We start from the raw sequence: 230,686 nt of genomic DNA, 5'->3' as shown, positions 1-230,686 counted from the left end.
ACCTAGATCTTGGTAAGTAGCAATTAGAGCTCTGGGTTTATAATTGAGATTCAATACATCTTGCCCGAAGAATTTTGATTGATAATTAAAATTTAAAAGACCAAAAACGGTAGGCATTATATCTATCTGCGACATCAGTTTGTTATACTGCTGCGGCAGAATAAATCCAGGACTGTATATCATGGCAGGAATACGGTATTTGTCTAATGGTAGTTCTATTTTTCCAGCGCTTGATGCACAATGATCTGCTAATATTACGAAGACAGTATTAGTGAACCAAGGCTGTTCTTTTGCCATTTCAAAGAATTTTTTCAAAGCATAGTCCGTGTACTTTACACCACCATCCCTTGATTTTGCATCTCCCGGTATATCTATTTTATCATTTGGATATGTAAAAGGTCTGTGGTTACTTACAGTCATTATATGATTAAAGAATGGCTTATTTTCTTTTGCTTCAGCGTTCATAACCTTTATAGCTTTATTATACATATCCTCATCACAAACTCCCCAAACATTTGAAAATGTAATTTCATCGGGGGTGAATGTTTTTTTGTCGACAATATCATAGCCGTTTCTAGAGAAAAAGTCTTCCATATTATCAAAGAAGGCATCACCCCCATATAGATATTTAACATTATAATCCTTTTGCTTAAATACGCTAGCAGTCGTAAATTTATTTTTATTGTCTTTCCTTTTTACAACACTTTCACCCGCAGTAGGAGGCAAGCATAGAGTCACTGCCTCTAGACCTCTTACAGTTCGATTCCCGGAAGCATAAAAGTTTGTAAATAACAGACTTTCCTTTGCTAAGCTATCGATAAATGGTGTGAGCTTTTTATCATTTCCATAAATTTCCAAAAAGTCAGCACTATAGCTTTCGATAGTTATTAAAATTACATTTTTATGTAATTCGACATTAGCTCCTTTAATATCTCTTGAAGTAGATTGAGTTGCAATACCAGGAATTTGTTGCTTTAGTTGAGCATATGCTTGTTTTTCTGGCAGTGTTTTGTAGAATTTGAAGTAATCCAATTCACTATTCATGAAAGCTGAATAAAACTTATAGAGTCCATTTGACTGCAATTCATTGACAAAAATATTACCCGAATTTTCGACCTTCGCTAGCGTGGGAACTGCGATTAATGAAAGCCCAATCAAGACAATGTATACTGTCGATATTTTAATTTTTTCTTTAAAGTTGGGGATACTTTCAATATAATTTCTAGAAAATTTCACTAAGAAATAAGTTACTATTCCCGCAACTAAAAAGAGAGCTGTAAAAAGTGGAATTACAGGATAGGATTCCATTATATTACCTATCACCTCGTTTGTGTAAACCAAATAATTTACCGCTATAAAGTTGTATCTAACTCCAAATTCATTCCAGAAAAAATATTCACTTATAGCATTCTGAAAAATGAAGAGTACATATAGGAACATGACAAAACTAAACAACGCTAATCTGATCCTATCTCGGTGCTTTGGAAAAAAAAGCAGTAATCCAAAGAATAATATTTTTAGGCCAACAAAGATTAATCCTATTTGAGGTAACGCTCCACCATATTCGTGAAGTATAGAAGTACCAGAAAGAATATATAAAAATATTGCGACAAGAATTGCTAATATAATGTGACCGTATGGTTTTAAATATTTTGTATTCGAAATAAAAATTAAATACAGCCATAATATACTGCCTGCTATCAAAAACACTGCAATATCTGAAAGTAACCCAAAAATAAAAATGTTAAATAAATTACTTGCTCGAAATGACAATTGTGTAATGGGGTGAAAAAGCAATACTACTCTTGAAATGAAACTAACCAAAATATAAAAAATGGTAAGATTATAAAACGGTGATAACTTTTTTATTAATGTCATATCAATATAATTTTAAGCAAAAATATGTTATTACGATAAGTAATAGCGTATTCTCTCTCTATAGTATTCTTAATTTTGGCTTAAGAAGAGTTTATCTCAAGAATATAAATTTGATTTTTGAGTTAAGTTTACAATGAATTAATCTCCCGATTTTTCCGATCTAAAATTTTGTTGCGCTAATGCTATTAAATAATAAAATGATATGAAAAAAGAATTGTTACTGTTTTTACTTTTAATTGGTAGTATAAGTTACTCTCAAAATTGGAAAACCAATTTTAATGAAGCGAAACAAGAAGCTATCGTACAAAAAAAACAAATATTGTTAGTCTTTTCAGGTTCAGATTGGTGCGCTCCATGTATCAAGTTAGATAAAAGTATTTGGCAATCTGAAGAATTTAAACAGTATGCTTCAGAGGAGTTAATATTGGAGCGTGCTGATTTTCCAAAGAAAAAGCAAAATGAGCTAGAGCCTGTTGTAAAAAAGCAAAATCAAGAACTTGCTGATAAGTATAACAGAGATGGAATATTTCCTTTGGTCATATTAATGGATAGTAACGGCAAAGTTTTAGGTAAAACTAGTTATAAAAGTATAATGCCTGCTGAGTATGTTGATCTCTTAAAATCATTTGTAAAATAATCATAATGAAACAGTCAGTACTCTTTTGCCTATTGTTATACGCTATATCAACTTCAGGTCAAGTAACGCATAAAAGAACTTTATCTATGTTAGGGAGTCCTTTTGAAATGATTATAGTAGCTAAAGATATTCCCGAGGCTGATCGTTATATCGATATGGCTGTTGCTGAAGTATTGAGAATTGAAAATTTAATTTCTGACTGGATTCCTACTACGCCTATTTCTATTGTTAACCAAAATGCTGGAATTAAGCCTATAAAAGTTTCGCAGGAAGTATTTGACTTAGTAGTAAGAGCAAATAAAATATCTGAATTGACTTCTGGAGCATTTGATATTAGTTATGCTTCAATGGATAAAATTTGGAAGTTTGACGGAAGTATGACAAAAATGCCAACATCTGGAGAAATTAGAGCCTCAGTGGCATTGGTGGACTACAGAAATATCATCTTGGACTCTGAAAATAGCACTTTGTTTTTGAAAAATAAGGGAATGAAAATTGGTTTAGGAGGTATTGGTCAAGGTTACATAGCAGATAAAATAAAAACCATGCTTTTAGCAAAAGGTGTTGTTGCCGGAATTGTGAATATTTCTGGTGATATCAATACTTGGGGCAAGCAAATGGATGGTAAACAATGGAAAGTGGCTATAAAAAATCCATTAAATAAAGATAAAATATTTGCAACTTTCCCTCTAGAAGATAGTGCTGTTGAAACCTCGGGTAGCTATGAAAAATACGTCACCTTCAACGGAAAGCGATATTCACATATTATAGACACTCGTACAGGTTATCCAGCGTCAGGTGTGATTAGTGTCTCAGTTTTTGCAAGTTCAACAGAACTAGCTGATGCGCTCGCTACTGGTATTTTTGTTCTTGGTGTCGATGTAGGTATTAATTTAATAAATCAAATTCCGGGAGTGGGTTGTATTTATGTAGAAGATAATGGTACTATAACCGCCTCAAAAAATATAGATTTAAAAAAATATTCAAATGAATAAAATAGTGTTTTTAATAGTAATGGCTCTTATGACGCAGTCTTGTACAGTTGTAAAAGAGTACGATAAGCAGTATATCAATGATCCAGATATGAAATTAGCAGCAAAATCTGCTGAACGTTTTGAAACTACTTTTCAAGTTTATAGAGAAGCGGCAGCAGGAGCAAATGGAGGAAAAACAGGTGGTGGATGTGGATGTAATTAACAATTGAAAATGAAAAATTTATTTTTAACAGCTACTATTATATTTAATCTTGTTGTTTATGCTCAAGAGAAAGATACAACTGCTGTATTTAAAAAGCGTGTTTTAGAAAATACCGAAGTTGATTTTTTGCTCAGTTATTACAGTCAGGATGGTATTCATTCGGCTGTAGGTGGAGGGGTAGGATCTGAAAAATTATCAGATATTGCTACAAATATTGTTGTTGCTTTACCCGCAAATGCTGATGATGTCTTAACATTTGATGTTGGTATTTCGGCATATACTTCAGCGTCCTCTAGTAATATAAATCCATTAGACAAATCAGATGGCAAACCAACGCCTTGGCAAACATCGTCGGGAGCATCAGAGAGTGATCAATTGATGAGTCTAAATACCAGTTATAGTCATAGCTCCGATGATCGTAATACAATTTGGAACGGAAATGTTTCGTTTTCTAATGAGTACGACTACACCTCTGTTGGTTTTGGTGGTGGAATTAGTAAGTTGTTTAACGAAAAAAACACCGAATTTACAATCAAAGGAAATGTATATTTGGATAAGTGGAGACCTATTTATCCTAAAGAGTTAGTTAGCAATGTAAATTCGACTAGTCTTCAAGGATATAGCATATATGATCAAAATGGTACTGTAAGTACACTATATAACACAAGTTTGTTTACTCAATATAGCAAATCCAATCGCAATTCGTATTCGCTTTCTTTGTCATTTTCCCAAATCTTGACCAAAAAAATACAGATGTCCGTATTCATGGATATTCTTAGTCAAGATGGATTATTAGCTACCCCTTACCAACGTGTATATTTTGCAGATAAAGCCAACTATTACGTCGGAGATCCTAAGTATATAGCCAATTATACGAATACTTCTAATCAGGGAACTTTTCAATTAGCTGATAGTAATGAAAAGTTGCCAAACACACGATTTAAGGTACCGATTGGTGCACGTATTAACATCTATATTAATGAGTATGTTGTAGCTAGGACCTATTATCGCTATTATCAGGATAATTGGGGAATCAGTGCGCATACGGCCTCATTAGAGTTGCCCATCAAAATTAACTCCAAATTTACAGCTTATCCTATGTATCGTTATTATACGCAAACGGCTTCGGATTATTTTGCTCCTTATGAAAAACATCTATCAACTGAACAATATTATACATCAGATTATGATTTATCAAAATTTGTAAATAATCAATATGGACTAGGATTCACCTATACAGATATATTTGCAAGAGCTAAAATTTTTATTTTAGGTTTAAAATCTATAGACTTACGTCTAAACCATTATCAAAGAAGCGATGGATTAAATGCAAATATAGCTACTGTCGGCTTTAAATTTGAAATGCAATAATGAATTTTAAGGCTGACGAATTTCGTTTAACTAAGAATCAATTAAGGGGATTTTAAGCCTATCTTAAGCTGATTTACTTACGATTATTTTATTTTTGAACTATAAAATAAATGAAAATGCTTGAGAAAATTATTGCTATTAGTTTAAAAAACAAACTCATTGTTCTTCTTTTTACGTTGGGGATTTTTGGATTTGGAATTTTTTCTGTTTTCCAATTATCAATAGGAGCAGTGCCCGATGTCACTAATAATCAGGTACAAGTGATCACCACTTCTAGAAATTTATCTACTCAGGATATTGAGCAGTATATTACGTATCCCGTTGAAATCGAAATGGCAAATCTGCCTGGAGTAAAAGAAATTCGCTCAGTTTCAAAATTTGGTTTATCAGTTGTTACCATTGTTTTTGATGATGACTTAGGAACCTATTTGCCAAGGCAATTAATTGCGGAGAAAATTAACTCGGCTTCTGAAAAAATTCCAGCAGGTTTTGGAACTCCTGCAATGGGGCCTATCACTACAGGTCTAGGCGAAATATACCAATACACATTAGAAGTTACACCTGAATTTAGAGACAATTACTCCGTTACCGACTTGCGTACCATTCAAGATTGGATTGTAAAACGTCAACTATCCGGAATAGAAGGTGTTGTCGAAATAAATACTTGGGGCGGCTACTTAAAGCAATATGAAATAGCAATCAATCCCGCACAACTCAAAGCAATGAATATTGCTACTACAGATGTGTTTACTGCACTTGAAAAAAACAACAGTATTGCAGGTGGTGCTTATATCGAAAAAGTAAATCAAAGTTATTTTATTCGTGCCGAGGGTAAAGTGAATGACCTTGAAGATATTGAAAATATCGTTGTTAAAAACAGCAATGGTTTTCCTATTTATATTAAAGATGTGGCTAACGTTCGTTTTGGTCACGCCAATCGTTTTGGAGCCATAACAGGAAATGGCGAAGGCGAAAAAGTCCTAGGTCAAGTGATGATGTTAAAAGGTGCTAACTCTAAACAAGTCATTAATGATGTTAAAGCTCGAATTGCTATTATCGAAAAGTCATTACCGGAAGGAGTCTACATCAATGGCTTTCTAGAACGAAGTGAATTAGTTGCCAAAACCACTTTTACTGTGGCCGAAAACCTTATTCTGGGCTGTTTAATTGTAATATTTGTAGTCGTTTTGTTATTAGGGAATTGGCGCTCTGGATTGGTGGTGGCTTCGGTTATACCGCTTTGTCTGCTGTTTGCTATTTCACTAATGAATATTTTTGGCATTGATGCTAATTTAATGAGTTTAGGAGCTATTGATTTCGGAATCATTATTGACGGTGCAGTAATCATTGTCGAATTTATTGCTTTTCAAATTGCTAGTAAAGCCGCACAATTAGGACCGCTTTCTAAAGAAGATCGACAAAATGAAATAGACCAAATCACTTATAAAAGTGCCTCAAAAATGATGAATTCGGCTATTTTTGGTCAGTTGATTATCTTGATCGTTTTTATTCCTATTCTTTCACTTTCAGGTATAGAAGGTAAAATGTTTAAACCTATGGCCATGACGTTCAGTTTTGCCTTAGTTGGGGCAATGATTTTCTGTTTTACATATGTGCCTGTTGTTTCTTCATTATTTTTAAAACCGACTATCGAAAATCCAAAATCGATTTCGAGTAGATTGATCCGCAAATTAAATTCATGGTATTTGCCTATGATTACTTGGGCACTGGTGAATACTAAAAAAGTATTATATGGCGCAGGAAGTCTTTTAGTGATGGCGATCGTTTTATTTATAACAATGGGAGGAGAGTTTATTCCAACCTTAGACGAGGGTGATTTTGTAATTCAACCCGTGCTTAAAACCGGAACTACATTAACCAAAACGATTGCAACCACAACTAAAATCGAAAAAATTATCCTTAAAAACTTCCCCGAAGTGGATCAAGTGGTAAGCCGTATTGGTGCTGCCGAAGTTCCTACAGATCCAATGAGTATGGAGGAAAGTGATGTAATCGTAAAGTTAAAACCAAAATCTGAATGGGTTTCAGCTAAAACTAAAGATGAACTAGCAGACAAAATAAAAGCAAAAATCGAAGAACAAATTCCTAACATGGAAATTGAATTTACGCAGCCGATCGAAATGCGTTTTAATGAACTAATTTCAGGGACACGATCTGATGTTGCTGTTAAGATTTTTGGCGAAGACTTAAATATTTTGGCTCGAAAAGCAGATGAAATCAAGAAAGCGATTGCCAAAGTCGATGGAGCATCAGATATCATTATCGAAAAAACCGAAGGCTTACCGCAAATGACCGTGAGATATGATCGCTCTAAAATAGCGCGATACGGTTTAAATATTTCTGATTTGAATGAAGTGATTGCCCTTGGGTTTGCTGGTAAAACGGTAGGAAATGTATTTGAAGGAGAAAAACGTTTTGACATGGTTATCCGACTGGATGCATCCAATAGAGAAAGTATCAACGATTTGAAAGAGCTGTTTATTACAACAGCAACGGGAGAACAAGTGCCATTAGAACAACTTGCATCAATTGAATATACGCAAGGTCCTGCCAAAATTTCGAGAGACAATACCAATAGAAGAATTGTAGTGGGAATTAATGTTCGCAACAGAGATTTGCAATCTGTAGTTGCGGATATTCAAAAAATTGTAGACACACAAGTTAAGTTACCTACGGGTTATTATGTGCAATATGGCGGACAATTTGAAAATCTGCAATCTGCGAAAGCAAGGTTAATGATCGCTGTTCCTATTGCCTTATTTTTAATATTTATCCTGTTGTATTTTGCCTTTGGATCTGTTAAAGATGCTTTAATGGTATACTCTGCTATTCCTTTATCTGCAGTGGGTGGCGTATTATTCCTTTGGATACGTGATCTTCCTTTTAGTATTTCGGCAGGAGTAGGCTTCATTGCATTATTCGGAATCGCAGTGCTAAACGGAATCGTATTAATCGAGCATTTTAAAGAATTGAAACATCAAGGAATGAAAAATATAGATGAACTTATTTTAAAAGGAACCACAGATCGTTTGCGTCCCGTATTATTAACTGCAGCAGCAGCAGCACTGGGTTTTTTACCCATGGCTATTTCGTCATCTGCAGGGGCAGAGGTACAACGACCGTTAGCAACCGTTGTCATTGGTGGTTTGTTTACAGCAACTATTTTAACGATGATCGTATTACCAATTTTATATAAATTATTTGACGAGAAAGAATTTAAAAAACCTAAAATGAATACAAATCAAAGTACTATTATTATACTCTTTTTACTATTGAGCAGTACTTTGAGTTTTGCACAAAACCCTCCAAACGAATTAGATACTTTGATTGTTAAAGGAATCAATAATAACAAAGGTTTGAAAGGGTATCAATTACAGGTTGCGAAATACGAAGCGAATATAAACAGCGCATTTACATTCGATAAAACCAATATTTATTACAATTATGACCAGAATAATATTGCCTATAACAATGAGCCGATAAAGGTATTTGGAGTGCAACAACGATTTGAATTCCCTACGGTTTATGGTGCTAGAAAAAAAACCAATACAACAGAATTTGAAAAAGAGAAAGCCAGTTTTGAAATTCAGAAAAACAAATTGTCATACGAAATCGCCAAAACATATCACCAAATAGTATTTTTACAACATCAAGAAAAACTGTATCATTATCTGGATAGTTTGTATCATAATTTCTCAACAGCGAGCAATAGAAGATTCGAATTGGGCGAAACCAATTATTTAGAAAAAATTACTGCTGAAGCAAAATTTAGACAAATAAAAACCAAGCTTGCACAAATAGCAAGCGAAAAGAATGCAGCCTATATCACACTGCAAAATTGGGTACAAACGGAAGATGAAATATTGATAAAAAGCAGTACAATTAGTCCTTTAAATACATTAAGTAATGAATCAAATAAAAGCACTTATCAATTATATTTAGAAACTATTAGTAAAAATTATGAAAGTCAATTAAAACTGCAAAAACAAAACTGGTTACCTGATTTACACTTTGATGTTTTTAGAGGTTCGAATAAGGGGATTTCCCAATCTTTAAATGGATTCCAAGTGGGAATTTCAGTGCCCATTTTGTATGGAGGCAATGTATCTAAATCTAAGGTGGCAAAATTAGAACTAGAAAGTTGGGAACAACAAAAGGAAAACGAAATGCTTAAGATCGACAGCTATTTAAGTCAGAAGCAGCAAGAGTTAGCCAAATATCAAGAGGCGATAAACTACTACAACCACTTCGGAAAAAAATTATCAGATGAGATTATAAAGGTTGGAAATATGAGTTATAAACACGGTGAAATTGATTTTTTCCAATACATTCAAAGCTTAGAAAACGCAACAATCATACAAGTGGATTATTTAGATAATGTCCTTCGATACAATCAAACACAATTAGAGATTCAGTACCTAAATTACTAAAATATTTATAATGAAAAACATACTATATATACTATCATTTTGCCTGCTTACTGTTTCATGCAAAGAAACTAAAACGGAAGAAGCGCCAGAGAAAAATGACAATTTGATTCGAGTTACTGCCGCGCAATTTCAGTCAGGGAACATGCAAATCGCTTCAGCGGCTGAACAAGATTTTGATGTAACCGTAAAAACTTCAGGAAAGATTGATGTACCGCCGCAAAATAGAGCACAAATAACTTCTTTTATAGGAGGTTATGTGAAGTCAACAACACTTTTGGTTGGAGATAAAGTGAAGAAAGGCCAAGCATTACTGACTTTAGAAAACACAGAATTTTTAGATATTCAAAAAGAATATTTAGACGTAGCCGAGCAAATTAATTATTTAAAATCCGAATACGAGCGCCAGAAAACCTTATTCGATGAAAAAATAACTTCTCAAAAGAATTATTTAAAAGCCGAGAGTGAGTATCGCAGGGCCAAAGGAATGTATCAAAGTTTAAGAGCAAAGTTAATTATGCTTAATATTAGCCCTACGAAAGTTGAAAAAGGAAAATTAACCTCTGTTATTACTATTTATTCACCTATATCGGGTGATATTGTAGTGATGAATGCTAATGTAGGCATGCATGTTTCCCCTGCAGACGTGATACTTGATATTATTCAAACATCACATTTACATTTAGAATTAAATGTTTATGAAAAAGACATTTTGAAAGTAAAAGAAGGACAAAAGATTAAATTTACGGTTCCCGAATCTTCCAAAGAAACATTTAATGCCGAAGTACATTTAGTGGGTAAGTCTATCGAAGGAAATGAGCGCACGATTAATGTTCATGGACATTTAGACGAGAAAATGACCCAAAAACTAATCACAGGGATGTTTGTTGAAGCAGGGATTGTTGTTGATTCTAAGAAAGGATTGGCTATTCCTGTGGAGGCTCTTATCACTGAAAACAATAAAAACTTCGTACTTTTATTGAAAGATGATAGAAACAATAGCTACGCTTTTCAAAAAACAGCAGTTAGTGTAGGAGAACATAGTGATAATTATGTTGAAATTATACCAAATAATAAAATCAATGCTTCATCTAAGATTTTGATTAAAGGCGTTTTTGATATATCTAATTAATCACTACTATGGATTTAAAAAAACTTAAAGGACAATTACAAATAGAAGTAGATACAGCGTTTTTGTATGAAAGTATTGCCGTTGCTCAGTCGGATGAGAATTTGATAAGAGTTTTAGAAAGTTTAGGTCAAATAGAAAAAGGACATGCCGCGCAGATGCTTGAAAAAGTAGTAGGTATTGAACCCAGTTATAAAATGCCTTCGCCCTCCTTGAGAGCCAAATTGCAGTTAAAACTAGGTAAAATATTCGGATACGGATCTATTATCAGTAGTTTATCTAATATTGAAAAACAATTTGCAGTCAATGCAATAAAAAACAAATTGAAATCTGGCGAAAAGCCCAATGGTTTTGAACATAATCATCTCAAAATTATAGAAGCGGTAAACGATAATGCAGCTTTAAATGTATCAGGAGGTTTATTATCCAAGTTCGAAAGTCGCCACAAGTCTGTAGGTGGGAATGCATTGCGTGCGGCAGTTTTAGGCTCAAATGATGGTTTAGTTTCGAATATGAGCTTAGTGATGGGAGTTGCAGGTGCGGCCGTTTCTAACAACACCATTTTATTAACTGGATCCGCAGGTTTACTGGCTGGAGCTATTTCGATGGCTCTTGGAGAATGGTTATCTGTTCAAAGTTCTAGAGAACTAAACCAACGCCAAATAGATTTGGAAACTGAAGAGTTAGCCGCTTCACCCGAGGAAGAAAAGAAAGAGCTCGTTTTATTGTATCAAGCCAAAGGAATGAATAAGGAAGAGGCGCAAAAATTAGCAGAAAAAGCATTTGAGAATCCGCAATCTGCTATCGAGGCCATTATTACTGAAGAATTAGGAATTGATAAAAAAGAATTAGGAGGATCGGCATGGGAAGCAGCAATAGCCTCTTTTATATTGTTTTCAATTGGAGCAATCATCCCCTTGTATCCATTTATAATTTTAGATGGAAAAAATGCTATATATTTGAGTGTCGGCAGCAGTTTTGTAGGCTTATTTGGTATAGGAGCAGCTATAACGTTATTAACAGGTAAGAGCGCTTTATTCTCAGGTATAAGGCAAGTTTCATTTGGTTTAGCAGCTGCGGCAATAACCTATGGCATAGGATCATTAATTGGAGTCTCTCTAGCAGGATAAATAATAGTAATTTGATAAATATGAACGATGCACATTTGCACTTAATGGTCAATCATTTTCCAATTGTTGGATTGATTTTTGGATTTGGAATCTTAATCTCAGGTCTTTATTTTCGAAATAACGGAATTAAAAATACCGCTTATTCGATATTCATTGTAGCGGCGATAGCGGCTTTTTTAAGTATGTATACTGGTGAAGGAGCAGAAGAATTGGTAGAAGATATGCCTAATATTGGTCAACAAATAGTACATACTCATGAAGAATTTGCAGAGAAGCTTGCAATACTGTTATATATTACAAGTGTTTTATCCATCTATGGTTTTTACCTCAATGTTAAAATTCATTCTAGGGCGCGGTTGATTTCGATCATAGTTCTGGTAATCGCTGCCATTGCTTTGGTTTTTGCTTTAAAGACGGGAGAATCAGGAGGAGATATAAGACATACAGAAATTCGATCATCTGCTGTAAGAGCAACTCCAATTAAGTATAGCGAAGAGGAATGATTTAACAATATCTTGTTTATAAGTGTAATAAAAATTGCGTCATATTTAAAATAAAAAGTATATTTGCAATGGAAACAAAAAAAATAGTTCAACATTAATCGTATGTTATCAAATCAATTGCATCATCATCATTCTCATTATTGCTCTCAAGCGATGTGTTAATGGTATGCATGTAAATCATCATATTAAAAAACCCGTTTGAGCACATCAAACGGGTTTTTCATTGTGTGTTAAGTCCTTTGTGCTCAAACACATTCAATAAATCATAAAAAAATAAAAAAATGAGTACGTTAAAAATTGCAATTCAAAAATCAGGTAGATTAAACGAAGAAAGTATTCAAATCCTTAAAGATGCTGGTATTTCTATCAACAATGGTATTGATCAGTTGAAAGCGGAAGCTTCAAATTTTCCTTTGGAAGTTTTGTATTTAAGAAATTCAGATATTCCTCAATATTTGATTGATGGTGTAGTAGATATCGCCATCGTCGGAGATAATTTATTAGTTGAAAAAGGAAAAAATATAGAAGTAATCCAGAAATTAGGGTTTTCAAAATGTAAAGTTTCAATCGCTGTACCTAAAGCTTTTGAATACAATTCAATTCAAGATTTGAATGGATTGCGTGTTGCCACTTCGTATCCAAATACAGTGATCGATTTTTGTAAATCAAAAGGAGTTACTGTTGATATTCACCAAATTTCTGGTTCTGTTGAAATCGCACCAAATATTGGTCTTGCCGATGCCATTGTAGACATTGTTTCAAGTGGAAGTACGTTGTTTAAAAACAATTTGAAAGAAGTAGAAGTAATCTTTAAAAGTGAAGCAGTTTTAGCGGTTTCTCCAAAAGTATCTCCGGAAGCTCAAAAAATCATAGATACATTAAAATTCAGAATCGAATCTGTTTTAAGAGCGCGTAAATCAAAATACATTTTGATGAACGTACCAAATGATAAAATTGAGGCGATTAGTAATATTCTTCCTGTTTTGAAAAGTGCTACGGTTATGCCATTAGCGCAAGCAGGTTGGAGCAGTGTACACACAGTAATTGATAAAGATACTTTCTGGGAAGTTATTGATCAATTGAAAGAAGCAGGTGCCGAAGGAATTTTGGTTTGCCCAATTGAGAAAATGGTTTTGTAAAGCTATTAGCTTGTAGCAGATAGCTATTGGCAATAGAACGTGAAATAAGTGCTAAAAGGCATAGGCCCATAGCCAAAAGCTAAAAAAAAATGAATAAAATATACAATCCAACTCCAGATTCTTGGACTTCTATTTTAGAAAGGCCAACGAAAACGGTTAATGATATTGAAGGTACGGTAAAAGAGATTTTCGCTGCTGTTCAAAAAGATGGTGATTTGGCTGTAGCCAAATATACAAGCCAATTTGACGGTGTGAGTTTTGAAAATATTGAAGTAACGACAGCTGAAATTGAAACAGCAGTCGCTAGCTTATCGAATGATTTGAAAGAGGCAATTGCGTTGGCAAAAGCCAATATCGAAACCTTCCATCAAGCTCAAAAAACAACTCGCGTTTCGGTAGAAACCGCAGTTGGTGTTCAATGCTGGCAAGAAAAACGACCAATTCAAAAAGTTGGTTTGTATATTCCAGGCGGAACAGCACCTTTGTTTTCAACAGTTTTAATGTTGGCTGTACCTGCTAAAATTGCGGGTTGTAACGAGATTGTTCTATGTTCACCACCAGATAAAAACGGAAATATTAATCCTGCGATTTTGTATGCTGCTCATTTATGTGGTGTTACTAAGATCATCAAAGTAGGAGGGATTCAAGCCATTGCCGGAATGACTTTTGGAACGAAAGCGATTCCAAAAGTGTATAAAATTTTCGGACCTGGAAATCAATATGTGACAGTAGCCAAACAATTAGCCACTCAGTTTGGTGTAGCAATTGATATGCCAGCTGGACCATCAGAGTTATTAGTTGTGGCAGATGATACTGCTGTGCCTGCTTTTGTAGCTTCAGATTTGCTTTCTCAAGCTGAGCATGGTGTTGATAGTCAAGTAATTTTGGTAGCTACATCTAAAGCGTTGATTGATGCTGTTGAAAAAGAAATCGAATTGCAATTGGAGCAATTACCCCGCAAAGAAATAGCTGAAAAAGCAATTGCAAATTCTAAATTGATTTATGTCGAAAATGACAAAATTGCTTTGGATTTAATTGATGAATATGGTCCTGAACACTTTATTATTTGCGTGAAAGATGAAGATTTTTATGTAGACAATATCGGAAATGCAGGTTCTGTTTTTATCGGGAATTACACACCTGAAAGTGCTGGTGACTATGCTTCGGGTACCAATCATACCTTACCTACCAATGGCTATGCAAAAAATTACAGCGGTGTCAACCTCGATAGTTTTATGAAGTCAATGACGTTCCAGAAAATATCTGCTATTGGAATTCAGAATATCGGTACAGCTATTGAATTGATGGCAGAAGCTGAAGGGTTACAAGCACACAAAAATGCAGTTACATTAAGATTAGCATCCTGCGAGGTTTCAAAAACCTTGTAGGTATTTACAATAATCAGACCTACAAGGTTTTATAAACTTTGCAGGAATATAATTAGAAATATGAAAAATTTCGACATAAATAATTTAGTTCGTGTGAATGTGAAGGTATTGAAGCCGTATTCCTCAGCACGTGATGAGTTTGAAGATTTTGATACTGCCAACATGATTTTCTTGGATGCCAATGAAAATCCGTATGAAAATGGTGTGAATCGCTATCCTGATCCCCAACAAAGCAGTGTGAAAGCAGTTTTGGCAAAAAACAAAGGATTGAATACCAATCAAATTTTGTTAGGAAACGGAAGTGATGAAGTGTTGGATTTATTGTTTAGAGCTTTTTGCGAGCCTAAAGAAGACAATGTAATCAGTTTGCCACCTACCTACGGTATGTATGGTGTTTTGGCAAATATCAATAATGTAGAACATAAAGAAATTGTACTTTCAGAGGCTTTTCAGCCAAAAGTAGAAGCGATTGTAGAAGCGGTTACGCCGAATACGAAAATTATCTTTTTGTGTTCGCCAAACAATCCAACAGGAAATTCATTTACAACAGAAAGTGTAACTACGATCTTAGAAAGCTTTAATGGTTTTGTAGTTATTGACGAAGCGTATATTGACTTTTCTGATAAAGCGAGTTGGTTGGCAAAACTAGACCAGTATCCGAATTTAATCATAACACAAACGCTTTCTAAAGCGTATGGTTTAGCAGGAATTCGTTTAGGTATTTGTTATGGTTCGCCTGAAGTTATTGCAGTTTTGAATAAGATCAAACCTCCTTATAACGTAAATGAACTAACGCAACAAAGAGCTTTAGAACGTTTGCAAAACCAAACTAAAATTGATAATGAAATCACTTCAATTATAGCGCAAAGAGAATCTTTACTTCAAGTATTGAATGAAGTATCTTTTGTGAAGAAAATTTATCCTAGCGAAGCTAATTTCATCTTAGCTAAAGTAGATAATGCCAACAAACGTTATGATGAATTGATTGCTAAAGGAATTGTGATTCGCAATAGAACGACACAGCCATTATGCGAAAACTGTTTGCGTTTTACAATTGGAACGGAAGAGGAGAATAAGAAGTTGATGGAGGCTTTGAAAAGTATTTAATACAACCCTATCAGGGTTTCAAACCCTGATAGGGTTACTTGTAATAGAGTTAATATATATTAATTTGTAATTTTATAAAATGGAAGTAAAGCAACCGATAGAATATGGTAATTATTATCATATTTACAACAGAGGTAATAACGGAATTGATGTTTTTTTATCAATTGAAAATTACAACCATTTTTTAAAGTTATATGCTAAATATATTGAGCCTATTGCCGAAACTTTTGCTTGGTGTTTATTGAAAAATCATTTTCATATTTTGGTAAGAATCAAAGAGCAAAGTGAAATTGTAAATGAAGAATTGAGTTATACAACAACTGAAAAGCCGAAAGTAATTAATCCGTCAAGGCAGTTTTCACATTTATTTAATGCTTATACACAAGCTGTAAATAAAAGACATAATAGAACTGGTAGTTTATTTGAAGCTTCATTTGAAAGAAAGCTCGTTTCATCAGAGCGGTATTTTAAACAATTAATTTTTTATATTCACAACAATCCTGTTCATCACGGTTTTGTAACGAGTATGAATTTATATCCTTGGTCGTCTTACGAGACCATTATTTCAGATAAGCCTACAAAACTTAAAAGAAAAGAAACGATTGAAGTTTATGGTGATGTAGAAGATTTTATTCGATATCATAGTGAAAAACAAAATTTGAACGAGATTACTGATTTGATTATTGAATAATGACCACGTACTCACCCTGTCAGGGTTGAAAATAAAGATTTCATTTTGCGTGAGGGATAGAAGTGGAGCTCTTTTTTATTTGCATTTTTTTGCAAATAAAAAAAGCGGGAACGGATAGCCCGACCCGAAGGGGCACGCCCAAATAAATGTATTTATTCAAATAGGATAAATTAAAACAAATAACACAACTAGCTAAAGGCCAAAAGCTAACAGCTAAAAGCTTATATAAAATGAAAAAAGTACTTTTTATCGATCGTGATGGAACGATTGTTTTGGAACCAGAAGGATACCAATTGGACAGCTTGGATAAATTAGAGTTTTATCCAAAATCCTTTCAGTATTTGGCTAAAATTGCCAACGAATTGGATTTTGAATTGGTAATGGTAACCAATCAAGACGGTTTAGGAACGGATAGTTTTCCTGAAGACACGTTTTGGCCAACCCAAAATTTCATTTTGAGAGCTTTTCAGAATGAAGGAGTATTGTTTGATGATATTTTTGTAGATCGTTCGTTTCCTGAGGACAATGCGCCCACGCGTAAGCCACGCACAGGAATGTTGACGAAATACATTGACAACCCAAATTACGATTTAGCAAACTCGTTTGTATTAGGAGATCGTTTGACAGATGTAGAATTGGCTAAGAATCTAGGTACGAAAGCAATTTTCATGAACGATTCTGATGGTGCTGGTAGCGAAGAAATCAGTGCTAAAAGAGAAGAGTTAGACGAAACTATTGTTTTGCAGTCTATGGATTGGAAAAAGATATATGAGTTCTTAAAATTGGAAGAACGTACAGCTTCGATCACGAGAAAAACACACGAAACAGATATTTACATCAAATTGAACTTAGATGGAACAGGTCAAAGTAAGATTGATACCGGAATCGCTTTTTTTGACCATATGTTAGACCAAATTTCGCGTCACGGACAAATGGATTTAGAAATTAAAGTGGTTGGTGATCTTGAAGTCGATGAGCATCATACTATTGAAGACACTGCAATTGCGCTAGGCGAAGTGTATGCCAAAGCACTTGGAAATAAATTAGGAATTGAGCGTTACGGTTTTTGTTTGCCAATGGATGATTGCTTGGCACAAGTAGCCATTGATTTTGGGGGTAGAAACTGGTTGATTTGGGAAACCGAATTCAAACGTGAAATGGTAGGAAAGATGCCAACAGAGATGTTTTTCCACTTTTTTAAATCATTCTCAGATGGTGCAAAAGCAAATATTAACATCAAAGCCGAAGGTGATAATGAACATCATAAAATTGAAGCGATCTTTAAAGCGTTTGCTAAAGCAATAAAAGTAGCGGTGAAACGTGATACAGAGAAAATGATATTGCCATCAACGAAAGGGATGTTGTAATGGCCGCGGGCATTCAGCTATGGGCAACCAGCTCACAGCCGAAAGCGCTGAGCCGAAAACTAAATAAATGAAAATAGTTATTATAAATTACGGAGCAGGAAACATTCAAAGCATTATGTTTGCCATCGAAAGATTAGGTTTTCATGCTGTTTTGAGTAATGATCCAGCCGAAATCAAAGCGGCAGACAAAGTGATTTTTCCAGGCGTAGGAGAGGCGAGTTACGCCATGAATATGTTACGCAAAAGCGGCTTGGACAGTTTGATTCCGACCTTGACGCAACCTGTTTTGGGAATTTGTTTGGGTATGCAGTTGATGTGTCATCATTCTGAAGAAGGAGATACGACTGGTTTGGGAATTTTTGATGTCAACGTTTATAAATATACCGATAAAGTAAAAGTGCCGCAAATGGGATGGAACACGATCTATAATTTAAAATCGGGTTTATTTAAAGATATTGCCGAAAACGAGTACATGTATTTGGTACACAGTTTTTACGCGCCACTTTGTAAAGAAACGATTGCTACGACTAATTATGAAGTCGAATATTCTTCGGCTTTGGAAAGTGATAATTTCTTTGGAACACAATTTCACCCTGAAAAAAGTGGTGATGTGGGAGAAAAAATTCTTAAAAACTTTCTAGAATTATAAAGTATTTCAACTACGAGAATTTATTTGAATATAATAATTTAGCGGAATGAGATTGCTTCGTTCCTCGCAATGACAATAAAAAAATGAGAATCATACCAGCTATAGACATCATCGACGGAAAATGCGTTCGCTTATCCAAAGGAGATTACAATACCAAAATTATTTACAACGAAAATCCGTTGGAAGTAGCCAAAGAATTTGAGGCACACGGAATCGAATATTTGCATTTAGTTGATCTCGACGGTGCGAAATCAAGTCGTATTATCAATCATAAAATTTTGGAGCAAATTGCAACACAAACCAACTTAAAAATTGACTTTGGTGGTGGACTAAAATCGGATGAAGATTTGAAAATTGCTTTTGAGAGTGGTGCCAATCAAATTACAGGAGGAAGCATCGCGGTTAAAAATCGTGAAATTTTCGAAAAATGGATTGCCAAATTTGGCGCAGACAAAATTATTTTGGGAGCTGATGCGAATAATGAAAAAGTAGCTGTTTCTGGATGGTTGGAAGAATCGGATCAAGAGTTGGTGCCGTTTATTCAAGGATATCAGTCAAAAGGAATAGAGTATGTTATTTGTACGGATATTGCCAAAGACGGAATGCTAGAAGGTCCTAGTTTTGATTTGTATAAGAAACTTATTAATCAATGCACTGTCACTTCGAGCGGAGTCGAGAAGTTGGCGCAAGCCGAAGGGTTAAAATTAATCGCTTCAGGTGGAATTTCCACTTTTGATGAATTGCCAAAATTAGCCGAATTAGGTTGCGAAGGAACGATTATTGGTAAAGCGATTTACGAAGGAAGAATCTCGTTGAAACAACTTGAAAATTTTATAATACGATAGAATATTTCACAAAGATGCGCAAAGAAATCACAGAGATTATTAAAGAATCTTAGTGCATCTCTGCTAGAGCTTTGTGAATCTCTGTGTAATAACAATATTAAAGATGCTTACAAAAAGAATAATACCCTGTTTAGATATAAAAAATGGTCGAACGGTAAAAGGCGTAAATTTCGTAGATTTGCGTGATGCTGGTGATCCTGTGGAATTGGCTAAAATTTATTCAGATGAAGGGGCGGATGAATTGGTTTTTCTAGACATATCGGCAACCGAAGAAAGAAGACGTACTTTGTTTGATTTGGTGCGAAAAGTAGCGGCTACGATCAATATTCCGTTTACGGTTGGAGGTGGAATTTCGGCTGTGGAAGATGTGGAAGAATTGTTGCAAAATGGTGCTGATAAAGTATCAATCAATTCATCAGCGGTTAAAAATCCGCAACTGATAAACGATTTGGCTCAGAAATTTGGTAGCCAATGTGTAGTCGTTGCGATTGATGCCAAGCAAATTGATGGTCAATGGATCGTACATTTGGTGGGTGGAAAAGTACCGACTGAACTAAATTTGTTCGATTGGGCTAAAGAAGTAGAGCAACGAGGTGCAGGAGAAATCCTTTTTACTTCAATGAATAATGATGGAACCAAAAGCGGATTTGCAAATGAAGCCTTGGCCAAATTGTCAAGTTTAGTTAATATTCCGATTATTGCTTCGGGTGGTGCTGGAAATGTACAACACTTTGTAGATACTTTTGTAGATGGAAAAGCAGATGCAGCTCTAGCAGCTAGTGTTTTTCACTTTAAAGAAATCGAAATAAAAGCATTGAAACAAGAATTAAAAAATAATAACATTGAGGTAAGAATTTAAAGGGACGAGCATTGAAGCTTTTATACTTCAGCTCCATAACTTCTAATTTCTAACTTCGAATCTCAAAAATTAAGTAATGGAAATAGATTTTTCTAAAAGCGCACACGGGTTAATTCCAGCAATTATTCAAGATAGTGAAACAAAAAACGTTTTGATGTTAGGATATATGAATGCCGAAGCCTATCAAAAAACAGTTGAAACAGGGAAAGTAACATTCTTCAGCCGTTCCAAACAAAGACTTTGGACGAAGGGAGAAGAAAGTGGAAATTTCTTGAACTTGGTAGATATTAAAAACGACTGTGATGGCGATACATTATTGATTCAGGCGCAACCCGTCGGACCTACTTGTCATACAGGTGCTGATACCTGCTGGCAAACGCCCAACGATGCTTCTTATGGCTTTATATCGAAATTAGAAGATACTATTCAAACTCGAAAAGAAAATGCTGACTCTGAAAAAAGTTACGTAGCTTCCTTATTTAAATTGGGAATGAATAAAATCATTCAAAAAGTAGGTGAAGAAGCAGTTGAAGTGGTTATTGAAGCCAAAGACAATAATGATGATTTGTTCTTAGGCGAGAGTGCTGATTTATTATTTCATTATTTAATTTTATTACAAGCCAAAGGATTTAAATTAGACGATATTGTAAATGTTTTGAAAAGCCGTCAGAAGTAAACTAGACTTCATTATATAGTAAAGCTCAGATTTTTATAATCTGGGCTTTTTTTTTGTCTTTTAAAAATTGTTATAATTTTAATTTCATAACTGTTTACTTCCAATTGATTGATTTAAAAATTGAAGTTAGTAAAGCGCTCTTTATTTTGGTCACTTTTTATTTGGAAAGATAGCTCTTAAAAGTACCGTTTGTGTAGAATACTACAATCTTCTCTACAATCAGTTCAGACGTTAAAATAGGGGTCATGTTTTCTTCAGATCTTATTTCTTTTACTTCTTGTGTAGCGCCAGTTTTTTGTTCCGTAAATAGATCTGTTGATGGTTTTGTATTATTAACTGATGGAGCAGGAGAATCTTCATCTGACTGTTCGATCTTCGGAAAACTTCCTTTTCCATTTAACATCCAATACAAATCAACCTCTGGAAATTCTTCTAATATTTTAAGTATAAAATCTAAACTTGGTTTATTTCTACCCGAGAGTAAGTGCGACAAGCTAGATCGTTGCACACCAATTTTATCTGCAAATGCAGAAGCGTTTAAATTATAATACTCTAAAATAATTTCCAACCTTTTAATGAATTCTTCGGTGTTTACCATTGTGAAATCGCTTATCGTGATATGTAATTACAAATGTAATCAATTAAAGGATGCTATTCAAAATTACAGATGTAAATAGCCGAAATAAGTTTAAAATATTAAAATAAAAAGTTTAATTGATGCTGTTTAAATTACTGAAATATATATAATTAAGTGCTTAAAATAAAATTATACACAATTGTCAATTATTAGTAATTCTTATGGACTTTTGTGTAGATTAAAATTGTTTACAATTATAATTATTTTTCAATTTTCACAATTTACAATTGTAAAAATAAAGTTGTTTACTTTTGTAAATCAAATTATATGACATGAATTTAGAACAATTGTTCCTAGAAAATAAAGAGCAATCAATAGCGGGAAGGTATCTTACTTTAGATAAAATCAAACCATTATTAGATCGTCTAAATGCTAATAACGAATTAACAGTTGTTGGTAGATCGGTAATGAATGAGCCTATTTACAAATACCAAATTGGTAGTGGAAAAATTAAAATTTTTCTATGGTCTCAAATGCACGGAAATGAAAGTACAACTACAAAAGGGTTATTTGATTTCTTTAATGTATTGAAATCAGGATCGGATTTAGCTACTCAATTATTAACTGATTTCACTTTTTGTGCACTTCCAATGTTGAATCCTGATGGGGCACGATTATATACACGTGAGAATGCAAATAAAGTGGATTTAAACAGGGATTCTCAAGATTTAACGCAGCCAGAAAGTAAGGTGCTTAGAGCAGTTTTCGAAGATTTTAAACCTGACTACTGTTATAATCTACATGATCAACGAACGATTTTTGGTGTTGATAATTCAGGAAAGCCAGCTACGATGTCGTTTTTAGCTCCTTCTTATAACGAGGAACGTGATGTGAATGATTCTCGATTAAAAGCAATTACACTTATTGCGGGTATCAATAATGTATTGCAGTGCTACATACCGGGGCAAGTAGGACGTTTTGATGACTCTTTTAATATTAACTGTATTGGTGATACTTTTCAATATCTAGGAGTGCCTACATTGCTATTTGAAGCTGGTCATTTTCCAGGAGATTATGAGCGCGAAGAAACACGAAAATATGTTTTTATGTCGTTGGTGAGTAGCTTTAAGATACTTAGCGAAAACGATATAGTTTCTAGTGGAATTGATAATTATTTAAATATTCCTCAAAATAAACAGTCTTTTTATGATTTTATATATAAAAACATAAAAATAAATTATGATAGTAATGAAAAAAAAACGAATTTTGCTGCACAGTATAAGGAGGAGTTGATTGATGGTAAAATTCAATTTAACGCTTATATTATAGAGATTGGGGAATTGGAAAATCGTTTTGGTCATCATGTATATGATCTAGGTGGAGTTGCACTGAACGATGCAGAAGGAGAGAGTCTCGAATTAAACAAAAAAGCTGATTTCTGTTTGAAAAATAACACGAAATTTGTTAATGGATTGATAAAAAAGTAATATTTTGCATCTTTTATTAGTTTTTATGTATATTTATAAAGTACGTAAAAATCGATAATTAAAATTAATTTTAAGATATATGAGTAAGTTCCGTTTAGATGAAGTAGATCATCAGATTTTAGACATGTTAATAGATAACACAAGAGTACCTTTTACAGATATTGCCAAGAAATTATTGATTTCTGCTGGTACAGTTCACGTAAGGGTTAAGAAAATGGAGGATGCAGGAATTATCATGGGTTCGTCTTTGGTATTGGACTATGATAAATTAGGGTATTCTTTTATCGCTTATGTTGGTGTTTTTCTAAATAATACTTCTCAAACTAAATTTGTTTTGGAACGTATTAATGAAATTCCGTTTGTTACTGTAGCTTCAGTAACTACTGGGAAATTTAATATTTTCTGTAAAATTAGAGCTAAAGATACTAAGCATGCTAAAGATGTTATCTTTATGATTGATGATATTGATGGTGTTTACAGAACCGAAACTATGATTTCTCTTGAGGAAAGCATTAACGATAAAAAGCGTTTGATGCATACCATCTTCAAAAACATGTAATTGACTTATAATGCTATATTTTTAATATAACCTTAAGTTAATTCTTGAGGTTATTTTTTTATAAACCCATCAATAAACAAATAATAAATATGTACATAAACCCAAAAATTGAACGATTTAATGAACATGTTCTTTCGAAATATAATATTTATAACAGTGTTTTTATAACGTTACCATTTGATTCTATTGACAATACAGGTGTGATGCTTCCTCTATTCACAGATGTATGTGAGTCAGGTTTTAAAAAGCAACAAACTCCTAAAGAGATTATGGAGTTTTTCTCAAGTAAGTATTTGACTTCTAATAGTGAGAAAGACAAATTAGATTTAATGTTTCGTTTTATTCAGTACATTGAACGTCAGATCGTATTGTTTGACGCAGTGGAGGATGCTGCCTTTTCTACCGTCAATAATATGGAGGGTAGAGGCTCTTTGAGAGATATAAAAGAAAAAACAGATGCAAAAGGGAAGCAAGAGGAATTAATTGAATTTTTTAAAGGATTTAATATTAGAACTGTACTTACTGCACATCCAACTCAGTTTTATCCAGGTTCTGTGTTAGGGATTATTAATGATTTAACAGATGCTATTAGAGAGAACAACTTATTAAGAATCAAACAACTTCTTGCTCAATTAGGTAAAACACCTTTTATCAAAAATGAGAAGCCTAATCCTTATGATGAAGCAGTTAGTTTAATTTGGTACTTAGAAAATGTATTTTATCCTACTTCTAGTGATATGATTCATTATTTACAAAAAAATGTTTTCCCTGGACAAACTATAGATAATCCAATCGTAAAATTAGGTTTTTGGCCAGGTGGTGACCGTGATGGTAATCCATTTGTTACAACAGAAATTACATTGAAAGTTGCTGATAGTTTGAGAACTTCCATCTTAAAATGTTATTACATCGAAGTGCGTAAATTGAAGAGAAAATTAACTTTCTTCAATGTAGATGTATTAATTGCTGAGTTAGAAAATAAATTATATCGTTCTGTTTTTTATTCGAAAGGAGATATTTTTATCACCTTAGATGAGTTAAAAGGGCAATTGAGCAAAATTAGAAGCATTGTTGTTGAACAACATGAATCGCTATATTTGGATGAATTAGAAGCATTGATTATCAATGTTAATTTGTTCGGTTTCTATTTTGCTACTTTAGATATTCGTCAAAACAGTAGAATTCACGATGCAGTTTTTAGAGATGTATTTGATTTCTACCAAAGTAATGATGCTTCAGTTTTCCCTACAAATTATTATGATTTGTCTGAGCAAGAGAAATTTGATGTATTATCATCTGTTAAAGGGAATTTAGAGTCAAAAGACTTTGAAAATGAAATGACCCGTGCGACAATTGAATCAATTCAAGCAATCAAAGTAATTCAAGCTAAAAATGGTGAAGAAGGTGCAAACCGTTATATAATTAGTAATAACGAGAGTGCGTTGAATGTAATGGAAACATTGGCTATGATTCATTTGACAGATTGGGAAAAACCAACTGTAGATGTTGTGCCATTGTTTGAATCTGTTGATGATTTATTAGATGCACACAATATCATGGAGAAGTTATATACGAATCCTATGTATGCTGCACACTTGAAGAGTAGAAAGAATATCCAAACAATTATGCTAGGTTTTTCTGACGGTACTAAGGATGGTGGATACTTGATGGCCAACTGGAGTATTTATCAGGCAAAAGAAGCTTTGACTGCTATCTCTAGAAAATATGATGTCGAAGTTATATTTTTTGATGGTCGTGGTGGACCACCTGCTCGTGGTGGAGGTAAAACACATAAATTCTATGCGTCCCTAGGGCCTGCAATCGAAAATAAAGAAATACAAATTACAGTACAAGGACAAACGATTAGTTCTAATTTTGGTACTTTGGATTCTTGTCGTTACAACTTAGAAAATTTACTAAGTGCTGGTGTTACTAACCAAGTGTTTAATAAAGACAAAAATATATTAGCTCCAGAGGATAAAATCGTAATGGACAAATTGTCTAATTTAGGATATGAGAAGTATTTGAATTTTAAAAATCATCCTCAGTTCATACCTTACTTAGAGCAAATGAGTACCTTAAAGTACTATGCAAAAACAAATATCGGAAGTCGTCCTTCAAAGAGAAGTAAGTCTGCTGAATTGGATTTCAAAGATTTAAGAGCGATTCCATTTGTAGGTTCATGGAGTCAATTGAAGCAAAATGTTCCTGGTTTTTATGGAGTAGGTGCCGCATTGAAACATTATGAAGAAGCAGGCGAATGGGATAAAGTTCAGGCGTTATATGATAATTCAATGTTCTTTAGAACCTTGCTAGAAAACAGTATGATGTCATTGGCTAAATCATTTTTCCCATTAACAGCTTACATGAAAAGTGATCCTGTTTTTGGAGAATTTTGGCAAATGATTTACGATGAATTTTTGGATACGAAACGTTTATTATTAAAAATTGCAGGTCATACAGAATTAATGGAGAATTACCCTGATGGTAAAGCTTCTATTGAGATTAGAGAGCGTATCGTGTTACCTTTGTTGACAATACAGCAATATGCGTTATTGCGAATTAATGAGTTGAACAAATCTGATAAGCCAGATGACGCTTTGATTAAAGTATATGAAAAACTTGTTATGCGTTCCCTTTTTGGTAATACAAATGCAAGTAGAAATTCTGCATAAACAATTTTAAAATGAAAGTAAGCGATTTGAATACTACGGAGTATAGTGCCTACTATTCGACTTATATAAATATATTAGAGGAAGAAGATTTGATTGAAGACTTAGAAATAAGTCTTCATCAATTCATCAAGTTTGTTCAAAACATTCCAATGGATAAATTTGATTTTCGATATGAGGAAGGGAAGTGGACAATTAAAGACATTATTCAGCACTTGATTGATTGCGAAAGAGTATTTGCTTATCGTGCCTTAAGAATTTCTAGAAATGACAGCACTGCTTTACCTGGATTTGATGAGAATCAATATGTAGCTAGCACTGATGCTAACTCTAGAGGTATTCAAAATATGTTGGCCGAATTATCAGCTGTACGATTTTCAACATTATACCTGTTTAAAAGTTTTAATAACCACCAATTAGAAAATGTAGGAACAGCATCTGACTGTCAGGTTTCTGTTAGAGCATTAGGTTTTTTGATAATTGGACATCAAAAACACCATCAAAAGATTTTTAAAGAACGGTATCTGTAAGTGCCTCTTGTATAAAGTTTAAAGCCACGAATTCTGAATTCGTGGCTTTTTTTATATATTTTCTTTTTTTGCTATTATTGATAAACTTAATCGGATTTTATCATATGAAATTTCCTCTTCAAAATAATCGAAGTAAGGTTTTAATGCAGTTGGGCTTTCTAAGAAAATCTTAGCTTTTGCAATTCTCTGAACTTCTTTCGTACTTACAAAATTGCTTAAATCAATATCGGCTCCATCTTCATATAATTTTGCAATATGCGACATAACTGTGCTTATTCCTAAATTACGCTGTAATGCAATTTCCTCTACACTTAATCCATTTTCAAGCATTTTAAAAGTTTCCTTGTAAGTAGTCGATGCTTTTTTTTGCTTTACAATTTTTGCTTTTTGGAATTCAATTACAGCATCAATAAATACGTCACCATATTTTTCTAATTTAGCTTTTCCGACACCATCAATTGCTATTAACTCTTCTTCACTCATAGGACGATGTGATTCTATTTCGCGTAGAACAGCATCACTAAAAATTACGTAGGCAGGAACTTTGTCTCTTTTCGAAATCTCATAACGCAGAGTTCGAAGTTTCTCGAATAAAGAATCTTTTTTAGGTTTAATTGCTTTAGATTCTTTACCATTTGCCTTATCGGGAATTTCTTTTTGAATAGTGGTCAGTTGTACTTTTTCACCATTAAATAAAACTTCATGTGCTAAAGGGGTCAATTTTATTTGGTTTTTTAGATGAAAAGCAATTTCACAATAACCTTGATTAATCAGCTGAATAACGTACTGGTTCCAATCGTACCAAGAAACATCGGTTCCAACTCCATATGTTTTTAAATTTTCATATCCCTTTTCAAGAATATAAGCATTTCTAGATCCTCGTAAAAAATCAACAATAACAGGTAAAGCTTCTGATTCCTTTAATCGAATAATGGCAGAAAGTGCTTTTTGTGCTAGAATGGTGCCATCAAAAAATGCTGGTGGATTTTTGCATACATCACAATTGCCACAATTTTCAGTAACAATTTCGCCAAAATACGATAACAGTATTTTTCTACGGCAACTTACTGCGTCGGCGTACTGTTTCATACGTTCCAGCTTGGAAAGCTGAACTTCAGAATTTAAACCTTGAGCAGCAAATTTTTGTAGCTGAATTACATCGCCATAACTTTCGAATAAAACAGTTTCCGACGGTAAACCATCTCTTCCTGCGCGACCAATTTCTTGGTAATAGCCTTCAATATTTTTAGGTAAGTTGTAATGTATAACCCAGCGGACGTTTGATTTGTCAATTCCCATTCCAAATGCAATTGTAGCGCACACAACTTGGCAATCGTCATTAATAAATTCATCCTGGGTTTTGGCTCTCGTATTATTATCCAATCCTGCGTGATAAGCTTTCGCACTAATTCCTCTTTTTTGTAATTTATCTGCAAGCTCTTCGGTTGTCTTTCGACTCAAGCAATAAACGATACCACAATCATTTGGCTTGTGCTCGATAAAATCGATAATTTGTTGCACTCTGTCGAGAGCAGGTCGTACTTCTAAGCTTAAGTTTTTTCTATCAAATGATGAGATTGAAATTACAGGATTGGTTAAATTTAGTTGCTGACTAATATCTTGACGAGTTGCTTTATCGGCTGTTGCTGTAAGGGCCAAAATAGGAGTAGAGGGAAAACGTTTTTTTAAATACCCTAGGTTTGTATATGCCGGTCGAAAGTCATGACCCCATGAAGAAATACAATGTGCCTCATCGATTGCAATCAAACTTATAGTTACTTGATTGAATGTATTTTCTAAATACGACAAACTTTCTGGTGCCACATAAACAAGTTTGTTTTTATGACTTATGATGTTTTCAATATGTTCTTGCTGCTCACTGCTTGATTGACTGCTGTTGATGTAACATGCTTCGATTCCATTGGCTTTCAAACTATCTACTTGATCTTTCATCAAAGCAATTAATGGTGAAATAACAATTGTTAAACCTGGTAGTAGCAATGCTGGTAATTGAAAACAAATAGATTTTCCTCCACCAGTTGGCATTATTGCTAAAGCATCTTTTCCTGTTAAAATAGAATTGATAATTTTTTCTTGATTAGGTCTAAATTTTTCAAAACCAAAATTATCTTTAAGCGTTTCGTGAAGTAGTTCGGAAGTTATCATCTGTAAAGGTAAAGGAGTAAGAAATACAAGTAAAAAAAAAGGAACTCATTGTGGAGTTCCTTTTATATAATTAATTAGAAGAAATTAATCTTCGTCTTCGTCATCTTCGTCATCTGAGCTACGACTGTCGTCAGAATCTTCATCATCATCATCCAAATCTGGCTTGTCAAGATTATCGTCATCATCGTCATCATCATCCATGTCGTCATCAAGATCAACACCTTTGATAGGTGTGATTGGTTCGATTACATCATCAATTTCATCATCTTCATCATAATTCTCAATTCTATCAGCTAGTTTCATACTTACTTTTACTAAATAAATAGTGTCTTCTGTACGTACTTCAACTGCTTCAATCAATTCATTTTTAGCATTTCTAAAACGAATGATATCAGAATCATCGTATCCATCAGGGAAACGTTCAACCAAAAGGTTTAAAATTTCGTTTGTAAGTTTTGCGTAATCAACAATTACTCTTTTCATAATGATAATCTATAAGTCTAATAAATAAGCAAAAATTAATGGTGCTACAATTGTAGCATCAGATTCAATAATAAACTTAGGTGTTTTGATGTCTAATTTACCCCAAGTAATTTTTTCGTTAGGTACTGCTCCAGAATAAGAACCGTAACTCGTCGTTGAGTCAGAAATTTGACAGAAATAGCTCCAGAAAGGAATGTCATGCATTTCCATATCTTGGTATAACATTGGAACCACACAAATTGGAAAATCTCCAGCAATACCACCACCAATTTGGAAAAATCCAATTCCGTTTGCGCTATTTTTAGGGTACCAATCAGATAGGTAAACCATATATTCAATTCCAGACTTCATTGTTGACGCTTTTAGATCGCCTTTGATTACATAGGAAGCAAAGATATTTCCCATCGTACTATCTTCCCAACCTGGAACGATAATAGGTAGGTTTTTCTCTGCGGCTGCATACATCCAACTATCTTTTAAGTCAATTTCATAATATTCTTCAAGAACACCAGAAAGTAACATTTTATACATGAATTCATGTGGAAAGTAACGTTCTCCTTTATCATCAGCATCTTTCCATATTTTGTAAATATGTTTTTGCAAACGACGGAAAGCTTCGTGTTCTGGGATACAAGTATCAGTAACTCTGTTTAATCCACGTTCTAGTAAATCCCATTCATCTTGAGGAGTTAAATCACGGTAGTTAGGAACTCTTTCATAATGTGAGTGAGCTACCAAGTTCATAATGTCTTCTTCAAGATTTGCACCTGTACAAGAAATGATTTGAACTTTATCTTGACGAATAATTTCGGCAAATATTTTACCAATTTCGGCTGTACTCATTGCTCCAGCCATACTTACCATCATTTTAGCTCCATTGGCTAATTGTTGTTCGTATGCTTTTGCTGCATCTACTAATGATGCTGAATTGAAATGCAGATAATGCTTTTCTATAAATTGGCTAATAGGTCCCTTGCTCATTTTATTTTTTTTAAAGATATTTTGAATCCATTTTTTTGAAACAGATTACAGTTTCAAAAGTAAAGATTTTTTTAAATTAACTATTATTTATTTGAATTATTTTGCGGTGTAACCCAAAATTTTTAGAACGTCCTCAGAAGTTTGTTGTTCAGAGAAAACTTCGGTCGCTATAATGCCGTTCTCATCTCTATCTATCAGAATATGTTTAGGTTGCGGAATCAAACAGTGGTGCAACCCACCATAACCACCAATTGTTTCTTGGTAAGCTCCTGTATTAAAAAAACCAATATATAAAGGTTTTTCCTTGTTGTATTTAGGCAAATAAATAGCATTCATATTTTGCTCTGAGTTGTAATAATCATCACTATCACAAGTCATTCCTCCCAATAACACTCGCTCGTAGGTTTCATTCCAGCGATTTACTGCTAGCATGATAAAACGCTTGTTTATTGCCCATGTATCTGGCAAAGTTGTGATAAAAGAAGAGTCAATCATGTTCCACTTCTCTCTATCATTTTGTTGCTTTTGGTACAGTACTTGGTAAATTGCTCCACCACTTTCTCCTACTGTAAAAGATCCAAATTCTGTAAAGATATTAGGGACATCTACTTCAGCTTCATCACAAGCGATTTTAATTTGATTGATTATTTCGTCAATCATATATTGGTAATCGTATTCAAAAGCCAATGAGTTTTTGATGGGAAATCCTCCACCAATATTCAAACCATCTAAAGTTGGACACTCTTTTTTTAATGCAATATATACTTTGATACATTTCACTAACTCATTCCAGTAATAGGCAGTATCATTGATACCTGTATTAATGAAAAAGTGCAACATTTTCAATTCTAACTTATCGTTTTCTTGAATCTGTTTTTTGTAGAACTGCACAATATTTTTGTATCCAATTCCTAGTCTAGAAGTATAAAATTCAAATTTTGGTTCCTCTTCTGCAGCAATACGAATTCCGATTTTGAACTTACCTTTTATTTCGGCTTGCAACAGATCTAGCTCTTCATAATTGTCAATAATAGGAATAGTATTTTTATGACCATTATTGATCAAACGAGCAATATTATCAATGTATTGATCTCTTTTGAAACCGTTACATATTACATAAGTGCTTTTATTTATTTTACCATTTTGCAACAGATTCTCTACGATATTAATGTCAAATGCAGAGGAAGTTTCAATGTGAATGTTATTCTTGAAAGCTTCGTTCATAATGTATTCAAAATGAGAACTTTTGGTGCAATAGCAATAATAATACTTTGCCTCATATTTGTTTTTCTCCATCGACTTACGAAACCAGTTTTTGGCTTTGTTAATATTGTTGGAAATTTGAGGTAAATAAGTGAATTTTAACGGTGTTCCATACTGTTCCACTAATTTCATCAAATCGATATTATGAAACTGAAGATTGTCTTTATTTAATGTAAATTCTTCTTGTGGGAAATAGTATGTTTGATTTATTAAGTCAGAATATTTAGTATTCATTTTAGTTTTTTTGTTTTAGGAATGATTTAATTATTGTCATTTAAATTATTCTAAAATTCAAACTCTAATGTTAGCGTAAATAATCTGAAGCTTTTCATTCTCTGTTTTTAAAAATGGAAATATATCAAAAATGAAATTACTGCTGCTAGGATAAAAGCGCTTCAAAAGATTCAAAAAGGATCTGTTTTTTGAGCGGTTACTAGAAGTGTTTTTTCTTTGTTTTTGATTCGTTTTCATTGTCGCAAATGTAAAAAATAATATAGACGTAATCCAATCCTTTTTGCTAAAAAAAAATTAAGATTGATAATCATTAAATGCTTTAAGAATCAATTCATTTTCAACTGTTTGGTTGATGATTATTTTTCCTATTCCGTCAATTAAAGCAAACTGAATCGTTCCGTATTCATTTTTTTTGTCATGAATCAATAATTCAAGGATTGGTTCAATATCATTTTCTTCAAAAGTTATGTTTTGATAGATTGATTTTAGGGTTGATTTTATCTGCGTAAATTCTTCCATATTAATCAAGTTCTTATTCAAAGAAATATAACTTTCTAGAATCATACCTACGGCAATTGCTTCACCGTGAAGTAAGGTAGTTTTGTTTTCGTTTTCTAAGAAATAACTTTCGATAGCATGTCCTAATGTGTGACCAAAATTTAATGCTTTTCGAATATTTTTCTCAGTCGGATCTTGCGTTACAATTTCATTTTTAATTTCGACAGAACGAAAAATCAATTCATCTAATTGAGAGAAGTTGATTGAACGGATGTTTAAAAATTGTTCCCAGTAATTTTTGTCATAAATTAATCCGTGTTTTAACATCTCTGCCAATCCTGAACGCATTTCATTTTGAGGTACTGTCTCTAGATATTCAGTATCAACGATTACCATCTTTGGTAAATTGAAAACACCAATTTGGTTTTTAAGATTCCCAAGATCAACTCCATTTTTCCCACCTACAGATGCATCTACCATAGATAATAAGGTTGTAGGGATGTTAATAAAATCGACACCTCTTTTAAATGTTGAAGCGACAAAGCCTCCTAAATCTGTCACTACGCCACCACCAAGGTTGATAACTAACGTTTTTCTATCTCCACCTAAGTCCGTTAATACGTTCCAGATTTGTACACAAGTTTCAATATTTTTATTAACCTCTCCAGCTTCAAATTCTACAATTTCGATTGTCAAGTCCGTTTCTAGAAGAGGAAGAAATTTTGGTAAACAATGTTCATTAGTATTGGCATCAACGATAATAAATAAATTAGAATACTTATTTTCTTTTAAGTGCAAATTTAAAGCTTCATAACCTTTTGAATTAAAATGAATAGGATGGTCAACAGCTTGTATGGTATAAGATTGTAAAGACATAATTATTTTATGATTTTCAAAATGAATTTGATTTTATTTCGATTTTTCGAAAAATAGAAAGAAGTATTTCAACTCTTCAGAAAGTTTTGCAAATCTACATTTTTTTTGATTTTATTCGGGTAATTTTTTCTCTAAAAACAAATAAGTTATTCTAGTATAAAGCCCAGGATATTGTTCTAATTCCTTATTTTAGTATAAAAAATTTTAGTCAATGGAAGACATTTTTAAAAATACGCAGGTTGCATTTGCTTTGAAAAGTGATACGGAATTGGAGAGAGCATACTTTTTATTTAAAATGATAGCGAATGAGCCACTCGTACGCATAGGAACCGCAGTTACTAATTTTGCATTAAAAGCTCATTTGCCAGTTGAAGGGTTGATAAGAGCAACAGTTTTTGATCATTTTTGTGGTGGTGTAAACGAGCAAGATTGTCTTAAAGTTGTCGATAAAATGTTTACCAAAGGCGTTTCATCTGTCTTGGATTTTTCTGTCGAAGGGAAAGAAGAGGAGGAACAATTTGAAGCTGCGACGAGTATGATTATTAAAACAATCACATTTGGTAAGGAAAAAGAAGCTATTCCGTTTGCCGTATTTAAACCAACAGGAGTGGGGCGCTTTATATTATTCGAAAAAATAAGTGCGGCAGAAACTTTGACAGATGGAGAACAGAAAGAGTGGAATAGGGTAGAAGCTCGTTTTGATTTGATCTGCAAGGCCGCTTATGATGCTGACGTCTCCTTATTAATTGATGCAGAAGAAAGCTGGATGCAGAAAGCAGCTGATGACTTGGTTCTAAAAATGATGCGAAAGTATAATCATGTGAAAGCAATCGTTTTTAATACTTTGCAAATGTACCGTTGGGATCGTTATGAGTATCTAAAAGTCATAAGGGAGATTGCAAATGATGAGGGTTTCTATATTGGTATAAAATTGGTGAGAGGTGCATACTTAGAGAAAGAGAATAAGCGCGCTCTAAAACATAATTATCGATCTCCTATTTGTAAAAGCAAAGAAGAAACTGATGAAAATTTTAATACAACAGCTGCTTACCTTTTTGAAAATAGAGAGAATATTGCAGCATTTTTTGGAACACACAATGAACAAAGTTGTTTGTTGCTAGTGGCTCTTATGAAACAAAAAGCAATATCGGCAAATGATAGTAGTGTGTGGTTTGGACAATTGTATGGAATGAGTGATAATATAAGTTATAACTTGGCTGAGCAGGGTTATAATGTTGCAAAATATTTACCTTTTGGACCTGTGAAAGACGTGATGCCTTATTTGATTCGTCGTGCTGAAGAGAATACTTCTGTAGCTGGGCAAACGAGCAGAGAACTCCAATTAATAAATCAAGAAAGAGAAAGAAGAAAAAGATAAGACAAAAAAAGCGCTACCAATTGTGATTAGTAGCGCTTATCTATAAATAAAAAAAAATTAAGAATTGCTAAATTGTAGGTTACTTAAATTTTTGTAAATACCATTTTCAAGATTTATTAAATCCTGGTGTGTTCCTTGTTCAGCTATTATTCCGTTGTCAAGAACTAAAATTTGATCAGCAGAACGAATAGTGGATAATCTATGAGCAATAATAATACTAGTTCTTCCTTGCATCAAGATTTCAAGGGCTTCTTGTACTAATTTTTCGCTCTCACTATCGAGAGAAGAAGTAGCTTCGTCTAAAATTAAAATACTTGGATTCTTTAAAAGTGCACGAGCGATTGCGATACGCTGCCTTTGACCACCCGATAGTTTATTTCCTCTTTCTCCAACGATAGTTTCGAATTTTTCAGGAAAACCTTCGATAAAATTAAATGCATTGGCTTGTTGGGCAGCAGCCATAATCTCCTCATTGGTTGCTGTTGGTTTTCCGTAAGCGATGTTTTCTCTAATGGTTCCTCCAAAAAGGATTACATCTTGTGGAACGATACTCATATTTCCTCTTAGCTCTTCTAGATTGTAATCGTAAATGTTTTTTCCGTCGATTATAATCTCTCCACTTTCAATATCGTAAAAACGTAATAATAGTGAAGCTATAGTTGACTTTCCGGCACCACTAGGGCCGACAACTGCAATTTTTTGTCCAAATTCGGCATTGAAGTTTACATTCTTTAATACCTTAATTTCTTTACGAGAAGGGTAACTAAAAGCTACATTTTTAAAGCTTACCGTTCCTTTAATTTTTTGAACTAAATTTACATTCGGAGTGGTATTTATGGCTTCTGGTACCTCATCTAATAATTCAAAAACACGCTCTGTAGCACCTACAGCTTTTTGAATTTGTGCATACATTTCGGCAATTCCTCCAAAAGAAGCTCCGATAAAAGTAGTATATAGGATGAATGATATTAAATCACCCACTCCTTCAACTTCTCCTTTTATGGTCAGTGTAATTCCGTACCATACTACAGCTACAACGCACCCAAACAAACATAATATAATGAAAGAGGCAAAATACCCTCTGTATTGCCCACCTTTGATGGCAATGGCAACAATTTCTTTTATTTTGTTTTTATAACGTTCTAGTTCGTACCATTCGTTTGCAAAAGACTTGACATTTGTTATTCCTTGCAAGGTCTCTTCAACAATGACTTGACTCTCGGCCACTTTATCTTGAGTCATTTTTCCATATTTTCGAATGAAACGACCAAAAATTACAGCTGCCACAGCTACAACAGGAACTATGCAAAGCATCATGATGGTTAGGTTTGGACTTATACTTCCTAAAATTATAAAACCACCAATGATTAAAATAAATTGTCTTAGAAATTCGGCTATAGTAGTTGTCAGCGTATCTTGTAATTGAGAGATATCTGCACTGATGCGGCTGTTTAATTCTCCCACACGCTTTTGTGAGAAGAACGACATGGGTAATTTTATCAAATTTTCATACAATGCAAATCGGATATTTGATAAAGTGTTCTCTGTGAAATTAACAAATAGTGAGATTCTGAAAAATGAGAATATAGCTTGAAGCACTAATATACCTAATAATCCCAATGCGATCTCGTTGGCTTTATTCAGATCTTTACTAGTAACACAATCGACCAACATTCCCATTAACTTAGGAAAAGCTAATGCTGTAGCACTTGTTAGTAGTAGAAAGACCAATCCTAGGAAAAATTTCCATTTCTGATTTTTAGAGTATTTAAATATTCGTAATGCTTTTTGAAGAGAACTAGTATTTAGTTTTGCTTTGGGTAAATCATTTTCTTTAAAACGAGCCATTGATTATATTTTTGTACAAATGTACTATATATAGTTAGTAGAAAAAAAAACTATTCTTGTAACAATAACTTAATTGGTTGTTATTGAGGAGTAAAGAAAAAAAGGTTAATTTTTTATTCATTTTTTTTGAAAAAGTGCTTGTAAATACAAAATCTCGTCTTATATTTGCACACGCAATCACACGATAGCAGCCTAGTAAAATAGGGCGATTAGCTCAGCTGGTTCAGAGCACCTCGTTTACACCGAGGGGGTCGGGGGTTCGAACCCCTCATCGCCCACAAAACTTCAACAGAAATGTTGGAGTTTTTTTTTGCTCTTTATTTTTCTGCAATCAAGTGCAAAATTTGGGATCTAAGCAAAAGGTTGGATAATCTGAATAAGAAAAAATCAATTTTCTGAACTCCTCTGAATTGATTCACGAACTTTTTTATTTGGATCAGGAACAAAAATTCTCACGAAGTTTTGATCCTGATCCAATTTATATACTATTAAGGATATATCATTAGAAATATAAAAGCAAATAGATTAACCAAAAGTACCACACCATATACAACATTTGATTTCCCTTTGCTCAAGGACAACATAACTGTAAACACAGATAGCCCTAGTAAAACGATCGATTTAATATCGAGGCCCAAAATAATTGGCATATCCATTATGATACAAACTGCTGCAACGCTTGGAATTGTTAAACCTATACTTGCTAGGGCCGAACCCAAAGCTAGATTCAAACTCGTCTGAAGTCTGTTTTTTCTTGCTGCTATAATAGCTGCAATTGCTTCTGGGAGTAAAATTATGGCTGCAATAACAACTCCTACTAAACTTTTTGGGAGACTGTAACCCACAATAATACTTTCGATAGTAGGGGATAACGTTTTTGCAAGTAGGACTACAATTCCCAAACTTATTATAAGAAAGATAAGACTTGTGTAGAACGTCTTATTATTAATTTCGATAGGTTTCACTAGTGCTTCATTTTCATCGTCTCCAATAGTTAGAAAATATTGCCTGTACCTTGTTGTTTGAGCAAATAGAAAAGTACCATAAATTACAAGACAGGCTCCTGATGCAAATATAAGTTGTGGAATAGAATAGTAAGAGCCTTTGACGCTTTCAGTAAAAGTAGGAAACACTAATGTAAAGACGATAATGGATACTAGCGACACTAATGCTATAGTTACAGAAGAGGTGGAGAAATTTTGTTCATAATGTTTTAAACCTCCAATTAATAGGCAAAGTCCAATAATACCATTTATAATTAGCATTGTAGCAGCGTATACAGTATCTCTTGCCAATGAAGCTGCTTCAGTACCATCTGAAAGCATTAATGATACAATTATGGATACCTCGATTACAGTTATGGAAATAGCTAAGATAATGGTACCGTAAGGTTCTCCAACTCTTTCTGCTATTATTTCTGAATGATGTACAGCGGTCATAACACTAATGACCAATAATATACTGGCTGCAACTTGAAAAAAGCTGGAAGTATTTATGAGCCCGCTAAAGAATAGCGCCCAAGCTAATAAGGGTATAATAATCGTCCATTGTAAAATTTTTTTCATGTTTTTTTTTTATTTAAATACTAATTTCTTACTCGTGTGTATCACCAAAATCAAAATAATCTTTAATTTTTTCTAATTTAAAATTTTTATTTCTATTGAAGTCATCAAATACATGACTTTAAGTTTAATTTAATAAAATTTCGACGCCATAGGTAAAAAATTATTTAGACAAAGCTAAATAGATTTGTAGTTTGCTTACGATTAATGCAGGCGAAGAAGTGTTTTAGTGGAAGCAGTCGGGTAGAGGTTGTTGTTTATCTTTCTGTAGCTATAGAATTTATAAAAATCTACTTTTTTAATTTACTAGGCAGATATCCCATTATTTTCTTGAAGGCAACTGTAAAATGTTGTGGATTTTTATAGTCTAATTCTTCTGCAACTTGAGCAATAGAAAAACCTTCATCGGCAATTAACTGTTTTGCATAATCCATCCTAATTGCTGCTAAATAATTAAAAACAGTTTTATTAAAAACAATTTTAAAGTTCTTTTTTACCTTATAATCATTAAGACCAACCTCTGATGCAATGCTGGCAAGCGAGTGTTTTTCCTTAAATCTGGTCTTTAAAATTGCTTCTACTTCTAGAATTTTTAGATAGTCACACTGGCTGAGTTCTTCGCTAATTATACTATTTTCTTCTTCATTAATTACAGTAAACAGATAAGCTAATATTTCTACAACTTTCGATTCTAAAAAAGCTTTCTTGATCGCTCCTGAATAAGTACACTGCAGAATATCTTCGATTAAAAAATGTAATTTGGGACAAATGGTTTTACTCTTCTGCCACATTTTATAGGCTTTGTGCTGGGAGATAGCTTCTGCTAGTAGAGGAATTGTTTTATTTAAGTTGGGATAAAACAACTGTTGTAAATAGGATTCGGTAAATGTAATCTCTAATGTTTTACGTTTGGATGTATTATAGTGTAAATGGCCATTAATCACTGGTAAATAAAATAAATTATAATGTCCTTGTGGAATATAGATTCCTATTTCATCCTTATTTTTCGGACAGTATTCATTGTTACCTTCTATTTCGAAATGCAGTTTTACAAATGAAAAAGAGTGTTCTACTTCAATGGTATAATAATCATTTTTAATAGTAAGGTCCCGCATAATAAGGTGAATACCATTAAGCATTATATCATTGATTGTACCAACTACTCCTTTTTGATTAACATCGATTTTCTTATCCACGATCTGTTCGTTATTAAATTGAATAGGATCATTTATAATTATAGTTTCATTCTCAAATATCTCACTTTTCATGATCGTCTTCATATAATCCGTTTTACGTTTATTAAAATACCTATTGCGTTAGCCTCCTTTTTAGATACCTACTAGTTTTGCGTAAAATTATTAATTTTAATTAATCTAAATAAGAATAAAATGTTTTTTATCACAACAAAGTCTAAAAAGGAATATTTGAAAGCCTTTCTCATAACCGTACTCGTGCTAAGTTTGAGTACAACTTCAGTTTTTGCACAAAATAATAGAGGGAGTATAAGGGGGAAGATCACGACTTCTGATCAAAAAGCGGGAGAGGCGGTGACCGTTCATCTTCCTGCATTGGCTAAATCTGTTATTTCAGACGAAAGTGGAATTTTCTTTTTTAACAATATTCCTTCAGGTACCTACGATTTGCAAATTAGTATGGACGGATATAAACCTATCTCTAAGAACGTGCTGGTAAATTCGGGCCAAACATCTGCAGTTTCGATACAGTTAGATTCTTCTCTAAAAGAATTAGAGGAAGTGGTCGTTGTGTCGGGAGCTAAGAAATTTGCAGAGAAGAAAAGTGAATACGTTTCACGACTCCCACTGAGCAATCTTGAAAACCCACAGGTATACACTATAGTTCCAAAAGAACTTTTTCAAGAACAAATTGCTGTCGATTTTAGAAGTACTCTAAATACAGCGCCTGGAATTAGTAATGTTGCACAAAGTGTTGGCTCTGGAGGAGTAGGTTTAAGTGTGCGTATTCGTGGATTTAGCGGAAATGGTAGTTCAGTACGTAACGGAATGAATACCAATTGGGTAACAATGAGTGATCCTTCTAATGTTGAAAGTTTGGAAGTTATTAAGGGACCTTCGGCAACTTTGTTTGGTTCTACCTTGACAACATACGGTGGATTAGTAAATAGAGTTACCAAAAAACCATTTAAAACTACAAAAGGAGAAGTAAGTTACACTACAGGAAGTTGGGCTTTGAGTCGTACAACAATTGATTATAATACAGCATTAAACGATGATAAAACGATGCTATTTAGAGTAAATGCTGCTCTGGATGATCAGAAAACATGGCAGGATTATGGTAAGAGCAAAACTTTTTTTGTAGCACCTTCATTTACCTATTTGGCAAACGATCGCCTAACATTTGATTTTGATGCTGAAATATACAGTGGGAGTAGAAACAGTAGTTATATTGGTCTTGGAAATTTCACACCTTCATCAACGATTAACAGTATCAACGACTTAAATTTCGACTTTAAAAAATCGTATACTTCTGATGATTTACAATCTGAAGCTAAGACGACAAATATTTTTGCTAGAGCTACTTATAAATTGTCAGATCAATGGGTTTCTCAAACTAACTTTTCTAACGCTTACACAGATAACAATGCTAATTATTTATTCCTACTCATAAATAATAACCCTGATGCAACTGCTGCACCTTTGCTACAACGTAGGCTGATGACTATTAACAGTACGTTTAAAACTAGTCAGATTCAGCAAAATTTTACAGGAACATTTAATATAGGAAGTATGAAAAACCGTCTGTTATTAGGATTGGATTATACATACTTAGGAACAAATGATATTAGATTTCTAGTTAATTCATATGATCTTACTGCTGGAAATGATTTAACACCTATAAATGGAGAAGCACCTTTAATCAATATTGAAAAATACCATCAGATGATTGCGGATATGGATGCACCATATCTAGTTAACACTAGGGATTTGAGGACGACAAGTGCTTATGTGTCAAACGTAATTAATTTTACAGATAAATTATTAGCGATGGCAAGTGTTCGTTTTGACCATTATGAAGATCGATCTACTGGTCAAAATCAAAATTTCTTTTCACCAAAAATGGGGGTAGTGTATCAAGTTGTAAAAGACAAAGTATCTCTTTTTGGAAATTATATGAATGGTTTTGCAAATACGGGTGCCGGAGAAGTTCCAGGTGGTGTTATAGTCGAATTTAAACCTGAACAAGCTAATCAGCTAGAAGGTGGAGTAAAAGTAGAATTGTTGGGCGGGAAGTTAAATGGAACTTTAAGTTATTACGACATTAAAGTAAAAGATAAAGTACGTTACGACAACGGATTCCAAATTCAAGATGGTACGCAAAGTAGTAAAGGTTTTGAAGCAGATTTGATCGCAAACCCTTTTAGAGGTTTGCATGTAATCATGGGGTATGGTTATAATGAAAGTGTATATACTTCGGGGGCCGTAAATGGAAATACGCCTTATGGGGCACCTAAAAACGTAGCCAATCTTTGGATGAGTTATAAAATATTGGATGGTAGTGCCAAGGGAATTGGTTTTGGATTTGGTGGTAATACGCAAAGTGATTGTTTTGCCAATGACAATAATAATTTTACCGTTAATGGCTATACAGTTATGGATGCTACAGTTTTTTATGAAAAACCGAAATTTAGAATCGGTCTGAAATTAAACAACATTGCAAATAAGGAATATTGGACCAATGGGTTTTGGTCAACGATGATGCCTACTAGACAGTTGGTAGCCAATGTTACATTTAAGTTTTAAGTTTTAGTTTTTTTTTGCCAAGCGAACAACAGCTTATTGCTTTGTTTGCTTGGTTTTTTTATTTAATAGAATTAAGAATAATGATACCATGAAAATGTTAGAAAAGAAAAAAAAACAAAAAAGTAGTTGGCGTAAAATAAATTCGTGGCTTCATCTGTGGTTAGGATTGTCCTCTGGAATAATTGTATTCATAGTATCTTTATCGGGTGTGTTATTTATTTTTTGCGATGATATTATTGATGGTTTGGCCTATAAATCATTATATGTAGAAAATGTAGAAAAGCAGAAAATGGCTCCAGAAGAAATTTTGAAGTCCTATAAAAAAGAATTTCCAGAAAGAAAAGCTATTTACTTCATAGCATATCGTGATTCTTCACGAACCATCAAACTGGCGTCCTCTACAAAAGAGCGCGATTTGCAATTTTCATGGATAGATCCATATACCGGCAAAGTGTTAGATTCGGGCAAAGCTTATGATTATTTTTACATACTTGCTCATATACATAGCGGAATGATGCCTTTTGGAAAAGCAGGTAATTTGATTGTTGAAATTTCTATATGGATATTTCTTATTGAGTTGATTACTGGTGTAATCCTTTGGTGGCCAAAAAAATGGAATAAAGGTACCAAGAAGCAAAATTTTACTATAAAATGGAAAGCTAGCTTTAAGCGTCTTAATTACGATTTACATAATGTTCCAGGATTTTATAATTTGTTACCTGCATTATTAATAACTATTACGGGACTAATAATTGTAAACAAACCTTTAAATCGTACCACTCAAATGTTATTTGATGGGATGCCAAAAGCTTACAAACATTTACGTGAAATCAAACCAGAATACGATGCCACGAAAACCTTTACACCATTAGGACATGTTGTAGATGATCTATTTTCTAAGAACAAATCAATTAAGCAGGTAAAAATTTCTGTTCCATCAAAAGATAGTATAACTTCTCTTCTTGCTGTTGCGGCTCAAGATATAGGTTTAAAAGGCGTACAAAATGGAAGAAGTTATATCATCAATCGCTATACAGGAAAAGAAATGGAAATTCCAGTGAAGGTGATGAATGGTCTGGCAGTTGATAGTTGGGCAATGAATCTACATATCGGATTTTGGGCAGGTTGGCTAGGAAAATTATTTACTTTATTGGTGGGACTTATATGTACTGCATTGCCTGTCACAGGATTTCTAATTTGGTACGGACGTACTTACAAAAATAAAAATGTGCAACTTAAATAATTAAGGTTCGCAATTGAACAAAAAATATTATTTTACATTAAAATCAAACAGATTGAAAAAAATAGCCCTATTACTCTATACTTTATTTTTTAGCACTGCTGTTCTTTCACAAGGGAATATATCTATTGGTAAGGAACATAAAATTTTTTCGAAAGCATTGAATGAAGAACGTACCGTTTGGGTTTACCTACCGAAAGATTACAATAATGAGAAATTTTCTCCAGCAAAATATCCAGTAGTTTATCTACTAGATGCGGAGAATAGTTTTCATTCTTTCACCGGAATGCAACAGTCATTGGAGCGGGGTCCCTATGCATCGATTCCGCAAATGATTGTGGTCGGCATTACCAATACCAATAGAACAAGAGATTTAACACCTACAAAAGTAGGTATTGCGGACTCCCAAGACAAAAGACAAGATATGTTTCAAGATAGTGGAGGTAATACAAATTTTATACAGTTTTTGGAAAAGGAGCTACGTCCTTACATCGATTCGAATTACAGTAGCTCAGGTTATTCGATTTTGAATGGACACTCTTTTGGAGGACTAACTGCAACTAACATTTTACTGAATCATCCTGATTTGTTTAATGCATATATCATCATAGATCCAAGTCTATGGTGGGACAATGAACTGATGAGTAAACAAGCAGAAGCTTTACAGCCACATAAAGATTTTAAGAACCGAACAGTTTATATGGCAATGGCAAATGAGAGAAAGGCATCAAAAGATGGTTCTACAAGTATGATGAAAAGTATTAGAAAATTTGACTCAATATTAGATTATAAAAAGCCAAAAAACCTGCGGTTGAAACTTCAATTGTATGAAAATGAAAATCATGGAACTATTCCGATTCCCGCAGCGTATGATGGATTGCGATTCATTTTTAGGGAACATCTTATTAATGTTAAGGAAGCGACTCAAAATCCTAGTGTAGTCGAAGAACAATTTAAAAAATTAAGTAAAGACATAGGATTTAATATGTTTCCAACAGAGAATTACCTGAGCTGGATGGCAAATTACTGCATTAGGACAAATCATGTGGATCAGGGAATTACTTTTTTTAAAATTGCTGCAAAACTGTATCCCGAAAGTAATCAGGTAAAAGAAGCACTAGCAAGGGCAATTCATCAAAAAGAAAACTAAATATAATATCAACTATATCAAACTTGGTAGTTCTTTAAACTATAATAAGAGGCAAATTGGACAAAATCTAATTTGTCTCTTTTTTGCTTTGCACAAATAAATAATTCGATTAATAATTTCTCTTAAGATTTTATATTTCAAAAAAAAAAGGAAATATTTCTGTTGATTAAAATTGAAGAAATCCTTTTTTTTCATCTTTCGAAAGTTTTAATGCTCCCTGTGTAGATAATCCCTGAAAATTGATGAAGCCGCTCATATCAATCATTTGCACCGCTCATTTTGCAAAATAGGTTATAAATGATACCTATTGCATAATAATTTATAGTAACTAGATTTAAAATTGAATAACATTGTTATAATATTTTTTTGCATCAGCTCTATCCATATTTTACTTTTAAACATAGTGCATAATGCAGATACAATCTTTTTTAATAAAGCATTCAAAATTTAGTTCTATGAAACGTCTTTTTCAACTATCATTTATTCTATTATCATTTCTCTTTCAAGTAAGTTGCAACTCAGCGCAAAAAGTTACTAATTCTTCAGATGATGCCGATGTTATCATTTATGGAGGAACTTCGGGTGCAATTGCTACTGCAGTTCAATTAGTAAGAATGGGTAAAACAGTGCTAATCGTATGTCCAGAAAAACACATTGGCGGATTGTCTGCAAGCGGATTAGGCTTTACCGATCTTGGAAATAAAAGTGTCATTGGTGGAATCTCAAAAGAGTTTTATCAAGAGGTATACAAACATTATCAAAACGAAAAAGCTTGGAATTGGCAAGCGAGATCTGAATATGGTAATGAAGGTCAAGGTACAACTGCCATTGATGATCAATTAAAAACGATGTGGACATTTGAACCCCATGTAGCAGAAGCTATTTTTGAAAAATGGGTTGCCGAGAATAAAATAAAAATCATAAGAGATTCCTGGCTTGACAGAGAAAAAGGGGTGAAGATCAAAGATGGTAAAATCAGTTCGATAAAGATGCTAAACGGTAAAACCTATACCGGAAAAATCTTTGTTGATGGTACTTATGAAGGTGATTTAATGGCTGCAGCCAATGTAAAATACCATGTAGGGCGCGAGGCAAATAGTGTATACAATGAAACATGGAATGGTGTCCAAAAAGAAAAATTTCATCATTCTCATAATTTTGGAGATAGAAAAATTAGTCCTTATGTAGTAGAAGGTGATCCAACAAGTGGCGTACTTCCTAGAATATCTACCGAAGATCCAGGCGAACAAGGCTCTGGAGACAAACGAGTTCAAGCCTATAATTACCGACTGTGTACAACTAATGCTGTTGGAAATGTAGTTCCTTTTGAAAAACCAGCTGATTACGATCCTAAACAGTATGAATTACTGAGAAGATTGTTCAGAGGGGGTTGGACCGGAATGTTTGGCGGCGGAAAAATTCCAAATAATAAAAGAGATGTAAACAATGTTGGGCCTTTTAGTTCGGACAATATCGGAATGAATTATGAATATCCAGAAGCTTCATATGAAAAGAGAAACGAAATTCTAAAAGAACATATTAGTTACCATAAAGGGCTGCTTTATTTTTGGGGGCATGACGAGAGCGTTCCAGAAAGATTAAGAACAAGTATTAGTAAATGGGGACTTTCTAAAGATGAATTTGCAGACAATGGGCACTGGCCTTATCAAATTTATGTGCGTGAAGGACGTCGTATGATTGGCGAATTTGTAATGACCGAAAATGAAATTCAAGGAAACTCAAAAGTGTCTCAATCAATAGGTATGGGATCTTATACTATGGATTCACACAATGCACAGCGCTATATTACCAAAGATGGTTATGTACAAAACGAAGGCGATTTGGGAGTAGATGCCAAACAGCCGTATCAAATTCATTTAGGAACTATACTTCCTAAAAAACAAGAATGTAGTAATCTAATTGTACCAATGGCGGTCTCAAGCTCGCATATTGCATTCGGATCCATCCGTATGGAACCAGTTTTTATGATTTTAGGTCAAAGTGCAGGAACTTTAGCAGCATTAGCACTAGATGCAAATAAAGGAATATATGATATTTCATATAGTGATTTAAGTAAAAAATTGGTTCAATATGGACAAGTTTTAGAATTCAAACAGCAGTAAAACCAACAGCAAAATGAAGTGTTTTATTCGAAAGTTACTATTACTAATTTTTTTCTTGGCTGTAGCCAAAGTAAATGCGCAAGTACTCAATTCAGGAGTAAGCGGTAATGCTACAACCAATTTATTAGGGCGATTAGAAACCGATGTCATCCAGCAAAAACCAGATTTGGTTGTCATGATGATTGGTACAAATGATATGCTCAATTCCAAAAAGATGTTAACGTATAAAGAGTATGAAAATAATCTAGTAAAAATCATTCAAAGGATTAAAGATACTGGAGCCAAAGTCGTTCTAATGTCATCTCCTCCTGTTGACAGTATTTATCTTTTCGAAAGACATGATCGAAAGTTATTCAAAGAAACGCCCAATGTAAAAATGGATTCTGTTCGAAAGATACAACAGCGATTAGCACAAAAAATGCAATTGCATTCGATTAATTTATATCAAAAATTTGTAGATATGAATTTACCGAAACACGATGAAGATCTTTTTTTTAAAAGCATAATAAATAGCAAAGCTAGAGATGGTGTTCATTTAACTTCTTTGGGGTATCACTTTATCGGTCAAACCGTGTTTCAATACTTAAATGTGAATAAATTATTATCTAAAGACCAAAAAATAATTTGTTTTGGTGATTCGATAACCTTTGGTGCAGGAGTAAAAACGGGAGGTAGTGTAAACGGGGAAAGTTATCCTGCTATTTTGAATAAATTAAAAAATGAATTGTTTTCTCCAAAAGAGTAATTTATAAATTGGTATGGAATTATTTAAAAGTTAGTTAGAGCTGATTTTTTAATCTAAGTATAGTATCATAATCATTTTTTCTTTGTCAGGCTGAGCTTGTCGAAGCCCAATTTAAATAAAATTTTTGATAAAATTTTTGCCTTAATAAAATATGAAAAGATTCAACACTTTTAGAAGAACTATATTACTTACAGGCTTATCTTTTGTGATGACCAATAGTATTACTGCGCAGGTTAACACTGACGGTACCATTGATACAGGTGACAAATATGCTGATAGTAGATTAAAATCTGAAGAATCTCCAGAAGTAATTGCCAAACGACTAGAGTGGTGGAACGATGCCCGTTTTGGTCTGTTTATTCATTGGGGAATATATGCCCAGGATGGCTGTTTTTGGAATGGTAAGGATGGTCGCTCTGAACATATGATGCGAAATTTACAAATTCCGATTACAGAATATCAAAAAATTGCTGCCAAATTCAATCCCGTTCAATTTAATGCTGATGAATGGGCCAAAACTGCAAAAGATGCTGGAATGAAATATATGGTCATCACGGCAAAACACCATGATGGTTTCGCCATGTTTGATAGCCCAAGTAATGATTATAATATTGTGAAACAAACGCCTTGGAAACGAGATCCGATTAAGGAATTGGCTGCTGCTTGCACTAAAGAAGATTTGAAATTTGGCGTCTATTATTCCTTAGGGCGCGATTGGCACGATCCCGATTGTAATTCAAAAGACGGATGGCGTAGTAATGTCTGGGATTTTCCTGAGGAGGCAAAAAAGGATTATTCAAAATATTTTGAGCGCAAAGTAAAGTCACAGATAAAAGAGTTGATGAAACAGTACCACCCTGCAATTCTTTGGTTTGATACTCCTGAATTAATTACATTAGACCAAAGTCGTGAGCTTTTGGCATTGATTCATTCTATTGATCCTAAGTGTATTGTTAACCAAAGAATTGGAAATCGATTAGGAGATTATGCTGTAAAAGAGCAAAAAATCCCTGGAAATGGCGAGCCTGATCCTTGGGAAACTTGTATGACTTTGAATGGAGCATGGGGCTACCATAAAACAGATACAAACTGGAAATCTTCGGATTCATTGGTACACAGTTTAATAGATATTGCTAGTAAAGGAGGGAATTTGTTACTAAATGTTGGGCCAACGGGCGAAGGAATAATTCCAGCACTTTCTGTTAGTCGATTGGGAGAAGTGGGCGATTGGCTTAAAGTAAATGGAGAGGCAATATATGGAACTACATCTAGTCCTTTTGGAAAAATGGATTGGGGACGATGTACTAAAAAGGAGGAAAACGGCAATACCATTCTTTATTTTTCTGTTTTCGAAAGACCTGTTAATGGTAAAATAGTACTTCCGAAATTTTCTAATGAGATTAAGAAAGTTTCGCTCCTTGCCAATGGTAAAGTATTGAAGAAAGAATCAAAAAAAGAAGGAGTTGTTGTTGAAATACCTCCAATAAATAGTGATGAAATAGTCGCTATTGTAAAACTGGAATTAAAGGGGATTTTGAAATTATAAACAAATAACAAGAATAAAGTATCTTATTTATTATAACTGAATTTAAGTATGAAAGAGTATATACGTCACATTTTAGTAAGTACAATTTGTATGCTGTTGGCTATAGGATATAATCCAAGCTATGCTCAAAAAAAGAAATCGATTAATGATGTAACCAAAAAGGATATTTGTATTTATGGCGGAACGGCAGCGGGAGTGATTGCAGCAGTTCAAGCCGCCCGATTGGGGAAAAGTGTAGTGATCATTGAACCAAGTAAATATATTGGCGGAATGACATCCAGTGGATTAGGAAATACTGATGTGGGTAAGCAAGCAACCATTGGCGGAGTAGCTAGAGAATTTTATCAGTCGATACATCAATGGTATGAAAATCCAGCGCATTGGAAATACGAAACGAAAGAAAAATTTCTTTCCAAAGCCAAAGAGGGGCGTATTAGTTCAGATGCTTTATTTGTATTTGAGCCCCATGTGGCAGAGTTAAAATTGAATGAAATGATTACCAAGGAAGGGATTCCTGTGGTTTATGGCGAAAGATTGGATTTGAAAAATGGTGTTACCAAAAAAGGAACTAAAATCGTATCCATTCGTATGGAGTCAGGACGTGTATTCGAAGCAAAAGTTTTTATTGACTGTAGCTATGAAGGTGATTTAATGGCCAATTCTGGGGTTTCATATACTGTAGGTCGTGAGCCAAACTCCCAATATGACGAAAAAATCAATGGGGTTCAAACTAAGGAGCCTAAAAGAAAAGGAGAAAGACCACTTGATCCGTTCATAATTCCAGGTGATTCTACAAGTGGTGTAATCAAAGGACTGATGCCGAATGTTGTTGGTAATGAAGGAGACGGAGACAAAAGAGTACAGGCTTACAATTATCGACTATGTCTTACTAGTCAACCTGAAAACTTAGTGCCTTTTGATAAACCACAAGGTTATGATGAGTCTGAGTATGAATTATTGTTTCGTTGGTTAGAAGCGGGGAATACTAAAGGATTGCCTCTAGGTTCCAATCCAATTCCTAATGAAAAAACAGATACCAATAAGGCGGGATGGGTTTCGACCGATTATATGGGACATGCTGACGATTATCCAGATGCAGATTATTCAAAACGAGAAAAAATTGTTAATGACCATTATGTATATACCAAAGGATTATTATGGACATTAGCTAATCATCCTCGAGTACCAGAAAATGTTCGTTTTAGAGCTTCAAAAATAGGTTACGCAAAAGATGAATTTACTGATACGGGACATTTTCCTTTTCAATTGTACGTTCGCGAGGGCAGAAGAATGTTGGGAGAATTGATTATGACAGAGCACCAATTGAAAGGATCTAAAAAAGTGACAGATCCTGTAGCTCTAGGATCTTACGGCATGGACTCGCATCCCACCCAAATTTGGGTAGATAAAGAGGGAGCACTCAATGCTGATACACCAAAATGGACAGGAGTTCCAATCTACGGTATAAGTTATAAATCAATTACTCCAAAAGCGGAAGAATGTTCGAATATTATAGTTCCGATATGTATTTCGGCTTCGCATAGCGCTTATGGCTCCATACGCATGGAACCAGTTTATATAATGTTGGGTCAAGCGGCGGCAACAGCAGCTTCATTGGCTATTGACAAGAATGTTAGTATTCAAGAAGTTCCTTATGATAAATTAAAGACTAGATTGTTGGTCGATGGACAAATTTTGGATGCCAAAGCAAGTATAAAATAAGGAGCAGAATCATGTTGTAGATTTGACAATATGCTAGTTAGGTGAGAAATAATATAGAATAATAGAAAATGAGAAAAACATTAACAGTAATAGCATTGGTTTCTTTTGGACTAGGAGCTCAAGCACAGATTCCACTTCCGCAAAATTTAGAGCAGGGATATCCGCGTATTTACATTACTCAAAAGGGGAAAAAAGACCTTCAAAAAACAATAAAACAAGAAGCTTGGGCGCAAGAAGTTCTCAAAGGATTGCATAAATACGTAGACAAACATGTGGAACGCCATGTAACAGACAAAGAATGGATTGTATCACGATTACAAATGTTCTGGAAAACAAAAGCTACAAACATTTACGTAAATGGAATCAATTATTCTCACGCTGATGGAGAAGCACCAGTGCCAACAGTGAAGTTTGTAGGTTCACGTGATTACACTAGCGCTTACGGCAAACCGAAGCTAGAAGATGTGATGCCCTACATGGATGATCCTCGTGGTATGTATTTGCCTAACAAAAGTAAAAAAGGAGCTCCCTTTGAGTGGGCTGAGATTGCCTTAACGGGAAGAGCTATTTACTCTATCAATGAGGAGATTATAGGTTTAGCAAAAGATGCTTCATTCCTGTACTGGCTAGAAAACGATGACCGTTTTGCTAAATTCTCTAATGATATCTTTCATACTTACATGGAAGGAATGTCGTATCGATCTGAACCAATCGATTTAATGAATGGGCATATTCAGACTTTGGTCGGTTTTACTAATTTTCAAGTAATTCATGAAGGAGTACTGATTGATATCGCTGAACTTTACGATTTTTTACATCCATATATTGAAGCAAATCATCCTAAGGATATTGCGATGTATGATGCTACTATCAAACGTTGGATTGACCAAATAATTAAAAATGGTGTACCGCAAAATAATTGGAATTTGCACCAAGCAAAAACGATCTTGAAAGCAGCTATGGTCTTGCAAGACAATAAAAATTACAAGGATAAAAAAGGACGTGAATATTATATCGATTATATTCTAAATGTGACTTCGGCTCGACAATGGTCATTGACTAAGTTTATTGATTATGGCTATGATACGAATAATGGGGTTTGGGCAGAATGTCCTGGATATTCACAAGGTGTTACCAAAGATTTGACAAATTTTATTAGAGATTTTAATACGACCTTCGATGAAAATATTTTACCCTATACGCCTGTTATTCCAAAGGCGGTAAAAATGCTTCCCCAGTATTTATTTCCGAATGGCGAAACTGTAGCATTTGGAGATTCAAATTATGGTCCCATTAGTACAGAACCTATGAGTGATATGATTCGCATTGCTCAAAAAAATAAAGATACTAAGACTGAGCAAGAGTTTACAGGAATGTACAGATTGTTTGCAAAAGATTCAGACAAATCAGGACATGGTGCAAAACCCAAAGCAGATATCGCTTCATTTTTTGCAAGTAAACCATTAGAATTAAATCCGAAGTTTAAAGTTGGAAACATACAAGACTACATCACTCAAACATTCTATGCACCTAATGTAAGTTGGCACGTGCAACGCATGGGAACTGGTACCGATGGAATGATGGTTTCTTTAAACGGTTCTCTTGGAAACCACATGCATGCCAACGGAATTAATATGGAATTGTACGGAAAAGGTTTTGTGCAAGGGGGAGATCCTGGTAAAGGTGCTAGCTACCTACAACCGGTTTATTTAGAATATTATTCTCAATTTCCAGCGCATAATACGGTTATGGTAGATGGAGTTTCATCTTATACTGAAATGTTGAGTTATCATGATTTTGACTTGATGGGGCAGTACCCAAAATCAGAACAAAAAGAAGGGTTTTACAAAGATATCACTTATTCTGATGTCTACTTTTTAGAGCCAGAAACACGTAGCGATCAAACGCGTACCGTAAGTATTGTGAAAACAGGAGCGACCGCAGGTTATTACGTAGATATTTTTCGATCTAAAAAACAACGCAAAGGGGATAAATTTCACGATTATTTTTACCATAATCTAGGTCAAAGTATGCAACTAAAAGATGCAAAAGGAAATCCACTTGTGCTTACTCCAAGCGAAGAAATGGGCTTTGCAGGCGGACATTTGTATGCTTTTGATTATATGTGGGACAAAAAATCGATCCGTACAGATAATGATTATCAAGCCGAGTGGAAAATAGATATGCCAGATGGTAAAGAAGATGTTTTTATGAATCTATGGATGAAAGGTACTGAGGGACGCGAAGTATTTACTATCAAGTCACCACCTAACAAAGCATATCATGGTGGAGGTGGAGGTTTACCCTATGATGTGGAAAAAGCTTCTTACTTGACCTTGGCAGCAAGACAACATGGTGAGGCATGGGAGCACCCATTTGTATCAATTTACGAACCTTTTACTAATAGCAAAGGCAAAAGTATTGCTGCTATCACTGGTTTTGAAGATGAAAATAAAAGTAAGGATTTTGCTGGCGTAAAGGTTGTCAATAAATCAGGAAGAGAAGATTTTGTTTTCTCTTCGACAAACAATCAAATGGCAAAGTATGGTACAATGTCAACTAATGCCTCATACGCTTTGATTGCTAACGAAAAGAATGGAGATTTTGTTTTATTTATGGGAAATGGAACAGAATTGAGGACAAAAGATTTCGCCATTTCAGCTACTGAGAAAGGAAATGTAGTTCTCGAGAGAAAAGAAGGTAAGTTGTACATTCATAATGAGGTGCCTGTCACTATCACCGCTGGTAAAGATAGTAAGCATTTTGATGTAGGTGGATATAGATTATTTAAATAAAACCAGTTAAGACTAAGAAAATGGTGCCAAGAAATAATTTTTTTAGGCACTATTTTACATTTATGCACAAGTCAAATTAAAAAGTAATTTTTGAAAAATAATATGATATCATTTTCTAAAATAATAGGCTTATTATTGTTCACTTTGTTTTGCCAACAGGCAACTTCACAATCCTTGGATAGTTATAAATGGGAAACTATGAATTGCACAGGGGAGCCTGTAGCACGACACGAAGCAGCATTTATTGAAGTGGGTGGTAAATTTTATCTCATGGGTGGTCGCCGAATTCAAGAAGTTTCCATATTTAATCCTGCAACAAATACTTGGACATCTGGAGCCAAGCCACCAATAGAATTGCATCATTTTCAAGGATTTTCATATAAAAGAAAAATTTATATTATAGGTGCTCATACGGGGCCATACCCACATGAAACACCAGTAGGAGAAGCCTATATTTACGATCCCGTGAAAGACAGTTGGGAGAAAGGTTTTTCGATGCCGGAGAACAGACTAAGAGCCTCTACCACAGCAAATATTTTTAAAAACAAACTCTATATTTCGGGTGGGATTATAGACGGACATTGGGATGGTCATGTGAATTGGTTAGATGTTTATGATTTCAAAACAGGTAAATGGGAAGTGCTGCAAGATGCTCCACGACCTAGGGATCATGCAACGTCAGTAATTTGTAAGGATAAATTATACGTACTCGGAGGAAGAGTGTCATCTGGAAAAATAAAGAAAGTTTTTGAGCTGACAATTCCAGAGGTTGATGTTTATGATTTTAAAACAGGAAAGTGGAGCACATTAGAAAAACCTGTTCCTACTCAACGAGCTGGTTGTACCTCAATTTGCATTGGCGATAAAATTCTTTTTACAGGTGGAGAAAATGTAGATCAGCTAAACGCACACAATGAAGTAGAAGTTTTGGATACAAAAACGGGAACGTGGAGCACATTGCCCTCTCTAATTCAAGGACGCCACGGAACGCAACTTATTTGGTACAAAAAGAAATTATACATCGCTTCTGGTTGTGGACAACGAGGAGGTAATCCCGAATTAAAATCCATTGAGCGCTTTAGCAGCTCACTACAGAAATAAACACTTCATTACTAATCAAACCATTTCTATATGAAACCCTACTTTTATTTATCGGTCCTCTTTTTTGCATTTACAACCATCCTTCCGCAGTCTTTGAACGCGCAAAATAAAAAGGAAAAAGCAACAACTGTTAGTATTCAGGGCGAAAAATTCTTGATTAATGGTATTCCTACCTATAAAGACCGCAGCTGGAACGGATTCTCAATTGAGGGTTTATTGATGAATTCAAGAATGGTTCAAGGAATTTTTGATGACCTTAATCCTCAAACTGCTGTAAAATGGAAATATGAGGATACGCAACAATGGGATGCTGATCGCAATACAAATGAATTTATTGCTGCCATGGAATCTTGGCATAAAAAAGGTTTACTGGCCTTTACCATCAATCTTCAGGGAGGTAGCCCCTTAGGTTATGGGAACAAAGGTTGGATCAATTCGGCCATAGACAACAAGGGAGCATTGCGTCCTGAATACATGAAGCGTTTAGAAAAAATAATGACTAAGGCCAATGATTTGGGTATGGCTGCCATTATAGGAATATACTATTTTGGACAGGAATATCAATTAGAAAATGAAACAGCGGTAATTAATGGCGTGGATAATACCATCAACTGGCTTTTTCAAAAAAAATATAAAAATGTTTTAATCGAAATTAATAATGAGTGCGACATCAAGTACACCAATGCTATTCTTAAGCCTGAGCGTGTACATGAATTGATAGAAAGAGTAAAGTCAAATAAACAAAATGGGTACCGCTATCTCGTGGGTACAAGTTTTAGCGGTGGCAAAATTCCAAATGAGAACGTGGTTACCGCTGCTGATTTTATATTGCTACACGGAAATGGCGTTCATAATCCAGACGGCATTACGGATATGGTTGCTAAAACCAAAAATGTAAAAGGTTATAAACCAAAGCCCATTCTGTTTAACGAGGACGATCATTTTAATTTTGAAGACCCTTCTAATAATTTTGTGAATGCAGTAAAATCTTTTGCTTCTTGGGGGTATTTTGATTTTCGTATGAAAGGCGAAAACTTTGAAAATGGATTCCAATCCATACCCGTAAATTGGGAAATTAGCTCTCCTCGAAAGATAGGTTTCTTTTCCAAATTAGAGGAAATTACGGGAGGTTTGAAATAGTTATAATTCCTGTAAAAATTGTGAAGAACTGTAATTTAATAGTAAGCCTTTTTACACCTGTGATTTATTCTTCAACAGTTTAGCTACTGGTCATCAATGGATTTATATAATTCGGCTATAATTTATATACACTGAACAATAATTTATATATGAAGATACTTTAATAAAATATATTGCGGTATATATCAAAGAACTTCCAAAGATGTTAAAAAACAAGAGCCGCCGTATTTTATGTATTAGTTTTTTACTAATTTTTTTTGTGGCCATTGGCCAAAATAATAAGTCATTTGATATGGGTGCTTATTTAAAAGAAGCCGATGCCGAAACAATTTACCCGTCGGCAAGACAAATCGAAATGTTAAATAAAGCGATTCCCGAGCAAACTTTTCAACCGGCACCCAATAGTAATGATCGCGTGTATTGGAATACAATTGCAGCGACTAAAACGGGTAAGGAATATCTGGATGAATCAATCGCATTGATCGATAAAAAACCAGAAGTTCCAATTACTGATGAAATTTATAGAAAAGCAAATTTAGAAGGAAATCGCGGAATTTATAAACCACGCTATTACCGATCAATGGAAAATTTGGAACATTTTGTTTTGGCAGAATGTATCGAAAATAAAGGACGATTCATACCTCAAATTAACAACTATCTACAGGCAATTATGGCTATGAAATCCTGGTTGCATCCGAACCATGATGACAAAAATAATGGTGTGCTTGAAGGGAAGAGAGTTTCAATTGATTTGGGTGCTCGAAAATTTGGTGGTGTTTTAGCGTTGGCCAATGTACTTTTGGACCAAAAATTAAGTCCTGACATAAAGAAAAAAATCTCAGCGCAATTACAATGGCGTATAACAGATAATTATTTAAAAAGTAGTAAAGAGCCTGACGAAAACAATCTGTGGCTGAAAAGCACAAGTAATTGGAATTCCGTTTGTTCCAGTGGTGCAGTTTTGACAACTATTATTAATTCCACTAAGAGAGAAGAGCGTATTGCAACAATTGGATCTGCTTTGAATAGTATGAAATATTATTTAAGTGGCTTTGGTGCCGATGGTTATTGTACGGAAGGTCTTGGATATTGGGGATATGGTTTCGGCCATTATTTGTACTTAGCTCAAATTTTATCTGATTATACAGAGGGCAAAATTAATTTATTCGAAGCAGACAACGCAGATAAATTGAAAAATATAGGTAATTTTCCTGAAAGATTTGAAATTCAAAATACAAGATGCGCTCCTTTTGCTGATGGTGTATCAACAATTTCAAAAAGTGGTAGCAATTTTGCCGATGTTTTATCAGCAAAACATTACGATGCAATAATGCCGTCAGAAATAAGAATGGAAGAAGCTGCAGAACAATTGATTGCGTGGCAACAACCAGAGGTATTTACACCAAACAAAAATAAAACCAAAAACATTTTACCAGACCACGCTTATTTTGATGATTTAGGTATGGTCATTTCCCGTGGAAAGCAAAAAACACCATTTTCAATAGCGATAAAAGCAGGTCATAATGCCGAGAACCACAACCACAGTGATGTTGGTACTTACACATTAGTTCTAGGAAATGATATTATGTCAGGAGACATTGGTGCACCTTCTTATACAGCAGGATCATTTTCGCCAGACAACAAAGCTCGTAGTTCTTGGGGACATCCGGTTCCATTGATTAATAACACATTACAATCAAACGGAATCCAGTTTAAAGGGATCATTACCGCAACCGACTTTGAAGAAAAAATAGATAAAGTAACCATGGACATTAAACCTGCGTACGAAATTCCAGTCTTACAATCTTTAGAGAGAATAATGACCAATGATAAATCGGGTTCAGGGACTATCACAGTCGAAGATCATTTTACAGCCTCAAAACCAGTGTCTTTTGGTACTGCAATTATGACATATTCAAAGTATGAAATTGTCGATAATCATACTGTGATTCTTATTACAAAAAACCAGAAACTAAAAGCGGAAGTGACCAGTAAAGGCGGATCGTTAAAAATTACCGATGAGCAAGTTCCTGTAAAAGCATTAAGAGAAGGAGGCACGGCCTATCGAATTGGCGTTAACTTTATAAATGCTGTCAAAGAAGGAACAATTACAATCAAATACACACCGATAAATTAGGTTATTAAAAATTACTAATTATGAATATAAAAAAATTAATATACCTTATTGCGTTCAGTATAACGTCTTTACTATCTGCACAAAATAAAGTCTCGATAGAATCGCTATTAAATGAAATGGTAGATAGAGATGCCATTAGTCGTTTTCCGGATAATAATTTCCGATTAAAACAAGCTAGCAGCTACAATAGAGCATCAAAAACGCCTGCAGATACAGTGGGTTGGTTTACAAATCATGATTTTAACAAAGGGGAACTGGATCTTAATTATATTCGAATAGAAGAAAATCATGGCGAAAAAGAATGGGTAATGATGGAAGATACGGGTCCAGGTGCCATCGTACGTGTTTGGTCTCCATGGCTTAATCAATTAGAACCTGGTAGTGATATAATCATGCGCGTTTATTTAGACGGCAATCCTAATCCAGTATTAGAGGGAAACATGGTAAGTCTATTTGACGGTACAGGTGTGTTTCCTTATCCATTTGCACATCAATCCCTGCGTTCAGGAGTTTCTTTTTTTCCAATTCCATATGCCAAAAGCTGTAAAATAACAGCTTTGAAGCAACCTTACTTTTTTCAGTATACCTATAGAAAATACAATAAGGAAGCTATTGTAAAAACTTTTACAATGAAAGATTTTAATAATGCAAAACCGCTTATCGAAAAAATTGGAAAAGAACTTTCTAATCCTGAAAACACTAAGGAAGGAAAAAAAATAGCGTTAAAAGAAACATTAAAAACCAATAAGGAAGCATCAATCCATTTACCAAATGGTGAGGGAGCAGTGCGGTCATTAGTGCTTAAAATAGGAGATTACAAAGACCCAGCAGTTACCCGTTCTGTAGTTTTAAAAATGGAATTTGATGGTCAACAAACGGTTTGGACACCTATCGGTGATTTTTTTGGAACCGGTATTGGGTTAAATCCAGTTCAAGGATGGTATCAAACAGTTGAAACAGATGGTACCATGTCCTGCCGCTGGGTGATGCCTTATAAAAAATCAGGTAAAATCACAGTGTTAAACTTAGGAAAAGAATCGGTGAATGTACAGTTAGAGGCTGTCATTGGGAATTATAAGTGGGATGCTCAAACAATGTATTTTAATGCAGCATGGAGAGGACAATATCCTGTGCCAACGCGCCCGTTTTCTGACTGGAATTATGTTAGCTTGAAAGGACGCGGAGTTTACGTTGGCGATGCCTTAACTATTATGAATCCTGTAGCGAGATGGTGGGGTGAAGGTGACGAAAAAATTTGGATTGACGGCGAAGATTTTCCATCAATATTTGGAACTGGAACAGAAGATTACTATGCTTATTCTTGGGGAGGAAGAAGTACTGAATTCTATGAACATCCTTTTCATGCACAACCTCGTTCTTTTGTTTACAGTAAATTGAATCCGAAGACGACTAACGAAAAGAATACATCGGGCTATTCTACTGAAACCCGAAATCGTGCTTTGGATGTTATGCCCTTTGAAAGCTCATTAATATTGGATATGGAAGTGTGGAGCGGCACCAAATGTGATATGGGGTATGGAGTAGGTATTTATTGGTATGGAGATGCAAATACAAAATCAAATCGAACTCCAGATCCGAAAGGCGTATTAAATCTACCTCCCTTACCAGAAGGATTTCCAAACATAGAGAAAAAGTAAAATAAAAATACATTTATAAATTTTAACTTAAAAACTAAACAAAATGGATAGAAGGAAACTATTCTTATATTCTCTAAACCTTTTTATTATGCTGTTAGTGGTAGGGTGTTCAAAAGAAGAGACAGGACAATTTGCTTCTGATTTATCATTTCTAAAACAACACACGGATATTATCGTATTAAAAAACGGTAAGTCGGCTATCGCATTGGCGCCCGATTATCAAGGACGTGTGATGACCAGTACTTTTGACGACGCTTCAGGTCCAAGTTTTGGATGGATAAATAGACCCGTGATCGAAAAAGGAATTTTGCCTTCTGAGGCTACAAAAGGTAAGTTAGAAGAACATATTTATATTTTTGGCGGAGAAGAACGTTTTTGGTTAGGGCCAGAAGGCGGTCAATACAGTTTGTATTTTAAACCTGGTGATAAATTTGAATTTTCAGATTGGAAAACACCTGCTGTAATTGACACTGAAGCTTTTAAAGTGGTTGAAAAAACTACTGATAAAGCTGTTTTTCATCGTGATTGCGAATTGATGAATTATAGTGGTACCGTTTTTAAAATGGGTATTAACAGAACCGTAAGATTACTCAATGACAAAGAGGTATCACAAGTATTGAATTTATCCATTCCAAAATCAGTACAATTTGTTGCTTTTGAAAGTGATAATAAATTAACAAATAATGGACAAAATGCATGGAAATCAGAAACAGGTTTGCCTTCCATTTGGTTGCTTGGAATGTTAAGTCCATCTCCTAATACGACCGTTGTTATTCCATTCAAATCAGGAGAGGACTCACAACTAGGACAGAAGGTTAATGATGCCTATTTTGGAAAAGTACCAACTGAATACATAAAAGTCGAAGACGATATTCTGTTTTTCAAAGGGGATGGTACCAGAAGAGGGAAAATAGGGGTGAATGCATTACGTTCTAAAGGAGTTTCAGGAAGCTATGATGCTGATGGAAAAGTTTTGACAGTCGTAACATATAATGTGCAAGCAGCGCCTAATGGATTTGTTAATTCGATGTGGGAATTCCAAAAAGAACCTTATAGTGGTGATGTGATTAACTCCTATAATGATGGTTCACCTGCACCTGGTGAGGCACCATTGGGACCATTTTACGAATTAGAAACCTCTTCACCTGCGGCAGCACTAAAACCAGGGGAAACGATGACTCACATTCAAAAGACGATGCATTTTTATGGTTCAGAAGCAGATTTAGATATTATTTCGAAAAAAATGTTTGGTGTTGGAATTGAAAAAATTAAGCAAGGATTCAAATAGAAAAAAATAACATTAGAAATACAAAATCATATTATGAGATTGCAAAAAAAATAGTACAGATGCAAACAAAAAGTAAGAAATAATATTTCACCCATTATAAAGGAGACGTATAAGATCATTATACCTATTAAAGATACTTTAAGTGATTTTGTAGATAAAGTAATAAGGAACAAAAACTTCTATTGAACTAACAAAGAAAAATGAAAAAGAAATTACAAACAACAATGGTGACTTTGCTGCTTTTTATTGCGCTAAGCAGTATGGCTCAGGAAAACAAGGATTTAAAATTGTGGTATAACGCTGCTGCTGCCGATTGGAATGAAGCACTTCCTATAGGGAATGGTCGTTTGGGAGCAATGGTTTTTGGTATACCCGAACAAGAAAATATTCAGCTCAACGAGAATACGCTTTGGGCTGGAAGTCCACATCGTAATGATAATCCAGATGGGAAAGAAGCACTATCAGAAATCAGAAAACTACTTTTTGATCAAAAATATAGTGAGGCGCATCGTTTGGCTGAGAATGCATTTATTTCAAAAACTTCTCACGGAATGCCTTACGAAACGGTTGGAAACTTGAGATTGAACTTTAATGGTCACAAAAATGTTTCTAATTATTACCGCGAATTAGATATTGAAAAAGCAGTAAATACAACGAGCTATACAGTTGACGGAGTAAATTACAAACGAGAAATTTTTACTTCTTTTTCAGATCAGGTCATTGTAATGAAGTTATCGGCTAGTAAAGACGGGAAAATAAGTTTTTCGGCTGCAATGGATCGTCCAGCTCCGGCAAAGGTTGTCATTACTTTCGAAAATAATAATGTTTTAAAAATGACCGGTTTTGGAAGCGATAATATCAGTAATCGCATAAAGAACGGAAGTCCAATACCAGGAAAGGTAGAATTTGAGTCAAGATTGAAAATTGTTCAAGATGGTGGTACGATCAAAACAAATGATAAAAAGCTAATCGTCGCAAATGCAAATAGTGTAACGATGTACATTTCGATAGCAACCAATTTTATAAACTATAAGGATATCAGTGGCGACCCACACCAAAAAGCGGCAAACTACATCGCACAGGCAGAAAAGAAGAGTTATAAGCAATTACTGGAAGATCATACTAATCTGTACCAAAAATATTTTAAACGTGTCTCATTAAAATTAGGTAAGCTCGCAACTCCAAACAAAACTACAGATAGTAGAATTAAAGATTTTAGTACGACAAATGATCCCGCACTAGCGGCACTTTACTTCCAGTTTGGAAGATATTTGCTTATTTCCGCTTCTCAACCTGGCGGCCAACCTGCCAACCTGCAAGGATTGTGGTGTAACGAACTGACACCTCCATGGAAGAGCGCTTATACCGTAAATATTAATACGCAAATGAATTACTGGCCAGCTGAGGTTACCAATTTATCTGAGATGCATGATCCCTTGATTCAAATGGTACAAGATTTATCGATGACGGGTAAAGAAACTGCGGCAGTAATGTATGGAGCCAAAGGTTGGGTCACTCATCACAATACCGACATATGGCGAATTACGGGTCCAGTTGACGGTGCAACATGGGGAATGTGGCCAACAGGAGGTACGTGGCTGAGTCAGCATTTGTGGGAAAAATTTATGTTTAATGGGGACTTAAAGTATTTGAAGGAAGTTTACCCAGCAATGAAGGGTGCTTCTGAGTTTTGTTTGAGTACTTTAACTGAAGATCCAAAGAGCAAGTGGTTGATTATATCTCCTTCATTGTCACCGGAGCATGCACCGCAAGGACGTCCAAAACTGGTCAATATTGAGTCGGGTACAACAATGGATAATCAGCTGGTATATGACATTTTAACCAAAACTATTAGTGCTGCTAAATTATTGAGAGTGGATCCTGATTTGATTCAGAAAATGGAACTAACGCTTTCAAAATTACCTCCTATGCAAATAGGGCAATACGGCCAGCTGCAAGAATGGATGCAGGACTGGGATGACCCAAAAGACACGCACCGACATGTATCGCATTTATATGGCTTGTATCCGTCTAATCAGATTTCACCTTATAAAAATCCACAATTATTTCAAGCTGCTAAAAATACTTTAATTCAAAGAGGCGATCCGTCAACAGGATGGTCGATGAATTGGAAAATAAATCTCTGGGCTCGATTATTAGATGGAAATCATGCCTACAAATTAATGGGTGATCAAATTAAATTAGTCGGTCGTCCTGACTCTCCGAATGGTGGGGGTACTTATGCCAATATGCTAGATGCACATCCACCATTTCAAATCGATGGTAATTTTGGCTTCACTTCAGGCCTTACCGAGATGTTGATACAAAGTTATGATGGTGCAATTCAACTAATTCCTGCGCTTCCGGATGTATGGAAAGACGGAAATGTAACAGGTTTAAGAGCCAGAGGTGGATTCGAACTTAGTGAATTGCTTTGGGCTGACGGTGCTGTAGAAAAAGTGGTGCTAAAGTCTACTATCGGTGGTATTTGTCGCATTCGATCGTATACTGAACTAGTTTTCGAAAATAAAAAGAATATCAAACTTGCTACAGGAGTCAATAGTAATGAATTTTATCAAACACCTATAATCAAAAAAGCATTAGTAAATCAAAAATCTAATTTGGAGACATTAGATTTAAAGCCTACTTATCTGTATGACATTCCTACAGTTGCAGGACAGAAAGTGGTGCTCGTTAAGAAATAGTAGGCAACAGCAGCTAGGACAAATAAGTGGTCTGCTAATAATCTTTGTGCAGTTGTTATTGGTCGAATTTATAGCTAACAATGCATATTAATTTTTAGGTTTGATTAGCAATCCAATTTTAATAACAGTAATTAATTGTACTAAAAAGAAATAAGTAGATGAACAAGAGAACCGCATTTTTTTTTATTTTTTCTGTGATGTTACATTTATCTACAGCATATGGTCAAGCCAATGGTGAGATAAAATCAGTATGGAAAAGTTTTGAGTGCATCAGTTTTAAATTTGAAGGTCGAGATGCACAAATTACCCTCCCAAAGAAAGCGCTTGCAGGTAACCCTTGGGTATGGCGTGCGCGTTTCCCTGATTACCATGCCGAAATTGATAGTATGCTTCTGGAAAAAGGTTTTCACGTGGCTTATGTAGATACAAACAATCAATTTGGGAGCCCAAAAGCCGTTGCTGTTTGGAATAAATTTTACAGTTATCTGAGGTCAACTTATAAATTGCAAGATAAAGTTGCTCTGCACGGACATAGTAGAGGTGGACTATTTATTTACAATTGGGCAAAAGAGAATTCCGAGAAAGTAGCTTGTATTTATGGAGACGCTGTCGTTTGCGACTTTAAAAGCTGGCCAGCAGGTTTTACTGCAAGTGCCGGAAGTAAAAAAGAGTGGGAAGTGCTAAAGTCAGAATATGGTTTTAAGACTGATAAAGAGGCTATTGCCTACAAAAACAATCCGATTGATAACCTAGATGCACTAGTAAAAGCTGGTGTACCATTATTAAATACTATAAGCCTTAAAGATCAAGTTGTTCCTCCAGAAGAAAATTCTTTGCAACTTGTTAATAATTATATCCGTTTGGGGGGTACAGCAACTGTATCGCCTTGTAAATCTGGAATTCAAAAATCAAAAGGACATCACTACGATATTGACGATCCCCAAATGGTGGTCGATTTTATAGTCAAAAACAGCACCAAAAACAGTCCGTTGAATTCAGCAGCGTATTACAAAATGCGAAGTGGTTTACAAAACAGCCTCATACAATTCAAAAAAAATAAAAAAGGTCGTGTTGCCTTCCTTGGAGGATCAATTACACACAATGGGGGGTGGAGAGATAGTATCTATAAATACTTAAAAATTAAATTTCCTGAAACAGAATTTGAATTTATAGCAGCGGGGATTCCATCTATGGGGAGTACTCCAGCGGCTTTTAGATTAGAGAGAGACGTTTTATCAAAAGGAAAAATTGATTTACTGTTTGAAGAAGCTGCTGTAAATGATGCTGCCAATAGCATTAAACCAATCGAAAGAATGAGAGCTATGGAAGGAATTGTTAGGCATGTTCGAAAATCAAATCCTTCAGTTGATATTGTCATGATGCATTTTGTTGACCCTAGTAAAATAGAAGATTATCAAAATGGAATAGTGCCAGAAGTAATTCAGAACCACGATAAGGTGGCAGAGTACTATTCGATTCCGACTATTAATCTTGCAGAAGAAGTTAGTGATAGAATTGAACATAAAGAATTTACTTGGAAAGACGATTTCAAAAATCTGCATCCATCACCTTTCGGACAAGGAGTTTATGCTCATACGATGATACAATTTTTAGATGAGGTTTATTCAGCACCTATAGATAATGATGATAAAATTGTAGATCGATCTTTACCAGACCCCTTGGATAGTGCAAATTATGATAAAGGATTTCTGGTCGATATTTCTAAAATAAAATTGAGCAAAGGATGGGCAATAGACTCAAACTGGAATCCTAAAGATGGTAAAGGTACTCGCCCTAATTATGTAGATGTACCTATGTTGATAAGCAATAGTCCGGGAAGCACAATTAAATATGCATTTAATGGTAATGCTTTTGGAATTGTAGTGGCCGCAGGACCTGATGCTGGTATGATCGAATATCGTGTTGATAAAGGAGAATGGCAGAAATTCAATCTTTATACATCCTGGAGCGGAGCATTACACCTACCATGGTATTGTACTTTGGCTAGCGGATTGTCGAATAAAAAGCATCAAATAGAACTGAAAATATCAGATGATAAAGATGATCGTAGTAAAGGCTACGCTTCCAGAATACGCTACTTATACATAAACCAATAGCGTTTTACTATTGAATTAATGTGTCTGTTTTTTTATAAAATTAGATTGAGATAACTAACCAATTAACCACTAAAAATAGAAATTATGAATACCGCAACTACATATTTTTTTAAGAATTTTTTAATTCTATTTGCTTTAATGTCAATAAGTTCTGTGGCACAATCTAATCAAAAAGATAAAGATGGATTCGTTAAGATTTTTAATGGTGAAGATTTTGAAGGTTGGCATCTGAAGTTAAGAAACAATGACGATGAGATGGCAAAAAATATTTATGCTATCGAAGACGGAATGATTCATGTCTTTAAAAATGCAAAAGATAGTTTAGAACTCAACACAGGGAAAAATGATACGCACGGTCTTTTTTACACAAATAAGAAATACAGTAAGTACATCTTAAAATTTGAGTACAAATGGGGAAAGAAGATAGCCAATAATTTTGAAAGGTGGCAATATGATGCTGGATGTTATTACCATGTATATGATGATGCTATCTGGCCAAAAGGCATTGAGTATCAAATAAGATACAATCATGTTACCAATCGCAATCATACAGGAGATTTCTGGGGTGCAGGTGTTACTCTAGATTGGTATTCACAGGATGGGAAAACATTTTTAGCACCCAAAGATGGCGGTCTAAAAATGGAGCAGAAAAAAAATGAATTATTAGGATATCTAAATACCAAGTATAATGCGCTAAACAATCAATGGAACAGTTGTGAAATAATTGTCATGGGAAATGAATATACGATTCACAAACTGAATGGGATAGTTGTCAATATGGCGACCAATCTTTCGGTGGGTGAAGGAATAATTGGTTTCCAATCTGAAACCGCTGAGATTTATTATAGAGATATAAAAATTAAAGAGTTTGATAAAATTATTCCGATGAAGAAATTTCTTAAATAAGCGGTTGCTACCATTTCTTTATAGTAATATCAATTAACTTAAAACTGAAATCATTCTCTAGGAGTGCAGTCAATTGCACAGGGCTAGGTTTCGCTGCAAGCTTTTGGTACATAATTCATACCATATGAATCATAATTTACATCAATATTCGCCTTGATACGATATTTTTATACTATCCATTTCAAGTCGTTTCAAACTTGTGATGTAATCTAGTATGACTTCTAAAAATTAAAAATAAAAAATGATGATCCAAATTGAAAAAGTAGAAAAAAAATCCAATTTCAATCTAAAAATGACAAAACGAAAAATTACTAAAACACTGTTCTTTGCTGGTTTAGTTACGCTAAGTTTATCGGCATGCAGCCAGACAAAGGGATTGTTGAAAGTTAGTGATGGATCTACTTTTGAATCGAAAGAATATTTTCCAAAATTTAGTTGGGAAAGCACGCCAATGTATTATCATTTTGGCGATATTGATCGCGTTCTAGAAGCAAATGAAGTTCAGTTTATTGCCGATAGAACCGATTTTATTTGCATCGAGAAGTCACATGCTTTTAATCAGCTTGGAGATGTTGTATTAGGAACAAAACAGGAAGTGGAAGCTTTTCACAAAGTTAAACCAGAAGCGAAAGTCTTGTTTTATTATAATTCATACGTGGCGTGGCCTTTTGCTAAATCGAATCATGAGTTGACTCCTGAAGGCATTGCTAAAAACCCAGAATGGACAAAATTTTTAGCACGTGATCCAAAAACGGGTAAACTTTTAGAAAAAACCAAGCCTACTTTTTCATATTATTTTGACGCCTTAAATCCTGAATTTCGAAAATGGTGGGTACAGTCAGCTGTCGAAGGAGTAAAAGTTTCAGGTGCCCACGGAATTTTCATTGACCGTATGAATGTAGATGAAAATGCTGATTATCCAAAAGATAAGCTAGCAGAAATTGCGAAAGCCAAAGGGGAAATGATGGCCGAACTAAAAAAGAAAATGGGTTCAAATAAAATATTAATTGGTAATAATGCCGCCAATACCAAGGAAGTTTTTCCTTCTTGTGACGGATTTATGTTCGAACATTATAATGATGATGTGATGAGTAAAGAAAGTTTACTCAAAGATTGGCAGGACATGGAACGTATAGCCAAGGCAGGAAAAATGTCTATTTATCGTTTTGGAGCAAAAGGAAAAGGTAAAACGGACATCACTATTGGAGCAACAGATACAGACGGAATAGAAAAAAAATCTAAAGATCAATTAGAGTTTTACCATGCTTGCTACCTCATAGGAGCGCAGCCATACTCTTACTTTCAGTGGAACTGGGGATGGAATCTACCTGATGGTAATCTTGTAGATTATCCTGAATTGCAAAGACCACTAGGACAGCCAAAAGGAGCTTTTGTACGTGAATCTGCAAAATCATGGGTATTTACGCGCGAGTTTGAACATGCTAGTGTGTGGCTGGATACAGATGCAAGAAAAGCAAAAATAACTTGGAAGTAACGGTTTATTTAAGTCCCCTTTAAAAATACAATTCAATACAATAGAAATGAAATTTAATAGTATCACTAAAATATTGTTGTTTACTCCATTTGTACTAGGTGTGCATGTGGTAACTGCGCAAACTGCAAAAAAACCAAACGTAATTATCGTCATAACTGACGATCAAGGTTATGGAGATTTGGGCTGTACGGGCAATCCGATTGTTCAAACTCCGAATATTGATAAGTTCTACAAAAAATCGGTGCGATTGACCGATTTTCATGTAGGGCCTACTTGTGCACCATCTCGTTCAGGTTTAATGACCGGGAGATATGCCAATAGAGTTGGAGTCTGGCATACTATCGGTGGTGTATCGATACTGCGTGAAAAAGAAGTAACGATGGCAAATGTTTTTCAAAACAATGGTTACGAGACGGGAATGTTTGGTAAATGGCATCTGGGTGATAGTTATCCTTCGCGCCCACAAGACAAAGGTTTTAAATATGTATTGTCTCACGGTGGTGGTGGTGTAGGGCAAACTCCTGATTACTGGAACAATGATTATTTTGATGATACTTATTTGGAAAATGGAGTGCCAAAAAAAGTAAATGGTTATTGCACAGATGTTTGGTTTGGTGAAGCAATGAATTATATCGAGCAAAATAAGGACAAGCCATTTTTTTGTTATATCGCCGCCAATGCACCTCATCTACCATTTAACGTGCCTGCAGAATACTACAATAAGTATAAAAATGAAGCGATTCCAGAGGAAATGAAAAAGTTTTATGCAATGATTACCAATGTAGACGACAATTTCAAACGCCTACAAGAGAAATTGAAACAATTAAAAATAGATGATAATACCATTGTTATCTTCATGACAGATAATGGAACAGCGAGTGGATACAAAGAAACCGATGGTAAAATGTATGGTTACAATGCGAACATGAAGGGTATCAAGAATAGTGAGTATGAAGGAGGTCATAGAGTTCCATTTTTTATTTCCTATCCTGCGGGTAAAATTTCTGGAGGAAGAGATGTCGATGCCATGCTAGCGCATTTGGACATTTTACCCTCTTTGGCTACGATTTGTAAGTTAGAAATGCCACCATTAGAGTTAGACGGTAGTGATATTTCGTCTTTACTTTCGAATAAGGATGCAGTTTTTAAAAGAGATTATTTAATTACCGATTCGCAACGTGTACAAGAACCCATAAAATGGCGCAAGAGTGCTGTAATGTCAGACAAAATGAGATTGGTTAATGGTACAGAGTTGTATGATATTCTGACAGATCCCGGTCAAGAAAAAGATTTAGCGACACAAATGCCTGAAGTTGTGACTAAAATGCGTGGTTATTATGAAGAATGGTGGAGTTCTGTGTCTACTGAATTCAATCAATTTCCAGAAATCATTGTAGGTTCAGATAAACAAAATCCCGTAGAGTTTACTTGCCACGATGAGCATGTTCATGATTCAAAAATTCCTTGGAATCAGGACTACATTAGAGAAGCTACACTAAACCCGATAGGTGGAGAGTTTACAATTAATTTTGATCGCGATGGCGTTTATGAAATCGAACTAAGCCGTTGGCCGTTTGAATCAGGGTTGAAGATTAATGAAGGAGTTGCCGGTAGAAAAGCAACCACCTACATTGATGCAGTGTCAGAAGGTAGAGCAATGAACTTTAATAAAGCGATAGTGAAAATTGGTGCTTGGAAGGAAGAAAAAGTTGTAGAATCGGATGCTAAATCGGTAGTTTTCAAAGGAAATTTCACCAAAGGAAAGACAGCCTTAAGTTCATGGTTTATCGACAATGAGGGTAAGGAAATTGGGACGTTTTATTTAAAGCTAACACGCATCAGTGCTTTTAATTAAAATAAGATGTATAAAGCTTTCATTCAAATAAAAAAAAGGATCACAATTAATTTATTTCAATTTTAAAATGATACAAAAAAGAACTTTAAAAACATTTGTAGCAGTATGCTTCATTTCGGTAAATATAAGTGCAATTGGTCAGCAATCACAAGCACTATTCACAAGCGAAGGAGCTGTTGTTGAATCGAAAGCATTTTTCCCGAAATTTAGCTGGGTTACTACACCAATGTATTATCATTTTGGAGATATTGACCGAGTATTAACTCCTAATGAAGTACAATTTATTGCAAAAAAAACCGATTTTATTAGTATTGAGAAATCGCATGCATACAACGCTCTAGGTGACGCCGTGCTTGGTACAAAGCAGGAGGTAGCGGCATTTCATAAAGTAAAGCCTAGCATCAAGGTATTATTTTATTTTAATTCGTTTGTAGCATGGCCCTTTACGCGTTTTAATAAAGACCTTACTCCAGAAGGTGTTGCAAAAAAAAGTCCTACCACCAAATTTTTGGTCAACAATCCCAAGACTGGTAAACTGATGGAGAAAACCAATGGTCCAGCATTTACATATTATTTTGATTATTTAAATGCTGATTTCCGGAAATGGTGGGTTCAAAAAGTTCTCGAAGGAGTACAAATTTCTGGTGCAGATGGTGTGTTTATTGATCGAATGAATGCAAGCGGTCAATCTGGATATTTTCCTGATAAAGATCCTGAAATTCTGAAGGCTAAAGCTGAAATGATGTCACAATTAAAAGAGAAGTTAGGACCCCACAAAATACTAATTGGTAATAATGCTGCCGATAATCCTGCTGTTTTTCCTTTTTGTGATGCTTTCATGTTTGAACATGCAAATGCAGAAACTCTTAGCAAAGAAAATTTGCTTAAGGAATGGGATGATATGCTTCGCGTTGCGGCAGCAGGCAAAATATCAGTATTTCGATTTGGAGCAAAAGGCAAGGGTAAAACGGATATTACAATAGGAGAAACGAACACCCAAGGAATGGAAAAAAGATCAAAAGATCAAATTGAATATTTTCTATCATGTTACCTCATCGGTGCCCAACCTTATTCCTATTTTCAATACAATTGGGGTTGGAATTTACCTGACGGTAACCTCATAGATTATCCTGAGTTAAATAAACCCTTAGGAAGTCCAAAAAGTGCTTATACAAGAGTATCGCAAAAGGGATGGGAATTTACCCGAGAGTTTGAACACGCAAGTGTGTGGTTAAATACCGAAACAAGAAAAGCAAAAATTACTTGGCATTAAATAGTTCATTTTATGTTTACTAAATACTAATTCATTCATAATATGAAAAAACAAATGTTGAAAATTATAACTATTACAAGTTTGTTTGGTTTTATTAGTTGTACTGCCCAAGTGCAAACGCAGCAGAATGTTAATGAGCCTAAAAAAGAAACTTCAGATAATAAAAAAGTAGTCTATGATTCTCTGGTTCCCGCACCCACATTACAACATGTAAGTTATGGAGCTCATAGTAGAAATGTGCTTGACTTTTGGAGAGCACCATCAAACAAACCAACACCCGTAGTTATTTTTATACATGGTGGAGGCTGGAATGGCGGTAGTAAAGAGCAGCTTGGCGATTTTGTTAATGTTCGTGCATTATTAGACGCTGGTATATCTGTGGCTGCTATAAGTTATCGATTCATAAAGAATTCCAAGGATTTGGATCCTTATGTAAAAGGGCCCATGAGCGATGGGGCGCGTGCTGTACAATTTGTACGTAGCATGTCAAGTGAATGGAATATTGATAAAACTAGGATAGCTGCTACTGGTGGTTCTGCGGGAGCATGCACTAGTCTTTGGTTAGCGTACCATGATGATATTGCAGATCCTAATAGTTTGGATAAAGTAGCTAGGGAATCTAGTAGACTGAGTTGTGTAGCAGCTGTACGTGTACAGTCGACCCTCGATCCAAAGCAAATGAAAGAATGGATTCCAAATAGCAAATATGGTGCTCATGCATTTGGGTTAGATAGTTTTGATCAGTTCTTGGCCGCCCGCGATTCACTGTTGCCAGTGATTAATGAATACTCTCCTTATGCACTTTTGACAAATGACGATCCCGATACTTATCTATTTTATCCTATCGTTCCACAGTTAGGGAAAAATGAAAAAGACCCTACACATTCAGCAGTTTTTGGAGTTAAATTGCAGGAACGTTGTAATCAAATTGGTGTTTCCTGCGAGCTAGTATATCCAGGTGCTCCAAATGTTAGGCATGAAACAGCAACGGACTATCTTATTGACCGTCTTTTAAAGTAATAGGAGTGAGCTATTTCTTGAAATGTTAATGGTTAAAAATCATTTCTCTATAAAAATCGGACTATTAGAGGATATAAAATTGATAATAATTTATAAATAGGAAGACCATGAAATATAATTATTTAAGCTTATTTATACTGACATTTTTATCTGTTAATAGTCAACCTAATAGCAAAGAAGCAGCTATTTCGAATGTAAAGCCAAATATCATTTTTTTAATGACAGATGATCAGCGTTGGGATAATATGGGATGCTACGGTCGGCCCGAATTTAATACACCCAATATTGATGAACTAGCAGCTCAAGGAGTTGTATTTGATAAAGCTTACTACGCAGTTGCTATATGCATGCCTAGTCGCGTAACGATGTTAACGGGACGCTATCTTTCAAATCATAAAGTTGGTTTTGTAGCTCCTGAAGATTATACTTTATCTCGAGCTGATTTCGCTAAAAGTTATCCTGCAATTCTCAAAAATGCAGGTTATCGTACGGGCTTTATCGGTAAGGTAGGCTTTACAGTAACGCCTCAGTCTACGCGACCTAGTAGTCCAAAAGAACATTATTACGAAGAGAATATGAAACCAGTATTTGATTTCTTTGCAGGTAGTGAAACTTACGATAGAAAGGACTTTGTTATTTGGCCAAAAGACGATATAGCATTACATGAAATTTATCAAGAGGGAAGAGAAAACTCCGGAAGAACTCAAAGAACAGGAGAAGCCATGTTACATTTTATAAACAGCCAACCTAAGGACCAACCCTTTTGCTTATCCGTGAGCTTTTATGCTGTAAAGCATGATAACAATAAGGATATGTATATGCCACATTTTGATCAATTCAAAGACAAAGAGTTTTCTGTACCAAACAATTGGAGAGAAGGAGCTAATGAAGAATTACCTAAAGTATTAAAAGAAAATGCACGTGGGGTGAAACTGCATGCAGAACGTTCCTCCACACCCGATTTATATCAAAATCTTGTACGCCGATTTGCGACCCAAGGTTACAGTGTAGATGACCAGGTTGGATTATTGATAAAAAAGTTAAAGGATAAAGGATTATTAGAAAATACGATCATAATTTATACTAGTGATAATGGACGTTTTCAAGGATCTCACGGATTATTTGATAAATGCATTCTCTATGAAGAATCGGTAAAGGCACCGCTTATCGTGTATGATGGTCGTGTTCCTGCAGATAAGAGACAGAGACGCGAGGATGCTCTCATTTCCTCTGTAGATATGGCCTCAACTATTGTTTCCTTGGCAGGTTTAAAAATACCAGCAAGTATGCAGGGGCTTGATATCACTAAGGTACTGAATCAAACTCAAGACCAATCTAAATGGCGTGATGCAGTTTTTATGGAAGACTTATTTCTTGCCGATATGTATGGTGCTAGATATAAAGAGAACGTAGACGAAATCAATAAGGAATTAATTATAGCTAATAAGTCTTACCGTAGTCGCGGTATTCGAACTGATCGTTGGAAATATATTGTTTACTATGAGCATACACCAAGAATAGAAGAGTTATACGATGTGGATGCTGATCCTTTGGAGCAAAATAATTTAGTTACTAATACAAATAACCAGAAAATTTTGAAAAAGTTGAGAAAGCAGACAGAAATAATGTACCAAAATGCCCTTAAAAAAAATTAAGTGACATAGATTTATTCTTAACGCATATCCATTTTATTACAATCAAAATATGAAAGTAACCAAATCAATTTCCAGTATAAGCTTCTTACTATTTGTTATTTTAACTGCTACAGGGCAGTCAAAATACAAATACAAGATTCAAAAAAACGATAACGGTATTACTATTTTAAAAGATAATCAAACTATTCAAATTGAAATAATAAATCCGGATATTATCCACATTACAAAAGCAGTAGCTAATACTAAACCATCATCTATTCCAGACTACGTAACTATTTTAAAACCACAAAATGTAAAATGGAAACTAAAAGAAAGTAAAGACCAAATACGAATCAGTACAGCAAATGTAACGGTAGTGGTAGATAAGGAAGGAAATATAAATTATGAGAATAAGGACAGCAAAAAATTGGTATCAGAAACGAATGACAGGACCTACATAAATTCTAGTAGCACCAAAGGAAATGCTGTATCGCAATCATTTTCTGCAGGAGATGAAGGTTTATATGGACTGGGACAATATCAAAGTGGAATCATGAATTGGAAAAATGTACCGATGCGGTTGCAACAGTACAATCAGGAAATCGCCATACCCTTTTTGGTATCTACAAAAGGCTATGGAATTTATTGGCACAATTACAGCTTAACTGATTTTAACGAACCACAAAACGAGATAATATTTACTACCGTAGGCAAACGCAATAGTTTAGGCAGTAGTGAAGAACAGGTTGCTAAAGGTGAAAAAGAAAATGTGGCTGCTTATATTTCGAAAGAGAATTTAGATAAAAATATTCGTGAAACATTCTTCATACCAACAAAGACAGGCAAATATTCATTTTTAGCATTAAGCGATAATAATGGACGTATGCGTGGTGCAATTAAAGTGAGTATTGACGGCGATGCAATTATTGATTACTCGACGATCTGGATGCCTAGAAGGTACAGCGGTAAGAAATTTTTAGAAGCAGGTAAAAAATATAAAATTGTGTTTCATAATACGGGAGCGAAAATTCCTGGTCAATTATTTTATAATGAGCCTGATTATAATAAAACTGTTTTTAGTAGTACAAAGGGAAGCTCAATCGACTATTACTTAATAGCAGGAAACGATCCAGCATCGGTGATTGCAAACTACCAAAAATTAACGGGTAAGGCACCAATGTTTGCTAAAAGTGCTTACGGTTTCTGGCAATGTCGTGAACGTTATCATAATCAAGATGAGTTATTAGAAAATGCTCGTGAGATGAGAAAACGTCAAATTCCCTTTGATAACATCGTGCAAGATTGGTTTTATTGGCCAGAAGGTACCAAAGGGCCAGAGTGGGATAAAATAACATATCCGAATAGCAAGGCGATGGTAGAAGAATTAAAAGATTTAAATCTAAATTTAATGGTATCGGTTTGGCCGGAGGTTAAAAATGAAAAATTAGAAAAAAAATACAACCTTACCAAAATAGAAGGCAGTAACAATATTGACATTTATGATAAAGGAGTAAGCGAGCGCTTTTACCAAATGATAAATGATTCAATGTTCAAACTGGGTGTAAAGTCCATTTGGTTAGACGGAACCGAACCAGAAGGTGTTAGTAAAATAGACATTAATACTGCTGTAGGTCCTTATGAGGAAGTTCAAAACCCGTATTCACTTGAAGTTACTAGAGCGTTATATGAAGGAAGGAGGGCAGATTACCCTGATGAGCGGGTATTCAATTTGACGCGTTCGGCATATTCTGGTCAACAGCGTTACGGTGTGGCTTCTTGGTCTGGTGATGTTGAAGCTTCATGGCGACAATTTTCAGAACAAATTGCCGCGGGACTTAACTTTACCATGGCAGGTATACCTTATTGGACACACGATATTGGTGGTTTCTTTAGGGATTCAAAATCAATTAATCCAGAGTTTGATAGTCAATATACCAATCCAGAATATATTGAGTTATTGACACGTTGGTTTCAATTTGGAACATTTAGCCCAATTTTCCGTATTCATGGGTATGTTTCTGAAACAGAAATTTGGAGATACAATCCTGCTTTTGAAAGTACAGCGCGCAAATTTATCGATTTAAGATACCAGTTAATGCCTTATATCTACTCGCAAGCATGGCAAATTACCAACAACAGCCGCCAATTGATGAGTCCGTTAGCATATCACTATCCAAATGACAAAAAGACTTGGGGAATCAAAGATCAGTTATTTTTTGGAGAATCGATTATGGTCGGTTTTGTAACAGAATACCAAAAACGCGAAAAAGAAATGTATTTCCCAGAAGGAGACTGGTACAACTACTGGACGAATGAAAAAATTGAAGGCGGAAAAAATAGCTCTGTTAAGGCTGAATTGGATGAAACGCCACTATTTATAAAGGCCGGAACTATTTTACCGATAGGACCAAAAGTGCAGTATGCTACTCAAAAATCAACAGAACCATTGCAAATAAAAGTGTATCCAGGTAAAGATGCTCAATTTACGCTGTATTTGGATGATAATGAATCCTACGAATACGAAAAAGGATCTTATTCTGAAATTGCATTTTCTTACTCAGATCAAGATAAAACGATAAAAGTGAAAAATGGAAAGGGAAATTACATTGATTTTGCTCAAAAACCGATGGATCTTGTGATAGAGTTAATTGGTAATAACACAAATCAAAAAGCTATATTTAATGGTAAAGCATTAACAGTAAATTTATAAAATAAATTTTGTTACCATCAAAAAGTGGAGAAGAAGGCCTATCAGGTCTTTTTCTCCATCATCATTTTATAAAGGTTTAAATTGATAGGATTTGAATCATAGTTTATATCGAAATGTTATGCTATTAAGTATTTTTGGTATGAAGATAAATTGAAAAATTTAAAAAGATGCCAACTCAAATAAGTCAAATCAACTTGTATGAACTTAAAACTTAAAATTAAATAAAGAGATGAATAAATATACGCTTACACTACTTTCTATTGTATTCTTGCTTTGTTCCTGCGGTGTACTAAGTAAAGAAAATCAGAAAAAAAATATCGAGGTAAATACGCTAACCGAATTCAAGAAATACTTGGATCAGGATAATGTTAATGTAAGATTGAAAGCAGGGAATTATCAAATTGATGCCGCTACACACACAAGATTTATAGTGATTACAGCTAATAATTCCTATTATGATTTGAGAGGTGTTCGGTTTATGGTAGACACAAAGTTATTCAGTCGTGACGATTTAATTAAAAGTAACGATGGAAATGGGATGTATTGCGCCATAGAAATATCTGGGAAGCAAACTACTCTAGAAGGTCTGTACATAGAGACTTATGGTGACACAGCAGGTAGGCAGAGTAAAAACAAAATTTTTAATATTGTAGGTCAAGAAATAACTCTTAAAGACGTTGAAGTAAGAACCACTGGCTCAAGCCCGTGGGGTTATGGCTATTTATACGGCTTAGGTGGTAATGATGTTCGTAAAATGAATGGAATTCGCGTAGGTTATCCTGCAAAAGATGTCAAACTATTGGGATGTAAAGTACACATGAGGGCAATGGGGCATGCTATTTTCTTGCAAGGCTCTGAAAATACTTTAATTGAAGATTGCCAGGTAGATGGATTGCTTCGTACTACCGATGCAATGCTTGCAGAAACATCAGGATACGGTTTTAATAAAAAGTTCTACGCGGCTAAAGGAAATTATATCGAAGGAACTATTGTTGCCGCCGATGGGAAAATTTTACCAGGCGAAGTGATATCGCTTAGCGAAGATGGTATTCGAATGTACCCAGACTACAATGGCCACAAAACTAAAAACACCACTGTAAAAAGCTGCACAGTTACTCAAATGCGTAGAGGTATATGTACAGGCTTAGCTACAGGAGGTGATAAGATTATCGACTGCGTGGTGCGGGATTGTGTAACAACGGGTTACAACATAGGTAACGAAGATGTGGTTATCAACTGTAGCGCAGATGCTAAATACGGTGAAGCTTTTTGTATTCCTTACACTAATGCAAAAAATGCTCAAGTAGAGATGAATATTCTGGATAGTAGAAATGGGATGGCTAATAACCTGCTTGCAAAAATTAACGGTACAGGACATCAAGTGGTTATCAAAACGGACTCTCCACAAAATATTCCTAGCGAAATGGCTATTAAATTATCAGTATGGGAAGGTTACGGTAATTTCGATGAAAAAGCAAAGATGCATGCAACCAATATTACATTAGATAATAAAACATCAGCAGAGGTGGTGAAATTTAAAGGCACAGAGAATTTGAAAGTTAACAGTATTTCAAAAGTACGTGATGCTAGCGGGTCGGAAAATGAGGTAAATAATAGTAATCGTACCAAACGTTAATCAGAAAAAGCGTTTGCAATTTTGAATCATAAGTTTAAACGTTTCCCATAAAATTGAATACTTTAAAAATAAATAATTTGTAAATGAAATCAATTGTTAGAGTCTTACTATTAAGCATACTCTGTAGCCCAATCGTAAGTGCTGCCGAAATAAAAATTAACTTGATAAAGGAATTAGCAAAATATGCAAAAGATAGCGGTAACACCATTATTATGGAGCCAGGTTTTTATCGATTAACAGATTATCTAATTAAGGATTCTATCAGCGCTCGTCGTGTTCGTAAAGAGTTTCAATACATCACCTTTAGCGGAAGCAATAACATTTTTAATTTAAAAGGGGTCGAGATCGAAGTGGATACTGAGATTAGAACTTTATTAAGTCCACCAATACATTCTGATGAATTTTTAGTTACAGGGTCAAGTAATACTTTTCTAGGTCTTACTATAAAATGTATTGGACAAGGGATATCTCCTGGAGGTACTGTACTACAAGTTGCAGGAGAAGGCAATGTACTTGAGGATGTTGTCCTACATGTGAAAGGTTCATTTCCATACGGTTATGGAGATTTATTCGGAAAAGGGAAACAAGCTGAAACAACAATTAAACATCAAAAGCACAGCGGTCTTTTGGTAACCGGCAACAATACTAAACTGTACAGATGCAAAGTCTATAGCCGTTCCTTTGGTCACTGCTTTTTTATTCAGCAAAATCCCAAAAATGTATATTTTGAGGATTGTTATGCAGAAGGAGAAGTACGATCTACGGATGCTGTACTGAATGAAAAATCAGGTCCAGCATTTGATGTTAAGTTTAAAACTTGGACCCAAAATAGAGATAATCAATATATAGTAACTCCTGGATATATGAAATCACTTTGTGAAGACGGATTTCGCACCTATGGAAAATGTGAAAATATTTCATTTAATAACTGTACAGCAAAAAATACTCGCGCTGGATTTGAATTGCGCTTTAATAGTGCACGTCTAGAAAACTGTACAACCATAGGAACAGAGCGCGCCTATTGGATTGGAGATAATACCGTAATTGTCAATAGTAAGGGAGATGCAAATTATGGTCCATTGCTCTTTGTCGAAGGAAATAATGTCGATGTCGATTTAACACTTGTACCAACTGAATCGGACAGAATTGTTCACTCCTTAATAACAGTTTTTGGAGAGAATAATAAAGTTTTGCTGCAAGCAGAAGCTGGTATTAGTAGAAAGCAAAAATTACCAATCCTGCTAGGGTATACGCCGCCATTACATGGTGAATCTATGTCACCTTACAGTGAAGAAAAAGTGATAGGTCTCCACCTGACAAATAAAACTAAAATGCCAATAACGATTGGAAAAATGGCAGAAAACAGTTTCATTGAAACCAATGGAGAGGTTTTAGAAAATAAAGGAAAAAACATTCAAATACGATTGCAGTAGATCGTTTGAACTATTTCTTAAGTAAGGTGACAAATAAATATATAATAAAAAAAGATGAACAGACACCTATTTTCACTACTTGTAATAATTCTTATATCTAATGTAATAACTGCAGCAGAAATAAGAATAAGCTCCCTGAAAGAGCTAGTTAAATACGCTTCGAAAAATGGTAATACGATTATCATGCAACCTGGAATTTACTCCATGAAAGACTACTTAACTACTGATGTTATAAAACAAACTGTCCCAGATAAAATAGGTAGGTATGCAATGATTCACTTCAGCGGCAGTGATAATGTTTTTGATCTTACAGGAGTTACTATAGAGGTTGATACAAAATTACTAGCAGTATTTAAAGCACGAGTGAGTGAATTATATTTGTCTGGTAAAAATGTTCATATCAAAGGATTGACAGTTACCGACCTAGGAACTCATCCTACTGCCAAAGGAGGACATAGTTTTACTCTCGCGGGAGATAACGCCAAAATAGAAAAGGTAACATTAAATGTTAGCGGATCTTCTCCCTATGGCTACGGAGATTTACTTGGAAAAGGGGATTCAAATTTGGCTCCTTTACAAAAACATAGCGGAATGTGTATAGAAGGAACCAATGATACAATCATTGATTGCGCTATCTATTCTAAATCCTATGGTCATCTTTTTTTCATACAAGGGGGCAGAAATGTTTATTTCGAAAATTGTTACGCTGAAGGTGTAATGAGAACTACTGACGAAATGCTTGCTGAAACTTCTGGATTGGCTTATGATGTAGGTTTTGCAGCTGTTTATAAAAATTATAAAGGAAAAAAAGTGATCACGCCAGGATATACAAAATCTTTAAACGAATGTGGTTTCCGCATGTACGGAGGTGGAGGAGTAGACGAGAGAAAAACAGGAGCAGTCACCGCAATAAACTGCAAGGCTAAAAATACACGAATAGGTTTCGCTTTTGGACGCGTTGCTGATGATGTACTAATCAAGAATTGTGAAACTATAGGGTGTGAAGTAGGTTATAATATTACTGGAGTAAAAGTAGAAAATAGTCGAGGTGACTTGGTAAATGGTCCCTTACTATATGTAACAAAGGGAGATGCTGCAGATGTAGACTTAACTTTAACTTCAAATGATTCTAAAACTACAGTTCATGCACTTGCTTGTATTGCGGGAAACAACCACAAAATAACAATTAAAAAAGAAGGTGATCTGAGCAAAGGAAAAATACTTCCTATCAAAATAGGTACGACCGCTCCAACAGCCAATAATGGATTCTCGCCATTGGGATCAGCTCCTACTTCTGGTATTGTTTTAAATAACTCAACCGGTATGCCAGTCGAACTCAATTCTATGTCAAGCTTTTGTAAAATTGCAACTGATGGTGAGGTATATGACAAAGGGAAAGGCAATCAAATTAGTAAAAAGTAAGGTTTATATTTTTAGTTTAGAAACGGACTGAAAAATGCAAATTAGTCTAATGTATCGGATGATACAGATAGTAACTACGGCTTCTCATTGGTTAGTAGGGTGATTGATAAAGCTGTAATCTATTACCCAATTGAAAAGTTTAAAATTAAGAGAGCCACAAATAATTTATAAAAGTAATGATGTTGGTTTTAAATATTAATTAAGAGCTTAATTTCCTTATCTAATACGAACTAATATGTCAATAAAATAGTTCATGGTTTATTATAAATGAACTATAAGTTAAACGAATTTATTTTATGTAGTAATAAATTTGGTAAAACAAAGTGAGTGATAACAATCGCTTAAATCACATCCTTTTATCTAACCAAATAAACTATTGAAATGAAAAGAACAACATTATTACTTTTTAGTTGCATAGTAACTATTGGAATGTTTACTAATTTAAAAGCACAAATAGTTGTTAATAATTTATCCGATTTTCGTACGGCAGTTTTAAATAGTAATCAACAAATAACTTTGACTGCTGGAATATATCACTTGGAAGATTTACCTACCACATCAAGAGTTATTAATTGTGCAGGCTCAAATAATACAATAAACTTGACCGGTGTTCGTATTAAATCTTTAGTTGGCTCGATTCGTGAAGTTTATTTTATTATTTCAGGGAATAATAATCAAGTTATAAATGGCGCAATCGAGGATTATTATCAAAGTGGTCTAGAAGTTGTTACTGATTTTAGTGCCTACAACCATGATCGAAGCAATTTGGCATACGGACTTAGAGGAGATCCTGTAATGTCTATTACGGGAAATAGTAATGTGGTTTCAGGTCTTGAAATGATTGTCAAAGGTTCTTTTCCTTACGGATACGGAAGTCAATATGGTATTGGTTCCACTAATACTTTTGGCCTCAATAAGCGTTGTGGAATTCTTGTAACTGGAATAGATGGAGGTGGAGTAGGAAACACATTAGACGGAATTACTATGTATCATTATGCTTTTGGACATGGTATTTTCATGCAAAGTAATGCTACAGAAACTTTGATTAAGAATTGCTACATAGAAGGGCGCATGCGCCTCAGTGATGAAATGTACGATGATACAGAAACTTACGACCTACCTTATTTAACGAATTATACATTTCCTTCAGGATCTGATTTTAGAACACTTCCATTCAAGGAATCATATCCAATTCCTTATAATGTAATGTACCCATTATCAGAAGATGGTATTCGTTCTTATACCGGTTCGGGATCTGTGGTCGTTGAGAATTGTACAGTTAAACAAATGCGAGGCGGAATTCGTCTTTATTTAGCAACGAGTGCTACTGTTAGCTACAGTACAGCAATAGATTGCGGAGAAACTAATTTTAATATGCCCAACGGCGGCACTGTTACAGGTTCGAGCGGGAACTTCTCTTTTGCACCATTAAATGATTTTCGTTTAAGTCGTTCAAATCAAGATATTGAATTGACAATATTGCCCTCTCCTAATGCGGTAGGTTCTCATAATATAGCAAATGTGCAAGGTAATAATCATAAAATTACATTTCATCGCGCGGATGGGCCTTTAGATACAAATGAGACACGTTCAATTGTAGTAACAGGAAGCAATTCCACAATTATAAATGAAACTGAATATGCAATTATTTTAGAATCCACAGCGAGTGGTAATAAAATTATTAGCTGCGGTGGAGGGTTTGTTACTGATAATGGTACTAATAACACAGTAACTGTAAACGACAATTGCGAAAATAGTAGTCCCACTATTGAATGCCCAAAAACTGCTGAAATGATGGTAGGGCAGTGCTACGATGAAATGTTTGGAGTAGAAACAGAAACGAGTTCTGAAGGAGGATTAAATCTTAGTTTTATAACCAATAGTGATTGGGTAAAATTTAATAATATCGACCTAACGGCTAAGCAGTCAATAAGTGCTAGAACAGCCAGTAAATATGATGGAGGGTCTATCGAAGTTCGGTTAGATAATTTAAATGGTACTGTAATAGCAACTCTTCCAGTGACAAATAGAGGAGGTTGGCAAAATTGGGGTACCGATTCTATAACTATTCAAAATCAAGTAGAAGGAGTTCATGATATTTATTTTGTTTTTAAAAGTGCAAGATCTGGTTCTATTTTTAATGTAAACTGGTTTAGTTTTGAATCTCAGTTATTATCAAAAAACGACAGTAACTTCGACAATAAAATCGGTATATATCCTAATCCAGCTACCAACAAATTAATTATCTCACTTTTGAAATCAAAACTTCAAAGTACAGTTACCGAAGTGCAATTATACACCCTAAAAGGGGAGAAGGTTCGTGAAATAAGTACTAAAAACGAGCATGATATAACGCTTGATTTGTCGAATTTACAAAGAGGAATCTACCTTTTAAAAGTCACCAATGGGTCGGAAGTTATTACAAAAAAGGTAGTTAAAAATTGATTTTGTAGCACATCAAAGTTTGATTTTTCCTCCATCAAAATTAGAATTAGAATTTTAAAAAAATATGAAAAAAACAATATCTCTGGTTGCAATCTTATGTCTTGTATCATCTTTCCTATTGCATGCAAATGAACTTCACGTTGCTAAGACAGGTAATGATTTTAATAATGGTTCGAAAGAAACACCATTTAAAACGATTTCTAAAGCCGCCAAAACGGCACAAGCTGGAGACGTTATAACGGTGCACAAAGGTGTCTATCGCGAATGGGTAAATCCATCTTTTGCTGGCATGAATAATAATAATCGAGTAGTGTATCAAGCTGCAGAAAATGAAGAGGTATGGATTAAAGGATCAGAGGTAATTAATACCTGGAAAAAACATAAAGGAACTGTTTGGAAGGTAGTTATTGATAACACTCTTTTTGGAGATTTTAATCCGTATCAAGAAATTTTATTCGGTGATTGGATTACTAAAACCTACGGTAGAGACCATCATTTGGGTGAAGTCTATGTAAACGGAAAAGCACTTTATGAGATTGATGCATTATCGAAAGTTTTTGAAGAAACGGCACTAGAGAGAGCCAAAGACACCGAGGGATCAAAGTACAAATGGTATTGTGAAGGTAATCAGGAGACTACCACTATCTATGCCAATTTTAGAGGTAAAAATCCAAATGAGGAGTTGGTTGAAATCAATGTACGACCAACCGTGTTTTTCCCTAAGAAAACTGGTATCGATTACATCACGGTTCGTGGATTTAAAATGTGTCATGCCGCTACACAGTGGGCGCCTCCTACAGCAGAACAAGAAGGATTAATAGGGCCAAATTGGAGCAAAGGCTGGATTATTGAAAATAATCTAATAGCTGACTCAAAATGCTCTGGAATCGTAATTGGAAAAGAAAGAGCATCTGGACAAAACTTATGGAGTCATGACAAAAAGAAACATGGAACACAACGAGAGCGCGAAGTAGTTTTTAAAGCTTTGCAATTGGGTTGGTCTAAGGAAACGGTAGGTTCACATATCATTAGAAACAATACAATTAAGGATTGTGAGCAAGGAGGTATTATCGGACATCTAGGTTGCGTATTTAGCGAAATATCGAACAATCATATTTACAATATCAATGTAAAAAAGCAATATGAAGGATGGGAAATAGCAGGTATAAAACTTCATGCTGCTGTTGACGTGATCATCAAAGACAATTTTATTCATGATAATCATAGAGGAATTTGGTTAGATTGGCAAGCACAAGGTGCGCGTATCAAAGGCAACCTTTTGAACAACAACGAGGACCAAGACATATTTATAGAGGTAAATCATGGGCCAATGATAATTGATAATAATATTTTATTATCAGAAAGAGGTATATTAAATGCATCTCAAGGAACCGCTTTTACCAATAATTTGATAGCAGGAATTGTACAAATGCGTGCGGCTGCCAATCGATTTACGCATTACCACTTTCCTCATTCTACAGAAGTATTGGGTATGATGACTATCATCATGGGTGATGACCGATTTTACAACAATATTTTTGCTGCCAACAATGAGACTTTAGAAAAAGAACAATTTTATGGTCTTAATGGATATGACATTTTCCCATCAGCGACTTATAAATGGAAATCACCTGGAGGAATGGATGCCTATAACAAACAAAAATTTCCTGTTTTTATAGATGCAAATCTATATTTAAACAAAGCATTACCCTCTAAAATAGAAACTAATTTTATCGAAAATAGAACTTTGCAACCAGAGATAAGTTTGATTCAAGAAAACGATGATTATTATTTAAATGTCACTGTTGATGAGAGTTTCGATAAAGTAAAAACTCAAGAGGTGACAACAGTATTATTAGGTTTTTCTTTTCAATCAGAAGCACCATTTGAGAATAATGATGGTTCTCCTATTACAATAAATGAAGACTATTTTGGTATCAAAAGAACAACAGCTGCACCTGTTGTCGGACCTTTGGATAATTTAAAAATAGGAAAGAATAAAATCAAAGTGTGGCCAAAGAACCAAAAATAACAGTTGATCATAATAATAGAGTATATGAAACGTAAAGAATTTATCCAAATGTTAGGTCTTAGTATAGCGAGTTGTGCTATAGTACCTAATTTGTTTGCAAACAAAATAGAAACACCTTGCGATGAGGAAATTTGCAATGCCGCATGGACAAAATTATGCGGGAACAGTCCAGTGGTTTACAAGAATGATGCTTTTAACTATGTTCATCCCGTAGATACAAAGCTGAATGTGCTACTATATGGCGATTCTATTTCTATAGCGTACACCCCCGAAGTTAGAGAGCGATTAAAGGACAATGCATCTGTATTCCGTCTACATACTAATGGGGGTTCGAGTCGAGATTTTATTTCTAATATGCTTAAAATGGAAGAAACTATGTTTCAGCCAAATTTGGTTAAAGGTTGGGATTTCAAGTGGGATATAATTCATTTTAATGTAGGCTTACATGATTTAAAGTATCTGAAAGGAAAAAATCTTAATAAGAAAGAGGGTGTACAAGTTTCTTCTATTACTGACTATAAAACTAACTTGGATGAAATTTGTAAATTCTTGAAAACTAAATTTCCAAAGGCAAAACTTATATTTGCCACAACGACTCCTGTACCTGCAAATGAAAAGGGTAGGTTTGAAGGTGATAGCATTAAGTACAATAAGGCGGCAATGGATATTCTGGTGAATCATCCAGATATCACAATTAACGATTTGTATTCATTTTCTAAGCCCCATTTTAATGAATGGACGCAAGGTCCAGGAAATGTACATTATAACGAAATAGGGTATACAAAGCAGGGAGATAGGGTAGCAAAAATAATTTTCGATAACTTATAAAATGTTCAAGAAAGCGATACTGCAATTTCTTAAATCTGTATAAATAGAAATGAAGGAATGTTCAAACCTTATTTACCAGCATTCGTCGAAAAAATTATTCTATCACTAGTGTAAAGAATAATTTTAGATAGAAACAATAGATTTGATTCAATCAACTGCTATGAAGGTTAAGCGAATTTAAAATTTAATTAAAAACACAATAATTAATAGAAAGATTATGAATATAAAAAAAATGAAATTTAGTGCGATAACGGTTGCGTTATTTACTTGTTGTAATCTTTCGATATCAGCACAAAATAAAAAATCAAATCCAAATATTGTTATAATTTATACAGATGACCAAGGTATTGGTGATGTGAGTGCACTTAATCCAAATGCTAAATTTAAAACCCCAAATATGGATCGGTTGGTTAATGAAGGAATGTCTTTCATGGACGGTCACAGTAGCGATGCCGTTTGTACACCTTCCAGATATGGACTATTAACAGGGAGATATAGCTGGAGAACACTATTAAAAGAAAATGTATTACATGCCGATGGTCCTTGTCTAATTGAAAAAGACAGAATGACTATTGCATCTATGTTAAAAGACAAAGGATATGCTACAGCAATGATAGGCAAATGGCACTTGCAAATGGAGTTTGTTGGAGATGTCAAAACAGGCGGTCGCGATTGGTCAAAACCATTTACTGACGGACCAATAGAAAAAGGTTTTGATTATTTCTTTGGAATTCCGGCATCTATGAACTACGGAATTTTAACTTATTTAGAAAACGACCGTGTCTTGGAGCCACCTACATTATTTACCAAAAAGAAATTGGATGTAACGCCACGTACCTACAGAATGACACCTCCTTATGAAACAGAAAAGCAAAAAGGCTATGTTGAGGTGGCGCCGTCATTTAATGATGAGCTAGTATTAGAAACACTCACAAATAGGGCAGTAGAATATATTGGTGCAGCTTCAAAAAAAGTAGAACCTTTCTTTTTATACTTGCCGCTTACAAGCCCTCACTTGCCACATTGTACGCATCCAGATTTTCAAGGTAAGAGTGATTGCGGTAATTATGGAGATTTTATGCAAGAAACTGATTATCGTTTAGGGCAAGTTCTAGATGCGCTAAAAGCAAATGGATTAGAAGAAAATACACTGGTACTATTTACATCAGATAATGGTGCAGAGACCAATTACGAATACCAGAAGAAAACTTATGATCATTACAGCTCCATGAATTTTAAAGGAGGTAAACGCGATATTTATGAAGGGGGACATCGAGTGCCATTTCTAATGCGTTGGCCTAAAGTGATTAAAGCAGGAACTGTAGTAAACGAACCTGTGTGTCAAACAGATTATTTAGCAACCATTGCTGAAATTGTAGGAGTCAAATTACCAGATACTGCTGCTGAAGATAGTTATAGCTTGTATTCGATGATGAAAGATCCAAAAACTAAAATCGAAGATAAAATAATGGTAAATCACTCTTTTACAGGGCATTTTGCTATAAGAGAAGGAAAATGGAAATTAAATATGCTAAGAGGATCTGGAGGATCTTTGGAGCCAACGATGATTGTCCCTAGACAAGGGGAGGCATTATATGAATTGTACGATTTAGACAAAGATCCAGGTGAAGTAAAAAATCTTTATTTTGAATATCCTGAAGTAGTGAATAGATTAAAAGAAAAGATTACAGCTGTAATAAAAAATGGTCGCTCGACCAAAGGACCACAGCAACCTTTTGTAAAAGACAATTGGGAACAATTAACTTGGATGAAGTTGAATTAATAGTACTGAATAAAAGATAAGATTAGGCTTCGATATAGATCGAAGCCTTTTTTATTGCTCTTAACTTAGTAAATAGTAGAAATTATTAAAGTTATTCGAACCTACTTTACGGTTCATTTTCAACAATCTACAAAAAATATTCAATTTCAAATACTGACAAATAGATTCCACTTTTAATTTATTCTCACTGTTATTTATTAAAATTTAAATAAAAAGTGTATATCTGCCCAAATGACTTATAAGTTATGGCATAAGGACAATAATTTATACTTGATTTTATTCTGTATTTGTAATATTACAATTTAAATAAAAAATTACTTCTTTTTAATTTGTTGATTATTAGGTAACTAATATAAATAAGCAAAAAAGGGGTATAACTAAATTATTACTAACCAAACCTATAAGAAATGAAAAAAAACAGTACTTTAACAAGAGGTATTTCCTCTATTTTTACTACTAAATCGTCTGGATTACTTGTTGCCATGCTTGCAGTTGCATGCACCGCGCAAGCTCAATTTGTCCATCCGGGCATATCTCATAAAAAGTCAGACTTAGAACGAATGAAGTATATGGTCGAAGCACAAGTAGAACCGTATAGCACTTCTTACCAGAATATGGTAGACGATACCAAGTCTAGTTACAATTATGTTGTGCAGGGAGATTTGAGCATGACCGAATTAGGGAGGGATTCTGGTGTCAATTACGGCGCTTGGAATAGCGATATAAGAGCAGCTTATTACAATGCAGTTCGATGGACAATTACCGGTGATACTCGTCATGCTGATAAGGCTATTGAAATTTTTAATGCTTGGTCTAATCTTACATCAGTAACGAGTGGAGGTACAGAATCATTAAGTGGAGGTGTAGGATACATAATGATCGAAGCGGCCGAAATAATTAAAAATACTTATTCTGGTTGGAATGCTTCAGATGTTGATCGTTTTAAGGCAATGCTTGTTTATCCTGGCTATTCGACTACAGTTGCACCTACTGGAGATGCTACTTTTTATTGGAAATCGTATCAAGGAGACGCAGGGCGTCACGGTAACCAAGGCTTATCTGGTTGGCGTACTGTGATGGCAATGGGCGTCTTCTTGGATAATGAGATTATGTACGACCGAGCTCTTAACTATATTAAAGGATTACCACATCGTTCAGATGATTTACCTTATCCTTCTGGTCCAAATACGAGTGTAGCAATAACCGCTTCTACAGATCATGCAGATACTTACAGTATAAGTAAAGGTAGTTCTATAGAAGATTATGGATTTAACGAATTAATGACCAATTATATTTATCCCAATGGACAATGTCAAGAATCTTCTAGAGATCAAGATCATGTACACTTCGGTCTAGGATTATTAGGTTCAATGGCTGAAATGGCATGGAACCAAGGTGATGATTTATATACTCATGCCAATGATCGATTGTTAACAGGTTTAGAATTCAATTTAAAATACAATGTATCTGCTGTAGCAACTTATCCCGATCAAACAACAGCATGGGAACCTGCCGATTTTATACAAGGTTTTGATAGAACTGGTAGATGGTATTCAAAATCAATGAGTCCTGATGGAAGAGGAAATTTTACAGCTAATCGTCCAAATTGGGAACTAGTAACGGCTCATTATATTGGCAGAGGATTTAAAACGGAGTCAGAAGCACTGTGGACAAAAAGAGCTCGTGACAAGTCAATAGAATTAAGCGGTTATGAAAAAGGGGGTTGGTCAAATGATGCAATAGGATGGGGAGGCCTTACGTTTCGAAGACCAGACGGTTGTTTTGGAGATCCTATAAATGGTTTCGAATCAAATGGCTTGCCTGCCTACGCAATGAATGTCTTACCAGGAACTGTGGAAGCTGAAAATTTTGATTATGATTCGATGAAAAATGGTGAGGGACGAGTTTACCATGATCTGAATGCAACCAATACAGGCGGCGCTTATCGTATGATGGATGGCGTAGATATAGAAGCAATAGTAGGAGGAGGAAATAATCTTACTTCTATCGAATCAGGAGAATGGCTCACCTATACTGTTTCAGTTCCTGAAACGGCTGTATATAGTATTAAGCTTCGCTACGCAGCATCTCAAGCGGGAAGTACTATTAAATTTAGTGCAGGTGGAGAAGACGTTACCACAGCTCTTGATATTCCTTTTGGCGCACCCAATTCTACAGGAAATACTGACTGGAAAGAATATACGATCTCTACAGATGTTGTTTTAAACAAAGGAGTTCAAAGTTTAAAAATATCTTTTGGCGGCGTTTCACAAGCTTTTAAATTAGATAATTTTACACTTGCTAAGTCAGGTATTGTAAAGCAAGATCAAAGTATAAAATTTTTTACTCTTCCTAATAAGGTAGTAGGAGCAGTAGATTATGATCCTAGTGCAAAAGCAAGTTCTGAGTTAAGTGTAAGTTACACAAGTTCAAATACAGATGTGGCAACAATTGTTGATGGTAAAATTCATCTTGTAGGTGTAGGACAAACTACCATTACAGCAAATCAAATAGGAGATATGAATTTTAATGCTGCTCCAGCAGTTTCTCAGGAATTAAATGTAGTTGCGGCGATTACCGGCAGTGAAACTTTGAGTGCCGTTGCAGATTCTTATGTGCACGGAGGGTCTACTGGATCAAATTATGGTACAGCAACTTCGCTTGTTACCAAAGCAGCAGCAACAAGTAGATATGCGTATTACAAATTTGATTTAAGCGCAATTCCTGGCGAAATTGTTTCGGCGAAATTAAGATTATACCAAAGGACGTCAAATGCAGAAATACGTAATGTATATGATGTAGCTGATGATAGCTGGTCTGAATCGACATTAAACTGGAATAATAAACCGGCTTATGATAATGAGCGAGCGAGTATCATCACAAACAAATCCACTTGGAACGAATGGGATGTTTCCTCATACGTAGCACAAGAATATGCAAATGATAAGTTGGTTACTATGGTGGTCAACGACCCTAAAAGCGTTAGTGTATATGGAATTGATTTTTATTCAAAAGAATTTGGATCGTATTCACCTGAGCTTGTTGTAGAGTATTCTAAGACTACTTTAAAAGTGGATTCAGCTACTATTCCAGTAACGATTTATCCTAACCCTGTACAGAACGAACTTGTAATATTTTTAAGTTCCGCTAATTTAGATCCAGAAAGTACTGCTATTACAATCAATACTATGAGTGGTCAACAAGTTATGCAGTCAACAGCTAACTCGGCTGAGGTACGTTTAAACTTATCAGAGTTGAGTACCGGCGTATACATATTAACATTACAAGATAAATCAAATAAAATAACACGAAAAATAATGAAACTCTAGTATTTAAATAGGCTAGAAATTTATTTTTACATTTAAAATAATAGCGATTTGTCATTCTATAATTCAAGTAGAATGGCCAGTCGCTTTATAATTTAATATATGTTCTACAATTATTGTACTATTTGGCTTATAATTGATATTCAAAAAAGTATAAATAATACTGAAATCTTCCTAAAAGCTATAAAATTGTAAAGATTATGGCTCTCTAATTTTATCCCATAAAACTACTATTAATATGTTCAACTTCAATCAACTTCGTTATATTCCTATTCTCTTTTTAATTGCTGTTTCCACTTTTGCTCAAAAAGGTTCGTTTGCTTACAATAAAGTTATAGTAGAAGAAGAAGTAAAGACAATCATGACATCAAAATGGAACAATGATTTTCAGCAAGTACTATATCCCAAGCAATATTTAGACAAAGTTATTACAGTAAAAGTTGGAGAATCAATTCAGGCTGCCGTCGACGCTGTAAATAAAGCGGGTGGAGGAGTTGTATTTTTAAAAAAAGGAACTCATATTCTAAACACTTCAATTACTTTGAAAAGTAATGTGACATTGATAGGCGAAGGTAAAAAGGAAACTATTTTATTGCAGGGTAAAACTCTTGATGGCGCTGGAATTAATGCTGAAGACTCGCCACAATTAACAGATGTTGTTATTAAAGATTTAACCTTAAAAGGGACAAGATCTGGCAAAGTTAACGGAATTTTAATTAGAGGTAAAAATGAAGCTAGACATACGCGAGTGCTGCTACAAAATATGGATGTCACCGATTGGTCTTATCAAGGAGTGCATATGAAGAGAACCAACAACATAATTATGGATAAATGCAATTTCCAATTCAACGGTTCGGGAGGAAGTTTATTTCATAATGTTTACTTTTTATACAATAAATTTATACTGCAGTCAGATTGCGATATGTCTTTTCCGGTACTGGGAAAGGGAAACAAATATACCTCATGTGAGTATGTACTGGCACAGCGATGCACGATCAAGCAATGTTTAGGCAATGGTATTCAAGCAGACCATGAAGAGGCGGGCTATTTATTCTTTCATAAATACAAATTTTCTGAATGTGGAAAAGTAGCACTTTGGTTTCCATGTGAAAACTATTATGATAAATACATATATACAGAAAACCCAAAATATGCTCCTCAAAATGTAATTTTAAACAGATGTGAAATAGTAAATAATACGTGGGGTGCAATGTGGCGAGCTGTTTCTAATTCCTATATAATTAATTGCATTTTCGATAATAATAAAGAACTAGATATGGGCTTGTTAAAAGGAGATGTGAAAATAGAAAACAGCACCTTTAAAACAGGAAATGAATTCTATACAGATATTAATCAATGGCCTGCTGAGGTTAGATTTCTATGGTAATAGTAGCTCGAAAATTCTAAAATTTTTATTTTCATAATTATTTTATACGCTATCTTTGGTAATTGATCATAAATCAAATTTCATTACATCAGCTATTACAGCTGAGTAACTAATTTTTTTTTTTCGAAAAATAAAATGACACTTTTATAGGAGTCTTTCTCAATAAAGAAAGTTTAATTGCAATTTAAATTATATTCCCATGCCAATATATGGAACGAGCATTCTATCATTTATTCCAAACTGGACCGCCGAGGGTGGTTGTTATGCGATAGAGAAAACAGCACAATATGGTTTTGATATGCTCGAAATTTGTCTTCCAGATAATTTAGATTTTGATGCTAAAAATACTCAGAAACAATTAGATCAATTCGGAATTAAAGGGCGTTTGAGTCTAAATATTCCTGCAGATTGCCACATTCCATTTTATCCTGAGAAAGCTCTTGCACTCATCTCTCAAGCGATCGATAAAGTGGGAGAGATGAAAGGGGATTTTCTGGGCGGAGTGCTTCATTCTGCTATTGGAACTTTTACAGGCCAACCCTGTACAAGCGATGAAAAACTAATCATTAAGCAGGTATTCGAAGAGCTTGGGAACTATGCGAGTAAACAAAATATTACCATAGCAGTTGAGCCAATAAATCGATATGAAAGTTATGTAATTACTGCAGCTCACGAACTCCTAGAACTTATTGATAATTTAAATACAGATAATATTGGTTTGCATCTGGATACTTTTCACATGAACATAGAAGAACGAAATTTCTATGATCCCATTATCGCTGCTGGTGACAAGCTAAAACATGTACACATAACTGAAAGTGATCGAGGAATGACGGGTGAGGGTAATGTACATTGGGACGATTTCTTTAAAGCATTATCTGTTATTAATTATCAAGGGCCGCTTGTACTAGAAAACTTTTCCTCAGAAATCAAAGCACTTGTAGGACCAACCTCATTATGGAGACCTTCTAAATATAATTCTGAAGAATTGGCAAAAGGGAGTTTAACTTTCATGAAAGAAATGGTTGCAAAGTGGTACTAGATAGTAGCTATTGAAAAAGCTGTGGCTTTTAATAGTGTACTAAAATTAGTAATTCAGTAACTACCGATGAGGTAGCTTATAAAATGGATTTTTTTTCAAAACTACTATTCTTTACCACTTACTGGAAAGTTCTAATTTTGAAAATATTAATTATTATTGAAATTGAACCTATAAGAACTTAATTATTTGAAGGTAATTCATTGTAAAGTTGCTGAATTACTTCTTTGCCATACACACGTTCTAACTTTCGGACAATAAAATGACCCTTGGCCATATCTTGAAAGTGATCAATAAATATAGTATTAATTATGGCGCCACCAGCAGCACCTACAAATGGTAAGGCTTGGGCAGCAGCTTTTTCTGTGATTTGAATACTGAAGCGTTCCGCAACTTTGGTTAATAATCGTAATAAAATAGGTAGTCCTTCTTCGGCAAGTCCTTTAGCAGCGATATATTCAGCAGATTCAGACATCGTTTTAGCTAGCAAGGTACGCACCACAAAATAACCACTTTCGGTTCCATCATCTTTTATAGTCCGACCTCCTAATGCGAAGACCTCCAAACATGCTAATTTAGCATCTTGATTCTCCAGTGATTCACCCTGTGAGCGGGCTATTTCGGCAATAGATCGCAACATAATTGTAGTAGAGATCGGCAACTCAATGGCTAGAGCTGGAAGTCCCAAAAATCCTCCTAAACCTCCCGTAACGGCTACTCCAAATTTATGCCATCTATTTGAAGCTGCTGTGCCAGGAACATTAGCAATTGTAAAAATAGCAGCGTCTGATGCTTTCATAAGCGCTTTTTCTGTAATAGAGCCAATTTTAGTAGTCCAGTCTTTGGGGAGTTTTTCTAATCCTGCTTCAATTGGTTTTCCTATATAATTGGTAATCTTGGCCGCCATCCCAGGATTCTCTAATAAATTTTTGGCAAGTAATAATTCAGATTGATCTTTTTGAGTTAAGGTCATAATTTCTATATTTTAAATGCTTCAATCAAATTTGATTGTCAGCTTAATGCAGTTACAAACACGTACACAAAATACGAGCCACACTTTTATTACTTTATAAATGTAAAGAAAACATTTAAAAAATAGCTTACAGGAAAAACATAAATGTTGTTAAAAATATCGGAGCTTGTCAAAAATCTTTTAAAAAATTTTTCGACAAGCTCCGATAATATAAATTGTAAAGGTAATTTTTACTTTCTCACAAAAGGAGGTAATAATTGAGAACATAATTCGCCAAAGCCAATGCGCACTTGACTGTTTTTACAAAAACCTTTCATAATTACAGTGTCATAGTCATTGATAAATTTTCGTTCGGTACCATCATTTAATTTGATAGGGTTTTTTCCTCCCCAAGTTAATTCCAGCATAGAACCATAATTCTCTTTATTAGCACCCGAAATTGCTCCAGAACCCATCATATCGCCAGAGTTTATTCTACATCCGCTAGAAGCGTGGTGTGTTAACTGCTGGTTCATGGTCCAATACAAATGTTTAAAATTAGATTTGCTTACTACATTTTCAGTTCCGTTTTCTGGCTGTATAGCAGCTTCTAAATGAATGTCGAAGGAATGCTTTCCTTTTTGCTGTAAATAGGGTAGTGGACTAGGTACTTGTTTTGGCCCTGGTACTTTAAAAGGTTCCAAGGCATCCATCGTAACAATCCAGGGCGAAATTGATGTAGCAAAGTTTTTAGACAAAAATGGTCCTAATGGTAAATATTCCCATTTCAAAATATCCCTAGACGTCCAATCATTCAACATAACCATACCAAAGATATAATCTTCTGCCTCACTAATCGGAATCATTTCTCCCATAATATTGGCGTCTGTTGTGATAAAAGCAGTTTCTAGTTCGAAGTCGATAGAACGTGATGGACCTATCACTGGAGTTTCTTCGCCATGTGGCAATGATTGTCCTAGAGGTCTGTGAACCGGAATTCCAGACGGGATAATAGTAGAACTTCTACCATGGTAAGCAATAGGCATATGTGACCAGTTTGGTAACAAAGCGTTTTCTTCGGTACGGAACATTTTACCCATATTAATGGCGTGTTCTTTACTCGAATAAAAATCGGTATAATCACCTATTAACACAGGCAATTGCATTTCGACATCATCAATATTAAAAATTATAATGTCTTTATGTTTGTCGTTATCTCTTAATTGTGGGTTTTGTTCATCAAAAATGTCTGCAATTCGATTGCGAACCAATCTCCATGTTTTTTTTCCATCCGAAATAAAGTCGTTTAGTGTATCCTGCATGAACATATCATCTGTCAGTTCTATACCTGAGAAATAATTCATTTGCTGCAAAGCCCCTAGATCTATAGCATAATCACCAATACGGGTCCCTACTGTAACTATATTTTCTTTGGTTAGGAAAACACCGAAAGGGATATTTTGAATTGGAAAATCACTGTTTTCAGGAACTGATAACCAGGATTTTCTTTTGGTATCATTGGCAGATATAGGCATAAAGTATCTTTTTTTGTTGAAAATTTTATATCAAATATATCATAATCTAGCTATTGAACAAACGTTTTTTTGTATTTTTGCCTGAAATTAACTAAATTAATAGAAATGCAACGCGACAAACAAATTTTTGACCTTATTCTTGAAGAACAAGATAGACAAGTACACGGATTAGAACTTATTGCCTCTGAGAACTTTGTTAGTGATGAAGTAATGGAAGCTGCTGGTTCAGCTTTGACAAATAAATATGCTGAAGGGTATCCAGGAAAAAGATATTATGGTGGTTGCGAAGTAGTTGATATTGTAGAGCAAATCGCTATTGATAGAGCCAAAGAATTATTTGGTGCTACTTATGCAAATGTGCAACCTCACTCAGGATCTCAAGCTAATGCTTCTGTATTTCATGCTTGTTTACAACCAGGTGATAAAATTTTAGGTTTTGACTTATCTCACGGTGGTCACTTAACGCATGGATCTCCAGTTAACTTTTCGGGACGTGTTTACAACCCAACTTTTTATGGTGTTGAAAAAGAAACAGGTCGTTTGAACTACGATAAAATTCAAGAAATTGCAACAAAAGAACAACCAAAATTAATTATCGCAGGTGCATCGGCATATTCTCGTGATATGGATTTTGAACGTTTTAGAGTAATCGCTGATAGCGTTGGAGCGATATTGATGGCAGACATCTCACACCCTGCAGGATTAATTGCAAAAGGTTTGATGAATGACCCAATTCCTCACTGTCACATTGTTACTACAACTACACATAAAACATTACGTGGACCAAGAGGTGGTTTGATCTTAATGGGTAAAGATTTTGAAAACCCATGGGGATTAAAAACTCCAAAAGGAGAAATCAGAATGATGTCTTCATTATTAGACTTAGCTGTTTTCCCTGGTAATCAAGGTGGACCATTAATGCACATTATCGCTGCAAAAGCTATTGCTTTTGGTGAAGCTTTGCAAGATGAGTTTTTTACTTACGCACGTCAATTGCAAAAGAATGCTAATGCAATGGCAGATGCTTTTGTAAAAAGAGGATACGATATCATATCTGGCGGTACTGATAATCACATGATGTTAATTGACCTTAGAAACAAAGGAATTTCTGGTAAAGATGCTGAAAATGCATTAGTAAAAGCCGAAATTACTGTTAACAAAAATATGGTTCCTTTTGATGACAAATCTCCATTTGTTACTTCTGGTATTCGTGTAGGTACAGCAGCAATCACAACTCGCGGATTGGTTGAAGCAGATATGGAAACTATCGTTGCTTTAATTGACAAAGTATTGACAAATCATACTGACGAAGCAGTTATCGAAGCAGTTGCTGACGAAGTTAACGATATGATGAGCGAAAGAGCTATTTTCGTTTTCTAAATAAAAACTTTTATATAAAAGTATTAGATTTAAAGTTTAAAGTTTTGTGATTGCCGAAAGTCATTGCAAAACTTTAAACTTTTTTTTTAGAAATACTTTAAACTTGAAACATTTTTAAAATACAAAAAAAATTATGGGTGTATTACGATTACAATTGCCTACCGATCCAAGATGGGTTAATATTGTCGAAAAAAATATTGAAGAGATTTTGACAGATCATGCTTGGTGCGAACAAAAAGCAGCTACCAATGCTATTACCATAATAACACATAACTCGGAACACCAAGATTTGGTTAAGGATTTATTGGCTTTGGCCAAAGAAGAAATTGATCATTTTGAGCAAGTGCACAACATTATCATTAAGCGTGGTCTCAAATTGGGTCGCGAGCGAAAAGATGATTATGTAAATGAATTGTATTTGTACATGAAAAAATCAATTGATGGGAGTAGGGTTTCTGCCTTGGTAGAACGTTTATTATTTTCTGCTATGATCGAAGCTAGAAGTTGCGAACGTTTTAAGGTGTTATCTGAAAATATTAAGGACGAAGAATTGTCTGTTTTCTATAGAGACTTGATGGAAAGCGAAGCAGGACATTACACAACATTCATTACCTATGCTCGTAAATACGGAAAAGGTATTGATGTTGAAAAACGATGGAGAGAATGGTTAGTATTTGAAGAAGCAGTAATCTCTAATTATGGAAAAGGAGAAACAATTCACGGGTAAATTTACACTTACCCGTGAGTTTTAATCTTAAACCATATCTTCTGGTTTGACCCATTCATCAAAATCATCGGCCGTTACATATCCTAGTCTAACGGCTTCCTCTTTTAAGGTAGTCCCATTCTTGTGTGCCGTTTGAGCAATTTCTGCCGCTTTGTAATAGCCTATTTTTGTATTCAGTGCGGTAACCAGCATCAATGAGTTGCTTACCAACTCATTAATTCGTTTGTAGTTTGGCGTTATTCCTTGTGCACAATGCTCATCAAAAGAAGCACATGCATCTCCTAATAGTTGTGCTGATTGTAAAAAATTATACGCTAACATGGGTTTGAAAACATTTAATTCGTATTGACCTTGCATGCCGCCCACAGTGATTGCAACATCATTTCCCATTACTTGTGCACAAACCATAGTTAAGGCTTCACATTGAGTAGGGTTAACTTTTCCGGGCATGATTGATGACCCTGGTTCATTTTCAGGAAGCAATAATTCACCAATACCCGATCTTGGTCCCGAGGCCAACATTCTTATATCGTTCCCAATTTTATTTAAAGAAACGGCCAATTGTTTTAGAGCACCATGACTTTCTACGATAGCATCGTGCGCAGCTAGAGCTTCAAATTTATTTTCGGCAGTTGTAAACCTATGTCCCGTAAAGTCAGAAATGTATTTTGCGACAAGCACATCATATCCTTTAGGTGTATTTAAACCTGTACCCACAGCCGTTCCTCCTAGAGCAATTTCAGACAAATGTGGTAGTGTATTTTTAAGAGCTTTCAATCCATGGTTGAGTTGCGATACATAACCTGAAATTTCTTGACCTAGAGTCAATGGTGTAGCATCCATAAGATGTGTACGACCAATTTTAATAACATCTTTAAACGCTATAGCTTTTGACTCAAGGGTATTTTTAAGATTTTCAATTGCCGGTATTGTCACTTCAATTAACATTTTATAGCTCGCAATATGCATGGCAGTAGGGAAGGTGTCGTTGGATGATTGTGACTTGTTGACATCGTCATTGGCCTTGATGAAAGCATCGTCTTCACCTATACACAAACCTTTAATAATTTGAGCGCGATTGGCAACAACTTCATTAACATTCATATTACTTTGTGTCCCCGAGCCAGTTTGCCATATTACAAGCGGAAAGTGATCAACAAGTTCTCCTTTTAAAATTTCGTCACAAACTGTAGCGATAGCATCTCTTTTTTCAGATGCAAGAATTCCTAATTCGCAGTTTGTATATGCGGCTGCCTTTTTTAAATACGCAAATCCCATAATAATTTCTGCAGGCATAGAAGCTGCAGGCCCTATTTTAAAATTTGTTTTAGATCGTTCTGTTTGAGCACCCCAATATTTATCTACAGGAACAGCTACTTCTCCCAATGTATCTTTTTCTATTCTGTGTTTCATGTTTTTTATCTTTAATGCAGATTAAAATTCTTTTCTATTTCATAAAAGTACAAAATTGTAATTTTGTGAAGTAATTTGAGCCGTTTTTATTGTTGTTAAAAGATATAAAACCTATATTTGTGGCTACATTCAAAAATTCCGGAAAACATGTTTGAATTTTCACAGTATTTAGGCTTTTTACTTTTCTTAACCGTATTAACTATAGGTTTTTGGTTAATGTTTTTTCTTGTAGGTTTCGTTCAATATTGGATTGGCGGATCTTTATATGAATTATACAAAGAAAAGAAAGCAAAGAAACAACAGTCAATTTAATTATAAATTGATTTGAAGTATAAAGGACTCGTTAGCGAGTCCTTTTTTTATGCCTTAAAAAAACGAAAAAAGGAGACAGAAATGAATTCTGTCTCCTTTTTATATAAAGTGAATTAATAAAATTACGATGAGATATAGATATCATCATTGTATCTGATTTAAACTCCAAAATCACCTTCTCCGTTATCATTGGTAGGTCTTCCAGTTTTCTCGCCTTCACCTTTCTTTTTGTTAAAGCGGTAAGTAAAGGATAAATTTACTTGTCGTACTCTAAATTGCAATTCCGAATAAGATTCTATTTCACCTGGGATATACGTTTCGAACCTTCTTTTTCCAGAGTTGAAAAGATCACTTACATTTAATGATACTGTAGCTTTCTCTTTTAAAACATCTTTGCTAAATGCAAGGTTTACTACTGCCATACTCAAATACTTTCCTTGAATACTTTTTTGAGCGGCAAAATACATTCCATTCGTTTGCCAATCAATCTTGTAAGGTAAACTTACTTTGGATGTAAGTCTTGTAAACCATCCAATCGTATTTCTATCAAAATTTTGTTCCACAACCAAATCATTTATATCAGTATAGCTATAATTTCCTCTAAGTTGACTGTTATATATATTGAAATTGTTATTCAATTTCCACCATTTAAAAGGAGCATAATTCAAATTAAATTCGAAACCAAAACGGTCTTCATCAGCAAGGTTAATTGGAGTTGTAAGGATAACTGGTGTAACAGTAATTTGTCCGTCTACCTCTGTTTCAACAGTATCTCCGTTTGGTCTACGTATAAATTGAAATACTGATGTACTTTTATTATAGTAGATAGAAGAAGTTAAGGTCGCTTTTCCTATTTTAGTTAAATATGCTACCTCATACACATCTGTAAAGGAAGGATTGATATCTGGATTACCTTGGAATATATTTACATTACTAGAATAACGTGCTGACGGATTGATATATCGTGAACTCGGTCTTGAAATTCTTTTACTGTAATTAACAGAGATACTATTTTGATCTGTAAGTTGGTAAGTAAAAAATGCACTTGGAAAGAAGTTATTATACTTTTTAGTATTAAAATCATTTGAAGAAAGTAAATTGATATCAATGTTTGAATCCTCATAACGTACTCCTAACAAATAAGAAAGTTTATCGACCTTTGATCCAAATTGAGTGTAAACAGCATTGATGTTTTCTTTGTATTCCAGTATATTACTGTAATTAGCATTTGGAACAAAATTGTTAGCACTATCAACATTACCAATTTCATAATCAGTCGTTATAGTTTTAAACTGACCTTTATATCCTGCTTCAAATTGACTGTTTTCACCAATTGGCAAAACATAATCGCCTTGAAATATATTGGTAATGTCTTTTGCACTTGTATTGTTATATTCAGTTGTAAGGCTACTAGGTGTCCCTATGATCTGATCTTCAATAAGAGTTTTGTCTCTGTCTCTACTAGATGCAGTAGAAAAATCAAGAGTTAATTTGTGACCATCCTTTTCAAATTTCTTTGTAAAGTTGGAAGAGTATTGAAAATCTTCATCTGTAGAGATTTGACTATTGTACCTGTTTCTCAAGAAGAAAGTATCGTCTTCATAATTAAATAAATTAACGTCTTCTGGATTATCACTATCTTGATTTCTATATTTAATAGCATTTGTCCAAGTGATAGAAGGTGTTAAAAATAGATCGATTCCAAAAGATGTATTAATTCCATTTCTGCTTCGTTCACGATTATTTACCTCATTGATAATTTTATTCAATGATCCGTCTTCATTTAAATAATTGGTATTTGTTTCTGTTCTACCTGGAGATTTACTATCGTTGTAACCAAAATTTGAAAAGAAGTTGAAACTGTTTGTTTTATAATTTAGATTTCCACTAAAATCTAAATTTTTAGGATCACCTACAGCAACTACAACAGAGCCGTTTACTCCGTTATTTTTTCCTTTTTTAAGAACGATGTTAATGATACCAGCTCCACCTTCTGCATCATATCTAGCAGAAGGGTTTGTAATCACTTCAACTTTATCTAAAGCATCTGATGATATCGAACGTAAAGCATCGCTTATATTTGTGGCGTTTGAAGGTCTCCCGTCAATAAGAATACGCACGTTATCGTTCCCTCTTAAACTTACCGTTCCATCAGTGTCTACAGTTACTGATGGCACATTATTAAGTACATCGCTGGCGGTACCACCTTTTACGGTCATGTCTTGCCCAACATTATAAATTTTCTTATCTAATTTAATTTCTACTGATGATTTTTCTGTTGTAATAACCACTTCATTTAATTGAGCAGCATCTTCTTCTAAAGAAAAAGTACCCAATGCAGTTGTTTTCTGCAATGATTTATTATTCAGCTCAATTGCTCTAAACGAGATGAATTCCATTGTTATGTTGTAAGTACCTGGGGTAATATCGATACTAAAATCACCTTTAGAGTCTGTAATTCCGCCGGTAATCGCTTTTGGATTTATTGGGTTTTTAAAAGTAACCGTTGCATATTCCAAAGGTTGTTTTGTTGTCTTTTCTATAATTTTTCCTGTTATTCTAATTTTTACGCTAGCTGGAGGCCCTTGCTGTGCAGTTATGCTATTATAGGTAAATAAAAAAAGGAGTGATAGGACTGAATTTAATATATACTTCATTATTGTTTTTCTTGATTAGAATTGAATATTTGATTTTGGTTTAATCTGTAAGTTGTTAAAATTATGATAAAAATTATTTTAAAAAAGCCTCCAATTCATTGACATCGCGGCCAATTATTGCATCTCCATCTTTGATTACAATAGGTCTTTCGATCAGGATAGGGTGCTGCACCAGAATTTTAATAATATCAGAATCAGTAAGTACTGCGTTCTTATAATTTTCGATCCAAATTTTTTCCTTTTGTCGAACCAATTTTAAAGGTGCTATTTTTAGCTTAACTATTAAATCATTCAATTCCTCTTCAGTTGGTGGCGTATCAAGGTATTTAATAATTTCGTAATCTAATTTTCTGTCTTCTACAAAAGCTAGACAAGTCCTTGACTTTCCACATCTTGGATTATGGTAAATTTGTATCATAATAGTAATAATGCTTTTTATTGTTTTTTTTTATTTTGGCATGATTATATAAATAACTCATTATTATCTATAATATGAATTATAAATATTGAAATAATTATCGTGCAAATTAACAAATCATCTTTAACCCTAAAATTATTAAAGCTTCACAGGTTAATATTTTGTAAAATAATTATATAATTCGCTAAAATAGCATTTGAAATATTATATTAGTCCTAAATAAATTATAAATTAATGTTTGTTAATCAAGGGATTTGTCGTGAGAATCAGTTTTGGAAATATTGTATTGGATCACTGGCTATTGTAGCTACTTCTTTCATGGGGCAGCTACCGCTTTTGGGGGCGATATTCTATGAAATATTATTTAATGGAAAGAAATATCCCATTGATAATAATGCGCTAATGCATTATTTTGATCCTAATCTGACTCTAATTTTAATTCTCATTCCTTCAGTATTTACGCTCTATGGGATTTTTCTTGTGGTGAAATATTTGCATCATCAAACAATGCTTTCGATTACGACTGCACGAAAAAGAATTGATTGGAAGAGAGTTCGGTTTTCATTTGCAATTTGGGCTAGCATAAGTATCGTTACAACTGTAATCTCTTATTTTTTGAATAAGGAAGATTTTGAATGGAACTTTAAGTTATTTCCGTTCCTGATATTGCTAGTCATCGGCAGTATATTAATTCCAATTCAAACTACGGTCGAAGAGTATGTGTTCCGTGGATACCTGATGCAGGGCTTTGGTAATCTGGCCAAAAACAGGTGGTTTCCGCTATTGATGACCTCTTTAATATTTGGTTTGATGCATTTGGCTAACCCAGAGGTATCTAAAATTGGTAATATTATTATGGTTTATTATATAGGTACAGGACTTTTTTTAGGAGTTATTACTTTGATGGACGATGGATTAGAGCTAGCATTGGGATTTCATGCAGCAAATAATTTAATAGGTGCTCTGTTAATTACGTCTGATTGGTCAGTTTTTCAGACAAATTCTATTCTAAAAGATATTTCAGAACCAGAAGCGGGCATTGACATTATTTTGCCCATTGTAGTGATTTACCCACTCCTTTTACTTATCTTTAGTCGTAGATACAAATGGAATAATTGGAAAAGTAAATTAACTGGAAAAACACACTAAATATATAATAACACATAACTACCAACAATGAGAAATGTTACTTATAAAAATGTTCACAATCGATTTAAATTAAATGGAGTTTATTTAAACAGAGAAGATTTAATTCGCGTTTCTTATTCATTGATAAAAGAAGGAGATGAATTTGAGAAATCAATTGGGGATTTCTTGCTAGACTGGTTTGATGGAAAAACGTATATCGACTTACAAACTTCTGGTACAACAGGTGTGCCAAAAATTTTGAGAACAGAGAAGCAGACTATGGTTAACTCGGCATTGGCAACGGGAGATTTTTTTGATTTAAAACCAGGAGATAAAGCATTGTATTGCCTGCCTACACGATTCATATCTGGTAAAATGATGTTGGTTAGAAGTTTTATTTTAGGTCTTGATATTGATTTTGTTGTACCAAGCGCTACACCGTTAGTACGTAATGAAACGGTGTATGACTTTGCAGCGATGGTACCTTTGCAAGCAAAAAATTCATTATCAGAATTGAAAAACATCAAAAAGCTAATTGTAGGTGGAGCGAAAGTAGGAAAAGATTTAGAAGAAAGTTTACTGAAAACAAGTGCAAAAGTGTATGAGACCTATGGTATGACAGAGACCATGACACATATTGCTGCCAAAAGAATGGGAGAAAAAGCATTTAATATTTTACCTAAAATTAAGATCTCACAAAACGATAAAGGTTGTCTCGTGATCGATGCTCCGAGGGTTTCTAAAGAGACTATTGTAACAAATGATATTGTTGAAATTGTAAATGAAAAGCAATTTATTTTTTTGGGGCGAATTGATAACGTTGTGAACAGTGGAGGAATTAAGTTATTGCCAGAAGAAATTGAAAGCAAATTAGCCAATAGCATTAAAAATAAATTTTTTGTCGGAGGAATTCCTGATGCTGTTTTGGGAGAAAAACTAGTTCTTGTAATCGAAGGAGAAAAACAAGCATTTGACACTGCCATTTTTGACGTATTAGATAAATATGAAAAACCGAAAGAAATTTTTTATGTTTCAAAAATAGCAGAAACAGACAATGGAAAAATTAAGAGAAAAGAAGTACTTTCTCAATTATAATTGACTGAAATTAGAGTATAAAAAAAGCATTTTGATAAATCAAAATGCTTTTTTTATAGGATAGTATTTTTTATTCTAACTCCAACCTTTTGTCTCTTTTAGAGTAGTAATGTGAGCCAGGTGATGGTTACAATGCCAGGCGTAAATACCAATATTTTCATCTAGAAAAAAGGTTTGTCCATGTTCAGGGTGCACAAAAGATTTATTCAAGTCACTTTTAGAAAGTGCCATTAAGAGGGCAGTCCAACGGCTATGTATTCCTTTAAGCATTTGTAATGAACTTTCAATTGGAAACGTTTTACTATCTATTAATTCTGCCCATCGCTCTTCATGGTATGGTTTGATAAAAGGCTTGTCCTCAGTCAATGCAAGTTTAAATCGGGTGAAGCTATTCATATGACTGTCTGCACAGTGATGAATAACTTGTCTTATTGTCCAGCCATCAGGTCTGTAAGGTGTGTCAAGTTGAACATCTGTAAGATTTGCAACTTGACTAGTAAGCGCTTCGGGAAACGCGGCAATTACTTCAATCCAAATAGAAATGTTTTCATTTGTAATTTTATCTGGTTTTATGAAACACCCAATTGGATATTTTAATTTATCTAAATTCATATTTCCCTGTTTGTATATTAAACTTGGATTACACCCAAATTAAATTTCTTCTCAATAGGAGCGTGGTTAGCAGCTTCAATCCCCATAGAAATCCATGTTCTTGTGTCTAATGGATCAATGATTCCATCTGTCCATATTCTCGCTGCAGCATAATATGGAGAAGTTTGCTCATCATATCGCGCTTTAATTTTGGTAAACAATTCATTCTCCTTAGCTTCATTTATATTCTCTCCTTTTGCTTTCAATGAAGAAGCTTCAATTTGTGCTAGTACTTTAGCAGCTTGTGTTCCTCCCATAACTGCTAGTTCTGCACTTGGCCAAGCAAAAATCAATCGAGGATCAAAAGCTTTTCCGCACATCGCATAATTACCAGCACCATAAGAGTTACCTATAACTACTGTGAATTTTGGAACTACAGAATTACTTACTGCATTAACCATTTTGGCTCCATCTTTTATTATTCCGCCTTGTTCAGATTTAGATCCTACCATAAAGCCGGTAACATCTTGTAAGAACACTAGTGGTATTTTCTTTTGATTGCAATTAGCAATGAAGCGTGTCGCTTTATCTGCACTATCGGAGTATATTACTCCACCAAATTGCATTTCTCCTTTTTTATTTTTAACAACTTTCCTTTGATTGGCAACGATTCCTACAGCCCATCCATCAATACGTGCGTAACCTGTGATAATTGTTTGACCGTATCCATCTTTATAAGCTTCGAACTCAGAATTATCAACTAGTCGGTTTATGATTTCCATCATATCGTACTGTTCATTTCTAGCTTTTGGTAAGATGCCATAAATATCTTTCTCGTCCAGAGTAGGTTTACTTGCTTTGACACGATTAAAACCTGCAGGAGTATAATCTCCAATTTTATCAATTATATTTTTTATTTTATCTAATGCATCTTTGTCGTCAGTAGCTTTATAATCAGTTACACCAGAAATTTCACAATGTGTAGTAGCACCACCTAACGTTTCATTATCAATAGTTTCACCAATTGCAGCCTTTACCAAATAACTTCCTGCTAAAAATATACTAGCTGTTTTATCTACAATTATAGCTTCGTCGCTCATGATAGGCAGGTAGGCGCCACCCGCAACACAGCTTCCCATAATGGCAGATATTTGAGTAATTCCCATACTACTCATTATAGCGTTATTTCTAAATATTCGACCGAAATGTTCTTTGTCAGGAAAAATTTCATCTTGCATTGGTAAATAAACACCTGCACTATCTACAAGGTAAATAATTGGAATTTGATTTTCCATGGCAATTTCTTGAGCACGTAAATTTTTCTTTCCGGTAATTGGAAACCAAGCACCAGCTTTTACTGTGGCATCATTGGCAACTACTATGCATTGCTTTCCTTTAATATATCCTATCTTAACAACTACACCTCCAGAAGGACAACCACCATGTTCGGCGTACATTCCTTCACCAGTAAAGGCACCGATCTCAATTACTTTTGCATTTTGATCCAGTAAGTAGTTGATGCGCTCACGTGCAGTCATTTTTCCAGCTGCATGTAATTTGGCAATACGTTTTTCGCCTCCACCAAGTTTAACTTTTGCAAGTCTTTGCTTTAAATCTGATACTAATAATTTATTGTGGTCTTCGTTTTTATTGAAGTTTAAATCCATGTGGGGTGAGGGTTTTAAAATATAGGGCTAATTTACAAAAATGAATGAAAAATACGTCCAACATTATACAAAATGGTTCACATTCAATTCAAAGTTTGTACTTTAATTTTGTTGATATGTAAGGATAAAGGCTTCTCCTTATTAAAGTTTATAGATAATTTGCAACTATTTACAAGCAATTTCGCTCTTAGCTAGCTACAAAGGTAATTCTAGTTAATTGATTTAATGTTTATTAGTTCCAATAAAATAACTTTTAGAGTTAAAAAGTAGTTTTATAAATTCTTATTTTTATCACTATAAAAAATCTCACTATGTCTAAACTTGAACAAATATATGAGTTACCTATCTACAAAAAAGCAGAATTACTATTTCAGCTAGTAGAAAGTTTGGTAGCTACCTTACCTGAAGAAGATGATTTTATTGAAGCAACTAAAGATTTTATGCTTGCAGATGCTTTGATATTACCTGCAAAAATAGTTGGAGCAGAGTCGGGTGGCTTGTATAGTATAAAAATGCAAAATGCTGCAATCATTCGACAACATGGAATGTCTTTACATATACAAGTAGGAAGCTTGTGCTATCATGAAAATTACAAAGATTTAGAGTACGTAGCATTGATTCAAAAGGAGCTAGAAGAATTCCGCAAACTCTTTATTCCTTGGGTCAGTAATTTTGACACTGCAAATCATGTCTGGGATGAATGGGAATTGTTTAATCCAGAAGGAGCAAATCCGCTATCTCAAATCGAAGACTTCAAAGGAATTTTTGATGATTTTGATGATGATTTCGATGATGATTTTGAAGATGAAGATGAGTAGTTTTAAATAGAAAATTGCAAGGTAATAGCTATCTATTACTATAATACGTTTCTGCGTCGGGCGCAGATGGTTAACTGTTTTTATTATATTTTTGAATGGTAGACCAATAAATAACTGTACCTAAAATTATGATATCATCAGTGGAATTACACTTAGGCTAGTTCATCTGTAATAATGATTTGAGTACACCTTGTTTTATGAGCTATAATTAGATTTTAGAAGATATATTTAGTAATTTGAATAAAATTCTATAAGATATATAGAAAATTCTACAATAGATTTCTGCAGGATTCATTTAATTTTATAATCGTCAAAATGAATTATAAAAACAGTAGTACTTTACAGTTATATTTTGGCTTAAATGAAAAATGCGATACTAAAAAAATTAAGTTATGTTTAAACTAGGACAAAATGTACAGCAAGAATCTGGTGATCAAATCATGGAAGTTATTGATTTGGAACCAGGGGTAATTAAAAACGTAATCACGGAGTGGAAAGATGAGCTAGGCAATACTATGATAGGTAAATTTAGCGAATTGCAACTTACCGATGTGGATAGCGAAAAAATTACAATAGGAAGTTGATGTAATAATGATTCTTAAATTTAAATATAGTATTAATAATTATAAAGAAAGTGATGAATAAAACAGTAATTGTTTCAAATAGGTTACCAGTAGATTTAAAATATATAGAAAATACTTTGGTTGTTAAATCAAGTACAGGAGGACTAGCAACTGGAATGAAATCGGTGCACTCAGAAGGAAACGGAATCTGGGTGGGTTGGTCTGGCTTAGCAGAAGAAAATATGAACGATGCTCAAAAGGTAGAGGTCGATAATGCTTTGGCAGTAGAAAAATGTGTTCAAGTACCATTAACTAATAGTGACATCGACAATTATTACTATGGTTTTAGTAATACTGCACTATGGCCATTATTCCATTATTTTCAAGCGTATACAGAATTTGAATCAAGCCATTGGCAATCTTATGTTGAAGTGAATCAAAAATTTGCTGATGTAGTTTTACAGCAGGTAAACGATGGTGATACTGTTTGGGTTCATGATTACCAACTGTTGATGTTACCCGAGATGCTGAGAAAAAAGAATCCTACTCTAACAATTGGATTTTTTCTACATATACCATATCCTTCCTATGAATTATTTAGAACTTGCCCATGGAGAAATGAGTTGTTGCAAGGTATGCTAGGTGCCGATTTAATTGGGTTTCATACTTACGATTATGCTCGTCACTTTATAAGCAGTGTAAGTCGTATTAAAGGTATCGAAGTGAATTTTAATGAGATCTCTTATGAAAACAGAATTATAAAAGTAGATTCATTCCCAATGGGAATTGATTACGACCGCTATCATAATGCCGCCTTAGAACATGAGAAATATCCTGAAGATTCTAAGTCGGAATTAATGAAAAGTATTGATTTTCATAATAAGTCGAATGATGAGAGTAAATTAATCTTATCTATTGATAGAATGGATTACACTAAAGGGATACCGAATAGAGTCAAATCTTTCGAATATTTCTTAAATAAATATCCTGAATACAAAGGAAAGGTTCGATTGGTAATGTTAGCAGTACCATCAAGGGAAAACGTTGCGCAGTACCAATTATTGAAGAGAGAAACAGATGAATTGGTTGGAAGGATTAATGGTGATTTATCAACTATCAGCTGGACACCTATTTGGTATTTTTACCGCTCATTACCATTCGACGAATTAATAGACTTATATGTAGCATCAGACGTTGCCATGGTTACACCTGTAAGAGATGGTATGAACCTAGTTGCAAAAGAGTATATTGCTACCAGAACAAAAGATACTGGAGTACTTATTTTGAGCGAAATGGCAGGTGCCGCCAAAGAGATGCATGAAGCACTTATAGTTAATCCAAATAATTTTGACCAAATTGCCGATAGCCTTAAAGAAGCTTTAGAAATGCCTGCATTGGAGCAAAAGACAAGATTAGATGCTTTACAAAAAAGAATTTCGAGATATGATGTAGAACGCTGGGCAGGGGAGTTTTTAAAATCTTTAAAAGCGGCCAAAGATACTGTTCCAGTGCAGGTGGCACAAAAATTAACACCATCAAAAATTAAAGACATTGCTACTAATTATAAGCTAGCAAAAAGAAAATTATTCTTATTGGATTATGATGGAACCCTCGCTGGTTTTAAAAACAATCCAAGTGATGCTATACCAACTCAGGAACTTTATGATCTACTGGATAAAATCAATGAGGATGACAGTACCGAAATCGCAATTATAAGTGGTCGCGATCGCAAAACATTAGAAAGTTGGTTTGGTCATAAAAGCTATACATTAGTTACAGATCATGGTGCATGGCTACGTAAAGTTGGTGGTGAATGGGGTGTGCTAGATCAAATGAAATCGAATTGGAAAGAAAATATAAGACCAGTTCTAGAAGCGTTTACCGATAGTACTCCTGGAGCATTGATAGAAGAGAAAGAATATTCACTAGCTTGGCATTACAGAAAGTCAGATAATGATATGGCAGCTTTGAGAACTATGGAATTAAAACATGTCTTAAAAAGTTTACTAATCAACAATACCCTTTCTGTATTGGATGGTAACAAAGTGCTAGAAGTTAAAAATAGTAATATAAATAAAGGTCGCGCCGCTACACGCATCTTGGCAGATACAAATTACGATTTTATTTTTGCCATAGGCGATGACTGGACAGATGAATATATGTTTGAAGAAGTTCCAGATTCTGCCTATACGGTCAAAGTTGGAAACATTAAAACCGCTGCTCATTATTATATCAATTATAGTACAGAAGTACTTCCACTTTTGAGAGATGTAACTGGTTCTTAAGTAAGACCAATTTACTGTTAATACAAACACCTTTACTGCATAATTGTATTATGAAGTAGAGGTGTTTTTTTATTTAATCTTAACTGGAGTTATTAATTGGGAATGCCATATAATGAGGTACGACCTAATAAATCAATGTACGCTCATTTAATTTTAAAACAATTTAAGTTTAAGAAGTCTTCAAAAAACTAGACGTAGTAATTCGTATCTGAAATAGAATTACTAAAGAAAAATAAACTGTAGACTTAAATTTAAATCGTATAATTTCTAGCGTGAATTCTATAATTTTATCCACTGCAATTCTTTTATTTTTACTTCTATCTATTAACGCTACCCAACCATGAACAGACTAGAAAGTAAATTACTAAAAATAAATAATGATTCTCAGCAAACCGCAAAATTAGCGGGTCTACGCTATTTTACAAATTCGTCCAGAGGATTCTACCGTCATAGAAATGGAAAGAATTTTATTTATAAAGATGAAAATGATATCATAATTGCGGAAGAAGAAGTACTAGCCAGATTTAAAGCAATGGTACTACCTCCAGCATGGGAAAATGTTTGGATTTCACCATATGAGAATTCTCATTTACAAGCAACCGGAATTGACAGTAAAGGTAGAAAACAATACCGTTATCATGCCAATTGGAATAAACTACGAAATCAGTCTAAGTTTTACCGTTTGCGTGAATTTGCGAAAGCATTACCAAAAATTAGAAATAAAGTCGAAAAGGACTTGAATAGAAAAGGATTGCCTTATGAAAAAGTAATTGCGCTAGTGATCAAACTTATCGAGGTTACTAATATCCGAATTGGTAATGAAGCCTATAAAAAATTGTATGGTTCCTTTGGTTTAACTACTCTTATGGATAAACATGCAAAATTTAAAAATGGTCTAATAAGTTTTGAGTTTAAAGGCAAAAAAGGAGTAAAGCATCAAATAACACTTAAGGACAAACGACTAATGCGGTTGGTCAAAAGATGTCGAGATATCCCTGGTCAGGAACTTTTTCAGTATTATGATGATCAAGGCAATCACCGAAGTGTAGGATCTGGAGACATCAATAATTATTTAAAAGAATGTACCGCTATGGATTTTACAGCCAAAGATTTTAGATGTTGGTCTGGAAGTTTAAATGCATTGTGTAGCTTTTTGCAACAGGAAAAACCACTATCAGCAAATGATTGTAAGAAAAAAATAATTTCAGTTTTAGACTCCGTGTCGTCACAGTTAGGTAACACGAGAACAGTTTGTAAAAAATATTACGTACATCCTACGGTAATAGCGTCATTTGAAAGTGGTCGAATTTGGAAATACCAAGCTCGAAAAAGTACTTCGGTAGGGAAATTAAATGCCGAAGAAAAAATTCTAGTAAAACTTTTGTCAAACGAGAAAATCGCAGAAGTATTAGGTTAGATTTTAAGGTTAATCAAACATTGAGCAAATGTTAAATGTATTAAAATATAAAAGTCGCAATTTTTATAAATTGCGACTTTTGATTTTTTAAATACTTATTGCTTTTCTATTATTTGAAAACTAATTTAGAAGAACAGTGGCATTACTTATTTTTAATAGCTTCCAACACTTCTTCTTCGTCTGTAATTTTAGAGAGATTAATAGCGGTCTCAATAAGAGCTAAATGAGAATAAGCCTGCGGAAAGTTTCCTAATAGTCGCTTGGTTTCAAAATCTATATCTTCACTAAACAATCCTAAATGGTTGCTGTAAGACAGTAATTTTTTAAACATTTTTTCTGCTTTCTTTGTTTCTCCAATTTTAAATAGACTGTTGATGTACCAGAAAGTACAGATAGTAAATGAAGAGGAGGGAAGTCCAAAATCATCTTTGTTTTTATAACGGTATAATAGTCCATCATTGCTCAAATCTTGTCCGATGGCATTTACAGTAGAGACATATTTTGGATCTAAGGCATCAATAAATCCGTAATTTTCCATCAACAATACAGAAGCATCTAAGTCAACAGATCCATAAGATTGCGTGAATGATTGTACCGATTCATTCCAGGCATTATCGAGAATATCATTTTTGATTGCTTCAGCTATTGGTTCCCATTTTTTAATATTGGACTTTTTACCTAAAATTTTGGCAACTTTGATCGCTCTGTCTATAGCGGTCCAGCATAACACTTTCGAAAAAGTAAAATGTCTTTCCTCTGTTCTGAATTCCCAAATTCCTTTATCAGGTTCTTGCCAGTGTTTTTGTACCACCCAGACAATGCCTTTTGTTATATTCCAAAGTTCTTCTCCGTTCTCAGTGTCATTAGTAAATGTGCAAAGCTGTTGGTGAATAACATCCATCAAAATCCCGTAAATATCATTCTGACGTTGTGAGTAGGCGGCATTACCAATCCTAACGGGTTTGCTTCCCATATAACCGCTCAAGTGATCAAGAGTTTCTTCGGTTAATTTTTTCTCCTTGTTGATACCGTACATAATTTGTAATTTTTCATCCTTATCTGGAATCAAATCAACAATAAACTGCAGGTAATTTTTGGCCATTTTTTTATGTCCCAATTCCGAAACTACTTTTACCACCATGGAAGCATCTCGAATCCAGCAAAAGCGGTAATCCCAGTTTCTTACTTCTCCTATTGTTTCTGGTAGCGAAGTTGTTGCTGCTGCCAATACAGCACCTGTTTTTTCATAACTAAGCAATTTTAGTGTCATCGCACTACGTATGATTTGCTTGTTAAATTTCTTGTACTCTGTAGTTTTATCGGCCCAACCTAACCAATATGATTTTGTTCTTTCAAACTCGAGATTAATTTTGGTTAGTGTCGGTCTTAATATTTTTTCGTTGTATGCAAGTAGCACATAACCATCATCTTGCAGATCGATACTTGTTCCTTCTTTTATAGCATTTAGATCGAAATTGCTATAGAGAAATAGGGAATCAAATTTGGTCGATTCGCTCAAACTTAATACATGGTCTTCCTTGACATAATTGGTCGTCTTACCTAAGGCATATTCCAGTTTAGGATTATATCCTATTTTAAATTTAGGAGAGCCACTAATTTTTCTAAAATAACGAATGATTTCTGGAGGTATAACGTATCCAGATGATTCTTTTCTGTAACGAGGCATAAAATCATTAATTTCAAATGCATCGGTACCATTGTCAAATGTTGTCACTAGAATACAAGTATTCTCAAGATATTTTTGGGTAACAGTATAGTCTTCTGTACAGTTAATTTCAAAGCTTCCACCTATTTCAGTATCCAATATTTTTGCAAATACTGATGAGGAATCAAATTCGGGTAAGCAACACCATTCGATAGCACCCTTATCGGAGATTAAAGCAGCGCTTCGGCAGTTACCTATAATTCCATAATTCAAGTTTTTCATAAAGTAGTCCTTTTTTTGCTGATTTTTAATCAACTAAAATTAAGAAAAGTATAGCAAGAAAGCAAACTACATCAAGTTTAAAAAAAGAATTATTGATTGATTAAATAATTTATCTGCAAAATAAGTATATGGTACAAATAAGTAGATTTTGTTGCCATATTCATTCTAGTGGCCTAGCTCAAGGAGTTATATTGGTGCCTCAATTTAAGCAGGAATTCAAAAATCAATTTCGTTTGACAAATCTGTTAATGATACTTTTAAATATGTCGTTTAAAAAAAATGGTAGTGTAATAATGATCAAAAGGCGATTTATTAAATTGTGCTAATTTAATAGAAAGTAAATAGAAGTTTACTTGAAATTGTAGTCATTAATTATTTTTGAGCAATCATCAAAGAGGCGCTGATCACTCGATTTGGTATAAAAAATAAAAGTCCTTAGATTATCTAAGGACTTTTAAAGTAAATGGGAATTATTTTTTAGACTCTTCGATAGAAAGTTTTCTAAATTCTTTTAGCATTTTTTCCATTTCTAAAGTCGATTTACGTGCTCTTGCTCCAGCAGCTTTTACTCCTTTTTCAATTAATGATTCTGTTTCTGCAGTAAATGCTTCAAATTCAGCGTTAATTTTTGCTACTAATTCTTTCATGTTTTTTGTGTTATAATTAAAGTAACAAAAATAGAATTTTACAATAGATAGCCAAGTAATATTATGTTAAAATCATTCATAATTTAAAGGGAGTACCTGATTTAATGCTTAAAAAGATGCATTTTGGTAATTATAGCAGTTAATTTTTATCATAATTGTGTTAGTCATAAAATTTAAGCAGAGATTATAATCATCTTTATGGATTATTTGACAATCGTAAGCGGTATATATTATGTAATACAAGTTAATAGTGATTCAATATATACTACCTTACAAAGGTTGGTCGTCTTTGCGGTCAATTACACTCTAATGGAAAACAGCTTTGAAGCTTTGATTACCACTTATATTGATAGTAAAGTAGGTATGTCTAAAAATTTTTTAACTACAGATCTCTCTAATAATTTACGTCAAAACATTTTAAAACTACAGGAAAAAAGTATGCTTACAGCTGCGGGAGTAGGTAGTGCAAATATGATTTCATATGATAGTGAAATACGAAGTGACTCTATTTACTGGTTGGATAAAAAACACAATGATCCGTTTGAAAATGAATTCTTTAAACAGATTGAGGCATTTATACTTTATCTAAATGAAAGTTGTTATGCCGGAATCACAGATTATGAATTTCACTATGCTTTGTATGAAAAAGGAGATTTTTATCTGCAGCACTTGGATCAATTCAAAACTAATCCTAGCCGTAAATATTCTATCATAACTTATTTAAATCCAGATTGGAAGGAAAGTGATGGAGGAGAATTATTGATTCACCAAGAGGGCAAAAATCAAAAAATAAGTCCTACCGCTGGAAAGACCATTTTATTTAAAAGTGATGAATTAGTTCATGAAGTTTTGTTAACAAATACTTCAAGAATGAGCATAACAGGCTGGTTGAAAAGTGATACTATTTTTTAGGATTATAAAATTCACTGTTGTCTGCTTATCTAGCCCTAACTGAAACGGAATTCCTTTACTTTTTAAAATGTATTTTTTATAGAAGCAAAAGAGCGACCAACGGAAGCTCCTTTTGAGCCATATAAAAAACCATTTTAAAAGGAAAGAATGCAGTGGAAGCTAGGAAATAGCTATTAACAATTGTTATAAAAAGAAGAGACTATCCATGATGTTGGATAGTCTCTTCTTGTTTGATTACTGTTGTAAAAATAAGTAGCCTGCTTTTTGTTTTAAATTGCTACCCGATTTGTATTTGATTACATAAAAATAGGTTCCTCCAGGGAGTTTCTCTTTTTGAGAAATTGTTACCCTACCTTCAGAATATCCTCTGAAATAGTTGTCTCTAGTTCCATATCCGCTAGTTTCATATACGAGTACACCCCATCTGTTGTAAATTTCTACGGTGTTTTCAGGAAATTCAAATATTCTACCCAACACAAGTACATCGTTCTCACCGTCACCGTTTGGAGTGATACCGTTATACACTTCGATTTCGTCATCAGGAATATTTAAATTATGATTTCCAACTTCTAGGTAATCTGGAATACCATTTGCATTTGCGTCAATAGCATCACTTGGATTACCATCACCATTAGGGTCTGCACCTTCTTTTCTTGTCGAAAGTCCGTCACCATCATCATCAATATCGAGATAATCAGGAATTCCATCTCTGTCCGTATCATCTGGTCCACTACCATCTTTATTAGAATCAATTTCAAAAATGGTAAACACACCATCATTATCATCATCGGTATCACGATAGTCAGGTTGATCTGTTTGATCTGTGTTATTAGTGTCTTTACTACCGTTTTTAAGTTCGTTATTAACTACAAAACCATCTGTCTTATTTGAGCCTTCAAAGCTGTCATCAAGTCCATCATGATCTGCATCATTACCTGATGCGAATAAGTCAGGTATACCATCATGATTTTTATCGAATGCTTCAATAGTGTCTGTAATTCCGTCATTATCAGAATCGTCGTCTAAATAATCTGGATTGTCAGTACCATCTGTGTTTTCTGGAATAATACCAGTTGACGTCGCTGTTTCATAAATATCATCTAGACCATTTCTATTTACGTCAATTCCGGTAGGAGCCTTATAATTATTAGTAGATTGGCCTTCTACATTATCAGGAATACCATCGTTATCAGCATCAATATCAAGACTATTTGGTATTCCGTCACCATCGCTATCGTTATTAGTTTCAACAGTATCAATAATACCATCATTGTCATCATCAATGTCTACAATGTCTGCAATGCCATCGCTATCAGTATCTAGGTAACTAGTAGTTGGATCTTCGAAGTCACCATCATTGTCTTTATCTACATTGAAATTATTATTAGGATCATCAGAGTCTTCGCTAACAACCACATTAGAGAACGGAATAAGAGCAGTGGCAATTGCTGAATTATCAACAAACCCAAATAGAACATCATCTGCCGTAATTAAATGCTGCGCCGTAATTGTAAATGATTGACCAGGATTTAATGACCCTTTTGTCGCTGGACTTGTAAAAGTGGCGTTCGCATCCTTAATGATAATATTTAATAAAGTCACTGTTCCAGTATTTGTAACCTTAATAGTGTACTTCATTATATCACCAGGGTTTGTAAATGTTGGAGTAGTGGTAACCTTTGCAACATCCATAGTTGCCGTTTGCGGAATTTTAGTGATAGTAACATCATCTGGATTTCCGTTCCCGTTTGTATCTACGTTAGCTAGGTTATTTGGATCATCAGATAAATCACTAACAGCATTTCCCTTTGGATCAATTGCGCTAGCCGTTGCAGAATTTGATACTGCACCACTGTCTAAGTCATTTTGTGTAATTGTATGCTGGGCTTTTATAGTTGCTTTTTGTCCTGGCTCTAGTTTCAAAATTGTAGCTGGTGTAATGCTAGCGGCATCTGCATTGGCATCTGAAATTACCACATTGGTTAATGTCACATTTCCTGTATTTGTGAGCACTAAGTTGTAAAGAATAACTTCACCTACTTCATCCCATAAACCATCAGGTGCTAAACTTGCTGTTTTTGTAAGTGCCATTTTAGGCTTTTGAATCATTGATGTAACCGTAGTGTCATCTGGATCACCATCAGCATTTGCATCGATATTTGCTGGGTTATTTGGATCATCAGATAAGTCAAATACCGTATTTCCCAATTTGTCCTTACTAGAAACCGAAGCTGAATTACTCACAGTTCCTATGTTTAAATCTACTTGTGTAATTGTATGCGTTGCAGATACATTTACAGATTGTCCAGGTGCGAGTAGGGTAACCGTTTTGGGCATGATACTACCCACGTCAGCATTTGTATCTGTAATACTCACCGTTGATAATGTTGTGCTACCAGTATTAGTTACTACAATGTTATAATTAATTTTTTCGCCAATAGTGTCATAAGCACCATCTGCAGCAGCCCTAGCTGATTTAATAATACTAATTCTTCCTTGTACGGGGAACGTAGTTACAGTTACATCATCAGGATTACCGTCATTATTACTGTCCACGTTTGTAGCGTTTATAGGATCATCAGATACATCTTTTACAGTATTACCTGTCGGATCTTGACCAGACACTGTAGCTGAATTGCTTATTTTTCCGGCATCTAAATCTGCTTGTGTAATTTTATAAATTGCAGTAAAAGTAGTACTGTCTTTTTGATTTGGAACCAAATCAATTGCAGTTCCAGTCACAGTTACCAAAGGATCTAAAATAGTTATATTTTTTATCGAAAGGTTACCAGTGTTGCTTACTTCAAATGCATAAGTTATAGTTTCGTCGATATCAGCAAAACCATTAGCATTAAGATCATTAAAAGTTCCTTTTTTGGTCAGATCTAACGAAGCTTTACCCGTTAGTGAACTTACAGTAGGGTCATCAGGATCTCCATCACCATTCAAATCAATATCATCAGGATTATCAGGGTCGTCGGAATAATCACTTACATCAGTAACTATTGTACCATCGCGATCCTGACCAATTGCCAGTGCTGAATTTGTTATTGCACCCGAATCGATATCGGATTGTTTGATGGTGTAAACAGCAGAGAAATTTGTATTGTCAATTTGTGCAGGAGCCAAATCAATTGGTGCACCATTCACGGAAACAAGAGGATCTGTTATAACTATGTTGAATATAGTTACATTTCCATCATTTCGAATATCAAAAATATAACTAATTGTTTCATTCGCTTGAGGTATTCCGTCACCATTTTCATCATTAAATGTTGCTATTTTAAATAATGATAATTGTGATTCTCTAGCTAGGCTGGTATTCGTGTCATCATTATGAGCAGTGGTTGTTGGATCATCTGATTTATCAGTAATGGTATTCCCAAACGGATCTTGACCAATAGCCGTAGCTGAATTTATCACAAAACCTGTGTTCACATCATCCTGAGTTAAAACATAGATAGCTTGAAAAGTAGTAGTGTTTTTAGATTTCGGTGCTAAGGTTATAGGACCTCCAGTAACGGGCACTAATGCGTCATCAACAGCTATATCGCTGATAGTAACATTACCACTATTAGTTACATCAAAATGGTATTTGATAGTCTCGCCAGCTTGTGCTAAGCCATCACCGTTAGCATCTATAAATGTCCCTTTTTTAGTAATTGTTAATTGCGGGTTACTAATCAAAGTCGTCACGGTTGCATCATCTGGTTCACCATCTCCGTTGACATCGCTGTTCGTCGAGTTGTTGGGGTCATCTGATGTATCCGTTACATTTCCGCCATTAGGATCTTTTGCATTTACTGTTGCCGAGTTTACAATAGAACCAGCATCAATATTCGCTTGAGTAATTTTATAAGTCGCATAAAAGGTATTAGTGTTTATTTGCTTCGGAGCAAGTGCAATAGGACCACCTAGGACAGGAGTTAAAGCATCCGTTACTGTAATGTTAGAAAGGTTAACATTTCCTGTATTGGTCACTTTAAAATTATAGGTAATTGTCTCATTCAATTGTGGGAAACCATCTTTGTTTTCGTCATTGAAACTGAATGTTTTTTCTATCGAAATAGAAGGTTTTTGCGAAATAAGCGTAATGGTTGCATCGTCAGGATCACCGTCTCCATTTGAATCGCTATTTGTCCCATTATTTGGATCATCAGAAATATCAGTGATGGTATTACCAAAAGGATCCTTCGCATTCACAGAAGCACTATTGGTCACCGAACCAGAGTTGATTTCGGTTAATGTTAATGTATGTTGCGCAGTTACGGTAGCGGTAGCACCAGGAGTAATTGAAGTAATTACTGCAGGAAGTACACTACCATTGTCAGCATTAACATCAGTAACAATTACATTTGTAAGCGTTAGGTTTCCAGTGTTTGTAATTGTTAATTGGTAATTAATTTTTTCTCCTACCGTATCATAAGCGCCATCTGCTGGAGCCAATGTTACTTTGTCTAAACTAATTTTTCCTTTTCCAGGAATAACTGTTACCGTTGCATCATCAGGTTCTCCATTACCATTAGTGTCTAGGTTGGTACCATTATTTGGATCATCTGATGTATCAGTAACCACAATTCCTTTTGGACTTAATCCAGAAGCGATGGCGGTATTTGTAACTTTTCCAGCGTCAATATCATTTTGCTTGATAATGTATAGTGCAGTAAAGGTTGCGCTATCATTTTGATTCGGATTTAAAGTAATTGGTCCGCCATTGACAGCAACCAGAGCATCAGTTATATTTATATCACTAACGGTTACATTCCCAATATTTTTCAGTTCGAATGTATAAAGGATGGTTTCGCCCACCTGTGTAAGACCATCATTATTCGAATCATTGAAAACACCTGTCTTACTAACCGATAACTTTGGATTTGCAACTAGTTTAGTTACTGTTTTATCATCAGGGTGTCCATCGTTATTAGCATCAACATTGGTTGGATTATTTGGGTCATCTGATAAAGCTGAAACAGTAGCACCTTTGGGATCTTTCCCTTCTGCTGTTGCACTATTTGTAACACTTCCTGAATTGATATCATTCAAAGTTAATGTATAGGAACCTTTTAATGTTGTAGCATCAAATTGTTTTGGGGTTAGTGATATTGGTCCACCGGTCACGTTAAGTAATGGATCGGTAATTTTCACACCAGTTACAGTTACATTACCAACATTTTTCACGTTAAAAATGTATTCTATTGTTTCTCCTACTTCAGGGAAACCATTACCGTTTTGGTCTTTGAATACCGCTGTTTTTAATAGCGTAATTTGAGCATCTTGAGTCAGTTTTGTTACCGTAGCGTCATTGTCTGCGACTGTAAACGGATCATCAGAAGCATCAGTTATAGTACTACCATTAGGAGATTTTCCAGAAGCAGTAGCTGTATTTACAACTGTACCATTATTAACATCTGCTTGTGATAGAGTATAGATAGCGGTAAAAGTACTACTGTTGGTTTGACCTGGGATTAAAACAATTGGTCCTCCAATAACAGCTGTTAATGGATCGCTAACTGTAATTCCAGTCATTGTTACATTTCCGGTATTACTAATATCAAAAGTATATTCAATTTTTTCACCAGCTTGTGCAAGTCCATCTCCATTGGCATCAATAAACACGCCTGATTTTTTTAATGTTAATTCGGGATTTGAAACTATTGAAAAAACGGTGCTGTCATCTGGATTTCCGTCACCGTTGCTATCTGTATTAGCAGCATCATTTGGATCATCAGAAATATCTGAAACTATATTTCCTTGTGGATCTACTCCTTCAACAGTAGCGGAATTCGTCAAACTCTCCGAATCAATTACACTTTGGTTCAAAGTATATGTTCCGAAAAAAGTAGTTGCATCAGTAGCTGTTGGTCCTAAATTAATAGGACCTCCGTTTACTGTAATTAATGGGTCTGTAATTTGAATAGCTGTTAAATTGACATTTCCAGTATTAATTACTTTAAATCTGTAGGTTACTGTTTCGTTATTTTGAACAATTCCATCACCATTTTCGTCATTAAATTGGAATGTTTTTTCTAATGCAATTGAAGGTTTTTGTATTAAAACGGTTCGCGTCACATCATTTTCAGCAGCAGTGTTGGGATCATCTGAATCATCAGTAACTGCAGTTCCGCAAGGATCAAAAGCATTTACTGTTGCACTGTTATCTACAAAACCAGCATCTAAGTCGGTTTGGGTAATTGTATGTGAAGCTGTAAAAGTTACTTTTGCAAATGCCGCAACAGTAGGCACAGTCAACGGATTAATACTATTGGCATCAGCGTTAGCATCGGTCAATGTTAAGCTTGTAAGTACTAATTCGTGTGGGTTTTCAACCGTAATTTCATATTTTATAACCTCTCCTAGACTGTCATATGCACCATCTGTAGCAGCAGTAGTACTTTTGGTCACTATCAAATTGGCTTCAGGACGCACTGTTACCGTATAATTGTATACAGTACCCACACAACCTTTTATGGACTCAGGAGTAATTTTATAAACAATAGTTTGAACAATTCCAGATGTGTTAATCAAATTATCAGTGATTGTTTCTGAGGTACTTACTGTAGTGGTAGCTCCACTCACATTGGGATTGCTAATGGCTACCCATTTGAATGTAGCTCCAGTAACATTTACATCTGCATTTAAATCATGATTTAACGGAATGTTACTGCAGCTTACAGCTGTAGGAGCGATGGCTACATAAGGTTCTGGATTTACGGTAACTAAAATTTCAAAACTAGGTCCTTGACAACCTTTGTTGTTGAAAGGGATGACAGTGTACCTAACATTCTGAGGGATTCCTGTTTTATTTACTAATATATCATTGAGTAAAGTTCCAGTATTATTATTCTCACCACTAACATTAGGATTATCAACAGTCGTCCACTGGAATGTTGGGTTTACCAATGTTGTTACAGTTCTTAAATCATAATTTAATCCAATACTGCTACAAGATGTTCTTACTTTATTTGAAATTGCTAATGTCGAAGTTACATCAATTATATATGTGTAATTGTAAGCAGTACTATTTCCAGCACAATCTGTATAAGTAAAGGTATAAATTTTGCTACCATCACAAATAGGACTAACATTTTGAGTAATAACAGGTACAATATTATTTCCGCATTTATCCGTGACAACTGGAGCAGTTGGTTGAACAGCTTCCGAAATATCATGCACAGTAGAACCAGCATCTGCAGGCACCACCGGGACAGTTGTTTTGTCGATCGTGTAGATATATTTCCAATTCGAAACCAAACCAGAACAATCTGTAAAAGTATAGTTGTAAGTTCTTGTTCCTTCGCATGTCAATGTGCTTGGCGAATCGATGGTAGATATTAAAACAGCAGTAATCGCAGTTCCACAAACATCAGTTACAGTCGCTGGTGGAGTAGGCGTCGTAGCATTGGCTAAACATTCAACAGTTGAACCAGCATCAGCAGGCACCACCGGGACAGTTGTTTTGTCGATCGTGTAGATATATTTCCAATTCGAAACCAAACCAGAACAATCTGTAAAAGTGTAGTTGTATGTTCTCGTTCCTTCGCATGACAATGTGCTTGGCGAATCGATGGTCGATACTAAAACCGCAGTTATCGCAGTTCCACAAACATCGGTTACCGTTGCTGGCGGTGTAGGCCTTGTTGCATCGGCTAAACATTCAACAGTAGAACCAGCATCAGCAGGCACCAACGGGACAGTTGTTTTATCGATTGTGTAGGTATACTTCCAGTTCGATACCAAACCAGAACAATCTGTAAATGTGTAGTTGTACGTTCTTGTTCCTTCACAAGTTAATGAAGAAGGACTATCTACTGTCGAAACTAAGACAGCAGTAATCGCAGTTCCACAGACATCGGTTACAGTCGCTGGTGGAGTAGGCGTTGTTGCATCAGCTAAACATTCAACAGTTGAAATAGCATCAGCAGGCACCACCGGAACAGTTGTTTTGTCTATTGTGTAGATATATTTCCAGCTCGAAATTAAAACAGAACAATCTGTAAAAGTGTAATTATACGTTTTTGTTCCTTCGCAAGTTAATGTGCTTGGTGAATCAATAGTCGATGCTAAAACAGCGGTAATCGCAGTCCCGCAAACATCGGTTACAGTCGTTGGTGGAATAGGCATTGTTGCGTCGGCTAAACATTCAACAGTTGAACCAGCATCAGCAGGCACCACCGGAACAGTTGTTTTGTCTATTGTGTAAATATATTTCCAATTCGATACCAAACCAGAACAATCTGTAAAAGTGTAATTGTACGTTCTCGTTCCTTCACAAGTTAAGGTGCTTGGTGAATCAACAGTCGATACTAAAACAGCAGTTATCGCATTTCCGCAAACATCGGTTACAGTCGCTGGTGGAGTAGGCGTTGTTGCATCTGTTAAACATTCAACAGTAGAACCAGCATCTGCAGGCACCAACGGGACAGTTGTTTTGTCGATTGTGTAGATATATTTCCAGTTCGAAACCAAACCAGAACAATCTGTAAAAGTGTAGTTGTATGTTCTCGTTCCTTCACAAGTTAAGGTGCTTGGTGAATCAATAGTCGAAACTAAAACAGCAGTTATCGCAGTTCCACAAACATCGGTTACAGTCGCTGGTGGTGTTGGTGTAGTTGCGTCGGCTAAACATTCAACAGTAGAACCAGCATCTGCAGGTACCACCGGGACAGTTGTTTTGTCGATCGTGTAGATATATTTCCAATTCGAAACCAAACCAGAACAATCTGTAAAAGTGTAGTTGTATGTTCTCGTTCCTTCACAAGTTAAGATGCTTGGTGAATCAATAGTCGAAACTAAGACAGCAGTAATCGCAGTTCCACAAACATCTTTTACAGTCGCTGGCGGTGTAGGCGTTGTTGCATCGGCTAAACATTCAACAGTTGAACCAGCATCTGCAGGTACCACCGGGACAGTTGTTTTGTCGATTGTGTAGGTATACTTCCAATTAGAAACCAAACCAGAACAATCTGTAAATGTATAGTTGTATGTTCTTGTTCCTTCGCAAGTTAATGTGCTTGGTGAATCAATAGTCGAAATTAAAACAGCAGTAATCGCAGTTCCGCAAACATCGGTTACAGTCGCTGGTGGAGTAGGCGTTGTTGCATCAGCTAAACATTCAACCGTTGAAATAGCATCAGCAGGCACCAATGGGACAGTTGTTTTGTCGATTGTGTAGGTATACTTCCAGTTCGATACCAAACCAGAACAATCTGTAAATGTGTAGTTGTACGTTCTTGTTCCTTCACAAGTTAACGTGCTTGGTGAATCAACAGTCGAAACTAAAACAGCAGTTATCGCAGTTCCACAAATATCTGTTACAGTCGCTGGAGGAGTAGGCGTTGTTGCATCAGCTAAACATTCAACAATTGAACCAGCATCTGCAGGCACCACAGGAACAGTTGTTTTGTCGATCGTGTAGGTATACTTCCAATTAGAAACCAAACCAGAACAATCTGTAAAAGTGTAATTGTATGTTCTTGTTCCTTCGCAAATTAATGTGCTTGGTGAATCGATGGTCGATACTAAAACGGCCGTAATCGTAGTTCCACAAACATCGGTTACAGTCGCTGGAGGTGTTGGTGTAGTTGCATTGGCTAAACATTCAACCGTTGAAATAGCATCAGCAGGAACCACCGGAACAGTTGTTTTGTCGATTGTGTAGGTATATTTCCAATTCGAAACCAAACCAGAACAATCTGTAAAAGTGTAATTGTACGTTCTTGTTCCTTCACAAGTTAAGGTGCTTGGTGAATCAACAGTCGATACTAATACAGCAGTAATGGCATTTCCACAAACATCGGTTACAGTCGCTGGTGGAGTAGGCGTTGTTGCATCGGCTAAACATTCAACAGTTGAACCAGCATCAGCAGGCACCACCGGAACAGTTGTTTTGTCGATTGTGTAGATATATTTCCAATTCGAAACCAAACCAGAACAATCTGTAAATGTGTAGTTGTACGTTCTTGTTCCTTCACAAGTTAAGGTGCTTGGTGAATCAACAGTCGAAACTAAGACAGCCATAATAGCATTTCCACAAACATCGGTTACAGTCGCGGGTGGAGTAGGCGTTGTTGCATCAGCTAAACATTCAACAGTTGAAATAGCATCTGCAGGCACCATAGGAACAGTTGTTTTGTCGATTGTGTAGGTATATTTCCAGCTCGAAACCAAACCAGAACAATCTGTAAAAGTATAATTGTAAGTTCTCGTTCCTTCGCAAGTTAAGGTGCTTGGTGAATCAATAGTCGAAATTAAAACAGCGGTAATCGCAGTTCCACAAACATCGGTTACAGTCGTTGGGGGAGTAGGCGTTGTTGCATCGGCTAAACATTCAACAGTTGAAACAGTATCTGCAGGCACCACAGGAACAGTTGTTTTGTCGATTGTATAGGTATATTTCCAGCTCGAAACCAAACCAGAACAATCTGTAAAAGTATAATTGTAAGTTCTCGTTCCTTCGCAAGTTAAGGTGCTTGGTGAATCAATAGTGGATACTAAGACAGCAGTTATCGCAGTTCCACAAACATCGGTAATTCCAGTAGGAGGGGTTGGTGTAGTTGCATCTTCAATACATTCCACACTACTCGCTTCGTTTGCAGGTACCGCTGCAGGTATAGTTGTGCGGTCAATAGTGTAGGTGAAATTCCAATTCGATACTAAACCAGAACAATCGGTGTAAGTATAATTGTATGTTCTTGTTCCTTCACAGGTCAAGGAAGTTGGAGAATCAACAATAGAAACCAGAGCAGCTGTAATCGCATTTCCACAAACATCTGTAATTCCAGATGGTGGAGTAGGAGTTGTCGTATTGGCAATACATTCCACCGTAGCTGCTTCATTTACAGGGATAACCGGTTTAGAAGTTACGTCAATGATATAGGTATATGTGTATGTATATTTATTTCCTACGCAATCTGTGTACTCAAAACTATAAATTTTATCTCCTTCACAAATAGGGCTTGTATTCTCGGTAACAACAGGAGTAATTGTAGTGCCTAAATAATCAGTAACAATGGGAGTTGCAGGTATAGTAGCCTGAGCAATACATTGAACTTTAGACAAATCATCATCGGGTAGTATCAAACGAGGATGAACGGTAACAAAATATTTGTAAGTGTCTATAATGACATTACTTGAGTTTCTAACCGTTATATTATATTGTATATCATGATCGGTACCAGAATCATTGACAAGTATATCATCAATTGTACTAGTTGTTTTTGGGCTAGTACTTGTTCCTGTTATATCTCCATTAGCTATAGCCACCCAGCTAAAAGTGGCATCTGTATATGCTCCGTCTAAAGTTAAGTCGTGTGCTAAGACAGCATCACTACAAATAGTTTCTATCGGATTTACAGTTACGTTTTTTGTAGCATTTGCAGTACTACTAGTAAGTGGGTCTGTTCTAGGTTTTCCAGTTGCTGTTACTGTATTAGTAATGTCAATTTGATTTGTGATGTCGGAACTAGTAACAGTGTAGGTAGCGGTCCAAACTCCTGTTTGTCCCGGTGCTAATGTTTCAATTTCATTATCAGTGATGTCATCATCTGTACCAGTCGTGCTTTGAAGTGCAGGAATAGATAATGTACCATCACCATTATGTAGGTCATTTATAGTTAAAGCATCAATAGTTACATTCCCATTATTAGTTACAGTATAGGTGTACGTTAAAATTTGACCTACAGCTACATTTGAATCATCGTTTACTGTTTTAACAATAGACAAAGATGGTGTTGACGCTAGAAGAGTTACTGTTGGGTCATCAATCGCATTATTTGGGTTATTTGGGTCATCAGTAATATCTGTAACACTAGCTGGAGTAGTATCCAAAGCCGAAGCCGTGGCTCTATTTGTTACTTTACCGCTATTCAAGTCTGATTGTGTTATAATATGAGTGGCAATAAAAGTAGCGGTTTGCAGAGGGTCAATGCTGTCCACACGATTATCAGTTGTATTAGTATCTGTTCCAGTAGTTGATTGTAATGTAATTGTATTAGCTTTAGGATCAACGATATTAAGATCTGTTAATGTGATTGTTCCAGTATTTTGTACAATAATTTCGTAACTAATAACTTGACCAACTGCATTTAAAATTGTACCCGATGGAGTAACATCTTCTTTAGTTGCAGTCAGTCTCCCTACTTCAGGTACAGATACTACAGTTGCATCATTTGGAGCTAGTGTGGTAGGATCATCAGACTGATCTGAAATTATTGTTCCAGTAACAGGAATTGCACCAGAAACTGTTGCTATGTTACTCACTCTTCCAGCGTTAAAATCTGCTTGTACAATAGTGTGTTTAGCGGTAAATGTATAAGAATCTCCAGATGCTAAACTCGTAAGTGTTGCAGGAGTAATACTTCCCGAGTTAGCGTTTGCATCTACTATTGTTACATTATTAAGAGTAACATTTCCAGTGTTTTTGACAACTAATTCATAATTTATAATTTCACCTAAACTATCATATAGTCCGTCATCAGCTGGATCTGCTATTTTTTCTAACAGTAATTGTCCAGTTTGAATGATTGGAGTAATTGTAGGGTCAATATTGCTATCTGAATTATCAGGATCATCAGAGATAGCAGTTATCTCATACCCATTAGACAATATAGCCTTTGCAGTAGCTTGATTTGTAACTTTTCCAGCGTCAATATTTGCTTGCGTTATTTTATGAGTTGCTGTAAATGTTGTAGACGCTCCTATCGCCAATGTCGCTACAGAAGTTGGACTGATACTACCTGCATCAGCTTTTGGATCTGTAATAGTTATGTTATTTAGTACTGTGTCGCCAGTATTTGTTACAACAATTTTGTATATAATGAGTTCGTCTACAGTGTCATAATCTCCAACATCAGCGGGCAAATCTTCTTTGGTAACACTTAAGCCGCTGTTTGTAATGGTAACATCTTCAGTTTCATCATCTGTAATAGCATCAGCTTCTATTTCCGTTTGTGAATTCGAAACAGTATTAGTAACAGTAGTAGTAGCGCTTACTTCATTTACTACTGCTTTAATAGTAATACTAAAGACTTCGCCACTCGTCATTTGTCCAATTGTCCAGTTAGGTGCTGTCCATGTGCCTCGAATAGGGGTAGCGCTTACAAATGAAAGTTCTGCTGGTAGTAAATCAGTAATTACCAAATTATTCACCGGATTAACTCCCAAACTTTTTACTGTTACTTTAAAATCAACAGTATCACCTTCGATAACATTGCTTTTATCAACAGTTTTGGTTAATACAATTTCAGGATCACAGTTATAAGCAGATAATATTGCAGAGTCATACGTACAGCCTCCCTTGGTTACCTTTACAAAAAAATCTCCAGGAGAAGAGGGGGTATAATTTTGATTAGTAGCGCCATCTATTATCTTATTGTCCTTGTACCATTGATAAGCATCAAAAGTTCCTGAGGTTTCATTCAAGTCAGAACCAGGTAGACATCCACCACCAGTAATTTCTAAGTCAACCACAGGCACGGTGTCAAAGCCTGAAAAATAACCTGCTATACCAGCATTATTATTAACACCAATAAAACCAATTGCTATAGGTCCAGTTGATGAAACCGAAACATTTCCAGTTAAATTAGGTACAAAGAAAGACTTCCAAGGAAGTCCTGAAGAAGGAATTGAAGCTGGGAGGCTTACAGTTCCTCCACCATCGGTAACTGTAATGTTGGCATCAGGAGTCGAAATTGATGCTAAGATTGTGATTCCACCCGTAAAGTTTAAACCAGCAACATCTCTTATATCAGGTATATTACTTAAGTTGTCAGGTAGTAAACAATTAACCGGTGCTACAAAATTTAATCCAATTGTTTGAATTCCGCTAGAACCTGCTAGGCATTGATAAGCGTAGGCTTCTTTGGAAGTTACAACAGTCATATTAGCTCCAATGTTACCCGAAGAATAATTACTTCCAGGAATTTCGAAATACTCACCATTGTTTATGGTGGCGATAGGCGTGCTCGATCCATTTACGAAAATATCTGTTCCGTTCTGTGTTCCAATAATAATTGGAAATTCAGTTTCATCTGTACCATTACCTCTTACAAAAACATAGTCTTTACCAATAATATTTTGTGGTACGGGTTGATCGATTGCCGCGTCACGGGATTGAGCACCTGATCTAACACCTACATTTAATCCACCGTTACTAATAGCTATTTTTTTGTTTGATGTTATTGTCGCACCTAACCATCCATCTATATTCGCCGAAGTTTGGTTTTTTAGAGCTTCTACAACATAAGATTGTCCAGCATTCAAAGTAATATTTAGAGTATTAGCGGTAATTCCACCAGCATCATTTCCGAGTCTAAATTCGCAATCTGTGTTATAACCACTTATGGCAACAGTAGTATTATCTTCTGTTGCCATTATTCCTAAAGTTGTTGTTAAATTATTATTCGTTGCCCTGTTGGGAATACCTCCCCATTTAAAATCCGTGCCTAAAGCTTGACGTCCTTTTGATGTTAGTGACGTTCCTTGTGCTCCTGATCGACCTCTGTAATTAACGTAGAATTTCTGACCACCGGTAGCTTGAAAACGTAATCCGCTATTACTTAAAACTATTCCAGTATTTGCGTTTGTTACCAAACTTATATTGTTATCTCCATCAGCTAAATCGTATTTAATAGGAGTAGCATTTGATACAACTAGCGCAGCCACAGGTGTTGTGTTTGCTCCTTCAAAAACTTGAACGGTAAACGGAACAGTTTCTGGAGTCGAAAGGTAATACGCTTGATTTCTTACCGCCTGATTATTAGTCACCTGCTTTAATGGTGGTAAATAATGTAGATCACTTAATTGTGAATAAGCGTGTTGGTAAGAAGCTAATAAAATACAAAATAGTAGTAAGTATTTTTTTTTCATAATAATTTTTTAAAATATTTTAGGTCAAGCAAATTTTCTGATTTTCTTAACTTTTTAGGTAGAGAAGTATATAAAAATTATTCAATCATTTTATCGACTAAAAGCTTAAAAATAAGCTAAAGCACTCAAAAAATAAAATACCAATATATACGAGTTAGTTTAAGAAATAAAATACATGTTATTTTTTTCTTAAATTTCTAAACAAAATTAACGAATAAATCTCGAACTATTATTGTTTTTTAAGTTTAATCACTAGTTGAATGAGCAAATTGGGGGCGGAATATTTTTTATATATCAATTTGTCTTAGGAGAAGAGAGAAGTACGTAACTTGATTTTCTTTACGCCATTATAGGGATTTTTGTTGCAGTCTAGTATGAGATAACAATTTATACGATTCTTCAAATCTAAAAAATGAAAGACTGGCGAAAAACAGTGGATAACTAGCATTCATAAATTGTATAATTCAATTAATTGTTTAATTATGAATTTCTTCAGTAAGAAATCTTAATGTGGTACTGAAATTAAGATGAGTATAATATTCTGATTTTCACAGTCAAAAATAAGCTTAATAATATTACAAAAATATTGTAAAAAAAAATTTGAAATTATATAATATTTTATAAATTTGCAGTTTATTTTAATTTAGTCTAAATTAGTATGTTTGTAAAATTAACATTTATAAGTAGTGTTTTACTGTTATTATCTATGTCGTCTAGTTCAAAATGCATAGCACAACAGTCGAATACTATTATAAAAGGGATAGTGATGAATAATTTTGGGGAACCAATATCAAATGTAAAAGTTGGATCAACCAATTCAGTTGAATTTAGTTATACTGATGCTTCTGGAAATTTTATTTTCGAAACTAATTCTCTGAAAAATCAACAGCTCTCTTTTTCGCTGATTGGATACAGAAATAAGCTAGTAGATACAAAAATCACCAATTCTAATAAAATCAGTTTGAAAATTATCCTTGAACGTGATATTGTCGAAATTGATGAAGTGATTGTAAAAAATAAATCCAGATCAACTAAAGTAAAAGAGACGAGCTTTGCAGTAAATGCAATCGAAACCAAATCGTTTAAAAATTCCACTTTGGATGTTAATCAGTTATTAAATCAATCTTCTGGTGTGCGCATAAAAGAATCGGGAGGAATGGGGTCTCGCTATAATTTTTCTCTTAACGGACTATCAGGAAAACAAGTTCGCTTTTTTGTCGATGGAATTCCGGTAGACCAACTAGGAAGTTCGTTTAATTTTAATAATCTAGCCGTCAATCTTGTCGAAAGAGTTGATGTTTACAAAGGGGTCGTTCCTATTGATTTAGGTGCAGATGCATTGGGTGGAGCAATAAATATTGTTACCGATAAAGCTGCAAAATCGTATCTCGACGCCTCCTATTCTATAGGTTCATTCAACACGCATCGAGCCGCTTTAATTAGTAAATATCGTTTTGAAAACAGCGGTTTTAGCACAAAATTATCAGGTTTTTATAATTATAGTGATAACAATTATAGAATGAGTAACATGCCTATTTTCAAAAATGGAGCAGAAACTTTAGTAAACATTAAGCGCTTTCACGATAATTATGAATCGGCGATGGGCGCCCTAAGTATTGGCTTTACAAAAGTAACATGGGCAGATGAGTTAATGGCTGATATTGCTGTAGCGTCTGTAAAACAAGATGTGCAAAACGGCATTTACGGAAAACCAGTTGGTGAAGCTACAGAAAAGGAAATTAATAAAACAGTGAGTTTAAAGTATTCCAAGTCAAATTTACTGAATGATAAATTACGTATTTCACTTTTTGGATTATATAATGAGGTGAATCGAATAAGTATTGACACATCATCAAACCGTTATAATTGGGCGGGGGAAATCATTAGAATCGAAAACAATAATTTGGGCGAATTAGTTCGCGAGAAAACCATTTACGATTTTGATCAAAAACAATATTTATATCGTGCGAACGCCAAATATGATTTGAATGATAATCATGAATTAAGCTTTAATCACATTTATTCGAATATAGATCGAGTAGGAGCAAATCGCTTAAATACTCAAAATAATGAAGCTTTTCTATCACCCAATTATCTTAAAAAAAATGTTACTGCTATTGCATTTACAACTAATTTTTTTGACGATAAATTAAATACAGTATTGGCTGTAAAGTATTATCAATTTCATCTACTAACAAAAAATGCGGTCGAATACCTGCTTGGAGATTTTCAAATTGATGATATAGAAACCAAGCAAAACAAATTGGGTCATGCACTATCGAGCAGGTATTTTATAACTCCAAATTGGTTGATAAAGGCTTCTTTCGAAAAAGGATATCGAATACCACAAGCCGAAGAAATATTTGGAGATGGTCTCCGTATTTTGGCTAACTCCTTATTGAAACCAGAGACTAGTCATAATGTAAACGTGGGTTTTCAACATGAATTTAATAGTTCGGCAGGTATTATTAAAAATGAAATTAATTTCTTTCAACGTGATGTCGATAATTTTATATTTCTGCAACAGGAAGGCGTTTTTAGTACCTATAAAAATGTGCTAAGTGTTTTGGTGCGCGGTGTAGAATGGGATTTTAATTGGACAAAAAGACAATTGACAGTAAATGGAAATTTGACTTGGCAAAACGTTTTGAACAATCAAAAATTTGTATCAGGAACTACAAATGAAAGTAGTGTATATCGCGATCGAATGCCAAACACGCCTTATTTGTTTGCGAATGTAAATGCATTGTATGTTTTCGAAAATCTAATTTCAAAAACTACTCTTACGGCAAACTACGGAATCAATTATGTTCACGAGTATTACTTGAATTACCCTAGCATTTCTATTACTACAAATAAAAACGCTATTCCGTCTCAATTTCTCAACAATTTAGGACTCACATTTTCTTCCAAAAATAAAAAATACAATGCCAGTTTAGAAATGCGAAATGTTTTTAACATGGATGCATACGACAATTTTAACCTTCAAAAACCAGGTAGATTTCTTTCACTAAAACTGCGATATCTGCTGAGCGATAGTAAATAATTAACATCAACATTAAACAAAAAAAAATGAAAAAAACAATTTTAGCCTGCAGTCTATTTCTTGCGTTAGGTACTACTATGAACTCTTGCAGTAGTAACGATGATGGAACTACACCAGTAACAACCACAGATTCTTATAAGTATCTTTTGTCATTGAGTCTACCCACAGTCGACTCTTATCCTTTTCATACTTTGACAAATATTAAGGAAGGAACAGCGGCAATCAGCAACTCGCAAGAAATTGCCAATATTCCCTACAATGTACCTGTAACAGGAAAAGACGGTTTTGTGTATTTAAATTCTGAATCGAAATTAACAAAGTATAAGGTAAATGATAACGGACTTTTGGTAGCTGAGGGGTCGGTAGGAAATTTAGGAATCAGCGGCGGACCGGTATTTGAATTCTTAAATAATGAAACTCTGCTACTTTCAAGTGGACCTAGAGGAACTACAGATGGTGTTTTCTCATATCAAATTATTGACGTTACAACGATGACTGAAAAATCAACTGGAACAATTAAAGTACCCGTGAGCGCAAATTCAACAGCTTATTTGTCAGAATATATTTTAAAAGAAGGAAAAATATACGTTCCTTATTTACACGTTGATAGCAAAACATTTAAAGCTTACGACCAAGCTCCTGTAGCCATTTTCAATGCTGCAACAATGACCTACGAAAAAACAATCTATACTAAAAATGCTGCAGCTTTAGGGTATAGCGTTGTATCATCATATGGATTTGCTGAGAATGGTGACTTATACATTACAGCTTGCAACACAAATTATTGGGGAGCAAATGAAACTATCGATTCGGGAGTTGTGAGAATTAAAGCAGGCGAAAGCGATTTTGATGCGTCATATTTTTTCAATTTAACGCAAAAATTTAACGAAAATCATACGGGAGGATTTTTATATGTGGGCAATAATAAAGGAATTGTTCAAGTATTTAGAAGTGATTTGATTTCAAAATATGGAGACTATCAAGGTGCGTTTGTAATCGAATATTATGTTGTTGATATCGCGACAAAAAGTACTCAAAAATTAACAATTCCACTATCCAAATATCCACGTCGTGCAATGTCTCTTTTAAAGGATGGAACAGTCGCTATTGTTGGTAATACAGAAAAAGAAGGAAATAATCTTTATATCTATGATCCGAAAACAAATGCAGTCACTGTGGGACTTAAATATCAAGGAACGGAATTTATAGAATCTTTTATCAATTTCGAATAATCAAAATTCAAAAAAGCTCAGTACAAAAGTCAATTTGTAACTGAGTTTTTTTTTATAATGCAAAAGATAAAAAAGAAAAAGTAATCATCTTTTAAAGTTCCTATTTCTATCTTTAATTTCAGTTGCAAAGTATGCTATTGAGTAATAGGAAGCTTGTGTTATATACGCAAGCTTCTCACTTAATTTAAAGTCTCCAATGAATTGGTTCGAACTGCTTGTTCTGTCCCCAAGTAAAGTGGATTACCATGTTTCTCTGACCAAAAACCCTCTAGTACATCTTTTGTAAGACAACGATAAACAGCTACACCTTTAAAAACTAAGTCATCAACTTCATAATTGAAATTGATAACCAAAATGTTGTCTTTAAAAAATCCGCTTCCATTTTGTTCTTGGTTATGACCAATCTTCCAATGCGCGATAATACGGTTATTAAGATCCAGTGTAAGATCTAGTTTCCCTCGATAGGTAATTTGATTTGATTCCTCTTGATTGCTTCCTTCAATGGTGTAGGAGCCTACTAATTCTCGAATGGTCATTACGGTTATAGATTTTTAAACGGTGATTTTCTTAATGAAATTGCTAATTATTTTGTGAAAGTAAAAGTAGAGAATAGTGCTGTAAAGAAAAATGGAACGGATCCATTTATAAATTACTAATGTACTATAGTTAAGTTTTAGACGTAAAACTGAAGATTCACATTTTTTAATTCGTAATTAAAAGAAATTTTTCTTTTAGGTGTATTCGCTAGGAAGTTCATTTTTCGTTAAAACTGTATAAAATAGATGATTTTGATTGATACGATGAATTATAAGTGGAATTAATTTCCTTTTAAACGTCTAAAGATTTTCTCTAACAATCGTTTACCATCTCCCTTTTCTTTTGGAACTTCAATCGCTTGCAAGCCATATTTGGTATTAACAAATTGATAACTAAATGCAAACTGAGGGTGGTTCGAGTCATTATTTAAAAGTCCGAAACGCAAATCGTTGAAATATAGTGACGCATTGTCATTTGAAATAATATACCATCCCTCGCTAATTTTTTTTAGTTTTTCGAAATCAGGGTTCCCTTTTAATTTCGTTTCCAAATCAGTGTTTTTACTGTAATTGGTAAATGAAATGGGCTGACTGTCAAAAAGTGAATAGTCAGATAGTAAATAATCGGTGGGAGTAGCCACATTTGCATTCCACAAAATGAGGTTGAAGGCGGTGGGTTTTACAATGATTTCAGAATAAGTTATGCCTTGCTGATGTAGTGCTTTTTCAAATTTATGTAACGCGTATAGTTTTATGGCACAAGAGAGCAATAAATACGAACTACTGATTAGCAAGCCTCTCGTTATATATTTTTTACGCAGTAAAAAATTTTTTGTTTTCAAGACAAATAGTATCGCTATAAGTAGGGGAATTGTGTATAAAGGATCAATGACAAAGATCGTCTTTAAGGCAAAACGTTTTTCGATCGGCCATAAAATCTGTGTTCCCCAAGATGTAAACATATCCAATAAAACGTGTGTGAATAAACACCAAAACACCATTGTGGTGGCTTTGGTAAAATTGATTTTTTTCTTTTCTATTTTTGTAATTAACCAACCCAAAAAGGGCGATAAAAACAGAAATAGTAGCAAGGAATGACTAATTCCGCGATGGATCATAACTCCGTCTACAGGATATAATAATGAACCAATTATAACGTCAAAATCGGGCAGGGTTCCCAAAATGGCTCCGTACACAAATGTTCTGTTTTTAAGTTCTTTGCCAGCACATATTTCTGCCACAGCTATACCTAAAACGATTTGTGTAAATGAATCCATGGGTTTGATTTGTTATTTTCCAATACAATAAGTAAAAACCGTTGTATTTAGAGGGATAGGAAGGGTAGGGGTGTATAATAGGAGTACGTTTCTTAATAAAAAAACTATATTAAAGGTATCAAAAAGAAATCATGTTTTTTTAAACTCATTAATAATTTCTTCAAAATCTTCTTTAACAAACTCCCAATATTTCCCTTTGAAACAAATAGGATTAAAATCTAGATCAGCTTGTTGAAAGGATGTGAAGTTTTGGATTATTAATTCCTTATCATGTGTATAAGGATATCTTTGCTTGTGCAATTCTAACATTTGACTGATATTATGGTTTAGTTATTTATTTTTACCATATAGCTTTGGTATAAAACTAAGTAATGTGTTTTTTAAATATCTCAGCTATTGAAAATGGATAGGCATCAACATCATTTGGTAATTGAAGACCTAGTTCTTTATTTATGTAATCAATTTCTATTCTTAATAATTTATAATTATTGTTTGTCAATTTCTTGAGCCTATTCTTGGAAAAAACGAGCCTTTCATCTAGTCTTTTTTGATATACTACGGACTTTTCCTTAATATCTATTTTATCTTCATTGGGACCTAAAAGAAATTTACTCCAAATGTCTATATACTCTAATATGTTGATGGTTCTTCTACCATTGTATTTATCCTTATAAAAATAATCTAACCATTTTTTAAATGTTCTTTGGTTATTAAAACCTAACTCCTCTCTAGTTTCCTTAATTGTAAAAGTAATTTGATCAGCAAACTTCGCAATTAACAATTTTCTTTGTATTTCTCGTTCAGGGTGAAAATATTCTTCAAATACTTGTTTCATTAAATCTTTTAATTCTAGTATTTTCAAAAGATCTTGTTCAGTGATTTTTGAATTGATAAAGCAATTCTTTAAATCCTTTTCGATATTTAAAAACGAACTTAAGTTATTTATTTTTGAAAAAACTTCAATAAGTGGCTGAAATGTCTTGATTTTGAAGTCATTTTCAAATTCTTGTTGAACCAAATCACCAAACTCCTCTTCACTCTTACACTGTTGCTTCAACTCATTGAAAAAAATTTGTACACCTTCAGCGCTCCCGTACTTTTTTACGTAGAATAAGTCTATTAAAGCTATACCAATATTTTGATTATTGATAATTAGATTTTTAATTTTTATGTCGACAATATTATTCATGATTGATACATGTGTTAAAAACAAAATAGCAACGAAAAAGAAATCATTGCTATTTTATAGTAATTAATTTATTCTCTTGAATGCCAATACTCATCATTGTTGGGATTCAGTTGATTTGAGTGATTATCTAAGTCATCTTGATTGTGAAATTGAAGAATCATAGTTTCTGGATTTAGTACAAATGTGTTTTTCATTATGCTTTTTTTTTTAATTTATATATGCAAATATATATCTGTGACAAACATCCTTTTCTAAATTATACACTATAGCTAAAGAAACATTATGCTTATCTAAAAAGATAAAATCCTAATATAGTAATACAAACTTTTCTAATCCATAAACCAACCTAAAATTGTATCCCCTATTTTATCATTTAAAATAGCATTATCTGTAAAAATTGATATTTTACCAAGGCTACATCCATGTTGTTGCTGTTGTTCAAAGGACTCTTGTTCGTTATCATTTGGAATATATTTTTTAATTTTAGTCTCTTCAAATTTGATAAAACTTATACGCTCAGTCTTGTTAGAAGGATATAAAAGCATTGCTTTTGCTGCTCCCCAATATTCATTATACACATACATTTGGCGTAAATCATGTGTAGAAGGTTTGGAATAATCAATGTTTTTCCATTTCGTGTCAATAACAAATACTTCATCCTCTTTTTTAATCACTATATCTGGACGAATAGTAATACCGTTCCATAAGGTTTCTGATTGTTGACCAATAACCGTAACTGATCCATCATTCGCTTGTTTTAAACGTACCAAGATATACTCTTCCCACAACGAATTCATATCAAACAATAAAGCCAACATTTTTTCACTACCGCTCGAAATATTAGGAGCATAATTCAAAATAATCAAACGAGCAATTGCTAAAGCGGTTTCATAAGGAGCGGTTTTTCTATTTTGGGGGACTTTATTAAAAGTCGATTCATTAGCGGCTATATCTTTAACTTCAGGAAAATCAAGTTGTATGGTTTTGCATTTACTGTACAAATAATTACCTTTTGTTAAGCTTGCGATAATATCCAAAGCTTGCGATAAAATTTGATGTACTAAATGATCCTTGTCATACACTTGATGTGTAGTATAAAACCGTTCTTTGTGAACTAAATTTTTACTAACGTGCCCGGCAAACTCTAACTTTCCTTTGAGCGCTTTTACATTACTAGTTTCTTTATAATATTGCTTAATTAAACCTTGATGAATAAGGGATTGTACTTCACTTAAAAAACATTCAAAGTAAATATCTAACAAGTGAATATTTTGTTTGTTGACATTAGCTTCTCCAACTTTTTGTATTTTGAGTTTTCGAGTCACCTTAAGCATTTCTATCAATGCTTTTTGCCAGACGGATTCACTCTTACCATCATTATCGATCTTGGGTAAAATTTCAATCGTCAGACCATCTACCTGAATAACACCTACATACTGTTTGAATTTAATACCGTTGTGACGTAAATCAAAATATTTGTCCTTATGCAAAGCATTAAGTTTAGACAACGCCACAAAATGGCGTTGTTCAAACTTTCCTTTTTCAAGAGCTAGGAAACTATGTTCAAAAACTTGAATAATATTCATTATCAAATATTGTGGTTTTTTTTAGATTCTAAATGTTTAAAAGTAATTTGATAGCGCCAACTATATCAAAATTTTCATCGATTGTTTTTAATCTCAAAATAGACCCGCTGTCTGGGTGATTTTGCGTCTCAAATGAAGCAAATAATTCTTTGGTGAATTTTTCTGATTTTTCAAAAAAGCCACTTCCTACAATCAGTCCAATTTTTTCGTAATCTCCATAAAAGTATTCTTGTAATAATGGAATTATATTATTCTTGAAAGTCGCTTTTAATTGTTCTTCGCTGCTCACTTTTAAGAAATATGAATGTCCAATTGTATGATCTCGATCTAATAAAACTTCAATTCTTTCATTGATTGTTTTCAATATATCTGCTAAATTAAATCCTTCAATTTGAATTTCAACCAACTCAGCATACTCAGGCATCATTTCTTCAAAACTAAAACGTCTTCGTAATGCAGTATCAAGAGCTTCAACACTACGGTCAGCCGTGTTCATAGTACCAATAATATACAAATTAGGCGGTACTCCAAATTTTGCTTTGCTATAGGGCAAGATAACTTCCAAAGCTTCATCTTTGCCTAAACGTTTATCATCTTCTATCAATGTAATTAGTTCGCCAAAAATCGCTGAAACATTTCCACGATTTATTTCGTCAATAATTATGACATAGGGCTTTACCGTTTTAGAATTAATATCTTCTTTAGTTAACAAATCAAATTGTTCTTTTACATCTTCAAAAGAAAGTTCATTTTCATCAAAATGGATAGTTTCGATCTCACCTTTATTCGCTATCACAAAATCGTAGAAACTTTTATAAACTGCAAAAAGTTCACAGTGTATATGACCTATAAGCGGATGTAAATCTGCTTTTAAACTTTTAATTTTAGCAGGATCAATACCTTCTAATAATACTTTTTTTAATTTCTCTTTAGTAACACTAAAAACATGTTGCCCTTCAGAATCTTTTTTAGAATTATCACTCCATACATATTTTACTAAAATAGAATTATTATTAGCCTCAACAAGCATAATTTCAACTCCTGTTTTGGTCTTAAAAGTACCTTCACGTTTGCCCTCTGATGATTTGATGCTTTTTACAAAATCATTATAAAGTGTATCAAAATCATTAGTCTCTTCACTACTAGAATCTTTTCGAATGTATTCTACTAATGCCTTTCTTACCAAAGATTTAAAAACGCCATCTTCAATATCATATTGCAAATGACTCAAAACTGTTTTAGGCTTTATTCCTTCAATAAAATCTTCATAACTCATACTTTGATGAAAGGTCGTAAATACTATTTGACCACTTTCAACGTGGCGCTCGTATTCAGTTTTCACTGCAGCGCGAGTTTGCTTTATATCAAAACTTGGATTTATTATCGAAATTGCACTGTTAATTGTGTTGTACGTTTTTCCCGTACCAGGAGGTCCGTACAAGATCTGATTGAGTGGATTATTCATACTTTCTTTTTCAATAAGTTCAGTAATATTGTCATCTTCATCTTCTGCAAGACATTCTTCTAAAAATTTTAAATACTGCTCTCTACCTAAAATAGCAGTTGGGCGACCAGAAAAATGATCTTTTGAAAAGTTGCTGAAAGAAGTTGCTGTGTTATAAATATTTGAGCTTACTTCTTTGATATGATTCTCATATTTTTCATCTTTGACTCTAAACAGCTCAGTTTTAAATTCACTTTTATATTCTTCTTCGTAAGAATTCAATTCTTCTTCGAGGCGATCTCTTTTTGCTCCGAATTGATTTATAAAATAATTTCCGCCACTTTCATTCGCTATCAACCAATCGATAAATGCCTCTTTCACATTATCTTCATCACCTTCTTGATTCATATGTAACATTTGGAATAAAATGTCTTGTATTAAAAGTAAATTGCTTGATCCATCGTAGTATTCAGGAATTATACTTTTAACTAAATCAATTAATTCGAGATCTTTTCGGATGTATTCTTTATCTAATCGATTTATCAGTTGTAAATAATGAATATATTTTTCGTTTTTTACCGCTACCTTTTCATTTAATAATATACACAGTTTCTTATAAAATGAAAATTTGTAAAAAGTATACTTTTCAGGATTATGAAAAGTAAGGTAGGTCGCAATTGTTCTTTCATCTTGATGGTGTGCAAGTGTTTCACCTAAACTTCGATAAATTTGTAGAGAATCAACATTAAAAGCTTTAATCCTGTCTTTTAGGGGGACACTTTCATTAAATAGTTTTTTGAAAAGTAAGCGCATTTCTTCTGGCTTGTCTTTGGCTAGATGGTGAATTACCGCAACTCCCATAGCATACATCAAATTACCAAATTTGATACTTTTGATTTCAGTATAAAAATCTGGTGCATCTAGATTTGGTCTGCCGTGAAAGTTATGCAACAATTCCCATTTGTATTTTTCATCCTTTAAGCGGTTGACTGTAATGAGTTTTTTATAATTTTCAATTAGCTTTGCAAAATTTTGCTCTGTTTTTGTTTCCAATGCTACTTCTCCAATTGAAACATTGTCCGAATTTACCTTGTTTTTATGATTACTCATTTTTGACTTTTGTGTAAGCTATTATTAAATCCTCTAAAGAATAATTCTAATTTTTTTATTTATTTCTCAGCCACCATCCCCAAAACCCCATCCCCTTCAGGATAGTTCTTTACTTTTTTTGTCGTAGCTTTTTTAGGTTTTACTGCACTTATTTTTAACTCCTGTATTTGTTTTAACAACTCTATCGCATCTCCATCACTATCTAACTGCTCACTTAACTCCCCTTTAAACGCCTTATGCAAGATGGCTTGGGGCAACGTATCTATTTTTGACTTTAAGCTTTTGTATTGTTCCTCTATAGCATCTGCTTTGGCAAACAATTTTTCTACTCGACGAACGATTTGTAGCTGTTCTTCTGGTGAAGGAAAAGGAATAGTAAACTTTGATAATTTTTGAGCGTTGATATTTGACTGACTCACTCCATCAGATTTAACCTCAGAACACCATTTTTTTGCAAAATTTGAATTCAAAACATAATTTAAATAGTATGAATTTAATTCCATAAAATTCCATATTTTAATTAAATAACTTGCATAAATCGATTCCTTTTCACCTTCATAAACAGATGTTTTACCAACTAATTCAGGGCTATTTGTTCTATTAAATAAGACATCTCCTTTTTCCAATTTGTATTTTTCAAATTCACTTTTTTCAGATGTAAACTTTAAATCTGACCAATCAATTTTGCCATTTTGCAAATTCCCCATTCTTAAAACTACATATTCTCCTTCATTATCTGATTTTGTTGAAGTTCCATAACTAAATTTTTCACAAACTCTATCAAGATTAATTTCCTTCCATTCGGAAGGAATATTATATATTACGCTTTTTGAATTATCATTATATATTTCGTCTAATTTTTTTAAAAGAGTTATCGTTGCATTTTTCTTTCTTCTAATTTCAATTTTCTTCAGTAAATCAGTAGTAGAATCCAACTCCTTCCCTTTCCTCCATTCCTCAGTCAATTTCCCAGTAACGGCTTGCGTAAGCACTTGCTGATGAAAATCCTTAAGTAATAAAGGTACCTTTGCCATACTGGTTTTTAGAATTTCCTGTTGGGCAAATAAACGATCTAATTTTTCTACAATGCGATTTTGCTCGGCTAATGGTGGAAGGGGGAAATAAAGGTTTTCAATATATTCTTTTCTAATATTGTTGATATTGACACCTCCCGCTAAATTTCGAATCGCTTCCCTATAGTAATTTGTTTGAAAATAATAACTGAAATATCTTTTATCAATGGTTTCAGATGCTCGAATATTCATTAAAAAAGCACCAAAACTAATTTTGTCACTTTCAAATAATGATGTAGCTGCCTTACCAATCAAATTCTTGCTTCCAGTTGAACCAACAATTACTACATCATGTTTTTGAATGAATTGTTCGTTTTTAATTAGATCTACTGAAACATAAACATTGTCTTTACCATCAACAATTTCTCCATCTTGGATATTTCCTCCCCTTAGAATTAAACAAGAATTATCAAATTCAAATTGAAAAGCATCCGATTTACCATAAGAAACACCTCTAATTATTTTAGAAATTTCCAATGGTGATGTTTTTACCCAATTTTTCGGCAATTTACTTTCCATTAGTTCAATTCTTTTATCATGGCATTTAATTGCTCCGTAATGCTTTGTAATTCACTTAAAGCTTCCTTAGCAATGTCAATCGGTTCACCTAAATCATCGCTATTGGTCAATGTATTATCAGCAATTAAACCTAAATCTAGGCTGTAGTTTTTGGTTGAAATTTCGTCACGGGTAATACAGTTCCAACGTTCGTCTTTTATCGTTCTACGTTTGTCATCAGACACCAAACCAATATAATCCTTTTCTACTTTATCAAAAGGAATTCCTCCTGTGTAAGCCAAAACAAAATCTTCAAAGGCTTTCTCTGTAAATGGCGTGCGCTTTCCGTAGCTTGGTGCATTGGTACGCATGTCATAAAACCAAACATTCTGGGTATTGTTGGTTTCGGTTTTTTCACGGGTAAAAAACAGTACGTTGGTCTTTACACCTGCGGCATAAAATATCCCCGTAGGCAAACGCAAAATAGTGTGCAAGTTGCATTTATCCATTAAGTCACGGCGTATTTTCTGTCCGTCACCGTCTTCAAAAAGTACGTTATCAGGCAAGACTACTGCTGCTCTGGCTTTACCGTCTTTCTTTAAACTACGGTATATGTGTTGCAAAAAGTTCAATTGCTTATTGGCCGTAGGGAACGTAAAATCGTCACGGCTTGGACGTTCGCCACCTTGTTTAGTACCAAATGGAGGATTTGCCAATACACCATCAAAACCATTTAGGGTTTTACCAAATTCGGTCAAGGTATCGCCTAGGTAGATACTGCTTTCCATTCCGTGCAAACGGGCATTCATCAGTGCCAATCGGTGTGCATCAGGCACGAGCTCTACACCAGAGAAGGCATCGTTTACTTGAAACTGTCTTTCTTTTTCGGTTAGATCATAATAATTATCGTTTTTGCTACGCAAGTAATAATCTGCTGAGATCATGAAACCAAAAGTTCCCGCTGCGGGATCTGTCCAGCGTTCGCCAATTTTGGGTACCATCAAATCAACCATGATATTAATCAACGGTCGTGGGGTAAAATATTGTCCTGCGCCACTTTTCTTTTCGCCTGCGTTTTTCTCTAATAGGCTTTCGTAAATATCACCCATGACATCACGATCGTCCTCTTCGTACCAATCCAGTTTATCAATAGCAACAATCAATGAATTAAAGTTGACCGGCTTGCGCAAACTTGTTGAAGCATTGCTGTAAATTTCTTTAATACTTTGGCTTGTTGTTTTGTCACTTACGGTTGCAAGAAACTCACGGTAACGGGCAAAAGCTTCGGCATTATCATGTTCGTTTACAAAGTAGCTCCATTGAAATTCTTCCGGAATTTCATGACTAAATCCTTTTACTTCACTCAACTTCAGGAAAAGGATGTAGGTCAGCTCATTTAAATATTGGTGGTAGGTTACCCCATCATCACGCAATACATTACAAAGATTCCAGAGTTTATTAGCTATTTCTTGTGCGCTCATTTTTAATGTTTAAAGTTTCAGGTTGGTACACCTGTTAATTGTTATCGTTGATTAAATTGACCACTAATTTGGTCATCATGTCTTTCTCTTCTGATCTGCTTTCGGCAATCATAATTGTTATAGCTACTAAGGCATTGTCGGCAATTTTCTTATTTCCTTCGTGGTTTAGTAATTTGTTATTCAGGTCTAAAAAGTAGATAAACAATCCCGCTGCTATTCGTTTATTTCCATCCGAAAACGAATGATTTTTCACTACAAAATACAAGAGGTTGGCTGCTTTTTCTTCGATAGTGGGATACAAATCTACAGAATCAAAAGTTTGATAAATAGTTTCTAAAGAACTTTTAAAGGACTGATCTTTTTCGTTACCAAATAAATTTCCTGTCTGTTGAAAGTCTCGCCAAATGCGTATTTCTTTAATCGCTTCATCATAAGTAAGATGCTTAGTTTCGGTAGCGATATAATTCGAATCAATACTTAATTTTTGATGATCGTATTTATCTAAAGTTTCTAAAGCATAGGCATATTGCTCTAATACTTTTAGAATTCCTTTGGCTTCGTTTGATGATAAATTTTCAATATTAGCCGCTTTTGTAGCCAGTTTTAGAGCTTGCTGTATTTCGTTGTATTTATAATTGAGTTCTTTTAATCGCTTTTCATTTAGTGAATAGCCTTTTACAAGATAGTCATTTAAGCGCTGGGTTGCCCAAATTCTAAACTTGGTAGCTTTAGCTGAATTCACTCTATACCCCACCGAAATAATCATATCAAGGTTATAAAAATCAACTTTTCTAGTTACTTTTCTGCTTCCTTCTATTTGAACTATTTCCATTTTGGAAATAGTTGCTTCAGGCGACAATTCAGACTCTTTAAGTATATTTTTAATATGCTTATTTATAGCCGGCACTTCTGTTCCAAAAACTTCTGCAATCTGTTTTTGATTTAACCAAACCGTTTCATCTTCAAACTGGACTTCAATTTGAGTATGGTTTCCTTTGGAAGTATAAATTATAATATCACTCATTAGGCTGTAAATAAATTATCATTCAACAAAGCAATCACTTGATCCAGTTCGTTGTTAAATATCTTTTGAATACGAGCTAAACCACCTTCTTCTTTAAAGGTTTGGTTGATAAATTCTTTATCGAAGATATCTTCATGCAGCAATTGTTTTTCAAAGCGTTCAATCCATTTTAATTGGTGCATATTCCAATCTTTCATCGCTTTTACTTTGGCAATCGCATTTTTAATTCGGTCTTCATGACTTACTAAAACAGTATCTAATGCTAAAGTTCGAATATAAGATATAATATCCGCTGCTATGTCTTGATTCTTGGCGTTTTTCCATGCCGCGTTCAAAGTCAACTCATTGTATCCCTCCTGGTCTAATATTAATTTTAGTTCTTTTAATGATTTTCTATCCAAATCCGAAGGCTTCGTACAGATCATTTTTAAGGCCAAAATGGTATTGCGGTTTTCTTCGATAAAGGTTTTAAACCCCTCGATATAATCTTCTGGTTTCGAAGCCTTCCCGTACCCACGTTCGATACCTATTACTTCGTCATGGTGGTCTGAAACCAATTGCATTTTAGGTTGATACACTTTTTTATCTAAGAAATCCCAAAGACTAGCATAATTAGTCAATACTTTTTTGATGTCTTGCCCTTCAATATCCAATAGGTTTTTAATAAATTCTTCAGGACTATCTCCTTTGGCCAAGTACATGAATTGTTCCAGTTGCCCCTCGTTAATTTGTTTCTTTTTGCGTTGTAACTTGGCAACAATCTGTTCTAATTGTTTTTTGGAACGTTCAGGAGAATCAATAAAATCCAATTCTTCGATTAATCTTTGAAAGGATATAGAAGGATTAGAAACGGTTTTCATTTGTGTAAAATCTTCTAAAGCTTCATAAACTCGAACAGCATCATAAATTTTAAAGAATTGTTTGTTGATTTCTGGACACAAACGAGTGGCTCGACCTAACATTTGTTCAAATAAAATACGGGAACGTACTCTGCGTAAAAATACCAAATTAGTTATTTGAGGCACATCAATTCCTGTCGTTAATAAATCAACAGTCACTACAATATTGGGGAACTTCTCGTTTTTGAATCGTTTGGTTAAATTCTCAACATCATATACATTCCCTGTTAATTTTTGAATAGCCCCTTGAGGAATATCAATACCTATTTCGGCATATTCTTCTTTTAATAAATCAACAATCAAATCTGCATGAAAATCCCGAACTGCAAAAATCAAGGTTTTTTCGTCTCCTTCAGGATCTATATTTTGAACTAATTCTTTTATTACCGCTCTATTGAAAGGCTCAGTAATCACTAGTTTATTGAATTGTTCTATTTCTACTAGTAATTCATCCTCTAATTCAGCGAGGTCTTCAATTGAATTGGTTTCAGGATTAAATGCCTTTGGCTTTTCGCCTTTCTCCCAAAGAATACCATTTTCGCTTAAATTGGTTTTAATAATATAAGGAGGCTCATGGTCCGTTAAGAAACCATCAATAACCGCTTCACGATAGGAATAATTGTGTACGGGCTTTCCAAAAATTTCAGTGGTGTGCAAAGCAGGCGTAGCAGTTAAACCAATAATGTAAGCATTAAAGTATTCTATCACTTTTTTATACTGCCCTACATAATCATTCTCGTCTTTAAAGGATAAATCCTCTTCGTTGATTTCTTTGTCTAAATTATAGCCTCTATGTGCTTCATCAATAATAATACAATCGTATGCATCAATAGCTAAAGTTTCTTTATCCGAATAAAAAAGACGTTTCACCATACTTTGAACGGTAGCAAAATGAAGTCTCGTTTCAGTTTCTGGATACACATTCTTCATTTCCTCTATTTTATAAATATTAGAAAAGGTATTAATGTCTTCTACTTTGTTGTCCTTGAAACTTCCTAATGCCTGAGATGCTAACAAACGTCTATCCGTTAAAAATAAAATACGCTTAAAACGATCTGATTTGATGAAGCGGTAGGCCAAGCCAATAGTTGTTCTGGTTTTTCCTGTACCCGTCGCCATAACCAACAGAGAACGTTTGTCTTCGGGATAATTAATAAGTTTTTCTTCTACTGCTTTAATAGCATCTATTTGATAATAGCGTAACCCTAAACTACTGGGATTTTGTAAATAATCGTATTCACTTACTTGCAATCGGCTATTTGCAGTTTCAATATCTCTTTCAAACAAATCAACTAATCCTTGCGGTGAAAACCAACCTCGTAGTGCATCTGCTCTATTGCGTTCTTTCCGAATATCTAAATGCCAAATACCGCTTTTGGTTTTTATTTGTTCCAAATAATTTCTACCATTGGTAGAGAAAAGAAAAGGAACTTTATAGCCATTCCAGTTTCCTAACAATTTGAAATTGTCTTGTATTTCTATTCTTTCAGCATATATTTTTGATTGATGCAAATCAGTCGAAATATCCGTGGCAAACTTTTTAGCTTCCACAATACCGTACAACTCTAGCCCCACAAACAAAGCATAATCAGCCCATTTACCATTACATGGCCATTCTGCTATTGCCTTATTCTTTCCTTTTTCGGGTAGCGACTTATTCTTTTTGTAATTAAGCTTCTCCGTTTCACATTCCCAGCCAGCATCTCTTAATTGTTCATCAATAATCGCTCTTGTTTCTGCTTCGGTTTTACCTATGTTATTGGCATTCGTTACGGCACGTTGCTGCCTCGCAGTTACGAGTTCAGGTGTTGCATTGATTGTAGCCACTTTTGTTTGATAATCGACTACTTGTTTTGATAATCGTTCCAGTTCAGCATTTAATTTATCTAAACTAACTTTCTGATCATCTTCAGGAAGTTGATATTCTGTAGTTTCTATATAATCATTCTCATAGGTTTCATAAAACCACTTCGCTAATTGAAAACTTTTTTTGAGAATATATAAGGCTTCTTGCTTCGAACCGCTTCCATCGTGACTAGCCTTGTTTCCTGATTTTCTAATTGCATGAAAAATGTCTCTTACAACATCTGGAATACAGCTTTTATAAAACAATTGATTGATTCGTTCCACTTGATTTCCTTCAAAAGGCGCCAAATCTTCAAATTGCCAAATTAGTTGTGCCAATTTCTCAGAAAATAATCGAGACTTAGATAAGGATGAACTAGGATCGATATAAATTAACCGCTCAGATAATTCACTAATAGTGAATAGCTCAGGATAATTTATTTCTAGGAATGAGAATGTTGAAGCCATTTATGATCTTTCTATTGTACTAATCTAGATATATTTTTACATCAAAATACATACTTTATATAGTCTATCTACAAACATACAGAAAATGATTATAAATTTATACGGAAAACCGTAATGGCATGAAATAAATGTTTTTTTTTAATTTACTCTTGTTAAATTAAGTGAATTATTAGTTGATTTTCTTGGCTTATTCCTTTACTATTTATAAGGTACTCCTTTTTGTCATATCGAGAGCAATCGACGTTTATTCTTGTATCTCGACTGCTATCGATTTGATAAAAATAAATTTATAAAATGTTTTAATTCACTGTTTTAAAGTGTATTATATGTTTTTAGATTATTTCCCAATACAAAAATTAGCAAAAATATTCCCCAACAATTCATCATTTGTAACTTGCCCGGTGATCATCCCGAAATGGTACAAAGCTTCTTTGATATCGATCGCCATGAGGTCGCTAGAAAGGTTGGTTTCTAGTCCGTATTTTACTTTCGTGATTTCATCTAGGGCTTTTAATAATGAATCGTAATGTCTTGTGTTGGTAACGATAGTTTCGTTGTTGCGAAGAGCTCCTGTGTTCACAAAGGATAGGAGTTGATTTTTAAGTTCGTCGACCCCGATGTTTTGTTTGGCACTCAGAAAAATTAGTTGAATGTTCAAGGATTCAAGCTCTTTTTGAATGGTATTAATTTCAAGTTCTGATAATAAATCCAATTTATTGATAACAACAACCATGGGTTTCAATGGAAACTGATTTTTGATCTTTTCAATTTCGATGATGTATTCGGAACTTTGAACTTTGAATTTTAAACTATCAAACAAGTACAAAACAACCTGCGCTTGTTCGATTTTTTCAAAAGTTTTCTTGATTCCGATGCTTTCTACGATGTCTACTGTTTCGCGAATACCAGCAGTATCGATGAAGCGGAAACCGATTCCGCCAATGACCAACTCGTCTTCGATCGTATCACGAGTGGTTCCAGCAATTTCTGAAACGATGGCGCGTTCTTCGTTTAATAAAGCATTTAAAAGAGTTGATTTCCCAACGTTTGGTTCGCCAACAATGGCTACTGGGATTCCGTTTTTTATTACGTTTCCAACGGCAAAGGAGTCGATTAGGCGTTTTAAGACAAATTCTATTCGGTTTAAGAGTTCATGAAACTGTGTTCTGTCGGCAAATTCTACGTCTTCTTCGGCGAAGTCTAATTCGAGTTCGATAAGCGAAGCGAAATTCAATAATTCCTCACGTAGTTTGGCTATTTCATTAGAGAATCCACCACGCATTTGCTGCATCGCAATTTGGTGGCTGGCTTCATTGTCTGACGAAATCAAATCGGCAACAGCTTCGGCTTGCGAAAGGTCTAATTTACCGTTTAAGAAAGCACGTAGGGTAAATTCACCGGCATCGGCCATACGGCAACCTTTGCGAAGTAATAATTGTATAATTTGTTGCTGAATGTAAGTAGAGCCGTGACAAGAAATTTCGATTGTGTTCTCGCCCGTGTATGAGTTGGGTCCTTTGAATATAGAAACCAAGACTTCGTCTAAGGTTTTAGTATCATCAACAATATGCCCTAAGTGAAGGGTATGTGTTTTTTGATTTAATAAATTTTTGTTTTTGATGGATTTGAAAACCGAATTCCCTATGGTAATGGCTTCTTGTCCTGATATTCTTATGATGGCGATGGCTCCAGCTCCTGATGGTGTTGCTAGTGCTACTATGGCGTCGTTGTTTAGCATTGTATATATAATTGACTGCAAAGGTAGTAAAACTATAGAAGTCTTGGATTCCGATTTGGCTTGATTATTACAATCATTCTAAGTTCTAACTTTAATTCTGCTTTTTTCCGTTCTACTATTTATAATTGAAAGCAAATTGGAATTTGATTGGTATTGCTATTCACAATTTCTAATTTTAAATTCCCCTTAAATTCTATAGTTCTGCCAATTATTTAACTGCAGTTATAGATTCTTTTTATTACTTCCTGTTCTTCATGCTTCACTTTTAATTAGTCGTGTAATTCATATTGTATCCATTTTATGAAACATTTAATTTGTGTTGAGATTCATTTCATGTTTATTTTAAGTATACATTTAGTTAAAATAGTTAAAAAAGGATGCAAAAAGTAGGCTTATAAATTATAAATCAAGAACTTTGTTTGTTCTATAACTATAGATTAAACCATAAATCAAAAAAAAAATATTTTCTCGTGAACCAACAACAAAAAAAAACAGGACTTATTGTCGCTGTCACGGTATGCGTATTAGGGTTTGCCTATGCGGGTTACACTACAGTCGCCTCCAAAAATAATAATGACATTGCACTAGACTGTCCAGATGAAAATTCAAAAGTGATTAGTCCGCTACATTTGCCTACTATCGAAAATAAGAACAACAAACCGAAAACTGCTGCACCTAGTGGAATGGTCTGGATTCCAGGTGGAGAATTCTCTATGGGTAGTGATGTGGCAGACGAAAGTTTATGTAGTGTAAAAGGAATAACAAAAGATGCTTCACCAATACATCGCGTTTATGTTGATGGATTTTGGATGGATGAAGCAGAAGTTACCAACGATCAATTTGCAGCTTTTGTAAAAGCAACGGGTTATAAAACAGTGGCTGAAATTAGACCTACAGCTGAAGAATTACCAAATGTTCCCGAAGAATTTCTTATTGCCGGTTCGGCTATTTTTAAGCCTACTCCAAATAAGGTCGATTTAAATAACTTTTTGCAATGGTGGGATTTTGTAGGTGGTACAGATTGGAAACATCCATTGGGACCAACTAGCGATCTTAAAAATAAAGGAAATTATCCCGTAGTACATATTGCTTATGAAGATGCAGTTGCCTATGCAAAATGGGCAGGGAAAAGATTGGCAACTGAGGCGGAATGGGAATTTGCTGCTCGAGGTGGTAAAGAAGGTAACTTATATGCTTGGGGAAACACCTTAAAGGTTGATGGTAAATATCAAGCTAATATATATGAAGGTACCTTTCCTGTGCAAGAAGGTGATTCTGCAGAAGATGGCTTTGCAGGTATCGCTCCTGTGAAACAATACAAACCTAACGGATACGGACTGTATGATGTTGGTGGTAATGTTTGGGAATGGGTACAAGATTGGTATAGCGAAACGTATTATGCCGAAATCAGTGAAGGTGGAAAAGTGGTTCGTAATCCTCAAGGACCAGAAACAGCACCTTATGATAGTTCTGGAAACAATGAATTAAAAAGAGTACATAGGGGAGGTTCATTCTTATGTACTAGTGAATATTGCAGCCGTTACATGGTAGGTACAAGAGGTAATGGTGAAATCAAATCGGGAGCCAATCATCTTGGTTTTAGATGTGTGAAGTAATTTATTTTAAAAATTATCACAAGGCCCTAAAGCAATTGTTTTAGGGCCTTTGTTTTGTCTTACGGTTACTGTATTACGTAAAATCCTAATTTAAATCTTTAACAAATTTAAAATAGGAGTGGAGCTGATTTTTATAAAAACTATTGATGAATAGCTTTTACTATAGAATTTAAATTTCTTAATAGTACAATCTGAAATCAAGCAGTTTACAGAGCGCATAATGTTTTTGATGCAACTCTTCAACTATAGTAATAAAATCATCATCACCTTGACATAGATTAAAAAAAGCATTATCTAAAATTTGACTTGAAAATTCTTTGTTTGAAGTTCCATATCCTGACACTGCGCTTGCTCCTGTAACATCTAAAAAATACTGGGCTTCATCTGCTGTCAAGTCCACTAATTTGGTGTTGGCAAAGTGTAGAATTTTACCCTTCATTTTCCCTTCAAAAATTTCGGCTACTTCTTCAAAACTGTAATAGTAACCATTTAAGCAGATATTGTTTGCTTCTCCAGGCATGACCAAATAAATGATCTCATAATCTTTAAAATTGTGATCATCATATAATAAGGCCTGCAAACTTTCTTCAAGCCCTTCTATAGTGTCACATGTTTTATGAATGCTGGTTATACCTTGGTGAAATGCTAATTTTTCAAGGTTATCGAGTGTAGTGGTAGTAATTTCTGTTTCGATATCATCTACTGCTTCGAGACAGAAAATAAATTTATCTTGATCCATTTTCTAAATAATATGTCTTAGTAAAATCAAAATGCTTCAATAATAATGCCGTTCTATGCAGTGTCAATTCGTTTTAATTAATATTTAATTTCGAAAAAATAAAAGGGACTGGCCTTACTTATAATATAAATATCAGATGATAAATAGTCCATACTGTATGAAATTTCGAAAATGAATACATTATTTATATTCGAAAGTAATAAAGAAATTCACATACAGTGTTTTAAGATTGCAGGACAGTCAGCAATAACTAGTTAGAGCATATCAACACAATCTTATAAATTTAATACGTTATCACAAACTGTTTCAAATTGGCCGCTCTATTCTAGAATTAAAAATAGGATCTTCTTAATTTTAAGAACTTAATTATTAAATAGTAAAGTAATACAGAGATATTATTTATTCATTTTACTATCGACAGCAAATGAATTATCCTTAAGGTTGTAAATAATATAAGCGGCAAAACCAAGATGAATTAACTGAGCATTGATTGCATTCCAGTTTTCAACTAGTGTAGAGCCAAAGATTAGCGAAATTAAAACAGCAGACAATACGACAGCTGCAACCCTTGTATAAAGTCCTAAAAGTAATAACAATCCAAATAGAAATTCAAATATTGGCAGCGCATAGCTAAAAGGCAATGTCAGGAATTCTGGTAACATAGAATTTTCAAAAGTTTTGAGCATCCCTTGACTAAAAGTCTCAAGTTTTGGAAGACGCACTAAACCGTGTCCAAACATACTTATTCCAAGTCCAATTCTTACGATTAAAAAAGCTAATTTATTTTGCATTGTTTTGTTTTAAAAGTTGCTATCTGTTTATCCTAATAGTGTACTACTATATCTAATGTGTCAAAATCGATAGTAGATAAACAAATATAGTAATTAGATGTATTGTTTAATAACTTTTTTAAAACTTCATTTTTTTGTGGAATTGGAAATACGATCTAGGGGAGAATAAAAAAAGGTCATTCGAAAAACGAATGACCTTTTGTGACCCGACTGGGGCTCGAACCCAGGACCCCATCATTAAAAGTGATGTGCTCTACCAACTGAGCTATCGAGTCAATAATAAAATAATTTAGCCAGATTAACAGCTAATAGTGACCACGGTGGGATTTGAACCCACACGCCCTTGCGAGCACCAGCCCCTCAAGCTGGCAAGTCTACCGTTTCTCCACGCGGCCTAAAAGAAAAAAAAGGCCACTCGTTCTACGAATAACCTTTTGTGACCCGACTGGGGCTCGAACCCAGGACCCCATCATTAAAAGTGATGTGCTCTACCAACTGAGCTATCGAGTCTTGCTAAAGGAAAGAAAATTTATTTTGAATCACTATGTGTGACCCGACTGGGGCTCGAACCCAGGACCCCATCATTAAAAGTGATGTGCTCTACCAACTGAGCTATCGAGTCATATTCTTTCCTTGTTGCGGGTGCAAATATAAGGACTTTATTTAGAGTTTTCCAAGAAAAAATGTTTTAAATTTGTCTTTTTTTTAATGTTTTTTTTAAATACTTAATTTGCAACGTTTTAAATTATGAGTAAAATTATACTATTGGGTTATATGGGCTCGGGAAAGTCAACAATTGCCAAATCACTGTCCAAAATCCAGCAACTTCCTTTTGTAGATTTAGATAATTATATAGAAGAAAAAGCAAAAATGTCCATCAAATCTATTTTTGAGACCAAGGGCGAGATCTATTTTAGAAAAATAGAGCACCAGTATTTCGTAGAATTACTTAATAGTGATGAAAATTTAATAATAGGACTTGGTGGCGGAACGCCATGTTACGCAAATAACCATGAATTATTAAAAGGAGAAGGCAGAACATCTATCTACCTCAAAGCATCGATCGATACTCTTTATAATAGATTGGTGATAGGAAAAGCGCAGAGACCTTTAATAGCAGATAAATCAGCAGAGGAGATGAGAGAGTTTATTGCTATTCATCTTTTTGAACGTAGCTATTTCTACAATCAAGCACAACATACAATATCAGTGGATCAATCTGTAGAAAAAGTTGTTGCAGATATTCAAAAACTAATTAATCAATAAAGTAAACTTCAAAGATAAAGGCTCCAATTCAATAGTAATTTTACTGATGAATTGGAGCCTCTTTATATTGATCAATTACTGCTTCGAAAAAAAATTAATCTAAATACGCCGAACTATCTATATCGTCTAGAACCACATGAACATGCTCTAATAAAGAGGTCGAAAGTGAGATACCTTTAAAATCTGCTTTCACAGGGTACTTTTTGTGATTTCGATCAACAAGCACCGCTGTTTTAAATTTAGTTAATGGTACATCTAAAAAGTGTCTTACAGCATAAATTAAAGTTGTACCCGAATTAAGTACATCATCAACTAAAATAAGACCCTTATTACTATATTGTTCTTTCTGTAATGAAGTCGTTATTGCAGCCTCAGGTTTTTCTTTATCAATAACAACCTCACACAAACTTATTTTTAGTGTGGAAATTGATTTAAGTTCCTTGGCTATTTTCTCAGCAAAGACATAACCATTTGGAGCAATCCCGGCTAGGACTACTTCGTCGTTGTCAACAAAGGTTTCAAAAATTTGGTAAGCGATGCGTTTAATTTTGTGATTGATCTCTTGATGGGTAAGAATGATATTTTTGCTCATTTTTTGATTTGAGTTATAATGTTTACTATTTTGAATCAAAGATATTCTTTAATCCTCGTCTTCTTCTGGGATATCGTTACCAAATTCGTCAATATCTCTACGGTCTTTTTTAGTAGGTCTACCAGTTCCTGTTTTTCTATAATGATCTTTTGAAAGTTTCAATAATTCTAAATGTTGGTAAACCTCTGGAGGGGTATCATTACGTCTGTATATGTCAACCAATTTGGCACCTACACGGCTGTCTGGGATATCCAAAACGGTGATGATTTGTGTAATTTGGTCTTTTCTAAAAGTTACCTTATCAGTAGGAAACACCTCTTTCGATGCCTTAGCAACTTGACCGTTTACAGTAACGTGGTTCTTTTTACAGGCTTCCGTTACCATATTTCGGGTTTTGTAATATCTTACACACCATAAATATTTGTCAATTCGCATAATTATTGTAAAATGAGAGTTAAATAGTTTACAAAAATAAATCAATATTGTATCTTGCGCACTTAAAAAATCAGTTATAATGAACAAATTTAAGTTTTATTTTATTTTATCAATTACAACAGTGCTATTATTTTCCTGTTCAAAAGACTCTGATTCAGTAGAGGTGATTCCTTTGCGAGATTATCAAGAGCAATATGATGCAGAAAAGATATTGATTGAGGAGTATTTAAACACTAATTATATAAATATTACAGAGGCTCCTGGTGATCAAACTGACCAAGATGTTGAGATTACTAAAGTTGACAATGGTAAAGGAACCATTATGTCTTACTTGAATAAAACCACTTTTCCTAAGTTATTACAAAGAGAGGTACAAGTTCATGGAATTACTTATTCAATGTACTATTTGATGCTTAGAGAAGGAACAAAAGATTCCCCATCTAACGTAGATAATGTCCTAGTCTCATATTCTGGAAGCTATTTAAAAGAAGCAACTGAGGGCGATCTTACAACGCTAAGTACAACCTTTTTTGAACAATTAAAGTTTCCACAATCTATGTTTAGTTTGTATAGTGGTGTAATTAGAGGTTGGAGCGAAATCATTCCAAAGTTTAAGACAGGTACTGCGGGTGAAGGAGAAAATGGAGCAGTTTCATATTCTGGTTTTGGAGCAGGAGTGATGTTTATTCCTTCTGGTCTTGGTTACTACAGTCAAGGGAGTACGTCAGTACCATCATACGCCCCGCTTGTGTTCAGTTTTAAATTGTATGCATTACAAAGACTAGATCATGATGGTGATGGTGTATTATCTTATTTAGAAGATTTAAATAATGATGGATATGTTTACGATTATAGAAACACATCAATATATCTTGTCGTGCCGGATAATTTTGATGATACCGATAAAGACGGAATTCCTAATTTCTTAGATATTGATGATGATGGTGATGGTTTTACAACTGCAGTTGAAGTTGCAGCAGGTACAAATTATTTGGATGCAAGCAGTCACCCTTAAGCAATCACATTAAAAATAATATATTAAAATCCCGTATATAATGCGGGATTTTTTTTTTTGCCCTGTTTATCTATTCAGTTTAAAAGATAGCTTCTGATATTTTTTACTAAGCTATCAACTACAGCTTTAATAATCATTTTTGCTTACTTAATATTTTAATGATCTATTCGAAAATTACAATCTTAAAGTATGAAAATTAGTACAGTTATTTTTTCCCTTTTAAACTTAGATAACGGGAATCAAAATATTATAATTGAAATAGTAGTTAAGTATTTTAGTTTTTGCTAACATAAAAAAAATAAGGGCTTGTCATAGACAGCCCTTATTTTTTTGATATAGTATATATTAAGAAATGCTAAAGTGTCATTATTACATTTTAATAATTTCTTCTAGTATAGCTTTGTCAGATCTATTAGTAACTTTTAGTAGAATAGGTTGGTCTTTGGTAGTTTTACCTTCAATCACATATATTTTTATGTTCTTACCAAACTCCGTATTGCTCTTATCAAAATCTACATCACCATATTGTAATGTATTTTTAATATCTATAGTATCAATCCAAGTTTCAGCTAAGATAGCGGAAGCTTTAGGAGAATACTCGAAAGGTTTAGTGCGAAGATCGTTTAGAACTCGGGCATTTGGAAAATAGTTACAACGAGTATCTTTTCCGCTAAAAACCATAGCGACAAAGAATAAACCCATTACAAGTCCTACCAAGTAGTAGGCAAAACGGTGAAAGAATTTCATGTATTTTTATTTTGGTGCAAAGGTAAAATAAAGATTCTTTAAAATACAATTAAATTGATATCGTTATTAGGTAAATTGAACCAATCACCGATTGCTTTATTTGTCAGAATCCCATGGTAGAGATAAACACCATTTTTAAGTCCGACATCACATCGAATAGCCGACTCTATTCCGCCATCATCTGCAATTTGCATCAAATAAGGAGTTAGAATATTACTTATCGAAAGTGAAGCTGTTTTTGAATAGCGAGAAGCAATATTTGGTACACAGTAGTGCAGGACATTACTTTTAATAAATGTTGGCTTTTCATGTGTAGTAACTTCTGAAGTCTCAAAGCAACCACCTGTATCGATGCTTACATCTACAATTACAGCACCTTTCTTCATGTGCTCAACCATCGTTTCAGATACCACAACCGGACAGCGTTCTACACCACGCAAAGCACCAATGGCTACATCGCAACGGCGCAATGCCTTAGTCAAAGCTTTTGTTTGAACAGTAGATGTAAATATTCTCTGGTTCAATGTATTTTGTAATCTTCTTAACTTTGTGATAGAGTTGTCAAAAACTTTTACACTTGCTCCTAATCCTAGTGCGGTCTTTGCAGCAAATTCGGCCACGGTTCCTGCGCCTATAATTACAATTTCTGTGGGTGGAACTCCAGTAATATTACCTATCAAAAGTCCTTTACCAAAGTCGTTGGTAATCATCAGCTCTGCAGCAATAAGTATCGATGCAGTTCCGGCTATCTCACTTGTAGAGCGTACCGCTGGATAAGAACCATCTTCATCCTTTATATATTCAAAGGCAAGTGCTGTTATCTTTTTCTTGCTTAAAGCTTCAAAATATGCTTTGCTCTTAGTTTTTAACTGTATAGATGAAATAAGAATAGTTTTCTGATTCATCATTTCGATTTCGCCGATAGTAGGAGCTCCAATTTTTAATATCATTGGGCAACTAAAAACTTTCTGCGTATCATGGGTGATTTCAGCACCAGCATCGCTGTATTCTTTATCAGTATAGCTTGAATTTTCACCAGCACCCGATTCAATCATCACACGGTGTCCATGGTGGGTGAGTGTATTAACGGCGTCGGGAGTTAAACAGATACGACGCTCCTGATAGCTAGTTTCACTAGGGATCCCTATAAAAAGTTCACTCTTTTGTCGGGATACTTCCAGTTTTTCTTCTTGCGGAAGTAACTGCTCTTTTGTAAACGGTGTGATTGCTATAGATATTGACATTGTTTGCTGTACTATTTAAGAGGTAAATTTACATAAAAAGATTAAAATAAGCATTTTCAACGCTTATAATTAAACAATTGTTTTTATTTCACCGTTTTGTGAGTTATGCTAGCGTAACGCTGCAGTAGCCTAAAAATTTAAAACTTATTTCAAAAAAGAGGAAACAAGTTAAATTTCTGGAGTATGGTAAGTTTAATAGGGAACTATGACTAGGGTGAAAAGTACAAACGTCAATTTATCTTTGCTTACAATAACTCCAATAAACGATTCCCGTCTGCTAACGCTTTAATAGAAATTCTTGAATGCTCCTCTGGAATAAGATTTGGAATGTTTTCTGCCCATTCTATAAAACACCAATGTCCAGAGTACAAGTATTCATCTACACCCATATCAATTGCTTCTGTTTCGTTTTTCAAGCGATAAAAGTCAAAATGATAAACAATCTCATTATTAGACGCTTCGTACTCATTAACTAGAGAAAAAGTTGGGCTACTCGTATTTCCTTTAACTCCCATAATTTTAGTTAAAGCTTTAATAAAGGTAGTTTTCCCAGCACCCATTTCTCCATTAAACAGAATTATTTTATTTGGCGTAGAGTCAAGAACTTTTTGAGCAATCGTTTCAATTTCATTTAAAGAAAATTGGAATTCCATTTTTATAGCTATTTATAAAGTAGGAGCTGCGATTTGATATTTGAAAGATCTTCTCTCCATCAATGATCAACTTGCAACTCCTGTATTTTAATTTAAAATTTTACTTTGGATTAAATACCAAACAAGGAATAATCATTTCTTCTAATGAGATTCCACCATGCTGATAGGTATTTTTATAATAACCCACATAATGATTGTAATTATTGACATAGGCCAAGAACAAATCATTTTTGGCAAAAATATAGGAACTAGTCATATTTATAATAGGCAAACCAATCTTTTTTGGTTCTTTTACTGCATAAACATCTTTTTGTTCATAAGTTAAGCTACGTCCTGTTTTGTATCTTAAGTTAAGACTCGTGTTTTTATCTCCAACTACTTTTGAAGGATTTCTAACATTGATAGTACCATGATCAGTTGTAAGCACCATTTTGAATCCAAGTGTTTGTGCTTGCTGAATAATTTCAAGTAAAGGGGAATTCTTAAACCAACTTAATGTTAGGGAACGATATGCTTTATCATCAGAAGCTAATTCTTTGACCACATCCATTTCTGTTTTGGCGTGTGATAGCATGTCAACAAAGTTGTAGACGATGGTTACCAAATCATTATTCTTTAATGCTTTAAAGTTTTCAGATAATTTTTTACCACTCGCCAAATTGGTGATTTTAAAATAATCCTCTTTAATGTTTAATCCCAAACGTTTAAGCTGTGCAGTAAGTAATTCGGCTTCATACAGGTTTTTACCACCTTCTTCTGGATCATTTTTCCAATATTGTGGAAATTTTTTCTCTATATCAACTGGCAATAGCCCTGCAAAAATCGCATTTCGTGCGTATTGCGTCGCCGTTGGTAAAATGGAATAATACGGGATTTCTTTTTCCAATTTAAAGTGGTTGGCGACCACTTCTTCAAAAACTTTCCATTGATCGTAACGTAGGTTGTCAATTACTACAAAAAGTACTGGTTTGTCTTTTTTGACCAACTCAGGAACGACAACTTCTTTAAACAATGTATGTGACTGAACTGGTTTATCAGCTTTAGGTTCAAACCAATCTTCATAATTGCGCTCAATAAATTTTCCGAACTGAGAATTGGCCTCTTGCTTTTGAGATTCCAAAATTTCGGTTAGAGAGTGGTCGTTAATGCTTTCTAAGTTTAGCTCCCAGAAAATCAATTTCTTATACAACTCAATCCAATCTTCGTAAGAATTAACCATTCCCATTTCCATTGAAATTTTTCTAAATTCCTTTTGGTAATCTAGAGTGGTTTTTTCGGTAACTAGACGAGAGTGATCGAGATTTTTTTTCAAACTCAGTAAAATCTGATTCGGATTAACAGGTTTGATTAAATAATCGGCAATTTTAGAACCGATTGCTTCTTCCATGATGTATTCTTCTTCACTCTTGGTGATCATAATCATTGGTACCGCTGACTTTTTTTCTTTCATCTCTGCCAGCGTTTCCAAGCCACTCATTCCTGGCATATTTTCATCTAAAAAAACAATATCAAAAGATTCATTTTCGAATATTTCAACGGCATCACGACCATTATTACAAGTCGTTACATTGTAGTTTTTCTTTTCCAAAAAAAGGATGTGGGGTTTTAGATAATCGATTTCATCATCAACCCATAATATTTTTATTTTTTCCATGTTGTAGTAGTATTTATGTGCATTGTATAGCCTTCAAAGTGCCAATTTACATTATTTACAAGCGTGTTATTCCTAAATTTATTATAAAAATATTGAAAAAAACACAATTACATCTTAAGATAGCAAATGCTGATTTATTAATAATCCGACATAATAGGAGTAGCTCAAGTTCTTATACCTATAAATGTTTTAGTCTTCTGTCAGGCCGCAACTGCCTTTGATAGGATCCGCTTCATACTTCACGCAATAATTGGTTTATAAAATGTTAATTATGGAATTAATCTCTGTAAAATGAAACGATGGCAGTATAGAGCAATTATCATTCATTGATAACAGAAAAACGCATCGTGATTAGCGATGCGTTTTTAAATATTTTGAAAAGCGTTTTTTTAGTAAGCGCGGTGCATTTTTTCTTTAATTTCTGTCAAACAAAGGTTGTTTATACTTCCTTCATGTGTGTGTTGCGTAGCTTTTGGAGATTCGTAAGTTCCTGCTTCTAATTGTTCTGCAACGGCTTTGTAAGCATCTCTAAAAGGCATTCCAGCTACTACCATTTCGTTCAACGTATCTACGGTGAACAAATAGTTGTATTTTTTATCGGCTAAGATATTGTCTTTTACCGTAATGTCCTTGATAGAGAAAATTGCAATATCCAAACACGCTTTCAGGTTTTGAATTGCCGGAAACAATCCTTCTTTTAACAACTGCAAATCCCTATGGTAACCACTTGGTAAGTTGTTAGTTATAAGAGTGATTTCGTATGGCAGTGCTTGAATTTTGTTGCATTTTCCTCTTATCAGTTCAAAAACGTCGGGGTTCTTTTTATGTGGCATAATACTAGAACCTGTTGTCAAATGCGCAGGTAAACCAATGAAATCAAAATTCTGACTCATGTATAGGCAAACATCCATAGAGAATTTTGCCAAAGTTGCGGCCACACTACTCATAGCAAAAGCTACAATTTTTTCTGATTTTCCGCGACTCATTTGTGCTGCAACCGAATTGAATTTTAATGTTTCAAATCTCAGTTCCTTAGTTGTGAAATGGCGGTCGATAGGGAAGGAGCTTCCATAACCAGCAGCCGAACCTAATGGATTTTGGTCTACTACTTTCAATGCAGCGTTTAGTAGTATGATATCATCAATCAAACTTTCAGCATAAGCCGAAAACCACATTCCAAAAGAAGATGGCATTGCTATTTGCAAATGCGTATATCCTGGTAACAATACGTTTTGGTATTTATCGGCCATTTCCATCAGTAAGTCAAAAGTTGTTTTGACTTGTTCTTTCATGTCGATTACAACATCTTTTAGGTACAGGTTGACATCGACCATCACTTGATCGTTACGCGAACGAGCCGTATGTATTTTTTTTCCTGCATCTCCAAGCTTAACCGTCAATAGGTATTCGATTTTGGAGTGTACATCTTCAAAACTATCTTCGATTTCAAAATTGCCAGCTTCTGCATCTACTATAATTTCTTTAAGTGCTACTACTAATGAATCGGTTTCGCTTGCTGTCAATAATCCTATTTGACCTAGCATTTTGGCATGAGCGATAGAGCCCAAAGCATCATATTTTGCTAGTACCAAATCCAATTCACGATCGTTTCCTACAGTAAAATGTTCGATTTGTTTGTCAGTTGGTATTCCTTTTTCCCAAAGTTTCATATCGTATTGTTTCAGTTTATACTTTTCAGATTTTGATTTGAATCTAAAATAGTATTATTAATTGTAAATATTCTAATTATTCGAATGTAATAGCCCCGATGGAAGCGGCATCCTTGTGGGGGCATTTTTGCCAGCCCCCGCAAGATATAGCGAACAGCGGGAAATAGCTCCTAAACATTTTACTGTTTCAAGAAATCACCAAGTATTTTTATATACAGCTGAATTCCCTCTTCAATCTCGTTTAAATAAATAAACTCATCTGCTGAATGGGAGCGTAGCGTATCTCCAGGCCCTAACTTTAAAGATTGACAGCTTAAAACCGACTGATCTGAAAGAGTAGGAGAACCATAAGTTGTTCTACCCAAGGCTATTCCCGCTTGAACTAAACCATGAGTTTCTGGAATAGAAGAAGCATTTAAGTGCATAGATCTTGGAGTTACTTCTGCAGCAACATTCTTTTTAATTATCTCTAGAATCTCGGAATTGTTATAACAATCATTTACACGAATATCTACAACTAAATCACAATCAGAAGGGACAACGTTGTGCTGTTTACCGGCGTTTATTTGGGTAACGGTCATCTTCACAGGACCTAATTGTTCGGATATTTTATCGAATTTAAAATCTTTGAACCATTCAATAATAGGAAGGGCTTTGTAAATGGCAGCATCATCATTTTGATGCGCGGCATGACTAGGGGTTCCTTTGACTTTTACATCGAGCACCAATAAACCTTTTTCGGCTATGGCCAATTGCATCAGCGTAGGCTCGCCTACAATGGCACAGGACAGTTCAGGCAAATGTTTCAAAACACTATTCAAACCATTCTTTCCACTGCTTTCTTCTTCTGCAGAAGCCACAACAACAAGATTATAAGGGAGGTTTTCTTTTTCGTAGAAATAAACAAAGGTCGAAAGTAAAGAAACCAAACAGCCACCGGCATCGTTGCTTCCTAATCCATATAGTTTTCCATCTTCAACAATCGCCTTTAGCGGATCTTTTGTGTACGCCTGGTTGGGACGAACAGTATCGTGGTGTGAGTTTAGTAAAAGGGTAGGTTTGCTGGCGTCAAAAGTTTTGTTGAACGCCCAAATATTATTGTTTTCTCGTTTAAAAGGAATGTCGTTTTGAATAAACCATTGCTCGATTAAGACCGCAGTATGTTCTTCTTCACTAGAAAAAGATTGTGTTTCGATCAAGCTTTTTAATAAGGCAATAGCTTCTTGTGTAAGTGTTTCTTGGTTTTTCATAATTTTTTACCGCAAAGGCACAAAGGCGCATTTTTTAGTTTTATGTTTTGGATGTAACTACCTTATATTTAAAAAAAATATATGGTGTTACTCTAATTTATCACAGCTTTACAACTGTATTGTTGTACAGATAGCTTCTGAATTTTTCAACATTTTGTGGTGCCCAATTCTGATTTTTTGAACGCCCTTTGCCAAACTATTGAAGCAATTGTCCAGTTTGGGAATCATTCCAGAATGGATTGCTTTTTCGTTCTTTAATTTGGTGTATAATTCTTGATTGATTTGGTCAATGACTGACGAATCGTCTTCAGCATCATATAATACGCCTGGTTTTTCAAAACAATAGTTCAAAGTTACATCAAATACTTCAGATAATGCAATTGACAATTCGCTAGCAATCGTATCAGCATTTGTATTCAATAATTGTCCCTTTTTGTCATGTGTGATAGCACAAAACACAGGTGTAATTCCGTTGGTAATTAACGTTTGCAATAAGGGAGTGTTGACCTTTTTTACATCGCCTACAAAGCCGTAGTCAATGGTAGGATGGTTTCTTTTTTCAGATTGAATCAAGTTTCCGTCCGCACCCGAAAAACCTATCGCGTTTGTATTGTTTGCTTGTAATTGTGCAACGACTTCTTTATTTATTTGACCCGCATAAATCATTACCACTACTTCAAGCATAGCGGCATCGGTAATTCTACGTCCATCAATCATTTGAGGAACAAGTCCAATGCTCTTGGCCATTTTAGTAGCCGATTTTCCGCCGCCGTGAACCAAAAGTTTGTGTCCATCAATTTTTGAGAAATCGCTTAAAAAATGCTTTAATTCATTGGCGTCATCAATAATGTTTCCTCCAATTTTTACAATAGTCAAAGATGGTTTATTGCTCATTTTTTAGTATTTTTTGAAGTACTAGTTGCGCTGAATAGGTTCTGTTATTGGCTTGCTCAATCACAATGGAGTTTTCGCTGTCCAATACTTCATCTGCTACAACTACATTACGTCTCACAGGCAAGCAGTGCATGAATTTTGCGTTGTTTGTCAACGCCATTTTCGCTCCCGTTACCGTCCAATTCGGATCTGAATTGGTAATTTTTCCGTAGTCGTTGTAGTTGCTCCAGTTTTTGGTATAAATAAAATCTGCATTTTCGAAAGCTTTATCTTGATCGTATTCAATCTTGGAATCTTTGGTGATTTCAGGGTTAAGTTCGTATCCTTCTGGATGTGTAATCACAAAATCGGCATCCTGCAATTGCATCATTTCAACAAACGAATTGGCAACCGCTTGAGGCAATGCTCTAGGATGTGGTGCCCAAGACAGTACCACTTTTGGTCTGTGAGCGGTTTTGTGCTCTTCCATTGTGATGGCGTCTGCTAATGATTGCAGTGGGTGACCGGTGCAACCTTCCATGTTGACGATGGGTACAGTCGCGTATTTTAGAAATCCTGCCAATACGGTTTCGGCATTGTCTTTTTCTTTATCTACCAATCCAGCAAAAGCTCTGATGGCAACGATATCACAATATTGTGAAACGACTTCTGCCGCTTCTTTAATATGCTCTGATGCTCCTTTGTTCATAATTGCACCATCTTCAAACTCTAAGGTCCATCCTTCATTGGTGAAGTTCATGACCATTACGTTCATCCCAAGGTTCAAAGCTGCTTTCTGCGTGCTCAAACGTGTACGTAGGCTGGGGTTAAAAAATAACATTCCCAGGGTTTTGTTTTTTCCTAGTTTCTTATTCTTTAGTGGATTTTTTTTGATTTTCAAGGCATCTTTAACCCATTCTGATAGGTTGTCGATGTTTTGTACTGAGATGTAATTCATTTTTTATGTATTTGAATTGTACTTGTTTTATTGTTGTTGCGTTTTTGGACGCGGATTGCACTGATTCGTTATCGCAAAAACGCGGACTAAAAACGGAACTTTTATTCCACTAGCCACTATATAGGTTGCGATTAATTGTACGCTGATTATACTGATTCGCTATCGCGAAAACACGGATAAGAGCGGATTTTTTATTTATTTTCTATTGTTTTCAAAGATCTTTCTTCTAAATTCGGGCTTCTTCCCAAAGTTTAAAAGGAGGCCAACTTCGCAGCGTGTGGCTCTCAAATAGTTTAGTATTTGATTTTCATTCTCTTTCACAAGGTACTCTGCAGCTTTTAGTTCCAAAATTATCCCATTATCAACGATTAAATCGGTCTAATATTCTCCAACCTAGATGCCTTTGTAATAAACTTTTATTTTTTTTCTGAGCTTCGACTGTGAATCCTTTATTTTTTAATTCTAAATACATTGCATTTTGATACACCTTTTCTAAAAAACCGTAGCCAAGCTCATTGTAAACTTCATAGTACGTTTTAATGATCCTGTCCGTTATTTCTTGATGCTTTAATTCCATATGTAAACAGTGTCATTATTTGAAATCAATTGCGCTATTTTGAAAAAAAATCTGTTTTCGTCCGCGGCTTCGCGCAAGCGAATCCGTATCATCCGTGTCCCATTACTAGATAATCTTCGTAAAAGGAACACTATTTTTGATAGCATTCAATATAAAATCATCTTTTAAACCATTAACAATCCATGTCTCAATTTTAGCGGCTTTGGCAATTCCCGCTGCCTCAATTTTTGACTGCATACCTCCGGTACCATGTGACGATTTTGAATCGCCAACTTCTTGTTGCATTAGGTTTAGATCATTAACAATTGCTATAGTTTCTGGATTTTCATCTTGAAAAGTAGCCTTCGTATAAATTCCGTTTGTGTTGGTCGCAATTATTAATATGTCAACATTCAACAACACAGCTGTCAAAGCAGCTAGTTTATCGTTGTCACCAAATTTAATTTCGTCTGTAGCCACCGTATCGTTTTCATTGATGATCGGAATATAATTATTTTTGACCAAGACATTTATCGTATTGACGATATTGACCTTTGTATTTTCCTTTTCGAAATCAGAGTAGGAGAGTAGACATTGTGACGTATGCAATCCTAAATCACTAAAATTTTCATGGTAAATCCGCATCAAATGAGGTTGTCCAATAGATGCTAAAGCTTGCTTTACAAAAACTTCTTGATCGTTATTGTCCAATTTTACAAATTGTTTCGCCGCTGCAATCGCACCCGAACTTACAATTATAAATTCGTATTCGTCCTTTAAAGCCGCTATTTGCATACCAATATCCTCAATCTTTCCTCTTGAAATATGATTGGTTTCTTTGGTTAACGTATTACTTCCTATTTTTAATAATATTCTTTTTTTCATTTTATGCTTTTAGCCTTTAGCAATTTGCTATAGGCATTAGGGTTTGCATTTTTATTTCAATCGAAGAGGCCAATAGCTAAAAGCCAATAGCCACATGCTTAACGTATCTGTCCTTCTCCAAACACATACCATTTGTTGGTCACTAAATGCTGTAAACCAATTGGTCCACGTTGGTGCAATTTGTCTGTACTGATCGCCAATTCGCCACCCAATCCAAATTGTCCGCCATCGGTAAAACGGGTTGAAGCGTTGTGGTATACAGAGGATGCATCCACATTATCCATAAATACTTTCGCATCTGCAACGGTTTCAGTGATGATCGAAGCAGAGTGACCTCCACAATATTTATTTATTTTAGCAATCGCTTCTTCGTCAGAATTCACGAGTCCGATTACGATTTTGTAATTCAAAAATTCTTCGTACCATATCGTTTCGTTTTCGATTTCTGGAATCTGAGTCGCTTTTGCGAAAGCAGTATCTCCTAAAACTTCTACATTGAATATCTTTAATTCGGCAACTAATTCTTTTGCAAAAGCTTCCCAATTCGGAACCTTAGTATCAATCAAAACTTTATCCAATGCGTTGCAAACGCCAATATTAGTCGTTTTTCCATTGATGATAATATCCATCGCTTTCTTCAAGTCGGCAGATTGATTGACGTACACAAAATTATTCCCGCGACCACTCACAATCACTGGGCATGTAGCGTGTTTTTTGGTGAATTCAATTAATTTTTCGCCACCACGAGGTACGATCAAATCAACTTTTTGAGTTGGATTTTCTAAGAACGCTTGCGTTTGCACACGGTCATAATTCAAATATTCTACCCATTCTGTACTCACATCATTTTTTGCCAAAGCTTGGTGCCAAAGGCTCACAATCTTTTGGTTCGAAAGCAACGATTCTTTTCCGCCTTTCAATAAAATTTTGTTTCCAGATTTAAAAGCAATTCCTCCCGCTTCAACTGTAACGTCTGGACGCGACTCATAAATAATCAAAATTGTTCCGAAAGCAGATGTTCTATTGCTGATGCGCATCCCGTTTTCATGGGTAAAATTAAAACGTTCCTGACCCACAGGATCTTCTTGACTCGCCAATTGTTCTAGCGACAGAATCATTCCGTCCACCTTGGCATCGTCCACGAGTAACCGTTTCTCCATAGCTAGATCTTCACCGTTATAGTTGGCTAAATCCTGCTGATTGATGGCTTTTAAAGCTTCTCTTTCTTCTTTCAAAAGCGCTGCCATGGTAGTCAATACAGCGTTTCTTTTTTCTATGGATAATAATGTGTTCATGTTTTATTTATTTTAAATTATTTGGGCGTGCCCCTCAGATTGCTTCGGCGTTCCTTCTCGCAACTTCGGGTCGGGCTATTCGCTACAATCTTTTTTATTCATTTCCGCTACGCTACAATCAATAAAAAAGGATTTTCGCTGCTATCCCTCACGCAAAACCAATCTTCATGGGTAAAAATGTAGTTCTTAGTTTTTAGTCCTAAGTCCTTAATTTTTTACATGTGTTCTGCAAAGTAAAGTTTTAATATTCTTTTCAAATCCGTAAAATCTGTGAGATAATAATAGCACACAGATTTTCGCAGATTTTTATTTTTTATTCAAGCCTTAAAACTACTTCAACTCAGCCAAACTCTCTTGCAATGCTACAATAAAGGTATCAATGGCTGCGGTTGTAATCGTTAATGGCGGTAAAATTCTCAACAAGTTTTTGTTGTTTGCCCCACCGGTAAAAATATGTTTTTCGATGATCATTTTCTTTCTCAACGCGCTTACGTCAAAATCAAATTCGACTCCTAGCATCAATCCTCTTCCTTTAACTTTAATGATTTCGGGAATAACTTTGATTGCTTCCAAGAAGTACGCTTCTACTTTGCTCGCATTTTCCATCAAGTTTTCTTTTTCAATAACTTCAAGAACGGCGATACTTGCAGCACAAGCCAAATGGCTTCCACCAAAAGTGGTTCCTAGCAAACCGTAACTTGCTTTGAAGTGAGGTGCAATTAAAATTCCACCAATCGGGAAACCGTTCCCCATTCCTTTTGCCATGCAAATAATATCAGGGGTGATGCCGTGAAATTGGTGAGCAAAGAATTTTCCGCTTCTTCCAAATCCTGATTGCACTTCATCCATGATTAAAACCACATCATTTGCCTTACATATTTTTTCAAGTGCTTGAAAAAATTCGGTTGTTCCTTGGTCTAATCCACCAACACCTTGAATTGGTTCGATAATCACACAAGCTACATCTCCTTTTTTTAGTTCTGCTTCTACCAAATCAATTTGATTCAACGGTAAAAAAGTAACGACTTGTTGTGCATTGATTGGAGCAACAATTTTTGGATTATCCGTTGTTGCTACTGCTGCCGATGTTCTACCGTGGAAAGCATTTTCAAAAGAAACTACTCTTGCTTTATTGGTATGAAAAGAGGCCATTTTTAAGGCATTTTCATTGGCTTCAGCTCCCGAAGAACATAAAAATAAGCTGTAATCGGTATATCCTGAAAGCTTTCCAAGTTTGTCCGCCAATTCCACTTGCAACGGATTTTGAATTGCATTAGAGTAAAAGCTCAATTTGTCCAATTGGTCTTTTACTTTGGCAACGTAATAAGGTTGCGTATGTCCGATCGAAATTACTCCGTGACCAGAGTATAAATCTAAATATTCGATTCCGTTTTCGTCTGTAATGGTGCAATCCAATGCTTTTACAGGGGTGATAGGATATAATGGGTAAACGTCAAATAAGTTCATTTTGTTATTTTTTAAGTGTTTATCCCTGTCAGAGTTTTAGACTGTGATAGAGATGTTTTAGAATCCTGATGGTTTTAAATGTAATCCAGTGCTTTCATCGAGTCCAAACATTAAATTCATGTTTTGAACCGCTTGGCCTGAAGCACCTTTTAATAAATTGTCAATCACCGAAGTGATTAAAATCCGGTTTCCTTTTTTTAATAAACTAATGATACATTTGTTGGTTTGTACTACTTGCTTCATGTTGATGTTTTCGGTAGTTATAGTTACAAACGGTTGGTCTTTGTAGAATGCGGTGTATTTGGCAACCAAATCGTCCAAACTTTCTTCTGACTTCGTGTAAAGCGTTGCGAAGATACCTCTAGGAAAATCGCCTCTGTTGGGTACAAATAGCAATTCGTCTGAATACGATGCCTGCAACTGATTGATGCTTTGATTGATTTCGCCCAAATGTTGGTGTTCGAAAGCTTTGTAGTGAGAGAAGTTGTTATTTCTCCAACTGAAATGCGATGTTGCGGATAAGCTTACACCTGCACCTGTACTACCTGTTGTGGCGTTGATGTGTACATCGTCGGCCAACAAACCGTCTGCTGCTAGCGGCAATAAAGCCAGTTGAATAGCTGTTGCAAAACAACCTGGGTTTGCAATGTAGTTGGCGTTTTTAATATCGGTTTTATTCAATTCTGGTAAACCATAAACAAATGATTTTCCATTAAATTCTTTGTCTTTGGTCAAACGGAAGTCGTTTCCTAAATCGATAATTTTGGTCGTATCAGAAAATTTGTTGTTTTCCAAAAATGAGATTGATTTTCCGTGTCCTAAACACAAGAAAAGTACATCCACATTTGGGTTAACAGTATCGGTGAAATTCATTTCGATATCGCCCATCAAGTCTTGGTGTGCAATTGATAACGGTTTTCCAGCGTTTGTGGTACTGTAAATAAAATCTAGTTTTGCATTAGGATGAAACATTAAAATTCTAATTAATTCTCCTGCTGTATATCCTGAACCTCCAATTATTCCAATAGAAATCATACTCTTTTGTTTTAGGTGAATAAATCTGAATTCGTTTATTCTAAATTATATTATTACAGAATTGACACCTTATTGAAAGCGGTCTATTCTTATTGTTTGCGTGAGGGATAGGAGCGGTATCCTTTTTTGAAGTCCCGAGGCTTCGGGACTTCAAAAAAGATAGAGCGGATAGCCCGACCCGTAGTTTTTACGGAGGGTCACGCCCAAATCCTAGACCTTATTATTCGTAAGTTTCGTTGTTTACTGCCGAAAATATGTTTTGAGCATTACCCAAAATTTTGATAAATCCTTTGGCATCGTCAGATGTCCAAGCGTTGTTCATTTCGCCATATTGACCAAAACTGTTGGTCATTAAGTCATTGTCAGACTCGATTCCGTCCAACACAAAATGGTAGGGTCTCAAGGTTACAAAGACTTTTCCGTTTACATTTTTCTGCGTATCTTCAAGAAACGCCTCGATGTTGCGCATCACAGGATCCAAAAATTGCCCTTCGTGGAAAAGCATTCCGTACCAGTTTCCTAGCTGCTCTTTCCAGTATTGTTGCCATTTTCCTAGAGTGTGTTTCTCTAATAAATGGTGTCCTTTAATGATGATTAGCGGGGCAGCAGCTTCAAAACCAACTCTTCCTTTGATTCCGATAATCGTATCACCTACGTGCGTATCTCTACCAATTGCATACGCATTTGCTAGTTTTTCTAAAGTAACGATGTTGTTTGACGGTTTGTCTTTTTTACCGTTGATGGCAATTAATTCTCCTTCTTTGAACTCCAGTGTTACTTTTTCTTCTCCTTCTTTTATCAATTGAGAAGGGTAAGCTTCGTTTGGCAACGATTGGTGTGAAGTCAAGGTTTCTTTTCCTCCAACACTTGTTCCCCAAAGTCCTTTATTGATCGAATACTGTGCTTTTTCCCAAGAGTAGTGTACACCGTTTTGGCTTAAATAATCTACTTCTTCTTGTCTTGATAATTTCAAGTCACGGATAGGAGTGATGATCTCAATTTCTGGTGCGATGGTATGGAAGATCAAATCAAAACGTATTTGGTCATTTCCTGCACCTGTACTACCGTGAGCGATAGCAGTTGCTCCAATAGATTTTGCGTACTTGATGGCTTCAATTGCTTGAAAAACTCTCTCAGCACTAACAGATAATGGGTACGTGTTATTTTTTAAGACATTACCATAAATTAAATATTTGATGGCTTTATCGTAGTATTTGTCTACAATAGTAAGGTTGGCATGTTTTGCACTACCTAACTCATACGCACGCTCCTCAATATCGTTAAGTTCTTGATCGTCAAATCCACCAGTATTGATTAATACGGTGTGTACTTCAAATCCTTTTTCGTTTTTTAAATATTTTAGGCAATATGAGGTGTCAAGACCTCCACTATAAGCTAATACTACTTTTTTCATCATTTTTATTTTTGGCTACGAGCGTTTACGCAGTAGCTGATTATTATTGAATGTTGCTTTTTATTTTTTTTCGGTGATACTCAACAGTATCGCTTGTTTGATGGCCTTTAATCTGTTTAAGACTTTGACGTTAAACGGATGTTTTGGCGGGTCTTTTGGTTTTTCTTTTGGGTCGTATAGCATACCTGTGCACAAACACAATTTGTTGTCTTTGCTCTTTAATATTTCAAAATTTGTACAGGTTTGGCATCCGTTCCAGAAACTTGGGTCACTTGTTAGTTCAGAGAAAGGAACGGGTTTGTATCCTAGATCTGAATTTATTTTCATAACAGCAAGCCCAGTTGTGATTCCGAACACCTTAGCATTTGGATATTTTTTAAGGGAATAATCAAAAACAAAAGATTTAATTTTTTTGGCTAATCCTAAATTTCTAAAATCAGGATGCACAATTAAACCAGAGTGTGCTACAAATTTTCCGTGTTGCCAAACTTCTATATAACAGAAACCAGCAAATTTACCATCTGCCAATGCAATCACTGCATCTTTATTAAGCATCTTTTTTTGGACGTATTCAGGCGTTCTCTTAGCGATTCCTGTACCTCTCAATTTGGCGGAAGTTTCTATCGTATCACAAATTTCTTGTGCATATTTGAAATGCTCTTCCTGAGCTATTAAAATATCAATATTCATTTAATAATTGATTTATTTCGTTGTGAGACAAATTTTGATTATTTCTGGAGTTATCAATAGTTACAATAGCATTATGAATCCATCTAGATGAATACAAAACTTGACTATAAATATTGTTAATAGGATTTGTTAATCCAGTGCTAGATAACAGTTGCAATTCCAAAGCAAAAAAAGTGAAAAATGAGTAAATGATGATTGAGCCAAACATAGTAGATACTATACCAATAGTATCCGTACCTCGGGAGAGGTAACGGGTCTGTTCATCCGTGAATTAGAAGAAATATGTACACGTTTATTAATCATAAAACAAAAGTACAATTTTTTTTGAAAGGGAGCGGTATGAAATAGGTTTTTATAACAATATTATCGTTATCTGTTGTATCTTGTAGTTTTAAAGAGATTTCCTTATAGATTGGACAAAGATCCAACAATTTTTTTCAGAATTAATAAATATAACCACAGTTCATTTATCGTTTTCACTTAGACATTAAAAAGAAAGTAATGAGTTTTCAGAGATAATTTAATTATTAGTCACTAAATATATTTATTTTCAGAAGTTTTTATAAGATTTGTATGTTTGTAATGCTTAAAAACTATCTTTAAAACAAAATACAACATAAGTAGATGTAGTGCTGTTATGGAGAATAATTTGAATTTTTATAAAAATATAGCAAAGAATAATTTGCCTCTGACTGAGCTTCTAAAAGATGAAAACTTATTTTCGAATGTTCCATCTAATTGGTCTGTTGTGGTGACAGATATCGAGAACTCAACAGTTGCTGTCAATAAAGGTCGCCATAATGATGTAAATTTGAGTGCAACAGGCAGTATAATCACAGTTTTGAATACATTAAAGAGTAATAATAGTTCGGTCAAAATCCCTTATTTTTTTGGTGGTGATGGTTCTACATTTATAGTGCCTAATGCCGTTTTAGAGCCCATCCTGATTGCTTTAAATAAATACAGTCAACACATATTTACAACCTTAAAATTGCAGCTTAGAGTTGGACATCTTGAAGTAGAAAAAGTTTATGCCAATCACATAAAATTAAAAATTACAAAATTAAAGCATAACGAATATTTGACTACTCCTGTAATATTAGGTAATGGATTAAAATATGCGGAGCGTGTTATTAAAGATCGCTTTGAAGCCACAAAAATACAAAGTAAGGATGACAGCGATCTAAATCTTGATGGAATGCAATGTAGATGGGATGAGATTTATCCGAACCAATCTGACAAAAAAGTAGTTTGTTTACTGGTAGATTGTAACGATGAAAATATACAGGCCAAAATTTATGGTATTATAATGAGAGAGATTGACTTCATTTTTGGAAATCTTGAAAAACGTAATCCTATATCAGCTCTTAAGTTAAAGTTGAATACTTCATTGGCAACTATAAGAAAAGAGATGAAGGTAAAAATAGGGAAGTATAAAGTCACATATTTAATTAGTAATTGGTTTATGACATTGTTCGGAACTTTTTATTTCAAATTCTTTCAAGCAGGAAAACTATACAAATACCGAGTTACTCAATTGTCTGATACCATAATGCTGGACGGATTTCTTAATACAGTTATTTCTGGAACAGATGAACAAGTGAGTCGATTGAAGATTTTACTTGATCATTTGGAAGCAAACCATAAGATTATTTATGGTATACATATTACACATGCTTCGATTATGTCATGTTATATTGAAGATAAAGAGAAAAAACATATTCATTTTGTCGATGGAACAGAAGGTGGCTATACAAGCGCAGCTATCATGTTTAAAGACAAAATGAAAAAATTACAAAATGAGAAATTGTAAAGTATTTTATTTTAATATATTTTTTGTTTTTCTCCTTAATTCAAGAATATGATTATTTAATTCTTTGGTAAGTAAATCAAGTGAAAGTGCGGAAGCCTTAATGGCATCTAAAATTTCAATGCTTTCTTGTTCGTCTTCTACAGGAAAATCTAAAAGTTGAACAAGCCCCAAAATATTAGCAATTGGCTGTCTTACTCTATGCGATGTAAGAAACATCATTTCATCGGTACCACTAATATATTCTTTATGATGTTCCTCTCTTTTCTTTAGTTCTAAATTTACAGCTATTAATTCTTTGGCTCTTTTTTCTTTTTCACCATTTTGGTAAGCAAGTTCTTTGTTAGCTAGTATCAATTCTTGAGATCTTTGTTCTTTTTCACAATTTTGAAAAGCTAGCTCCTTATTGGCAACTATCAATTCTTGTGCTCGCTTTTCTTTCTCTATATTTTGATAAATGAGTTCTTCATTGGCAATCACTAATTCAGCCGCTCTTTTTTCTTTCTCAATATTCTGAAAAGCAAGTTCCCTATTGGCAACTATTAATTCCTGAGCGCGCTTTTCTTTCTCAATATTTTGATAAATAAGTTCTTTGTTTGCTAATACTAATTCAGCTGCCCGCTTTTCCTTCTCACAATTTTGATAGGCAAGTTCCTTATTGGCAATTATGAGTTCTTGTGCTCTTTTTTCTTTTTCAACATTCTGAAATATAAGTTCCTCAGTAGCAATTGCCAACTCAGCTGCTCTTTTAGCTTTTTCAACTTTATGAAAGGCAATTTCTTTATGCGTAATAATTAACTCAGCATCTCGATTCGCTTTCTGATTATTTGCGTTTGGAGGGGAGGGGTTAATTATAAGAACATTTTTGGTTAGTTTATTTTTATCCATGACTGCCAATTTTAATTTGTAAATAAAAATCTATAAAGCTTTCTATTTTTGAATTTTGAAGAAAATCATTATGATTACATTCAAAACAAAAACAAAACAACAATTGTAGTGTATAAGCTCTGAGCACGTTATGAATAATTAATCAACTCTAAATAACTATTGAGTTATAAAAATAGATTAATTTTATTATAATAATCAAAAAAGTATACAAATTTGACTATTATAATAACAGTAAGGTGCAATTTAAATTTTTATTTACTGTATTGAAAAACCGTTAAGGACATTTTCATTGTACCAGAAGGGATCGAAATTATCTTCTGCGAGTTCACAAGACACTAAAATATTGCTAGAGGATGCGTTTCCAAAAATACTTGCAACTGCAGCATCTGCAGCATCTCTACCATTTGCAATTTTAACCAGACTATTTAAAGGAACTAATTGCGTTGCGTCAAATACAATCCAATTTCCGCCTATGTATGCTTCAAAACAAGCATGAAAATCAGGTGGTTGTAAGGTATATGCATAACAAGTAAGGTATCTAGCAGGAATGGATAAAGCACGGCATAAGCTAATTCCCAAATGAGCAAAATCACGACAAACACCAACACGATCGGTGATCGTATCTAGAGCGGATGTTTGAGAATTTGTACTTCCGCTAACATATTCTACATTATTGTGTATCCAATCTGTTATGGCTAGTACTTTTGAGTAGATATTTTCGATATGACCAAATTCCTTAAAAGCTAATTTTTGCAATTTATCGGATTGGCAGTATCTACTTGGAAATAAGAACGGAATAATATCTCCATCTAATTCTGCAACTGGAACGTTTTGAAACTCTTGACGTTGGTCATAAATAGTATAGTTGGTTTCAACGGTAGCGTCATAGGATATTGTAAAAGTGGTGTTTCCTTGCGATTTCAATCTAAGAAAACGACCTGCACCTGAATTATATGAGAATTCTTCAACTTCAAATTGAGGATTTAAAGTTAAAGATTCAGTAAGAATTTGTTGGCTATTATTACGTATAGCATGAATATTAAATATGAAGGTAGTGGGTATAGCTACATTATATGTTATTTCGCTGTGAACTTTGAATTTCATCTGAGTAGGATTTAGATAATTTATAATTCTATTTATTGTTGACTAATTTGTCGTCTAATTTATCAAAAGTGGTGTCAAGCCATTCTTCAGGTAATTCATCAAGAGCTGATTTTAATTTTTCTGCCCATAGATCAGAAATATTAGAAAGCTCTTTTTGATCGTATCTCTTTTCAAACATTTCAAAAGTGTCTTTTTTGTATAATACTACATCTATCGGGAAATCTACATTGTTGGCACTCACACGAGTGGAGTCGAATGATAAAAAACCTGCTTTTAAAGCTTCTTTCATTGTTGTGTCTGGATTGATAATTCTATTAAGAATAGCTTTACCTTGCCCCGAATTACCAATGATTACATAAGGTGAACCTTCGTCAAGTTCAACCCAATTACCTTCGGAATAAATAAGGAATAATTTCTGAGTAGCATCGTCTTTTAATTGTCCTCCAATAATAGTATTTAAATTGAATTTTAAACCACCACTTAGCAGTGAAGCTTTATCCTCTTTAGCAACACGTTTTATTTGATCTCCAAAAGAATTAACTACTTGATATAATTTTGTGTAACTCTTAGTCTCTTCTGATAATTCTTGAAAATAATTGATTGCTTTATCGCGTACCGAGCGAAGTCCACTTGTCATTATAAAAACAGAATGATCTTGGTATTGCTCTACATGAACTTTTTTCTTAATAGAAACATTTGATCCGGCTGTGATGCAGGTGTCAGCAATTGCTATTAGACCTTCTTTTACTTTAATCGCAAGACAGTAAGTCATAAATTTTGAATTAAGGGTTTGATAGTATTTAATCGAAAGCTAATAACTTAATATTAGACTCATAAACTTTCAATGCGAAAGTAGCGCATTTTGCAATATTCAATATTACACTATTATCTAATCTTGTTGTAAGATTACAATAATTGGTTGTTTAATAGTTTTTTACAATTAGAAAATATATACCTCATAAGCACGACTGCGTGAGGGATTGAAGTAAGCTACCAAAGTAGCACTGAAAGCCCGACACAGTAAGTGAAGGGGCCTAATCAACTCCCAGAATGTTAGGCCCCTTTTCTTGCTGTGGCACGCCCAAATAAGTCAGTTGATTTTTAAACCATAATTTGTTTTAAAAACCTTATGATCTAGCATTCTAAGAACTCAGGATTTTTTTGTACTTTTGCCCAAATTTTATAAATAAAGAACATTCATGTTAACAGTTAATAATTTATCAGTTCAGTTTGGAAAACGTATTTTGTTTGATGAAGTGAACACGACCTTTACGCACGGTAATATTTATGGGGTTATTGGTGCCAATGGTGCTGGAAAATCTACCTTTTTAAAAATTATTGCAGGAGAAATGGATCCTACAGCTGGCCATGTACATTTGGAACCAGGGAAAAGGATGTCGGTTTTAAATCAAAATCACAACAAATTTGACGAACATACAGTGCTAGAAACAGTATTGATGGGAAACAAAGTTCTGTATGCCGTAAAGAAAGAAATGGATGAGTTGTACTTGGACTACAATGATAAAAATGCCGACAGGATAGGGGAGTTGCAAGTACAATTTGAAGAGATGAATGGCTGGAATGCTGACTCTGATGCTGCTGCGATGTTGTCTAACTTAGGTATTACCGAAGATAATCATTATACTTTAATGGCTGATTTGGAAGGTAAAATTAAAGTACGTGTCCTTTTGGCGCAAGCTTTATTTGGCAATCCTGATTTGTTGATTATGGATGAGCCGACCAATGACCTTGATTTTGAAACGATTGCTTGGTTGGAAAACTTCTTGGCAAATTATGAGAATACAGTAATTGTAGTATCGCATGACCGTCACTTTTTAGACTCCGTATGTACACATATATCTGATATTGATTTTAGTAAAATCAACCATTACTCTGGTAATTACACTTTTTGGTATGAGTCTAGCCAATTAGCAGCAAAACAACGTGCGCAACAAAACAAAAAAGCAGAAGAGAAGAAACAAGAATTAGAGGAATTCATTCGTCGTTTTAGTGCAAATGTCGCGAAGTCAAAACAAGCGACTTCACGTAAAAAGATGATTTCAAAATTGAACATTTCGGAAATTAAACCTTCTAGCCGTCGTTATCCTGCGATTATTTTTGATCAAGATCGTGAAGCGGGGGATCAAATTTTAAATGTTCAAGGTTTGAAAGCTATTGTAGATGGAGATCTACTTTTTGAAGGGGTAGATTTAAATATGGCAAAAGGGGATAAAGTGGTAGTTTTTTCGAAAGATTCGAGAGCGACTACTGCTTTTTATGAAATTTTGAATAACAATCTAAAAGCGGATGCTGGAACTTTTGACTGGGGTGTGACTACAAACCAAGCGTATTTGCCTGGTGACAACCATAGCTTTTTTGAAAATGATTATACGCTAGTTGATTGGTTACGTCAATGGGCGAAGACAGAAGAAGAACGTGATGAAGTATATATTAGAGGTTTCTTGGGGAAAATGATTTTTTCTGGAGAGGAAGCTTTAAAAACGAGTCGTGTATTATCTGGAGGAGAAAAAGTACGTTGCATGCTGTCTCGTATGATGATGGAACGTGCTAATGTATTAATGCTTGATGAACCAACCAATCACTTGGATTTGGAATCAATCACCGCTTTTAACAACTCTTTGAAAAATTTTAAGGGATCTTTACTTTTTACAACGCATGACCACGAATTTGCTCAAACGGTGGGAAATAGAATTGTAGAATTGACACCAAAGGGAGTTATTGATCGCTACATGACATTTGATGAATATCTAGATGACGAGAAAGTTCAAGAATTAAGAGTTAAGATGTATTCTTAATTTTTTATTATACTTAAAAGTAAAGCCTCCTAAAAAATTCTTAGGAGGCTTTTTTAATATCGTCGTATGTACTACTTTTTACCAAACATTTTACTAACTAACCATAGACCTAGAATAATTATTGCAACAACAATAAATATTCCGAATCCCATTCCAGCTTTAAAAATGCTCCCGATTGCTTCACAACTTGTAAAAAGAGATAATATTACTAATAGTGTAGCGATTTTTACAGTTAAATTTTTCATAGTATATTTTTTTTGAGTGTTATTTGTTTGTTTTATTTTTTGTAAAATTACCTTAATACACTTTCAATTTTGTTATAGAATTTTAGCAAAAAGTTATGAAATTCTATAAATAGCAATTTCTACGCAGCGATCTTGTTAAAGAAATACAAGGGAAAATATTTTAATGTTTAATAGCTAAACCATATTTTGTATATTTGCTAGACAAACACTACTATTACTATGACTCAAAAAGTATTGCTCACTTCTAAAGAAGTCAATATCATTCTGCATCGTTTGGCTTGTCAACTCATTGAGAATCATTTAGATTTTTCGGATACTATTTTAGTCGGAATTCAGCCTCGAGGAACATTTTTGGCAGAGCGACTCAAAACCTTATTGGAAACGGAATACAAAACTCCAGAAATTCAATTAGGTTACTTGGATATCACTTTTTTTAGAGATGATTTTCGCAGAACCGAAAAACCCTTAGAAGCTAATAAAACTAAAATAAATTTTATAGTCGAAAATAAGAAAGTCATCTTCATTGATGATGTCCTATTTACGGGAAGAAGCATTCGTGCGGCATTGACAGCTATTCAATCATTTGGACGACCGTCAGAGATTGAGTTACTAGTATTGATAGACAGACGTTTCAGTCGAAATTTACCAATTCAACCTGATTATAGAGGGCGCCAAGTAGATGCAATCAATGACGAAAAAGTAAAAGTAAACTGGAAAGAGAATGATGGTGAAGATTCGGTTTGTTTGATTACAAACTAATTAAAAATTACCATCTAACTCATAATTTAAGGATATATAAAAATGAAAGAATTAAGCGTAAATCATTTATTAGGAATCAAGTACATTAATAAAAATGATATTGATCTTATTTTTGAAACAGCCGATCATTTTAAAGAAGTTATCAACCGACCAATTAAGAAGGTTCCATCGTTACGAGACATTACGATTGCCAATATATTTTTTGAGAATAGTACAAGAACCAAATTGTCATTTGAACTAGCACAAAAACGTTTGTCTGCAGATGTAATTAGCTTTTCGGCAGCACAATCTTCCGTTAAAAAAGGAGAAACATTAATCGATACTGTAAACAACATATTATCAATGAAAGTTGATATGGTTGTTATGCGTCACTCTAATCCAGGAGCAGCTTACTTTTTGTCAAAAAATGTTAAGGCTAGTATCATCAATGCTGGTGATGGTGCACACGAACACCCAACGCAAGCGTTGCTTGACAGTTACTCCATTCGAGAAAAACTAGGTGATGTCGCTGGTAAAAAAGTAGTTATTGTAGGTGATATTTTGCACTCGAGAGTAGCGCTGTCTAATATTTATGCTTTGCAAATGCAAGGAGCAGAGGTAAAGGTTTGCGGTCCAAAAACATTAATTCCAAAACACATTGAGTCACTTGGTGTACAAGTAGAACCCAATTTAAGAAAAGCATTAGAATGGTGTGATGTCGCCAACATGTTGCGCGTCCAAAATGAAAGAATGGATGTTAATTTTTTTCCATCAACGAGAGAATATGCCCAGCAATACGGAGTCGATAAAGCATTACTTGATTCCTTGGATAAAGAAATTGTAATAATGCATCCAGGACCTATTAATAGAGGGGTCGAAATTACATCAGACGTTGCTGACTCACAACAATCTGTTATTTTAAATCAGGTCGAAAATGGAGTTGCTATCAGGATGGCTGTCATATACTTATTAGCGTCAAAAATTCAATAAATAGAACAATCAGTACAAAACTCCAACTTTAAATTAAATCAGATGAAAGTAGATCAAAAAGGACATACGATTACCATTAAAGAAACTCAGGGTGATTTCACTGCTTTCTTATTAAAGGTTACGCACCAATATAAAACATATCAAGAGCATAATTTAATTATTGACTTATTACCAAATAAAGAAATAACGATTGATAATATTAAAGAATTAAAAGCTTTATCTAAACAACATAAAAAAGCGAAAAAGTCCTTTGTAATTGTTGCAGACGGTATTGATTATAATGCTGTTTCAACCAAGTTAACTGTTGTTCCTACTTTACTAGAAGCAAATGATATTATAGGGATGGAAGAAATTGAAAGAGATTTAGGATTTTAATTTATTGTTCGAAAGTAGTATGACACTATTATCAACTAAATGGATATAGCATAACCGTTATAGTCAAATCAGTTAACTGCTAAAAGATAGTCATTGCACTCATTACTACAATTTTTATCAATTTCCTCAAAAATGCTGATTTCAATTATGTAAATTCATTTCATTTACGATCAAAAATCTATAGTGTTTACTTAACAATACAATGAAACTAACAATACTAGGTTGCTATGCTGCCACACCTCGAACATTAACCAATCCTACGTCACAAGTTCTTGATATTAAAAACCGTCTTTTTTTAATTGATTGTGGTGAAGGTACTCAAGTGCAATTGCGAAAAAATAAGATTAAATTTTCCAAAATAAATCATATTTTTATCTCACATCTTCATGGTGACCATTTTTATGGATTGATCGGTTTGATATCAACTTTTAGTTTATTAGGGCGAACAACTGATTTACATGTATACGGTCCCAAGGGAATTAAGGAAGTCACGCTATTACAACTAAAACTTTCAAACTCTTATACCAATTACAATTTGTATTTTCATGAATTAGAATCTAAGAAAAGTGTTGTCTTATTTGAAGATGATAAAGTTATAGTAAGAACGATTCCTTTAAAACATCGCGTGTATACAAATGGTTTTTTGTTTGAAGAGAAATTAGAAAAAAGAAAATTAAATATAAGTGCTGTCGAGAAGTTTAAAATTGAAACCTGCTTTTATCAGAATATAAAGAACGGTAAAGATATAACCTTGGATAGTGGTGAAATTATTGTTAATGCGGATCTTACATTTGATCCTGAAGAACCTATGAGTTATGCTTTTTGTTCTGACACGATGTATACTGAAACCATTATACCACTTATCGACGGAGTAGATGTTCTATATCACGAAACTACATTTTTAAATTCTGAAAATGAACTAGCAGTAAAAACAATGCATTCTACAGCTGTTGAGGCAGCTACAATAGCTAAAAAAGCCAACGTAAAACAATTAATTCTTGGACATTATTCAACGCGTTACGAATCGATAGATCTATTTCAAAAGGAAGCGGAAAGTGTATTTAATAATGTTCTTTTAGGAGACGATGGTAAAAGCTTTGAATTTTAAAAATAAGTACGTTGCGTAAAACATTTTAAAAAGGTAGATCAAACTAATAGCAGTGACATTAATAGCACTCACTAAAATAAAATAAATATGAATGATTTAAGTAATTATAGAAAATCATATGAAAAAAGCGAATTATTAGAATCTACTATTCCAGAAGATCCTATTAATTTATTTAACAGATGGTTTCACGAAATAGAAGATTTTGGTGGTACTGAAGAAGTCAATGCGATGACTGTTTCTACATTTGGCTTAGATGGTTTTCCAAAATCGAGAGTAGTATTATTAAAAAAGTTTTCAGAGGATGGATTTGTGTTTTACACTAATTACCATTCAGAAAAAGGGAAAGCGATTTCAGCGAATCCTAAAATATGCTTGTCATTTTTCTGGCATTCTATGGAACGTCAAGTTATTATTAAGGGTATCGCATCTAAAGTTCCTGAAAATGTTTCTGATAATTATTTTGATTCAAGACCTGATGGAAGCAAGTTAGGAGCAATAGTTTCAGATCAAAGTGAGGTAATACCATCAAGAGAATATTTAGAAAAAGAACTTAAGAAATTAGAAGTTGAATTTGAAAACAAAGAAATATTGCGTCCAACTCATTGGGGCGGATTTATTGTAGAGCCTATTGAAGTAGAATTTTGGCAAGGTAGACCAAATCGACTACATGATCGTATTCGTTACAGCCTCCAAGAAGATTACTCTTGGAAAGCAGAGCGAATGGCTCCCTAAATACGTCCTATTATTTTTAAAAAATGAGGGTTATATCGCTTAAAGTGATATAACCCTCATTTTTTTTAGACTTATTTAACTGATCTCTTAAAAATTATAAATAAATAGATTAAAATTTTTAAAATAGGCTGATTTTGTAAGATTTTATACTATTAAGGATTTAATAATTGCATTTTATCGGATTAATTGTGTTTTTAAACGGTATTATGTGTAAGTTTGAAATAAGAAAGTAAAAGTTATACAATTATAAAATAATCGTCTTTTAAAGTGTTTGCCCCACATCTACTTTAAGCTTAAACTACTAAATTATGAAAGCAACTCTACTTCGTATCACATTATTAGCTTCAGTTATATTTACAATGAATTCATGTTCATCAGACGCTTCAGAAAGTGCAGATCAAACTGCGACAGAACAAAGTGCAAAGGTTGTAAATTATAGTTATAATGAAACTGAAATAGCTACGATGGATTTAATTAATGAGTACAGAGTGAGTGTTGGTTTAAATGCATTAGAAAGAATTAATCATATATCTTTTAAATCAGAAGAACATGATGATTACATGATTACCAACAAAGTAGTGAATCATAATGATTTCGTTTCTCGTTCAGAAAACATAATCAAAGTGCTAGGAGCATCAAGAGTAGGAGAGAATATTGCCTATAATTTTACAACTCCAGAAGCTGTAGTTGCTGCTTGGTTGAATAGTCCTACTCACAAAGAAAATGTAGTTGGGAACTATACACATTTTGGAATAGCTATTAAAGCTGATCCTGTTACAGGAAAAAAATATTACACGAATATTTTTGCGAAAATTTAATGTTGGTTATTTAATTTTATATTTAGTTTTTATTTTATTTGTTTAGGAAGTAGTAGTAGTAAAATTGCCAAAATCGAAAGGTTTTGGCAACTTTTTTTATTTTAAAAAGTACTAATTAGACTACTTTGAAAAAAGATTTATGTATTTCAACGATCTTTTTGTGTTTTTTATCGATATTTCTATATATATTCTTATATTTGAAAAAGTAATAATACAATATCCACGATTAAAGTTTTTGCCCCACATCTACTTTAAATTTAAACTACTAAAATTATGAAAACAACTTTACTACGTATTGCCATATTAGCCACAGTTATATTCACCATGAATTCATGTTCATCAGACAGTTGGGAAAGTGCAGATCAAACTGCAGCAGAACAAAGTGCAAAGGTTGTAGATTACAGTTATAATGAAACTGAATTAGCTACAATGGATTTAATTAATGAATATAGGGTAAGTGTTGGTCTAAATGCACTAGAAAAAATTAATCATATTTCATTTAAGTCAGAAGAACATGATGACTATATGATTACAAATAAAGTAGTGAATCATAATGATTTTGTTTCTCGTTCAGAAAATATAATTAAAGTTCTAGGCGCATCGAGAGTGGGAGAGAACATAGCTTATAATTTTACAACTCCTGAAGCAGTTGTTGCTGCATGGTTGAATAGCCCTACTCACAAAGAGAATGTAGTTGGGAATTTTACACATTTTGGAATAGCTATTAAAGCTGATCCGGTTACAGGAAAAAAATATTACACGAATATCTTTGCAAAAATTTAAATTTAGTTTGTTTATTTTATATTTATTTGTTTATTAGAAAAAGGTTGCCAAAATCATATGATACTGGCAACCTTTTTTATTATTAATTAAACTAAAATTAAATCAACTTTTCTCAAAATTTCCTGCGAACTATTGTTCTCTTTAATAGGACAGTTAATAACAGCTAAAAAAAGATCAATTAAACCAATAAAAAGGTTTTTCAATTGAAATGCCCCCAAAGAGTTCGATACTCTTTGGGGGCATTTTTATGGCTAACTTTTTTTTACTATTTAATAAATGCTAGGATATTTTGACGGATTACTTTCATGCATCATTGCGTGCACTTTTTCGTAAATATCTTCTATCGATGGTTTAGAGAAATAATCACCATCAGTTCCATATGCTGGTCTGTGAGCCTTGGCCGATAAAGTCTGTGGCTTACTATCAAGAAACTGGTAAGCATCTTGTTCTTCGATTATTTTTTGTAAAATATAGGCAGAGGCACCTCCAGGTACATCTTCGTCAATAACAAGCAAACGATTGGTTTTGCTAATACTTTTTACTACATCATGATTGATGTCAAAAGGTAATAATGACTGCAAATCTATTACTTCACAACTGATTCCAACTTCAGCTAATTCTTTTGCAGCTTCCATTACCAAACGTAACGTGGAGCCATAGGAAACCAAAGTCATATCATTTCCTTCTTTTATAGTCTCTACAATACCTATAGGCGTTTTAAATTCTCCATAATTATTTGGAGTCCTTTCTTTTAAGCGATAACCATTTAGGCATTCGATTACAATAGCTGGTTCGTCACTTTGCATTAGAGAATTATAAAAACCAGCAGCTTTAGTCATATTTCTAGGAACCAAAACATGAATTCCTCGTACGGCATTAATGATCATACCCATCGGAGAACCAGAATGCCAAACACCTTCTAGACGATGTCCACGTGTACGTATGATTAAAGGTGCTTTCTGTTTTCCAAAAGTTCTATATTGCAGAGTAGCTAAATCATCACTTAAAATCTGAATTGCATATAGCAAGTAATCCAAATACTGAATTTCGGCAATTGGTCGCAAGCCTCTTAAAGCCATACCGATACCTTGTCCTATAATTGTTGCTTCACGTATACCCGCATCGGCTACACGTGCTTCACCAAATTTTTCTTGTAAACCTTCTAATCCTTGATTAACATCCCCAATATTCCCAGAATCTTCTCCAAAGATTAAAGATTCAGGATATTTAGTAAAAATAGCATCAAAATTATCTCTAATGATCATACGTCCATCAGAATCAGGAATTTCTTCTTCAGAAAAAGTAGGCTCTACTTCTTCGACAGAAAATACATTAGACTTTGATTGTGAGTGCAAATGAGTACTGAAAGCTGTTTGGTATTTTTTACTAAAATTAGCCATCCAGTTCATCAATTCTGTTTTTTCGCCACCTACTGGCAATAGTCGTAAAGATTTACGAGCAGCGACTAATATTTCTTTCTTCAGTGGTTCTTTTGTTCCACTTAAATTTTTTGCATGAGTCAATATCACATTTGGATTTGTAGAGACAGAAGCTATTTTCTGTAATAAATCTACAAGTTCCTTTTGTTCATTAATAATAGGAGAGATAAAAGCATTCCAAGCTTTTTTCTTCGCTTCTAATACTTCTTTCTTAGCGTTTAGATCAATAGCATCCAATTCTTCTGGTGAAGCAATATTGATTGCAATCATCCACAAACGCATCTGACGCACACAATCATATTCTTTTTCCCAGTCTAAACGTTCTTTATTTTTGTAACGCTCATGTGAACCAGAGCTTGAGTGACCAAGTGGCTGTGTCAATTGTTCGACATGTATCATCACTGGTACATGCTTTTCACGCGCAATAGCATCTGCCTTTTGATAAGCAGCGATTAAGTCGGTATAATCCCAACCTTTCACTTTTATAAGTTCTAAACCGTTTGTATTTTGTTCTTTTTGAAATCCTTTTAAAATTTCAGAGATATCTTCCTTGGTAGTTTGATGTTTAGCATGAACTGAAATACCATATTCATCGTCCCAAATACTTATTACCATTGGAACTTGCAAAACGCCTGCTGCATTGATCGTTTCAAAAAACACACCTTCAGTAGTACTTGCATTACCAATAGTTCCCCAAGCAATTTCGTTTCCTTTATTCGAAAAATTTTCTTGATTCGGAATTGTATCGAATTCTCGGTAAATTTTTGACGCTTGTGCCAATCCAAGTAATCTTGGCATTTGAGCAGCAGTAGGAGAGATATCGGCACTAGAATTTTTTTGTTGTGCTAAATTCTTCCAAGAACCATCTTCGTTCAAACTATGAGTTACAAAGTGACCACCCATTTGACGACCTGCGGACATGGGTTCATCATTTATATCTGTATTCCCGTATAAGCCAGCAAATAGCTGTTCTACAGTTAATTGACCAATGGCCATCATAAAAGTTTGATCACGATAATACCCAGAGCGGAAATCACCATTCTTAAAGAACTTAGCCATGGCAATTTGTGGTAATTCTTTTCCGTCACCAAAAATTCCAAATTTAGCTTTACCTGTCAACACTTCTTTACGCCCCAATAAACTACATTCTCTACTAGTGATAGCAATAGTGTAATCTTTCAGGACTTCGGTTTTAAAATCATCGAATGTTAATGCAGTATTGCTCTTTTCTTTTATCATCATTTATGAAGGTATATCTTAGTTCTGCAAATTTACTTAAAAACTAGGGAAATTCATAATGCAATAAAAGAAATATGATTTTAAAATTCTTAATTTTTTTATAGAATAATGATGGTATTATTGTTTATTTATTTCATTTAACAGATTTAAAAAACATATAGTGTAAAAATAAGCGTCTTTTTATGGTAATTCTAAAACCACTTTCTGCTAAAAAGATTTAGGACAACTTTGGGCGAGAAAGTAACTATAAATCTTATTTTTTCATTGTAATTTTTGCCGTTAAATTCCCAACCATTTGAAGAATAAACCGGAAGATAAAGTTCTAAATAGTCAGTGACCAAGTTAAGACGAATTCCGCTATCAAATAAAAACTGATTTGGACGGTTGTTATTTTTTAAAAAACCAACGTCACCATAAACTTCAACCCAATTCCAAATAGAATATCCGCCATTTAAAGCTGTAATCCATTGATTTGCAAATGGAGTTCCGAGCTTTGATTTGAATCCTCCCTCAGCTATAATTAATTGTTGGCTGTAAAATCCTTTATCTTCAGATCTTCCGTAGTAATTGTAGTCAAACATATAATCGGTAGGTCGGTCCAGTGAAAAACTAAAATAATCTGAATCTGTCTTGTTGTGTAAAAAGCTTGCCGCATAGAATCGAAAATTTATTTGACGGTTGTCTTCAAATAATTTTCGATAAGAAACTTCGACAATAGCTTTACTAAATTTGCTTGAAGCCTGAATCTCTGACATAAAACTCAGGTGATTAGTTACCTCTGTTTTTGTGTTAAAATATTTTGCATTAAAAATAGAATAGTTTTCAATGTTATCAGAAGGAACAATATTGCTATGTTCTTTATTTACAATTAATTGTCGAAGATAAATTGTTTCTTTTCTATTGTCTCTGTAATTGTCTTTGTTTCGAATTCGAACTAAGACAGAAGGAGTAAATTTTAAATAAGCAGCATCTGGTGCATAATGATAGTAGGAACCAGATAAGGTGTATCTCGCATTGTACAACGCACTATTACGGTAATTCTGAATTACAGAAAGTGCTCCAGAACCTGAAAGTGTTTCAGATTTGGTCGAATAAGAAGGAGTTAAGTCGAAAATAAACGGCTTGTCTAATATTGTTTTATTGTGTAAACGCATTCCCAATATTAATCCATCATATAAATTATACTCTACTGTAGGTACATACAACACTTGATTATAGTATGGATCCTCCAAATCTTTCATGAAGACAAATTTAACCGGACGATTATTTGGAAAAAATCCTTTTAAGGACTTCCAATTGTTCCTCAAATTATATTCTGGAACTTCATTTTTATAATTAATGACGATTTTATCCACTTCATTCCTACTAATTGAATAAATACTATCTTTCTCCTGAGGATGTATCCATTTTTTAAAAATAACCTCGCCATCTCTCAACCCGAAAATAGGCACAGGAACGACAAATCCAGTTTTATTTCTTATCGAAAAAGAAAGGCTATCCTTCGTTTTTGTAACATTCGAAAACTTATAATCAATTGCATTTCTAGAATTGATGATAGTACTAAAGAACCAACTGATATCTTCATCTGAATTACTTTTTAAAATTTTTTCAAACGTACCTTTTTCGATTGCCGTACCGCTGCTGGAGGAATAGAGTTCTTTAATGCTTTTTTCTATTATGTTTTTTTCTAAATAATTATCTAAATAGCGTAAACTAAGACCTGCTCGGTATTTACTAGCAATTTGTTCGTTGAACTTTATTAAGTTATTTTTTGGGGTAGATAATGGTTGGTCCAGATTTTTTCGAGCCATTAACATATAAAAATAACTATACTGTTCATTAAAGTCAATGTTGGTTAAATTATAACTTTTCAATAATTTATAATTAGCGGCACTCCCCAACATTTTTGTATCAGGATGATTACCTTCAATATATTTCATCATCGTATAAACTTGAATCGCATCGTGTATCCAAGCTTCTTTCCTCTCATCTAATGCCAAGCTATTTTTTAAATAAACATTTAAGAAAGCTTTCATAAATTTAATTTCGTAATTAAAAGTATCTGAAAATGGTCTAATTATCGACGGGAGCTGATTTAAACCGTAAAAAGGACTACGCTCATAATCTGTCTGTGTAACAACAATTTTCTTAAATGGGTATTGGCCGATGTTATCATTAGCATATTGAGCAATGCAATTTATGATTATTGCTTTTTGATCTTTGGATAATTTAGCGTCGTCAATATTGGTAACAATTTCTAAATCATTATTATAATAACTTTTAAATTTAGAATCTACTGCTACAAGCAAGTTAAAGTCTAACCGATTTTTACCTTGTAAAGTATAAGTTTTATACCCGTATTCTTCAGAAGCCAGATTATTATCTAAATCTGTCGTGACCGTATATTTGACTGGTACTTTTAGCGAAATATTAAAATCGGATATTGCATTTACTATATCGTCTAAGTTTTCATTGTTATATCTTATAAAGTTGTGATTAGAATAACGAGCTGGTGTTATAAACCAATTCTTCAAGATCATATTATCATTAGAATCATAACCAAATTTGGTAAAAGTGTCACTAGGAACTTTTACTACATATGTCAAATTAAGTGTAATTTTTTGATTTGGTGCTAATTTTTGTCTTAGTCGAATATGAATAGCATCCGGTACATCCGTACTTCTTTCCCATGCCAAAAATAATTTGTCTGGATCTACAATTGTGATATTTTGAGTGCTACCGCGTTCTTCTTCTTTGGCAAGATGAAAACCTCGATAAAATTCGTCAGAAAATCTTCGGGCCAAAGCGCTATTTATATTCGAATATGCATTGTTCCAGTCATTTACAACAATTGCCGTAAGCGTATCTGTTGATTCATTAAAATAAGTAAGTTCTTGTTGCACATTTAACACATGGGCATATGTATTAACTTCGACCACCATCTTTGAATGATGTTGTCCGTACTGTTTTGTGCAGTATAGGACTGCAAAAGCAAGAAAAACTAATTTGATGGTTATTTTCAATTGGGTTAGTTTAAGTTCTACTAATATAGCAATCAAAAACTATTTAAATGGCTTTGAATGATGCTTTTCGATAATTTAATATACGAAAAAAAGAAGGGAAGGGCTTTAAAATAAAAAAGCTGCTCGTTACAAGCAGCTTTTCAATTAAAAATTTGGTTTTAAATTGTATTTTTTATAGAAGTTCTCAAGAACAAGAACAACTTCTTCTGCAGTATCTACAATTTTTATCAGGTTTAAGTCATCTGGGCTTACGGTTTTTTCAGTTTCGATTAAAACTGTTTTAATCCAATCTACCAGTCCCGACCAGAACGTACTACCAACAAGTATAATTGGAAACTTAGCGATCTTTTTTGTCTGAATTAGTGTTAATGCTTCAAACAATTCATCCATTGTTCCAAAACCACCAGGCATTACTACAAAACCTTGCGAATACTTTACAAAAATCACTTTACGTACAAAGAAATAATCAAAGTTTAAATTTTTATCAGTATCGATATAAGGATTAAAGTGCTGCTCAAAAGGTAAAACTATATTAAGTCCTACAGAAGGAGATTTTGACATGTGTGCTCCTTTATTACCTGCTTCCATAATTCCAGGTCCACCACCGGTAATAACACCGTAACCAGCTTCACCAATTTTAAAAGCGATATCTTCTGCAAGTCTATAATATGGTTCATCTGGCTTTGTTCTGGCCGATCCAAATATGGTTACACATGGGCCGATGCGCCCCATCGTTTCGTAACCGTTTACAAATTCGGCCATGATTTTGAAAATTGCCCAACTATCATTTGTGCGTATTTCATTCCAAGATTTTTGTTTTAATCTATCTTCTATAATTTTATCTTCGTCGTTATCAAAATCTTCGAGTCTCATATATTTTTATGTTTTAAATTAATAATTTGAAATGTTGTTGTCACAGCAAAGTTATATTTGCTAAGAGCAAGTATGACCTCACGATTAAAGGAATAAAATCGGAAAACCAACTAACGAATATAGGGTGTTTTTATATACCAACAAATTAAAATGAAGCCGTTTTTTGCAATTTGAATATTTTATATAAAAAGTCAGTAGCTTACTTAGAGAATCTTACTTAAATCAAAAACTTAGACTGCAATTCTGGTGTTGGTATCATGCAGCTTTCTTTTTTTCCATACCAGCGGTACCTGTTTTTGGCTATACAATCGTAAATATAATTACTTAAAGCTGAAGGTATGACTCTAAAGAGAGATAGCATTGGTAAAAATCCATTTAAATCTTTTGCTATTTCGAGTGCAGCTTCAGATTTATAGTAATATGCCTTAGTAGGAAGGTAGAGTATTATGCTATCAATTTCATGAGTATCGATACCAATGTGTTTTAAAATTTCTTGACCTAGATTTGATTGTAGCGCAACAAAACGAAAAATATCTTTATTGTCATGTGCGATTATGTAGTTGATGGCTGAATTGCAAAGATTGCAAACGCCATCAAAAATAATAATTTTCTTATCTGTTGGAAGGTCTAGCATAATTTACAGTTTATAGAAGGTTTGCCGCTTTTTGCACGATGATATAGATTAAAATTAATATAATAAATTTTAAAACTAATTAAATAGTATCCTCTATTTTTTCTTTACAGCTTCAACTAATTCAAGTTCATCTAAATTGACCTTAGAAGTAAAGATACCATAATTTACAGTGGCTTTCTTTTTTTCGATACTATCAATACTTCCCACTGCTTTTCCGTCCAACATACGCACTCTATCACCTACTTTTAAAATATGCGTAGGTTTTACAACAACTGGTTTTAATTTTTTCTCTTTCTTTTCCTTTCGAATTTCCTCCACTTGAACTTCGACTTCTTTTATGACTTCTTTTTTCTTTTGTACAATTGCTTTGGCTTCTTTTGGACTAGCTTTTTTGCGTTTTGAATTCTCAATTTCGATAATCTTTAAAAACTCTCCAATTAAGTCTTTCTTATTCTTGTTATTAAAATATTTCTCTGAAATATCTTCGATCTTTTGCCCAATGTAAATCGTCTTTTGATTGCTATCATATAATTCCTGATAGCTTTCCAACTTTTGCTTTATTTTTACATTTATAGTTTCCATCTTTTTTCCTTCTTCGCGTGCTCTCGTTTCTTCTTCTTTCAACGTTTGCGAAGTCTTCTCCATCTTGGAACGTTCTTTTTGAAGGGTCGCTATGGTTTTGTCAAAACGAACTTTGCCAACCTCAATTTTCTTTTTGGCGCGATTAATTAAACTAAATGGTATACCGTTCTTTAAAGCAACTTCAAATGTAAACGAACTACCAGCTTGTCCCAAAACCAATTTATACATTGGTTCTAAAGTTTTTTCATCAAATAACATATTTGCATTTGTTGCAAAAGGCAATTCATTTGCCAAGATTTTCAAATTGGAGTAGTGGGTAGTTATAATTCCAAAAGCTTCACGATGGTAAAATTCTTCTAGAAATATTTCAGCCAAGGCACCACCTAATTCAGGATCAGAACCAGTTCCAAATTCATCAATTAAGAACATTGTTTTATTGTTACACTTCTTTAAGAAATAGTTCATGTTTTTAAGTCGGTAACTATAGGTACTTAAATGATTTTCAATAGATTGATTGTCCCCAATATCGGTTACTATTCGATCAAAAAGAAATGTTTCTGAACGTTCGTGTACAGGAATTAACATTCCAGATTGTAGCATTAATTGCAATAATCCTACCGTTTTTAAGGAAATAGTTTTACCCCCTGCGTTTGGACCTGAGATTACAATAATTCGATTTTCTTGTAATAATTCTATTGTCTGAGGATGAGTAATTTCCTTTTTTTGCTTGTTGTTTAAATACAAAATAGGGTGATAAGCATCTCTAAAATACAACCTTCTATTATTGCTTATTGTGGGCATAATACCATTAATGCGATCTGCATATTTAGCCTTAGCAGCTATCACGTCAACATCACTTAAAAAGTCTTGGTACTGTTTTAACAATGGTAAAAAAGGACGCACGCCATTTGATAACTTCTTCAAAATTCGAGTTATCTCTTCTGCTTCCTCGTATTCTAAATTACTTAATTCTCGCGAATAGCGCAAAGTAGCTTCTGGTTCTACGTAAGCAATACTTCCAGTTTTTGAGCTTCCTAGTATAGTTCCCCTAACCTTACGGCGGTACATTGCAAGTACTGCTAAAACACGTCGGTTTTGCACAAAACTTTCTTTTATGTCGTCTAGATATCCTAAGCCATTGTACTGTGTTAAAGCGATTCCAAAACTTTGATTCACTTTGCCACGTACAGAGTTAATATTTCTACGTATATCGATCAATACTGGTGAAGCATTGTCCTTTATCTCGCCGTATTTATCTACAACTGCGTCAATTTGTGTGATTAGTTCTTTGGTTAATTCAACTTGTGCTGCACGTCGATTAATTTCAGGATAATAATCATCAAATTTTCGAAGAAAATTCAATAAAAAATTTACTGTAGCCGAGAGATTCGCAATCTTTCTAAAACCGCCAACTTCAAGAAAGCTATCTTCAATTGATAGAAATTTAATTTCGTGCGTAACCGCTTCAAAACCATGATTTGGAATACTGTTATTATTTTGAAAAGAAGAAACATATTCTGAGGTTTGGTTTAAAGCCGCCATCAAAGTCTCTTCGTCTCTAAAAGGAGTGATTTCAAGTGCTTTTTGTTTTCCTATATCAGTATTACACATATCCGAGATAGTCTCGAGTACAGTAGGAAATTGTAAATCTTGTAACGTTTTTTCGGTAATGGATATCATTATTTGTATGAGATTCTTTTATGCAAAAATAACTAATAGTATAGATTATTAGCTAGCCTTTCACGAAGTTTTCACAAAGTTTAAGTGAGATAATGTGCATAGTTTATAAATCATGCTGTTTTCTCTATGTATCTTTGCAAACTAACTTGTTTATTATGGAATTATCACTACCATCAGATTGGAGAAAGATCTTATCTAACGAAATTCAAAAACCATATTTTTATGCTTTGCAAGAAGCATTGTCATTGGAATATAAAGAGAATACTTGTTTTCCACCCGAAGAATTAATTTTTTCAGCTTTTGAAAATTGTTCATTTTCCAATATTAAAGTTGTGATTATCGGACAAGACCCTTACCATGGAGAAGGAGAAGCGAATGGTTTAAGTTTTTCTGTTAACAATGGAGTTCGCATTCCACCATCATTACGAAATATAAACAGAGAATTATGCGATGATTTAAGTTCGATTTTTTTGCCAAGCACTGGTAATTTGGAACATTGGGCTAAGCAAGGAGTGTTACTTTTAAATGCGACCCTAACTGTTAGAAAAGATAGCCCGAACAGTCACAAACATTTAAAATGGAATGTCTTTACTGATGCTGTAATTCAGAAAATTTCCGATGAGAAAGAAAATGTAGTTTTTTTACTTTGGGGAGGCTTTGCACATAAAAAAGGAGCAAAGATTGATAGAAGTAAGCATTTAGTGTTGGAATCAGGACACCCTTCACCAATGAGCGCTAATCAAGGAAAATGGTTTGGTAATAAACATTTCAGTCAGACTAATGACTATTTAAAGGCGAAAGGTTTAAGTACTATTACTTGGTTGTAAAATAATAGTTTTTAGATTGTAGTTCTGTTACCTAATGATTTTTGTTTGAGTCGAAATCATTAAAATTAATCATCGTAAACCGTTGAAATTCGACTTGGTTCTCAAAAACTATTAATAATCTGCTATCTTTGTCGACTATAAATTTTTTTCTGTACAATACCGCTTATAATGACATTTAATAATACCACAATAAACTCTATTTCAGCTAATAGCAACGACCTTTATATTGAATTAACCACTGACGATATAGATAATCGACCGATCTATATTACTGGTAATTTTAATAATTGGTGTACTCAGGAATCCAAATATGTATTAGAACAGGTTGGAGATACAACTTACCGCTATAAGTTTAGTGTCGATTTTACTTTTCCAGAAACGTTGCAGTATAAGTTCACAAAAGGAGATTGGAACGCAGTGGAAATAAGTGAAGAGGAGGAAAGTACTCCAAATCGTTCCACTAATTTAAAATCAGGTGTACAAAGGGAACATGTCGTTAAGTGGAAAAGGGAGTGGTCACCCTACAAACCTAATTTTTTGCCACAAGTAGTTTTATTATCTGACGAGTTCACAATTCCACAACTGGAGACCACTCGCAAAATTTGGGCTTTGTTACCACACAATTATGATAATACGACAGATAAATATCCGGTGATTTATTTGCAAGATGCTCAAAATCTTTTTCATAATAATGAGGATCTAGGTAATTGGGAAATAGATAAAAAACTGGCCGTGATGGCAGAACATCAAGTTGGTAATGTTATTATAATTGCAGTTGAGCATGCTGGTGATAATAGAGAGCAAGAATACAGCGCAAACACAACATCACTAGGAAAAGGAAAAGGGCGAGAATATCTTGAATTTCTAGTAGAGACTTTAAAACCTTATGTTGATAATAATTTTCGAACAAAAACAGATGTAAATCATACGGGAATTGGTGGAAGTTCGATGGGTGCTTTAATTAGCCTTTTTGGCGGTCTTTTACATCCCACAATCTTTGGTAGATTATTGATATTCTCTCCCGCATTACTGGAAGATACTAGTTATGGTTTACTGGAGGAAGTTCAAAGAGAAACTAAAATATATCTCTATGTAGGTGGACAAGAAGGAGAACATAGGGTAGGGCGTACCAAGCAATTAGAGAACCATTTATTAGAAAATAAATTTATTACTGGCAGACAAAACTTTAATCTAAGTTTCAATGCAAATGGAGAACACAATGAAACTTATTGGAGCAAAGAGTTTCCAAAAGCTATCGAATGGTTATTTTTTTAAACATTTAAATCTTTAACGATAAATAAAATAGTACTACTCTAATTCTTAAAAATTAGTAGTTAAAAATATAATATGAAAGTAACCACTATACCTACAATCGGTAATTTTAAAGGAACGATTTTAATTCCAATATTCGAATATTCTGACCATTCATCTCTATCCATTAATTATAATGAATTCGAAATACCAAAGATAATTTTTTGTGGTAAAAAAGACTCCATTTACATTACGCAAAAAAATGATAACATTTTAATTTTTATAGGTCTTGGTAAGACAATTGATTACATAGAATTAAAAAATCTCTTTAGAAGAGTTTCCATTAGACAAAAGGAGCATCTAGTAGCTAAAGTAGCTTTAATTGTACCTGATCAAATGATTGATTTACAGTTTGAAGCCATTATAGGCGGTTTGTGGCTAGGAACATATGACCTAGGACATTATAAAACAAATAAGAACTCTCATCCGTTTTCAAAGTTAGATTTTACTTTGCAACTGGTGTCAAAAGTAGATTTTACAAAATCGACTGCGAAAGCAATAAAAATTGCTACTGCTCAACTCGAAACTCTAGCACTTGTGGATTTACCACCTAATAAAATTACTCCAAAGTATTTAGCGAACTGGGCTCAAAATACCGGTAACAAATTTGGCTTTGATGTCAAAATATTAGGTCAAAAGGAGGCTGAAAAAGAAGGATTAGGAGCTTTTCTAGCTGTAGGGCAAGGAAGTCAACATGAGCCTCAATTTGTAATAATGAGCTATGAACCAAAGGATAAAAGCACTACTACTTTAAAACATGTTGGACTAGTTGGTAAAGGAATTACTTTTGATACAGGCGGTCTTAATATTAAAACTTCAGGTATGTTACAAATGAAATGTGATATGGCAGGAGGGGCTGCAGTATTTGGCGCAATGCAGTTGATTGCCGATTTACAGCTACCTATAAAAGTAACAGCTATAGTCCCTTGTGCAGAAAATGCTGTAGATTCAAAATCTTTTCTTCCTAGCAACGTAATTACTAGTTACAGCGGAAAAACCATTGAAATTATTGACACTGACGCCGAAGGACGTTTGGTTTTGGCAGATGGTTTATCTTATCTTATAAAAAATTATGCGCCATCATACATAATTGATATTGCAACATTAACTGGAAGTGCCGTGGGGACATTAGGGCATGAATGCGCTGCACTCTTTACTAATAATAAGGAAATCTCTAATAAAATTCAGCTATCTGGGGATAGAATTGGTGAGAGATTATGGCCATTACCACTTTGGGATGCCTATAAATCGGATATCGAAAGTTGTATCGCTGATGTTAAAAATTACAGTGGGAAACCCGTGGCTGGAGCAATTAGCGCGGCTAAATTTTTAGAATATTTTACAAACGAACACATGGCTTGGGCACACATAGATGTTGCAGGTGTTGCATTTGGTGATGATGAATTTGCAAAGTCCAAACATGCTACAGCATACGGTGTTCATTTGCTAGCTCACTTTATAGAGAATTTATAAGCGTCAAATCTTCCATTTATATTATAGTCTACTGCCATGAAAAATAATTTTACATTCTGTTTATTCTTACTAATTAGTTCTAGCATTGCTTGGACACAGGAAACACGAGAGGATAAATTAACGCAGTTTACTCAACAAGATAGTTTAAGAGGAACTATAACAAAGGAAAGGTCTTGGTGGGATCTTAAAAAATATCAGCTTAGTGTAAAAATTAATCCTCAAGACAGCTCAATTATAGGTTCAAATAAAATAACTTATTTAGTTTTAGATGAATATGATACGATGCAAATCGACTTGCAAGAACCTCTGAGGATCACTCAGATAATACAAGATGGATCTGATCTAAAATTCGCAAGAAATGGAAATGCCTATTTTGTGACTTTGTTTAAAAAGCAATTAAAAGGTACTGTTAATACTATAGAAGTTATTTACGAAGGAAAACCTAAATCTGCGATCAACGCTCCTTGGGATGGTGGTATTGTCTGGAAGAAAGACACAAATGGCAGTGACTTCATAGCATCGTCTTGCCAGGGAATTGGAGCAAGCGTGTGGTGGCCTAATAAGGATCATATGTATGATGAAGTTGAAAGCATGGATATAAGTTTGAATGTTCCTTCCAATTTAATTGCTGTTTCAAATGGAAGGTTAAGAGGTAAGGAAATTTTTAATGATGCGACCACAACTTATAATTGGTCTGTAGTTAATCCTATCAATAATTATGGTGTCAATTTCAGTATTGGCAATTATACATCGTTTACAGAAGTGTATAAGGGAGAAAAAGGCTCTTTAGATTGCACCTACTATGTATTAAAGGATAATGTAGAGAAAGCTAAGGATCAATTTAAAGATGTAAGTCGCATGCTAAAGGCATTAGAGTATTGGTTTGGAGCTTATCCCTTTTATGAAGATGGTTATAAATTGGTAGAGACCCCATTTTTAGGAATGGAACATCAAAGTAACATCAGTTACGGCAATAATTATCAAAATGGTTACAGCGGAACTGATTTGAGTGGAACAGGTTGGGGATTGAAATTTGACTTTATCATAGTCCATGAATCTGGTCACGAATGGTTTGGTAATAATATTACCAATAAGGACAGAGCTGATATGTGGATCCATGAAAGTTTTACTAGTTATTCTGAAAGTCTTTTTGTTGAGTATTATTATGGTAAACAAGCAGGATATGATTATGTTATAGGAACCCGTCGCAACATAGTTAACGATAAACCTCCCATTGGTTTTTACAATGTGAATGATGAAGGTTCAAGTGATATGTATTTTAAAGGAGCCAACATGTTACATACATTAAGGCAGATTATGGATAATGATAAAAAGTGGAGAAAGCTTTTAAGAGGTTTAAATAGTACCTTTTACCATCAAATTGTCACTACGAAGCAAATCGAAAATTATATTTCTTCTTATTTTAATCGCGATATTTCATCTGTCTTTAATCAGTACCTTAGAGATCGTAGAGTACCTTCATTTGAATATAAAATCACTAATGGAAAACTACAGTATCGATGGGCCAATTGCGTTTCTGGATTTGATATGCCTATAAAAGTGACTATAGGTAAAAAGGTAAAGTGGTTAAACCCCATTGAGGAATGGAAATCCAAATCAATTAGCTCAGAAATTGAGGAGATTGAGATTGATAGCAATTTTTATAGTACCAAAGACCAAATTGGAAAATAAAAATCACTAATTTTACTCACGAATTGAAACATCAATTTCTTCTTTATTTATGAAAAAAGCTACCACATTTTTATTGGTTTTTCTATCGTATGGTGCCGCATGTTCGGCTCAAAACAGTGTCATTTCTAATGAAAAAGAAACAAAGACAACTCCCGTCAATGAAGTACTAGCCTCTGTAGTTTTCGACTCTATTCATTTTGAAAAGTCAGCAGAAATGCTAAACGAAGATCAATACTGGTCCATAATTGATAAAGCAAATCAAGCAAATCTTGGTCAAGCAGATAAAGAAATATTTATTACTAATGAGGTTCAGAAATTAACACCTAAAGAAATTATTGGCTTCCGATTACGAACAGATAAATTGCTTTTTGATAGTTACAAATCTCATCTTTGGTGTGCTGCATACATTATGAATAGTGGTACCGATGGAGGTTTTGATTATTTTAGATGTTGGATTATATCAAAGGGTAAAGATGTATATTATAAAGCAGTTGAAAATCCAGACAGTTTAATAAGTGAAGTGAATTTGGCAAAGGACTCTTACGAATTTGAAGGTTTTTGGTTTGTGGCTATGAATGCCTTTTTAAACAAAACAGATCACGAAATCTATGACTACATGGATTATGAAACTTTTGTAACCAATGATGAGCACTATCCATTAATTGCTTTTGACTGGAATGTTGATGAACCCAAAACAATGCAAAAAGTTTGTCCACAATTGTTTGGCAAATTGTGGAAAAACTAATCTGCTAAAACATAGAAGTGAAAATTGATTTTAATCATACGATCACGGACTAAAATTTTTAGATTTTAAAATTATAAACTCGTCTTTTCTTCAAAAAGTTGCACTTGACTTTTTAGTCGCTCTGTAAGCATACTCATCATTCGCTTGTTTAGACTGGAGGAGTTTTTAACGTATGTATTGTACTCATCGGCAGTAAATAGCGCAATGACCATTCCCTTAAGCGCGTTTCGATATTTAATATCTTTTTGAATGGCATTTTCTACAGTTATCAATTTTTGCTCTACTGATAAACTGTAAAAATCTTTTTTGTATTTGGTGATGTAATTGATGAAAGAAGCAATAAATAAATCATTCTGCAACTTTAAAATGGGGCGCAGCACTTGGTTTTGAAAATTCTCGTCTGATGATGATTGTGGATTAATAGTTCCTATTGATTCTCCTCTAAATTCCTTTAAAAACAGATCTCTTTGATTCATTTTTTTATTTAAAATTAACGAAAATAACTTTAGCAAGTTGTATTTTAGCAATATAAAATAATAAACATGAGATTTCATACAAGAAAGTGGGTTAAGCCCCAAGATTTAAATCCAAACGGAACTTTATTTGGCGGACAATTATTAGCTTGGATAGACGAAGAGCTAGCTTTGTACTCCATAATACAATTAGAAAATTCGAAGGTAGTTACTAAGTCAATGTCCGAAATAAACTTTCGTAGCTCAGCCAGACAAGGAGATGTGATCGAAATTGGAATAGCTGTCGTTAAGTTTGGACACACCTCGCTAACTTTAAAATGCGAAGCACGTAACATGATGACTAGAGAAACTATAATCACAATTGACGCAACAACTATGGTAAACCTCGGGACAGACGGTAAACCAAAAGCGCATGGTAAAACAGAAATTGAATTTGTGAAAGACAGAATTGCCGAAAATTAAAAAAGTTCTAATTAATACCTCAAATGGTATAAATCAGAACTTCTTTTTTATATTCGAAATAAATTAAGCAGATGCAAGATATTTTTTCTCAACATAAAAAGTTCCGAAAGGAATTAAAGATGCCGCAAGGATAATACCAAAAGTTTTCCAGTCCCAGTTTTGAGCATTTTTAAGTAAAACCGCAAGACCTATATAGCTAATAAATAAAACACCGTGACTCATACCAATTGGATATAAAAGTGTGTGGTACAAATCAAAGTTAGTAGGTTTGATAAAAAGCATGTTAGAAAATAAAGCCAAGTAGGAGATTCCTTCAAGAATTGCGACAATTTTAAATATCTTAAGCATTTGTTTTATTTTTTTTATTTCGAGCAAAAATAAGTAATATCGTTGGTTTGATAAGCATGTAATTCACTATTTTAACAATAGGTTTGTAATTTTAGATTATGAGTAAGAGAGATTTAAAAAAGTATTTATCAGAATTAAACAAAGAGCAACTTGCAGATCAAATAATCGAGCTGTACGAAAAATTTCCACCAGTAAAGGTGTATTATAATTTTGTATTTAATCCAAAGGAAGATTCTTTATTACAAGAGAGCAAACTCAAAATTTCTAATGAATATTTTCCCATTAAAGCATCGGGTAGAAGAAGCAGGCCAAAATTACGTCGTTCTGTTGCTCAAAAATTGATAAAGCACTTTGTACTATTAGGTGTAGACTCATTTGTAATTGCCGATTTAATGCTTTATAATATTGAAATCGCGCAAACATTTTCAGCCGATAATTTCATAAAGCAAGAGCTTTTTTATAAAAGTATGCTCAATTCTTTTGAACAAGTGGTACAATTTGTTATTTCGAATGGCATTTTGCCTGATTTTAAAGGCAGAATTATAGCGATTCATAAGGAAACCGTAGATCAGAAATGGAAAAATAAGGCTCAATTTAATGCGATTATTGAGACATTTGATTATTAAAGTGAATAAAATTCCTATTTATTTGAATATTCTGTTTCTTTTTTTTCAAATATAATGGTTTACCTGTTTTTTAGACGTATTTTTGCAAAAACTCAATTATAGGCATGCTCGAACATATTTTAGAAGTAGATAAGGAAGACAAAAAAGAACTTTATGCATATCAAAAAGGTGATATTGACGCCATTTTTGAACGCATAGACAATGGACCGAAGCAACATCACTTGTTATATCAGCTACCAACAGGTGGAGGAAAGACAGTAATATTTTCAGAGATAGTACGTAGATACATCTCAAAACATCAGAAGAAAGTGGTTGTATTAACTCACAGAATTGAGTTATGTAAGCAAACTTCAAAGATGCTTAAAGGTTTTGGTGTAAAAAATAAAATCATTAATAGTAAGGTAAAAGATCTACCAGATCAAAACGAATACTCTTGTTTCGTTGCGATGGTTGAGACTTTAAAAAACCGTATCAATGATGAAAAACTTCATTTAGATAATATCGGATTAGTTATTATCGATGAGGCGCATTATAATTCTTTTAGAAAATTATTGAGCTCGTTCAAGAATGCATTCATTCTTGGTGTAACGGCTACGCCATTAAGTTCCAACATTAAGTTACCTATGCATCAAAGTTACGATGAATTAATAGTAGGAGATACTATTGCTTCATTGATTGATCAGGGGTTCTTGGCAAAAGCGGTTACATACAGCTATGATGTAGGTTTGACATCTTTAAAAGTTGGTATTAATGGAGATTACACGGTGAAGTCATCAGATGACTTGTATACGAATACATTAATGCAAGAGAAATTACTGCATGCGTATACAGAAAGATCTTTGGGTAAAAAAACTTTGATTTTTAATAACGGTATTAATACCTCTCTTTATGTCTATGAAACTTTTAGAGAAGCGGGATATCCGGTACGCCATTTAGATAATACGAGCAGTAATGAAGAACGAAAAGAAATTTTACATTGGTTTAAACATACGTCAGATGCTATCTTATCTTCGGTAGGGATTCTTACAACTGGTTTTGATGAGCCAACAGTAGAAACAATTATTTTGAACAGAGCTACGAAATCTTTGACATTGTATTACCAAATGATTGGTCGTGGTTCACGTAAGCTACCTGCGAAAGATGAATTTTCTGTGATTGATTTAGGTAACAATGCGGCACGTTTTGGTCTTTGGAGCGAACCTGTCAATTGGCAACATATTTTTAAATCACCAGAATTTTATTTGGAAAATTTAAGAGATGATTCTGAAATAGAATTGCATTTTAAATACACAATGCCACCTGAATTACGCGCAAAGTTTAGTAAAACGGCTGATGTAACCTTTGATGTAGATGAAGAGCACAAGCTGGCAATTGCTCAAAATTTACGTTCCAAAGTGGTATTAGAAAAGTCACTTGATCAGCATGCAGCAATGTGTGTAGATAATACAGAAGAATTAAGAGATGCTAGAATGCTGTCAAAAGAGTTAAGTGCAGACATAGATTGCCGCATCAAACGGTATTCAAAATGTTTGAGTCAGTGTAGTAAAAACTATCGTGAGTGGCTTGTTGAAGATTACACATTAAAGTTAACCTTACTGATAGGAAAAAAATATAGAGAGAAAATATTACGTGAAATAGAGGAAGAAGAAGACGAGGAAGAAAACGAAGATTAATCGTATATTCATCATTTAATTTCATTAAAAACAATAACATTCAAATGTCAAAACAATTCTTAGATTTAGGAATTTCAGCAGCAATTCTAAAAGCAATTACCGAATTGAACATCGTTGAACCTACAGAAATTCAACAAAAGACCATTCCGTTACTTCTAAGTAATACTACCGATTTGGTAGGTATTGCAAAGACAGGAACTGGTAAAACTGCTGCGTTTGGATTACCATTATTGCAATTAATTGACACTGCTAATACAGCTGTTCAGGCCGTAATTTTGGCACCAACTAGAGAATTAGGCCATCAGATTTTTAATAATTTAGAATCTTTTGCAAAATATTCTCCAGAAATTTCGATAGCAGCAACTTGCGGTGGAATTCCGATTAAACCGCAGATGGAGCGTTTAAAATCAACAACACATATTGTTGTAGCAACACCTGGTCGTTTGATAGATTTAATCGAGCGTAAAGCTATAGATTTATCAACAGCATCATTCTTGGTATTGGATGAAGCAGATGAGATGGTAACGGTATTAAAAGACAGTTTAGATACAATTGTAGCGGCATTGCCAAAAGCGCACAAAACAATTTTATTTTCTGCTACCATGCCCGGTACCATCAAGCAGTTGATTCAGAATTATTTGAATAAAAATGTAGTACAAGTGAGTGCTAGTATGGAAACTGTAGGGAATCAAGGGATAGACCACCAATATATAGTGGTAGATCCTATTGAAAAACTAGATGTTTTGATGCACTTTTTAAATAGTAAAGACGGAGAACGAGGAATTATTTTTTGCAAGACGAAAGCTGCCGTAAATAAATTGGCAAAAAACCTTGCCATTAACCGCTTTTCATCAGGAGCAATTCATGGTAGTTTGAGCCAAGGTATTCGTGACCGTATAATGGAGCAGTTTCGTGAAGGACATATCAATATTTTAGTTGCTACAGATTTAGCTGCTAGAGGTATAGATGTTAAGGAAGTGTCCTATGTTGTAAATTACCATTTGCCAGACGTGCATGAAGCATATGTACACCGTAGCGGACGTACAGCAAGAGCTGGAGCGAAAGGACTTTCACTAACAGTTCTTCAACAAGAAGAAGTAGCAGAAATCGCTGATTTTGAAAAAGAACTCGGAATTAAATTTCACCCTTTTCAGAAACCTTCTGAAGCTAGTATAGAAGAGAATAATACGCTACTATGGGCAAAACAAATTTTTAAAACAAAACCGAACCATGAAGTCGATTCAGAATTAAAAGCTAAAATAAAAACCGTTTTTCATCATTTGACCAAGGATGAATTGGTAGAGAAGATCTTAGCTAATTATTTACTTCAAAATAAAAATACACCAGCAGAGAAACCTGTGAAAAAATTAAAGAAGAACTAAAAACTAAAATAAGAATATTAATTAAATCTTTATGGAAATCGTAATTATCGGAGGTGGTTTTGCAGGTATGAATCTTGCAAAAGAGCTGTTAAATCAAGATGGAGTTCATGTAACTTTGGTTGATAAAAATAACTACAATTTTTTCCCACCGCTTATCTATCAAGTGGCAACGGCATATTTGGAGCCTTCAAGTATCAGTTACCCTTTTAGAAAATTTTTTGCTGGTAAAAAGAATTTGCAATTTCGCTTAGGCGAATTTCAAGAAGTTGTTCCAGCAGAGAATAAAATAATTTTAAACAATGGGGAATTATTTTATGATCAATTAATTTTTGCAACAGGTGCGGAGACTAGTTATTTTGGAATGGAAAATGTAAAAAAGAATGCCATTCCAATGAAGACGTTGAACGATGCAATTGTAATGCGTAATACTTTGTTGAAAAACTTAGAAAAAGCTGCTATTACAAAGGACATACGTAAACGTCGTAAATTGTTGACAGTTGTTGTTGCAGGTGGTGGACCAACAGGAGTTGAGATTTCTGGAATGTTTGCTGAAATGAGAAAAAATATTTTCTTAAAAGAGTATCCTGAATTAGCTACTTCTGCAAGTAATATTTATTTGGTTGATGGAGCTTCAGCATTACTTACCCCTATGAGTAAGAAATCACAAGAAGATACTTATAAAGCGCTTACGGGACTAGGAGTAATTGTAAAGCTTAATAACAATGTAGTCGATTATGTAGATGATACTGTTCATTTTGCAAATGGAGAAACCATACAGACTAAAAACTTGATTTGGGCTGCTGGGGTAACTGCAAGAGAATTTACAGGTTTACCAGCAGAATCTTATGGTCGTGGAAAACGTTTAAAAACTGATGCTTTTAATAAAATTGAAGGTACTAACAATATTTATGCATTAGGAGATACTTGTATTCAATTTAACGATCCGAGCTTTCCTCACGGTCATCCACAAGTTGCACAAGTTGCGATTCAACAAGGAATTAACCTAGCTAAAAATTTTAAATTAAAAATAGACAATAAACCGAAGGTACCGTTTATCTATAATGACAAAGGTGCAATGGCTATCATTGGTAAGAACAAAGCAGTAGTCGATCTACCGAAACCAGAAATGCACTTCAAAGGTTTCTTTGCGTGGATTATCTGGTTGTTTATTCACTTAATTTCACTTATAACTTACCGCAATAAGGTGAAGACATTTTACAATTGGATGGTTGCTTATTTTTCTAAAGACAATTCACTTCGAATGATCATTAGACCAGATAAAAAAGCTCCAAAGGTATAATTGTTGAAAGTTTAATAAAGTAAATTTTTAAATACTTAAAAGCCCGTTTAAAATGAGAAATTCATTTTAAACGGGCTTTTAGTTTTATGTCAATGTAAGAATAGACATTCGTTCTTAAAATTAAGTTCATTCACAGAATTATTCTGCAAAAAAAAAACGTCCCAAATAATTGGGACGTTTTAAATTGGTCATTAATTTTTAACTTGTAAAAAGTCAATAATTAATTATTTACCTTGTTGTTTTTTCATTTCTTTTTCGATCATATCGTAAAATTGATCAATTTTAGGTAAGATAACGATACGCGTTCTACGGTTACGAGCTCTGTTTTCTGCAGAATCGTTTGATACCAAAGGAATGTAAGAACTTCTACCTGCAGCAATTAATTGCTCTGGTTTAACTCCTAATTGATTTGTTAACACACGGATGATAGAAGTAGAACGTTTCACACTTAAATCCCAGTTGTCAAGTAAAACTCCACTACCTAGGTAAGGAACATTATCTGTATGACCTTCAACCATACATTCGAAATCTGGTTTGTCATTAACAACTTTAGCTACTTTAGATAAAACACCTTTAGCTTTATCGCTTACTTCATAACTACCGCTTTTAAACAATAATTTATCTGCGATTGAGATGAAAACGACACCTTTTTCAACATTGATTTCAATATCTGGATCATTGATACCAACTGAACTTTTTAAGCTAGATACAAGTGCAAGTGTTACACTATCTTTTCTAGTCATAGCATCTTGCAATCTTGTTATTCTTAAATCTTTTTCTTTTAAACTTTCTAAAGATTTTTCTAAATTTTCAGCACCTTTCGAAGTTAACATTGTTAAGTTCTTAGATGTTGTAATTAAAGTTTCGTTATGATCTCTCAATCCTTCAACTCTTGCAGTAAGACCTGCTTTTTCTTCAAGACAAGTGTTTAACTTAACGGTACAAGTATTTAATAAATCTTGTGTTTCTTTACTTTTAGCTTCTAACTCTGAGTACTTCTTTTTAGAGACACAAGATGTTAATAGCGTTAATACTGATAGTGCGACTACGATTTTTTTCATGAATTCATTAATTAGGTTCAGTTACAAATTTAGTTTTTAATGTTCATAAGATACTTATAAAACACTGTTAATTTTAGTTAACAAATATCTTGCCACTCTTAACATAGTAGCGGTATACAATGGATTTTACCTTATAATACTTTTTAGTTTGAGAGTTGGCTCTTTTTTTGTAAGTTACTCCAATTGAGCCATAAAAACTACCATGTGCTCTTAATATTGCCCAAAAATGTTTCCATTCTCCCTGTAAAACAAATTTTAAACCTGCGATACCGTCCAAAATCATTCTAGAAAAAATGACCGGTAAAAGTGAGGATTTAGGTAAGTTTTTTACGAGCATAAAAAGGGAATTTCTGAAATTTAGGTAAGTTTTCTTAGGATTGCCTAATTTTAAGGTTGCACCTCCAACGTGAAATACCGTCGATTTATAATTGTATTTTATCTGATATCCTTTATTTATAATTCTCCAACACAAATCTATTTCTTCTTGATGTGCGAAAAAGTCAGCATCAAAACCGCTTAATTCGTGAAATATTTTTGATCGAATGAAAAAACAGGCTCCGCTAGCCCAAAATATTTCACAGTGATCATCATATTGACCATTGTCTTTTTCTATTGTGTCAAAAATACGGCCCCGACAAAACGGATATCCATATTTATCTAGGAATCCACCTGCAGCACCTGCATATTCAAAATATGATTTGCTTTTATAATCAAGTATTTTTGGCTGAATAACTGCGGTGTTGGGTTCAAGTTCGAAAGTTTTAATTATGGGGTGCAACCAATTTTCGGTAACTTCGATGTCAGAATTTACCAATGCATAAACATCAGCTTGGATGTGTTGCAATGCTTCGTTATAACCTTGTGCAAAACCATAATTGTCTTTATTTGAGATGATTTGGATCGAAGGAAAGTTTTGCTGAACAAATTCCACAGATTTATCTGTAGAAGCATTGTCTGCAACATATATAGTAGCTTCGGGTGAATGTTGAAGTACCGATGGTAAAAATTGTTGTAGTAAGGTGACACCATTCCAATTGAGGATAACGACTGCTATTTTCATTTAATTGATCTTGTATTGTGGTAAATTGGGTAGAAAATCATACTTCTCATTTTCATAGTCCATTTGGCAAAAGTAGTGATTCAAACCGTTGGTCACCATTAAATATTCAGCATCCATAGTAAGATTGTAGCGGGCAATTTGATCAAATACAGCTTGAGTAATTTTAACTTCGGGTGCTTTGCATTCTACTAATATGTAGATTGAACCATCAGAGTTATAGACTACGGCATCATATCTCTTTCTTAAACCATTCACTTTTAACACCTTTTCGACATTAATTAAAGATTTTGGAATCAATTTTTCTTCTAATAAGTAACGCACTACGTGTTGACGAACCCATTCTTCTGGCGTGAGAATGATGAATTTTTTCCTGATTTCATCAAAGATAGACACTTTATTTTCGCTATTTTTGAATCGAAATGTATAAGTTGGGAATTGTAGCTTTTGCATTGGGCAAAAATAATGAAATTATTGAGATAGTGATGTTCTTAAATGTTGATGATAATATTTAGAATACATTTCTCTTAGTTATTAGAGGATGATTATATTTTGTCGAATAGTACTCGCATTCTTTATACGGTTGCGTGAGGGATAGGAATAAGCTACCAAAGTAGCATGGATAGCCCGGCAGCAATAAAGAAAGGGGCTTTGCAATCGCAAATAAAGATAAGCCCCTTTTTTTATTGGTGGCACGCCCAAATTGACTAATATATAGGTAGGTTTTTTGAAATAGAAAAAATGTAAATGGACGAAGTAATAAAGATTGTTAACGATATCAAAGCTGGAAACATAAAACCAATTTATTTTTTGATGGGCGAGGAGGCTTATTATATTGATAAATTATCTGATTATATTGAAGATACCATTTTGACTGAAGAGGAAAAAGGCTTTAATCAAACGGTTTTATATGGTCGTGATGTGTCAATCGATGATATTGTATCTACTGCCAAACGTTATCCTATGATGGCAGATAGGCAAGTTGTTATTGTGAAAGAAGCTCAAGAACTAAGTCGCACAATCGATAAGATTGAGGCTTACGCCGAAAACCCGATGCCATCTACTGTTTTGGTTTTTGCTTACAAGTATAAAACACTTGATAAACGTAAAAAAGTAACTAAGACACTGGCTAAAAATGGTTTAGTATACGAGAGTAAAAAATTATACGAAAATCAAGTTGGTGATTGGATCAAACGCGTATTAGCTGGAAAGAAATACGGCATTGAACCAAAGGCGGCCGCCATGCTTGTAGAGTTTTTAGGAACAGATTTAAGTAAAATTAATAATGAACTCGAGAAGTTGAAGTTAATTTTACCAAAAGGCAGCACGATCACGGCACATGATATTGAAGAGAATATAGGTTTTAGTAAAGATTTTAATGTTTTTGAACTTCGAAAAGCTATCGGAGAACGCAATCAATTAAAAGCGTATAAGATTGCAGAGAATTTTGCCCAGAATCCAAAGGACAATCCTATGGTAATGACAACCGGACTGGTTTTTGGTTTTTTTATACAATTATTAAAGTACCATGGTGCTAAGGATAAAAACCCTAAAAATGTTGCCGCTGTAATAGGAGTTAATCCTTATTTTATGAAAGAATATGAGATAGCGGTTAAAAATTACCCGATGCGAAAAGTGAGCCAAATTGTTGCTTCATTGCGGGAAATTGACGTTAAAAGTAAAGGGGTGGGTGCAAATGCGCTCTCAAATGGTGATTTATTAAAAGAAATGCTCTATAAGATTTTTAATTAGGGCTAAAAATTGACGATATTTGTCGTCTATAATAATATCTTGCTTTATGGCGATGAACAAAAATACAGTTTTGGGTTGGGCAACATTTATAATGTTGGTGATGGGGTTCTTATTGATAGGCCTTGGAGCATTTCGATATGATGATGTTGCTGGATGGGGTTTTGCCGCTGTTGGTGTTGGTTTTTTTGCTATTTCGTGGGTATTTAATTCTTTAAAAGGAAGAATATAAAGAGCTTTTAAAACATTGATTTCTATATTCTTATTTGGTATTTTGATTGTTTATCGAAAATTAGATTATAATGTAGAAGCAAACAAAGATTGAGAAGTGTAAAAAAATTGTGAATTAAATTAATAAATATAAAAAATGTCAGACGATAAAAAAGTAATTTTCTCAATGTCAAAATTGAGTAAAACCTACTCAAGTAGTGATAAGCAAGTATTGAAAAATATTTATCTAAGTTTTTTCTATGGTGCCAAAATTGGTATCTTAGGTTTGAACGGTTCTGGTAAATCATCTTTATTGAAGATCATCGCTGGTGTAGATAAAAACTATCAAGGAGACATCGTTTTTGCTCCTGGTTATACGGTTGGGTATTTAGAACAAGAACCAATTCTAGACGATAGTAAAACGGTAATTGAAATAGTACGCGAAGGAGTTGCTGAAACAATGGAAGTCCTAGAAGAGTACAATAAAATCAATGACTTATTTGGTCTTGAAGAAAACTATTCTGATGCCGATAAGATGGACAAATTAATGGACCGTCAAGCAGCTTTGCAAGATAAAATCGATGCTCTAGGTGCTTGGGAAATTGATACCAAACTGGAAATTGCTATGGATGCGTTACGTACACCAGATGGTGATACACCCATCAAAAACCTTTCGGGTGGAGAGCGTCGTCGTGTAGCCTTGTGTCGTTTGTTGTTGAAACAACCAGATGTATTGTTACTAGATGAGCCTACCAATCACTTGGATGCCGAATCGGTATTATGGTTGGAACAGCATTTAGCGCAGTATGCTGGAACTGTGATTGCGGTTACGCACGATAGATATTTCCTTGATAACGTAGCGGGTTGGATTTTGGAATTGGATAGAGGTGAAGGTATTCCTTGGAAAGGAAATTACTCTTCATGGTTAGACCAAAAATCAAGTAGAATGGCGTTGGAGGAAAAAGTAGCTTCAAAACGTAGAAAAAACTTAGAACGTGAGTTGGACTGGGTACGTCAAGGTGCCAAAGGACGTCAAACGAAACAAAAAGCACGTTTGCAGAATTATGATAAATTATTGAATGAAGATCAAAAAGAGCTTGATGAAAAGTTAGAGATTTACATTCCGAACGGTCCACGTTTAGGAACAAATGTAATTGAAGCTAAGAACGTTGCTAAGGCTTTTGGAGATAAATTATTATATGATAACTTGAACTTTACTTTACCACAAGCTGGAATTGTTGGAATTATCGGGCCAAACGGTGCTGGTAAATCAACTATTTTTAGAATGATAATGGGTGAGCAAGAAACAGATAGCGGGGAGTTTACGGTAGGAGAGACTGTGAAGATTGCTTATGTAGATCAAGCACACTCTGATATTGATCCCAATAAAACAATCTGGGAAAACTTTTGTGATGGTCAAGAATTGATTATGATGGGTGGTCGCCAAGTGAATTCGCGTGCCTATTTGAGTCGCTTCAATTTTGGTGGTAGCGATCAAAACAAAAAGGTGGCAACACTTTCTGGTGGAGAGCGTAACCGTTTGCATCTTGCTATGACATTGAAAGAAGAAGGAAATGTACTGTTACTGGATGAGCCTACAAATGATTTGGATGTAAATACTCTAAGAGCACTAGAGGAAGGTCTAGAGCAGTTCGCGGGTTGTGCTGTAGTAATCTCCCACGACAGATGGTTCTTGGATAGAGTATGTACACATATCCTAGCTTTTGAAGGAGAGTCTGAAGTGTACTACTTTGAAGGTGGTTTTTCTGAATACGAAGAAAACAAGAAAAAACGTTTAGGTGGTGATTTGACTCCAAAACGATTGAAATACAAAAAATTGATCAGAGGATAAAATCCATGATCATCTAAATTTTAAAGGGTATCTCGAAAAGAGGTATCCTTTTTTTTATTAATAATCCTTCCTGTATAATAACTTGTAAAAATTCGCACCCACCAAATCTAACCACTTCATTACAAGCTATTATTTTTTCTTATCATTGTTCATCAACAATAAAACAGCGACGATCAGGGCAACAATTACAAAACCAAAACCAAAAACAATAATTATAGAACCATTATCCCAATTTACGAGTATAGCATTTTTCATATTTATATCTTTTTATTTAGACAAAAATAATTATTGTAACTCTTGTAAAATATGATATTTATCAGCCAATACGTTACTCCTTATATTAAAGTATTTATTATATTGTATTTAGGATTACGACTTGATGTTTAAAAAACAATAGATAAAGGTTGAGTTAAGTTGTTTCTTTTAGATAACTACCTAATTATTAAGTCATACTGTAGTAAAGAAGAAGGTATTAAAAGAAAAATTCCAAGTTTCACTTATTAGACTAGGATTATTTGTGGTTTGTTTTGTAATTAAATAAAAAAGTCTTAATTTTGCACACCTTTTGGTGAATAAGAGTTTCCACTAGGTATCAATTAATTATACAAACAACTTCTGTTTTTTTCTATCACTCACGAAACTCAAGAGAGCGCAGAATACAAATTTTTAATCAGCATGTCTGAACAAATCCAATCACAAGAAGAGTTTTTAGCAAATTTTAACTGGCACAATTTCGAAGAAGGTATTGATGTAGTTGATGATCAGCACTTAAAAGAATTCGAAGAGTTAGTTACTAAAACTTTTATCGCTACAGACCAAGAAGAAGTAGTAGATGGAACAGTTGTTAGAATTACAGATAGAGACGTTATCGTTGATATCAACGCAAAATCGGAAGGTGTTATTTCATTAAACGAATTCCGTTACAACCCAGCATTAAAAGTAGGTGATACTGTTGAAGTATTAATCGATATCCGTGAAGACAAAACTGGACAACTAGTTTTATCTCACAGAAAAGCACGTACTATCAAATCATGGGATAGAGTTATTGCTGCAAACGAAACAGGTGAAATCGTTAATGGTTTTGTAAAATGCAGAACTAAAGGTGGTATGATCGTTGACGTTTTCGGAATTGAAGCGTTCTTACCAGGATCTCAAATTGATGTTAAGCCAATTAGAGATTACGATGTTTACGTAAACAAAACAATGGAATTCAAAGTTGTGAAAATCAACCACGAATTTAAAAACGTTGTTGTATCTCACAAAGCGCTTATTGAAGCGGATATTGAAGTACAGAAAAAAGAAATCATTGGTCAATTACAAAAAGGACAAGTATTAGAAGGTGTTGTTAAAAACATTACTTCTTATGGTGTCTTTATTGACTTAGGTGGAGTTGATGGATTAATTCACATTACTGACCTTTCTTGGTCTAGAATTAACCACCCATCTGAAGTTCTTGAATTAGATCAAAAATTAAATGTTGTAATCCTTGATTTCGATGATGAGAAAACAAGAATTCAATTAGGATTGAAACAATTAAACGCTCACCCATGGGATGCATTAGATGCTAACTTGGCTATTGGAGATAAAGTTAAAGGAAAAGTAGTTGTTATTGCTGATTACGGAGCTTTCATCGAAGTTGCTGAAGGTGTTGAAGGTTTAATCCACGTTTCTGAAATGTCATGGTCTACTCATTTACGTTCTGCTCAAGATTTCGTAAAAGTAGGTGATGTTGTTGAAGCTGTTATCTTAACATTAGATAGAGATGACCGTAAAATGTCATTAGGTATCAAACAATTGTCTCAAGACCCTTGGACTGATATTACTTCTAAATACCCTGTAGGTTCTAAACATTCAGGTATCGTTAGAAACTTTACAAACTTTGGTATCTTCGTAGAACTTGAAGAAGGAATTGATGGATTAATTTACATCTCTGACTTATCTTGGACTAAGAAAATCAAACACCCATCTGAATTCGTTAACGTTGGTGAAAAACTTGACGTTGTTGTATTAGAATTAGATGTTGATGGACGTAAATTATCTTTAGGTCACAAACAAACTACTCCTAATCCATGGGATCAGTACGAAGATTCATTCGCTGTTGGAACTATCCACAACGGAGAAATCTCTGAAATCGTTGATAAAGGAGCTACTGTAGAATTTGGAGATGATATCGTTGCTTTCATTCCTACTCGTCACCTTGAAAAAGAAGATGGTAAGAAATTGAAAAAAGGTGAATCTGCTGATTTCAAAGTAATCGAATTCAACAAAGAATTCAAAAGAGTAGTTGCATCCCACACTGCTATCTTCCGTGAAGAAGAAGAGAAAAATGTGAAAACTGCAACTGAAAATACTTCATCTGCATCTAATAACAATGCTTCTGCTGCGACTTTAGGTGATAGTAATGATGTATTAGCTGCATTGAAAGCTAAAATGGAAAAATCAGAGAAAAAATAATTCTCAGATAATCTAAATATTGAAAGCCTCACAGTAATGTGAGGCTTTTTTTATGCCTAAAGTGTTGCTATTTTTTATATATTTAATAATAATACTAATAATAACTAAAGTGAAATTTATGAATGAATTTAGTCCGAATGAAAATCAAAACTTAGTAATTGATTTTGAATCAAAAGATTTTTTAAAAGAAACCGCAAAATGGACCTATTTTTTGTCAATTTTAGGATTTGTGGGCATAGGAATACTTGTACTTGTTGGATTTTTTATTCAATCCATATTTGCAAAGTTAGGAAGTATTTCTGGCGGCATGATGGGAAACCAGATGGGTGGTGGTTTTATTGGCTCCTTCTATATTATTATGGCGGTCATATACTTTTTTCCTGTTTATTATATGTTTAAATTTTCCACTAAAATTAAATCAGCACTCAAATTAGGAGATAGTTTAGAATTGAAAAATGCTTTTAGGTTTCTAAAATCACACTTTAAATTTGTAGGTATTCTATGTTTGATATTTACAGTACTATATGTGGTAATATTAGTAATCGCTTTATCTTTCGGGGCTCTAGCATTTTTAAGCTAAATTTTTTTACCTAATATTCCCAGTTTTAACTATGCATGATAAATGATGCTCTGAAAAAAAAGTTTTTGAAAAGGAAGCGCAGGTATCTTTAAGCTGCAAATTAATTACATGATAGCATACAAAGCTTACTTAGTCGAGTTATTTTCATAAAGCAATTTCGGATTGTATCAAATTTAGTTACAAACTTTTTAGTTGTAATCTATTGATAAGTACATATTTAAGCGATTTTCTGATTTTTTATCATTTATTTTAAAACCGTAAGTATTATAATGCCGTAAATGCTTTTATATAACTTAATAAATAAATTTATGAAAACTAGAAAATTTTTATCAGTAGCAGTTTTAGCATTAGTATTTGGAGCAACTTCTTTTGCACAGAAAACAAAAATGGTTGGTGGAGCCGAAATGTTTCCTAACAAGAATATTATTGAAAATGCAGTAAATTCAAAGGATCATACTACATTGGTAGCAGCTGTAAAAGCAGCAGAGTTAGTTGATACATTACAAGGTGATGGACCGTTTACAGTATTTGCACCTACAAATGCAGCATTTGACAAATTACCTAAAGGAACAGTTGAATCTTTGGTAAAACCAGAGAACAAAAAAATGTTGCAGACAATTTTAACTTACCATGTAGTTGAGGGAAAAATGAACGCTTCAGACATTGCAATGGCAATTAAAAAAGGAAATGGTAAAGCAACTTTGAAAACTGTAAGTGGTGGTACATTAACAGCTTGGATGAAAGGTAAAAAATTATATATCACAGATGAAAAAGGTGGTATGTCAATGGTTACAATTGCAGATGTTAATCAATCTAATGGTGTAATTCATGTAGTAGACACCGTACTTATGCCAAAAGCATAATTTGAATAACTTGTCGTATTAAAAAAGCCAATTCTATAAAGAATTGGCTTTTTTGTTTACTATAACTACGTAATTATTACTTATCTAATCACCGCTCCTAATTCCGTTTCAAAATTGGATTGCAATTTAGACATTAGTTTATCGATCTGCACATCTGTTAATGTTTTTGTGCTGTCTTGTATCGTAAAACTTAAAGCATATGATTTTTTGCCTTCGGGTAATTTATCACCTTCGTAAACATCAAATAGATTGATGTTTTTTAATAAACTCTTTTCAGTTTTTTTAGCAATGGTATAAATTGTTTCGTAAGTCACAGCTTTGTCGATCAATAACGCTAAATCTCTACGAACACCAGGATATTTAGGAATATCAGCATATTTAATTTTTAAAGAGACTGCTTTTAAAATAGCATCCCAATTAAAATCAGCATAAAAAACCTCTTGCTTTATACCGAATGTTTTTAAAATTGATTTTTTAACTACACCGAACTCTACTAATATTACATGACTTGTACCAATGGCAATTCCTTCTGAGAAAACATCAGATGTAAGTGGTGATGAAATTGTTTTTGAAATGCCAAGACGATCAAAAATGGCTTCAACATATCCTTTAAATAAAAAGAAATTAGTAGGTGCTTGTGCTTTTGCCCAGCTCTCATTATTGCGATTTCCTGTTTGAAATAAAGTTAAATGCTTTTGTTCTTCAAAACCAGATAAGAATTTATGATACGATTTTCCGTATTCAAATAATTTTAAATCACTGTTTTTACGATTAATATTATAAGAAACAGCCTCAAGTCCAGAAAATAAAAGTGATTGGCGTAAAGTTGCTAAATCATTACTTAAAGGATTTAACATAGTAACGTTATGCTCCTCCTTTAAATTTTCTGACAATTTTACATAGTCAGCAGTCGTTAAAGAATTTGCCATCATCTCGTGAAAACCTTGCGAGTTTAATTGAGAAGCTACAATATTCTGAACTTTATAATCTTCGTTCCTCGGTGCATTGCTAATAGTAGCATTTAATTTACCTGAAAAACCAATATTGTTATATCCATAAACTCTTAGAATTTCTTCGATAACATCAATTTCTCTTTGTACATCTACACGATAGGCAGGAATAGTAATCCCTAAACCAGCTTCAGAAACACTATTCACTTTAATATCTAGAGAAACAAGAATTTGCTTGATAGTATCTTTTGGAATCTCTTGACCAATAATTTTCTTTACATTACAAAAATTGACAAAGACACTAAAATCTTCTATCTTCTTTTGGTAGGTATCACTTACGTCTGATGTTATTTCGCCTCCAGCAACTTCTTGAATCAATATTGCCGCACGTTTTAGTGCGTATGCAGTTATGGTAGGATCGATTCCTCTTTCAAATCTAAAAGAAGCATCAGTGCTAAGTTGGTGTCTTTTGGCAGTTTTACGTATGCTTACCGGATTGAAGTATGCACTTTCTAAAAAGATATTTTTTGTATATTCGTTAACTCCAGAATTTTTACCTCCAAATACTCCAGCGATACACAAAGGTCCCTTTTCGTCACATATCATTAAGTCCTCTTCATGTAGTGTACGTTCAACGTCATCCAAGGTTGTAAATTTTGTACCTGCTTCAGCTGTTTTTACAATGATTTTACCGCTGATTTTTGATGCATCAAATGCATGAAGTGGTTGCCCTAAATCATGTAATACATAATTAGTTACGTCTACAATATTATTTTTAGGACTTAATCCAATTGCCTTTAATCGATCTTGCAACCATGCTGGTGATGGCTTAACTGTAATTCCAGAAATTGTAACACCACAGTAGCGTGGCGCAAGAGTGATATCTTCAATTTTGGTATCAATTTTAAGCGTTCGCATATCTACTCTAAAATTAGATATCGAAGGCGTAATAAATTCAGTTGTAATTCCTTTTTGTATTAATCCTGCTCTTAAATCGCGAGCAGTTCCCAAGTGACTCATTGCGTCTGCTCGATTTGGTGTCAATCCAATTTCAAAAACTTCATCATCTTCGACTTTAAATACTTTGGCAGCGGCTGTACCAGGAACGAGAGCTTCATCCAGAACCATAATTCCGTCATGACTACTACCTAGTCCTAATTCGTCTTCAGCACAAATCATTCCATGACTTTCTTGTCCACGTATTTTACCTTTTTTAATCGTAAAGGGATTTCCTTCTGCATCATGTAAAATGGTACCGATTGTTGCCACCGGCACTTTTTGTCCTGCTGCCACATTATTTGCACCACATACAATTTGTATCGGACTTTCACCACCAATATCAACAGTTGTTATTTTCAAGCGGTCAGCATCAGGATGTTGCACACAAGTCAAAACATGTCCTATTACAATTCCTGCAAGTCCACCTTTCACGGATTGGTATTTTTCTACACCCTCTACTTCAAGACCTAAATCTGTAAGTAAGTTTGATACTTCTTCAGAATTCCAGTCAGTTTTAATGAATTGTTTCAGCCAATTATAAGATATCTTCATTTTGTGTTTTTTTCAAGGTTGCAAATATAAACATTGTGAACCGAGGTTCAAAGTTATTAAACCCCATTTTTATTAATAATAGCTATCATTTTGACTAGTAAGTGTCATAGAAATAATATTACAGTAGCTGTCTAATATTACCGTGATTAATTAGTCCAACTTCGTACTTAAGATCTATTGGGAGTAGGTATTTGACTAAGTAAAATTGAGTTATATTTCTATAACAATTCCTCTACATGTTTTTTAATATTTTCTGCAATCTTACGTGTAGGTAAATCGTTATCATCATGTCCAAAAGGTTCTTCAATCTCTTCTGCAATTAATTCTAAACTAGCCAGAACGTAAAATATGAAAACAACCACTGGCACGACATAATACCCCAAGTTAAATACGTAACCAAATGGCAAAGTCATAACATAGAAAAAGATGAATTTTTTTAAGAAGACGCTATAGGAATAGGGGATAGGTGTGTTTTTAATTCTCTCACAGGCACCGCAAATATCCGTAAATGATTGTATTTCAGAATTTATAATAATTAATTGATCTCCAGTAATTTTATTATTTTTATACAGATCGTTAATTTTTAAAAACATCATTTTAGCTACTTGATTTGGGCGGTGTGTATGGTGGTCTTCGAATATAGATATAGCTTCTGATAATTGCTTACCCGTCTCTTCGTCTTTCAAATGCTTATTTAAAATTGAAGCATAGTTTGGTATCATAGTTCTAAAAAATGATTTGTCCTTTTCATCATCCAAGATTGCATTTAATTTTATAGCTAAGTTCCGACTATTGTTTACTAGGCCACCCCATAATTTTCTACCTTCCCACCAACGATCATAGGCTGTATTAGTTCGAAAGACAAGTAAAAGTGAAATTACAAATCCTAACATTCCGTGCATCATGGAAATATTCTTGACATGGCTGTCATCAGGCAAGTTCCAATACTCAATTTCCAAATATGCAACTCCTGCAGAATACAAGCCAATGACAATCATTAATGTAAATAATTTTCGAAATGTATCCGCTTTGTGAAAACGAAAAATAAAAATAATCCAATCTTTTGGGTTATAGGAAATCATATAAATTAATTTTAGAGTAAAATTAATTTATAAATCAGACTTACAAAATTTCTTAGCGATAATTAACCCCAAATTAGTACCAACAATAGATTATTTATTACTTAGCATTTAGTAATCTAATCTTCCTGATAATTCCTTTAGTGAAATTTCAGATAGTTTGGCTTGATATTGAGCATTAGTAAAACGTACAATAGCATTTACATAATTTAACTGAGCAGTTCTGAATTCTAATGTTGTAATTGTACCTATACGAAATTTATCTAAAGTAATTTCTAGATTTTTCTTAGCAATTGATTCATTTGTCTCCTCTAATGTTATCAATTCTAAATTTGTTAAATAGGTCTGATAGGCCATTGTTAATTGTGTCTCAAGTGCTAACTCTTGTTGATCAATTTGTATGTTGGCGTTGTCCAATGCTAAGTTGGCTATCTTCTCATTACGGTTTTGAGCTAGTCCATCAAATAAATTTAAAGATGCACTAAAACCATAATTTAAACCCTTTGCAGAGGATTGAGTTGTAAATCCTAAACTTGATTGTGTATCAACAAAATTATATCCCGAACGCACTGCCACTGTTGGATATCTTGATGATTTAACTTGCTTTAACTGCAGCTCAGTTATTTTTTTATTGATAATTTGAGCTTGCAATTCTGGATTTTGTTTTTTTGCTAAACTAGAAAGATCTTCTAATTTCAAACTAGTATCAACCTTAAAAATGTTATTTGTCGTGAAATCAATGGTAGCATCTCTGGCTAAAATTTGATTAAGTAAAACTTTTGTGTTACTTATAATTACTTTCTGCTTTAACTGTAGTACTTTATCAGTATTTAAATCAACTTGGGCATTCAAAACCTCCAATTTTGAGGCTTTCCCAATGGTAAATCGATTTTGAGCTAGATCTAATCTTTGGAGTGAAATTATTATTGTCGAATCTAATGCTACCAATTGTTGCTGCTGTTGTACTATATCATAATAAGTACTATATACATCACCAATTTTTGTAATAATAGTCCATTTTAATTGAGATTCACCTAGTTTCTGAAGTTCCTTCAATTGATCTCGACGTGCAAACATTTTCATTCCGTCAAAAATTGTCCAATCCAATCCAATACCATAATTGAGACTATTGCTCTTACCGTTGTTTAAACTATTAACCGTTCCATCAGAGCGTGTCTGAGATAAATTTTGAATATTGTTGTTGTCTATGATAGAGGCGGTTACTATTGGCAACATACCAGCATTACCAGCTGTATTATTTTCGGAATCAACTTTTAGATTATTACTTGCTATTTGTATTTCGTAATTATTTTTTAATGCAATTTTTATGGCATCTTCAATTGATAAAGTTTGTTGTGCTTGCAACGCAAATGCAGAAAGAAATATTACGATTAAAAACTGATATTTATTATTTAGTTTCATAGTTAATTAATGCTTTTTAATTTCTTGTTCATACTCTTCAATATGATCAAACTCTGGATGATGTTTTCTCGTTTTAGACCACATAAAATAAATAGCTGGTATTACGAACAAAGTCAGTGCCAATGAGAAAATAGTTCCTCCCACAATTACGACTCCCATTCCAATTCTACTAGTAGAAGCTGCTCCAAGCGACATCGCAATTGGCAAAGCTCCCAATGCAATTGCCAAACTTGTCATTAAAATCGGTCGTAAACGTGCTTCAGAAGCTTCCATAATTGCTTCGTATTTTGGTTTTCCTTGTTCTCGAAGTTGGTTAGCAAATTCAACAATTAGAATCCCATTTTTGGTAACCAAACCAATTAGCATTACCGTTCCAATCTGGCTAAATATATTCCAAGTTTGGCCAAATAACCATAGTGAAAATAAAGCTCCAGCTACAGCCATCGGAACAGTCAAGATAATAATAAAAGGATCTATAAAACTTTCGAACTGAGCGGCTAAAATTAAAAATATTAATAATAACGCCAGACCAAATGCAAAAGAGGTGTTAGAACTACTTTCTATAAAATCTCTCGATTCGCCTCCTAAATCTGTAGTAAAAGTATCATCAAGTACTTTTGCTTTTATTTCATTCATAGTTCTAATTCCATCACTGATGCTCTGACCTGGAGCTAGTGCAGCCGAAACTGTTGCAGACATAAAGCGATCGTTATGATATAATTGTGGAGGATTGCTTTGTTCTTCTACTTGAACGATATTGTCCATCTGAATTAACTCGCCTTGTTTACTTTTTACGTACATTGAAGTTAAATCCAGTGGTTTTGACCGATCCTGCTCATCAAATTGACCAATTACTTGGTACTGCTTGCCATTTTTCATAAAATACCCAAAACGTTGGCCACTAAGTGACAATTGCAAAGTTTCAGCAATATCAATTATTGATATACCTAAACTTTCGGCTTTATCGCGATCAATGTTTACATTCAATTCTGGTTTGTTAAATTTTAAATTAACATCAGTAAGGGAAAAAACATCGCTTTTACCAACTTCTTCCATGAATAATGGAATCTTATCTCGAAGTTCTTCAAAAGTAGGAGCCTGAATAATATATTGTATTGGTAAGCTACTTCGCTTAGTTACTGAAATTGTTGGCTGTTGTAAAACAGAAGTTTTGGCATCAGGATATTTTTTTGTCAGTTGAGAAAGTTTCGTAGCAATTTCATCTTGAGATCTTTCTCTTTCTCCTGGTTTATTAAGTGAAAGTCTAATAAAACCAGAATTGGATGCAGCTCCTCCAGAATTAGGTGCAGTAAGTACTAAACTCACATTTTTTTCAGGAATGGAATCATCTACTAAATTAGATATTTCTTGCATGAAACGATTGGTATATTCGTAAGTAGAACCTTCTGGTGTAGTCATACGCATCGTAATAGAACTGCGGTCATCATAAGGTGCAGTCTCTTTTGGTAATATTGTGTAGAATAAATATATAATTCCAAAACACGCTATCAAAATAGGAAAACTAAGCCACTTATTTTTCATAAAGCGCGATAAGGATGCAGCATATTCGCTATTTAACTTTTCGAAAAATGGTTCTGTTTTAATATAAAATTTTGATTTTTTTTGAACTCCACCTTTCATTAAATAAGCATTTAACATGGGGGTTAAAGTCAATGATACAAAGGCTGAAATTAAAACAGCAGAACCAATTACTACACCGAATTCTCTAAAAAGCCGTCCAACAAAACCTTCTAAGAAAATAACTGGTAAAAAAACAGCCGCGAGGGTAATTGAAATCGAGATGACAGCAAAAAATATCTCATTTGAACCTTTTGTAGCCGCTTCAATTGGTGACATACCTTCCTCAACTTTTTTGTAAATATTTTCAGTAACGACGATTCCGTCATCAACTACTAATCCTGTCGCCAAAACAATTGCTAAAAGTGTTAGAACATTTATCGAAAATCCAAAAAGCCACATGATAAAAAATGTAGCAATTAGGGAAACTGGAATATCAATTAAAGGTCTAAATGCAATTGCCCAGTCTCTAAAGAACAAATAAATTATTATAATAACGAGAACAATTGAAATGGCTAATGTCTCTACCACTTCAAGTACAGACTGCTTAACAAAAATAGTATTGTCTAGCGCAATATTTAATTCAATATCTTTTGGTAAATCTTTTTTTAATGCATCGTATTTCTTATAAAATTCTTCAGAAATATCTAAATAATTGGCTCCAGGCATTGGGATAATAGCAACACCAATCATAGGAAGCCCTGAAGATGTCAATCCGCTTTCTATATTTTCTGGTCCTAATTCTGCCGTTCCTACATCGCTAAATCGTACAATTTTGTCTCCATCTGTGCGGATTATTATATTATTAAATTCTTGTGCAGTAGATAAATTACCGATCGTTTTTACAGTAAGTTCTGTATTTTTACCTGTCAATTTTCCAGATGGTAATTCGACGTTTTGAGCATTTAAGGCTGTCCGAACTTCCGCGACTGTTAGACCATAAGCTGCTAATTTTACAGGGTCAATCCACAAACGCATGGCATATCTCTTTTGACCCAAAATTTGAACAGCACTAACACCTGGGATGGTTTCTAATCGTTGGGAAATAACATTTTCGGCAAAATCACTCAATTCTAGTTGGTTGCGGCTATCACTTTTTACAGTCATCGAGATTATGTAATCACTATCTGCATCAGCTTTTGATACCACAGGCGGAGCATCAATATCATTCGGTAAATTTCTAATCGCTTGCGAAACTTTGTCACGAACATCGTTTGCAGCTTCCTCTAAATTTTTATCTAAGTTAAATTCGATCGTAATATTACTGACACCTTGATTACTAGAGGAGGTTATATTTCGAATTCCGTCTATAGCATTGACAGCCTTTTCTAATGGTTCCGTAATCTGCGATTCAATAATATCAGCGTTGGCTCCCGTATAACTTGTTTTTATAGAAACCTGCGCAGGATCAATCGATGGAAATTCTCTAACACCTAAAAAACTAAAACCCAAAAAACCGAATAATAAAATTAGAAGATTCAGAACTATGGTTAAAACTGGCCTTTTGATACTTGTGGTTGATAAACTCATTGAAATTTTAGATTTTTCTTAGTACTTAAAATTTAACATCGAAGTAAATATAAAATCTATTTTACCTTCACTTTAACGGCAGCCTTATCTTTCAGTGCCATAATACCGCTTGTAATCAGCGTGTCACCTGCCTTTAATCCTGAGAGTACAAGAACAGAATTATCAGTTCTAGTTGCAGTTTCGACCAAAATTTCTTTGGCTTTTCCCAAATTAGAAATGAACACTTTTTTGCCGTTCTCTATAGGAATAATAGCTTCTGTAGGAATAACAATTGCATCTTCAAGAATGGCCAATGGTAATGCTACATCTGCAAATGTTCCAGCTAGTAGATTGCCTTTTTTATTATCTGCGATTGCACGAACTTGCAAAGTACGAGTAGCTACTGATATTGCGGGTTCTATTGCATAAACTTTCGCAGTATGTTTTTCTTTTGAACCGGCTACTGTAAATGTAAATTCAGTAGCGTCTTTAATCTGCAATGCATATTTTTCTGGAATAGAAAAAGTAATTTTGAGTTTTTCAATATTGACTAAGTTTGTAACTTTTGTAGAAGGAGTAATATATGTTCCGGCTGAGATGGATCTCAATCCAATTTTCCCAGAAAATGGAGCTCTGATATACGTTTTTGCAATTTGAGCCTTAATCAATTGACTTTGTGCTTTCGAAGATACATATTCAGCTCTAGAGATATCATATTCTTCTTGACTAATTGCTTCTTTTTGCAGTAATAATTTAGCCCTTCTTTCATTCTCACCAGCTAAAGTCTCTTTTGTATTTGTTTGACTTAACTGTGCCTTCAATTCAGAATCGTTTACTTTAAAAAGTAATTGCCCTTTTGCAACAGTACTACCTTCTTGAAAATTGATACTTTCTACAATACCAGATACTTCTGAATGAATTTCAACCTGCTCATCTGCTTCAATTGATCCTGATAGAGAAATGACATTGTCAAAGTTTGTAGGTTTAATTATCAAACCACTTACATTAACAGGTCCTTTTTTTCCTGCTTTATCATTTCCAGCATCCGTATTTTTACTGTTTTCCACTATTCGGTAAGCAATAAATGCTCCAAATGCAATAATCAAGAGTAGGTAGATAATTTTTCTCGTTTTCATAAAAAGCGCTAAGGATTTAGGATACTAATTTTTATTAACAAATAGTTTTGATTTAACGCACCAAGATAAATCAAATTCAAGCTAGTCGATTCGTAGCGGTATGAATTTAATTTAAATTTAACAATTTTTAAAACATTTATGAATGGGAGCGGCTAGAGATGCAATTACTGAATTCATAATATATTTAACTGATGTAATTCCAGATGTTTTTCTTTTTTGTCAATTCGAAGTAAATGCTTTTTACAATTCGATGTTCTGGTTTTGCAAGAGATTTATCTTCGGTAATTAACTTTTGTGCATAATTTCGAGCTGTTGCTAAGATATCTTTATCGCGAACTATATCGGCAATTTGTAGGTTTAAAATACCACTTTGTTGCGTTCCCATTAAATCTCCTGGACCTCTGAGTTTCAAATCTACTTCAGCAATTTCAAAACCATCATTTGTACCAACCATCGTTTCCATGCGAATTTTGCTATCCGAGCTCATTTTATGACTAGTCATTAAGATGCAGTAACTTTGTTCGGCACCACGCCCCACACGTCCTCGTAACTGATGCAACTGCGAAAGGCCAAAACGCTCAGCGCTTTCTATAATCATCACACTAGCGTTGGGTACATTTACGCCGACCTCAATAACAGTAGTAGCAACCATAATATTGGTTTTTCCATCTGAGAAACGTTTCATTTCAGCATCTTTTTCGGCAGGTTTCATCTTACCGTGCAACATAGAAATTGAATAGTGGGGTAATGGAAAGTCACGAGAGATACTTTCGTAACCATCCATTAAATCTTTATAATCCATTTTTTCAGACTCTTGAATTAAAGGATAAACTATGTAGATTTGACGTCCCAAAGCAATTTCATCCCTTAAAAATTTCCAAACTTTTAGACGATTACTATCAAATCGATGTACAGTTTGAATAGGTTTTCTACCTGGCGGTAATTCGTCGATCACAGAAATATCCAAATCGCCGTACAAGCTCATGGCCAGCGTACGTGGAATAGGAGTGGCAGTCATAACCAGTATGTGAGGCGGAATTGTATTTTTACGCCACAAACGTGCTCGTTGTTCTACTCCAAAACGGTGCTGCTCATCTATAACTGCGAGACCTAAATTTTGAAATTTTACTTTATCTTCTAATAAAGCATGGGTACCAATTATGATTTGTAAACTACCGTTTTCCAGCTCTTCATGAATAATTCTTCGAGCCGCGATCTTGGTAGAACCCGTCAAAATTTTTATATTTAAATTTAGCTTCAAAGCCAGTTCTGAAAGTCCTATATAATGCTGATTGGCGAGAATTTCTGTGGGAGCCATTAAACAGGCTTGGAAACCATTATCAATCGCAAGGAGGATGCTCATAAAAGCCACAATTGTTTTACCAGATCCTACGTCGCCCTGAAGTAAGCGATTCATTTGGGCATTGCTACCCATGTCGGTACGTATTTCTTTTATCACACGCTTTTGTGCACCCGTAAGGCTAAAGGGTAAATGATTTTGATAAAAATCATTAAACATATCGCCAACTTTGGTAAAAGGATGGCCTTTTATTTTATGCTTCTGAATTAAATTTTTTAGAATTAATTGAATCTGAATATAGAACAACTCTTCAAATTTTAATCGAAATTCTGCTAGCGCTAATACATCTGTACTTTTTGGAAAATGGATATTAAATAAAGCTTCTCTTTTTGATATTAACTTCAATTCTTTAATTAAGTAATCGGGTAAAGTCTCTGTAAATAAAGCTTGTGACTCGATAAAAAGTTGTTGCATTAATTTATTTACTACGCGATTGGTAATACCACGATTGGCTAATTTTTCCGTAGACGGATAGACCGGTTGCATAGCAGAGCGCAAGCTTTGTTGATGTTCACTAAGCAATTCAATCTCTGGATGCGCCATATTGAATTGGCCATTAAATGAAGTGCATTTCCCAAAGATAACTACCACCTCGTTTAGCTTCAATGATTCCTTAATCCACTTTTGACCTTGAAACCAAACGAGCTCCATTTGGCCTGTATCATCGATAAAATTAGCTACTAATCTTTTCTTGTTTTTACCGAATTCTACAGTTTTTATATGAACTATTTTTCCAATGATTTGTACTTCGGCAGTAGTGTTTTGCAATTCATTGATTTTGTAATATCGTGTACGATCAATGTAGCGATTGGGGTATAAATTTATTAAGTCACTGTATTTATAAATACCCAATTCCTTCTTAAATAGTTCACCTCTACTAGGACCAACGCCTTTTAGGTATTCGATAGGAGTGAGTAGAAGGTTGTTCATTTAGCAATTTATAAGAATCACTTTTAAAATCAAGGTTTATCAATTTAAAAAGCAATCCGAATTTAATAATTAAGGAAACGAAGATAGTTTTTTAATGGGTATTTTAAAAATAGATCAGTTGTTAATTAACCATATAAATGGTAAGTTTGATTGAATTATTAATAGAAACTACCAATTATGAAAGCTAAATTATTTGCACTATTTCTACTTACAACAGTCACATTTAGTTTTGCACAAACCTCAGAGTCTAAGACAGCTGCAATTCATGAACTGTTGAACCTCACGGGTTCTGCCAAAATGGGCATACAAGTTGGACAAGCGGTTATGAATTCGATGCGAAAGAGTCAACCCGACGTTCCTGAAGAATTTTGGGAGGAATCTGAAAAAGAATTTAATGCTGAAAATTTGATAGAATTAATTGTTCCAATTTATGATGACAATTATTCAGAAGCAGAAATTAATGGTTTAATTGCATTTTATAAAACTACTTTGGGTCAAAAAGTAATTTCTACACTGCCAATTGTCGTAAGTCAATCTATGGAAGCAGGGAGACAATGGGGAAGTCAATTATCATTTAAAATTTATAAAAGATTAAAAGATAAAAAATTATTAAAAGAGTAAAATCGACTTTAATTAAAGCAACACTAATCGAAAGAAGACCATTGTATTTATGAGTTTTGATAAAAAGACAATACCTTTGCTACAAAATAAATAAAAATGACTACTCACTTAGCTTTACTTAGAGGAATAAATGTATCGGGCCACAACATGATAAAAATGGAGGCTTTAAAAAGTTGTCTAGAAGCTGTTGGGTTTAAAAACGTAGTGACTTATATTCAATCGGGAAACGTTTTTATTGATTCTGAAGAAGAGAACGGACCAAAAGTAGGATTTCTTATTAAACAGGGAATTTTTAAAGTATTTGGTCACGAAGTGC

Annotated in this window: 169 protein-coding genes and 5 tRNA genes (2 of these 174 only partly in view); 97 read left to right on the top strand and 77 right to left on the bottom strand. The window is 34.2% G+C overall.

Features of this window, described 5'->3' with window-relative positions:
• A protein-coding gene (locus LXH21_RS10475; protein WP_239865521.1) for an LTA synthase family protein crosses the window boundary here: on the bottom strand, positions 1-1,878 show its 5' portion. Its footprint begins 216 nt before the window's first position; 1,878 of the gene's 2,094 nt are visible here — the first part of the coding sequence; its start codon is at positions 1,876-1,878; the stop codon falls past the left edge of the window.
• A gap of 202 nt (positions 1,879-2,080) precedes the next feature.
• Here LXH21_RS10475 and LXH21_RS10470 point away from each other — a divergent pair, with 202 nt between their 5' ends.
• The 17 genes from LXH21_RS10470 (at position 2,081) to hisIE (ending at position 21,014) form a co-directional block, all read left to right on the top strand.
• Positions 2,081-2,515 (top strand): thioredoxin family protein, encoded by a 435-nt coding sequence (locus LXH21_RS10470; RefSeq protein WP_239865520.1) that lies wholly within the window; start codon positions 2,081-2,083, stop codon positions 2,513-2,515.
• A 5-nt stretch (positions 2,516-2,520) separates the two neighbouring features.
• Positions 2,521-3,510: an FAD:protein FMN transferase gene (locus tag LXH21_RS10465; protein ID WP_239865519.1), complete on the top strand. Its 990-nt coding sequence runs from the start codon at positions 2,521-2,523 to the stop codon at positions 3,508-3,510.
• Positions 3,503-3,712: a DUF4266 domain-containing protein gene (locus tag LXH21_RS10460; RefSeq protein WP_239865517.1), complete on the top strand. Its 210-nt coding sequence runs from the start codon at positions 3,503-3,505 to the stop codon at positions 3,710-3,712. Before LXH21_RS10465 ends, LXH21_RS10460 begins: the two co-directional genes overlap by 8 nt.
• 9 nt (positions 3,713-3,721) lie before the next feature.
• Complete coding sequence (locus LXH21_RS10455) at positions 3,722-5,083, top strand: DUF3570 domain-containing protein (protein ID WP_239865516.1); 1,362 nt, start codon at positions 3,722-3,724, stop codon at positions 5,081-5,083.
• 116 nt (positions 5,084-5,199) lie between these two features.
• Complete coding sequence (locus tag LXH21_RS10450; protein WP_239865515.1) at positions 5,200-9,534, top strand: CusA/CzcA family heavy metal efflux RND transporter; 4,335 nt, start codon at positions 5,200-5,202, stop codon at positions 9,532-9,534.
• Positions 9,535-9,544: 10 nt separating this feature from the next.
• Positions 9,545-10,663, top strand: coding sequence for an efflux RND transporter periplasmic adaptor subunit (locus tag LXH21_RS10445; RefSeq protein ID WP_239865514.1), 1,119 nt, complete (start codon positions 9,545-9,547; stop codon positions 10,661-10,663).
• 8 nt (positions 10,664-10,671) lie between these two features.
• A complete protein-coding gene (locus LXH21_RS10440; RefSeq protein WP_239865513.1) occupies positions 10,672-11,790 on the top strand; it encodes a VIT1/CCC1 transporter family protein in 1,119 nt (372 codons plus the stop codon).
• 20 nt (positions 11,791-11,810) lie between these two features.
• Entirely contained in the window at positions 11,811-12,293 is a 483-nt protein-coding gene (locus LXH21_RS10435) for a hypothetical protein (protein ID WP_239865507.1), read from the top strand.
• 281 nt (positions 12,294-12,574) lie between these two features.
• Positions 12,575-13,432 (top strand): ATP phosphoribosyltransferase, encoded by an 858-nt coding sequence (hisG, locus tag LXH21_RS10430; RefSeq protein ID WP_239865506.1) that lies wholly within the window; start codon positions 12,575-12,577, stop codon positions 13,430-13,432.
• 89 nt (positions 13,433-13,521) lie between these two features.
• Positions 13,522-14,820, top strand: coding sequence for a histidinol dehydrogenase (gene hisD, locus LXH21_RS10425; protein ID WP_239865505.1), 1,299 nt, complete (start codon positions 13,522-13,524; stop codon positions 14,818-14,820).
• 60 nt (positions 14,821-14,880) lie between these two features.
• Positions 14,881-15,927, top strand: a complete 1,047-nt coding sequence (gene hisC, locus LXH21_RS10420; RefSeq protein WP_239865504.1) for a histidinol-phosphate transaminase — start codon at positions 14,881-14,883, stop codon at positions 15,925-15,927.
• 79 nt (positions 15,928-16,006) lie between these two features.
• Complete coding sequence (locus tag LXH21_RS10415; RefSeq protein ID WP_239865503.1) at positions 16,007-16,618, top strand: hypothetical protein; 612 nt, start codon at positions 16,007-16,009, stop codon at positions 16,616-16,618.
• A gap of 230 nt (positions 16,619-16,848) precedes the next feature.
• Complete coding sequence (gene hisB, locus LXH21_RS10410; RefSeq protein WP_239865502.1) at positions 16,849-17,985, top strand: bifunctional histidinol-phosphatase/imidazoleglycerol-phosphate dehydratase HisB; 1,137 nt, start codon at positions 16,849-16,851, stop codon at positions 17,983-17,985.
• 67 nt (positions 17,986-18,052) lie between these two features.
• Positions 18,053-18,634 (top strand): imidazole glycerol phosphate synthase subunit HisH, encoded by a 582-nt coding sequence (gene hisH, locus LXH21_RS10405; RefSeq protein ID WP_239865501.1) that lies wholly within the window; start codon positions 18,053-18,055, stop codon positions 18,632-18,634.
• Positions 18,635-18,717: 83 nt separating this feature from the next.
• On the top strand, positions 18,718-19,479 hold the full coding sequence (hisA, locus tag LXH21_RS10400; protein ID WP_239865499.1) for a 1-(5-phosphoribosyl)-5-[(5-phosphoribosylamino)methylideneamino]imidazole-4-carboxamide isomerase: 762 nt from the start codon (positions 18,718-18,720) through the stop codon (positions 19,477-19,479).
• 103 nt (positions 19,480-19,582) lie between these two features.
• Positions 19,583-20,338, top strand: a complete 756-nt coding sequence (gene hisF / locus LXH21_RS10395) for an imidazole glycerol phosphate synthase subunit HisF (protein ID WP_239865497.1) — start codon at positions 19,583-19,585, stop codon at positions 20,336-20,338.
• A gap of 76 nt (positions 20,339-20,414) precedes the next feature.
• Positions 20,415-21,014 (top strand): bifunctional phosphoribosyl-AMP cyclohydrolase/phosphoribosyl-ATP diphosphatase HisIE, encoded by a 600-nt coding sequence (hisIE, locus tag LXH21_RS10390; RefSeq protein ID WP_239865495.1) that lies wholly within the window; start codon positions 20,415-20,417, stop codon positions 21,012-21,014.
• Between the two features lie 157 nt (positions 21,015-21,171).
• On the opposite strand, the gene LXH21_RS10385 is transcribed toward hisIE, so the two are convergent.
• A complete protein-coding gene (locus tag LXH21_RS10385) occupies positions 21,172-21,612 on the bottom strand; it encodes a helix-turn-helix domain-containing protein (protein ID WP_239865493.1) in 441 nt (146 codons plus the stop codon).
• A gap of 311 nt (positions 21,613-21,923) precedes the next feature.
• On the opposite strand from LXH21_RS10385, the gene LXH21_RS10380 reads away from it, so the two are divergent.
• From LXH21_RS10380 to LXH21_RS10365, 4 genes are all read left to right on the top strand, one after another.
• A complete protein-coding gene (locus LXH21_RS10380; RefSeq protein WP_239865491.1) occupies positions 21,924-23,078 on the top strand; it encodes a M14 family metallopeptidase in 1,155 nt (384 codons plus the stop codon).
• A 79-nt stretch (positions 23,079-23,157) separates the two neighbouring features.
• Positions 23,158-23,637 carry an Lrp/AsnC family transcriptional regulator gene (locus LXH21_RS10375; protein ID WP_072943262.1) on the top strand — a complete coding sequence of 160 codons (480 nt, stop codon included), beginning with the start codon at positions 23,158-23,160 and terminating at the stop codon, positions 23,635-23,637.
• Between the two features lie 89 nt (positions 23,638-23,726).
• A complete protein-coding gene (locus LXH21_RS10370; protein ID WP_239865488.1) occupies positions 23,727-26,312 on the top strand; it encodes a phosphoenolpyruvate carboxylase in 2,586 nt (861 codons plus the stop codon).
• 11 nt (positions 26,313-26,323) lie between these two features.
• On the top strand, positions 26,324-26,839 hold the full coding sequence (locus LXH21_RS10365; RefSeq protein WP_239865487.1) for a DinB family protein: 516 nt from the start codon (positions 26,324-26,326) through the stop codon (positions 26,837-26,839).
• 51 nt (positions 26,840-26,890) lie between these two features.
• Here the strand turns inward: LXH21_RS10365 and recQ are convergent, their stop codons facing one another.
• From recQ to aroB, 5 genes are all read right to left on the bottom strand, one after another.
• Entirely contained in the window at positions 26,891-29,005 is a 2,115-nt protein-coding gene (gene recQ / locus LXH21_RS10360; protein WP_239865486.1) for a DNA helicase RecQ, read from the bottom strand.
• 84 nt (positions 29,006-29,089) lie between these two features.
• Positions 29,090-29,488, bottom strand: a complete 399-nt coding sequence (locus LXH21_RS10355) for a DNA primase (RefSeq protein ID WP_239865485.1) — start codon at positions 29,486-29,488, stop codon at positions 29,090-29,092.
• A gap of 9 nt (positions 29,489-29,497) precedes the next feature.
• Positions 29,498-30,469 carry a deoxyhypusine synthase family protein gene (locus tag LXH21_RS10350; RefSeq protein WP_239865484.1) on the bottom strand — a complete coding sequence of 324 codons (972 nt, stop codon included), beginning with the start codon at positions 30,467-30,469 and terminating at the stop codon, positions 29,498-29,500.
• A 96-nt stretch (positions 30,470-30,565) separates the two neighbouring features.
• Entirely contained in the window at positions 30,566-31,966 is a 1,401-nt protein-coding gene (locus tag LXH21_RS10345) for a type III PLP-dependent enzyme domain-containing protein (protein WP_239865483.1), read from the bottom strand.
• 294 nt (positions 31,967-32,260) lie between these two features.
• On the bottom strand, positions 32,261-33,340 hold the full coding sequence (gene aroB / locus LXH21_RS10340) for a 3-dehydroquinate synthase (RefSeq protein WP_239865482.1): 1,080 nt from the start codon (positions 33,338-33,340) through the stop codon (positions 32,261-32,263).
• Between the two features lie 211 nt (positions 33,341-33,551).
• Between aroB and LXH21_RS10335 the strand changes: the two genes are divergently transcribed.
• Positions 33,552-34,718 (top strand): proline dehydrogenase family protein, encoded by a 1,167-nt coding sequence (locus LXH21_RS10335; RefSeq protein WP_239865481.1) that lies wholly within the window; start codon positions 33,552-33,554, stop codon positions 34,716-34,718.
• 57 nt (positions 34,719-34,775) lie between these two features.
• Here LXH21_RS10335 and LXH21_RS10330 read toward each other — a convergent pair whose 3' ends face one another.
• Positions 34,776-36,566 (bottom strand): ABC transporter ATP-binding protein, encoded by a 1,791-nt coding sequence (locus LXH21_RS10330; RefSeq protein ID WP_239865480.1) that lies wholly within the window; start codon positions 36,564-36,566, stop codon positions 34,776-34,778.
• 203 nt (positions 36,567-36,769) lie between these two features.
• On the opposite strand from LXH21_RS10330, the gene LXH21_RS10325 reads away from it, so the two are divergent.
• Positions 36,770-36,844: transfer RNA gene (locus LXH21_RS10325), tRNA-Val, on the top strand.
• A gap of 210 nt (positions 36,845-37,054) precedes the next feature.
• Here the strand turns inward: LXH21_RS10325 and LXH21_RS10320 are convergent.
• Positions 37,055-38,131 (bottom strand): calcium:proton antiporter, encoded by a 1,077-nt coding sequence (locus LXH21_RS10320; RefSeq protein WP_239865479.1) that lies wholly within the window; start codon positions 38,129-38,131, stop codon positions 37,055-37,057.
• Positions 38,132-38,418: 287 nt separating this feature from the next.
• Positions 38,419-39,408, bottom strand: coding sequence for a helix-turn-helix domain-containing protein (locus LXH21_RS10315; protein ID WP_239865478.1), 990 nt, complete (start codon positions 39,406-39,408; stop codon positions 38,419-38,421).
• Positions 39,409-39,516: 108 nt separating this feature from the next.
• Here LXH21_RS10315 and LXH21_RS10310 point away from each other — a divergent pair, with 108 nt between their 5' ends.
• From LXH21_RS10310 to LXH21_RS10155, 32 genes are all read left to right on the top strand, one after another.
• On the top strand, positions 39,517-41,907 hold the full coding sequence (locus LXH21_RS10310) for a TonB-dependent receptor (protein WP_239865477.1): 2,391 nt from the start codon (positions 39,517-39,519) through the stop codon (positions 41,905-41,907).
• Between the two features lie 88 nt (positions 41,908-41,995).
• Positions 41,996-43,150 carry a PepSY-associated TM helix domain-containing protein gene (locus LXH21_RS10305; RefSeq protein WP_239865475.1) on the top strand — a complete coding sequence of 385 codons (1,155 nt, stop codon included), beginning with the start codon at positions 41,996-41,998 and terminating at the stop codon, positions 43,148-43,150.
• Positions 43,151-43,202: 52 nt separating this feature from the next.
• Entirely contained in the window at positions 43,203-44,297 is a 1,095-nt protein-coding gene (locus tag LXH21_RS10300) for an alpha/beta hydrolase (RefSeq protein ID WP_239865473.1), read from the top strand.
• 455 nt (positions 44,298-44,752) lie between these two features.
• Entirely contained in the window at positions 44,753-46,420 is a 1,668-nt protein-coding gene (locus LXH21_RS10295) for an FAD-dependent oxidoreductase (protein WP_239865471.1), read from the top strand.
• 13 nt (positions 46,421-46,433) lie between these two features.
• On the top strand, positions 46,434-47,165 hold the full coding sequence (locus tag LXH21_RS10290; protein ID WP_239865468.1) for an SGNH/GDSL hydrolase family protein: 732 nt from the start codon (positions 46,434-46,436) through the stop codon (positions 47,163-47,165).
• 151 nt (positions 47,166-47,316) lie between these two features.
• Positions 47,317-48,711: an alpha-L-fucosidase gene (locus LXH21_RS10285; RefSeq protein WP_239865467.1), complete on the top strand. Its 1,395-nt coding sequence runs from the start codon at positions 47,317-47,319 to the stop codon at positions 48,709-48,711.
• Positions 48,712-48,759: 48 nt separating this feature from the next.
• The gene (locus tag LXH21_RS10280) at positions 48,760-50,433 is read left to right on the top strand and encodes an FAD-dependent oxidoreductase (protein WP_239865466.1); all 1,674 of its coding nucleotides are present in this window, start codon (positions 48,760-48,762) and stop codon (positions 50,431-50,433) included.
• A 68-nt stretch (positions 50,434-50,501) separates the two neighbouring features.
• Positions 50,502-53,228, top strand: a complete 2,727-nt coding sequence (locus LXH21_RS10275; RefSeq protein ID WP_239865464.1) for a hypothetical protein — start codon at positions 50,502-50,504, stop codon at positions 53,226-53,228.
• Positions 53,229-53,318: 90 nt separating this feature from the next.
• Entirely contained in the window at positions 53,319-54,329 is a 1,011-nt protein-coding gene (locus LXH21_RS10270; protein WP_239865462.1) for a Kelch repeat-containing protein, read from the top strand.
• Positions 54,330-54,359: 30 nt separating this feature from the next.
• Positions 54,360-55,469, top strand: a complete 1,110-nt coding sequence (locus LXH21_RS10265; RefSeq protein ID WP_239865460.1) for a hypothetical protein — start codon at positions 54,360-54,362, stop codon at positions 55,467-55,469.
• A 202-nt stretch (positions 55,470-55,671) separates the two neighbouring features.
• A complete protein-coding gene (locus LXH21_RS10260) occupies positions 55,672-57,606 on the top strand; it encodes a heparinase II/III family protein (RefSeq protein ID WP_239865458.1) in 1,935 nt (644 codons plus the stop codon).
• A gap of 20 nt (positions 57,607-57,626) precedes the next feature.
• Positions 57,627-59,264 (top strand): glycoside hydrolase family 172 protein, encoded by a 1,638-nt coding sequence (locus LXH21_RS10255; protein ID WP_239865448.1) that lies wholly within the window; start codon positions 57,627-57,629, stop codon positions 59,262-59,264.
• A gap of 43 nt (positions 59,265-59,307) precedes the next feature.
• The gene (locus LXH21_RS10250) at positions 59,308-60,552 is read left to right on the top strand and encodes a DUF6786 family protein (protein WP_239865446.1); all 1,245 of its coding nucleotides are present in this window, start codon (positions 59,308-59,310) and stop codon (positions 60,550-60,552) included.
• A gap of 200 nt (positions 60,553-60,752) precedes the next feature.
• Positions 60,753-63,257: a glycoside hydrolase family 95 protein gene (locus tag LXH21_RS10245; RefSeq protein WP_239865442.1), complete on the top strand. Its 2,505-nt coding sequence runs from the start codon at positions 60,753-60,755 to the stop codon at positions 63,255-63,257.
• Between the two features lie 158 nt (positions 63,258-63,415).
• Positions 63,416-65,374, top strand: coding sequence for an SGNH/GDSL hydrolase family protein (locus LXH21_RS10240; RefSeq protein WP_239865441.1), 1,959 nt, complete (start codon positions 63,416-63,418; stop codon positions 65,372-65,374).
• Between the two features lie 84 nt (positions 65,375-65,458).
• Positions 65,459-66,280, top strand: a complete 822-nt coding sequence (locus LXH21_RS10235) for a 3-keto-disaccharide hydrolase (protein ID WP_239865440.1) — start codon at positions 65,459-65,461, stop codon at positions 66,278-66,280.
• Between the two features lie 241 nt (positions 66,281-66,521).
• Entirely contained in the window at positions 66,522-67,775 is a 1,254-nt protein-coding gene (locus tag LXH21_RS10230) for a putative glycoside hydrolase (protein WP_239865439.1), read from the top strand.
• A 46-nt stretch (positions 67,776-67,821) separates the two neighbouring features.
• Positions 67,822-69,630: an arylsulfatase gene (locus LXH21_RS10225; RefSeq protein WP_239865438.1), complete on the top strand. Its 1,809-nt coding sequence runs from the start codon at positions 67,822-67,824 to the stop codon at positions 69,628-69,630.
• A gap of 67 nt (positions 69,631-69,697) precedes the next feature.
• Positions 69,698-70,903 (top strand): putative glycoside hydrolase, encoded by a 1,206-nt coding sequence (locus LXH21_RS10220; RefSeq protein WP_239865437.1) that lies wholly within the window; start codon positions 69,698-69,700, stop codon positions 70,901-70,903.
• A 42-nt stretch (positions 70,904-70,945) separates the two neighbouring features.
• A complete protein-coding gene (locus LXH21_RS10215) occupies positions 70,946-71,923 on the top strand; it encodes an alpha/beta hydrolase (protein ID WP_239865436.1) in 978 nt (325 codons plus the stop codon).
• A gap of 107 nt (positions 71,924-72,030) precedes the next feature.
• Positions 72,031-73,578, top strand: a complete 1,548-nt coding sequence (locus LXH21_RS10210) for a sulfatase-like hydrolase/transferase (RefSeq protein WP_239865435.1) — start codon at positions 72,031-72,033, stop codon at positions 73,576-73,578.
• 49 nt (positions 73,579-73,627) lie between these two features.
• Positions 73,628-76,267, top strand: a complete 2,640-nt coding sequence (locus LXH21_RS10205; RefSeq protein ID WP_239865434.1) for a TIM-barrel domain-containing protein — start codon at positions 73,628-73,630, stop codon at positions 76,265-76,267.
• Between the two features lie 229 nt (positions 76,268-76,496).
• Positions 76,497-77,903: a hypothetical protein gene (locus LXH21_RS10200; protein WP_239865433.1), complete on the top strand. Its 1,407-nt coding sequence runs from the start codon at positions 76,497-76,499 to the stop codon at positions 77,901-77,903.
• A gap of 83 nt (positions 77,904-77,986) precedes the next feature.
• Positions 77,987-79,336, top strand: a complete 1,350-nt coding sequence (locus LXH21_RS10195) for a hypothetical protein (RefSeq protein ID WP_239865432.1) — start codon at positions 77,987-77,989, stop codon at positions 79,334-79,336.
• 54 nt (positions 79,337-79,390) lie between these two features.
• Positions 79,391-80,758, top strand: coding sequence for a hypothetical protein (locus LXH21_RS10190; RefSeq protein ID WP_239865431.1), 1,368 nt, complete (start codon positions 79,391-79,393; stop codon positions 80,756-80,758).
• Positions 80,759-81,139: 381 nt separating this feature from the next.
• Complete coding sequence (locus LXH21_RS10185; protein ID WP_239865430.1) at positions 81,140-83,203, top strand: carbohydrate-binding protein; 2,064 nt, start codon at positions 81,140-81,142, stop codon at positions 83,201-83,203.
• A 64-nt stretch (positions 83,204-83,267) separates the two neighbouring features.
• Positions 83,268-85,235 (top strand): DUF1565 domain-containing protein, encoded by a 1,968-nt coding sequence (locus LXH21_RS10180; protein ID WP_239865429.1) that lies wholly within the window; start codon positions 83,268-83,270, stop codon positions 85,233-85,235.
• Between the two features lie 24 nt (positions 85,236-85,259).
• Positions 85,260-86,063 carry an SGNH/GDSL hydrolase family protein gene (locus tag LXH21_RS10175; RefSeq protein WP_239865427.1) on the top strand — a complete coding sequence of 268 codons (804 nt, stop codon included), beginning with the start codon at positions 85,260-85,262 and terminating at the stop codon, positions 86,061-86,063.
• A 217-nt stretch (positions 86,064-86,280) separates the two neighbouring features.
• A complete protein-coding gene (locus tag LXH21_RS10170) occupies positions 86,281-87,846 on the top strand; it encodes a sulfatase-like hydrolase/transferase (RefSeq protein ID WP_239865426.1) in 1,566 nt (521 codons plus the stop codon).
• Positions 87,847-88,253: 407 nt separating this feature from the next.
• A complete protein-coding gene (locus LXH21_RS10165) occupies positions 88,254-91,175 on the top strand; it encodes a CBM96 family carbohydrate-binding protein (protein ID WP_239865425.1) in 2,922 nt (973 codons plus the stop codon).
• A 235-nt stretch (positions 91,176-91,410) separates the two neighbouring features.
• Positions 91,411-92,559 (top strand): right-handed parallel beta-helix repeat-containing protein, encoded by a 1,149-nt coding sequence (locus tag LXH21_RS10160; protein WP_239865424.1) that lies wholly within the window; start codon positions 91,411-91,413, stop codon positions 92,557-92,559.
• A 199-nt stretch (positions 92,560-92,758) separates the two neighbouring features.
• Positions 92,759-93,601, top strand: coding sequence for a sugar phosphate isomerase/epimerase family protein (locus LXH21_RS10155; RefSeq protein ID WP_239865422.1), 843 nt, complete (start codon positions 92,759-92,761; stop codon positions 93,599-93,601).
• Between the two features lie 178 nt (positions 93,602-93,779).
• Here LXH21_RS10155 and LXH21_RS10150 read toward each other — a convergent pair whose 3' ends face one another.
• Both LXH21_RS10150 and fahA read right to left on the bottom strand, forming a co-directional pair.
• Positions 93,780-94,571 carry an EcsC family protein gene (locus tag LXH21_RS10150; protein WP_239865420.1) on the bottom strand — a complete coding sequence of 264 codons (792 nt, stop codon included), beginning with the start codon at positions 94,569-94,571 and terminating at the stop codon, positions 93,780-93,782.
• Between the two features lie 230 nt (positions 94,572-94,801).
• Positions 94,802-96,085 carry a fumarylacetoacetase gene (fahA, locus tag LXH21_RS10145; RefSeq protein ID WP_239865418.1) on the bottom strand — a complete coding sequence of 428 codons (1,284 nt, stop codon included), beginning with the start codon at positions 96,083-96,085 and terminating at the stop codon, positions 94,802-94,804.
• A gap of 105 nt (positions 96,086-96,190) precedes the next feature.
• Here fahA and glyA point away from each other — a divergent pair, with 105 nt between their 5' ends.
• Both glyA and miaE read left to right on the top strand, forming a co-directional pair.
• Positions 96,191-97,465 carry a serine hydroxymethyltransferase gene (gene glyA, locus LXH21_RS10140; protein ID WP_239865417.1) on the top strand — a complete coding sequence of 425 codons (1,275 nt, stop codon included), beginning with the start codon at positions 96,191-96,193 and terminating at the stop codon, positions 97,463-97,465.
• 133 nt (positions 97,466-97,598) lie between these two features.
• A complete protein-coding gene (gene miaE, locus LXH21_RS10135; RefSeq protein ID WP_239865415.1) occupies positions 97,599-98,192 on the top strand; it encodes a tRNA-(ms[2]io[6]A)-hydroxylase in 594 nt (197 codons plus the stop codon).
• A gap of 27 nt (positions 98,193-98,219) precedes the next feature.
• Here miaE and fumC read toward each other — a convergent pair whose 3' ends face one another.
• A complete protein-coding gene (gene fumC, locus LXH21_RS10130; protein WP_239865413.1) occupies positions 98,220-99,605 on the bottom strand; it encodes a class II fumarate hydratase in 1,386 nt (461 codons plus the stop codon).
• 147 nt (positions 99,606-99,752) lie between these two features.
• Here fumC and LXH21_RS10125 point away from each other — a divergent pair, with 147 nt between their 5' ends.
• On the top strand, positions 99,753-99,917 hold the full coding sequence (locus LXH21_RS10125; RefSeq protein ID WP_239865411.1) for a hypothetical protein: 165 nt from the start codon (positions 99,753-99,755) through the stop codon (positions 99,915-99,917).
• Between the two features lie 158 nt (positions 99,918-100,075).
• On the opposite strand, the gene LXH21_RS10120 is transcribed toward LXH21_RS10125, so the two are convergent.
• Both LXH21_RS10120 and arsC read right to left on the bottom strand, forming a co-directional pair.
• Positions 100,076-102,574: a TonB-dependent receptor domain-containing protein gene (locus LXH21_RS10120; protein ID WP_239865409.1), complete on the bottom strand. Its 2,499-nt coding sequence runs from the start codon at positions 102,572-102,574 to the stop codon at positions 100,076-100,078.
• Positions 102,575-102,647: 73 nt separating this feature from the next.
• Positions 102,648-102,992 carry an arsenate reductase (glutaredoxin) gene (gene arsC / locus LXH21_RS10115; protein ID WP_239865407.1) on the bottom strand — a complete coding sequence of 115 codons (345 nt, stop codon included), beginning with the start codon at positions 102,990-102,992 and terminating at the stop codon, positions 102,648-102,650.
• Between the two features lie 234 nt (positions 102,993-103,226).
• Here arsC and LXH21_RS10110 point away from each other — a divergent pair, with 234 nt between their 5' ends.
• Both LXH21_RS10110 and LXH21_RS10105 read left to right on the top strand, forming a co-directional pair.
• Positions 103,227-104,141, top strand: a complete 915-nt coding sequence (locus LXH21_RS10110) for a CPBP family intramembrane glutamic endopeptidase (RefSeq protein WP_239865405.1) — start codon at positions 103,227-103,229, stop codon at positions 104,139-104,141.
• Positions 104,142-104,168: 27 nt separating this feature from the next.
• Entirely contained in the window at positions 104,169-105,215 is a 1,047-nt protein-coding gene (locus LXH21_RS10105) for an AMP-binding protein (protein ID WP_239865403.1), read from the top strand.
• Positions 105,216-105,290: 75 nt separating this feature from the next.
• On the opposite strand, the gene LXH21_RS10100 is transcribed toward LXH21_RS10105, so the two are convergent.
• Together LXH21_RS10100 and LXH21_RS10095 are read right to left on the bottom strand one after the other, a co-directional pair.
• Positions 105,291-105,827, bottom strand: a complete 537-nt coding sequence (locus LXH21_RS10100) for a YfiT family bacillithiol transferase (RefSeq protein WP_239865401.1) — start codon at positions 105,825-105,827, stop codon at positions 105,291-105,293.
• Between the two features lie 17 nt (positions 105,828-105,844).
• Positions 105,845-107,473 (bottom strand): acyl-CoA carboxylase subunit beta, encoded by a 1,629-nt coding sequence (locus LXH21_RS10095; RefSeq protein WP_239865399.1) that lies wholly within the window; start codon positions 107,471-107,473, stop codon positions 105,845-105,847.
• 311 nt (positions 107,474-107,784) lie between these two features.
• On the opposite strand from LXH21_RS10095, the gene LXH21_RS10090 reads away from it, so the two are divergent.
• From LXH21_RS10090 to LXH21_RS10075, 4 genes are all read left to right on the top strand, one after another.
• The gene (locus tag LXH21_RS10090) at positions 107,785-108,291 is read left to right on the top strand and encodes a hypothetical protein (protein WP_239865397.1); all 507 of its coding nucleotides are present in this window, start codon (positions 107,785-107,787) and stop codon (positions 108,289-108,291) included.
• A gap of 392 nt (positions 108,292-108,683) precedes the next feature.
• On the top strand, positions 108,684-108,875 hold the full coding sequence (locus LXH21_RS10085; protein WP_239865395.1) for a hypothetical protein: 192 nt from the start codon (positions 108,684-108,686) through the stop codon (positions 108,873-108,875).
• Positions 108,876-108,928: 53 nt separating this feature from the next.
• The gene (locus LXH21_RS10080; protein WP_239865393.1) at positions 108,929-111,139 is read left to right on the top strand and encodes a bifunctional alpha,alpha-trehalose-phosphate synthase (UDP-forming)/trehalose-phosphatase; all 2,211 of its coding nucleotides are present in this window, start codon (positions 108,929-108,931) and stop codon (positions 111,137-111,139) included.
• Positions 111,140-111,479: 340 nt separating this feature from the next.
• Positions 111,480-112,556: a DNA topoisomerase IB gene (locus tag LXH21_RS10075; protein ID WP_239865391.1), complete on the top strand. Its 1,077-nt coding sequence runs from the start codon at positions 111,480-111,482 to the stop codon at positions 112,554-112,556.
• Between the two features lie 142 nt (positions 112,557-112,698).
• On the opposite strand, the gene LXH21_RS10070 is transcribed toward LXH21_RS10075, so the two are convergent.
• Together LXH21_RS10070 and LXH21_RS10065 are read right to left on the bottom strand one after the other, a co-directional pair.
• Positions 112,699-114,504, bottom strand: a complete 1,806-nt coding sequence (locus LXH21_RS10070) for a glycoside hydrolase family 15 protein (protein ID WP_239865389.1) — start codon at positions 114,502-114,504, stop codon at positions 112,699-112,701.
• Positions 114,505-114,974: 470 nt separating this feature from the next.
• On the bottom strand, positions 114,975-115,151 hold the full coding sequence (locus LXH21_RS10065; protein WP_074723847.1) for a histone H1: 177 nt from the start codon (positions 115,149-115,151) through the stop codon (positions 114,975-114,977).
• Positions 115,152-115,460: 309 nt separating this feature from the next.
• On the opposite strand from LXH21_RS10065, the gene LXH21_RS10060 reads away from it, so the two are divergent.
• Positions 115,461-116,063 (top strand): 2OG-Fe(II) oxygenase, encoded by a 603-nt coding sequence (locus LXH21_RS10060; protein WP_239865387.1) that lies wholly within the window; start codon positions 115,461-115,463, stop codon positions 116,061-116,063.
• Between the two features lie 234 nt (positions 116,064-116,297).
• On the opposite strand, the gene LXH21_RS10055 is transcribed toward LXH21_RS10060, so the two are convergent.
• Positions 116,298-130,928, bottom strand: a complete 14,631-nt coding sequence (locus LXH21_RS10055) for an HYR-like domain-containing protein (protein WP_239865385.1) — start codon at positions 130,926-130,928, stop codon at positions 116,298-116,300.
• A 658-nt stretch (positions 130,929-131,586) separates the two neighbouring features.
• Here LXH21_RS10055 and LXH21_RS10050 point away from each other — a divergent pair.
• Both LXH21_RS10050 and LXH21_RS10045 read left to right on the top strand, forming a co-directional pair.
• Positions 131,587-133,974 carry a TonB-dependent receptor gene (locus LXH21_RS10050; RefSeq protein WP_239865383.1) on the top strand — a complete coding sequence of 796 codons (2,388 nt, stop codon included), beginning with the start codon at positions 131,587-131,589 and terminating at the stop codon, positions 133,972-133,974.
• 26 nt (positions 133,975-134,000) lie between these two features.
• Entirely contained in the window at positions 134,001-135,206 is a 1,206-nt protein-coding gene (locus tag LXH21_RS10045; RefSeq protein WP_239865381.1) for a DUF4374 domain-containing protein, read from the top strand.
• A 179-nt stretch (positions 135,207-135,385) separates the two neighbouring features.
• Here the strand turns inward: LXH21_RS10045 and LXH21_RS10040 are convergent, their stop codons facing one another.
• The 12 genes from LXH21_RS10040 to mnmE all read right to left on the bottom strand — a co-directional run bounded on the left by LXH21_RS10040 (position 135,386) and on the right by mnmE (position 151,374).
• Positions 135,386-135,742, bottom strand: coding sequence for a hypothetical protein (locus tag LXH21_RS10040; protein ID WP_239865378.1), 357 nt, complete (start codon positions 135,740-135,742; stop codon positions 135,386-135,388).
• Between the two features lie 281 nt (positions 135,743-136,023).
• Positions 136,024-137,019 carry a metal-dependent hydrolase gene (locus LXH21_RS10035; RefSeq protein WP_239865376.1) on the bottom strand — a complete coding sequence of 332 codons (996 nt, stop codon included), beginning with the start codon at positions 137,017-137,019 and terminating at the stop codon, positions 136,024-136,026.
• A gap of 129 nt (positions 137,020-137,148) precedes the next feature.
• On the bottom strand, positions 137,149-137,328 hold the full coding sequence (locus tag LXH21_RS10030; RefSeq protein WP_239865375.1) for a hypothetical protein: 180 nt from the start codon (positions 137,326-137,328) through the stop codon (positions 137,149-137,151).
• Positions 137,329-137,383: 55 nt separating this feature from the next.
• Positions 137,384-138,208 carry a hypothetical protein gene (locus LXH21_RS10025; protein WP_239865373.1) on the bottom strand — a complete coding sequence of 275 codons (825 nt, stop codon included), beginning with the start codon at positions 138,206-138,208 and terminating at the stop codon, positions 137,384-137,386.
• A 68-nt stretch (positions 138,209-138,276) separates the two neighbouring features.
• Positions 138,277-138,402, bottom strand: a complete 126-nt coding sequence (locus tag LXH21_RS17265; RefSeq protein WP_262916196.1) for a hypothetical protein — start codon at positions 138,400-138,402, stop codon at positions 138,277-138,279.
• 135 nt (positions 138,403-138,537) lie between these two features.
• Positions 138,538-139,794: an McrC family protein gene (locus LXH21_RS10020; RefSeq protein ID WP_239865371.1), complete on the bottom strand. Its 1,257-nt coding sequence runs from the start codon at positions 139,792-139,794 to the stop codon at positions 138,538-138,540.
• 28 nt (positions 139,795-139,822) lie between these two features.
• Positions 139,823-142,348 (bottom strand): McrB family protein, encoded by a 2,526-nt coding sequence (locus LXH21_RS10015; protein ID WP_239865369.1) that lies wholly within the window; start codon positions 142,346-142,348, stop codon positions 139,823-139,825.
• A gap of 59 nt (positions 142,349-142,407) precedes the next feature.
• Positions 142,408-143,940, bottom strand: a complete 1,533-nt coding sequence (locus tag LXH21_RS10010; protein ID WP_239865368.1) for a restriction endonuclease subunit S — start codon at positions 143,938-143,940, stop codon at positions 142,408-142,410.
• Complete coding sequence (locus LXH21_RS10005; RefSeq protein WP_239865365.1) at positions 143,940-145,400, bottom strand: class I SAM-dependent DNA methyltransferase; 1,461 nt, start codon at positions 145,398-145,400, stop codon at positions 143,940-143,942. The genes LXH21_RS10010 and LXH21_RS10005 overlap by 1 nt, the downstream gene beginning before the upstream one ends.
• Before the next feature lie 34 nt (positions 145,401-145,434).
• Positions 145,435-146,424 (bottom strand): virulence protein RhuM/Fic/DOC family protein, encoded by a 990-nt coding sequence (gene rhuM / locus LXH21_RS10000; RefSeq protein WP_239865364.1) that lies wholly within the window; start codon positions 146,422-146,424, stop codon positions 145,435-145,437.
• Positions 146,424-149,636, bottom strand: a complete 3,213-nt coding sequence (gene hsdR, locus LXH21_RS09995; protein ID WP_239865362.1) for a type I restriction-modification system endonuclease — start codon at positions 149,634-149,636, stop codon at positions 146,424-146,426. Before hsdR ends, rhuM begins: the two co-directional genes overlap by 1 nt.
• A 337-nt stretch (positions 149,637-149,973) precedes the next feature.
• Positions 149,974-151,374, bottom strand: a complete 1,401-nt coding sequence (mnmE, locus tag LXH21_RS09990; protein WP_239865360.1) for a tRNA uridine-5-carboxymethylaminomethyl(34) synthesis GTPase MnmE — start codon at positions 151,372-151,374, stop codon at positions 149,974-149,976.
• Between the two features lie 470 nt (positions 151,375-151,844).
• Between mnmE and LXH21_RS09985 the strand changes: the two genes are divergently transcribed.
• A complete protein-coding gene (locus tag LXH21_RS09985; RefSeq protein ID WP_239865358.1) occupies positions 151,845-152,990 on the top strand; it encodes a formylglycine-generating enzyme family protein in 1,146 nt (381 codons plus the stop codon).
• A gap of 178 nt (positions 152,991-153,168) precedes the next feature.
• Here the strand turns inward: LXH21_RS09985 and LXH21_RS09980 are convergent, their stop codons facing one another.
• The 6 genes from LXH21_RS09980 to LXH21_RS09955 all read right to left on the bottom strand — a co-directional run bounded on the left by LXH21_RS09980 (position 153,169) and on the right by LXH21_RS09955 (position 155,142).
• Positions 153,169-153,729, bottom strand: a complete 561-nt coding sequence (locus LXH21_RS09980; protein ID WP_239865356.1) for a DUF6642 family protein — start codon at positions 153,727-153,729, stop codon at positions 153,169-153,171.
• Positions 153,730-154,124: 395 nt separating this feature from the next.
• Entirely contained in the window at positions 154,125-154,520 is a 396-nt protein-coding gene (locus tag LXH21_RS09975; protein WP_239865354.1) for a DoxX family membrane protein, read from the bottom strand.
• Between the two features lie 202 nt (positions 154,521-154,722).
• Positions 154,723-154,795 (bottom strand) — tRNA-Lys (locus LXH21_RS09970).
• A gap of 37 nt (positions 154,796-154,832) precedes the next feature.
• A tRNA-Leu gene (locus LXH21_RS09965) sits at positions 154,833-154,915 on the bottom strand.
• Positions 154,916-154,957: 42 nt separating this feature from the next.
• A tRNA-Lys gene (locus LXH21_RS09960) sits at positions 154,958-155,030 on the bottom strand.
• Positions 155,031-155,069: 39 nt separating this feature from the next.
• Positions 155,070-155,142 (bottom strand) — tRNA-Lys (locus LXH21_RS09955).
• 125 nt (positions 155,143-155,267) lie between these two features.
• Between LXH21_RS09955 and LXH21_RS09950 the strand changes: the two genes are divergently transcribed.
• A complete protein-coding gene (locus LXH21_RS09950; protein ID WP_239865352.1) occupies positions 155,268-155,786 on the top strand; it encodes a shikimate kinase in 519 nt (172 codons plus the stop codon).
• A 94-nt stretch (positions 155,787-155,880) separates the two neighbouring features.
• Here LXH21_RS09950 and LXH21_RS09945 read toward each other — a convergent pair whose 3' ends face one another.
• Together LXH21_RS09945 and LXH21_RS09940 are read right to left on the bottom strand one after the other, a co-directional pair.
• Positions 155,881-156,378, bottom strand: a complete 498-nt coding sequence (locus tag LXH21_RS09945; RefSeq protein ID WP_239865350.1) for a phosphoribosyltransferase family protein — start codon at positions 156,376-156,378, stop codon at positions 155,881-155,883.
• Between the two features lie 48 nt (positions 156,379-156,426).
• Positions 156,427-156,813 carry an RNA-binding S4 domain-containing protein gene (locus tag LXH21_RS09940; RefSeq protein ID WP_239865348.1) on the bottom strand — a complete coding sequence of 129 codons (387 nt, stop codon included), beginning with the start codon at positions 156,811-156,813 and terminating at the stop codon, positions 156,427-156,429.
• A gap of 79 nt (positions 156,814-156,892) precedes the next feature.
• On the opposite strand from LXH21_RS09940, the gene LXH21_RS09935 reads away from it, so the two are divergent.
• On the top strand, positions 156,893-157,828 hold the full coding sequence (locus LXH21_RS09935) for an FKBP-type peptidylprolyl isomerase (RefSeq protein ID WP_239865345.1): 936 nt from the start codon (positions 156,893-156,895) through the stop codon (positions 157,826-157,828).
• Between the two features lie 369 nt (positions 157,829-158,197).
• Here the strand turns inward: LXH21_RS09935 and LXH21_RS09930 are convergent, their stop codons facing one another.
• The 16 genes from LXH21_RS09930 to LXH21_RS09860 form a co-directional block, all read right to left on the bottom strand.
• The gene (locus LXH21_RS09930) at positions 158,198-158,575 is read right to left on the bottom strand and encodes a DUF4258 domain-containing protein (protein WP_239865344.1); all 378 of its coding nucleotides are present in this window, start codon (positions 158,573-158,575) and stop codon (positions 158,198-158,200) included.
• Positions 158,576-158,613: 38 nt separating this feature from the next.
• Positions 158,614-159,813, bottom strand: coding sequence for an alanine dehydrogenase (locus LXH21_RS09925; protein WP_239865780.1), 1,200 nt, complete (start codon positions 159,811-159,813; stop codon positions 158,614-158,616).
• Between the two features lie 251 nt (positions 159,814-160,064).
• Positions 160,065-160,472, bottom strand: coding sequence for a tRNA (adenosine(37)-N6)-threonylcarbamoyltransferase complex ATPase subunit type 1 TsaE (gene tsaE, locus LXH21_RS09920; RefSeq protein WP_239865343.1), 408 nt, complete (start codon positions 160,470-160,472; stop codon positions 160,065-160,067).
• Positions 160,473-160,572: 100 nt separating this feature from the next.
• Positions 160,573-162,126, bottom strand: a complete 1,554-nt coding sequence (gene porX / locus LXH21_RS09915) for a T9SS response regulator signal transducer PorX (RefSeq protein ID WP_239865337.1) — start codon at positions 162,124-162,126, stop codon at positions 160,573-160,575.
• A 389-nt stretch (positions 162,127-162,515) separates the two neighbouring features.
• Positions 162,516-163,796: an argininosuccinate lyase gene (argH, locus tag LXH21_RS09910; RefSeq protein WP_239865335.1), complete on the bottom strand. Its 1,281-nt coding sequence runs from the start codon at positions 163,794-163,796 to the stop codon at positions 162,516-162,518.
• Between the two features lie 179 nt (positions 163,797-163,975).
• On the bottom strand, positions 163,976-165,046 hold the full coding sequence (locus LXH21_RS09905; protein ID WP_239865334.1) for a M20 family metallo-hydrolase: 1,071 nt from the start codon (positions 165,044-165,046) through the stop codon (positions 163,976-163,978).
• 108 nt (positions 165,047-165,154) lie between these two features.
• Entirely contained in the window at positions 165,155-165,940 is a 786-nt protein-coding gene (argB, locus tag LXH21_RS09900) for an acetylglutamate kinase (RefSeq protein WP_239865333.1), read from the bottom strand.
• Entirely contained in the window at positions 165,930-166,877 is a 948-nt protein-coding gene (locus LXH21_RS09895; protein WP_239865332.1) for an N-acetylornithine carbamoyltransferase, read from the bottom strand. The genes argB and LXH21_RS09895 overlap by 11 nt, the downstream gene beginning before the upstream one ends.
• Positions 166,878-167,072: 195 nt before the next feature.
• Entirely contained in the window at positions 167,073-167,198 is a 126-nt protein-coding gene (locus LXH21_RS17260; RefSeq protein WP_317208797.1) for a GxxExxY protein, read from the bottom strand.
• A gap of 40 nt (positions 167,199-167,238) precedes the next feature.
• On the bottom strand, positions 167,239-167,454 hold the full coding sequence (locus tag LXH21_RS09890) for a GxxExxY protein (protein WP_239865331.1): 216 nt from the start codon (positions 167,452-167,454) through the stop codon (positions 167,239-167,241).
• A 105-nt stretch (positions 167,455-167,559) separates the two neighbouring features.
• Positions 167,560-168,318 carry a glutamate 5-kinase gene (proB, locus tag LXH21_RS09885; RefSeq protein ID WP_239865330.1) on the bottom strand — a complete coding sequence of 253 codons (759 nt, stop codon included), beginning with the start codon at positions 168,316-168,318 and terminating at the stop codon, positions 167,560-167,562.
• A gap of 98 nt (positions 168,319-168,416) precedes the next feature.
• Positions 168,417-169,613, bottom strand: a complete 1,197-nt coding sequence (locus tag LXH21_RS09880) for a glutamate-5-semialdehyde dehydrogenase (protein ID WP_239865329.1) — start codon at positions 169,611-169,613, stop codon at positions 168,417-168,419.
• Positions 169,614-169,943: 330 nt separating this feature from the next.
• Entirely contained in the window at positions 169,944-171,080 is a 1,137-nt protein-coding gene (locus LXH21_RS09875) for an aspartate aminotransferase family protein (RefSeq protein ID WP_239865327.1), read from the bottom strand.
• A gap of 57 nt (positions 171,081-171,137) precedes the next feature.
• Positions 171,138-172,115, bottom strand: coding sequence for an N-acetyl-gamma-glutamyl-phosphate reductase (gene argC / locus LXH21_RS09870; RefSeq protein ID WP_239865325.1), 978 nt, complete (start codon positions 172,113-172,115; stop codon positions 171,138-171,140).
• Between the two features lie 220 nt (positions 172,116-172,335).
• A complete protein-coding gene (locus LXH21_RS09865) occupies positions 172,336-173,529 on the bottom strand; it encodes an argininosuccinate synthase (protein ID WP_239865323.1) in 1,194 nt (397 codons plus the stop codon).
• Positions 173,530-173,589: 60 nt separating this feature from the next.
• Positions 173,590-174,219, bottom strand: coding sequence for a GNAT family N-acetyltransferase (locus LXH21_RS09860; protein WP_239865321.1), 630 nt, complete (start codon positions 174,217-174,219; stop codon positions 173,590-173,592).
• A gap of 637 nt (positions 174,220-174,856) precedes the next feature.
• Between LXH21_RS09860 and LXH21_RS09855 the strand changes: the two genes are divergently transcribed.
• Positions 174,857-176,032, top strand: a complete 1,176-nt coding sequence (locus LXH21_RS09855) for a DUF3095 domain-containing protein (protein WP_239865320.1) — start codon at positions 174,857-174,859, stop codon at positions 176,030-176,032.
• A 6-nt stretch (positions 176,033-176,038) separates the two neighbouring features.
• Here the strand turns inward: LXH21_RS09855 and LXH21_RS09850 are convergent, their stop codons facing one another.
• The 3 genes from LXH21_RS09850 to LXH21_RS09840 all read right to left on the bottom strand — a co-directional run bounded on the left by LXH21_RS09850 (position 176,039) and on the right by LXH21_RS09840 (position 178,793).
• On the bottom strand, positions 176,039-176,917 hold the full coding sequence (locus tag LXH21_RS09850; protein WP_239865319.1) for a histidine kinase: 879 nt from the start codon (positions 176,915-176,917) through the stop codon (positions 176,039-176,041).
• Between the two features lie 255 nt (positions 176,918-177,172).
• The gene (locus LXH21_RS09845) at positions 177,173-178,021 is read right to left on the bottom strand and encodes a transglutaminase-like domain-containing protein (RefSeq protein WP_239865318.1); all 849 of its coding nucleotides are present in this window, start codon (positions 178,019-178,021) and stop codon (positions 177,173-177,175) included.
• Positions 178,022-178,049: 28 nt separating this feature from the next.
• Entirely contained in the window at positions 178,050-178,793 is a 744-nt protein-coding gene (locus tag LXH21_RS09840; RefSeq protein WP_239865317.1) for a hypothetical protein, read from the bottom strand.
• A 427-nt stretch (positions 178,794-179,220) separates the two neighbouring features.
• On the opposite strand from LXH21_RS09840, the gene LXH21_RS09835 reads away from it, so the two are divergent.
• On the top strand, positions 179,221-180,837 hold the full coding sequence (locus LXH21_RS09835) for an ABC-F family ATP-binding cassette domain-containing protein (RefSeq protein WP_239865316.1): 1,617 nt from the start codon (positions 179,221-179,223) through the stop codon (positions 180,835-180,837).
• Between the two features lie 71 nt (positions 180,838-180,908).
• Here the strand turns inward: LXH21_RS09835 and LXH21_RS09830 are convergent, their stop codons facing one another.
• Positions 180,909-181,082, bottom strand: a complete 174-nt coding sequence (locus LXH21_RS09830) for a hypothetical protein (protein ID WP_239865315.1) — start codon at positions 181,080-181,082, stop codon at positions 180,909-180,911.
• Between the two features lie 219 nt (positions 181,083-181,301).
• Between LXH21_RS09830 and pyrR the strand changes: the two genes are divergently transcribed.
• The 7 genes from pyrR to LXH21_RS09795 all read left to right on the top strand — a co-directional run bounded on the left by pyrR (position 181,302) and on the right by LXH21_RS09795 (position 186,626).
• The gene (gene pyrR, locus LXH21_RS09825) at positions 181,302-181,841 is read left to right on the top strand and encodes a bifunctional pyr operon transcriptional regulator/uracil phosphoribosyltransferase PyrR (RefSeq protein WP_239865313.1); all 540 of its coding nucleotides are present in this window, start codon (positions 181,302-181,304) and stop codon (positions 181,839-181,841) included.
• Positions 181,842-181,883: 42 nt separating this feature from the next.
• A complete protein-coding gene (locus tag LXH21_RS09820; protein WP_239865311.1) occupies positions 181,884-182,810 on the top strand; it encodes an aspartate carbamoyltransferase catalytic subunit in 927 nt (308 codons plus the stop codon).
• 42 nt (positions 182,811-182,852) lie between these two features.
• On the top strand, positions 182,853-183,185 hold the full coding sequence (locus LXH21_RS09815; protein ID WP_239865309.1) for a ribonuclease Z: 333 nt from the start codon (positions 182,853-182,855) through the stop codon (positions 183,183-183,185).
• A 202-nt stretch (positions 183,186-183,387) separates the two neighbouring features.
• Complete coding sequence (locus tag LXH21_RS09810; RefSeq protein ID WP_239865307.1) at positions 183,388-184,293, top strand: ribonuclease Z; 906 nt, start codon at positions 183,388-183,390, stop codon at positions 184,291-184,293.
• Between the two features lie 87 nt (positions 184,294-184,380).
• Positions 184,381-185,025, top strand: coding sequence for a pyridoxamine 5'-phosphate oxidase (pdxH, locus tag LXH21_RS09805; protein ID WP_239865305.1), 645 nt, complete (start codon positions 184,381-184,383; stop codon positions 185,023-185,025).
• Positions 185,026-185,333: 308 nt separating this feature from the next.
• On the top strand, positions 185,334-185,843 hold the full coding sequence (locus LXH21_RS09800) for a CAP domain-containing protein (protein ID WP_239865303.1): 510 nt from the start codon (positions 185,334-185,336) through the stop codon (positions 185,841-185,843).
• Between the two features lie 273 nt (positions 185,844-186,116).
• Complete coding sequence (locus tag LXH21_RS09795) at positions 186,117-186,626, top strand: CAP domain-containing protein (RefSeq protein ID WP_239865301.1); 510 nt, start codon at positions 186,117-186,119, stop codon at positions 186,624-186,626.
• Positions 186,627-186,895: 269 nt separating this feature from the next.
• Here the strand turns inward: LXH21_RS09795 and LXH21_RS09790 are convergent, their stop codons facing one another.
• From LXH21_RS09790 to LXH21_RS09770, 5 genes are all read right to left on the bottom strand, one after another.
• Positions 186,896-189,304 (bottom strand): alpha-ketoacid dehydrogenase subunit alpha/beta, encoded by a 2,409-nt coding sequence (locus LXH21_RS09790; protein ID WP_239865778.1) that lies wholly within the window; start codon positions 189,302-189,304, stop codon positions 186,896-186,898.
• 191 nt (positions 189,305-189,495) lie between these two features.
• Positions 189,496-192,327, bottom strand: a complete 2,832-nt coding sequence (locus LXH21_RS09785; protein ID WP_317208791.1) for a gluzincin family metallopeptidase — start codon at positions 192,325-192,327, stop codon at positions 189,496-189,498.
• A gap of 144 nt (positions 192,328-192,471) precedes the next feature.
• Positions 192,472-193,200 carry an LOG family protein gene (locus tag LXH21_RS09780; protein ID WP_239865299.1) on the bottom strand — a complete coding sequence of 243 codons (729 nt, stop codon included), beginning with the start codon at positions 193,198-193,200 and terminating at the stop codon, positions 192,472-192,474.
• Between the two features lie 217 nt (positions 193,201-193,417).
• On the bottom strand, positions 193,418-193,834 hold the full coding sequence (locus LXH21_RS09775) for a thiol-disulfide oxidoreductase DCC family protein (RefSeq protein WP_239865298.1): 417 nt from the start codon (positions 193,832-193,834) through the stop codon (positions 193,418-193,420).
• Positions 193,835-193,927: 93 nt separating this feature from the next.
• Positions 193,928-196,096 (bottom strand): endonuclease MutS2, encoded by a 2,169-nt coding sequence (locus tag LXH21_RS09770; protein ID WP_239865296.1) that lies wholly within the window; start codon positions 196,094-196,096, stop codon positions 193,928-193,930.
• A gap of 155 nt (positions 196,097-196,251) precedes the next feature.
• On the opposite strand from LXH21_RS09770, the gene LXH21_RS09765 reads away from it, so the two are divergent.
• The 5 genes from LXH21_RS09765 (at position 196,252) to LXH21_RS09745 (ending at position 202,144) form a co-directional block, all read left to right on the top strand.
• Positions 196,252-196,923, top strand: a complete 672-nt coding sequence (locus LXH21_RS09765; protein ID WP_239865294.1) for a uracil-DNA glycosylase — start codon at positions 196,252-196,254, stop codon at positions 196,921-196,923.
• 168 nt (positions 196,924-197,091) lie between these two features.
• On the top strand, positions 197,092-198,198 hold the full coding sequence (locus LXH21_RS09760; protein ID WP_239865292.1) for an alpha/beta hydrolase: 1,107 nt from the start codon (positions 197,092-197,094) through the stop codon (positions 198,196-198,198).
• Positions 198,199-198,270: 72 nt separating this feature from the next.
• A complete protein-coding gene (locus LXH21_RS09755) occupies positions 198,271-199,707 on the top strand; it encodes a leucyl aminopeptidase family protein (RefSeq protein WP_239865276.1) in 1,437 nt (478 codons plus the stop codon).
• 36 nt (positions 199,708-199,743) lie between these two features.
• The gene (locus tag LXH21_RS09750) at positions 199,744-201,399 is read left to right on the top strand and encodes a M1 family metallopeptidase (RefSeq protein WP_239865275.1); all 1,656 of its coding nucleotides are present in this window, start codon (positions 199,744-199,746) and stop codon (positions 201,397-201,399) included.
• 49 nt (positions 201,400-201,448) lie between these two features.
• Positions 201,449-202,144, top strand: coding sequence for a DUF4240 domain-containing protein (locus tag LXH21_RS09745; protein WP_239865273.1), 696 nt, complete (start codon positions 201,449-201,451; stop codon positions 202,142-202,144).
• A gap of 71 nt (positions 202,145-202,215) precedes the next feature.
• Here LXH21_RS09745 and LXH21_RS09740 read toward each other — a convergent pair whose 3' ends face one another.
• On the bottom strand, positions 202,216-202,620 hold the full coding sequence (locus tag LXH21_RS09740) for a glyoxalase (protein ID WP_239865271.1): 405 nt from the start codon (positions 202,618-202,620) through the stop codon (positions 202,216-202,218).
• Positions 202,621-202,686: 66 nt separating this feature from the next.
• On the opposite strand from LXH21_RS09740, the gene LXH21_RS09735 reads away from it, so the two are divergent.
• On the top strand, positions 202,687-203,079 hold the full coding sequence (locus LXH21_RS09735) for an acyl-CoA thioesterase (RefSeq protein WP_239865270.1): 393 nt from the start codon (positions 202,687-202,689) through the stop codon (positions 203,077-203,079).
• A gap of 63 nt (positions 203,080-203,142) precedes the next feature.
• Here LXH21_RS09735 and LXH21_RS09730 read toward each other — a convergent pair whose 3' ends face one another.
• Positions 203,143-203,427 (bottom strand): DUF3817 domain-containing protein, encoded by a 285-nt coding sequence (locus tag LXH21_RS09730; protein ID WP_239865268.1) that lies wholly within the window; start codon positions 203,425-203,427, stop codon positions 203,143-203,145.
• 98 nt (positions 203,428-203,525) lie between these two features.
• On the opposite strand from LXH21_RS09730, the gene LXH21_RS09725 reads away from it, so the two are divergent.
• The 4 genes from LXH21_RS09725 to LXH21_RS09710 all read left to right on the top strand — a co-directional run bounded on the left by LXH21_RS09725 (position 203,526) and on the right by LXH21_RS09710 (position 208,408).
• Entirely contained in the window at positions 203,526-204,053 is a 528-nt protein-coding gene (locus tag LXH21_RS09725; RefSeq protein ID WP_239865266.1) for a DUF6155 family protein, read from the top strand.
• A gap of 104 nt (positions 204,054-204,157) precedes the next feature.
• Positions 204,158-205,726, top strand: coding sequence for a DEAD/DEAH box helicase (locus LXH21_RS09720; protein ID WP_239865264.1), 1,569 nt, complete (start codon positions 204,158-204,160; stop codon positions 205,724-205,726).
• Positions 205,727-205,770: 44 nt separating this feature from the next.
• Positions 205,771-207,108 (top strand): DEAD/DEAH box helicase, encoded by a 1,338-nt coding sequence (locus tag LXH21_RS09715; protein ID WP_239865262.1) that lies wholly within the window; start codon positions 205,771-205,773, stop codon positions 207,106-207,108.
• A gap of 31 nt (positions 207,109-207,139) precedes the next feature.
• A complete protein-coding gene (locus LXH21_RS09710) occupies positions 207,140-208,408 on the top strand; it encodes an NAD(P)/FAD-dependent oxidoreductase (protein WP_239865260.1) in 1,269 nt (422 codons plus the stop codon).
• A gap of 224 nt (positions 208,409-208,632) precedes the next feature.
• Here LXH21_RS09710 and LXH21_RS09705 read toward each other — a convergent pair whose 3' ends face one another.
• From LXH21_RS09705 to LXH21_RS09695, 3 genes are all read right to left on the bottom strand, one after another.
• Positions 208,633-209,469, bottom strand: coding sequence for an OmpA/MotB family protein (locus tag LXH21_RS09705; protein ID WP_239865258.1), 837 nt, complete (start codon positions 209,467-209,469; stop codon positions 208,633-208,635).
• A gap of 73 nt (positions 209,470-209,542) precedes the next feature.
• A complete protein-coding gene (locus LXH21_RS09700) occupies positions 209,543-210,529 on the bottom strand; it encodes a glycosyltransferase family 2 protein (RefSeq protein ID WP_394799571.1) in 987 nt (328 codons plus the stop codon).
• Positions 210,530-210,979: a type I restriction enzyme HsdR N-terminal domain-containing protein gene (locus LXH21_RS09695; RefSeq protein ID WP_239865256.1), complete on the bottom strand. Its 450-nt coding sequence runs from the start codon at positions 210,977-210,979 to the stop codon at positions 210,530-210,532.
• Positions 210,980-211,273: 294 nt separating this feature from the next.
• Here LXH21_RS09695 and holA point away from each other — a divergent pair, with 294 nt between their 5' ends.
• The 3 genes from holA to ettA all read left to right on the top strand — a co-directional run bounded on the left by holA (position 211,274) and on the right by ettA (position 214,337).
• Positions 211,274-212,278, top strand: coding sequence for a DNA polymerase III subunit delta (gene holA, locus LXH21_RS09690; protein ID WP_239865254.1), 1,005 nt, complete (start codon positions 211,274-211,276; stop codon positions 212,276-212,278).
• A gap of 52 nt (positions 212,279-212,330) precedes the next feature.
• Positions 212,331-212,507 carry a CAL67264 family membrane protein gene (locus LXH21_RS09685; RefSeq protein WP_239865775.1) on the top strand — a complete coding sequence of 59 codons (177 nt, stop codon included), beginning with the start codon at positions 212,331-212,333 and terminating at the stop codon, positions 212,505-212,507.
• A gap of 135 nt (positions 212,508-212,642) precedes the next feature.
• Positions 212,643-214,337 (top strand): energy-dependent translational throttle protein EttA, encoded by a 1,695-nt coding sequence (gene ettA, locus LXH21_RS09680; RefSeq protein ID WP_239865252.1) that lies wholly within the window; start codon positions 212,643-212,645, stop codon positions 214,335-214,337.
• 129 nt (positions 214,338-214,466) lie between these two features.
• Here the strand turns inward: ettA and LXH21_RS17255 are convergent, their stop codons facing one another.
• Positions 214,467-214,592: a hypothetical protein gene (locus LXH21_RS17255; protein ID WP_262916193.1), complete on the bottom strand. Its 126-nt coding sequence runs from the start codon at positions 214,590-214,592 to the stop codon at positions 214,467-214,469.
• Positions 214,593-215,012: 420 nt separating this feature from the next.
• Here LXH21_RS17255 and rpsA point away from each other — a divergent pair, with 420 nt between their 5' ends.
• The 3 genes from rpsA to LXH21_RS09665 all read left to right on the top strand — a co-directional run bounded on the left by rpsA (position 215,013) and on the right by LXH21_RS09665 (position 218,234).
• The gene (gene rpsA, locus LXH21_RS09675; protein ID WP_239865250.1) at positions 215,013-216,791 is read left to right on the top strand and encodes a 30S ribosomal protein S1; all 1,779 of its coding nucleotides are present in this window, start codon (positions 215,013-215,015) and stop codon (positions 216,789-216,791) included.
• A 118-nt stretch (positions 216,792-216,909) separates the two neighbouring features.
• Positions 216,910-217,371 (top strand): DUF5362 family protein, encoded by a 462-nt coding sequence (locus tag LXH21_RS09670; protein ID WP_239865248.1) that lies wholly within the window; start codon positions 216,910-216,912, stop codon positions 217,369-217,371.
• Between the two features lie 308 nt (positions 217,372-217,679).
• Positions 217,680-218,234 carry a fasciclin domain-containing protein gene (locus LXH21_RS09665; protein ID WP_239865246.1) on the top strand — a complete coding sequence of 185 codons (555 nt, stop codon included), beginning with the start codon at positions 217,680-217,682 and terminating at the stop codon, positions 218,232-218,234.
• An 80-nt stretch (positions 218,235-218,314) separates the two neighbouring features.
• On the opposite strand, the gene pheT is transcribed toward LXH21_RS09665, so the two are convergent.
• From pheT to recG, 6 genes are all read right to left on the bottom strand, one after another.
• Positions 218,315-220,735 (bottom strand): phenylalanine--tRNA ligase subunit beta, encoded by a 2,421-nt coding sequence (gene pheT, locus LXH21_RS09660; protein ID WP_239865244.1) that lies wholly within the window; start codon positions 220,733-220,735, stop codon positions 218,315-218,317.
• Positions 220,736-220,953: 218 nt separating this feature from the next.
• Entirely contained in the window at positions 220,954-221,817 is an 864-nt protein-coding gene (locus LXH21_RS09655) for a bestrophin family protein (RefSeq protein WP_239865242.1), read from the bottom strand.
• A 108-nt stretch (positions 221,818-221,925) separates the two neighbouring features.
• Positions 221,926-223,236, bottom strand: coding sequence for a TolC family protein (locus LXH21_RS09650; protein ID WP_239865240.1), 1,311 nt, complete (start codon positions 223,234-223,236; stop codon positions 221,926-221,928).
• 6 nt (positions 223,237-223,242) lie between these two features.
• Positions 223,243-226,344, bottom strand: coding sequence for an efflux RND transporter permease subunit (locus tag LXH21_RS09645; protein WP_239865238.1), 3,102 nt, complete (start codon positions 226,342-226,344; stop codon positions 223,243-223,245).
• Positions 226,345-226,400: 56 nt separating this feature from the next.
• On the bottom strand, positions 226,401-227,459 hold the full coding sequence (locus tag LXH21_RS09640) for an efflux RND transporter periplasmic adaptor subunit (protein WP_239865236.1): 1,059 nt from the start codon (positions 227,457-227,459) through the stop codon (positions 226,401-226,403).
• Between the two features lie 184 nt (positions 227,460-227,643).
• Positions 227,644-229,749, bottom strand: coding sequence for an ATP-dependent DNA helicase RecG (gene recG / locus LXH21_RS09635; protein ID WP_239865228.1), 2,106 nt, complete (start codon positions 229,747-229,749; stop codon positions 227,644-227,646).
• A gap of 177 nt (positions 229,750-229,926) precedes the next feature.
• On the opposite strand from recG, the gene LXH21_RS09630 reads away from it, so the two are divergent.
• Both LXH21_RS09630 and LXH21_RS09625 read left to right on the top strand, forming a co-directional pair.
• Complete coding sequence (locus LXH21_RS09630; RefSeq protein ID WP_239865226.1) at positions 229,927-230,370, top strand: DUF2059 domain-containing protein; 444 nt, start codon at positions 229,927-229,929, stop codon at positions 230,368-230,370.
• 96 nt (positions 230,371-230,466) lie between these two features.
• Positions 230,467-230,686 carry the 5' end (the start) of a DUF1697 domain-containing protein gene (locus LXH21_RS09625; protein ID WP_239865224.1) on the top strand. Its footprint extends 326 nt past the window's final position, so the window shows 220 of its 546 coding nt (coding positions 1-220); it begins with the start codon at positions 230,467-230,469; its stop codon lies off the right edge, out of view.

Origin of the sequence: Flavobacterium algicola (genome assembly GCF_022399565.1) — a bacterium.
GTDB classification, from domain to species: domain Bacteria; phylum Bacteroidota; class Bacteroidia; order Flavobacteriales; family Flavobacteriaceae; genus Flavobacterium; species Flavobacterium algicola.
The sequence above is the reverse complement of the archived record's forward strand: the minus strand, read 5'-3'. Positions and strand labels throughout refer to the sequence as shown.

Bases quoted from the DNA above. Each gene is read 5' to 3' on its own strand.
- LXH21_RS10470 (WP_239865520.1), top strand. From the start codon at position 2,081: ATGAAAAAAGAATTGTTACTGTTTTTACTTTTAATTGGTAGTATAAGT.
- LXH21_RS10465 (WP_239865519.1), top strand. From the start codon at position 2,521: ATGAAACAGTCAGTACTCTTTTGCCTATTGTTATACGCTATATCAACT.
- LXH21_RS10460 (WP_239865517.1), top strand. From the start codon at position 3,503: ATGAATAAAATAGTGTTTTTAATAGTAATGGCTCTTATGACGCAGTCT.
- LXH21_RS10455 (WP_239865516.1), top strand. From the start codon at position 3,722: ATGAAAAATTTATTTTTAACAGCTACTATTATATTTAATCTTGTTGTT.
- LXH21_RS10450 (WP_239865515.1), top strand. From the start codon at position 5,200: ATGCTTGAGAAAATTATTGCTATTAGTTTAAAAAACAAACTCATTGTT.
- LXH21_RS10445 (WP_239865514.1), top strand. From the start codon at position 9,545: ATGAAAAACATACTATATATACTATCATTTTGCCTGCTTACTGTTTCA.
- LXH21_RS10440 (WP_239865513.1), top strand. From the start codon at position 10,672: ATGGATTTAAAAAAACTTAAAGGACAATTACAAATAGAAGTAGATACA.
- LXH21_RS10435 (WP_239865507.1), top strand. From the start codon at position 11,811: ATGAACGATGCACATTTGCACTTAATGGTCAATCATTTTCCAATTGTT.
- hisG (WP_239865506.1), top strand. From the start codon at position 12,575: ATGAGTACGTTAAAAATTGCAATTCAAAAATCAGGTAGATTAAACGAA.
- hisD (WP_239865505.1), top strand. From the start codon at position 13,522: ATGAATAAAATATACAATCCAACTCCAGATTCTTGGACTTCTATTTTA.
- hisC (WP_239865504.1), top strand. From the start codon at position 14,881: ATGAAAAATTTCGACATAAATAATTTAGTTCGTGTGAATGTGAAGGTA.
- LXH21_RS10415 (WP_239865503.1), top strand. From the start codon at position 16,007: ATGGAAGTAAAGCAACCGATAGAATATGGTAATTATTATCATATTTAC.
- hisB (WP_239865502.1), top strand. From the start codon at position 16,849: ATGAAAAAAGTACTTTTTATCGATCGTGATGGAACGATTGTTTTGGAA.
- hisH (WP_239865501.1), top strand. From the start codon at position 18,053: ATGAAAATAGTTATTATAAATTACGGAGCAGGAAACATTCAAAGCATT.
- hisA (WP_239865499.1), top strand. From the start codon at position 18,718: ATGAGAATCATACCAGCTATAGACATCATCGACGGAAAATGCGTTCGC.
- hisF (WP_239865497.1), top strand. From the start codon at position 19,583: ATGCTTACAAAAAGAATAATACCCTGTTTAGATATAAAAAATGGTCGA.
- hisIE (WP_239865495.1), top strand. From the start codon at position 20,415: ATGGAAATAGATTTTTCTAAAAGCGCACACGGGTTAATTCCAGCAATT.
- LXH21_RS10385 (WP_239865493.1), bottom strand. From the start codon at position 21,612: ATGGTAAACACCGAAGAATTCATTAAAAGGTTGGAAATTATTTTAGAG.
- LXH21_RS10380 (WP_239865491.1), top strand. From the start codon at position 21,924: ATGAATTTAGAACAATTGTTCCTAGAAAATAAAGAGCAATCAATAGCG.
- LXH21_RS10375 (WP_072943262.1), top strand. From the start codon at position 23,158: ATGAGTAAGTTCCGTTTAGATGAAGTAGATCATCAGATTTTAGACATG.
- LXH21_RS10370 (WP_239865488.1), top strand. From the start codon at position 23,727: ATGTACATAAACCCAAAAATTGAACGATTTAATGAACATGTTCTTTCG.
- LXH21_RS10365 (WP_239865487.1), top strand. From the start codon at position 26,324: ATGAAAGTAAGCGATTTGAATACTACGGAGTATAGTGCCTACTATTCG.
- recQ (WP_239865486.1), bottom strand. From the start codon at position 29,005: ATGATAACTTCCGAACTACTTCACGAAACGCTTAAAGATAATTTTGGT.
- LXH21_RS10355 (WP_239865485.1), bottom strand. From the start codon at position 29,488: ATGAAAAGAGTAATTGTTGATTACGCAAAACTTACAAACGAAATTTTA.
- LXH21_RS10350 (WP_239865484.1), bottom strand. From the start codon at position 30,469: ATGAGCAAGGGACCTATTAGCCAATTTATAGAAAAGCATTATCTGCAT.
- LXH21_RS10345 (WP_239865483.1), bottom strand. From the start codon at position 31,966: ATGAATACTAAATATTCTGACTTAATAAATCAAACATACTATTTCCCA.
- aroB (WP_239865482.1), bottom strand. From the start codon at position 33,340: ATGTCTTTACAATCTTATACCATACAAGCTGTTGACCATCCTATTCAT.
- LXH21_RS10335 (WP_239865481.1), top strand. From the start codon at position 33,552: ATGGAAGACATTTTTAAAAATACGCAGGTTGCATTTGCTTTGAAAAGT.
- LXH21_RS10330 (WP_239865480.1), bottom strand. From the start codon at position 36,566: ATGGCTCGTTTTAAAGAAAATGATTTACCCAAAGCAAAACTAAATACT.
- LXH21_RS10320 (WP_239865479.1), bottom strand. From the start codon at position 38,131: ATGAAAAAAATTTTACAATGGACGATTATTATACCCTTATTAGCTTGG.
- LXH21_RS10315 (WP_239865478.1), bottom strand. From the start codon at position 39,408: ATGAAGACGATCATGAAAAGTGAGATATTTGAGAATGAAACTATAATT.
- LXH21_RS10310 (WP_239865477.1), top strand. From the start codon at position 39,517: ATGTTTTTTATCACAACAAAGTCTAAAAAGGAATATTTGAAAGCCTTT.
- LXH21_RS10305 (WP_239865475.1), top strand. From the start codon at position 41,996: ATGAAAATGTTAGAAAAGAAAAAAAAACAAAAAAGTAGTTGGCGTAAA.
- LXH21_RS10295 (WP_239865471.1), top strand. From the start codon at position 44,753: ATGAAACGTCTTTTTCAACTATCATTTATTCTATTATCATTTCTCTTT.
- LXH21_RS10290 (WP_239865468.1), top strand. From the start codon at position 46,434: ATGAAGTGTTTTATTCGAAAGTTACTATTACTAATTTTTTTCTTGGCT.
- LXH21_RS10285 (WP_239865467.1), top strand. From the start codon at position 47,317: ATGAAAAGATTCAACACTTTTAGAAGAACTATATTACTTACAGGCTTA.
- LXH21_RS10280 (WP_239865466.1), top strand. From the start codon at position 48,760: ATGAAAGAGTATATACGTCACATTTTAGTAAGTACAATTTGTATGCTG.
- LXH21_RS10275 (WP_239865464.1), top strand. From the start codon at position 50,502: ATGAGAAAAACATTAACAGTAATAGCATTGGTTTCTTTTGGACTAGGA.
- LXH21_RS10265 (WP_239865460.1), top strand. From the start codon at position 54,360: ATGAAACCCTACTTTTATTTATCGGTCCTCTTTTTTGCATTTACAACC.
- LXH21_RS10260 (WP_239865458.1), top strand. From the start codon at position 55,672: ATGTTAAAAAACAAGAGCCGCCGTATTTTATGTATTAGTTTTTTACTA.
- LXH21_RS10255 (WP_239865448.1), top strand. From the start codon at position 57,627: ATGAATATAAAAAAATTAATATACCTTATTGCGTTCAGTATAACGTCT.
- LXH21_RS10250 (WP_239865446.1), top strand. From the start codon at position 59,308: ATGGATAGAAGGAAACTATTCTTATATTCTCTAAACCTTTTTATTATG.
- LXH21_RS10245 (WP_239865442.1), top strand. From the start codon at position 60,753: ATGAAAAAGAAATTACAAACAACAATGGTGACTTTGCTGCTTTTTATT.
- LXH21_RS10240 (WP_239865441.1), top strand. From the start codon at position 63,416: ATGAACAAGAGAACCGCATTTTTTTTTATTTTTTCTGTGATGTTACAT.
- LXH21_RS10235 (WP_239865440.1), top strand. From the start codon at position 65,459: ATGAATACCGCAACTACATATTTTTTTAAGAATTTTTTAATTCTATTT.
- LXH21_RS10230 (WP_239865439.1), top strand. From the start codon at position 66,522: ATGATGATCCAAATTGAAAAAGTAGAAAAAAAATCCAATTTCAATCTA.
- LXH21_RS10225 (WP_239865438.1), top strand. From the start codon at position 67,822: ATGAAATTTAATAGTATCACTAAAATATTGTTGTTTACTCCATTTGTA.
- LXH21_RS10220 (WP_239865437.1), top strand. From the start codon at position 69,698: ATGATACAAAAAAGAACTTTAAAAACATTTGTAGCAGTATGCTTCATT.
- LXH21_RS10215 (WP_239865436.1), top strand. From the start codon at position 70,946: ATGAAAAAACAAATGTTGAAAATTATAACTATTACAAGTTTGTTTGGT.
- LXH21_RS10210 (WP_239865435.1), top strand. From the start codon at position 72,031: ATGAAATATAATTATTTAAGCTTATTTATACTGACATTTTTATCTGTT.
- LXH21_RS10205 (WP_239865434.1), top strand. From the start codon at position 73,628: ATGAAAGTAACCAAATCAATTTCCAGTATAAGCTTCTTACTATTTGTT.
- LXH21_RS10200 (WP_239865433.1), top strand. From the start codon at position 76,497: ATGAATAAATATACGCTTACACTACTTTCTATTGTATTCTTGCTTTGT.
- LXH21_RS10195 (WP_239865432.1), top strand. From the start codon at position 77,987: ATGAAATCAATTGTTAGAGTCTTACTATTAAGCATACTCTGTAGCCCA.
- LXH21_RS10190 (WP_239865431.1), top strand. From the start codon at position 79,391: ATGAACAGACACCTATTTTCACTACTTGTAATAATTCTTATATCTAAT.
- LXH21_RS10185 (WP_239865430.1), top strand. From the start codon at position 81,140: ATGAAAAGAACAACATTATTACTTTTTAGTTGCATAGTAACTATTGGA.
- LXH21_RS10180 (WP_239865429.1), top strand. From the start codon at position 83,268: ATGAAAAAAACAATATCTCTGGTTGCAATCTTATGTCTTGTATCATCT.
- LXH21_RS10175 (WP_239865427.1), top strand. From the start codon at position 85,260: ATGAAACGTAAAGAATTTATCCAAATGTTAGGTCTTAGTATAGCGAGT.
- LXH21_RS10170 (WP_239865426.1), top strand. From the start codon at position 86,281: ATGAATATAAAAAAAATGAAATTTAGTGCGATAACGGTTGCGTTATTT.
- LXH21_RS10165 (WP_239865425.1), top strand. From the start codon at position 88,254: ATGAAAAAAAACAGTACTTTAACAAGAGGTATTTCCTCTATTTTTACT.
- LXH21_RS10160 (WP_239865424.1), top strand. From the start codon at position 91,411: ATGTTCAACTTCAATCAACTTCGTTATATTCCTATTCTCTTTTTAATT.
- LXH21_RS10155 (WP_239865422.1), top strand. From the start codon at position 92,759: ATGCCAATATATGGAACGAGCATTCTATCATTTATTCCAAACTGGACC.
- LXH21_RS10150 (WP_239865420.1), bottom strand. From the start codon at position 94,571: ATGACCTTAACTCAAAAAGATCAATCTGAATTATTACTTGCCAAAAAT.
- fahA (WP_239865418.1), bottom strand. From the start codon at position 96,085: ATGCCTATATCTGCCAATGATACCAAAAGAAAATCCTGGTTATCAGTT.
- glyA (WP_239865417.1), top strand. From the start codon at position 96,191: ATGCAACGCGACAAACAAATTTTTGACCTTATTCTTGAAGAACAAGAT.
- miaE (WP_239865415.1), top strand. From the start codon at position 97,599: ATGGGTGTATTACGATTACAATTGCCTACCGATCCAAGATGGGTTAAT.
- fumC (WP_239865413.1), bottom strand. From the start codon at position 99,605: ATGAAACACAGAATAGAAAAAGATACATTGGGAGAAGTAGCTGTTCCT.
- LXH21_RS10125 (WP_239865411.1), top strand. From the start codon at position 99,753: ATGTTTGAATTTTCACAGTATTTAGGCTTTTTACTTTTCTTAACCGTA.
- LXH21_RS10120 (WP_239865409.1), bottom strand. From the start codon at position 102,574: ATGAAGTATATATTAAATTCAGTCCTATCACTCCTTTTTTTATTTACC.
- arsC (WP_239865407.1), bottom strand. From the start codon at position 102,992: ATGATACAAATTTACCATAATCCAAGATGTGGAAAGTCAAGGACTTGT.
- LXH21_RS10110 (WP_239865405.1), top strand. From the start codon at position 103,227: ATGTTTGTTAATCAAGGGATTTGTCGTGAGAATCAGTTTTGGAAATAT.
- LXH21_RS10105 (WP_239865403.1), top strand. From the start codon at position 104,169: ATGAGAAATGTTACTTATAAAAATGTTCACAATCGATTTAAATTAAAT.
- LXH21_RS10100 (WP_239865401.1), bottom strand. From the start codon at position 105,827: ATGAATTTAGATAAATTAAAATATCCAATTGGGTGTTTCATAAAACCA.
- LXH21_RS10095 (WP_239865399.1), bottom strand. From the start codon at position 107,473: ATGGATTTAAACTTCAATAAAAACGAAGACCACAATAAATTATTAGTA.
- LXH21_RS10090 (WP_239865397.1), top strand. From the start codon at position 107,785: ATGTCTAAACTTGAACAAATATATGAGTTACCTATCTACAAAAAAGCA.
- LXH21_RS10085 (WP_239865395.1), top strand. From the start codon at position 108,684: ATGTTTAAACTAGGACAAAATGTACAGCAAGAATCTGGTGATCAAATC.
- LXH21_RS10080 (WP_239865393.1), top strand. From the start codon at position 108,929: ATGAATAAAACAGTAATTGTTTCAAATAGGTTACCAGTAGATTTAAAA.
- LXH21_RS10075 (WP_239865391.1), top strand. From the start codon at position 111,480: ATGAACAGACTAGAAAGTAAATTACTAAAAATAAATAATGATTCTCAG.
- LXH21_RS10070 (WP_239865389.1), bottom strand. From the start codon at position 114,504: ATGAAAAACTTGAATTATGGAATTATAGGTAACTGCCGAAGCGCTGCT.
- LXH21_RS10065 (WP_074723847.1), bottom strand. From the start codon at position 115,151: ATGAAAGAATTAGTAGCAAAAATTAACGCTGAATTTGAAGCATTTACT.
- LXH21_RS10060 (WP_239865387.1), top strand. From the start codon at position 115,461: ATGGAAAACAGCTTTGAAGCTTTGATTACCACTTATATTGATAGTAAA.
- LXH21_RS10055 (WP_239865385.1), bottom strand. From the start codon at position 130,928: ATGAAAAAAAAATACTTACTACTATTTTGTATTTTATTAGCTTCTTAC.
- LXH21_RS10050 (WP_239865383.1), top strand. From the start codon at position 131,587: ATGTTTGTAAAATTAACATTTATAAGTAGTGTTTTACTGTTATTATCT.
- LXH21_RS10045 (WP_239865381.1), top strand. From the start codon at position 134,001: ATGAAAAAAACAATTTTAGCCTGCAGTCTATTTCTTGCGTTAGGTACT.
- LXH21_RS10040 (WP_239865378.1), bottom strand. From the start codon at position 135,742: ATGACCATTCGAGAATTAGTAGGCTCCTACACCATTGAAGGAAGCAAT.
- LXH21_RS10035 (WP_239865376.1), bottom strand. From the start codon at position 137,019: ATGGATTCATTTACACAAATCGTTTTAGGTATAGCTGTGGCAGAAATA.
- LXH21_RS10030 (WP_239865375.1), bottom strand. From the start codon at position 137,328: ATGTTAGAATTGCACAAGCAAAGATATCCTTATACACATGATAAGGAA.
- LXH21_RS10025 (WP_239865373.1), bottom strand. From the start codon at position 138,208: ATGAATAATATTGTCGACATAAAAATTAAAAATCTAATTATCAATAAT.
- LXH21_RS17265 (WP_262916196.1), bottom strand. From the start codon at position 138,402: ATGAAAAACACATTTGTACTAAATCCAGAAACTATGATTCTTCAATTT.
- LXH21_RS10020 (WP_239865371.1), bottom strand. From the start codon at position 139,794: ATGAATATTATTCAAGTTTTTGAACATAGTTTCCTAGCTCTTGAAAAA.
- LXH21_RS10015 (WP_239865369.1), bottom strand. From the start codon at position 142,348: ATGAGTAATCATAAAAACAAGGTAAATTCGGACAATGTTTCAATTGGA.
- LXH21_RS10010 (WP_239865368.1), bottom strand. From the start codon at position 143,940: ATGGAAAGTAAATTGCCGAAAAATTGGGTAAAAACATCACCATTGGAA.
- LXH21_RS10005 (WP_239865365.1), bottom strand. From the start codon at position 145,400: ATGAGCGCACAAGAAATAGCTAATAAACTCTGGAATCTTTGTAATGTA.
- rhuM (WP_239865364.1), bottom strand. From the start codon at position 146,424: ATGAGTGATATTATAATTTATACTTCCAAAGGAAACCATACTCAAATT.
- hsdR (WP_239865362.1), bottom strand. From the start codon at position 149,636: ATGGCTTCAACATTCTCATTCCTAGAAATAAATTATCCTGAGCTATTC.
- mnmE (WP_239865360.1), bottom strand. From the start codon at position 151,374: ATGCTAAACAACGACGCCATAGTAGCACTAGCAACACCATCAGGAGCT.
- LXH21_RS09980 (WP_239865356.1), bottom strand. From the start codon at position 153,729: ATGGATCAAGATAAATTTATTTTCTGTCTCGAAGCAGTAGATGATATC.
- LXH21_RS09975 (WP_239865354.1), bottom strand. From the start codon at position 154,520: ATGCAAAATAAATTAGCTTTTTTAATCGTAAGAATTGGACTTGGAATA.
- LXH21_RS09950 (WP_239865352.1), top strand. From the start codon at position 155,268: ATGAGTAAAATTATACTATTGGGTTATATGGGCTCGGGAAAGTCAACA.
- LXH21_RS09945 (WP_239865350.1), bottom strand. From the start codon at position 156,378: ATGAGCAAAAATATCATTCTTACCCATCAAGAGATCAATCACAAAATT.
- LXH21_RS09940 (WP_239865348.1), bottom strand. From the start codon at position 156,813: ATGCGAATTGACAAATATTTATGGTGTGTAAGATATTACAAAACCCGA.
- LXH21_RS09935 (WP_239865345.1), top strand. From the start codon at position 156,893: ATGAACAAATTTAAGTTTTATTTTATTTTATCAATTACAACAGTGCTA.
- LXH21_RS09930 (WP_239865344.1), bottom strand. From the start codon at position 158,575: ATGAAATTCTTTCACCGTTTTGCCTACTACTTGGTAGGACTTGTAATG.
- tsaE (WP_239865343.1), bottom strand. From the start codon at position 160,472: ATGGAATTCCAATTTTCTTTAAATGAAATTGAAACGATTGCTCAAAAA.
- porX (WP_239865337.1), bottom strand. From the start codon at position 162,126: ATGGAAAAAATAAAAATATTATGGGTTGATGATGAAATCGATTATCTA.
- argH (WP_239865335.1), bottom strand. From the start codon at position 163,796: ATGAAACTTTGGGAAAAAGGAATACCAACTGACAAACAAATCGAACAT.
- LXH21_RS09905 (WP_239865334.1), bottom strand. From the start codon at position 165,046: ATGAAAAACCAAGAAACACTTACACAAGAAGCTATTGCCTTATTAAAA.
- argB (WP_239865333.1), bottom strand. From the start codon at position 165,940: ATGAGCAATAAACCATCTTTGACTATTGTAAAAATTGGAGGAAACATT.
- LXH21_RS09895 (WP_239865332.1), bottom strand. From the start codon at position 166,877: ATGAATTACATCTCAGTACAAAACATCGACAACCTATCAGAATGGGTT.
- LXH21_RS09890 (WP_239865331.1), bottom strand. From the start codon at position 167,454: ATGGAATTAAAGCATCAAGAAATAACGGACAGGATCATTAAAACGTAC.
- proB (WP_239865330.1), bottom strand. From the start codon at position 168,318: ATGAAAAAAAGAATATTATTAAAAATAGGAAGTAATACGTTAACCAAA.
- LXH21_RS09880 (WP_239865329.1), bottom strand. From the start codon at position 169,613: ATGAACACATTATTATCCATAGAAAAAAGAAACGCTGTATTGACTACC.
- LXH21_RS09875 (WP_239865327.1), bottom strand. From the start codon at position 171,080: ATGAACTTATTTGACGTTTACCCATTATATCCTATCACCCCTGTAAAA.
- argC (WP_239865325.1), bottom strand. From the start codon at position 172,115: ATGATTTCTATTGGAATAATTGGAGGTTCAGGATATACAGCAGGAGAA.
- LXH21_RS09865 (WP_239865323.1), bottom strand. From the start codon at position 173,529: ATGAAAAAAGTAGTATTAGCTTATAGTGGAGGTCTTGACACCTCATAT.
- LXH21_RS09860 (WP_239865321.1), bottom strand. From the start codon at position 174,219: ATGAATATTGATATTTTAATAGCTCAGGAAGAGCATTTCAAATATGCA.
- LXH21_RS09855 (WP_239865320.1), top strand. From the start codon at position 174,857: ATGGAGAATAATTTGAATTTTTATAAAAATATAGCAAAGAATAATTTG.
- LXH21_RS09850 (WP_239865319.1), bottom strand. From the start codon at position 176,917: ATGGATAAAAATAAACTAACCAAAAATGTTCTTATAATTAACCCCTCC.
- LXH21_RS09845 (WP_239865318.1), bottom strand. From the start codon at position 178,021: ATGAAATTCAAAGTTCACAGCGAAATAACATATAATGTAGCTATACCC.
- LXH21_RS09840 (WP_239865317.1), bottom strand. From the start codon at position 178,793: ATGACTTACTGTCTTGCGATTAAAGTAAAAGAAGGTCTAATAGCAATT.
- LXH21_RS09835 (WP_239865316.1), top strand. From the start codon at position 179,221: ATGTTAACAGTTAATAATTTATCAGTTCAGTTTGGAAAACGTATTTTG.
- LXH21_RS09830 (WP_239865315.1), bottom strand. From the start codon at position 181,082: ATGAAAAATTTAACTGTAAAAATCGCTACACTATTAGTAATATTATCT.
- pyrR (WP_239865313.1), top strand. From the start codon at position 181,302: ATGACTCAAAAAGTATTGCTCACTTCTAAAGAAGTCAATATCATTCTG.
- LXH21_RS09820 (WP_239865311.1), top strand. From the start codon at position 181,884: ATGAAAGAATTAAGCGTAAATCATTTATTAGGAATCAAGTACATTAAT.
- LXH21_RS09815 (WP_239865309.1), top strand. From the start codon at position 182,853: ATGAAAGTAGATCAAAAAGGACATACGATTACCATTAAAGAAACTCAG.
- LXH21_RS09810 (WP_239865307.1), top strand. From the start codon at position 183,388: ATGAAACTAACAATACTAGGTTGCTATGCTGCCACACCTCGAACATTA.
- pdxH (WP_239865305.1), top strand. From the start codon at position 184,381: ATGAATGATTTAAGTAATTATAGAAAATCATATGAAAAAAGCGAATTA.
- LXH21_RS09800 (WP_239865303.1), top strand. From the start codon at position 185,334: ATGAAAGCAACTCTACTTCGTATCACATTATTAGCTTCAGTTATATTT.
- LXH21_RS09795 (WP_239865301.1), top strand. From the start codon at position 186,117: ATGAAAACAACTTTACTACGTATTGCCATATTAGCCACAGTTATATTC.
- LXH21_RS09790 (WP_239865778.1), bottom strand. From the start codon at position 189,304: ATGATAAAAGAAAAGAGCAATACTGCATTAACATTCGATGATTTTAAA.
- LXH21_RS09780 (WP_239865299.1), bottom strand. From the start codon at position 193,200: ATGAGACTCGAAGATTTTGATAACGACGAAGATAAAATTATAGAAGAT.
- LXH21_RS09775 (WP_239865298.1), bottom strand. From the start codon at position 193,834: ATGCTAGACCTTCCAACAGATAAGAAAATTATTATTTTTGATGGCGTT.
- LXH21_RS09770 (WP_239865296.1), bottom strand. From the start codon at position 196,096: ATGATATCCATTACCGAAAAAACGTTACAAGATTTACAATTTCCTACT.
- LXH21_RS09765 (WP_239865294.1), top strand. From the start codon at position 196,252: ATGGAATTATCACTACCATCAGATTGGAGAAAGATCTTATCTAACGAA.
- LXH21_RS09760 (WP_239865292.1), top strand. From the start codon at position 197,092: ATGACATTTAATAATACCACAATAAACTCTATTTCAGCTAATAGCAAC.
- LXH21_RS09755 (WP_239865276.1), top strand. From the start codon at position 198,271: ATGAAAGTAACCACTATACCTACAATCGGTAATTTTAAAGGAACGATT.
- LXH21_RS09750 (WP_239865275.1), top strand. From the start codon at position 199,744: ATGAAAAATAATTTTACATTCTGTTTATTCTTACTAATTAGTTCTAGC.
- LXH21_RS09745 (WP_239865273.1), top strand. From the start codon at position 201,449: ATGAAAAAAGCTACCACATTTTTATTGGTTTTTCTATCGTATGGTGCC.
- LXH21_RS09740 (WP_239865271.1), bottom strand. From the start codon at position 202,620: ATGAATCAAAGAGATCTGTTTTTAAAGGAATTTAGAGGAGAATCAATA.
- LXH21_RS09735 (WP_239865270.1), top strand. From the start codon at position 202,687: ATGAGATTTCATACAAGAAAGTGGGTTAAGCCCCAAGATTTAAATCCA.
- LXH21_RS09730 (WP_239865268.1), bottom strand. From the start codon at position 203,427: ATGCTTAAGATATTTAAAATTGTCGCAATTCTTGAAGGAATCTCCTAC.
- LXH21_RS09725 (WP_239865266.1), top strand. From the start codon at position 203,526: ATGAGTAAGAGAGATTTAAAAAAGTATTTATCAGAATTAAACAAAGAG.
- LXH21_RS09720 (WP_239865264.1), top strand. From the start codon at position 204,158: ATGCTCGAACATATTTTAGAAGTAGATAAGGAAGACAAAAAAGAACTT.
- LXH21_RS09715 (WP_239865262.1), top strand. From the start codon at position 205,771: ATGTCAAAACAATTCTTAGATTTAGGAATTTCAGCAGCAATTCTAAAA.
- LXH21_RS09710 (WP_239865260.1), top strand. From the start codon at position 207,140: ATGGAAATCGTAATTATCGGAGGTGGTTTTGCAGGTATGAATCTTGCA.
- LXH21_RS09705 (WP_239865258.1), bottom strand. From the start codon at position 209,469: ATGAAAAAAATCGTAGTCGCACTATCAGTATTAACGCTATTAACATCT.
- LXH21_RS09700 (WP_394799571.1), bottom strand. From the start codon at position 210,529: ATGAAAATAGCAGTCGTTATCCTCAATTGGAATGGTGTCACCTTACTA.
- LXH21_RS09695 (WP_239865256.1), bottom strand. From the start codon at position 210,979: ATGCAAAAGCTACAATTCCCAACTTATACATTTCGATTCAAAAATAGC.
- holA (WP_239865254.1), top strand. From the start codon at position 211,274: ATGGACGAAGTAATAAAGATTGTTAACGATATCAAAGCTGGAAACATA.
- LXH21_RS09685 (WP_239865775.1), top strand. From the start codon at position 212,331: ATGAACAAAAATACAGTTTTGGGTTGGGCAACATTTATAATGTTGGTG.
- ettA (WP_239865252.1), top strand. From the start codon at position 212,643: ATGTCAGACGATAAAAAAGTAATTTTCTCAATGTCAAAATTGAGTAAA.
- LXH21_RS17255 (WP_262916193.1), bottom strand. From the start codon at position 214,592: ATGAAAAATGCTATACTCGTAAATTGGGATAATGGTTCTATAATTATT.
- rpsA (WP_239865250.1), top strand. From the start codon at position 215,013: ATGTCTGAACAAATCCAATCACAAGAAGAGTTTTTAGCAAATTTTAAC.
- LXH21_RS09670 (WP_239865248.1), top strand. From the start codon at position 216,910: ATGAATGAATTTAGTCCGAATGAAAATCAAAACTTAGTAATTGATTTT.
- LXH21_RS09665 (WP_239865246.1), top strand. From the start codon at position 217,680: ATGAAAACTAGAAAATTTTTATCAGTAGCAGTTTTAGCATTAGTATTT.
- pheT (WP_239865244.1), bottom strand. From the start codon at position 220,735: ATGAAGATATCTTATAATTGGCTGAAACAATTCATTAAAACTGACTGG.
- LXH21_RS09655 (WP_239865242.1), bottom strand. From the start codon at position 221,817: ATGATTTCCTATAACCCAAAAGATTGGATTATTTTTATTTTTCGTTTT.
- LXH21_RS09650 (WP_239865240.1), bottom strand. From the start codon at position 223,236: ATGAAACTAAATAATAAATATCAGTTTTTAATCGTAATATTTCTTTCT.
- LXH21_RS09645 (WP_239865238.1), bottom strand. From the start codon at position 226,344: ATGAGTTTATCAACCACAAGTATCAAAAGGCCAGTTTTAACCATAGTT.
- LXH21_RS09640 (WP_239865236.1), bottom strand. From the start codon at position 227,459: ATGAAAACGAGAAAAATTATCTACCTACTCTTGATTATTGCATTTGGA.
- recG (WP_239865228.1), bottom strand. From the start codon at position 229,749: ATGAACAACCTTCTACTCACTCCTATCGAATACCTAAAAGGCGTTGGT.
- LXH21_RS09630 (WP_239865226.1), top strand. From the start codon at position 229,927: ATGAAAGCTAAATTATTTGCACTATTTCTACTTACAACAGTCACATTT.